Genomic DNA, 229,278 nt, shown 5'->3' on the forward strand with positions numbered 1-229,278 from the left:
AACAAGGCCCTCAACCAGCTGAAATCCCTCGGCTACGACGTCCAACTCACACCACGAGCCGCGGCCTGAGGTCACCATGTTTTCCTAGGAGACCCCGCCGTCAGCCCGCCGGCGTCGGGGTCGCCGTCGGTCCCTCCGCCTCGAGCGTCGCCGTGATGAAGGCGACGAACGCGTCGGCGTCGTCCGGCTTCCCCGTGTACTGCTCGCCGTTGACGAGCACGGTCGGCGTCGAGCTCAGCTTCGCGACCGAGGAGTTCGCCAGGGGCCCGGTCGTCGCCCGCTTCGTGGCCGCCGCGACCCACGGCCGGAACTCCCCGCTCGTGATGCAGGCCAGCACGTCGTCGTCCGTCACGCCCGCCCCGGTCACCAGCGCCCGCAGCTCGTCGTCGCTCAGCCCGGTCGTCCCCTCCGCCGGCTGCTTCGCGAACAGCGCCTCGTGCACGGCGAGGAACCGGTCCGGATCCTCGTCCGCCACGCAGGCCGCGGCGCTCGCCGCCCGGCTCGAGTACTCCGACCCCGCCGAGGAGGAGTCGAGGATCGCGACCGGATGGATCTCGAGCGTGATCGCCCCCTGCGTCAGCCACGACTGCAGATTGTCCATGTTCGCCGTCTCGAACTGCCCGCAGTACGGGCAGAGGTAGTCCACGTACAGGTCGACGGTGACGACGCCGCCCGCACGCGTGGCGGCCTCGTCGGTCGGCACCGGCTCCTCGCCCGCCTCGATCGGAGCGGTCGTCACCGGAGTGACCGCCGACTCCGCCCCCGCGAGCACGATCCCGTCGCTCAGCATGTTCGCCGGCCCGGTGCTCGCGATCTCCTGCTGCGACCAGACGTTCCACGCGACGAGCGCCACGACGGCGAGCACGCCGACCACCGCACCGCTCTGCCCGAGCAGCCGGTTCCGCCGCTTCCGGCGCCGCTCCTGCTCGCGCCGCTCCTTCGCCTCGAGGCGGGCGAGCTCCTGGCGCTCGCGCTTGGTCGGCTGGTTCTTCGCACTGTTCCCGGACATCGCCGTCGAGGCTAGGGAGCCGACCTTGCCGCACTCGGAGAGGCAGCCGCCGACGACCTGTGCCGGGATGGAAATTCCCTCAGGAACGCGAGCGGCTCAGGCGAAGAGCCCCGACCCCACGTAGTCGCCCTCGTCGCGCACGCCCGGCGGGACGGCGAAGACCGCCGAGCCGACGTGCTTGATGTACTCGTTGAGCGCATCGGTCGCGAGGTTCCTCTGCACGGTGATGAACTGCTCCGGCGACCGCTGGAACGAGAGGAAGAACAGCCCCGCGTTCAGCCGCCCGAGCTCGTCGTTCCCGTCGACGAAGTTGTAGCCGCGGCGCAGCAGCCGGACGCCGCTGTTCACGGTCGGGTGCGCGAGCCGCACGTGCGACTCCTTGTCGACCAGCGGCACGCCGGTCGCTCCTGCCGCCTCGAAGTCGGGCTCGGTGAACTCGCCGCCGCCCGAGAGCGGGGCGCCGGAGCCCTTGCTCCGGCCGATCACGCGCTCCTGCTCGCCGAGCTGGCTGCGGTCCCAGGTCTCGATGATCATCCGGATCTTGCGCGCCACCAGGTAGCTGCCGCCCGCGAGCCAGGCCGGGCCGTCGGCGTCCTGCACCCAGACGTGCTCCTGCACGGCGTCCGGCTCCTCGGACTTGATGTTGGCGGTGCCGTCCTTGAAGCCGAAGAGGTTCCGCGGAGTCGCCTGCGCCGTCGAGGTGGAGGAGGTGCGGCCGAAGCCGAGCTGCGACCAGCGCAGCGATGCGCGGCCGAAGGCGATACGGCTGAGGTTGCGGATCGCGTGCACCGCGACCTGCGGATCGTCGGCGCAGGCCTGGATGCAGAGGTCGCCGCCGCCCGCGGTCGGCACCAGCGCGTCGCCGCGGAACCGGGGGAGCACCGCGAGCTCGGCCGGCCGGCGGTCGGCGAGGCCGAAGCGGTCGGCGCCCGACTCGTCCGTGAAGAGCGTCGGCCCGAAGCCGAAGGTCAGGGTGAGCGAGGACGCGTCGAGGCCGAGCGCCTCGCCGGTGTCGTCCGGCGGCGCCGTGTCCGGGCCGCCGACGGCGCCCTCCTCGCTGACGTCGAGGCCCTGCGTGAGGCGGGCGGCCGCGAGGGTCCAGTCCTGGAGCAGCTCGATCAGGTCGTCACGGGTGGCGCTGGAGGCCAGGTCGAAGGCCGCGAAGTGCAGCCGGTCCTGCGCCGCCGTCGTGATCCCGGCCTGGTTCGCGCCGAAGAACGGCACGACCCGGGTCGCGGCGGAGGAGGCGCTCGCGCTGGCCGAGGAGGTGACGGCGACGGTCCCGCCGATGCCCGCGGCGAGGCCCGCGGTCCCGGCCGAGACGAGGCCGAGCAGCCCGCGCCGCGAGAGGCGGCGGGGCTGCTCGTCGGGTCGGCCCGACTCGTCGGCGGGGCCGGCGCTGTTCTGCTCGGGCTCCACTACTCCGCGGGCTCCTCGACGCCGAGCACCGTGTGCGTGAGCTGCGAGAGCGGCTCGGACAGGGCGTTCACCTGATCGGAGAGCTCCTTCTTCTGCTCATCGGTGACGCTCGAGTAGGCGACGAAGCCGGAGTCGAGCGAGCCGTACTGGGCGAGCATCGCGTCGAGCTCGGCGAAGCGCTGGCCGATCTCGGCGGTGAGCGCGGCGCCGTCCTCGCCGGAGGCGGTCGCGATCGGCTCGACGTTGCCGAAGGCCACCTCCGCGCCCTGCACGTTCGCGGCGAAGTCGGTCAGGTCGGTGCCCGACCACCAGTCCTCCTCGCCGGTGATCTTGCCGGCGGCGACCTCGTCGAGCAGACCGATCGCGCCGTTCGAGATGTCGCCGACCGAGACGGTGAAGTCGGGTGCGGCGACGAGGTCGTAGAGGTCCTGCACGTCGGAGACGAGCCCGTCGGCGAACGCGGTGCGCTGATCCGGGGTCGACGGCGCCCAGTCGAGCCAGGCGCTCGTGCCGTCGGAGTTCAGCGCGTCGGCGGCGGGGACCCAGAGGTCCTTCTCGATGCGGTGGAAGCCGGTCCAGTCCAGGCCCTCGGCGACGGCGTCGACCTCGCGGTAGTCGATCTTCGGGTCGAGGTCGCCGAACGCCTCGGCGGTCGGCTCGATGCGCTCGTAGAAGACGCGGGTCGCGGCGAAGAGGCTGCGCGCCTTCTCGTCGTCACCCGCCGCGTACGCCTCGGCGAAGGCCGTCACGGCGGGCAGCAGCTCGCCGGACTGCGACTGCACGTAGGAGACGTAGTTGGTGACGGCGGCCTCGGTCGCGGCCTGCTCGTCGGCCGACTGCTCGGTCGCCTCGCCGGTCACGGTGAACTCGGCGAGCCCGACGGGAGCGCCGACCTGCTGGAACTTGCAGGCGGTGTAGTAGGTGCCGGGCTCGAGCTGGGCGACGTAGGAGACGCTCTGACCGGGAGTGACGTTCTCCTTCTCGCCCACGATGCGCAGCTTGTCCTCGGCGAGGATCTCGAACTCGTTGACGTCCGATCCGGTGTTCTCGAGCGCGAAAGTCACCGCACCCGCCTCGGCCGTCGCGGCCGACACCGCGCAGGCGCCGTCGTCGATCGCGACGTCGAGGGCCGCGGCGGAGGAGGCGGCCGGGGTGTTCGGCACGCAGCCGGTGAGGAGCAGGGCGAGAGCGCCGGCGCCGGCGAGGCCGGTGGCGACGCGGGGGAGGCGGGGTCGAGTGCGCGGGGGCATGGTTCTCCTGGTGGTGGGAGGTCGTTCCGGCGGTGCCGGGGCGGGATCAGACGGAGGTGGCGACGGGAGCGGCGACCGGGGCCGCGCTGCCCCGTCGCGGCCGGCGGGAGCGGACCTGGCGGACGAAGAGGGACCCGACGACGACGAGGTAGAGCAGCCAGGCCGAGAACTGCAGCGCCGTCGGCTCGGGCGTGTAGTTGAAGAGCCCGCCGAGGATCGCGGCGACCGGCGTCGGCAGGATCGGACCCAGGTCGAACAGCGGGGTGCCCGAGCCGGGCAGCAGCGCCGCCTCCTGCAGGTCGCCGACGCCGTAGAGCAGCACGCCGGCCGCGACGACGATGAGGAAGCCGCCCGTCCAGGTGAAGAAGCGGCCGAGGTCGATCCGGACGAAGCCGCGGAAGATCAGGTAGGAGGCGACGACCGCGCTGAGGATGCCGAGGAACGCGCCGACCGTGCCGACCCAGGCGTCCGAGTCGGAGGAGGCGCTGCTCGAGGAGACGCTCGCCCAGACGAACAGGGCGGTCTCGATCCCCTCGCGGCCGACGCTGACGAAGCCGAGCACGACGATCCCGAGGGCGGAGCCGCTGACCGCCGCGTCCAGCTTGGACTCGAGCTCGCCCTTCAGGCTGCGGGCGTTCGCGCCCATCCAGAAGATCATCCAGGTGACGAGGCCGACGGCGAGCAGCGAGAGGCCGCCGCCGAGGAGCTCCTGCGCGGTGAAGCTGAGGCCGTAGGGGCCCCAGGTGAGGATCGCGCCGGTGACGAGGGAGAGGATGACCGCGGCGGCGATGCCCGTCCAGAGCCGGGGCAGCACGTCGCGCCGCTGCAGCTTGGTCAGGTACGCGACGAGGATGCCGACGACGAGCCCGGCTTCGAGGCCTTCACGGAGGCCGATGAGGTAGTTTGCGAGCACGTGTGTTCTCTTCGTCGTCTGCACGGGAGGACGGTGCGAAGCCCACCCCCGGGCCGCATCCTCAGGTAAGCCTTGCCTAACCCGTGGACGACTGTAGTGGCCATCCGGTCGTGTGTCCACACAGGACGCCGGGCGTGCGATGTGCGGCGCCGGGCAGCCGGTCGGAGGCGCTTCGGGCGGGGCCGCGCGGCGGAACGAGAGCACACGACGGACGAGAGGCGGAGAGTGGACGCGAGTCGAGACGGCGCAGGCGAGCGGGTCGTGGCGGTGCACGCCCATCCCGACGACGAGACCATCACGATGGGCGGGACCCTCGCGCGACTCGTCGCGGACGGCGCCGCGGTCACCGTCGTCACCGCGACGCGCGGCGAGTGCGGCGAGGTCATCCCGCCCGATCTCGCGCACCTCGAGGGCTCGGACGAGCTCGCCGCGCACCGCACCACCGAGCTGGTCGTCGCCCTGACCGCCCTCGGCGTCGCCGATCACCGCTTCCTCGGCGACCCGGCCGCCCGCGCCGCAGGCCTCGCCCCGCGGGTCTACCGCGACTCCGGCATGCAGTGGGGCCCGGGCCGAGTGCCCGTCCCGCTCGAGCCGGTCGACCCGCGCTCCTTCACCTCCGCGCCGCAGGAGGAGGCGATCGCCGACCTCGTCGCCGTCCTCGTGCAGACCGGCGCGACCCTCGTGCTCTCCTACGACGTCGGCGGGGGCTACGGCCATCCCGACCACATCCGCGCCGCCCTGATCGCCTCGACGGCCGCCGAGCGGCTCGGACTGCGCTACCTCGCCGTCCTGCCCGAGGCCGTCGCCGAGCAGCCCGGTGACGTCGCGATCGAGCTCGACGACAGCGACTACGCCCGCAAGCGCGCGGCGCTCGAGGCGCACCGCACGCAGCTCGTCGTCGACGGCGACGAGCTGCGGCTCTCGAGCGGCCCGGCGTTCCCGATCGGCCGCCTCGAGCGCTTCCGCCCCGAGGGTGCGCCGACGCCGCCGGAGCCGGTCGCCGAGGAGCGGCCCGATCTCGGCACCCGCATCGTCTCGGGCCTGCTCTCGGTGCTGACCGGCGCGGTGGTCGGTGCGATCACGACCGTCGCGCACCAGAGCACCGTGACCGTCGGCGATGCGGAGCTCCCGGTCGGCCTCGCCGTGTCGCTGGCCGCCGTGCTGCTCCTGCTGCTCGGCCTCCGTCTCGTGATGGTGGACCGCTTCGTCGCCTTCTGCACCGCGATGGGCCTGCTCGGCGCGATCGGGCTGCTGGCCCTCCGCAGCACCGGCGGCTCGGTCCTCGTGCCGGCCAACGGCCTCGGCGTGGTCTGGACCTTCGCCCCCGCGCTGATCGCCCTCGTGGTGATCGCCTGGCCGCGTGTCCGCCCGCCGTCCCGCCCCGCTCCGGCGGAACCGGCGGCCGACAGCACCGCCCCGCCGCTCCCCGTACGATAGAGAACACTGTTCGAAGGGACGTCCACGACCGTGACCTACGTGATCGCACTTCCGTGCGTCGATGTCAAAGACCGCGCCTGCATCGACGAATGCCCGGTCGACTGCATCTACGAAGGCGAGCGCTCGCTCTACATCCACCCCGACGAGTGCGTCGACTGCGGGGCGTGCGAGCCGGTGTGCCCCGTCGAGGCCATCTACTACGAGGACGACCTCCCCGAGGAGTGGTCCGACTACTACAAGGCCAACGTCGAGTTCTTCGACGAGATCGGCTCGCCCGGCGGTGCCGCGAAGGTCGGAGTGATCGCGAAGGACCACCCGGTCATCGCCGTCCTCCCGCCGCAGAGCCACTGAGCGCGCGTCCGTGTCACTCGGACCGCTGCCGGACTACCCCTGGGACCTGATGGGTCCCGCCACCCGGGTCGCCTCCGCGCACCCCGGCGGCCTCGTCGACCTCTCCATCGGCTCGCCCGTCGACCCGACGCCGGAGCCGATCCGCGAGGCGCTCGCCCGGGCGACGGACGCCCACGCCTACCCGACCACGGTCGGCACGCCCGCCCTGCGCGAGGCGATCGCCGCCTGGTACGCCCGGCGCCGGGGGGTCCCGGGTCTCGGGCTCGACGAAGTGCTGCCGACGATCGGCTCGAAGGAGCTCGTCGCCTGGCTGCCGTTCCTGCTCGGTCTCGGTGAGGGCGACGTCGTCGTCCACCCGCGCGCCGCCTACCCGACCTACGCGATGGGCGCCGCGATCGCCGGAGCCTCGGTGCTGGCGTCCGACGATCCCGACGAGTGGCCGGCCGAGACGCGCCTCGTCTGGCTGAACTCGCCCGGCAACCCCGACGGCGCCGTGCTCGACGTCGACGCACTGAGGCGCGCGGTCGACCGGGCGCGCGAGCTGGGCGCCGTGGTCGCGGGCGACGAGTGCTACGCCGAGCTCGGCTGGGACGGCCGCTGGGCCGACGAGCCGATCCCGAGCGTCCTCGATCCCCGCGTGGCGGGCGAGGACCTCCGCGGCGTGCTCGGCGTCTACTCCCTCAGCAAGCAGTCCAACCTGGCCGGCTACCGCGCCGCGTTCGTCGCGGGCGACCGCGAGCTGATCGCTCGGCTCGTCACCGTCCGCAAGCACGCCGGGATGATCGTCCCCGCACCGCTGCAGGAGGCGATGGTCGTCGCTCTCGCCGACGACGGCCACGTGGCCGAGCAGAAGGAGCGCTACCGCGCCCGGCGCGACCTCCTGCGCCCGGCGCTCGAGGCCGCCGGCTTCCGCGTCGACCGCAGCGAGGCCGGACTCTACCTCTGGGCGACCGAGGGGCGGCCGGCCTGGGAGTCGATCGACCGGCTCGCGCGCCTGGGGATCCTCGCCGGGCCCGGCGTCTTCTACGGCGACCACTTCACCGAGCACGTCCGCCTCTCGCTGACGGCGACGGACGAGCGCATCGGGGCGGCCGCCGAGCGGCTCGCCGGCGGTCTCTGACTCCGCGCGCACCCCGTTCCTGAAGGATCTCCACAAGGGACGGGGGCGAGCACTGGGCGATGTCACAGTGCCCCCGCTTTGCCCATAGGCTGTATGCGGTTCGGTCAGTGTCGCCACAAACGGCCCTGGGTCCGGCCAGTTCCAGCCCCCGGCGCCGCCCGCTCCGCGCGAGCGCACCCGGGTGCGACCGATGACCTGGGAGGCGTTGTGACCGAATCCGGCACGCAGAGCGACGGAACCGCGACGGTGGAGACACCCGAGCCCGCCACGGAGAGTGCGCCGGCCGCGGCCGAGGTCCTGCCCGAGAAGGTGACGCTCACGTTCGGTGATCGCACCGCGGAGTTCCCGGTCCTGCGCAGCGTCGACGGCTCTTCGAGCATCGACTTCTCGACGCTGTCGAAGCAGACCGGTCTGATGTCTCTCGACTACGGCTTCGTCAACACGGCCGCCACGAAGTCGAGCATCACCTACATCGACGGCGACGAGGGGATCCTGCGCTACCGCGGCTACCCGATCGAGGAGGTCGCGACGAACGCGACGTACCTCGAGGTGGCCTGGCTGCTGATCTACGGCGAGCTGCCCACCGCGGACGAGCTCGCCGGCTTCGACGACCGCATCCGCCGGCACACGCTGCTGCACGAGGACCTCAAGCGCTTCTTCGACGCGCTGCCGCACAGCGCGCACCCGATGTCGGTCCTCTCGGCCGGCGTCTCCGCGCTGTCGACCTACTACGAGGACAGCTCGAACCCGAAGGACCCGGAGGCGGTCGAGCTGACCACCATCCGCCTGCTCGCGAAGCTGCCGGTGATGGCGGCGTACGCGCACAAGAAGGCGATCGGCCAGGCGTTCCTCTACCCGGACAACTCGCTGAGCTTCGTCGACAACTTCCTCCGCCTGAACTTCGGCACCATGGCCGAGCCGTTCGAGGTGGACCCGGTGCTCTCCAAGGCGCTCGACCGCCTGCTGATCCTGCACGAGGACCACGAGCAGAACGCCTCGACCTCCACCGTCCGCCTCGTCGGCTCGACCGAGGCGAACCTCTACGCGTCGGTCTCGGCCGGCATCAACGCCCTGTTCGGCCCGCTGCACGGCGGCGCGAACGAGGCCGTGCTGACGATGCTCGGCCGCATCCGCGAGTCGGGCGAGAGCGTCCAGACCTTCGTCGAGCGGGTGAAGAACAAGGAGGAGGGCGTCCGCCTGATGGGCTTCGGCCACCGGGTCTACAAGAACTACGACCCGCGCGCGAAGCTCGTCAAGGAGAGCGCCTCCGAGGTGCTGCAGGCGCTCGGCGTCAAGGACCCGCTGCTCGACATCGCGATGGAGCTCGAGGCCCTCGCGCTGGAGGACGACTACTTCAAGGAGCGCCGCCTCTACCCGAACGTCGACTTCTACACCGGCGTCATCTACAAGGCGATGGGCTTCCCGACCCGGATGTTCACCGTCCTCTTCGCCATCGGCCGCCTGCCCGGCTGGATCGCCCACTGGCGCGAGATGAACACCGACAAGCAGACCAAGATCGGCCGCCCCCAGCAGCTCTACACGGGAGCCCCCGAGCGCCACTGGCCCACCGACCGCTGACCCGGCCCGAGGAGCCCGCTCCGCGGGCCCGGATCGCCGATCCTGCAGCCCGCGCCGCGGGCGCACCGTGCTGGTCGAGTAGCCCGCTCGCGGGCCTCTCATGCTGGTCGAGTAGCCCGCGCAGCGGGCGTATCGAGACCCGCCGTCTGCAGATGGCGGATCTCGATACGCCGCGTTCCGCGGCTACTCGACCAGCATGGACCGATCGCGGCGCATCGAAGCCTTGCGTCAGGCGTGCAGAGCCGTGTTCAGCTCGATGCCGGCTCCGGTGCGGGGGAGCACCTCGACCGCGCCGGTGAGCGAGTTGCGGCGGAAGAGCAGGTTCGGCACTCCCGAGAGCTCGACGGCCTTCACCGTCTGCGGCCGACCGTCGGCGCGCGGGGCGCCGCCGACGACGACGACCTTCGTGCCCGCCGTGACGTAGAGCCCGGCCTCGACGACGGTGTCGTCGCCGATCGAGATGCCGATGCCGGAGTTCGCGCCGAGCAGCGCCCGCGCGCCGATCGACACGCGCTGCACGCCACCGCCCGAGAGCGTCCCCATGATCGAGGCGCCGCCGCCGATGTCCGAGCCGTCGCCGACGACGACGCCCTGCGAGATGCGGCCCTCGACCATCGAGCTGCCGAGCGTCCCCGCGTTGAAGTTGACGAACCCCTCGTGCATGACCGTCGTCCCGGGAGCGAGGTGCGCGCCCAACCGCACCCGCGACGTGTCCGCGATGCGCACCTTCGCCGGCGTGACGTAGTCGGTCAGTCGCGGGAACTTGTCGATCCCCGCGGCCTGGATCCCGTGGCGCCGCAGCGACGGACGCAGCCGGGTGAACGAGTCCGGCGCGACGGGCCCGGCGTTCGTCCACACGACGTTCGGCAGGTGCGCGAAGATCCCGTCGAGGTTCACGGTGTTCGGCTGGACGAGCAGGTGCGAGAGCAGGTGCAGCCGCAGGTACGCGTCGGAGGTCGAGGCCGGCGCGCTCTGCAGGTCGATCTGCAGCGTCACCACGTCGATCCGCACCTCGCGCCGCGCGTCCTCGCCGGCGAGGGACTCGAACTCCGCCGGCACGATCCACGGGTCGCGGCCCGCGGGGATCGTGCCCAGCCGCGGCTCGGGGAACCAGGTGTCGAGGACGGTCCCGTCCGAGGCGATCGTCGCCAGTCCGTAGCCCCAGGCGGAGGCGGGCGCGGGCACAGCGGAGTCAGCGGTGTTCTGGGGGCTCATGTCGCCCAGGGTAGCGCGCACGATCCGGCCGGTACCCTGGGGCGCATGGCCGTACCGACCTCCGCCCCGGCGCCCGTCGCGCCCCTCGATCTGCGCTCGGATCCGATCGCGCTGACCCGCGTGCTCTGCGACGTCCCCTCCGTCTCCGGCGACGAGCTGGCGCTGGCCGACGCGGTCCAGCTCGCCCTCGAGCAGTGCCCGCACCTCGAGGTGATCCGCGACGGCCACACCGTGGTCGCCCGGACGAACCTCGGGCGCGAGCAGCGCGTCGTCATCGCCGGCCACCTCGACACCGTCCCGATCAATGACAACCTCCCGGTGCGCGCCGAGACGATCGACGGCGTCGAGCACCTCGTCGGCCGCGGCACCACCGATATGAAGGCCGGCATCGCCGTCCAGCTGGTCCTCGCCGCGGAGCTGACCGATCCGGTCGTCGACGTGACCTGGATCTGGTACGACAACGAGGAGGTGGCCTCCGACCTCAACGGCCTCGGCCGCCTCTCCCGCCACCGCCCGGACGTCTTCGCCGCCGACTTCGCCGTCCTCGGTGAGCCGACGCGGGGCGAGGTCGAGGGCGGCTGCAACGGCACCCTCCGCGTCGACGTGACGACGCACGGCCGCCGCGCGCACTCCGCCCGCAGCTGGGTCGGCGAGAACGCGATCCACGCCGCCGCCCCGATCCTCGACCGCCTCGCCGCCTACGAGCCGCGCGAGGTCGAGGTCGAGGGCCTCGTCTACCGCGAGGGCGTCAACGCGGTCCGCATCAGCGGGGGAGTGGCGGGCAACGTGATCCCCGACCTCTGCACGGTGCACGTCAACTACCGCTTCGCGCCGAGCCGCAGCGGCGAGGAGGCGGTCGCGCACCTCCGCGAGCTGTTCGAGGGCTTCGAGGTCGAGGTCGTCGATCTGGCGGAGGGCGCGCGCCCCGGGCTCGACGCCCCGCTGGCCCAGGCCTTCATCGCCGCGGTCGGCGCCGAGGCGAAGCCCAAGTACGGCTGGACCGACGTCGCCCGCTTCTCGGCGATGGGCATCCCCGCCGTCAACTACGGCCCCGGCGACCCGCTCAAGGCGCACGCCGACGACGAGCACGTCGCCGTGCACGAGATCACCGCCTGCACCGAGGGCCTCCGCCGCTGGCTGAGCGGCTCCGCGTGAGCGCCGTCCTCACCGGGCTCCCGGTCCGCCGCCGCGCGCAGCTGCGCCTCGTCCCCTGGTGGGCGCGCGTCCTCGCGGTCTTCGTCCTCACCCGCATCGTGACGACCGTGATCATGCTGCAGTTCGCCGCGAACCAGCAGGCGAACTCGTGGACCGGTCCGTCGCCGGCCTACGTCGACTTCGCGACGATGTGGGACGGCCGCTGGTACGAGATCATCGCGACCGCCGGCTATCCGACCGAGCTGCCCGTGACCGAGGCGGGGGAGATCGGCGAGAACGCCTGGGCGTTCATGCCGCTCTACCCGGTCGTCGTGCGCCTGCTGATGGTGCTGACCGGGCTCGGCTGGGCCACCGCGGGCGTCGCCGTCTCGGTGATCTGCGCGGCCGTCGCCTGCCTGGTGCTCTACCGGCTGATGCGGCACTCGCTGAGCGAGTCGCAGTCCCTCGTCGCCGTGCTGTTCTTCTGCGTCGCACCGACCTCGCCGATGCTGCAGATCGCCTACGCCGAGTCGATGGCGATGATGCTGACCGCGATCGTGCTGCTGCTGCTCGTCCGGCGCCGGTACGCCTGGGTCTTCCCGACCGTGCTCGCGCTCGGGCTGACCCGCCCGAGCGGGCTGGCCTTCGCCGCGGCGATGGGCCTCTACGTCGTCTACCGGTTCGTCCGGCGGGCGAAGGAGCCGTTCCCGCGGTCCGACGCCGTGCCCGCGGTCGCGCTGACGGTCTGGGGCCTCGTGGTCGGCTTCCTGTGGCCGGCCGTCGCCTGGGCGGTCACCGGCTCGCCGACGGCCTACACCGACACCGAGCTGGCCTGGCGAGCCTCCTACATCGGCTACCAGGAGCTGTTCCCCTTCACCTCCTGGTTCCAGGGCGGCGCGTGGTGGGGCAGCTGGTGGTTCGGCGCGCCGATGCTCGGCATCGCGCTGGTCGTCGTCCTCGTGCTGCTGTTCGTCGGCGTCCTGGCCTCGCCCTGGACGCGGCGGCTGGACCTCTTCAGCCGCGCGTGGGTCGCGGGCTACGGCGTCTACCTCTTCGCCTTCTTCTTCCCGCAGTCGAGCACGTTCCGCCTGCTGGGCCCGATGTTCCCGCTGGTCGGAGCGCTCGCGGTGCCGCGCTCGCCCCTGTTCCGGAGCGCGCTGGTGCTCGTCTCGATCGCCGGCCAGATCGGCTGGATCACCATCGGCTGGGCCGTCGACGGCTACGACTGGACGCCGCCGTGATGAGGGTCCTCCGGGGGAGCGCGCGCCGGCGGAGCGTCTGAGCGGCAGTCCCGAGAACGCGTGTTTCGCGCCAGCTCGTCCTGCGCGGCGTCGTTATGCTAGCCGGAATGTCTCCCCTCACTCCCGCCGGTGAGTCGCGACCTCGGCTGCCGCACCCTGCGCGGTCGCCGATCCCGACCGCGTGCCGCGCGACCTCCTCGTCCTCCGTCCGTCGCCCCGCTTCTCCGCCTGCTCGCGCGGTCGCCGGAGAGACGACGTGACCGCCACGGCCGCGCAGGCGGCCTCGCCCGCCCCCTCCGCGGAGATCGAGCGCCGACGGCGCTCCTTCCTCCCGTGGTGGGTCCAGGTGCTGCTCGTCTTCGCTGTGACCAGGGTGATCACGACGGCCATCATGCTCCGCCTCGCGATGAGTCAGGGCGGCGTCCCCTGGACCGGTCTGCGGGACACCTACGTCCGCTTCGCGACGATGTGGGACGGCGGCTGGTACGAGAAGATCGGAACCGTCGGCTATCCGCTCGTCCTGCCGCTGTCGCCCTCCGGCGACGTCGAGCAGAACACCTGGGCGTTCATGCCCGTCTTCCCGTTCACCGTCCGTGCCGTGATGACGGTCACCGGCCTCGACTGGTCGACCGCGGCGGTGGCGGTGGCGGTGGTCTGCGGCGCCGGCGCCTGCCTCGTCCTGTACCGTCTGCTGCGCGTCTCGCTCAGCGAGGGGCAGGCGCTGATGGGCATCGTCTTCTTCTGCGTCGCTCCGACCTCTCCGATGCTGCAGATCGGCTACGCCGAATCGGCGTCGATCCTGCTGACGGCGACGATGCTGCTGCTGCTGATCAAGCGGAAGTGGCTGTGGGTGTTCCCGCTGGTGCTGGTGCTCGGCCTCCTGCGTCCGAGCGGCCTGGCCTTCGCGGCGATGATGGGGATCTACTTCCTCTACCGGGTCTGGCGCCACGCCCGCGGCACCGAGCAGTTCCCGCGCTCCGAGTGGATCCCGACCGTCGCCCTGACCGTCTGGGGTCTCGTGGTGGGCTTCGCCTGGCTGCTCATCGCGTGGGGCGTCACCGGCTCCTTCACGGCGTACACCGACACCGAGCTCGCCTGGCGCGCCGTCTTCATCGGCGACACCGAGCTCGTGCCGTTCACCTCCTGGTTCGCCGGCGGCGAGTGGTGGGGGCGGCTGTGGTTCGACTCGCCCCTGGTCGGCATGGGCATCGTCGTCGTGCTGGTGCTGCTCTTCCTCAACATCCTGTTCTCCCGCTGGGCGCGGAAGCTCGACATCTTCAGCCGGATGTGGGTCGGCGGCTACGCGGTCTACCTCTTCGCGTTCTTCTATCCGCAGTCGAGCACGTTCCGGCTCCTGCTGCCGATGTTCCCGCTCGTCGGCGCGCTGGCGGTACCGCGCTCGCCGCTGTTCCGGACCTTCGTCGTCGCGGTCTCACTGGTCGGCCAGGTCGTGTGGCTGATCCTGTGCTGGGTGTTCACGCCCGGCGACTGGACTCCGCCGTGATCCCGCGAGAGGGGGACGATTTCGTCCCTGGCGCGGATGCACGATAATAGACGGATACGTCACGAAAGGGGAACTCTATGGCGGCCATGAAGCCGAGGACCGGAGACGGACCGATGGAGGCTGTTAAGGAGGGGCGACTCATCGTCGTGCGCGTTCCGCTCGAAGGCGGCGGACGCCTCGTCGTCTCAGTCAACGATGCAGAGGCGAAGGAACTCCACGACGCTCTCGCGTCGGTGGTGACTCCAGCCTGACCCACCAGCACCGTCGAGAACGCCCGCCGCATCCGATGCGACGGGCGTTCCCTCGTTCCCGGGGTCGGGCCGTGCTACGCGCGGCGCTTGTTCGCCTGGAGCAACCCGTCGCCGATCGGCGACAGCACGCTGACCACGGCGGGAGAGCCGCAGACCTCGGCGACCAGCGTGCGGAAGGCGGAGGCGATCTCGTCGCGCTGCGCGGGGTTGGAGACGCGGCCGCGCCAGAGAGCGTGCGGCACGAGCACCGTGCCGCCGACGCGGACCAGGCGCAGCGCGTGCTCGACGTTCTCGATGACCTGCAGCGGGTCGCCGTCGACGAAGACGATGTCGTAGGAGTTCTCGTTCATCCGCGGGAGCACCTCGAGAGCGCGGCCCGGGATGAGGCGCAGGCGGTTCGGCGAGATGCCGGCCTCGTGGAACTGGGCGCGGGCGTGCTGCTGGTGCACCGCCTCCGAGTCGATCGAGGTGAGCATGGCCTCGGGGGCGCCGTCGAGCAGCCAGAGTCCGCTCACGCCGGTGCCGGTGCCGATCTCGATGATCGACGTCGCCCGGGCGGCCGCCGCGACGAGGGCGGACTGCGCGCCGATCGAGGGCGCGATCGCATCGATGCCCAGCTCGACGGCGAGCCGCCGGGCGGAGGCGATCGCCTCGGGCTCGACGACGGCGTCCTCGGCGTACTTCCAGTTGGCATCCTTGTCGGACACGGGTGGGCTCCTCTGGTGGTGGTCGCGGCGGGCGGATCGCGCCTGCGCATCGCCAGGGTACGGGGGTCCGTGCGGTCGTCGGCGCAGGCGCGGCGGACTAGGGTGGTCCCGTGTTCGGTTTGACGTTCGACAAGCTCCTCATCATCGGAGTCATCGCCGTCTTCGTGCTGGGCCCTGACCGCCTCCCCTACTACGCCTCGCAGCTCGCTGCGCTGGTGCGGAAGGTCCGCGGATTCGCCACGCAGGCGCGCGAGCGCGTGAAGGACGAGATGGGCGACGAGTTCGACGAGGTCGACTGGCGCAAGCTCGATCCGCGGCAGTACGATCCGCGGCGCATCATCCGCGACGCCCTGCTCGAGGACGAGCCGGCCCCCACGGTCAAGCCGCCCTCGGCGGTCTCCGCGCCCGTCACCGCGGGCGGCGGCGCCTCCACGGCGGACAGCTACTACACGACGATGAAGCGCTCGGCCGGAGCCGGCGAGCTCTCGACGGTGGCACCCCCGCCCATCGACCTCGAAGCCACCTGACGCGACCACGGGCCGAGCAGCCCGACGAGCGGTCCTCATGCTGGTCGAGTAGCCCGCGGCAGCGGGCGTATCGAGACCCACCCTCCGTCAGCCGCACGCGCCGACGACGGTGGGTCTCGATACGCCCCTCCGGGGCTACTCGACCAGCATGGATGGGGCGATCATGCTGCACGCGCTGAGGCTTTCCCTGCATGCTGGTCGAGTAGCCCGCGGAGCGGGCGTATCGAGACCCACCCGAACCAGCGCCTGCGGCGAAGGCCTCAGCTGACCGACATCGGGAGGCGGCGCCCCGTCAGCCCGCGCGGACGCGAGGCGAGGGTCCGGGCCAACTCCGTGATCGCGACGGCGGCCGGGTCCTCCGGATCGCCGATGACGACCGGAAGCCCGTCGTCTCCGCCTGCCCGCAGCGCCACGCTGATCGGCAGCGAGGCGAGCAGCGGCACGTCCTCGCCGCTCGCACTGAGCCTGCGGGCCACCTCCGCCCCGCCGCCGCTGCCGAAGAGCTCGAGCACCGACCCGTCGGGCTGCGGCAGCCCGGACATGTTCTCGACCACGCCGACGATGCGCTGCCCCGACTGCCGGGCGAGCGCACCGCTGCGCTCCGCCACGTCGGCGGCGGCCGGCTGCGGAGTCGTCACGATCAGCACCTCCGCGTGCGGCAGGAGCTGCCCGATCGAGATGGCGACGTCGCCCGTGCCCGGCGGCAGGTCGAGCAGCAGCACGTCCAGGTCGCCGAAGTACACGTCGGTGAGGAACTGCGAGATGGTGCGGTGCAGCATCGGTCCGCGCCAGGAGACGGCCGCGCCGCGGGTGTCGCCCTCGAGGAACATCCCGATCGAGATCACCTTCACGCCGTGCGCGACCGGGGGGAGCATCAGCTCGCCGACCCGCGTCGGCCCGGCGACGCGGCCGTCGTGCATCAGCCCGAGCAGCCCCGGGATGGAGAAGCCGTGCACGTCGGCGTCGACCAGCCCGACCGCGAGCCCGCGTCGCGCCAGGGCCACCGCGAGATTCGCGGTGACGGTCGACTTGCCGACCCCGCCCTTGCCGCTGGTCACCGCATAGACCCGCGTCAGCGAGTCCGGGCCGAACGGCATCTCGCGCCGCCCGCCGCGCAGCCGCTCGGTCAGAGCCGTGCGCTGCGCCGGCGTCATCACGCCGACCTCGACCCGCACCGCGGCGGAGCCCGCCGCCGACTCCGCCGCCGCGCGGACATCGCGCTCGATCGCGGACGCGGCCGGGCAGCCGACGATCGTCAGCCGGATGGCCACGGTCACCGCGCCGTCCTCGCCCATCGATACCGAGTCGACCATGTCGAGCTCGGTGATGGGCTTCCGGATCTCCGGATCGATGACCCGGGCGAGTGCCGTGAGCACCGCGCTCTCGAGAGCGGCGGGATCCGCCGGACCCGTCACGGCGGCGTCAGGCATCGCGCCGCTCGCTCGCGGTCGACTCCGCCCGGTCCTTCTCGAGCTCCTCGACGAGGCTGCGCAGCTCGGAGCGGATGAAGTCCTTGCTCGCCATGTCGCGGATGGCCAGGCGGAGCGCGACGACCTCGCGGGCCAGGTACTCCGTGTCGGCGAGGTTGCGCTCGGCGCGCTGGCGGTCCTGCTCGATCTGCACGCGGTCGCGGTCGTCCTGGCGGTTCTGCGCGAGCAGCAGCAGGGGCGCCGCGTAGGAGGCCTGCAGCGACAGGATCAGCGTGAGCACCGTGAAGCCGAGGGCCTGGGAGTCGAAGCGCGACTCCTCCGGACCGTAGGTGTTGAACAGCAGCCAGAACACGCAGAAGATCGTCATGCCGACGAGGAACCACGGCGTGCCCATGCCGCGGGCGAACGACTCGGTCAGGCGGCCGAAGCGGTCGCTGCTCTGCCGGTTGCGCCGGGGGAGCACCCGCGTGCGCAGGCCCTTCGGGGCGTCGAGCCGTCGATCCTGCTTGGTGTCCCTAGCCACGCGCACCCCTCCGTCCTCGTCGTCCTGCCTTGAACCTGCCCGCCGCCGCCACCGGTGCCGGGATCGGTATGCCCTGGGTAGTCGTGCTCACCGGCACGCGCGGTTCGTCGTCGCCGTCGTGGCTGCGCCAGTCGTCGGGGAGGAGGTAGTCGAGCACGTCGTCGATCGTGACGACGCCGACCAGGCGGTGCGACTCGTCCACGACCGGCACCGAGACGAGGTTGTAGCTCGCGAGGATGCGAGCGACCTCGGCTGCGGAGGTATCGGGCGTGATCGGGTCCAGGCTCTGGTCGAGCAGGGTGCCGAGGCGCTCGTGCGGCGGGTAGCGGAGCATCCGCTGGAAGTGCACCATGCCGAGGAAGCGGCCGGTCGGCGGCTCGTAGGGCGGCAGGGTCACGCAGACCGCGGCGCCGAGCGCCGGAGCCAGCTCGTGGCGGCGGATCATCGCGAGGCCCTCGGCCACGGTCGCCTCGGAGGAGACGATGATCGGCTCGGTCGTCATCAGGCCACCGGCCGACTCCGGGGCGTAGGAGAGGAGCATGCGGACGTCGTCCGCCTCCTCCGGCTCCATCAGGCCGAGGAGCGCCTCGCCGCGCTCGTCCGAGAGCTGCGCGATCAGGTCGGCGGCGTCGTCGGGCTGCATCTGATCGAGGACGTCGGCAGCGCGGTCGTCGTCGAGCCGGCCGAGGATCTCGACCTGCTCGCTCTCGGGCATCTCCTCGAGGACGTCGGCGAGCCGGTCGTCGGAGAGCTCGCCCGCGACCTCGAGCATCCGCTGCTGCGGCAGGTCGAGGAGCGTGCTGGCCAGGTCGGCGGGCTTGAGCTCGGCGAGGCTCGCCACGTACTGCTCGGCCGACTGCGCCTCGGTGGACACGCTCTCGCGGACCTCGCGCCAGCCGGCGAAGGTGGTGGCGCCCTTGGCGAAGGGGGAGGGGCTGGTCTTGGGGCGGCGGACGAAGAGCTGTGCGAGCTCCCACTCGCCCGGACCGACCTCCTCGATCGCGACGTCCTCGACGATCGCGTCGCCCGAGCCGTCGACGAAGGTCATCCTCCGGCCGAGCAGCTCGGCGATCACGCGGACCTCGCCGCCGCGCTGCTCGAAGCGGCGCACGTTGATCAGACCGGTGGTGATGATCTGCCCGCTGCCGATGCTGGTCACCCGTCCGATCGAGACGAAGACCCGGCGGCGGCCGGGGATCTCGACGACCAGGCCGACCACGCGCGGCGCGTCGTTCTGTCGGGGGACGAGCAGGACATCGCGGACCTTGCCGACGCGATCGCCCGCCGGGTCGAAGACGCTGCAACCGGCCAAGCGCGCTACGAAGACTCTGGCGGAACTCACGGCTACCAACCTAGACCCGGGCGCCCCTGCGGAAGCCGAGCGCGGGGTCCCGGCGCTCCCACCGTGCGCTCGGGAAGCTCTCGATCCGTGTCCAGAATGCTCCAAGTCCTCTGTGACAGTCTGAGCAGGTGACTCAGCAGATGCCCATGAACAACCGTCGGGGCGCCGCCTCCCCGACGATCCCGCGCGGCGAGATCCTCGCCACCTTCGACACCTACGAGAAGGCGCAGCAGGCCGTCGACGTCCTCGCCCGGGCCGACTTCCCGGTCAAGCAGCTGGCCATCCTCGGCAACGATCTCAAGAGCGTCGAGCGCGTCACCGGCAAGCTCACCTGGGGCCGCGTCGCCCTGGCCGGCGCCGCCTCGGGTGCCTGGCTCGGTGTCTTCCTCGGCCTGCTGCTGATCATCTTCTCGCCGGCCACCGAGTTCTCCTTCCTCATCGCGGCCGTGCTGCTCGGTGCCGGCTTCGGCATGCTCTTCGGCCTCGCCTCCTACGCGGTCAACCGCCGCCGCCGCGACTTCACCTCGACGATGCAGGTCATCGCCACCAGCTACTCGGTGATCGTCGACCCCGAGGTGGTGAACCGCGCGCGCAACCTGCTCGACGGCACCCCCGCCGAGTCGGCGGCGCCGGTCTGGTCGCCGCCGCCCGCGGACGCGGAGCCGGTGCCGATCCGTCCGGAGGACGAGCGGCGCTGACCCACCTCGATGGCCCCCGGAGCGATCCGGGGGCCTTCGTCGCGTCCGGGCCGTCGCGATCGGACGGCCCTTCCGCCGGGCTGTCGCCTCAGCGGGCGGCGGAGCCCACCGGAGGCAGGACGATGTCGACCGCGAGGCCGTGCGGCTCCCGGTTGGAGAGCGCCACGGTCCCGCCGCCGGAGAGCACCGTGGTGTGCACGAGGGCGAGACCCAGGCCGCTGCCGCCCGAGGCGATCGTGCGCGAGTCGTCGGGACGGGAGAAGCGATCGAAGGCGACCGGGATGAACTCCGCCGGCATGCCCGGTCCGTCGTCGGAGACCGTCAGCAGCAGCCGGCCGTCCTTCTGCGCGAGCGCCGCGACGATCGTCCCGCCGTGGCCGATCGCCTGGATCGCGTTGCGGACGAGGTTGTCGATCACCCGGCCGAAGTCCTGGGTGGCGACGGCGTAGAGCCGGGCGGGCTCGCGCTCGTCGATCTCGTAGTCGATCTCGACGTCCGACTCGGCGGCGAGCAGCCGGGTGCGGTCGACCGCGCCGACCAGCTCGTCGACCAGCTCGGCGAAGGGCGAGGCGGGCCGGGCCGAGCGGCTCTCGATCCGGGAGATGTCCAGCAGTGCGGACGCGAGGCGGACCAGGCGGTCGACGCTCTTCTGCGCGTCGAGGATCACGCGGTCGACCGCGACCGGGTCCTCGACGCGGTGGTGCGCGATCTCGAGCTGAGCGGAGAGGGCGGCGAGCGGCGTCCGCAGCTCGTGGCTGGCGTCCGAGACCATCTGCTTCTCCCGCGCCAGGGAGGCCGTCTGCTTGGCGAGGAACGCATTGAGAGTCTCGGCGAGCTCGTCGATCTCGTCCCGGGTGCCGACGACCGGCAGCTGATCGCCGGGAGTGGGGTCGGCGGCGATCTGGTCGGCGCGCGCGCGCATCCGGCGCACCGGGGCCAGTGCCGCTCCGGTGAGGATCCAGGAGGCGAGCCCGAAGGTGACCACGAGGAAGATCGCGGCATAGACCAGCACGTGCGCGAAGTCGTCGAGCACCAGCTGCGACGCGGCCTGGTCGCGGGCGGTGGCGACGCTCCAGGTGCCGTCCTCGCCGTCCACCGCGGTGATGCGCACCAGGTAGCGCGTGGTGGCGGTGGCGACCTCGGTGTAGCGCGGCACTGCGTCGGCCGCGCGGTCGCGCAGCTCCGCCTGCACCGAGCGGCGCACCTCGGTCGGCATGGTGGTCGCGTCGACCGCGCCGTCCGGGGTGATCGCGAGATAGAGCTGACCCGTGGAGGAGTCCCGGACCCGGGGGACGTCGCCCGCCGCGATGTCCCGCCGGATCTCGTCCTCGATCGAGACGAGGATCGTCCGCTCGCTGCGCTCGACGATCCCGGTGACGACCTGGTAGAAGAGCATCGCCGCGAGGGCGAAGAGCACGGTCGCGACGGCGACGGAGCCGACCGTGATCCTGGCGCGGATCGACAGGGCTCCCGAGCGCCGCCTCGCGGCACGCGCCGCGGCGAGCGGGCTCGGGGCGGCCATGCGGCTACTCGACCGGGCGGAGGAAGTAGCCCTTGCCGCGCACCGTGACGATGCTGACCCCGGTGTCCTCGGCGGGCAGCTTCTTGCGGAGGTAGCTGACGTACTGGTCGACGATGTTGTTGTCGACGATCTCGCCGCCGCCCCAGATCTCGGAGAGGATGCGCTGGCGGGTGACGACTGATCCGACCGGCGAGATCAGCAGCTTCAGCAGCTCGAGCTCCTTCGGACTGACGTGGATGCGCGTGTTGTCGGCGGTGCGGCGGATGCTCGAGCCGTCCACGGTGATGCGGCCGACCTCGATCGAGGTGGACATCAGCGAGGGGCTCCGCCGCAGCAGAGCCCGCAGCCGCGCGTTCAGCTCGGTGAACGCGAACGGCTTCGTCAGGTAGTCGTCGGCGCCGGCGTCCAGGCCGAACACGCGGTCCTCGACGGAGTCGCGGGCGGTGAGCAGCAGGATCGGCGTGGAGCGGCCCAGCTCGCGGATGCGCCTGCAGATCTCGAAGCCCGACATCGCGGGGAGCATCACATCGACGATGGCGGCCGAGAACTCGGCGTTGCTGAACGCGACGAGCGCGTCGATGCCGTTCGTCGTCAGCTCCGCTTCGTAGCCGGCGTCTTCTAGGCCGCCCACGAGTGCTTCGCCCATGGCTGGATCGTCTTCGACGACAAGGATCTTCACGCGCTCACCCTACGACGCCGCTCTCAGGAACGCGGTGTGCGCCGAGCGCGTTTCGGCGGCGCGGGTGGAGGAGCGCGCACCGCAGCCGAGGTGCGTCGACGCTCGCTCGGGACGGCGCGCCACTGCTGTCGCGAACGGACGAGGCGGTGAGGCCCCGACTTTCCAGGTCTTGCACGGAATTCCACTCTGTCCGTACCCCTACGGGGGGCGTAGGATGCGTCAAAACGCGACGACCCGAAAGTCGCGTAGATACGGAGCTAACGATGCTCATGAAAATTTCTCGACCGCCCTCGATCGTCGCCAGAATTCTCGGCGCGCTCGATCGACACCCTGTCGAGTCGAGCGTCAATGCGTCGGCGCCTGAGCGTTCGCAGCGTCGAAACCTCCCGGCGATGTTCGTATTTTCGCGCAGGAGCTCCACCTCTCTGCAGTGCATCGCCTGCGGCGCCCGACCGGCGCGGCGAGATGGTTTCTGTGACGACAACTGCGCCGCGACCAACTACCTGTACACCTGATTGCGTCGAACATCGTCTCGATTTACTCGGCCGCAGGTCGAAGCGGCGGTCAGCGGACGATCGTGGCCCAGCGAGGGTTCTCGGAGTGATTAGACGATTGTTGCCCTGCATAGTTTAAGGAAGTCGCCTCGAATCCTCCGCTCGCCGCTACTCGGATCGTGCACTGATTCTCGAGGGTGTACCTGTACAGGAGTCGCGCGGATCAAATTACACCTAATCGGATTTGACGGTCCTTGAAGAGTGCCGCCCCGGTGGGAGCCGAAGGCCTTCGGGAGACATGCACGTTGCATCGAATCGCTTTGATTAAGTTGTGATTATCACGGTAGGGCTGCCTTCGTAAGGCAATATCAGTAGTGGTCATGTCGGGTGAAATTGCCCGTTCCGTCGGTCAGCAGTCGACAGATGAGGCTCGCTCCACCGCGAGCTACCGTGAGTCATGATCTCTGCACCTCGCTCGGTTTCGATCGATGTTGTCCGCATCCTGGGCATCGTCGCAGTAGTCGCTTGCCACGTCTGGACTGCCCCCGACTGGTCACGAAGAGCGCTTTTCACATGGAATGTGCCCTTGTTCTTCTTCCTTAGTGGCTACCTCTGGACACGCTGGCGACCGCTCCGGGTTGAAGCGCACAAGCGCCTTCTGACGCTCGCCGTTCCCTACCTCGCCTGGCTCGCGATCCTCCTGCCCGTCTGGCTCGTGCAGCAGATCGTCATCGGTGACCTCGAGCTCGAAGACATCTGGCGGCCCATCGCAGGCGGGAACTTCGTCGGCCGTCCGTTCTCCATCCTCTGGTTCGTCTCGGCGCTGCTCTTCGTCGCGCTCTTCTATCGGGTGCTGCAGGGGCTGCCTCTCAAGGCTCACTGGGTGATCGCCGTGACGTTGCTTCTCGCCGCGGGCGTCGCGCCGAAAGCTTTCTCCCTCCTGCCGTTGGGCATCGGCACTGGACTCGCAGGGCTCGTCTTCGTCGTTGCGGGCACCACTTTCGCGCACTACCGTCAGTCGATCCGCGCCGAGTTCGTCATCGCAGTGAGTGCACTCTCCGGCGCGGTAGCGCTCATCTCGACTGGCGTCTCCGCACCACTCGACCTCAAGCGCGCTGACGTCGGAACGCCACTTCTCAGTGCTGCAGTCGCTATTGCGATCAGCGCGGCGCTCATCGTGCTTGCCGAGCGAATCGTCCGACTATTCGGCGATCTAAGCGGTCGGGTGATCGTGTTTCTTTCGAGCGGCGGGCTCTTCGTGGTCTTCGCGCACCCCGTCGTCCTCTGGGCTCTGAGTACCCCGCCGAACGGAACTGCTTTCGACTTCCTGTTAGCCCTCGTCATTCCGTGGGTGGTCGGGAGCGGAATTCGATTCACTCGCCTCTCGCCACTATTGATCGGCGCGCCGCAGGCGCAACGCCAAAAAATGATTGCCGATTGACTCGCTGCCGCTATTGGTTCGCGACCGTGAAAACTGTTGCCATTATTTATGTGACGCGTATGTATTCGATCCTCGTTCGCCGCCATATCGAGGCCGTCACCTGCGGCGCGAAGTTCTTCGCTAGCAGCGAGATTCGATTTGAGCCCCTGTAGGCGTCGCGCAGATTGGCGGACGCGCCGTCCCGCGCCAGTTCCGCCGTCGGCAGCGCCCTGAGGACGAGGGCCGCCGCCGATGCGGCAGCCTGCTGGCGTCCCCCGCTGCGATCGCTGCGAGCTCCGCCGCGTCCGGGTGACGGGACGGGGCGGGCGCGATGACCTACCGAGCCCTCGATTCCGTCCGGGCCTGCGCCGCGCTGCTCGTCCTCGTCGCCCACGTACGGCAGGCCTTCCTGATCCCGGCCGGTGAGACGCGACTCGGCCCCGTCGACAGCGCGCTCTACGCGTTGACATCCCTCGGTCACGGCGCCGTCATCGTCTTCTTCGTCCTGAGCGGCTTCTTCGTCGGCGGCTCCGTCCTCAGCGCTCTGTCCCGCGACGCCTTCAGCTGGACCAGGTACCTCGCGTCCCGACTGACCCGGCTCTGGCTCGTCCTGATCCCGGCCCTCGTGCTCACCGCCGTCCTCGACGCCGTCGGCGTCGCCTTCCTCGCGGACCGGCCGCAGTACGCGCCGGGCGGTTCCGCCCAGGTCGACGGCGGCGTCCTCGGGGCACTGGGCAACGTCGTCTTCCTCCAGCCGCACCTGGTCCGGCCCTTCGGCACCGACCAGCCGCTCTGGTCGATCGGCTACGAGGCCGGGTACTACCTCCTGTTCCCGCTGCTCCTCGTCGGGCTCACGCGCGGCTCCTGGCGGCGGAGAGTGCTGTGCGCCGCGGCCGCCGTCGTGATCGTCTGCGTTCTCGGGCCGGCGGGCACGGGCCTCTTCCTGGCGTGGCTCGTCGGCGCGGCGGTCGCCTGGAGGGGAGCGGCGGCCACGCGGTTCCTCTCCCGACTCGGGCCGAAGGGCACCGCCGCCTCGGTCGTCGCGGCACTCCTGCTCGTGATCTCGGCGATGTCGGTCGACCGGCTCGCGAAAGCCGGCCCGGACGATCTCGGCTGGACGACGTGGGCGACGACGATCGCGGCGGCGGCCCTCGTCGTCGTGTCGTGCCACTCCGAGGGGACCCGCGGCAAGGGTCTCGACCGCGTGCTGCGCGGCGGCACCTGGGTCTCGGGCTTCTCGTTCTCGCTCTACGCGACGCACGTGCCCGTGCTGATGCTGCTCCACGCGCTGCTGTTCCCGCCGGCGTCGGCCTGGTGGCAGCCGTCGGTGGCGAGCTGGGCGGGGATCCTTGCCCTCGCGCTCCTCGCCTGCGCCGTGGGCTGGGCCTTCGGCGCGCTCACGGAACGGAGGACCGAGGCCGTGCGATCCCGGGTGCTCGGCGTCGTCGAGCGTCTCCGGCGACCGCGGCGCGCGGCCACTGGCGGCGGCTGATGAACCCAGGTCCCTGACCTGGTCGAGGCGGCCGTTTGAGAAAGCGGGCGGGAACGAAGAAGGCCCGGTTCGCGCTGCTTTCCGCGCGATTCCGGGCCTTCGAGAGTGGTGCCCCCAGTAGGATTCGAACCTACGCCCCTGCCTCCGGAGGGCAGTGCTCTATCCCCTGAGCTATGGGGGCCAGGAGTGCCTGTCAACATTAGCACCCGGGGTGGGTGCCGCCGGACGCCGTGGCGGGCCGTGCGGTCGTGCCACGATGGAGGCATGCTGCGCACCGTCTCCGCCTCGCTGGGCCTGCGACTGAACGGGCCGACCGACCTGATCTTCCTGATGGCGGCGACGCCGACCGGAGACGGGTTCGAGGACTCGTTCACCGTCACTCTGGACGGCGAGCCCGTCCCGGTGCGGGAGTTCCCGGCACGGCACGGCGCGCGGGTGCACCGTGTCGCGGCGAACGCCGGGGCGATGCAGGTGGAGTACCGAGGCCGCGTCTCCGGGCGCGGTGTGCCGGACGAGCCGAGCGAGCTCGAGCTGGTCGAGTACCTGCGCCCGAGCCGCTACGCCGAGACGGACGCACTCGGCGGCATCGCCCGGCGCGAGTTCGGTCGGGCCCGAGGCTTTGAGGCGCTCGCCGCGGTCGAGGAGTGGGTGCACAGCCACCTCTCCTACGTCTACGGCTCGACGGTCGCGACCGGGGGAGCCGCGCAGGTGATCGAGAGCGGGCAGGGCGTCTGCCGCGATTTCGCGCACACCGTCGTGGGGCTGCTGCGCGCGCTCGACATCCCGGCGCGGGTGACCGCCGTCTACGCTCCCGGCCTCGAGCCGCGAGACTTCCACGCGGTGTCGGAGGCCTGGGTCGACGGGGCCTGGCACGTGGTCGACGCGACCCGGCTCGCTCCGCGGCCGTCGATGCTCCGGATCTCCTCCGGCCGCGACACTGCCGACACGGCCTTCCTCAGCAGCTACCTCACCGACCTGCGGCTCGAGACGATGAACGTCGAGGCGACCTGCGACGAGGTCGTCGAGGACGACCACGTCTCGCCGGTGCGCCTGGGCTGAGCCCACCCCTCCGACCGGGTGGTCAGCCGGCGAGGGCGGCGAGCGCCGCGCGCACGAGCGGCTCCGGGTCGCCCGGCTCGACGAACGAGGCGCTCGACGCCTCGAGCCAGTGGTCGCCGATGAAGGCGTCCGCGATGCCCCGGCTGTCGGCGACCTCGTAGTAGCCCTCGATCTCCGGGGGCCGACCGTAGGTGGGGACGGCCTCGCTCGTGGTGAAGAACTCGTTCTTGAGGGCCTCGATGACGGCCGGGTCGAGCCGGGCGACCGCCAGCTGGAAGTCGGCGCCCTCGGAGTCGGCCCAGCCGCAGACCAGGCCGTCGTAGCCGGCGATCTCGGCGGAGACCGCGGTCGGCTCCACCGCGTCGCTGGGGGAGAAGCCCGCCCAGAGGCCCGTCAGGGCGGAGGCGGGCACCAGCTGCTCGCAGGTGACGGGAATCGGAGTGCCGGTGACCGCGTCGCTCGCGCTCGGCGCCGGATCCGCGGCCGGCGCGCAGCCGGCGAGGGCCGCGACGGCGACGATCAGGGCGAGGGCGGCGGGTCGGCGCATGCGCTGCACCCTAGCAATCGCGGCGGGCGGGGTGCCGGGGCGCGGGCGGCGGGGGCTCTGGGGAGGGTGGATCTCGATACGCCGGCTGCGCCGGCTACTCGATCAACAGAGAAGTGGTGGATCTCGATACGCCGGCTGCGCCGGCTACTCGATCAGCAGAAGGAGAGGGGCTGCTCGATCCGGAGGAAGAAGGCGCGTGGGGACCGGCCGGTAGAATCGTGCCCCGTGACTCCCGAACAGCTCGCCGCCTCCCTGCACGCCCTCGTCCTCGACGCCGTGCAGCGACGAGGGAGCGACGCCGAGGTCGCGCTCGGCGACGTCGTGCTCGAGCGGCCGAAGAACCGCGACCACGGCGACTGGGCCTCGAACATCGCGATGAAGATCGCGAAGAAGGCCGGGGCGAACCCGCGCGAGCTGGCGACCGAGCTCGCCGAGGGCCTCGGCGCGGTCGACGGCGTGGCCTCGGTCGAGGTCGCCGGACCCGGGTTCCTCAACGTCCGGCTCGACGCCGCCGCCGCGGGCGCGCTCGCCGGCGCGATCGTCGACGCGGGCGAGTCCTACGGCACCGGCTCCGCCTACTCCGGTCTGAAGATGAACCTCGAGTTCGTCTCCGCGAACCCCACCGGCCCGATCCACATCGGCGGGACCCGCTGGGCGGCCGTCGGCGACAGCCTCGCCCGGGTGCTGATCGCGCAGGGCGCCGAGGTGACCCGCGAGTACTACTTCAACGACCACGGCGCGCAGATCGACCGCTTCACCCGGAGCGTCCTGGCCGCCTACCGCGGCGAGCCGACGCCCGAGGACGGCTACGGCGGCGCGTACATCGCCGACATCGCCGATCGCGTCGTCGCCGCCTACCCGGGCGACCTCTCGGTCCTGCCCGAGGCGGAGCTGAACGAGACCTTCCGCTCCATCGGGGTGGACCTGATGTTCGGCGAGATCAAGCAGAGCCTGCACGAGTTCGGCGTCGACTTCGACGTCTACTTCCACGAGAACTCCCTGCACGAGTCGCGCGCCGTCGAGCGGGCGATCGAGCGCCTCCGCGAGCTCGGCCACATCTTCGAGGCCGACGGAGCGACCTGGCTGCGCACCACCGACTTCGGCGACGACCGCGACCGCGTCATCATCAAGAGCGACGGCGAGGCGGCCTACATCGCCGGCGACCTCGCCTACTACCTCGACAAGCGCGAGCGCGGCTTCGACCGGGCGATCATCATGCTCGGCGCCGACCACCACGGCTACATCGGCCGGATGATGGCGATGTGCGCGGCCTTCGGCGACACCCCGGGCGTCAACCTCGAGATCCTGATCGGCCAGCTCGTCAACCTGCTCCGCGACGGGCAGGCGGTCCGGATGTCCAAGCGCGCGGGCACCGTCGTGACGATGGAGGACCTGGTCGAGGCCGTGGGCGTCGACGCCGCGCGCTACTCGCTGGTGCGCTCCTCGGCCGACTCCTCGCTCGACATCGACCTCGACCTGCTCACCAAGCGCAGCAACGACAACCCCGTCTACTACGTGCAGTACGCGCACGCCCGCACGCGGCAGGTGGCGGCCAAGGCGGAGGCGTCGGGCGTGCCGCGCGAGCCGTTCGCCCCCGAGACGCTGGTGCACCCGAGCGAGTCGGCGCTGCTGGGCGGGCTGCAGGAGTTCCCGCGCATCGTGGCCCTCGCCGCCGAGCTGCGCGAGCCGCACCGCGTGGCCCGCTACCTCGAGGAGATCGCCGGTCTGTATCACCGCTGGTACGACAACTGCCGCGTGGTCCCGCAGGGCGACGACCCGATCGAGGCCGTGCACTCGACCCGCCTGCGCCTGAACGACGCGACCGCGCAGGTCCTGCGCAACGGGCTCTCGCTGCTCGGCGTGACCGCTCCGGACCGGATGTGACCGCCGCCGACGCCGGTGCGCCGCGCCGCGGCCGCCGGATCGCGATCGTCGCTGTGATCGTGATCGTGCTGCTGGCGGTGGCCGCCGTCGTCGGCGATGTGCTCGCCCGCCGCGCGGTCGCCGACACCGCGGCGTCGAGCATCCGGGAGGCGCTCTCGCTCCCCGCGGACCACCCCGTCGAGGTCGAGGTCGCCGGCTGGGCCGTGCTGCCGCAGCTGATCGCCGGCTCGCTCGACCGGCTCGACATCCGCAGCGAGGACGTCGCGTTCGGCGACCTCAACGGCGATGTCGACGCGACTCTCGAGGGCGTCCCCGCGAGCGGTGACGGTCCGCTCGAGGCGGGACGCGCGACCGTGGCCCTCGACCCCGACTCGGTGAGCACGCTCGTCGCCGCGCGGAGCCAGGTGCCGATCGACGGGGTGACGCTCGACCCGCCGCTGGTGCGGGTGAACACCTCGGTCGACGTGCTCGGGCTCACCCTCGCCGCGGGCATCGGCATCGAGCTCGGCGCGGCCGACGGCGCGATCGAGCTGACGCCGTCCGAGGTCACGGCGGGCGGCACCACGATCAGCGCCGCCGACGTCGAGGACCGCTTCGGCGCCGTGGCCGAGGGGCTGCTCGCCGCGCGCTCCGTCTGCATCGCCGACGCGGTGCCGCAGGGGCTCGCGCTCACCGACGTCGCCGTGACGGCCGACTCGCTGGACGCCTCCTTCGACCTCTCTCCGACGTTCCTCAGCGACCCGGCGCAGCAGGAGACCGGCGTCTGCTCCTGATCCGGGACGGACGCGCAGCGCCCGACCGGTAGGATCGGAGCCCTGTGCCCGCGTGTCCCGTGGGCCGAACGCCGGCAGTGCGCGCACCGAGAGCACTGCCACCGACAGCACTCTCAAGGATCTTGCTGGCTTCAGGGGTCAATCCGGACTCGCTCGCCACGCAGTGACGCTCCCACTCTCTCCTGTGAGGTCTCACCCGTGGCACACGCCGACGCACCCGTCCGCGCCCCCCGTCATCCCCTCGCTCCGGACTGGCTGCACCGCCCCGAGGATGCGAACGCGCTCGCCGACGGCGTCTGGTCCGGCGGCACGCTCCGCTCGGCGGACGGCGGTCTCGAGATCGCCGGCGTCGCGGCCACCGAGCTTGCCGCCCGCTTCGGCACCCCGCTCTACGTCGTCGACGAGGACGACGCCCGCCGCCGCGCGGTCGCGACGCGCGAGGCCTTCGAGCGCGAGCTCGGCCGGATCGGCACCGGCGTCACCGTCTACTACGCCGGCAAGGCGTTCCTCTCCACCGAGGTCGCGCGCTGGATGCGGGCCGAGGGCCTGAACATCGACACCTGCAGCGGGGGAGAGCTCGCCGTCGCGCTCGCCGCCGGCGTCGAGCCCGAGCACATGGGCCTGCACGGCAACAACAAGTCGCTCGCCGAGATCGACCGGGCGGTCGAGGCCGGCGTCGGCGCGATCGTCCTGGACAGCGTGCTCGAGATCGAGCGGGTCGCCGCGGCGGCCGAGCGCCACGGCCGCGTCCAGCCGGTGCGGCTGCGGGTGAACAGCGGCGTGCACGCGCACACCCACAGCTTCCTGGCCACCGCGCACGAGGACCAGAAGTTCGGCATCACCCTCGAGGACTGCCCGGACGCCGTCGCGCGGATCCGCTCGCACGGGAGCCTGCGCTTCCTCGGCCTGCACTGCCACATCGGCTCGCAGATCTTCGGCTCGGCCGGCTTCGCCGAGTCCGCCTCGCGGCTGCTCGCGGTGCACGCGGGGCTCCTCGCCGACGGCCCGGTCCCGCAGCTCAACCTCGGCGGCGGCTTCGGCATCGCCTACACCAGCGCCGACGACCCGACCCCGATCGGCGAGATCGCCGCGGCGATCGCGGACGCGGTCGGCGAGCAGTGCACGAGCCGCGGGATCCCGGTGCCGCACATCGCCATCGAGCCGGGCCGCTCGCTGATCGGACCCGCCGGGCTGACCCTCTACGAGGTCGGCACCATCAAGGACGTCGCGGTCGGCGCGGACGGCGTGCGCCGCTACGTCAGCGTCGACGGCGGGATGAGCGACAACGCGCGGCCCGCCCTCTACGGCGCGGACTACACGGCGCGGATCGCCAACCGCGTCTCCGACGCCGAGCCCGCCCTCGTGCGCGTGGCCGGGAAGCACTGCGAGTCGGGCGACATCGTCGTCCACGACGACTTCCTCCCCGCCGACGTGCAGCCGGGCGACCTGCTCGCCGTCGCCGCGACCGGCGCCTACTGCTGGTCGCTCTCGAGCAACTACAACCACCTCGGCCGCCCCCCGGTCGTCGCCGTCCGGGACGGAGTCGCGCGCGTCATCGTGCACGGCGAGACCGAGGACGACCTCCTCCGCCGCGATGCCGGCATCGAACGAAAGGCCATCCTCCGATGATCGAGTACCGCAGCCTCCGCGTCGCCCTGCTGGGCGCCGGGTCCGTCGGTGCCCAGGTGGCGCGCCTCCTGCTCGACCACGGCGACGAGCTCGCCCAGCGCGTGGGGGCGCCGCTGGAGCTCGCCGGCGTGGCCGTCCGGGACCTCGACGCACCGCGCACCGCGGACATCCCGAGGGAGTACCTCACCACCGACGCCGAGGCCCTGATCCTCGGCGCCGACATCGTCGTCGAGCTGATCGGCGGCCTCGAGCCGGCGCGCAGCTACATCCTCAAGGCGATCTCCTCCGGCGCCGACGTGATCACCGCCAACAAGGCGCTGCTCGCCGCGCACGGCAACGAGCTGTTCGAGGCCGCCGACCAGGTGGGCGCGCAGCTCAACTACGAGGCCGCGGTGGCCGGGGCGATCCCGATCATCCGCCCGCTGCGCGACAGCCTCGCCGGCGACCGGGTGCACCGGATCCTCGGCATCGTGAACGGCACCACCAACTTCATCCTCGACCGGATGGACACCGAGCACGCCACGCTCGAGGAGGCGCTCGCGCTCGCCACCGAGCTCGGCTACGCCGAGGCCGACCCGACCGCCGACATCGAGGGCTACGACGCCGCGCAGAAGGCGGCGATCCTCGCCCGGCTCGCCTTCCACACCGACGTCCCGGTCTCGCTGGTGCACCGCGAGGGCATCACCGGCGTCACGCAGCAGCAGGTCGAGCAGGCCCGCGCCTCGGGCTACGTGATCAAGCTGCTCGCGATCTGCGAGCGCCTCGTCGACGCGAAGACGGGGGAGGAGGGCGTCTCGGCGCGGGTCTACCCCGCGCTCGTGCACCGCACGCACCCGCTCGCCGCCGTGCACGGCGCGAACAACGCCGTCTTCGTCGAGGCGGAGGCCGCCGGCAGCCTGATGTTCTACGGCGCGGGAGCGGGCGGCGTCGAGACCGCCTCGGCCGTGCTCGGCGACGTCGTCTCGGCCGCCCGCCGCCACGTCGTCGGCGGCCCCGGCCTCGTCACCAGCGCCAGCTCCGGACTCCCGGTGCTGCCGATCGGGCACGTCACCACCCGCTACCAGGTGACGCTCGAGGTGCTCGACCGCCCCGGCGTGCTCGCCCAGATCGCCGGCGTCTTCGCCGAGCACGGGGTCTCCGTCGAGACGCTCGTGCAGACGCCGCCCGTGCTCGACCCCCTCGCCGACACCGGTGCGGAGCGGCGCGAGCCGACCGCTACCCTGGTCATCGGCACGCACGCCGCGGCAGAGTCCGATCTGGCGGCCACCGTCACCGCTCTCCAATCCCACGGGTTCGTCGGCGCCGTGACGTCCGTTCTACGAGTTGAAGGAGCCTGAGATGGCCAAGCAGTGGCGCGGAGTCCTGCACGAGTACGCGGACCGCCTCGATGTCACCGAGGCGACCCCCGTCATCACGCTCGGCGAGGGCGGCACCCCGCTCATCCCGGCGGCGGCTCTCTCGGCCCGCACGGGCGCGAAGGTCTGGGTCAAGTACGAGGGCATGAACCCGACCGGCTCCTTCAAGGACCGCGGCATGACCATGGCGATCTCGAAGGCCGTCGAGCACGGCGCGAAGGCCGTCATCTGCGCCTCGACCGGCAACACCTCCGCCTCCGCCGCGGCCTACGCGACGCACGCCGGCATCACCGCCGCGGTGCTCGTGCCCGAGGGCAAGATCGCGCTCGGCAAGCTGAGCCAGGCGATCGCGCACAACGCGCAGCTGCTGCAGGTCCAGGGCAACTTCGACGACTGCCTCGACATCGCCCGCGACCTCGCGAAGAACTACCCGGTGCACCTGGTCAACTCGGTCAATCCGGACCGCATCGCCGGCCAGAAGACCGCGGCCTTCGAGGTCGTCGAGGTCCTCGGCGACGCGCCGGACTTCCACATCGTCCCGGTCGGCAACGCGGGCAACTACACCGCCTACTTCCGCGGCTACTCCGAGGAGCTCGAGCGCGGCGAGTCGACGAAGCTGCCCCGCATGTTCGGCTTCCAGGCCGAGGGCTCCGCGCCGATCGTGCACGGCGCGGTCGTCCGCCACCCCGAGACCATCGCCAGCGCGATCCGGATCGGCAACCCGGCCTCGTGGGAGCTCGCGCTCAACGCGCGCAGCGTCAGCGACGGCTACTTCGGCGCGATCAGCGACGAGAAGATCCTCGAGGCGTACCGCATCCTCGCGGGCGAGGTCGGCGTCTTCGTCGAGCCCGCCTCCGCGATCAGCGTCGCAGGCCTGCTGGAGCGCGCCGAGGCGGGGGCGATCCCCAAGGACGCCACCGTCGTGCTGACCGTCACCGGCCACGGCCTGAAGGACCCGCAGTGGGCCCTGCGCACCGCGGACGGCGAGGACATCACTCCGACCGTCGTGCCCGTGGACACCGCGGCGATCGCCGACGTGCTGGGGCTGGCCGGCGCATGACCTCGGCGGTTCCCGTCGGCCGCACCGTGCACGTCAAGGTCCCCGCGACCTCGGCGAACCTCGGCCCCGGGTTCGACACGCTCGGCCTCGCGCTCTCGGCCTACGACGAGCTCGAGGTGACGGCCGTCACGGCGACGGGTGCTCGGGTCTCGGTGCACGGCGTGGGCGAGGGCGAGGTGCCGACCGACGAGACGAACCTCGTCGTGCAGGCCATCGCCTACACCTTCGCCGACCAGCGGCAGGAGATGCCGGGCATCGACGTGACCGCGCGCAACATCATCCCGCACGGCCGCGGGATGGGCTCGTCCGGAGCCGCGATCGTCTCGGGCATCATGGCCGCGAAGGGTCTGCTCGACGGGATCGTCGAGCTCGACTCCGACGACCTGCTCCGGATCGCGACCGAGATGGAGGGGCACCCCGACAACGTCGCGCCGGCGCTCTTCGGCGGTCTCACCATCGCGTGGGTCGAGCCGGGCGCCGAGGGCGGGCCGGAGGCGCCGCTGCGGCCGCGCTCGAAGAAGCTGATGGTGCACCGCGGCGTCTCGCCGGTCGTCTTCGTGCCCGAGCACACCATGTCGACGCGGCTGGCGCGCTCGCTGCAGCCGATCAGCGTGCCGCACGAGGACGCCGTCTTCAACGTCTCGCGCTCGTCGCTGCTGATCGCGGCGCTCATCCAGAGCCCCGAGCTGCTGTTCGCGGCGACCGAGGACAAGCTGCACCAGAACTACCGGGCGGCGGCGATGCCGCAGACCTCCGAGCTGATCGCGCTGCTGCGCTCGCACGGCTACGCGGCCGTCGTCTCCGGCGCCGGACCGAGCGTGCTCGTCCTGTGCAGCGACCCCGCGCAGCGCCTCGCCGCCGCGGATCTGGTGGCGAAGCAGGCGCACACGCCCTGGCGCGCGCACATGCTGGCCGTCGACTTCAAGGGTGCTACAGTGGGGATCGCATCCCGAGGAGCCGCGTAACGAGCGGAATCTGTCCGACGGATCGTCCCGATAATCACGGCCATCACATCGTGTGAAGGGCGCCCCTGCTTCTCGTGCAGATCAGCGCCTGGTCGCTCGTGCCCCCTCTGCGCTTCCCGAGGCAGGTCGAGCCGGCGACCGAGAGCATCGCGTGGATCAGAACTCGCGATGGACCCGCACGGCTGATGTGCTCTCCCGGTGAGCGATCGCTCCCGGGGGGAAGGAACCCCTCTCCAGTGACAGATGTCAACACCCGCGGTACCGCCGCGGACACCAACGCCGATCTCATCGGCCTCCGCGTCGCGGAGCTCCAGGCCCTCGCGACGAGCCTCGGCATCGGCGGAGCCTCCAAGCTCCGCAAGGGCGAGCTCGTCTCGGCCATCTCGGACCTCCGCGCCGGTGCGGACTCCGAGGGCGCCGAGCCCGCCGCTCCCGCCGAGGAGCAGGCGCCCGCCGAGCCCTCGGTCGCCGAGCAGGCCTTCGCCGAGCCGGCCGAGGCCGAGCCCGTCGTCGACGGCACGAGCGTCGAGGCCGAGCCCGCCGACGTGGCGGAGCAGAGCGCCCCGGTGCTCGAGGCCCCCGCCGAGGTGCCCGCGCCCGCCGAGAGCACGGAGGCGGACACCGCCGACGTCCTCGAGCAGGCCGCCGCCACGACCGAGGAGCCGGCACCCGCCGCCGCCGAGGCCGCACCGGTCGAGCTCGAGCTCCCCGTCGTCGCCGAGCCGGTCGCCGAGCCCGCCGCCGAGCGCGCGCCCCGTCGTCGCGGCTCGCGCCGCGCCTCCAGCGGCACGGTCGCTGCCGGCGAGCACCTGAACGTCCCGGCCGGCAGCGGTGTCGAGTCGCTCATCCCCGAGCTCCCGCCCGTCATCGAGCAGGTCCCCGACGCCGAGCAGGCGCCGCGGCCCGTCATCGAGATCGAGCTGCCCAACGGGCCTGAGTCGGACGACTCCTCCCGCGAGGGCGGCCAGCGCGAGCGTCGCGGACGCCGTCGCAGCCGCGGCGGCAGCGCCGAGCAGAACGAGCAGCCCGAGACGACCGACGCCGTCGAGTCCTCCGCGCAGGACTCCGGCGACGAGCCGGACTCCGGCGACCGCCAGGACGAGCAGCAGAACTCCGGCGACCAGCAGAACGACGGCCAGCAGAACGGCGGCGACCAGCAGGGCACCGGCCGCGGCCGCAACCGCCGCAACCGCAACCGCCGCGGCGAGGAACGCCAGGCGAACGACGGCCAGCAGAACGGCCAGGGCGGCAACGCGCAGGGCGGCAACGCGCAGAACAACGGCGGCCAGAACGGCGGCGGCCAGAACGGGAACGGCCAGGCGCCGTCGAACCAGGGCGGCAACCAGGGCAACCAGGGCGGTCAGCCGCAGGGCGGGAACGGGCAGAACGCCCAGGGATCCTCGCAGAACGGCCAGCAGGCCGACGGCGAGGACGGCCGCCGCAGCCGCTACCGCGACCGCAAGCGCCGCGGGGGAGCGGTCGGCGACGACTTCGAGCCCGAGATCAGCGAGGACGACGTCCTCATCCCGGTCGCCGGCATCCTCGACGTCCTCGACAACTACGCCTTCGTGCGCACCACGGGCTACCTGCCCGGTGTCAGCGACGTCTACGTCTCGCTCGGCCAGGTCAAGAAGTACAACCTGCGCAAGGGCGACGCCGTCGTCGGCGCGATCCGCCAGCCCCGCGAGGGCGAGGGCGGCGGCCGCCAGAAGTACAACGCCATCGTCCGCGTCGACTCGATCAACGGCCAGACCGTCGACGAGGCCGCCGCGCGCGTCGAGTTCCACGACCTCACGCCGCTCTACCCGACCGAGCGCCTGCGCCTCGAGACGGAGCCGGGCAAGCTGACCCAGCGGATCATCGACCTGGTCGCCCCGATCGGCAAGGGCCAGCGCGGCCTCATCGTCGCGCCGCCCAAGGCCGGCAAGACGATCGTCCTGCAGCAGATCGCGAACGCGATCGTGCAGAACAACCCCGAGGTCCACCTCATGGTCGTGCTCGTCGACGAGCGTCCCGAGGAGGTCACCGACATGCAGCGCACCGTGCGCGGCGAGGTCGTCGCCTCCACGTTCGACCGCCCGGCCGAGGACCACACCACGGTCGCCGAGCTGGCCATCGAGCGCGCCAAGCGCCTCGTCGAGCTGGGCCACGACGTCGTCGTGCTGCTCGACTCGATCACCCGCCTCGGCCGCGCCTACAACGTGACCGCCGCTCCCTCGGGCCGCGTGCTCTCGGGTGGCGTCGACGCGTCGGCGCTGTACCCGCCGAAGAAGTTCTTCGGCGCGGCGCGCAACATCGAGAACGGCGGCTCGCTCACCATCCTCGCGACGGCGCTCATCGAGACCGGCTCGAAGATGGACGAGGTGATCTTCGAGGAGTTCAAGGGCACCGGCAACATGGAGCTCCGCCTCTCGCGCCACCTCGCCGACAAGCGGATCTTCCCCGCCGTCGACGTGAACGCGTCGGGCACCCGCCGCGAGGAGATGCTCCTCAGCTCGGACGAGGTCAAGATCACCTGGAAGCTGCGCCGCGCCCTCGCCGGGCTCGACCAGCAGCAGGCGCTCGAGATCATCCTGTCCCGCCTCAAGGAGACGTCCTCGAACGTCGAGTTCCTGATGCAGGTCTCGAAGTCCGCCGTCGGCCCGACCACCGCGAACCACGGCAACGGCCACCACTAGCTGCCCCGACGTCCGCGGTCGCCCCTCCGGGGGCGGCCGCGGACGTTTTCGCGTCCCACGGCACCTGCGGCGCGCTCATTCCGTTCGAGCACCCCGCGCAGCGGGCCGCCCTTTTCTCGAAGCAGCCCGCGCAGCGGGCCGTCCATGCTGGTCGAGTAGCCCGCGCAGCGGGCGTATCGAGACCCACCCCGCTGAGCACGTCGGTCTCGATACGGCGCCTGCGGCACCTACTCGACCAGCATGTGCTGCCCACCCCTCCACCACCACCCGGAAACCAGGAACCCCATGTTCGAATCCGTCAGCGTCCTCCTCGCCGAGCACGAGGACCTCCAGACGCAGCTGTCCGACCCCGCCCTGCACGCGGACGCCGCGCGCGCGAAGAAGGTCAACCGCCGCTACGCCGAGCTGAACCAGATCAAGTCGGCGCACGCCGCCTGGATCCAGGCCGGCGAGGACCTCGAGGCCGCGCGCGAGCTCGCCCGCGAGGACGACGCCTTCGCCGAGGAGGTGCCGGAGCTGGAGGAGTCGCTGCGCGTCGCGCAGGAGAAGCTGCGCCGCCTGCTCATCCCGCGCGACCCCGACGACGGCCGCGACGTGATCATGGAGATCAAGGGCGGCGAGGGCGGCGCCGAGAGCGCGCTGTTCGCGGCGGACCTGCTCCGGATGTACCTGCACTACGCCGAGGCGAAGGGCTGGAAGACCGAGATCCTCGACCGCGACGAGTCCGACCTCGGCGGCTACAAGAACGTCCAGGTCGCCATCAAGAGCAACGCGACCGACCCGTCGCAGGGCGTCTGGGCGCATCTGAAGTACGAGGGCGGTGTGCACCGCGTGCAGCGCGTCCCCGTGACGGAGTCGCAGGGCCGCATCCACACCTCGACGACCGGCGTGCTCGTCTTCCCCGAGGTCGACGCCCCGGAGGAGGTCGCGATCAACCAGAACGACCTCAAGATCGACGTCTACCGCTCCTCCGGCCCCGGCGGCCAGTCGGTGAACACCACCGACTCCGCGGTGCGGATCACCCACCTCCCGACCGGCATCGTCGTCTCGATGCAGAACGAGAAGAGCCAGCTGCAGAACCGCGAGGCCGGCATGCGCGTCCTGCGCGCCCGCATCCTCGCCCGCCAGCAGGAGGAGATCGCCGCCGCGGCCTCGGACGCGCGCAAGACGCAGATCCGCACGATGGACCGCTCCGAGCGGATCCGCACCTACAACTTCCCCGAGAACCGCATCGCGGACCACCGCACCGGCTACAAGGCCTACAACCTCGACGGCGTGATGAACGGAGCGCTCGACCCCGTGGTCGAGAGCGCGATCCAGTTCGACGAGGAGGCCCGCCTGGCCGACATCGGCTCCGACGAGTCGTGAGCACGGTGACGTTGGACCTCGACGCGCGTGCGCTCCTCGCGGACGCCGTCGCCCGCCTGACCGCGGCGCGCGTGCCCACCCCGGACGTCGACGCCGAGCTGCTGCTCGGCCACCTGCTCGGCCTCGGCCGCGGGTCGCTCCAGGCGCGCCTGATCACCGGTCTCCCGCTCGACGGGACGACCCGCGACGCCTACGATCATGCGATCGAGCGCCGGGCCTCGCGCGAGCCGCTCCAGCACATCACCGGGGTCGCGCCGTTCCGCTCGCTCGAGCTCGCCGTCGGCCCCGGGGTCTTCGTGCCCCGGCCCGAGACGGAGGGAGTGGCGCAGCTCGCCATCGACGCCCTCCGCGCCGTTGCGGACGAGTCGCCGATCGCCGTCGACCTCGGGACCGGCAGCGGAGCGCTGGCGCTCGCACTCGCCCACGAGGTCCCGCACGCGCGGGTGATCGGCGTCGAGAACTCCGTCGACGCCTTCCTCTGGGCGCGCGGCAACCGCGACCGCCTGGGCCTGGAGAACGCCCGCATCGTCTTCGTCGACCTCGCGGACGCGCTGCCCGAGCTCGACGGCACGGTCTCCGTCGTCGTCTCCAACCCGCCGTACATCCCGTCGGCCGCCATCCCGCGCGACATCGAGGTGCAGCGCTACGACCCGCCGGCCGCGCTCTACGGCGGCGAGGACGGGCTCGACGTCGTGCGCTCGCTCTCTCGGACGGCGCTCCGGCTGCTCCGGGCCGGGGGAGTGCTCGTCATCGAGCACGGTGAGCTGCAGGGGGCGGAGATCCGCGCGCTGCTGACCGCGGACGGCTGGCGGGGGGCGACGACGCAGCGGGATCTGACCGGGCGCGATCGGTCGACGGTGGCGGTGCGCTGAGCTGGTTCTCGGCCCGATTACTGGTGCGATCATGGCGTCGCACCTCGTAGGAATCGTGAACGATTCCGGTCAGTCCGCTCGATCCGAGGCCGCCCTGCGAGCACGTCGTCCTGCCGCGACCCGCAGCACGGCGACCGAAAACGCTCCGAGCGCGGCGCCGATCCCGTTCGCGATGACGTCACTGACCGTTGCGAAGCGGTCAGGCAGAAGGAGCCACTGGAGTGTTTCCGCTCCGGTGCTTGCGGCGACTCCGATCACGATGGCGATCCACTCCTTGCGTGGGGCGATGAGCAAAGCGACGAGGACGCCGAAAGGCACGAAGAGGAGAACATTGCTGATGGATTCGATGTCAGCGTAGGTGATTTGATCGACTCCCGCGGCGTTGAGCCGCCAGATCCAGCGGGCGATCTCATCGTGGAGGCCTGCGTCTACAGGCTCGGGCCAGAGAACGACGCCGACGAGGAGGATCGAATACAGCAGAATCAGCGCGACGCGCACTCGTCGGGGCGGCGTCAGCTTCGCTGTCCCCACGGCGGCTCCTCCCAGCATCATGCTTCGTCGAAGGCGAGTCGAATCTCCTCGCCGGGGGATCGCAGCTACAACTGAATCAGACTTACACGCTAATCCCCCCATGCGGGGTTCAAGGCTCCGGAGGGCCGTTTGTAGCCTGACCCCTACAACTCCAGAAGCACGGCGATCCGTCAGCCCCGTAAAAAACTCTTCGCCTTGAACGAGTATGACGGACTGGCGGACCTCACCGTCTCAGGCATGGACGAGGATCATCATGCGAGGTTCACTGTCGACTCAGCCTATGAGCTCCTATCGAGTGTCGCCGCGGGGGTCACTCGCGAAGCGCTCCCGAGCCCTTGTCGCAGTCTTCGCTTCGCTCTTCGTGCTGGCGGGAGTGATCGTGGCGCCTGTTGCGCAGGCAGATCCATCGGCAGTTCCGGTCTCGACGGTCACGTCCGCTCATCCTCGTCTCATTGCCTCGGCTTCGGACTTTGCCACGACGTTCGGGCTCATCAACTCTGACAATACTGCGCGTGCGTGGGGTGGCTCGGTGCAAAAGGAGGCGGATGCGTATCTCTCGACCTCGCCTGTCACCTATCAACTCTCCTCGGGAACAATGCTCGAGACGAGTCGGACAGTGATGAACCGCGCTTACGCTCTGGGATTCGCCTACCGCAAGACCGGGAAGGCCGTCTACGCCGAGCGTCTCGCGGCCGAACTCCAAGCGGCGTCCTCCTTTCCGAACTGGAACCCTGACAATTTTCTCGATACAGCGGAGATGGCTCACGCCGTTGCGGTCGGATATGATTGGGTCTACTCTGCTCTCTCGCCCGCGCAGCGGAACAGTATTCGATCCGCGCTTGTCGAGAAGGCACTGACTCCGGCGCTCTCAGCGTATTCGAGCACAGCTGCGAAATACGCATGGACGAAGCAGGCGAGCAATTGGAACATCGTCTCGGGAAGCGGAATAGGAATGGCGGCTCTTGTTGTCGCTGACACCGATCCGCAGATCGCGCAAAGCGCTCTTGATGCCGTGACCTCGAGCTTGCGGTACGGTCTCCCGTCATACGGGCCCGATGGAGGCTTCGCGGAGGGCCTCACCTACTGGGCCTACTCCACCAGCTATCTCACTAGCTACATCGCGTCGCTCGAGATAGCGACGGGGAGTGACCGTGGACTCCTGGCGACTCCTGGCCTCCAGGAATCGGCTCAGTGGGCGAACGCTCTGACAGGGCCCAGCGGCCGTCAATTCAATTTCGGAGACGCGTGGGTGAACGAGGCGCTGACCGTGCCGCTGATGGGGCTCGAATACCTTTACCAGGATTTCTCGTTTCGGTCCCGATCAATTGTCGGCAGGGACGGCTTCGACGCCGACGTCGTGAGCGCGCGACCGCTCCTGTGGTATCGACCAGCGCCGACGACCGCGGTTGCACCGCCATCGCTCGACTCAGCCTTCCGCAGCGCGGGCGTGACGACCCTCCGGTCGGGCTGGGATCAGACCGACGCGCTTTGGGCCGGTCTTCGCGCGACCAGTGGGCCCATCACCGGCCATTCGGATCTCGACAACGGCTCGTTCGTCCTCGATGCTCAGGGCGTCAACTGGTTCGGGGAGCTCGGGACCGACTCCTACAGCCTTCCGGGATACTTCACCGTCGCGAGCGAGGAACGTTGGAACTACTACCGGAAGCGCGCGGAGGGCAGCAACACGATGGTCTTCGGGAGCGGGCCGGGTCCTGATGCAGCAACGAGCCCGACCGCATCGCAGCAGATCGTGGCATCAACAGCGGATCGGGCGGCCACTGTCGCTGATCTCTCGAGTGCGAGTGCGGGTGTTGCGACATGGAAGCGCGGCGTCGCCCTGACCGATGGGCGCTCGCGAGCTTTGGTGCAGGACGAGGTCAGCGGGGTGACCGGCGACGCGTGGTGGTTCGCGCACACCCGGGCCGATATCGCTATCGCCGATGACGGCCGGTCGGCTGTCCTGTCGCTCGAGGGAAAGCAGCTGCTGGTGCGAATCGTGTCGCCCAACTCCTCGACCTTCAGCTTTAGAGCGGCCGCACCCCTCCCTGCCTCGCCTGCCCCGGCCGGACAGGCCGCGAACCTCGGAGTCTCGAAACTCGCGATCCAGCTTTCCGGCGCGACGTCCTACACTCTCGCCGTCGACTTCACCCCGCTCCGCCCGGCGCAGGAAATCGAAAGACCTCGGCCAATCACGCCACTCGCAGGCTGGGGCGCGACGTCGAGCGAGACCGGTTCCCCTGCGCTGAAGTATCTTGCGATGACGGGCAAGCCTCTGTCGTCGTTCTCGCCGCAGACCCGCACCTACGACGTAACGGGTTCGGTCCGGTCAACTCCTCCTGTGGTCGAGGCGTACGCGCAAGCTGGAGCGACGGCGTCGGTCACGCAGGCCACGTCGGTTCCTGGAGTCGCTGTCATCCGCGTCAAGCGATCAGGATCTGCCGAGGCGATCTATCGCGTGTACATCAATCGCGGTCCGATTCAAGTCTTGACCGCGACAGCCTCCGATAATGCGGGGCAAGCGGGGAGGACTGTCGACGGACAGCCCTACACGCGCTGGTCGACTTCAACGGATTCTTATCTGCAGTACGATCTCGGCTACTCACAGATAGTCAATCACCTCGAGATCATCTGGCTTTACCTGCCCACCAAAGGGCAGTTCTTCGAGGTTCAGTTGTCCGCGGACAAGTCGACGTGGACGACCGTTTACACTGGTCAGGCGAAGGCGATCGAACAGAGGCATTGGGCCTCTTTCCAGACCGGCCCTCGGACCGGACGCTACGTCAGAATCGTGACTCACGGCGACACAGCGCTGGACAAGGTCGCAGTCATCGACGAAGTGGAGGTTTTCGGAGATAACGATGCCCGCCTGGCGAATTCACCGAAAACGCCCCACTACTCAATTACCGCCTCGGTCGATTCCGAGAATATCGAGGTCGGAGGGACGACGACCATTGCCGCTCAGGTGGCTGCGCCCGCGGGAGCTCCGGCCGCCGGTGCAGTGCGGTACGTCACCTCCGATCCAGCCGTCGCATCGGTCACGGAGAGTGGACAAGTGACCGGACTCAGCCATGGATCGGTGCGGGTGAGTGCAGTCGTCGACTCCGGGTACGACTACGTCTACGCGACGAAGACGATCACTGTGACGGATTCGGCGAGGGCTGCTGTCGTGGCCGAGTCCGACACCTGGGTGCAAGGTGGTACGACGACGAATTACAACCGGACCGCCACGCTCACGGTTCGCCATCATGCGCTCTACCCGCAGTTCGATCGGCTCGCATACCTGAGGTTCGATCTCGGCGGCATCGATCCGAAGGCCATCGCGACCGCAACACTGACGTTCAGCGCGGCAGTGGTCGACTCGGGCGGGACCGACATCGATGTGGAGGCGTGGGAGACCTCGGGACCATGGGACCCAGCGACGGTGAGCTACGACACTCGACCGGCCATGACATATCGCGTGGGATCTACGAACGTCGATGCCACACGGACCGTCCGGCGGATCGACATCACCGACTATGTGCGCCTCAAAGCCGGTGGTGAGGCGAACATCGGTCTGACTCAGCCGGATCGACCGAGCGGGGTCGGCCTCATCGTCCAGATCGATTCACTGGAGTCGATCGCCGCGAAGCCGTCGATCGAACTGACATTTCACGATACAGCGACTGTGCTCCCGAGCGCGCCGACGATCACCTCGGCCACCGCGGACTACGCAGGGGCCGGGAGTGCAATCGGGGTCACATCGGCGGCACCCGGGGAGACGGTCGTCGTCGACGTCTATTCGCAGAGCCCCGGCACCTGCGGCGCCACGCGTGCGGCGGGCACCCCTGTCGGTTCCACGACGGTCACTGCGGGAAGCGACGGGTCGGCGCGCTGGACAGTCACTGGTGCTCTTCAGATCGGTCAGAACGTCGTCGCAGCCGCCGCGGTCGCGGGTCGTGGCTCACCGGTCTCGACGTGCGTTGCGGTCACGCCCACCTCCGACGCGACGACGACGACTACTCTCACGCCGTCGGCGGACACCTGGGTCACCGGTTCGGCACCATCCGTGACCTATGGGCGCGACAACCCGCTTCAAGTGCGGCACCTGACCCAGTATCCAGCGAACGACCGGGTCGCCTACATGGCATTTGACCTGTCGAGGGTGCCGGTCGGAACGATCGTCTCCGCCACCTTGCGTTTCTCCGCGGTCGTCGACGACACTCGGGGCAGCTCGATGGATCTCACGGTACGACGCGTTGCCGGTTCGTGGGCGGCGGCATCGATGAACTGGACCAACCGGCCCGCGATGGGCGAGGAACTCGGTGTCGTCGGAGTGGACTCGGTGAAGTCGGCGCGCGAACTCGACGTGACTGCCTTCGTGGCGGACAGCCCGCGGTCGATGATGAGCGTCGGAATCGATCAGCCGGATATCGCGTCCGGGGTCGGGCTCGTCGTGAAGATCGACTCGATGGAGAGCACTCAGAAGCCAACCCTCGAGATCGTCCTTCGCCCGGCAGTGTGATCGGAATGACCCGAACACGAGCCGATTTCAGCCTTCGATGATTACGGTCACCTCTGCGGTCCCGTAGGTGTTCTTGATCTGCTCGTCGTTCCCGCCGGCTTCGATGTTCGAAGCCCAGAGTCCGGCGACCTTGCCACCGCCCCGAACAGGGAGGAAGTCCTCCGCAGCCAGATCGAAAACAGGCCGCACCCTGCCGCCGCTGCGGATCAGGTTCATGTGGAGCCAGACGTCGTCCGCGCGCGGTGCAACGGCCTCGAACCCGGTCCCTTGTGAACGAAGGACGTCGAGGAAAGCCGGGGGATAAAGAATCCCTCGTACCCCGACGGCGAAGTTTCGTGGACTCAGTGTCGGCGACGTCGCGCGTTTCCATGACGCGTACGGCGCTATGGTCCGATCGCGAACCTCGATCTTATTCACGCGGTGAGCGACGACGAGATCGGGGTCCTTCCGATGGGCTCGGATAAGAGTCTCGAGCCATTGCCGCGGATACATCGTGTCGTCGTCGGACGTGACCATCGGCACTGAGTGGTGCTCGATACCCGCGACGTAGGGGTAGTACTTCTTGTGGGGCCCGTAGTTCGGCGTCTCCCGGATCTCGAGCCCTCGCCTGACGAGACGACGCAGGGCGCGCGGCGGGTCTGCAAGTCGTTCGGGCTCGTCGAGCCACAGGATGAGGCGCGACGGCTTCTGGGTGCCTCGCCCAATGCTCTCAATGGCGAGGTGAACCTGGTCGACCCGTTTGCTGTAGCTGGTCAGGCTGACGACGGGTCCTTCGGAAGACGTCAACGGCGCACGTGACACGAGGTTGACGACGGTCAATGCAAGCATGGACGTCGCAATCCTCGCATTGTTCCGGGAGGCGGAGATGAGCGGCAGGCGGGCGAGACGGGGAATGAGGGGCATATGGTCTTCCTCGTTCATGGAGTGGGTGATCGGGCGGGGCGGTGATTAGCCGGCCAGAGAGGGGGTGATTGCAGCCGCGAGCTCGTTCCGCATGGCCACCGACCACGTCTCAGTGAGGTGGCTGGTGTCGCGATAGAGAAGTGTGTTCCCCACGATCTCCTCGCAGCGGGTGGCGGTGCAGAAGAAGTCGTTCAAGTCTGCGTAGCGCATTCCTGCTGAATGGGCCGCGCCGCGCTCCGAATCGATCCAGGCCTGGTCGAGCGCCTCCGAACGTGGAATACCGCAGTCCGCAGCGTCCTCGAGATGCGCGGAGAGGCAGCGGGGTGCCTCCTCTGGGAATTTGGGAGTGTCGGCGATCATCAGGACACGGGCCGACGCCGGGAGCCGGAGCGCGAGGTCCCCGATCGCTCGAGTCCAGACGTCGCTGCGCAATTCACCGGCCGCAAAGGGCAGACGGTCGGTGTTGGACAACAGAATGACGTCGGGAGGATCGGCGACCAGTCGCTGGATCACGGCATCGCGCCACTGCGTGCACGCCGTGTACGGGGTCGATGCGTCGAGCACCAGGACCGGCACGGAGGGGCACCCCACTTTCGTATAGGACCGGAGCGAGATGCTCTCGCCCTCCGCCCAGGCACTCAGACCGCCGAACCAGTGTGCGGCGTGTGAGTCACCGAAGAGCGCGAGTTCCACCGTCCCCGAAGCGTCTCCGAGTACACAGTCGTTGACCGTCGTGGTGGCCGAGTCGGGAATGTGGCAGCCATTGCGGTGCACCTCCGATGTCGACTCGTCCGCGTAGCTGAGCCCTGGTGAAAGGTTGGCGGGGACGACCGGTGAGAAACGCGGAGGATCGCTTGGCGCCTCCGTTGCGTTGATCCTCGTGGACGAGAGCGGCCGCGCTGCGGAGAGCGGAACGGCTGCCATCGCCAGCAGAACGAGGGCGACTGACGCGGCGCCGCCGACCCAGAGAGATCTTCTCGGTCCACCCTGAACCAGCATCGGGGCGTTCCGGGAGGGCGCCTCCACGAAGCGGTATGTGAGCTCGGCCAGTCCAATGGCGAGGAGCATCAGCGCGCCCTTCAGCCAGAGGGGAAGTGGTGTCGAAAGCCCCACCGCGGCCTGCGGGATCACCAGCAGGGGCCAGTGCCAGAGGTAGAGCGAGTAGGAGATGCGCCCTCCGGCCTGGAACGGCGCCCATCGGAGAAGACGAACCGGGCCTGCCCCGGTGAGGCTCGATCCGCCCAAGATCACCAGGGCCGTCGACATGACTGGAAGCGCGGCGGAGGAGCTTGGGAACAGTGTGCTGTCCGAATACATGACGGCTGCCAGGACTGTGCCGCTGAGGCCCACCCAGCCGAGGGCTGGCAGTAGAGCGGGAACGCGGTCCCGTACCTGTTTCAGCCAGCCGCTGGAGACCAAGCAGGCGACGAGGCCGCCTGTTCCCAGCTCCCACGCGCGCGTAGCCGACGAGAAGAATGCCCAAGGCTGAGAGCGCTCGGTGAGCAGGACGCAGAGCACGAAAGAGGCGAGTACCAGAACGGCGAGGCCGGCCGCGATGGCACGGGGTGATCGCCGAAGAACGACGAAGAGCGCCAGTAGGACGAGCGGCCAGACAATGTAGAACTGCTCCTCGACCCCGAGCGACCAGTAGTGCTGGAAGGGAGACGGTGCGCGCTCCGCGAGGTAGTTCGTCCCCGACAGGGCCAGTTCCAGGTTGGGCACATAAAGGGCCGTGGCGATCGCCATCCGGGTCAGCCCGCCTGCGGTGAGCGGCGGCATGAACAGCAGCGCGGCCACCAGTGAGACTCCAGCTACGAGGAGGGCGGCCGGGAGGATGCGCCTCATGCGCCGTGCGTAGAAGTCGGCGAAGCCGATTCGTCCCGTTGACCGTAACCGCGACATCAGATGGCTGGTGATGAGGAAGCCCGAGATGACGAAGAACACGTCCACCCCGATGTACCCGCCGTGGAACGGAGGGAGGTCGACGTGGTCTGCGATCACGAGCGCTACAGCGACCGCCCGGAGTCCCTGGATGTCGTGCCTGAACGAGCCGGTGGCCGTCATCTTTGCGAGAGAGAGCTTCGGGGTGACTTCACGCCGAATCGTCATCCGTCCTCCTCCAGCAGTCGTCTCTCGTACCCGGACAAGCGGTCGGCCTCGGGGAGTCGAATCAGTCTGGCATGGCGATGTGACGACCGCGTGACAGTACGGAGAAGTGCGGTAGCGGAGAGCTATACGCTGATGGTGGCTGCGCTGAGTCTTCCACTCCGCCCTCCGGAATGGGGGTAGCAGTCCTCCGTAGTGGGGGTAATCACAAGCGCTACCCGCACTTCCGAAACGGTCGAATCCGTGCTTCTCCACCCTTGAAAGGACGTCACCCGTGACGAAGGACCTCGCTGCCTACTGGTGGTCACCCCGACGCTCACCCAGAGTCCTCGCTGCTGAGGTGCGCGCGCATGGTGGCGCATGGGGGCGCCTTCTCCATCCCCTCGATCGCGCCTTCACCAACTACGGCGATGAACTGACCGAACTGGTGCTGTCGGAGACCTTCGGGCGCCGGGTGCGGTGGTCGCCCTTGGGGCGCGAGGACGTCGCGGCGATCGGGTCGATTCTGGTGCCGTATTTCGCCTCCGGCGGACGAGGATTGATCTGGGGGAGTGGTCTCAACCAGCCTGTCGTCTCGCCTGAACGAGCGGCAGAGGTTCGCGATCGATTCCTTGCGGTCCGTGGGCCTAGGACGCGAGCGGCTCTGGGGCTCGACGAGCAGATGCAGCTCGGCGATCCAGGGCTGGTGGTTCGGTCGTTGCGGCCCGTCACAGGCCGGCGAGAGGGCAAGGTGCTGATCCCGCACTTCACCGTCTACCGATCCGCGGCAGGACGGAGGAGGATCTCGGAACTGGTCGCCGCCGGGTATAGCGTTGCAGAACCCACATTGGAGCCGGAAAAAATGATCGACCTCATTCGCTCTGCCGAAAGCGTCGTGAGTTCCGGAATGCACGGTGTGATTCTGTCTCACAGCCTCAGGACGCCGGCCTCACTCATCAGCTTTGCAGACGAGGTTCCGGCGAAGCCTGCTTTCAAATACCTCGACTACCACGATTCGGTCGGGCTGGACGCCCGCATCTCCTCCTGGTCCACCTTCATAGATCGCTCCCTCGCAGTGGTCGAGATCGAGCGTGCTAGGCAGGACATCGAGGACGTTTCACCGAAGATCGATTCGCTTGTCGAAGGTCTTCTCGTGGCCGGTCGTCCTCTGCGATCCGGCAGCTGACGGCTGATCAACCCCGGTGGAACCGCGACATCAGCTTCCTAAAGACAATTGCGAGGACTCCGAAGTCCGACCTGCGAATCAAGTAGAAGTCGGCCGGCGACACCCCGAAGTGCTTCCAAAGGAAGAAGATGTTGAGGTTGCTCGCGAGAACATTGCCGATAAGGGTCGCAAGCGCGGCTCCGACGGCTCCCAAGACGGGTGCGAGCAGGATCAGCATCGCCGCGTTGACGACGCAGGAGATCAAGAGCGACATGCTTCGAGTCCCTGGGCGTCCTCTCGAACTCAAGCCGATCCCGGCGATGGAGCCTGGGTTTCCTAGTACGACAGCGCCGAGCAGGATGACTGTCACAGGTATCGCGGGGAGAAACTCGTCGCCGAAGACTGGCGGGAGCCACCACCAGAGCGTTGCCCCGATGGTGATCGCGGCAGCGAGAGCTGCGAGGGTGGAGAGTCGTGACGACAGTCCGAGTCGGGAGTCGCTGTTCTCAGCGGCATCCGCGGAGAACGTGACTTCACGGACAGCGTTGTTCACGATCAGCGGTAACTCGCTGATACTGACTGCGACCACGTAGAGGCCGAGGGCGAAGGATCCAGCGAGCGGGGTCATCAACGTCTGATCGAGCCGAGTGAGCAGGACCCCCGAGATGGATCCAATCCATACGCGCAGCCCGTAGCCGAGGAGGGAGTGCATCGTGACGACGGTCCGAGCGTCTGATTCCGCAGTACTGCTTGCGGGCTTCAGCCCAAAATAAGCGAATCCGCCGAGGACTGGTGAGAGAGCGAGGATGACGACACCCCAGAACACGGTGAGGTGACCCGTTGCGGCGAAGGCGATGAAGGCGGCGAGCCGGGTAGCCGCGGTGAGGAACCGTTCTCGAGCCACCAGCCCCCACTGGTGGCTTCCCGCCGCGACAGCCTGCAGGAGGGCTACGCACAGGCCCGGGATGATGGCGGATGCAGCGAGCACGATCAGACCCCGTAAGTCGGGATCACCACCACTGAGGAAGCCTGCAGCAAGGAACACTGCCGTTGAAGCGATCACACCGGCGAAGGCGATCAGCACGGTGCCCCGTAGCGCGAGCGATCGCATCAGGCGAGGGTGACGTGCGATCGAGTAGTTCACTGCAGCAGGAATGCCGAAAGTTGCGGCAGTCGTTGCCAGGAAGAGCGGTGCGGTCGCAGCTGCCACGTCGCCACGCCCGGCCACACCGAGGCTTTGCGCCATGATCGGCGCGGTCGCGAGGGCAGCGAGCGGGGCGAATGCGTTGCCGAGCGTCGCGAGCGCGACGTTTCGACCCATACGTCCGCTCTCGTCAGCGCCCGACGTCGTCACCGCGTCCATCCCGCTCGGGCTGACTTCGCGCCGCCGCGAGCCGGCGTCGGTGGGACGCGGGCCGCGGATCCACTTCTCCCGGCTGGTCGGCCGGGGCCAAGTCGACGTGACGAGAGCGGGGTGTCCACGATGTTCTCTGTCGGACGCGTCGTGATCATGTCGCGAGCAGCGAACGCCACTGCCAGCCACAGCAAGGCTCCGGCGCTCGTGTTCGATGCGACGCTGCTGTAGGTCTGCACCGCCAGGAGGACGAGGACGCCTGCGACCTGACCCCCAGGAGTCACGCGCGCTCCCCGCCACAGGACGGCTAACGTCATTGCTCCGAAGTACACGAAGGTGGACAGGAGGCCGAAGTCGACCATGTACATGAGGAACGGGTTCTCGAAACTCGTCCGCAGCCCGAGAGATCGCGCGACGTCGAAGCTGCTTCCCGAGCCGGTGCCGACCACGCCGTACTCAGCCCAGTCGCCGAGGATGGCTTGAACCGCCAGTGTCCTGGCATTCGCGGAGCCGGTGTCGTCGACGAGCTTCTCTGCGAGCCCCGTTGCGAACGTCGAGTTCAGATAGACGAGCAGCGCACCGGCCATGGCGCCCAGTGCTGCCAGACGCGCACCGAGAGAGGCGCCTCTCCTGACCATGACGAGAAGGAGACCGACAGCGCCGAGAAGAAGTCCGGTCCGTGACTCCGTGAGGAAGATGGTCGCCAGGAAGGCGATGCCGAGGGAGACTTGCGCGATCGAGGAACGCACGCTGGGAAGAAGCGCGATGCACATCGTCATGAGGAGTGACAGGGCGAGCGGATGGTCGAGCGTACCGAGCGCTCGGACGAAGGGTACTTCGTACCAGCTGTAGCCCGACAGCTGCATGTCGAAGGGCTGTGTGATCAACCCGAGCCGGACGGCGATCGCCGTCATCGCTTCGATGGCGCCGAGGGCCACGACCGTCCGGGCAAGAAACAGCCCAGATGAAACCCGTCGGCTGAGCTCGATCCTGACGAGGATGAAAAGCGCGAACGGCGCGACGATCTGATTGACGATCAGCCCGAGGCCGCCGTCTCCGGAGGCGTTGAAGGTGAAGAGAACCGCGGCAACGGTCATGATCGAGCCGGCGGCAATCAGGAGCTTGTATCGAAGGGCGACTCGCACCGTTTCCTCGAGGTGGAGGAGAGCCTGGACGGCAATGCCGACCAGTGCGAGCCAACTGGCCGGATGTATGCCCGGCACTCCCGCGGGATTACCCACGACGAGGGAGGCCGCGATGGTCGGCAAAAGGACATAGAGACCGACCGATACGGCGATGAGGAGGCGGAGTCGCGAAGCGAGGAACAACGAGAGCACCAGGCTCAAGCCGATCCAGAAGATGAGCTGGTTCATCGGGTTCTCCTCTTGCCCGTCGGGCGGGACTGGTCAAGCCAAGACTCCCAAGCACGAGCGACCTGGCGCGACGCGACATGGGCGGCAGCATCCAGTTCATCCGGCGACGCGGCTCCGGCCGCACGGATCGCGTCCCACCAGGCGGACACGTTCTGGGCATCGCCAGGGGCGACGAGCAGTGGTGACGCAGGACCGTAGAGGTCGGCAAGGCTGCTCTCGCTGGGCCCGACGAACGGTACTCGGCATTCGAGGGCCCGCATCGCGATACCGCTCTGGTAGAAGCGCCGATAAGGAATGAGGATCGCGCCGGCCGTGCGAATCAGCTCATCCAAGCGCTCTTCTGAGACATATCCATCGTGGACATCCCACCCCGTGATCTTCGGCCAGCCGCGACCCCAAACTTCGAGGGCGGCGCCCTTCGGCCCGGCGGCGGCGATCGCCTCGAGCAATGCTGTGTCTCGATCCGGCTTGAACTGGCCGAGGACACGGACGGCGCTTCCGCGTTCCAAGTCCTCCTGCGGAGGGCTGACGTTGCGGATGGGATGAGGGAGAACGGTCGTCATGCGGCCCATCGCGTGCGTCTCGACGACTGTGAGCGCTGATCTGCTGTGCACAAGTAGCCCGGATCGTGGCGAGAGGAGACGGGCGATCCTCCGTGCGGATGAGGAATAGCCGACGGCGTGCACGAGCGGCTCAGGGTCGTGGAGGATCACTGAAGGCCGCACCCCGAACGCTCGAACAACAGCGAGGAACAAGAAGTCCCAGTAGCCCAGTACGGGCCATGTGATGATCAGTCGACCGCGTCGACCTGCTCGTCGGACGCCGGTTCCAAGTGCCTGGAGGTATTTGACGAGCCACCCGTGTCGGGAATCTCCGGATGCAGACGGCTCCTCGAACGAGATCACCTCGACATCGCGTCCGGCCACCACGAGTAGCTGATTCAATGCCTCCGCGTAATGCAGCAGCGTCCCGCCCAGGGGGTTCACCACTACGATCCGAGTTCTTCGCGGGTTCGACGAGTCACTCACAGTGCCGCCCGGTGTAGCCAGAGGTCGGACACGACTCGCCCCTCCACCTCGGGGAGACTGGCACGAACGGTCGTTCTTCCGAGGGGAGCGGCGAACGCGCGGGTGATGGCAGCCGCCAGCGCATCGATCCCGGCCCTGCCCGCCGGCGGATCGACGATCAGATGGCCGTGCTCCTCCAGCCAGTCGACGAGGCCCGTCTGCCGCGTGGTCACCACTGTGACGCCCACGGAGAGGGCTTCTTTGATCGGAAGCCCGATCTGCTCGCGCCAACGGCCGTAAGGGATCGACGGCGCGACCAGCAACTGACTCTTGCGCAGTAACGCGAGCACCTCTTGTCGCGGCCTCTGACCGAGATAGCACCGAGAAGAAGGACGCTGCGCGACCCAATCCCGCACTTCCTCCGCTAGTGGCCCTGGCCCGACAAGGGTGAGCGTCGCCCGCTGCTCGGAGCGCTCCACCTGCTCCCACGCAGACATGAGCTCGCGGACGCCCTTGCGCGGTTCGAGCACACCGACAAAGAGCGCCGAGCCGGCATCGACGGCCGTATCTTCTGCCGCGAGTGCCGAAGGCAGCTCTTCGACCAACTTCCGGTCGATGCCACCGACGAACGGGAGGGCGGTGTAAAGGTGCTCGGCTCCAGTGCTGGCGAAGGCGATACGGTCGACGAAAAGCCGCATGTACAAGCCAAGTCCCAGGGCGAAGATGCGGACGATCGGCGCCGGTACCCGCCCCTCACCTCCGATGAGGCGTGGAAGCGAGTTGTTCTCCATCGCATAGGTGCCGATCAGCCGACGACGACGTCTCACCGCCCCCGTCGCTTTGAAAAGCACCGCAATCGCTGCTCCCCGCGGGAGAAACCTCACCCACAGCGGCTCGGGCATTTCGAGGATCTCGGCCTTCGACGACCAGAACTCGGCGACGAGAGATCGCAGACGAACCTGCCGGATCTCGGCCGGAAGAGGAATGCCCGCGAGATCGTAATTCTCTTCGAAGTACAGCATTGACGCAGGGGTCGTTCGCGGGTACCGCTCGAGATGAACCGCACGGAGTTCGGGGACCAGCCGGATCGATCGAGCCGGGTCGGACCGACGAGCGGTCACCTCACGCGCTCTTTCCGCCGGGCCAGCTGCTGCTCGATTACAGCCTCATATCCGGCGCATACGACGTCCCACGAGTAGTGCGAACGGCCCCTCGCGTGGGCCCCGACGCTCAGCTCCTCTTGGCGATCAGGGTCACTCATCAGCTGCGAGATTGCCGCGACGATCGACGCGGAGTCGGGCTGAGCGAAGATAGCGCAGTCATCGAGGACCTCCCGGTTGTACACGGTGTCTCGAGCCACGGTCGGTGCTCCGCATGACATCGCTTGAACCAATGCGGGATTTGTTCCGCCGACGCTGTGGCCGTGGAAATATGCGCCAGCATGCTGCCACAAAGCGAAGAGCTTGCGATCGTCACTCACATGGCCCAGCCAGGAGATGTGCTTCTTCTCGGCAGCGAGACTACGAGCACGCTCATCGAGCTCTCCTCCATATCCGGATGAGCCGACGATCACGACGGGCCAACGTTCGCCGAGGATCTCCGCAGCATCCAGGAACTCGACGATCGTGTTCTCCGGGACGAAGCGCGCAACGATCAGGATGTAGCCCCTGTGTGGGAATCCCTCGACCTCGGGCAGCGGTCCCGGGTCGTCACCCCCGTAGGGAATGAAGGTCCCATCGCGCTTGAAGTCCTTCTTCCAGCGCCGTGAGATCTCGACAGCGTCGTAGATGAGTTCGTCACCGAACAGCGCGGTCGCTTTCGCGCCGCTGCGGAAGACGTTCTTTGCGATCTTTCCCCACTTGGCTCTGTCCCACTCGATCCCGTCGACGTTCACCGCGGTCGGGATGCCGCGGCCTCGGAGGAGCGGCAGCCAGAACCCGTTAGCGACGTTCATCACGAGGGCGACATCGGGCTTGCGCCGAACTGCGTCCACGCAGGCGCTGAGCCCGTAAGTGAGCGTGCTCAACGACTTGGACTCGATTCCGCGGGTCACCCTCGTCTTCACTCGAGGGTCGCGATTCGCGTCGTCGTCCTTGGTGGAGCCGTCGCGGCCGTAGACCGTGACATCCCAGCCCCGTTCGGCGAGGTAGGGCGCGATCCTCCGTACAGCCGTCTCGAAGCCTCCGTAGTAGCTCGGGTACCCGCGGGTCCCGATGATGGCAACGGACTTCGACATGTCGTCTCCGCCTCTCGATGAAGTGCTCGGTGAATGGATCGTGTTCACGGGCGGTCGTGCCGCGACGCTCATGTCTTCCGCGGTACTCGCTGTGGCGACGAGTCGGCGGGCCCGAGCGATCTGCACCGCGGCCGGGGGGAGTGTTCGCGCACCATTGACGATGCGTCGGCGGATCGCTGCCGCGAAGTCCCTCCGCCCCGGCCCGATCTCTGGGTGCTCGAGCCGATACTCGCTCTCCGGTGGGAGCACGGCGTGAGCCAGGAGCCGCGGCCGCTCTCGCCAGGGTGCCGCCGTGATCGCGGCCAACCAAGCCGCAGCTCGCCCTGCCCCGACAGAGGAGGTGTGTAGATTCCACGCAGCGAGGGCGCGGGAGTCGAACGGCCCCACAGGAGCGTCGACGTCGATCTGCTCCAAGAACGGACGAAGGGTCTCCATCGATCCGGTCGCATTGGCGAAATCGAGCAGGTCATCGGCGTCGAGCTCACGGCGATCGGCTGTCCATACCGAGACCAGCCCGGCGAGCTCGGTGCGATTTCGGCTGTCGTGCATCTCACGGAGGCAGTGCAGAGCGAGCATCGCCGAATTCGCGACGGGATCCGCGCAGACCACCTCCGTCCCCGCAATTCGAGTGGAACTGCGACGCGCCCAGATCGTCTCGAAGACATCCCGCTCAGGCGCAAGGAACCCGAGGAAGCCATGGTGGACGTCGATGTCGCACGGCCATTCCTGGTGGAAGAGAGTGACGGCGTGATTGCTCAGGATCCGCGGCACATCGGCGACGAAGCGCTCCTGCCAACCGCGCCGCTGTAGAGCAGATACGAGGTCGTCGAGCCGGTCAGGTTCCACAAGCACATCAGCATCGCTCGACACGCGGGCAGCGCGGAGCTCCTGCTCATGCAGCACCGGCCCTTTGACACAGAGCGACCGCACGCCGATTTCCTCGGCGACATGAGCGGTGAGGGCATGGGCCAGTTGCACGGCTGTGCCGAGGTCGAGCGCAGTCGCCCCGCTCATGATGCCCTCCGTTCCTGCTCGGCCCGTGAAATCTCGAAGGACCTGATCACGTGCGCGGATTCCAGGTGGCGGAGAAAGGCAGCGACGTCCTCGAGCATTCCTGCGGCGTCCTGATCGAAGGTCGAGGCGAGCCGGCGGGTGATCTCCGACTGGTCAGACTCTCCGTCGATCTCGTTCCACACAGCGAGAGCGGAGCCCGTCAGAACGATCGGACGGGCGTCGTCGTGCACGAGGTCGAGAACGGTGACTCGCTCGGTCTCCTCGACGACGGCGATCGACTCCACTTTCCTCCATACTCGAGTTCTTGCAGTCAACGGCTCACTCGCCCCGTACCTCTCTCGGTGATGTCAGTGCTCTGTGGTCTGTGCCGAGTACTTCGCCTCGGTCGCCGCCTTCTGCGGCCGCCACCAGTCCTCGTTCTCGCGATACCACTGCACCGTCGCGGCGAGGCCGGACTCGAAGTCGGTGTAGCGCGGCTCCCAGCCCAGCTCGGTGCGCAGTCGAGTCGAGTCGATCGCGTAGCGGAGGTCGTGGCCGGGCCGGTCAGTCACGTGGTCGAAGGCGTCCGCGCCCTGGCCGAACTCCTCGAGGATCAGGGTCACGACCTCGAGGTTGTTCTTCTCGCCGTCCGCGCCGATCAGGTAGGTCTCGCCGAGCGCCCCGCGCTCGATGATCGCCCAGACGCCGCTGTTGTGGTCGTCGACGTGGATCCAGTCGCGGACGTTCTCGCCGGCGCCGTAGAGCTTCGGCCGGACGCCGTCGATGACGTTCGTGATCTGCCGGGGGATGAACTTCTCGACGTGCTGGTACGGCCCGTAGTTGTTCGAGCAGTTCGAGATCGTCGCCTTCACGCCGAAGGAGCGGACCCACGCGCGCACCAGCAGGTCGCTGCCGGCCTTCGTCGAGGAGTACGGGCTGGAGGGGTTGTACGGCGTCTGCTCCGTGAACTTCGCCGGGTCGTCGAGCTCGAGGTCGCCGTAGACCTCGTCGGTCGAGATGTGGTGGTAGCGGACGTCGTGCTTGCGCACCGCCTGCAGCAGGGTGAAGGTGCCGATGATGTTGGTCTCGAGGAACGGCGTCGGGTCGTTCAGCGAGTTGTCGTTGTGCGACTCCGCGGCGAAGTGCACGACCAGGTCCGCGTCGGCGACCAGTCGGTCGACCAGCTCGGCGTCGGCGATGTCGCCCTCGACGAACGTGATGCGGTCGGCGACCGGGGCGAGGGAGGCGCGATTGCCCGCGTAGGTCAGCTTGTCCAGCACGGTGATCTGCGCGTCAGGGCGCTCCCGGAGAGTCAGGTGGACGAAGTTGCAGCCGATGAAGCCGGCTCCGCCGGTGACGAGAATTCGCACGAGTGCTCCTGTTGTGAGTGGGGAGAAAAGGGGGGACAGGGGCTTCCCTTTGGGACGTTACCGCACGCCGAGCGGGCTGTCGGACGGTCCCGTACGCTCCCGAGAAGGTGGTTTCCCCCCGTCCGGGTGATGTTCCGCGACCACAATTGACCGCTTATTGCGCCGAGGCGGAATTCTCCGACCAACGGCTCCTACGGTGTTCTGCGGTGCGGATTCGCGCCACCGACGGAGAGGGGCGGCAGTCACCATGCGACCCCTCGCCGACCTCCCGCTCGTCGCCGCAGTCGGCCTGGTCCACGCCCTGGTGGACGACCTCGCCCGCGGCGCGGGGATCCGCGCCCTGTTCCTCAAGGGACCGATCGCCGACGCGCACCGGATCCGCCGCCCGCACCCCTCCAGCGACGCGGACGTCCTCGTCGCCCCGGGCGACGCGGACCGGCTCCTCACCCTGCTCGGAGAGCGCGGCTGGTCGGTCCGGCCGGGATCCGCCGCGCACCGGGCGTTCGTGACCCACTCGATCACCCTCCTCCACCCCTCCTGGCCCTGCGACATCGACGTGCACACCAGCTGGCCCGGCTTCTTCGTCGATCCGCAGCTCGCCTTCGAGGTGCTCTGGCGGACCCGCTGCGAGATCGTCGTCGCCGGCGTTCCGGTGCGGGCGATCGGCTTCGACACGTCCGTCGTGGTCTCCGCCCTGCACAGCCTGCGCTCGCCGTATCAGCAGCGCAGCGAGGAGGAGTTCGAGGAGCTCGTCGCCGTGGTGGCGGCACAGGGCCGGGAGGAGGCGGTGGTCGCTCGAGCCGCGGAGCTCGGCTGCCTGGAGCCGATCGCCCCCTTCCTCGCGCGGATCGGCAGGACCGTCGCCCTGCCCGCCCGGCCGAGTCGCCAGTACGCGCTCTGGCGGCTGCGCACGCGCCGGCCGAGCAGGACGGCCGACTGGCTGCTGGCGATCGTCCAGGCGCCGACACTCGCGGAGCGTCTCGTCGTGCTCCGGCGAGCGCTCCACCCCACCGGCCGGGACCTCGTGATCGACCACCCTCTGCTCCCGCCGACCGCCTCCGCCCGCCTGGCGATGCGTGCCCGGCGCTTCGTCGCCGCGACGCGTGCGCTCCTGCCCGCGATCCAGGACCTCGTGGCCGTGCGCCGCGCCTCTCCGATGGGAGCCGACCCGATCGCTGCTCCGCGACTCGCGCCCGGGAGGACCGCTCCCGTCGGCGGAGCTCCCGCGCCGGCGTCCGTCATCGAGCGGACGGCTCCGGCGGCGAAGACCGTCGTCGACGGCGCGCGGACGTCCGGCCGGCCGTCCGCGACGGGGGTCCGCGTGGCGGCGATGGCGACGCCGCACGGCCTCTACCTCCTGCCCCTCGGTGCCTCCGCGAGCGCGCAGCCGGTCGTGCTGCAGGGGTCGGCTCGGCTGCTCTGGGAGCGGTTCTCCGCTCAGGACGCGCACTCGAGGGCAGGGGCCGCCGAGGTCGTCCACGCCGCGGTCGACCTCGGCGACGTGCTCGACGACGGCCGTCGGGCGGAGATCGAGCAGCTCCTCGACGAGCTCGTCGAACTCGGCCTCCTGGCGGCCTGACTCCGGGACCCGGCGACCCGGCCCGGGGGCCGACGGCCCGCCCCGGGGATCGACGGCCCGCCCCGGAGGTCCGGCGACGACTCAGCGCACGGAGAGGAAGCGCCCCCGGCTGCCCGCGACGACGCCGCGGAGGATCGTGCGGGTCGTCGCGGTCCGGCCCCATCGCAGGCCCCGGGCCGCCAGCGCGGCGCAGAAGAGCCCGCGGTTCAGAGCGAAGACGCTGCCGCCGCGGCGCCCCTCCGTCCGGGCCAGCTCGAGGTCGAGGGCGGTCCGGTTCCGGACGGCGAGGTAGAGCTCGCGGGAGTTCGAGGAGTGCAGGAGCACGTCGGTCGCCGACGCGCGCTCGGCCGCGCTCCGGCACCGGTCGAGATCGTCGATCCGGCTGAGGGGGTGGAGAGTGATCGTGAAGCCGGCCTGCGTGATCCGCCGCGTCCACTCCCGGTCGTCGCCCTGGAGCACGAACTCCTGACGCGGAGGCTCCACCCCGACGAGCGCGGCCCGGGAGACCAGCAGGCCGCCGTAGGGCGCGATCGGAACCACGATCGGCTCCTGCGGGCGCGCCCCGCAGCGGCCTCCGGCTCCGCGCTTCAGCAGCCGGCGCACGTCGGTGTCCAGGAACCGGCCGGGGCTCGGGAACACCTCGGCGGTGGGCCGACCGGTGACGAGCTGGGACTGGTAGAAGTCGGTCTCGCGCAGACTCGCGTGGCAGGCCCGCGGATCGAGCGCCAGGGGAGAGGCCAGCAGCACGGCGAGCGCGTCCGGCCGCGGCGCGGTGTCGTCCTCGAGGAGCCAGGCGTAGTCCAGCTCCTGCGTGCGGCAGTGCTCGATCGCGGCCCGGAAGCCGCCGGCGGTGCCGAGATCGTTCGGAAGGATCGTGGTGCTCACTCGGGCGTCGAGGCCCGCCGGGAGCAGTCCGCGCAGCACGCGTTCCTGGCCGCCGTTGCCGCTGAAGACGACGTGCACCGAGTCGGCGCCGGCCTGCAGAGCCGCCTCGACGACGCGGGCGAGTGTCGCCGTGCGCTTTCCGGTGGTCACGGTCACGGCGATGACCCGGGGTTCGGTGCCGTCGAGGCGTCGGAGCATGGCGGTGGTCTCTTCTTCGATGAGGGGCGGGAGCGGGAGGCGGGCGCCGGAAGCGGCGCCGCCTCGAGCGAGGAGGACAGGAACAGCACCGTACACGAGAAAATGAGGTGTGCTCGCTATTGCGGGAGATTCTCTCAGTTCCGCTCGCGTCGCGGACCGCTGCCCGCCCGAGCGTCCGTCCCCTGTCTCCCCTCTTCGGCGAGGACGACGTCGAGCACCCGCTCCGCGTAGGTGGTCCAGTCGGTGATCGACGTCGCCGCGGCGCGCGCCGAGTCCGCGATCGCCCGCCGGGTCGCCCGATCGAGCGGCTGCACCCGGCCGAGCACGTCCCGGAGCGCCGGGACGTCGCCCGCGGGCAGGACCGTGCTGTGCAGCGGGTCGAGAAGGACGGAGGCGCCGTTGGCGTCGGTCGTGATCACCGGGAGCCCGGAGGCCGCGGCTTCGGCGACGACCAGGGAGCAGGCGTCCTCCAGCGTCGGGAGGACGAAGGCATCGGCGGCCCGGAACTCCCGCGCGAGCTCGTCCGCGGAGAGCGGGCCGGTGACGATCACGTTCGGCGGGGCACCGCGCAGGAGGCGCCGATCGAACACCCCGCCGGCCAGGACGAGGTCGACCGGCAGTCCTCGAACGGCGTCCAGGAGCTGGGGGATCCCCTTGCGATGCGAGAGGTGGGCCGCGCAGACGAGTCGTCGCCGCTCGGGGTCCCGATCGACGGACGGTCCGTCCGGGGTGAAGCCCGTCAGGCTCACGCCGTAGGGGATCTGCACGATCTTCGCGCGATCGACGCCGTACCGGGCCATCTGCTCCGAGACGAGCGCCGAGGGGGTGAGGACGATGTCGGCGAGTCGCAGCTCCTTCTCGATCCGGCGCACGAGTCGCCCGGGGTAGCGCTCGTCCCAGGTCCGGCGGCGGGAGAAGTGCCGGAGGAGCTCGCCGTTGTGCGCTCGCGGATGCGCGTCGACGGCGTGGAGGACCCGCCGGGCGTCGGGGTGGGCGCGGAAGAGCGCGAGGCAGGCGCCCGGGAAGCCCAGCACGACCGCGCCCTCGGGGAGCTCGACAGCCGCCGCCGCCCGGTCGAAGAGGACCTTGGAGAGGTAGGACGCCCGCAGCGCGAGACCGGGACAGGGCAGCCGGAGACCCGCGCGGAGCACCATCTCGGCCAGATGCGACACCCGCTCGACCCGGTGGGGACGAGCCGCGGCGTAGCCGTCCCGGAGGACGCGCATCCGCCGCCCGAAGGTCGTGCGGGCTGCAGCGGACGGGAGGGGGAGCGACGCGGCGAGAGCGACGAGCCTCGTGCGCGGAAGGATCTCCGCGGCCAGGGCCCCGCGGGACGCGGCGCCGGCGATCAGGGCCCTGGCCGCCCCCTCGGAGTACGGGCTCGCGACGACGAGTGCACGTCTCGGCCGCATCATCGCAGCATCGCCCGGAGCTCCTCGCCGATGCGGCGCACGAACTCGGTCCGGGAGAACGCCGCCGTGGAGCGCTCGTGCGCGGCCCGGCCGAACGACTCCACGGCGGCGAGATCCAGCCCCTCGAGGACCGCGACCCACTCCTCCACCGCGCCGGGCGTGAGCGTGCGCCCGGTCACTCCGTCCAGCACGATCTCCGGCAGCCCGCCGGAGCGGCTGACGAGGGCTGCTCGTCCGGCTGCGGCGGCCTCCAGGGCGATCGTCGGCAGGGGATCGGGCGACGTGCTCGGCACGACGACGACGTGAGACGCGTCCAGCACTCGCCGCACGTCCTCGCACTCGCCGCGCACCTCGACGGACTCGCCGTTCCGCATGCCCGCCACGATGCCGGGGACGTCCACTCCGGCCCCGCAGACCGGAGGCCCGCCGAGGACGATCAGCCGCACGTCCCGGCGCTGGAGGCGACTCCACACCCGGAGGAAGTGCTCGTGGCCCTTCCACGCGTTCCACCTGCTCGCCAGGACGAAGACGAGTTCGTCTCCCTGCGGGAGTGGGACCGGCGGCGTGCTCTCGAATCCGTTGTGGACGACGGTCGACCGTCTCCGGTTGGAGGAGGTCAGCGTGTCCGCGACCGCTCGGCTCACGACGACTAGGCGGTCCGCCGAGCGGAACAGCAGGCAGAGGACCCACCGCTCGATCCCTCGACTGTGCTCGTGCAGATGCAGGAGGGTCGGTGCACCGAGGAGGCGGGCGACGGGCAGCACGAGCGCGAGCGCGGCGGTGTTCACGTAGACGAGCGCCGGACCGAGCTCGCGGATCGCCCGGCTGGTCGCTGCCGCCTGCCGCAGGAAGGAGAGGAGGTGGCAGGGGCGGAGGTAGGCCCGCCGGAGCACGGGCAGCGGCATGCGGCGCACCGTGACACCGCGTTCCTCGAGCAGACGGGTGAGGGGGCGAGCGGGGTAGTCCAGGTCGTCCGGGAGCCAGACCTCGGCCGTCACGTCCTCGGGCACCGCTCGCAGCGCCTCGAGGAGGACCCGATCGGCGCCGTAGGTCTCGTCGGAGGGATGGAGGAACAGGATCGTCCGCGGGCTGGACGCCGCAGCCGGAGGGCGGGGACGGCGTCGCCGGCCGACGGACCCGCTCACCGGCTCACCAGCGGGCGGCGGTGGGCGCGCAGACGCGGCGACCGTGCTGACGCGTCGCGCACCAGCCCGGCGAGGCTCTCCTCGTAGGCGGAGCAGACCGCCTTCCAGGTGTAGTGCTCGCGGGCGCGCTCGCGGGCCGCGTCGCTCGCGGCGCACTGCTCGTCGGGGGAGAGGAGCATCCGCCGCACCGCCGCGGCGATCGACGGGGCGTCCGGTGCGACGAACACGCCGCCCTCCCCGAGCACCTCCCGGTTGTAGACGGTGTCGCGGGCGACCGTCGGAGCGCCGCAGGCCATGGCCTGGACCAGCGCGGGGTTGGTGCCGCCGACGCTGTGACCGTGGAAGTAGGCGCCCGCGTGCTGCCAGAGCGAGAAGAGCCGGGCGTCGTCGCGGAGGTGACCGAGGTGGTGGATGCGCTCGTGGGACGCCGCCAGGCGAGCCGCCCGCTGATCCAGCGCGCCGCCGCAGCCGGTGGAGCCGACGATGACGACGTCGTGAGTGCGCGCGATCGCGGGAGCGGCGGCGAAGAACTCCTCGACGGTGTTCTCGGGAACGAACCGCGAGACGAGGAGGGCATACGACCGGCGCCGGAGTCCGGGCTCGACGGGCAGCACGGGAGGGACGTCGCCGCCGTAGGGCAGGAAGACGCCGTCGCGCTGGAAGTCGGTGCCCCAGCGCCGGGCGATCTCGTGCGAGTCGAAGGCGAGCTCGGTGGCGTGCGCCGCGGTCATCCGCGCGCCCATTCGGAACACGGATCGCGCGAGAGGCCCCCACTTCTCCCGCTCCCACTCCATGCCGTCCACGTTGACGAGGGTGGGGATGCCGGCGCGCTCGAGCAGCGGGAGGAAGAGGCCGTTCGCGGCGTTCATGACGAGTGCGACATCGGGAGCGCGTCGCACCGCGTCGCGGGTCGCGCTCAGCCCGTGGCTCAGCGTGCTCAGCGACCGGGAGTCCCAGCCGGAGGTGACGACGGTGCGGACGCGCGGGTCCCGGTCCTCGGCGTCGTCGACGGTCGCTCCGGGGCGTCCGTAGACGGTGACGTCCCAGCCCGCGTCGACGAGGTGGGGGGCGAGCCGGCGGACCGCGGTCTCGAAGCCGCCGTAGTAGCTGGGGTAGCCGCGCGTGCCGATGACGGCGAGGGATTTTGGCATGGCGGGGACGCTATTCGCGCGGGACCGAGCGTCCACCTGAAAGGGCGTGTTCGTCGAGGAACTGGCGCGCAGCGCCGCTCGGACCGCGTCAGACGCGCCGGAATCGACGCAGGTGGCGCAGGATGCACGTCGTCGTCGACCGACGGCGCAGACCGACGTAGGTGCTCGGCGACACGGCGATGAGGGCGAGTGCGCCCGCGACGGCGAGGTGCCCGTCGCGGACGGTGCGGAGGACGTCGCTCGCTCGGACGTCGGCCGAGACCTCCCGCTCGATCGTGCGGCCGACGTCGCCGGCGGACGGGTGCTCGGCGACGTGGTGCAGCGCCGACAGGTGGGCGACCCGCGCCGTGTAGGAGCTGACCGAGGGGTGCGCGGCGAGTCGGGGGAAGTCCGCCTCGAGCAGGCGCACGACGTGGCGGACGTTCCTCGAGAGGTCCAGGAGGTCGACCCGCAGGCCGTCCGTGATCGCGCCGGGGCGGACGGAGTAGACGTAGAGCTCTCGATCGACGAAGGAGACCGTGCGCGCACGCGCGAGCAGGACGGCCATCAGCGCCGTGTCCTCGTAGGAGCGGGACCCGGGGAAGCGGAGGCCGTCGTAGAGCTCGCGTCGGACGAGCTTGTTCCAGAGGAAGGCCCAGAGCCGGAACTCGAAGAGCTCGACCGCGGCGTCGCATCCCCTCCAGAGGCGGTCCCCGGTGTACGGCATCGCTCCGACGGGCAGCCGCTTGCCCGACTCGCCGACGGCGATCAGGCCGGTCACGACGACGTCGACATCCGCGGTCATCGCGGCCACCATGGCGGCGAGCATGCCGGGATGGACGTGGTCGTCGGAGTCGACGAACCAGAGCGCGTCTCCGGTGGCGTGCTCGAGGATCGTGTTCCGCACCTCGGCGAGGCCGTGATTCGACTCGTGCGTCACCACCAGCACCGAGAACGACCCAGGCGCGTCCGCGATCGACGCGCGGACCTTCACCATCGAGTCGTCGGGGCTCGCGTCGTCCACGATGATCACCTCCACCGCGCATCCGGTCGGCAGCGCGAGCGCCCACAGCGAGGAGAGGCAGCGCTCGACGTACGCGGAGACCCCGTAGACCGGGACGCCGATCGTGACCGAGCGGGGACGCGCCGCGCTCGAACGGGTCATCGATGCTCGCTCGAGGCCGTCGCCCCGCCGATCGCCCGGCCGTTGCCCTCGAGCAGCTGCTGGGCGGCCGCGAGCAGGTCCGGTGCCACCGCGTCCGCGGTGAAGGCGTGGATCCCGCGCGCAGCGCGATCGATGAGGCGCTCCCTGAGCTCCGGCTCGTCGAGCAGTCGTCCGATCGCCTCGCTGAGCGCCGAGCGGTCGTCCCGAGGCACCATCAGCGCATCCACGCCGTCCTCGCAGAAGTCGTCGAAGCCGCTGCCGGTGGTGGCGACGAGCGGGGTACCCACCGCCTTGACCTCGAGCGCCGCGTTCCCGAAGCCCTCCCAGCGCGAGGGACAGGTCACGACGGTGGCGGCCCTGATCGCGGCGAACACCTCGTCACCACCGACGTGGCCGAGGAACGTGAACCTGTCGCGGTGCTCGTCGGCGACCGTGCCGAGGAGCTCGGCCTCCGTCGGCTCGAGGAAGCAGAAGGCTCCCGCGAAGACGAAGGAGACGTCCGGACGGGTCCGGGCCAGTGCCTCGAAGGCGTGCATCGCGGTCTCGACGCCCTTGCGCCGCTCGATGCGGCTGAGGAAGAGCACCACGGGACCCGGGCCCGGCGGCCAGCCGTCCGGGAGGTCGCCGGACCGCGCACTCTGCTGCACCATCGGAACGTCGATGCAGTTGCGGACGACGATCGAGGGCGGAAGCTCGGGGATCCGCGTCGAGTACCAGTCCCGGACCGCGCGGGAGATCGGGACGAGTCCGCGCGACCGTCTCATCTGGCGGGTCTCGAGGCGTTTCTGGAGCCCGATCAGGAGGCGCGTGCGGAGGGTGCGCCCTCTCGCCGACCCGCCCGCGATCCAGTCCGCGATGCGGTAGCCGGTCGCGAGGTTCGTCACGAGCGGGGCGTGCCGCGGAAGCAGCGCGCCCAGGCCCTCCCACTCGGCGAGGAAGATCGCGTCGTAGCGGGTGCGGCGGACGAGCGCGCGCAGGTGGAGCGCCCGCTGCAGGAGCCGGCCGATGGCGGGCCGACGGCGCAGACGGACGTACTCGAGGATCCGCACGCCCTCGGGATCGAAGCCGTCGAGAGGCGGGTCGCAGCAGAGGACGACGAGGTCGACCTCGACGCCCGCCCTCACCAGTGCCGGCAGCAGCGAGGCGAAGCCGCGCCCGATTCCGCCGGTGTAGGGCGTCAGCCCCGCGTACTCCGTGGTGGCGACCAGCCAGCGCCGCGTCGATGTCATCAGCACTCCTCGGTGTCCGCCGGGGGCGGGATGTCCAGCGGCTCGCGGGACGCTACCAAGACGCTCGCCGGCACTGCGGCGTGCGGCGCGGTCTCCGGGGCTCTTGGCGCGGCGCGGCCGGAACGACCCGGCTTGTCGCCGGTCCGGCTGCTCCGGCGCGCCCGTCCTGCGCCGCTGGCGCCGTGAGGGTCCGTGCTCCGTGCGGAGCGCTCGCCGGGGCGGACGCGGCGCGGAGGGACGGGTGGGAGTGCGCGCGGCGGTGCCGGTTCCGACCGGGCCTCCGCGATGGTCAGCAGGAGGGCGAGCGCCGGGATGATCAGAGAGGCCGGCGCCGACTCGAGGAGGTTGAAGGCCGACGCCGCCACCAGGTAGGCGACCAGCATCGCGGGACCGGCCACGGCACCCCGGGCGATCGAGCAGATCAGGACGATCATGAGGTGGGCCAGCAGGAGCGTCGTGCCGATGAGCCCGTAGCTGAAGACCGATTGCCACAGGCTGCTCTCGAGGACGTAGTTCCCCCCGCCGTTCTGCGCGAAGACGACGCCCGACAGTCCTCCGCCGGAGCCGAAGACGCCCGACTCCGTCGGCAGCACCTTCAGACCGATCCGGAGGACCAGGTCGCGGACGTCCGCGGACCGGGCGCCCTCCTCCGTCTCGGAGCGGGGGTCGAGGGCCTGCGCACCCACGGTCGACACGATCACGAGGAGAGGGGCGAACGCGAGGATCAGTCGGACGAGCCGGCTGCCCGTGAGGCGGACGACGGTCACGCCGCCCGCCACCAGGACGCCGACCGCGATCGCGATCACGGCGCTGCGTGATCCGGAGAGCAGCACGCCTGCGCAGCAGGCCGCGAAGCCGAGGAGGGCACCCGGCCGTCTGCCCTTGAGGAACAGCCCGAACGCGAGGGACCCGACCGAGGCGAAGAAGGTGCCGTTCACCAGGGGGTGCCCGAGCGTCGTCAGGATCCGGTACACGCTCCACTTCTGCGTGAGCGGGAAGGGAGCAGAGGCGAAGATCTCGGCGTACAGGTTCGACCGGGTCGTGAACTCGACCGTCCCGACGATCGCGAGGACGACCGACACGAGGAGGAGGGCGGTGGTCAGCGGCCGGAAGACCGAGGGGTCGCTCATCCACAGCGGAAGGGCGATCAGCGCGATGACGACGACGACCGTCCAGGAGGCGATCGTCTCGATCTGCCCCTGCGGCCGGAGGACGGGGATCACCAGTGCGTAGACCGTGAACGCGATCGGCGCCACCAGCCGGGTCCTGCGAAGCCAGGGCGGTGGCGGAGCTCCGGTCGCGATCGCCAGGAGTGCCGCGAAGACGATGATCGGACTGAGGATCGGGAACGGCGCGGGCAGCGCCAGGTAGTCGAACGGGACGACCGCGTAGAGGACGAGGACGAGCGTCAGGGCGGCGGCCGGCGCGAGCAGGCGGGCGACGATCAGCACGCAGGCCGCCGCAGCAGCGAGAGCCGGGATCCGGAGCTCGCCGGTGACGACCGCGACCACCACGGCGCCGAGCAGGAGGACCGCCAGGGCGGGAAGCCAGACGGCGTTCGAGCGCTGCGCGGGCGCTCTGCCCGGACGCGGGGACTGCGGCTGACCGGGCGGAGGCGGCAGTCGTCGTGGAGACCGCGCGAGCGAACGCCGGTGCGAGCCGGTGGGAGGTGGTGTCATGGCGGGTCGCCTCAGAGGTCGGAGGGTGGGGGCAGGGGTGGTCAGCTGTAGGGGAGGAGCGCCGCGCAGAAGCCTGCGGCGCCGATGAGCAGGCCGGCCGAGAGGCAGCCGTAGACGCGCAGGACGCCGGCGCGGCCGATGTCCTGCGCGACGTGCGGCAGGCGACCGGCGAGGGCGACGGTGTCGCGGAGGACGGCGGCGCACGCGCCCGCGAGCAGATCGGCGGCGACGGCGAATCCGGCTCCGACGCTGAGAGCGACGCCGATCCAGTGCCACGGCACGAGCACGCTCGCGCGGCCCTGCACGATCAGGAACGAGGAGGCGCACCACATGCAGGCGATCGGCGCGGAGGAGATGGAGAGGATCGGCACGATCAGCAGGGCGGGATGCCAGGAGGAGTCGAGGACGCGGCCGAGGACGAGGAGATCCAGGGCGACCATCGTCGCCTGGACGACCAGGGCGCCGACCGCTGCCTGCATCATCACGGAGCGGAGCACTGCGCGCCGCTCCTCGTCCGTCCGGGAGGTGGCCACCCGAGCGCGGAGGACGTTGGTGAGTCCGAGGACGACGGCGTCCGAGACGGCGCGCGCGATCTGACTCGCGACCGAGTAGAGACCGAGCGTCGTGGCTCCACCGAGAGCGGAGAGGACGATCCGCTCGGACTGGCCCTGCAACCAGCCGAAGACGTTGCTCTGCAGGGTGGGGATCACGTAGTCCCTGAGTATCGGCCGACGTGGCAGGTCGGGAGTCGGCAGCGTCCCCCGTCTCGAGAGCAGGAGGAGGAGCATCCCCTCGGTCACCCCGGTCTGGAGGGATCCGGCCGCGATGCCGAGGACGGGAGCGAGGGGGACGCAGACGACGATCGAGGCGATGCTGCCGAGGGCCTGGCTCCGCGCGATCGAGGCCCAGCGACCGTCGTACTGCGCCCGGGTCAGTGCGGGCAGGATCGCCCCGTGGAGTGCCGCGACGGCGACGAACGGCAGGAGGGCGACGGCCTGCGCGGCGGACGCCGCCGACAGGGCCCAGAGCACACCGATCGCGACCGCCATCGCCGTCGCCCCGCCGACGGAGACGACGGCGGCGGCGCGCCGGAGCTGGCGCGCGCCCCCCTCCCTCCGCCACATCGCGACGCCGAGCGGGCGCACCGTGTTCTCCCCGATCTCCTGCAGGAGGGAGAGCGCGAGGAACGCCATCGCGTAGACGCCTGCTTCCGCGGGCGACACGTGGACGGCGACGACGAGGCCGACGACCGCGCTCGTTCCGCGGGAGACGAGCCGTTCGAGGGCGGCGTTCGAGGAGCTCCGCGCTGTCGGGGAGCGCAGCAGTGCGGCGACGCGGTGGATCATCGAGCTCCGGGGCGGCGAACCCGGGACTCCGGCGCGCAGCAGGACGTCCGGTCCATCGAGGGAGCCTCCCGATCGGGATCACGACGGCAGGCGAGCCGCCGGGACACGGTAGGACGCGCCCGTTCCTCCTCGCCTCGCGTGGCGCGTCCCGGGGCGCGGATCGCCTGGTCGCGCGCAGCGGGCCCCCTTTCGGCGCGGTCTCTCGGCACAGGAGCCGTCCGCCGGAGCGGTGCGCGCCCTCCGGGTGGTCACCACCGGTGGTCCCGTATCATTGCGGCGTTATGTCACGCATCTACGACTGCTCCGTCGACACGGACCTCCTGACCGGCACCCGTCTCGCGCGCACCGCGATCGGCCGGGGCGAGCTCGTCGTCCTGCCGACCGACACGGTCTACGGGATCGCGGCCAACGCGTTCGACGCCGCGGCGGTGCAGCGCCTGCTCGACGCGAAGGGGCGCACCCGGCAGTCGCCGCCGCCCGTGCTGATCGGCGACGTGGCCGCGCTCGACGCCCTCGCGGAGAACGTGCCCGAGGCCGTCCGCGAGCTGGCGAAGGCCTTCTGGCCGGGTGGGCTCACGATCGTGCTGCACGCGCAGCCCTCCCTCGTCTGGGACCTGGGCGAGACCCGGGGCACCGTCGCCCTCCGGATGCCCGACAACCCGGTCACCCTCGAGCTCCTCGCCGAGACGGGGCCGCTCGCGGTCTCCTCGGCCAACCGCACCGGCCGCCCGTCCGCCACCACCGCCCAGGAGGCGCTCGACCAGCTCGGCGACTCCGTCGACGTCTACCTCGACGCGGGCACCGCCGGCAGCCGCTACAGCGACCGGCCGGTCGGCGCCAGCGAGTCCTCCACCATCGTCGACGCGACCGCGCTCAGCTTCGAGGGCGGCACCCTGCGCATCCTCCGCCAGGGCGTCGTCTCGGCCGAGAGCATCCGCGAGGTCGTCGGCGACCTCCTCCTCGACGGCGTCGCCACGTCCGAGGAGCCCGAGGCCCCCGCGCCGGTCGCGTCCTACGACGCCTCCACCGAGCTCAGCGACCCGACCGTCGAGGACGACGAGCCCGTCGCCGCCGAGGAGCAGCCCGCTCCCACGGCGCGACCGGACTGGGCGTCGCGCGCCCAGGTGCAGGACGAGCCGGCGGCGAGCGGCACCGCGCGCCCCGACTCCGCCCCGGGTGAGTAGCCGATGATCACCTTCGTCCTGGTCTCGCTCGCGGTCGCGGTCGTGACCTGCGGGCTGTCGTGGGTCATCTGGAAGCTCAGCCTGCGGTACCGGCTCTACCCGGCGATCCGGGTGCGCGACATGCACACCCGGCCGACCCCGCGCCTGGGCGGCATCGCCATGTTCCTCGGGATCCTCGTCGGCTTCGGCATCGCCTCGCAGCTGCCCTACTTCAGGCTGGTGTTCGCCAATCCCGAGCCGATCCTCGCGATCCTCGGCGCGAGCCTCCTGATCGTCCTGATCGGCGTCGCCGACGACATCTGGGACCTCGACTGGACGACGAAGCTCGCCGGGCAGATGATCGCCGCGGGGCTGATCGCCTGGAAGGGCGTGCAGATCGTCTCGCTGCCGATCGGCGGCCTCACCGTCGGCTCGCCCTGGATGTCGCTGATCATCACCGTGCTGGCGATCGTGCTGGTGACCAACGCGCTGAACTTCATCGACGGCCTCGACGGCCTCGTCGCCGGCGTCGCGCTGATCGCCAACGGCGTGTTCTTCCTCTACAGCTACCTGCTGGTGCAGCAGACGTCGCCGACCGACTACTTCAACCTCGCCTCGCTGATCGCGGTCGTCCTCGTCGGCGCCTGCGCGGGCTTCCTGCCGATCAACTGGCGCCCGGCGAAGATGTTCATGGGCGATGGGGGAGCGCTGCTCGTCGGCATGCTGATGGCGACGTCGGCCATCGCCGTCACCGGCCAGATCGACCCCTCGCAGCTCGCGGCGAAGGAGCTGCTGCCCGCGTTCATCCCGATCATCCTGCCGTTCGCGATCCTGGTCGTCCCGCTGATGGACTTCGGCCTCGCGGTGATCCGGCGGCTGCGCGCGGGCAAGTCGCCGTTCAGCGCCGACCGCAAGCACCTGCACCACCGGCTGCTCGACATGGGGCACTCGCACCTGCACGCCGTGCTGATCTTCTACGCCTGGACGGCCGTCGTCGCCTTCAGCTGCCTGCTGATGTTCGTCGTCGACGTGCTCTGGGTGCCGCTCGCCTTCCTCGCGATCGGACTGCTCGCCTGCACCGTCGTCACGCTCCTCCCGCTCAGCCGCCGCAAGCGGCTCGAGGCGGCGGCGCAGTCGGCGGAGGCGTCCCCCGTCCTCGACCCCCTCGACCGCGCGTCCGAGACCGACACGCGCCGTCCGCCGATCGGGCTACCGCTCGGCCGCGACACGACAGCGCCGCACCAGGCGCGGAAAGAAGCATCATGACCGGAGCCTCCCCGGCCGCCCCCCGCCCCCAGCCCGCCTCGGTGCCCGTCCTCCGGCGCACGCTCGCCGTCGGCGGCGTCTTCGTCCTCGCTCTGGCCGTCGTCGGCGCGATCGTCGGATTCCTCGCCGCCGGCGGTGAGGGTGCCGTCGGCGCCCTGATCGGCGCCGTCGTCGGCGGGGTCATGGTGGCGCTCACCGCCGCCAGCATCCTCGTCGCCAACCGGATGGACATCGGCGGCTTCTTCGCCGTGGTGCTCGGCACCTGGCTCGCGAAGTTCGTCCTCTTCGTGATCGCGGCCCTCGTGCTGCGCGACCAGCCGTGGCTGAACAGCACCGCCATGTTCATCACGATCATCGCGGCGGTCCTCGGCTCGCTCGTGATCGACGTCCTCGTCGTCTCGCGCTCGCGCATGGCGAACGTCAGCGACATCGCCCGATGAGCGCCGCCCGAGTGGCGTCTGAGAGGATCACGATTCGGCTCTCAGGCCGTTCTGTTGCTACAGTAGGGTCCAATCCCCGCAGGCGACGTGTGCCCGTCCTCAGGTCGTCTCATCGTTGATGTCGACCGCCGAGTGCGAACGCCGTCCGAGCGGAATACCCCACCTTTCGTCGTCGCGAGAGCGTTGCGTCCGAACGATTCACGTCGTTCGTCTGCCACGTGCCACGCCCCGAATTCCAGGAGCTAGCGCTGTTTGCTAACGCTGTGACCCTGTTGGTCTCGTCCTCGACCGGTGAGAGTGACTTCCACACCCCGTCGATCTCCGAGTTCTTCCCGCCCGGTTTCCTCTTCGAGGGAACCCCTTTCGAGATCAACCGCGTCATGCTGGTCCGCTTCATCGCGGTCATCGCCCTGATGCTGTTCTTCTACCTCGGGACGCGCAAGATGCGCATCGTCCCGGGCCGCTTCCAGAGCGTCGTGGAGATGGCCTTCGACTTCGTCCGCGTGACGATCGCGAAGGACATCCTCGGCGAGAAGGACGCGCGCCGCTTCCTGCCGATCCTGGTGACGATCTTCTTCGCGATCATCGCTATGAACCTCACCGGCATCGTCCCGTTCCTGAACATCGCGGGAACGTCGGTCGTGGGCATGCCCCTCTTCCTCGGCCTGGTCGCGTACGTCACCTTCATCTACGCCGGCATCAAGGACCGGGGGATGGGCTTCTTCAAGAACGCCCTCTTCCCGCCCGGAGCCCCGTTCCTGATCTACTTCATCCTCACGCCGATCGAGCTGCTGCAGACGTTCATCATCCGTCCGCTCTCGCTCGCGCTGCGGCTCGTGATGAACATGATCGTCGGGCACCTGCTCCTGGTGCTGTGCTTCTCGGCCACGCAGTTCTTCCTCTTCAGCTCGCAGATCGACCCGGGCTTCAAGCTCTTCGGTGTCGTGACCTTCGCCTTCGGCGGCGCCTTCACGCTCTTCGAGCTGCTGGTCGCGGTGCTGCAGGCCTACATCTTCACTCTCCTCGCTGCGGTCTACATCCAGTTGGCCGTCGCCGAGGAGCACTGACCCCACTACTCACGGGCTCCCGCCCGTTCACACGATCACCCCACTGAAAGGACCCACTCGTGGACTCAGTCACCGTTCTCGCCGAACTCACCGGCAACATCGCGACGGTCGGTTACGGCCTCGCAGCGATCGGCCCCGGCATCGGTGTCGGCATCGTCGCGGGCAAGACCGTCGAGGCCATGGCGCGCCAGCCCGAGATGGCCGGCCGCCTCCAGACCACGATGTTCCTCGGCATCGCGTTCACCGAGGTGCTCGCGCTCATCGGTCTCGCCACCTACTTCATCTTCGCGGCGTAGTCGTGTTCAGCACCGCTGTGAACATCGCTGCGGAAGAAGGTGACGTCCCCGCGGTCATTCTGATCCCGGAGTTCTACGACTTCTTCTGGTCGGGGGTGATCTTCCTCATCCTGCTGTTCTTCTTCTGGAGGCTGGTCCTGCCGCGCATTCAGACGATGCTCGACGCGCGCTCCGCCGCGATCGAGGGGAACATCGCGAAGGCCGACGAGGCCCAGCGACAGGCTGAGATCGCACTCGAGAAGTACACCGCTCAGCTGGCCGAGGCCCGCGCCGAGGCCGGAGTGATCCGCGAGAAGGCGAACGCCGACGGCAACGCGATCGTGGCGGCGAAGAAGGAGCAGGCGCAGGTCGAGGCCGAGCGCATCCTCCAGAACGCGCACGCCCAGATCGAGGCGGACCGCCAGTCGGCCGTCGTCGCTCTGCGCTCCGAAGTCGGAACCCTCGCCATCGATCTCGCCTCCGGCGTCATCGGCGAGAGCCTCAACGACGACGCGAAGGCGTCCGCGATCGTGGACCGCTTCCTCGCCGACCTCGAGGCCTCGGAGAAGGCGAACAGCTGATGGGCAGCGCGTCCAGGCAGGCACTCGCGTCGGCGAAGGCGGAGCTCTCCGCCCTCGGCGGCCAGGCGTCCCTCGACACGGCCCAGCAGCTCTTCGAGGCGGCCCGGGTCATCGACGGGCAGGCGCAGCTGCGCACGGTCCTCTCCGACCCGAGCACCGATGCGGGCAGCAGGCAGGCCCTCGTCGCCCGGGTGTTCGCACCCTTCGGCGAGCCGGCCAAGCGCCTGCTCACCGTCGTCGTCGGCCACCGCTGGTCGAGCCCGAGCGATCTGATCGCCGGAATCGAGGAGGTCGGGGTCCGTGCGATCGCGTCCGCCACCCCGGAGGGCGTCTCGCTCGAGACCGAGCTGCAGACATTCGGCGCCGTCGTGGCGTCGGATGCTCAGCTCGAGCTCGCGCTCGGCAGCAAGCTCGCCGCGGCGGACTCGAAGGACGCGCTCGTGCAGCGCCTCCTCGAGGGCAAGGCCTCCGCGGAGACCCTCGCCATCCTCCGCCAGCTGATCGCGCACCCGCGCGGTCGCCGCATCCCCGAGCTCGTCCGCTTCGCGGCGAGCGTCGTCGCGGACCAGGGCGGCTTCACCATCGCCACGGTCTCGGTCGCGGCTCCGCTGCACCCCGAGCAGCTCGACCGGCTCCGCTCGGCGCTCACGCGCCAGTACGGCCGCCCGGTCTCCGTCAACGTCCTGGTCGACCCCTCCCTCCTGGGCGGCATGCGACTGCACGTCGGCGACGAGGTCATCGACGGCACCGTCTCGGCGCGGCTGTCCGACCTGAAGCTCCAGCTCGCGTCCTGACGGACGCACGTATCCTCAGGGAGCGGCTCGCGCCGCCTCCGACCTCCGCACCACCCAGGTCAGGCCCCGACGACCGCTTCGGCTCGCACGGACCCAACGAATAGGAATTCCCATGGCAGATATCACCATCAGCCCGGATGAGATCCGCGACGCGCTGAAGGACTTCGTCTCGTCGTACGAGCCGGGCAAGGCGTCCACCACCGAGGTCGGCTACGTCATCGACGCCGCCGACGGCATCGCCCACGTCGAGGGACTCCCCGGCGTCATGGCGAACGAGCTGATCCGCTTCTCCAACGGCGTGCTGGGCCTCGCCCAGAACCTCGACGAGAACGAGATCGGCGTCGTCGTCCTCGGCGAGTTCTCCGGCATCGAGGAGGGCATGGAGGTGACCCGCACCGGCGAGGTCCTCTCCGTCCCCGTCGGCGACGGCTACCTCGGCCGCGTCGTCGACCCGCTCGGCAATCCGATCGACGGACTCGGCGACATCGCCTCCGAGGGCCGCCGCGCCCTCGAGCTCCAGGCCCCCGGCGTCATGTCGCGCAAGTCGGTCCACGAGCCGCTGCAGACCGGCATCAAGGCCATCGACGCGATGATCCCCGTCGGCCGCGGACAGCGCCAGCTCATCATCGGCGACCGCCAGACCGGCAAGACGGCCATCGCGATCGACACGATCATCAACCAGAAGGCCAACTGGGAGTCCGGCGACACGAACAAGCAGGTCCGCTGCATCTACGTCGCCATCGGCCAGAAGGGCTCGACCATCGCCTCGGTGAAGGGCGCGCTCGAGGACGCCGGAGCGATGGAGTACACGACGATCGTCGCGTCCCCCGCCTCGGACCCCGCCGGCTTCAAGTACCTCGCCCCCTACACCGGCTCGGCCATCGGTCAGCACTGGATGTACGGCGGCAAGCACGTCCTGATCATCTTCGACGACCTGTCGAAGCAGGCCGAGGCCTACCGCGCCGTGTCGCTCCTCCTGCGCCGCCCGCCGGGACGCGAGGCGTACCCCGGCGACGTCTTCTACCTGCACTCCCGCCTGCTGGAGCGCTGCGCGAAGCTGTCCGACGAGCTCGGCGCCGGCTCGATGACGGGCCTCCCGATCATCGAGACCAAGGCGAACGACGTCTCGGCGTACATCCCGACCAACGTGATCTCGATCACCGACGGCCAGATCTTCCTCCAGTCCGACCTCTTCAACGCCAACCAGCGTCCGGCGGTCGACGTGGGCATCTCGGTGTCGCGAGTCGGCGGTGACGCCCAGGTCAAGTCGATCAAGAAGGTCTCCGGAACGCTGAAGCTCGAGCTGGCGCAGTACCGCTCGCTCGAGGCCTTCGCGATGTTCGCCTCGGACCTCGACGCCGCCTCGCGTCGTCAGCTCGCCCGCGGCGCCCGCCTCACCGAGCTGCTCAAGCAGCCGCAGTACTCGCCGTACCCCGTCGAGGAGCAGGTCGTCTCGATCTGGGCCGGAACGAACGGCAAGCTCGACGAGGTGCCCGTCCCCGACGTGCTGCGCTTCGAGCGCGAGCTGCTCGACTACCTGGGCCGCAACACGCAGGTCCTCTCCACGCTGCGCGACACCAACGTGCTCTCCGACGACACCGTCGCCGAGCTGCACCGTGCCGTCGACGGCTTCAAGCTCGAGTTCCAGACCGGTGAGGGCAAGCCGCTCGCCTCGGTCGGGCGCGAGGAGCACAAGGCGATCTCGGCCGACGAGGTCGGCCAGGAGAAGATCGTCAAGGGCCGTCGCTAACAGCGGCCCCCTGACGATTCAGAGAAGGACTACAGGAGACACATGGGAGCGCAACTCCGGGTCTACCGGTCGAAGATCCGCTCGGCCCAGACGACCAAGAAGATCACCCGCGCCATGGAGCTGATCTCGGCCTCGCGCATCCAGAAGGCGCAGAACCGCGTCGCCGCCGCGGCGCCGTACTCGAACGCCATCACGCGCGCCGTGTCGGCCGTCGCGACCTACTCGAACGTCGAGCACCCGCTCACGACCGAGCGCGAGAAGCTCGACACGGCCGCGATCGTGATCTTCACCTCCGACCGCGGCCTCGCCGGCGCGTTCTCCTCGAGCGTGCTCAAGGAGGCGGAGGAGCTGGCCTCGCTGCTGCGCAGCGAGGGCAAGGAGGTCGTCTTCTACCTGGTCGGCCGCAAGGCGAACGCGTACTTCTCGTTCCGCCGGCGCCCGAGCGTCCGCATCTGGACGGGCGGCACCGACCAGCCGGTGTTCGAGACGGCGAAGGAGATCGCCGACGCGGTCGTCGACTCCTACAACCTCGACGACGAAGAGGGCGGAGTGGACGAGATCCACCTCGTGTACAACCGCTTCGTCAGCATGGTCACCCAGCAGCCGACCGTCGTCCGGCTCCTGCCGCTCGAGGTCGTCGAGGGCGCCGAGGATCAGAACACCGATCTGTACCCGCTCTACGAGTTCGAGCCCGACCCCGAGACGGTCCTCGACCGCCTCCTGCCGGTCTACGTCGAGAGCCGCATCTTCAACGCGATGCTGCAGTCGGCGGCGTCCGAGCACGCGGCGCGCCAGAAGGCGATGAAGTCGGCGAGCGACAACGCCGACACGCTCATCAAGACGTACACCCGGCTCGCCAACAACGCGCGCCAGACCGAGATCACGCAGCAGATCGCCGAGATCGTCGGCGGCGCCGACGCCCTGTCGTCCTCGAAGTAGACGGCGCACCTCCCCGACACGAAGCCTCCGCCCTCCGGGTGCGGTGAGACCACAGAAGGAAGAAGCAATGACACTGACCGCACCTGAGGCGGCGACCGGGACTCCGGGCGGGGCCGTCGGCCGTATCGCCCGCGTCACCGGCCCCGTCGTTGACATCGAGTTCCCCCACGACGCGATCCCCGAGGTCTACAACGCGCTCTACACGCACGTCGAGGTCGAGGGCGTCTCGTCCAAGCTGACCTTCGAGGTCGCGCAGCACCTGGGCGACGACCTCGTCCGCGCCATCTCGCTCAACCCGACCGACGGACTCGTCCGCGGCCAGGAGGTCCACGACACCGGCCTGCCGATCTCGGTCCCCGTCGGCGACGTGACCAAGGGCAAGGTCTTCAACGTGATCGGCGAGGTGCTCAACGCTGACGCCGACGGCACGATCAACGGACAGTCGTTCGAGATCACCGAGCGCTGGCCGATCCACCGCAAGCCCCCGGCGTTCGACCAGCTCGAGTCGAAGACCGAGCTCTTCGAGACCGGCATCAAGGTCATCGACCTCCTCACCCCGTACGTGCAGGGCGGCAAGATCGGCCTGTTCGGCGGAGCGGGCGTCGGCAAGACCGTCCTCATCCAGGAGATGATCCAGCGCGTCGCGCAGGACCACGGTGGAGTGTCCGTGTTCGCCGGCGTCGGCGAGCGCACCCGTGAGGGCAACGACCTCATCGCCGAGATGGAGGAGGCGGGCGTCTTCGACAAGACGGCACTCGTCTTCGGCCAGATGGACGAGCCGCCGGGAACGCGCCTCCGCGTCGCGCTCTCCGCGCTGACGATGGCGGAGTACTTCCGCGACGTGCAGAAGCAGGACGTGCTGCTCTTCATCGACAACATCTTCCGCTTCACGCAGGCCGGCTCGGAGGTGTCGACCCTGCTGGGCCGCATGCCCTCCGCGGTGGGCTACCAGCCGAACCTCGCCGACGAGATGGGCGTGCTCCAGGAGCGCATCACCTCGACGCGCGGACACTCGATCACCTCGCTGCAGGCGATCTACGTCCCCGCCGACGACTACACCGACCCGGCGCCGGCCACGACGTTCGCGCACCTCGACGCGACGACCGAGCTCTCCCGTGAGATCGCGTCGAAGGGCCTCTACCCGGCCGTCGACCCGCTGACCTCGACCTCGCGCATCCTCGACCCCCGCTACCTGGGTGCCGACCACTACCGCGTGGCCACGAACGTCAAGCAGATCCTGCAGAAGAACAAGGAGCTGCAGGAGATCATCGCGATCCTCGGTGTCGACGAGCTCTCCGAGGAGGACAAGATCACGGTGTCGCGTGCGCGCCGGATCCAGCAGTTCCTCTCGCAGAACACCTACATGGCGAAGAAGTTCACCGGCGTGGAGGGCTCGACCGTCCCGCTGAAGGACACCATCGAGTCGTTCGACGCGATCGCCCGCGGCGAGTTCGACCACGTGGCGGAGCAGGCGTTCTTCAACGTCGGCCCGATCACGGACGTCGAGGAGAAGTGGGCTCAGATCCAGAAGGAGAACGGCTGACCATGGCCGCGTTCCTGAAGGTCAGCGTCGTCTCCGCGAACGCGGAGGTCTGGGCGGGTGAGGCCAAGCAGATCTCGGCCCGCACCGTCGAGGGCGAGATCGGCATCCTGGTCGGTCACGAGCCGATGCTCGCGATCCTCGCCTCGGGCGAGGTCCGCGTCACGGCCGCGGACGGCAGCCGGATCACCGCTCAGGCGGACGACGGCTTCCTGTCCGTCGAGAACGACGTCGTCACCGTCGTGGCCCGCGAGGCCGCGCTGGTCTGACGACCCGCCGCCTCGGGCGGCGACCGGAGGGGCCGGGTGATCATCGCGATCGCCCGGCCCCTCCGTCGTGCGCGGCGTCCCCTCGCCGCGTTCCACTCGCGCGCTCTCGCGCGCCGTCTTCCCCGAGGAGTCCCGTGCACGTCCTGCTTCCCCCGTCCGAGACCAAGCGCGACGGCGGCTCGGCCGAGTTCCGGGTCGAGGAGCTGTCGTTCCCGGGGCTGACCGAGCGTCGAGTCGCCCTGCGCGACGCCCTGGTCGCGCTCGCCGGCGACCGGGACGCGGCTGCCCGCGCACTGAAGCTCGGTCCCCGGCAGCTCGGCGAGATCGAGCGCAACGCGGCACTGCCGACCGCGCCGGCGATGCCCGCGGTGGACCGCTTCGACGGCGTGCTGTTCGATGCGCTCGATGCTGCGTCGCTCTCGGCCGGGGCGCGCGGCGTCCTCGGCCGGATCGTCGTGGTGCAGTCCGCGCTCTGGGGTCCCGTCCGGGGCCTCGACGGCATCCCCGCGTACCGGCTGTCGCACGACTCGCGTATCCCCGGAATGCCGCTCAAGCGCTGGTGGGCTGCCGGGGCGGGGCGTGAGCTGTCGGCGCTCCCGGGACTCGTCCTCGACCTGCGCAGCGAGTCCTACGCGGCGCTCGGGCCGCTGCAGCCGGGGGAGTGGCGCTTCTTCGTCCGGGTGCGGTCGCGCGACGCGTCGGGGCAGCTGCGCAACCTCAATCACTTCAACAAGCAGGGCAAGGGCCTCTTCGTCCGCGCGCTCGCGGAGGACGGCGTCGAGACCGACTCCCTCGCCGAGCTGGTCGAGTGGGCGGCGTCCCGCGGGTTCGAGCTGGCGCCGAACGCCGGCAGCGGCGAGCTGGATCTGGTCGTGCGGTCGGCCTGAGCGTCAGGAGCGGGCGCGGAAGCAGCCGGTGAGGTGGTCGTCGACGACGCCGGCCGACTGCAGCAGGGCGTACATGGTCGTCGCACCGACGAAGCGGAAGCCGGCCTTCCGGAGCGCCTTCGAGAGCGCGAGGGACGCCGGCGTCGAGGTCGGGACGTCGGCGGGGCGGACGATGCGGCCGGGCGGGGCGTCCTCCTCGAACGACCAGACCAGGCGGTCGAGCGCGCCCTCGCCGTCGCGCTCGCGCAGGGCGACGGCCGCCTGTGCGTTGCCGATGGTCGCGAGGATCTTGGGGCGGCTGCGGATGATTCCGGCGTCGTCCATCAGGCGGTCCACGTCGTCCTCGTCCATCGCTGCGACGACGTCGAGATCGAAGCCGTGGAAGACCTCGCGGAACCGAGGCCGCTTGCGGAGGATGGTGATCCAGGAGAGCCCCGCCTGGAAGCCCTCGAGGCAGATCTTCTCGAAGAGCGGACGGTCCCCGTGCAGGGGGACGCCCCACTCCTCGTCGTGGTAGCGGCGGTACTCGACGTCGTCGCCGCTCCAGCCGCAGCGGACGGTTCCGTCCGCGTCGGTGATCAGCCCGTCCTCGGCCGTCATCGGTGCGCGATCCCCTCGTGATCGAGCAGCCAGGCCTTCGTGGCGACGCCCTCGCCGGCGCTGAAGCCGGTGATCCGGCCGTCTCCGGCCAGCACCCGGTGGCAGCCGACGAGGATCGGGATCGGGTTCGCGCCGACGGCGCCGCCGATGGGCCGGCCGGAGCGGAGCCGTCCCGTCGCCTGCCCGAGGGCGCCGTAGGAGGTGATCTCGCCGAAGCCGATGCCCTGGAGCGCTCCCCAGATCTCCATCTGGAAGGGCGTCCCGCGGAGCAGCAGCGGCAGGTCGAACGTGCGCCGCTCGCCCGCGAAGTAGGCGTCGAGCTGATCCACCGCGCTGCAGAGGACGGGGAGCGAGTCGTCGGGCAGATGGTCGTGCGGAAGGGTTCCGCCGTTCTCGATCGCGAGCGAGACGATCGACTCGCCGTCGCTGCCGACCTCGATCCGGCCGAGGGGGCTGACGGTGCGGCGCACGTGCAGGGGAGTCGTTCTCATGCCACGAGAGTATCCGCGGGACCCGCGGCCGACCGGCGGGAATCGGACATCGGTGGACGGCTCCGCAGCTCGGCGGCCTGTGGAGGACGGAACGGGCGCGTCGAGATCCACCGACTTCGCAGTCCCGTCGTGCTGACGGTGGGCGGGTCTCGATACGCCCCTGCGGGGCTACTCGACCAGCAAGCACGTGCCGATCGCGGAGCGTCGGGGCCTCCATGCTGATCGAGTAGCCCGCGGAGCGGGCGTATCGAGATCCGCCCACCGAGAGACGGTGGGTCTCGAGACGCCGCCTGCGGCGGCTACTCGACCAGCATGTCCTCGCGCGCGATCGCCTGCGGTCAGTCGACCAGCATGACCGGGCGCGAGATCGGCCGCGGCTGGTCGACCAGCAGGTGGGCGCGCGTCCGGATGCCGTCGGCGGGCGTCCTCCACAGGTGGCGTTCCGGCGATCTGTCTTCCGGTCGCCGAGGGGCCCGCCCCGCTGCGATGCCGGGCCCGCCACCGTTGCCGCATGACATCCACTGCATCGTCTCCGGTCCATCCCGTCGATCACAGCGCCGTGCTCGCGGCCATCCCTCGCCTGCTCGGGCACCCGCCCCACGAGAGCGTCGTCCTCGTCCCGCTGAGGGGCGGCACGCCGACCGGCGCCCTCCGCTTCGACCTCGCTGTCGGCGATCCGTCCAGAGCCGCACGGGTCTGGATCGGGGCCCTCGGGCGCTTCGGGCGCGTAGAGCGCCTGGTGATCGCACTGTTCTCGAGCGGCCGGCGCGACCCGTCCGCCGGTGCGCTCCTCGGCGCGCTGAGCAGTCGAGCGCAGGAGGTCGGACTCGCCGTGGAGGTGCTCGTCCCCTCCGGCGCACGCCGCCCGACTCGGCCGGGCAGCGGAACGACGATCCTCAGGAGGGCCGACGACACCCCCTCGGCGGAACTCCTGCCCGTCGTCGGCCGAGGGGAGGCGCTCGCGATCGCGGCGGAGGTGGACGCGCTGCTCGACCGGCACCCGCGCGCTCGTCTCCCCGAGGCGGTGATGACCGACGTCGAGACCCTCCTGCTGCGCGCGGCGTCGGGTCGTCCCTGGCAGCCGCGGACCCGCGCCCTCGCGGCGCTCATCGTCGGCGCGCAAGGGCGGGAAGGCCGGGAGCGGGTGATCCGACTCGTCGCCTCTCCCGACCGCGCCGCTGCGCCGTCCGTCATCGGGCTCGTCGCGCACGCGGCCGCGGCGGCGCCCGGGACCGAGCGGGGACCGCTGCTGGTCCTGCTCGCCACGCTCCACTGGTCGTCGGGGTCGATCCGCTCAGCGGCGCTCCTCGCGCGGGAGGCGGTCCGGCTCGATCCGCACGATCACGACTCGCGGATCCTCGTAGCCGCGCTCGAGGGCGGCGAGCCGTGCCCGTGGGCCGTCGAGGGGCGCCGCGCCGCGTGAGGCGTGCTCAGCGGGCTCGTGCGCGCCGCCACTCGATCCGGCGGCGCGCACGAGCACGTCAGAGTCGTGCCCAGGCCTCCGTCAGCACCGAGCGGAGGATCTGCTCGATCTCGTCGAACTCCTTCGGACCGATCGTGAGCGGCGGCGCGAGCTGCACGACGGGGTCGCCGCGGTCGTCCGCCCGGCAGTACAGGCCGGCGTCGAAGAGCGCCTTCGAGAGGAAGCCGCGAAGCAGGCGCTCGGACTCCTCGGCGTCGAAGGTCTCCTTGGTCGTCTTGTCCTTGACCAGCTCGATCCCGAAGAAGTAGCCCGCGCCGCGGACGTCGCCGACGATCGGCAGGTCGAGCAGCTTCTCGAGCGTGGAGCGGAAGAGCGGCGAGTTCTCCCGCACGTTCTCGTTGAGCTTCTCCTCCTCGAAGATGTCGAGGTTCTCCAGCGCGACCGCGGCCGAGACGGGGTGCCCGCCGAAGGTGTAGCCGTGCGGGAAGGAGACCTCGCCGTGCCGGAAGGGCTCGTAGATGCGGTCGCTGACGATGGTGGCGCCGATGGGGGAGTAGCCGCTGGTCATGCCCTTCGCGCAGGTGATCATGTCCGGCACGTAGCCGTACTCGTCGCAGGCGAACATGTGGCCGATCCGCCCGAAGGCGCAGATCACCTCGTCCGAGACGAGGAGCACGTCGTGCCGGTCGCAGATCTCGCGCACCCGCTGGAAGTAGCCGGGCGGCGGGGGGAAGCAGCCACCGGAGTTCTGCACCGGCTCGAGGAAGACGGCGGCGACCGTCTCGGGGCCCTCGAACTCGATCATCTCCTCGATGCGGTCCGCGGCCCAGACGCCGAAGGCCTCCAGGTCGTCGCCGTGCTGGGGCGCGCGGTAGAAGTTGGTGTTCGGCACGCGGAAGCCACCCGGCACGATCGGCTCGAACATCGCCTTCATCGCCGGGATGCCGGTGATCGCCAGCGCGCCCTGCGGCGTGCCGTGGTAGGCGACCGCGCGCGAGATCACCTTGTGCTTGCCCGGCTTGCCCTGGAGCTTCCAGAAGTGCTTCGCCAGCTTGAAGGCGGTCTCGACGGCCTCACCGCCACCGGTCGAGAAGAACACGCGGTTGAGGTCGCCCGGTGCGTGATCCGCGAGACGATCAGCGAGCTCGATCGCCGAGGGCGTCGCGTAGGACCAGAGCGGGAAGAACGAGAGCTCGGCCGCCTGCTTGGCCGCGGCCTCCGCGAGCCGCCGCCGGCCGTGGCCCGCGTTGACGACGAAGAGCCCGGACAGCCCGTCGAAGTACTTCCGGCCCGTGCTGTCCCAGATGTGGTGGCCCTCGCCCCGGGTGATGATGGGGACCCCCGCGCCGGAGTCCATCACCGACTGCCGGGTGAAGTGCATCCAGAGGTGGTCCTTGGCCTTCTTCTGCAGCGCTGCGTCGTCGAAACCGGCCGGGGCGTCCTCGCCCTTCACCGGATCGCCGGACGCGAGGCCCTGGCTCGAGAATGCTGTCTCTGTGGTCATCGGTTACCGCGTTCCCCAGTTGTAGAACTGCTTGTGGAGTTTCAGATAGACGAAGGTCTCGGTCGAGAGCACCCCCGGGAGCGACCGGATCTCCTGGTTGAGCAGGGCGATCAGGTCGTCGTCGTTCTCGCAGACGACCTCGGCGAGGATGTCGAACGTGCCGGCCGTCAGCACCACGTAGTCCACCGCGGGGATCGCCGCGAGGCTGTCCGCGACCACCCTGGTGTCCCCGGTGACGCGGACGCCGATCATCGCCTGCCGGTAGAAGCCGAGCTGCATCGGGTCCGTCACGGCGACGATCTGCATCACGCCCGACTCGGTCAGCTTCTGCACCCGCTGGCGGACGGCCGCCTCGCTGAGCCCGACCGCCTTGCCGATCTCGGCGTAGGACCGCCGGCCGTCGGCCTGCAGCTGCTCGATGATCGCCTTGGACACGTCGTCGAGCTGGAGCGGGCGCGGCGCAGGAGGGCGGGAGGGGCTCATGCGATGATCCTGGCAGCCTCGGCGGGGCCCGGCAAGTGAATCCGCATCGGCGAGGCGTCCCGGATGACGGAATCCACTGTCGCGGAAGCGCTCTCGCCCATGCGGGCGACGGTCGGTCCGATCCTCCGCGCGGGCGCTGCCGGGCGCCGCTGAGCGGGCGTCTCCGGTGCTCGCACAGCCGCTAGCATCGGAGGGATCGGCCCGCGTGCGCGGAGCCGGCGGAGGCGAGGAGACGCGATGACGCAGATCGGCCGCAGCCGAGCGTCGGTGACCGTCCCCGTCTCGGCCTGGTCCTCGGACACGCCCTCCGCGGAGGTCACCCTCGGCTGGGCGGCGCGCACCGAGGTCGGCCTGGTGCGCAGTGCCAACGAGGACAGCTACCTCGCGAAGACGCCGCTCTTCGCCGTCGCCGACGGGATGGGCGGTCACGCGGCGGGAGAGGTGGCGAGCGACGCCGTCGTGTCCCGGCTCTCCCTCGCCGCGACCGGCAGCACGGTGGGAGCCGAGGAGATCGACCGCGCGCTCCGTGAGGCCGTGGACGACATCGCCCGCCAGTCGCAGACCGCCGACGGCGGGACCGGGACCACCGTCACCGGAGCGGCACTGACCGCCGTGGGCGGCGAGCCCTACTGGTCCGTCTTCAACATCGGCGACTCGCGCGTCTACCTCTGCGTCCAGGGTGCCCTGGTCCAGCTGACGGTCGACCACTCGATCGTCCAGGAGCTCGTCGATGCCGGCCTGATCACCCGGGACGAGGCCGACGTGCACCCGCACAGCAACGTGATCACCCGGGCGGTCGGCTTCCACGAGCCGCCCGTCCCCGATTACCGTCTCGTTCCCGTCATCGCCCCGTCGCGGCTGCTGATCTGCTCGGACGGCCTGACCAAGGAGCTCACCGACGCGGGCCTCGAGCACGTGCTCTCCACTGCGGAGACGGCCCAGGACGCCGCCGACGGACTGGTCGAGGCGGCGCTCGGCAACGGTGGACGCGACAACGTGACGGTGATCGTCGTCGACGTGCTCGCCGTCACCGGCGAGAGCGACTGATCGAGGACCCGGGAGGCCCGCCGGAGCCCCGGGTAGCATGGGTCGAGGAGGGGTGGTCTCGGTGATCTGCAGCACGTGTGGCTCCACCCTCGATCCCGGGGCGATCCTCTGCGGAGAGTGCGGCACCTCGGTGGCCTCGCACGCTACTCCCGGCGCCTCCCGCCCCGCGTCGACCGGCGACACCACCGTCCTCGACCCCTCTCGCCGTGCCTGGCTCCCCGGTCTCGCACCGGGCCGGCACCGGCGGCCCGCTCCCGGAGCGCCCATGGCGCCGCCGAGTCAGGGGCTCGTGAAGCTGATCTTCGCCTCCGGGCAGCACGCCATCGTCACCGGCAGCGGTCTCATCGGCCGCCAGCCGCTGCCGGATGCGGGCGAGACCTTCCGGCACATCCTCGCGGTCCCGGATCCGACGCGCTCGCTGTCGAAGACGCACCTCGAGTTCGGCTTCGACGAGGGCGGCCTGTGGGTCAGCGATCGATGGTCCGCGAACGGCACCGTGCTGGTCGCCCCCACGCAGGCCCCGCTCCCGCTCGAAGCGGGCCGCCGCTACCGCGCGAAGATCGGCAGCAGGCTCCTGCTGTCCGCGGTCGAGATGGCGGTGGAGCGGGTCGACGGCTCCTCCACAGCCTCGAACCGTCCACCGATCACCCGCTGACCCACCGCGCGCGGCCGGCGTCCGCTTCGCTGGTCGGATGACGATCCAGCACCCCCGGGCACGGCTCCTGCCGCCCACCCCGCCGAGCTCGCCACCGCGGCCGCCGTTCCCGTGGATCGCGGCGCTGACCCCGGTGCTGTCGTCCCTGGTGCTCTACGCGCTGACCTCGTCGCCGTACACGCTGGCCCTCGCCGCGCTCGGACCGGTGGTCGCGCTCGCCTCCTTCCTCGACGCGGCCCGACTCCGCGGCCGCACCGCGCGGCGGGAGGCGGAGCGCTACTCCCGGGAGCTCGCGGAGCACACCGCCGCGACGGCGGAGGCGCGGGCGGAGGAGCTCGCCGCCCTCCGCCGCGCGTCGCCGCTCCCGCTCGACGTGCTCGAGCAGCGCGTCCCGGCGGACGCCCGCTGGCGCCGGCCGGCGGAGGGACTCGAGGTCGTGCTCGGTCGAACGAGGGAGACCGGGGAGGGGGCGCAGGGGGACGGGGAGGTGCTGCTGGCGGCGATGTCCTCGGGGATCGGCGTCGTCGGCCCCGCCGTCCTCACCCGCGCGCTTGTGCGGGGGCTCCTGGTGCAGATCGCGGAGCTCGTCACGCCGGAAGCCCTCCGCATCGAGCTGCCGTCCGGAACCGGCTGGCGCTGCCTCCGCGCTCTTCCGCACACGCGGTCGGCCGGCGCGCCGCTCGCCCTCGCCGTCCTGGAGGGGGACGCGGCGACCGAGGCGGACGCCGTCCTCGCCCTCGCCGGCACAGCGGCCGAGCTGCCGAAGCGGTGCCGCTGCATCGTCCAGCTCGGCGGGGCCGGCGTCGCGAGCGTTGTCGGCCGGAGAGGGCCCGGCACCACGGAGCCGCTGGTCGTCGACTTCGTGGCAGCGGAGCAGGCGCGCGGCTACGCCGAGTCGCTCGCCGCCGCCCGCGGCGCAGGACCGGCGGAGCTCCCGGAGACCGTGCTGCTCTCCGACCTCGGTGGCCGGGACGGACCCGACGACGGCACCGGCCTCCCGGTGCTGCTGGGGCGGACGCCGAGCGGCCCGATCGAGATCGATCTGGTGCGCGACGGGCCGCACGCCGTCGTCGGCGGGACGACGGGGAGCGGCAAGAGCGAGCTCCTGATCGCCTGGGTCGTGGGGCTGGCGATCCGGCACCCGCCGACCGCCGTGACGTTCCTGCTCGCGGACTTCAAGGGCGGCGCGGGGTTCAGCGCGCTCCGGCCCCTCCCGCACGTGACCGGGGTGATCACCGATCTCGACACCGAGGGGGCTCTCCGCGCCTTCACCAGCATCGCCGCCGAGCTGCGCCGTCGCGAGGTGGTCCTCGCCGAGCGCGGCGTCCCGGACATCGCCCGGCTGGCACCCGGTGTGCTCGCGCGACTGGTCGTCGTCGTCGACGAGTGCGCGGTCGTGCTGGAGCGCGCACCGGAGCTGCACCGCACCTTCGCCGACATCGCCGCGCGCGGGCGCTCGCTCGGCGTCCACCTCGTGCTCTGCACCCAGCGGCCGGTGGGCGTCGTCCGCGACGCGGTCGCGGCGAACTGCGGCCTCCGGATCGCGCTCCGGGTGCACGACGCCGCCGACTCGCGAGCGCTGATCGGCTCGGACGCCGCCGCGCGGATCCCGCACCGCGCGGCGGGCCGGTGCGTCGTGTCGGTCGGCGGCCGCGGACAGCTGGTCCAGGCGGCTCTCGCGCAGGAGGACGACATCGCCAGGGCGAGGCGGAGCGGCGCCGGGTCGGCCCCGGCGCACCGGCCCTGGCTCGACCCGCTGCCCGACCGGATCCCCCTGCCGGAGCACCGGCGGACGGGCCGGATCGTGCTCGGCGTCGTCGACCGCCCGGCCGAGCAGCGCCAGGACGTGGTCCACCTCGATCACCGCTCCCTCCTCGTCCTCGGAGCAGCGGGCTCCGGTCGCAGCGGCGCGCTCCGCACGGTCGCCGCGCAGCTCGGCGGCGCTCGCACGGTCGGCCCGCTCGACGTCGAGGAGGCCTGGGACGCGGTCGTCGCCGAGGAGGGGCCGTCCGGTCCGCTCCTGCTCGACGATCTGGATCTGCTCTTGCGGCGCTGCGCCGAGGACGAGCGCCGGCGACTCCTCGACGCCCTGCAGACGGCGCTCCGCTCCGGCGGGGAGCCGATCGTCGCCACCGCCCGCCGGGCGACCGACGGTCTCGCCGGCCTCCGGGACGCCTTCGACGACGTCCTGCTGCTGCGCGCCGCACACCGGCAGGAGCACCAGCTGCTTGCGCTGCACGGCGAGCCGTACCGCGGCGACCTGCCCCCGGGCGGCGGCTGGTGGCGCGGGGAGCGGATCCAGGTCTTCGCGCCGCCGCCGTCGCCGCCGTCGCCGTCGGGCAGGCGTCCGGCGGCCGTGCCGGTCGTGCCGAGGGGCGAGGAGCCCTTCGTGGTCCTGACGAACCGCGCGGGGGCGCTGCGGGCGAGGCTCACCGCGGTCGGCGTCCCCGCGCTGCCGGTCCCGGCGGTGGCGGACGGGCTGCCTCCGGCCGGCGCGGCGATCCTCGGGTCGGTCGCGGAGTGGTCCGTGGCGAGGGCGCTCCTCGCCCGCCTCCGCGCGAGCGCTTCCGTCGTGCTCGACCTCCCCCCGGCCGAGGCGCGGGTCGTGCTGGGTCCGCTCCCGCCGGCACCTCTCTGCGCGGGCGACAGGGTGCTGCTCCTGGTGGACGACCGTCTCCGTCGTGCGCGCTGGCCGGACGCCCCGGCGTCCTGACCACCGGCGCCGAACAGGAGGAATCCGTGGTCGGAGAGCCCTCGGAGCGCGGATTTCGTGACAATCATGTTTCCAGATCACCGATCTCCTCCGTCCGTCATCGACAGACGTCCGAGCACTGTGCCAGTATTTCCCCACGTTCACGCCGGTGGGCCCGAGCACCGACGCAGTCAGGAGCCGCAGCCATGACCCGTCCTCTCCCGAGGGACCCCGTCCTCCGCGAGGCCATCGCCGTCGCACGATCCCGCGAGCGGGAGAGGCGCGCGATGCTCTCGCGGCGCGCGGTCCTCGGCGGCCTCGGGCTCGGCGTCGGCGCGCTGGCGCTCGCCGGCTGCGCCCCGGTCTCGCGGGCCGCCCCCACCGCCGCGGTCGACGAGTCCGCCTCCGATCCGAGACTGGTCTGGGACAACTGGCCGGCGTACCTCGACGAGGACGACGACGGCGGATACCCGACTCTGGCGGCGTTCGAGGAGCAGTCCGGCATCTCCGTCACCTACAACGTCGCGGTCGACGACAACAACTCCTACTACGGCAAGGTCAAGGACCAGCTCGCGCTCGGCCAGTACATCGGCGCCGACACCGTCTGCCTGACCGAGTGGATGGTCTCTCGGCTGGCCCGGCGCGGCTACATCCAGGAGCTCGACCACGCCAACATCCCGAACATCGCGAACCTCACCCCTTCGCTCGCGAACCCGGACTTCGATCCGGGCCGCCACCGCTCCCTCCCGTTCCAGGCCGGCTTCGCCGGGATCTGCTGGAACAAGGAGAAGCTGCCGAACGGACTCGCGAGCGTGGAGGACCTCTGGGATCCGGCACTGCGCGGCCGGGTCGGCGTGCTCAGCGAGATGCGCGACACCATCGGGCTGATCATGCTCGCCCAGGGCACCGACATCGCCGGCTCCTGGGGGGACGACGAGTTCATGAACGCGATCGACGTCTTCCGGAAGCAGGTCGACGAGGGCCAGATCCGCAACATCAAGGGCAACGCGTACCTCAACGACCTGCAGAACGAGGACACCCTCGCGGCGATCTGCTGGTCGGGCGACATCACGCTGATCAACACCGAGGCCGGCGACAAGTGGGAGTTCGCGCTCCCCGACTCCGGCGGCACCCTGTGGAACGACACCTTCGTCGTGCCGATGGGCTCCCAGCGCAAAGCCAACGCGGAAGCGCTGATGAACTACTACTACGAGCCGGAGGTCGCCGCCGAGGTGGCCGCCTGGGTCAACTACATCACCCCCGTCGACGGAGCGAAGGACGCCATGGAGAGCATCGACCCGGAGCTGGCCGAGAACCAGCTGATCTTCCCCGACGAGGACACGCTCGCGCAGTCCCACATCTTCCGGACGCTCACCGCGGACGAGGAGAAGGACTACCAGGCCGAGTTCCAGAAAGTGCTGCTGGGCATCTGATGGCGATGGGAACCTTCGCCGAGCGCGGCGCCGACCTCGAGCTGGTCGGGATCAGCAAGCAGTACCCAGGCTTCACCGCCATCGACTCGCTGGATCTGACGATCCCCGCGGGCTCCTTCTTCGCCCTCCTCGGGCCCTCCGGCTGCGGGAAGACGACCACCCTGCGCCTCGTCGCGGGCCTCGAGGAGCCCAGCGCCGGCCGGATCCTCATCGGCGGGAAGGACGTCACAGCCACCAAGACCTTCCAGCGCCCGGTCAACACGGTCTTCCAGTCCTACGCGCTGTTCCCGCACATGTCGATCCTCGAGAACGTCGCCTTCGGCCTCAAGCGCCGCCGGATCGACGACCCGGTGGGCAAGGCGCACGAGGCGCTCCGGCTGGTCGAGCTCGACCACCTGGCCCAGCGCCGCCCGGCCCAGCTCTCCGGCGGTCAGCAGCAGCGGGTCGCCCTCGCCCGCGCCATCGTCAACCGGCCCGCGCTGCTGCTCCTCGACGAGCCCCTCGGCGCGCTCGACCTCAAGCTCCGCCGCCAGATGCAGCTCGAGCTGAAGTCGATTCAAGAGGAGGTCGGCCTCACCTTCCTGCACGTCACGCACGACCAGGAGGAGGCCATGACCATGGCCGACACCGTCGCGGTGATGAACAAGGGCCGGATCGAGCAGATGGGCGCCCCCGAGGCGCTCTACGAGCTCCCGCGGACGGTCTTCGTCGCGAACTTCCTCGGCCAGTCGAACCTCTTCACCGGCGAGGTCGTCGGCTCGACCGCCACGGCGCTGACGATCGCGGCCGGCGACGCCCGGATCGTCGTGCCCACCGCCCGTGCCGCTCGCGAGTCCGGGGAGATGACCATCGGCGTCCGCCCCGAGAAGCTCCTCCTGCTCACCGAGGCGCCGGCCGACACTCCGGACCGCAACGTGCTCGGACCGGGCCGCGTGGTCGACGTCTCCTTCAGCGGCGTCAGCACCCAGTACACGATCGAGATCCCGACGCTCGGCTCGATCGTCGTCTTCGCGCAGAACATGGTCTTCGGGCCGGTCGTCGGCGAGGGCGCGCAGGTCTGGGTCAGCTGGAGCATCGAGCACGGCTTCGGTCTGGCCGACGAGCCGGGCACCGTGCCCCGCTTCGCCGCCGACGACTCCACCCGCTCGATCGCCCTGCAGAAGCGCGGGCTGCTCGCCGGACGCTCCGGAGGGGCGTAGGCATGGCCTTCGCCGCGTTCGCGACCGGCTCGGCCGACACGCTCGATCCGCCGGTCCGCCGGCGGTCGACGATCGCCCTGGTGCTCCTGCTACCGGGCATCGTCTACATGCTGCTGTTCTTCCTGACGCCGCTGATCTCGCTCGTGCTGACCTCGTTCCAGGTCGAGGTGCCGGACGGCGACATCGGCGAGTACGCGCCGGGCTTCGCCTGGCAGAACTACCTCGTCGTGATGGCCGACTACTGGCCGCACGCGATCCGCTCCTTCGGCTACGCGCTGATCGCCACGGTGCTCGCGCTCGTCATCAGCTACCCGCTCGCCTACTTCATCGGGGTCAAGGCGCGGCCGTGGCCGCTGCTGCAGAACCTGCTGCTGACGCTGGTGATCGCGCCGTTCTTCATCAGCTTCCTGCTGCGCACGCTGGCGTGGAAGCAGATCCTCGCCGACGAGAGCCCGCTCGTGCAGGCACTCAAGACCGTCGCGATCCTGCCCTCCGACGGCCACCTCACGGGGACCCCGATCGCCGTCGTCTTCGGCATCACCTACAACTTCATCCCGTTCATGACACTGCCGCTCTACACGACGCTGGAGCGGCTGGACACCCGGCTGCTCGAGGCCGGCTCCGACCTCTACGCGCACCCCGCCTCGGTGTTCTGGAAGGTCACGGTGCCGCTCTCGATGCCCGGCATCGTCTCGGGCACGCTGCTCACCTTCATCCCGGCCGCGGGCGACTACATCAATGCGAGCCGGGACTTCCTCGGCTCGTCGCAGACCTCGATGGTGGGCAACGCGATCGAGGCGAACTTCCTCACCCTCGAGAACTACCCGGCCGCGGCCGCGCTCTCGATCGTGCTGATGGCCGTGATCCTGGTCATCGTCGGCTTCTACGTGAAGCGCAGTGGAACGGAGGACCTCCTGTGACCGCCACCGCCGACCGGCCCGTCGCGAGCGCCCAGGAGGCGCTGGGGGCACCCGCTCCCGCACCGGTGCGAGGCCCGCGCCGCTTCAAGGGCCTCGGGCTCGGGATCTACACCGCCCTCGCCCTGATCTTCCTGCTGATCCCCATCGGCTACACCTTCGTCTACTCGTTCAACGACTCGGGCAAGAGCAACCTCGCCTGGCGGGGCTTCACCTTCGACAAGTGGGTGTCGGCGTGGACGAGCGAGGAGGTGATGACGGCGTTCGGCAACAGCCTGCTGGTCGGCGTCGTCGCGACGGTGCTGGCCACCGCACTCGGGACGATGATCGCCATCGCACTCGTGCGGTTCCGCTTCCGGTTCCGCTCGGCGATCAGCCTGCTGCTGTTCCTGCCGATGGCCACCCCGGAGGTGGTGCTCGGCGCCGGTCTGGCCGCCCAGTTCCTCGCGCTCGGGACCGAGAAGGGCCTGGTCACGATCATCCTGGCGCACACGATGTTCTGCATCAGCTTCGTCGTGGTGACGGTCAAGGCGCGCGTCGCGAGCCTCGACCCGCGACTCGAGGAGGCGGGGCGCGACCTCTACGCCTCACCGGGCCAGGTCTTCTGGCGGATCACCTTCCCGCTGCTGCTGCCCGGCATCCTCGCGGCGGCTCTGCTCTCGTTCGCGCTGAGCTTCGACGACTTCATCATCACGAACTTCAACTCCGGCTCCGTCACCACGTTCCCGAAGTACATCTACATCGCGGCGGCCCGAGGCATCCCCGCCGAGGCGAACGTGATCGCGTCGGCGGTGTTCGTGCTGGCGATCCTCATCGTCGTCGTCACGCAGGTGTCGGCGGCGGCCCGGGCGAAGCGGCTGGCGCGCACGCAGTAGCGGCGGGACCGACCGCTCCGGCGGCGCCCCAGCGCCTCAGACGTAGGAGGCGCGGACCGCGCCGACCGGCTTGCCGCCGCCGGTGACCACCGGATTGAGTCGCACCAGCACCTCGTTCGCCGCCGTGCGATCCACGGTGCCCGCCTCCACCAGCAGCTTGAGCGCGACCACCGTGGCGGCGCGCAGGCTGCCGTCGAGGATCTTCAGAGCGACCGTCGTGCCGTCGGGCGACGCCATCACGAGCACGCCCTCCGCGCCGAGCTTGGCGACCAGGCCGAGGCGCTCGATCACGACCGTGTTGTCGCGACCGGGCCCGTCCAGGGCCCAGGCGTTCTCGAGGATCGCCTCGGTCAGGACGCCGGCCTGCCGGTAGAGCCCGAACGGCGAGGCGGGGGAGGAGGAGACGATCCGCGAGATCCCCTTCGCGAGCGCGGTCAGCGGCAGCGCATGCACGGGAGCGCCGCAGCCGTCGACGGCAGAGCCCGCGATCCGCTCGCCGGTCAGGCGCTCGATCGTGTCCACGATGTGCTGCTGCAGCGGGTGCGAGCGCTCGAGGTAGTCGTCGGTGCTCCAGCCGTTCTGCACGCAGGCGAGCAGCATCGCCGCGTGCTTGCCGGAGCAGTTCATGTAGAGCGGATCCGCGCTCGCGCCGGCGCGCAGCAGCTTGGTGCGCGAGGCCGAGTCGCTCGGCCAGTCGGCCGGGCACTGCAGGGCGGTGTGGTCGAGGCCCGCGCGGAAGAGCAGGTTCTGCACCAGGGCGACGTGCTGCGGGATGCCGGCGTGGCTCGCGGTCGCGATCACCGCCTCCGCTCCGCTCAGCTCGACGCCGGCGGTCATCACGGCGAGGGCCTGGAAGGGCTTCAGGCAGGAGCGGGGGAGGACAGGCGCCGTCGGGGTGCCCAGGGTGCGGGCGACGCGGCCGTCGGAGTCGAGGAGCACGGCCGATCCGGCGTGGCGCGACTCGACGAAGCCGGATCGCTCGACCACCGCCAGTTCGACGGACTCGGCGAGGGTGAAGGTACCTGCGGACATCCCCCCATCTTGCCCGACGGCCCGGCGCCTCCTGAGCCCAGGGGCCGGGCCGTCGTCGGTGGGAGCGGGGCTCAGAGGGTCGCGAACGCCTCGCCGAGGACGGCCACGGCCTCGTCCAGCAGCTCGTCCGTGAGGGCGAGGCTGGGGAGGAAGCGCACCACGTTGCCGTAGGTGCCGGCGCTGAGCACGAGCACGCCGTGCTTGGCGGCGTAGTCGATGATCGCGCCGACCGCCGCGGTGTTCGGCCGCTTGGTCGTCTGCGCGGTCCCCGGCTCGACGAGCTCGATCGCCATCATCGCGCCGATGCCGCGCACGTCGCCGATGATGTCGTAGCGCTCCTGCAGGGCGTGCAGCGCGGCACCGAGGCGGGCGCCGATCCGGTCGGCCTCGGCGAGGAGGCCGTCCTGCTCGATCCGCTCGAAGACGGCGACGGCGGCGGCCGCCGCGACGGGGTTGCCGCCGAAGGTGCCGCCGAGGCCGCCGGCCTGCGCGGAGTCCATGATCTCGGCGCGACCGGTGACGCCCGCGAGCGGCAGACCGCCCGCGATGCCCTTGGCCGACAGCACCAGGTCCGGGACGAGGCCGAAGTGCTCGCTGGCGAACCAGGCGCCGGTGCGGGCCATGCCCGACTGGATCTCGTCGGCGACGAAGACGATGCCGTTCGCGGTGCACCACTCCTGCAGCGCCGGGAGGAAGCCCTGCGCCGGGACCATGAAGCCGCCCTCGCCCTGGACGGGCTCGACGACGAGGCAGGCCAGCGCGGACGCGCCGACCGTCTTCTCGAGGTACGCGATCGTCTGCTCGGCCGCCTCGGCGCCCGAGAGGCCGTCGTGGTAGGGGTACGAGCTCGGCGCGCGGTGGACGTCGCTCGCGAACGGGCCGAAGCCGAGTCCGTAGGGGAGCGCCTTGAAGTTCATCGCCATCGTCAGGTTCGTGCGGCCGTGGTAGGCGTGGTCGAGCACCGCGACGCCGGGGCGGCCGGTGTGCTTGCGGGCGATCTTGACCGCGTTCTCGACGGCTTCGGCGCCGGAGTTGACCAGCACGGTCTTCTTCGCGTGGTCGCCGGGGGTGTGCTCGCCGAGCAGCTCCGCGACGCGGATGTACGGCTCGTAGGGCGTGACGGTGAAGAGCGTGTGGGTGAGGCGGCCGAGCTGCGCGGTGGCGGCGGCGACGACCGCGTCGTCGGTGTGGCCGATCGTCGTCACGCCGATGCCGGCGCCGAGGTCGATGAACTGGTTGCCGTCGACGTCGACGAGGATCGCGCCGTGCGCGCGGTCGATGTAGACGGGGAGCGCGGTGCCCACTCCGGTGGGGACGACGGCGAGGCGGCGCTCGTGCAGAGCCCTCGATCGCGGCCCCGGGATCTCGGTCGCGACGCGACGCTCCTGGGGGACGGCCGACGTGGGAACCTGGGGGGCGAGCGTGTCTGTCATGGTCCCCCGAGTGTACCCGCGGGCCTCGGAGCAGCAGGGGTCCAGACCGTCGAGACCGGCCTGAACCACGGCCGAGAAGGAGGATTCCGATGCAAGCGGAGCACGATTACGCCGTATCCGTCGTCTGGGAGGGCAACCGCGGAACCGGCACCAGCGGCTACCGGGACTACGGGCGCCAGAACGTCCTCGTCGCCGAGGGCCCGCCGCCCATCCTCGCCTCGGCCGACAAGCCCTTCCGCGGCGACCCGGACCGCTGGAACCCCGAGCAGCTGCTGCTCGCCGCGCTCGCGCAGTGCCACCTGCTCTCCTTCCTGCACGTCGCGGTGAAGAACGGCGTCGTCGTGACCGAGTACGTCGACGACGCCGCCGGGCGGATGGTGCAGGAGGGCGAGGGCGGGCGCTTCGTCTCGGTGACCCTCCGGCCACGGGTCCGCGTCGCGCACGAGTCGATGGTCGAGCTCGCGCAGTCGCTGCACGGCGAGGCGTCGCGGCTGTGCTTCATCGCGAACTCGGTGAACTTCCCGGTCGGGCACGAGCCGCAGACCTCGGCGGCCGACGCGCACTGATCCGCGGCGAGCGCGTCGGGTGCGGCGGCGGGAGTCGTCAGCGCCGCTCGTGCGGCAGCGCGCGCTTGATCTTCTCGACCGTCGTGACCGGGGGCGACTCGTTGTAGACGCCCGCGGCCTCCTGGCCCGAGAGCGCATGGATCGCGGCCATCACCTCGTCGGTCGCGTGCCGGCGCGCGCGGCCCGAGTCGGCGGACCCGTGCCGGGAGAGGTCGAGCGGATCGCCGAAGCGCACGGTGATCCGGTGCAGGCGGGGGATCTTCGAGCCGACGGGCTGCAGCTCCTGGGTGCCGACGAGGCCGACCGGGACGACGGGTGCGCCGGTGGTGAGCGCGAGCCACGCCACGCCGGTGCGGCCGCGGTAGAGGCGGCCGTCGCGCGAGCGCGTGCCTTCCGGATAGACCGCGAACGCCTCGTCGCGCTCGAGGATCGCGCGGCCGAGGTCGAGGGCCTCCTGCGCGGCCTGGCCTGCGCCGCGCTCGACGGGCACCGCTCCGACCGCCGTGAAGAACGAGCGCGACGCGGCGCCGCGCGCGCCGGTGCCGGTGAAGTAGTCGGCCTTGGCGAGGAACTGCACCGGCCGCGGCGCCAGCAGCGTCAGCACGGGGGAGTCGATGAACGACAGGTGGTTGCTGGCGAGGATGACGCGACCGGTGCGCGGCACGTTGTCGCGGCCCTCGACGATCGGGCGGTAGATCATCCGGCCGAGGCGGCTCATCGTGAAGCGGGCCACGCGCGCGGAGACGCCGATCCCCGGGGGTGTCGGCGGTGTCGGAGCGTCGTCGGTCGGCATTCGCCCGACGCTACCGGCGGGTGCATGCCGCTCGGGTCATGCCCCGCCGACCGCTCCTCCGACCGCTCCGCCGGGGGCCTTTCCGCGGGCCGGGGCGGACGACCGCGGGCCGCCCCTCGTGACGAGGAGCGGCCCGCAGGTCGACGGAGAGGGAGTGACTCAGCCGAAGGTGGCGAGCGCCTCCTCGATGACACCCGCGGCGTCGTCGATCAGCTCCTCGCTGATGACCACGCTCGGCATGATGCGCAGGACGCTGTCCCAGCTGCCGGCGTCCAGGGCGATGACGCCGTTCGTCGTGACGTGCTTCAGGACGGCGGAGAGCGCCTCCGGGTTCTGCTTCTTGGTACCGGGGTGCACGAGCTCGACGCCGAACATCGCGCCCTTGCCGCGGACCTCGCCGACCACGGCGAAGCGCTCGGCCCAGTCGCCGATGCGGGCCTGCAGGGCGCGCTCGACGCGCTGCGCCTCGGCGATCAGGCCCTCGGACTCGATGGCCTCGAAGGTGGCGAGCGCGGCGGCGGTCGAGACGGGGTTGCCGCCGAAGGTGCCGCCGATGCCGCCGGGCTGGACGGCGTCCATGATCTCCGCGCGGCCGGTGACCGCGGCGAGCGGGAAGCCGCCGGCGATGCCCTTGGCGGTGGTGATCAGGTCCGGAACGACGCCGAAGTGCTCGATCGAGTACCAGGCGCCGGTCCGGGCGATGCCGGCCTGGATCTCGTCGGCGACGAAGACGATGCCGTTCTCGGTGCAGAACTCCGACAGGCGCTCGAAGTAGCCGGCCGCCGGGATGATGATGCCGCCGTCGCCCTGGATCGGCTCGACGAACAGTGCTGCCAGCTCCTCGGCGCCGATGTGGGTGCGGATGTAGTCGATCGAGCGCTCGGCCGCCTCCTCGCCCGTCATGCCCTCGGGGTCGCGGAAGGGGTAGCTCATCGGGAGGCTGTAGATCTCACCGGGGAACGGGCCCATGCCGGCCCGCTCGGGCCAGGGGCGGTAGGTCATCGCCATCGTGAGGTTGGTGCGGCCGTGGAAGGCGTGGTCGAGCGCGGCGATCGCGCGGCGACCGGTGTGCTTGCGGGCGATCTTGACCGCGTTCTCGACCGCCTCGGCGCCGGAGTTGACGAGGATCGAGTGCTTCTCGAAGTCGCCGGGGGTGATCTCGCCGAGCTTCTCGGCGACCCGCACGTAGTTCTCGTAGGGGGTCACCGTGAAGAGGGTGTGGGTCAGCTTCTCGGCCTGCGCGGCGGCGGCGGCCGCGACCGCGGGGTGCGCGTGGCCGATGGTGGTGACGCCGATGCCGCATCCGAGGTCGATCAGGCGGTTGCCGTCGACGTCGACCAGGACAGCGCCCGAGGCGTGGTCCATGTAGATGTTCGCGAGGGTTCCGGCGCCGCGGGAGACGCTGGCGACGCGGCGCTCCTGCAGCGCGATCGAGCGGGGGCCGGGGAGCTCGGTGACGAGCGCGCGGGACTGGGGGACCGAGAATTCACGCATTCCTCCATGCTAGGCGCGGCCCCCGGGGAGGGGGCCGGGGACGCTCCGGGGCGGCGCGACCGGGTGGGCGCCGTGGAGGGATCGTTCAGCCGGGGCAGAGGCGCAGCCCGCAGGATGGACCGATCCCCCCGACGTCGTCCCGCTCCCTGCCGGGCAGGAAAGGTGCACCCGTGCGCAGAACCCTCGCGATCCTCGCCGTCCTCGGCGCCTCCCTCGGCCTCGCGGCCTGCACGGGCGGTGCCCCCGAGGCCCTCCCGAGTGCGACCCCGACCCCGCTCTCCTGCATCTCCTCCGGAGACGCGTCCGAGGCGGTGGACGCCGCCGGCGACTTCGGGACCAAGCCGGTCACCGTCTTCCCCACCCCGATGAGCGTCGACGCGACCGAGGGCACCACCGTCATCGACGGCACCGGCGAGACGGTCGCCGAGGGCGACACCGTCCTCGTCGACTACACCCTGTACAACGGCACGAGCGGAGCCGAGTTCTCGGCGAGCAGCTACGCCTCCGGGGGCCGCGCGGCTTTCGAGGTCGACACCGAGCAGTACCTGGCCGGCCTGGTGAAGGCGGTCAACTGCGCCACCGTGGGCTCGCGCGTCGTCGCGGTCGTCCCGCCCGCCGACGCGTTCGGCGACGCCGGCAGCACCGACCTCGGGATCGCCGCGGACGACTCCATCGTGATGGTCATCGACGTCGAGGGCATCGTCCCCTCGGCCGCGACCGGCGAGCCGCAGGCCCCGGTCGACGGGCTGCCGACCGTGGCGCTCGCCGAGGACGGCGCCCCGACGGTGACGATCCCCGCGACCGACCCGCCGGCCGAGCTGCAGCTCGAGGTGCTCAAGAAGGGCGACGGGCAGACCGTGGCCGACGGCGACTCGCTGATCGTCCAGTACCAGGGCGTGGTCTGGGGCACCGGCGAGGTCTTCGACCAGAGCTGGGGCAAGGGCACGCCCGCGTCCTTCGGCACGGGCGACGTGATCGAGGGCTTCAAGGAGGCGGTGGTCGGCCAGACCGTCGGCTCGCAGGTGCTCGTGGTCATCCCGCCGGACAAGGGCTACGGCGAGGCGGGCAACGCGAACGCGGGCATCAGCGGCACGGACACCCTCGTCTTCGTGGTGGACATCCTCGCGGTGAGCTGACCCGGAGAGGCTCCCGGCCCGGGAGGGCCGGGTGCCGCCGTGCCAGGATGGGCGGATGCGCAGGGTCATCATCCTCGGCTCGACCGGGTCCATCGGCACGCAGGCCCTCGACGTCATCGGCGCGAACCGCGACCGCTTCGAGGTGGTCGGCCTGGGCGCCGGCTCCAACCGCGAGGTCGTCGCCCGGCAGGCGCGCGACTTCGGCGTCGAGCACACCGCCTTCGGTGCCGCGGAGGCCGAGCAGCTGATCCGCTGTGTCGACGCCGACGTCGTCCTGAACGGCATCACCGGCTCGGTCGGCCTCGGCCCGACGCTCGCGGCGCTCGAGGAGGGCCGCACCCTCGCCCTCGCGAACAAGGAGTCGCTGATCGTCGGCGGCGAGCTGGTCACCTCGCTCGCCGCTCCCGGCCAGATCGTGCCCGTCGACTCCGAGCACTCGGCGATCGCGCAGGCGCTGCTCGCGGGGGAGCACCGCGAGGTCCGCCGGCTGGTGCTCACCGCGTCGGGCGGTCCCTTCCGCGGGCGCGACCGCGCCTCCCTCCGCGACGTCGCCCCGGCGGAGGCGCTCGCGCACCCGACCTGGGACATGGGCCTGGTCGTCACGACCAACTCCTCGACGCTGGTCAACAAGGGCCTCGAGGTGATCGAGGCGCACCTGCTCTTCGACGTGCCGTACGAGCGGATCGACGTGACCGTGCACCCGCAGTCGATCGTCCACTCGATGGTCGAGTTCGTCGACGGCTCCACGATCGCCCAGGCCTCGCCGCCCGACATGCGGCTGCCGATCTCGCTCGGCCTCGACTGGCCGCACCGCGTCGCCGGCGTCGGCGTGCCGCTGGACTGGACCCGCGCGCAGTCCTGGACGTTCGAGCCGCTCGACGAGGAGGCGTTCCCCTCCGTCCGGCTCGCGAAGAAGGTCGGAGTCGCGGGGGCCTCCTACCCGGCCGTCTTCAACGCCGCGAACGAGCAGGCCGTGCAGGCGTTCCACGCCGGGCGGATCGGCTACCTGGACATCCTCGCGACGGTCGAGGCCGTCGTCGACGCGCACACCGTGGACGGCGAGCTGACCCGCGGGTCGCTGGCCGAGGCCGAGGCCTGGGCGCGCCGCACGGCCGATGAGCGGATCGCCGCCGCCTGAGCGCGATGGGCTGATCGCGCCCTCATCGCGATCCTCCAGCGCCTCTCCAGCCGAGGGGTCACCCCGCGGCCTACAGTGACCGAGTGGAATCCGTGCTGCTCTTCGTCCTCGGCCTCGTCATCATCGCCGTGGGCGTCGCCCTGTCGATCGCGCTGCACGAGGTCGGGCACCTCGTTCCGGCGAAGCTCTTCGGGGTCAAGGTCACGCAGTACATGATCGGCTTCGGCCGGACGGTCTTCTCCGTCCGCCGCGGCGAGACGGAGTACGGCGCCAAGGCGCTGCCGCTCGGCGGCTACATCGCGATGATCGGGATGTACCCGCCCAAGCACCCGGGCGACCGCGTCGGCGAGTCGAGCACGGGCTTCTTCAACGGACTGAACGGCAACGAGTCGGCGCCCGACCCCGAGCCCCGCCGTGGCGGCTACGCGACCATGATCGACGAGGCCCGCGCCGCCAGCGCCGAGACGATCGGCGAGGGCGAGGACCACCGCGCCTTCTACCGGCTCGCGGTCTGGAAGCGCGTCATCGTGATGTTCGGCGGCCCGTTCATGAACCTCGTGATCGCCACCGTCCTCTTCGCGGTGCTGCTCTGCGGCATCGGCGTCGCCCAGAACACGTCGACCATCTCCACCGTCTCGCAGTGCGTGGTCCCGGCGAGCGACACCACCACCGAGAGCTGCTCCGCCGACGACCCGCTCGCGCCCGGCGCCGCGGCCGGCATCCTGCCCGGTGACACCATCACCGCGATCGACGGCACGCCCGTCTCCTCCTGGAACGACCTCACCCCGATCATCCGCGCGTCCGCCGGTGTGCCGCTCAGCGTCGCCGTCGACCGCGACGGCCAGCCCCTCACCCTGACGATCACCCCGGCCGAGAACGAGGTGGCCGTCACCGACGCCGCGGGGAACGCGGTGCTCGACTCCTCCGGCGCGGTCGAGACGCAGACCGTCGGCTTCATCGGCATCTCGCCGACCCAGGCCCTCGTGCAGCAGCCGATCACCGCGGTCCCCGGCACCGTCGGCGAGAACATCAGGAGCGTCGCGGGGGTCATCCTCAACCTGCCGCAGCGCCTCATCGACGTCGCGCAGGCCGCCTTCGGCACCGAGGCCCGTGACGCCAACGGACCGATCAGCGTCGTCGGCGTCGGCCGCATCGCCGGCGAGATCGCCGCCTCCGACCAGCTGCCCGTCGTCTCCAAGGTGCAGACGATGGTCGGCGTCCTCGCCTCCCTCAACGTCGCGCTCTTCGTCTTCAACCTCGTCCCCCTCCTCCCGATGGACGGCGGCCACATCGCCGGCGCCCTCTGGGAGGGCCTGCGCCGCCGCATCGCCAAGCTCTTCGGCCGCCGCGACCCCGGCCCCGTCGACATCGCCAAGCTCCTCCCGCTGACCTACGCGGTCGTCCTGCTCCTCGGCGGCATGAGCGCGCTGCTGATCTACGCCGACATCGTCAAGCCGATCACGCTGTTCTGAGTCGTCTTGCACGCCGGTCCCTGCCCGGCGTGCCGCGGTCGGCTTCGCGACGGGTGGTGTCGAGAGGAGCGGGTTGCGGACGGCTATCGCGAATCGCTGGCACGCGATTCGCGCGTTCGCCTTCGAGGTGGCGCCGGTCCTCGCCCGGCCCGCCGCGAGCCGGAAGTCGGCGTTCTCGCGACGGTTCACCGATGAAATGAGGGACGAGAAGCGCACTGCGGCTCCGTAAAATGACGGCATGAGTTTCTCGTCGGACGGGCACGCGCTGACGGTGCGGCGAGCGGCGGAGGAAGCGGGAGTCGAGCTTCGACGGCACGACGAGGACGCCGCTCTGAGGATCGTCACTCAGGCCTTCGGCGGGCTCCGGCCTCAGTGCGCGGGTGAGGAGCTCGAGGACTTCCTCCTCGCACCGCGCTCGACCGGCGACCTCCGGTTCGACGTCCTGATCGCTGTCCTTGCGCGCCGGACGTCGCGTCAGCGAGGCCTTCGGATCCCCGACTGGACAGATGTCCGGGCCCTAGAAGAGGAGTGGATGCCCGGCACGACGGGCACGCCGATCCCGCAGTGGCGCGACATCGTTCGCCGAGAGACACCGCAGGACTTCCTCGAGAAGAACATCCTCGCCCGGGAGAAGAGCTGGTCGATCCGGTGACCGGTCGGCCGTCGCTCTTCAGCCAGGAGGAGCTCACCGCACTGCTCGCCGAGCTCGGCGAGAGGCTCGCGAGGCGCGGCGTCCGGCTCTCCGGATATGTGATCGGCGGCTTCGCCATGACTCGTGAGGTGACTGCGCGGCGTCTGACGGAGAACCTCGACGGGCTCTTCGCGGAATACTCCGCCTTGAGGGCGGAGGCCGAGGCGTTGGCGCGCGAGAAGGGCATCTCGCCGTCGTGGTTCAGCGACAGCGCGTCGTCCTTCGTCTAATTCGACCCGGCTGACGACATCGAGGCGACCGAGCTGACGATCGGCGACGGGCGGTTGCGGATCGCCTCGCCCCGCTTCCTCCTCGCGATGAAGCTCGCCGCGGGGCGCGCGAAGGACACCGGCGACCTGATCGCCCTCGTCCGGCACCTCGACCTCCACGATCCGGAGCGGATCGTCGACATCGCCTTCCAGGTCTACGGCGACGACAGCGTGACTCTCTCCGACTCGAGGGAGAGCGTCTACTACCAGGCCGCCGATCTGATCCGACAGGCCTACTCGGAGTAGCCGGAGCGGGAACTCGTTCCGGGTGGTGCGGCGCAGATCGGCGGGACCTGGGAACCGGGGGAGCGGCGGCGTCCGGCCGCACGGCGCGCGTACGATGGGGCTCGTGCCTGCTGTGAATCTGGGTTTGCCCAAGGTCCCCGTGACCCTCGCCCCCCGCCGGAAGACCCGTCAGATCAAGGTCGGGAAGGTGCTGGTCGGCGGTGACGCCCCGGTCAGCGTGCAGTCGATGTGCACCACGCCGACCACGAACATCAACGCGACGCTCCAGCAGATCGCCGAGCTGACCGCCTCCGGCTGCGACATCGTGCGCGTCGCCGTGCCGAGCCGCGACGACGCCGAGGCGCTCCCGATCATCGCGAAGAAGAGCCAGATCCCCGTCATCGCGGACATCCACTTCCAGCCGAACTACGTCTACGCCGCGATCGACGCGGGCTGTGCGGCCGTCCGGGTGAACCCGGGCAACATCCGCAAGTTCGACGACCAGGTCGGCAAGATCGCCGCCGCCGCCAAGGCCGCGGGCGTCTCCATCCGCATCGGCGTCAACGCGGGCTCGCTCGAGCCCAGCCTCCTGCAGAAGTACGGCAAGGCCACCCCCGAGGCGCTCGTCGAGAGCGCCGTCTGGGAGGCGAGCCTCTTCGAGGAGCACGACTTCCACGACTTCAAGATCTCGGTCAAGCACAACGACCCGGTGATCATGGTCCAGGCCTACCGCCAGCTCGCCGAGCGCGGCGACTGGCCGCTGCACCTCGGCGTCACCGAGGCCGGCCCCGAGTTCCAGGGCACGATCAAGTCGGCGACGGCGTTCGGCATCCTGCTCGGCGAGGGCATCGGCGACACCATCCGCGTCTCGCTCTCGGCGCCGCCCGCGCAGGAGGTCAAGGTCGGCCTGCAGATCCTGCAGTCGCTGAACCTCCGCGAGCGCAAGCTCGAGATCGTCTCCTGCCCGAGCTGCGGCCGTGCGCAGGTCGACGTCTACACGCTCGCCAACGACGTGACCGCCGGTCTCGAGGGCATGAGCGTCCCGCTGCGCGTGGCCGTCATGGGCTGCGTCGTCAACGGACCGGGCGAGGCCCGCGAGGCCGACCTCGGCGTCGCCTCCGGCAACGGCAAGGGCCAGATCTTCGTCAAGGGCGAGGTCATCAAGACCGTCCCCGAGTCCGAGATCGTCAAGACGCTCATCGAGGAGGCCAACCGCCTGGCCGCCGAGATGCCCGCCGACGACACCTCGACCGGCTCCCCGGTGGTCGTCGTCTCGAAGTGACCGCGGGCGGCGGACCGGCACACGCCCGGTCCGCCGCCACCCCGGACCGCGCGGGACACCCCGCCGCGGACTCCGGATAGGATCGTCCCTCGTGGTTACCCGTCTCTCGCACCTGTTCGTCCGCACCCTCCGAGAGGATCCGGCCGACGCCGAGGTCGCGAGCCACCGCCTCCTGGTCCGGGCCGGCTACATCCGCCGTCAGGCCCCCGGCGTCTTCGCCTGGCTGCCCCTCGGTCTGAAAGTCAAGCGCCGCATCGAGGCGATCATCCATGCCGAGATGGCCGCCGCCGGTGCGCAGGAGGTCCACTTCCCCGGGCTGCTGCCCCGCGAGCCCTACGAGCTCTCCGGCCGCTGGACCGAGTACGGCGACGGCGTCTTCCGCCTGAAGGACCGCAAGGACGCGGACTACATGCTGGCGCCGACGCACGAGGAGTTCTTCACCCTCCTGGTCAAGGACCTCTACTCGTCCTACAAGGACCTGCCGCTCTCGCTCTACCAGATCCAGGACAAGTACCGCGACGAGGCGCGACCCCGGGCAGGCCTCTTGCGCGGTCGCGAGTTCACCATGAAGGACGCGTACTCCTTCGACTACACCGACGCCGGTCTCGACGCGAGCTACCAGGTGCAGCGCGACGCCTACGAGCGGATCTTCGCGCGCCTCGGCCTCGAGTACGTGATCGTGCAGGCCGACGCCGGTGCGATGGGCGGCTCGCGCAGCGAGGAGTTCCTGCACCCGACCCCGGTCGGCGAGGACACCTTCGTGCGCTCGGCCGGCGGCTACGCGGCCAACGTCGAGGCGTACCGGACGCCCGTCCCCGAGGCGCTGCCCGTGGACGGGCTCGCCGAGGCGCGGGTCTTCGACTCGCCCGGCACCCCGACCATCCAGACGCTCGTCGACCTCGCCAACGCCCAGGAGCCGCGCGCCGACGGCCGCGCCTGGACCGCCGGCGACACGCTCAAGAACGTCGTCCTCGCGCTCACCGCGCTCGACGGAACCCGCGAGCTCGTCGTCGTCGGGCTGCCCGGCGACCGGGACGTCGACCTCAAGCGCGCCGAGGTCGCCTTCGCCCCCGCCGAGGTCGAGGCCGCGACCGAGGAAGACTTCGCGAAGCACCCCGCGCTGGTCAAGGGCTACATCGGCCCGTGGTCGGCCGAGGGCGCCGTCCTGGGGGAGGAGTCCGCCAGCGGCATCCGCTTCCTGCTCGACCCCCGCGTCGTCGAGGGCACCTCCTGGATCACCGGGGCGAACGTCGCCGGGAAGCACGTGCTCGACCTCGTCGCCGGCCGCGACTTCTCCGGCGACGGCGTCGTCGAGGTCGCCGACGTCCGCAGTGGCGACCCCGCTCCCGACGGCTCCGGCCCGATCGAGACCGCCCGCGGCATGGAGATCGGCCACGTCTTCCAGCTCGGCCGGAAGTACGCGGATGTCCTCGGCCTCAAGGTCCTCGACGAGAACGGCAAGCTCGTGACCGTCACGATGGGCTCCTACGGCATCGGCGTGACCCGGATCCTCGCGATCATCGCCGAGAGCAACCACGACGACCGCGGGCTCATCTGGCCCGAGAACGTCGCGCCGTTCGACGTGCACGTGATCGCGACCGGCAAGGACCCTGCGGCGCTCGCGCTCGCGGAGTCGGTCGGCGCCTCGCTCGAGGCCGCGGGCCGCGACGTGCTGATCGACGACCGGCCCAAGGTCTCGCCGGGCGTCAAGTTCGGCGACGCCGAGCTGATCGGCGTGCCGCTGATCGTCATCGCCGGCCGCAGCGCCGCCGACGGCATCGTCGAGCTCTGGGACCGGCGCACCGGCGAGCGCGAGCAGCTGCCCGCCGCCGAGGCGCTCGCCCGTCTCGGAGCCTGAGCGGCTCCGGTCCCTCCGTCCCGTCCGGCGTCATCTCGGTCGGTTATGCTCAATGGTCCCGACGCGCGGGCCCGGCTCCGGCCGTGGCGCCGCCGGCGTCGGACCGGTTTTCGACGTGGTCGCGCTGCGCCGCCACGCCCCAAGTGAATAGAGAGAAAGGCCCGCCCATGGACATCGACCTGAGCGTTCTGCGCCTGCTGGAGCGCGAGCGCGAGATCCCCTTCGAGGAACTCGTGCAGATCATCGAGCAGGCTATCCTCACCGCCTACCTCAAGCACATCGGCCAGGCGGACGACGCCGACAAGGCCACGGCCGTGGACGCCCGCGTGCACCTCGACCGCAAGACCGGGCACGTCAGCGTGTTCGTGCCCGAGATCGACGAGGAGGGCGCCGTCGTCGGCGAGTCCGAGGACTCGCCGCGCGACTTCGGCCGCATCGCGGCCTTCGCCGCCAAGCAGGTCATCAACCAGCGGCTGCGCGACATCGGCGACGAGAAGGTCCTCGGCGAGTTCAAGGGCCGCGAGGGCGACATCGTCGCGGGCGTCATCCAGCAGGGCCCCAACCCGAAGATGATCCACGTCGACCTCGGCTCGATCGAGGCGATCCTCTCGCCCGAGGAGCAGGTGCCCGGCGAGGACTACAGCCACGGCCGCCGCATCCGCGTCTACGTGACGAGCGTCAGCCGGGGCCCCAAGGGCCCGTCGGTCCAGGTCTCGCGGACGCACCCGTCGCTCGTCCGCAAGCTCTTCGCCCTCGAGGTCCCGGAGATCGCCTCCGGCGTCGTCGAGATCGTCTCGCTCGCCCGCGAGGCCGGCCACCGCACCAAGATCGCCGTGCGGGCGACCGAGCCGGGCGTCAACGCCAAGGGCGCGTGCATCGGCGAGCTCGGCCAGCGCGTGCGCGCGGTGACCGCGGAGCTCAACAACGAGAAGATCGACATCGTCGACTACTCCTCCGACCTGCCGACCTTCGTCGCCAGCGCGCTCTCGCCCGCCAAGGTGACCAGCGCCTTCGTGATCGACCAGAGCCTCAAGGCCGTCCGCGCCCTCGTGCCGGACTACCAGCTCTCGCTCGCGATCGGCAAGGAGGGCCAGAACGCCCGACTCGCCGCCAAGCTCACCGGCGCCAAGATCGACATCCAGCCCGATTCGGTGATGGACGGGGAGTGATCCCGTCCGTCGGCGGTGCGGGGAGGCGCTCCCGGGAACGAGGGAGTACAGTGGAACCCGTCAGAACGTGCGTCGGCTGCCGTCTGCGCGCCCCAAGGGCCTCACTTCTGAGGCTCGTCCTCCCCTCGAACGTCCTCGTGGTAGATCCGCGGGGTGTCCGTGCTGGGCGGGGAGCGTGGCTGCACGACGCGTACGACTGCTACGAGCTCGCGGTGAAGCGCCGCGCGTTCAGCAGGGCGTTCCGGACGCGCGAGAGCGTGGACGCGAGCGCCGTGGAGCAGTACGTCACCCGTGACCTGACCGGCTCGGCTCCTCACCCTGAGGAACCGGCCAGGCGAACGATCACACCGCAGAGAGAACAGGCAGAACGGCCCGTGAACTGATCATGAGCAACGACTGATGAGCGGCTCGAAATGAGATCCGTCCGTTTGTGATGGCCTGCCCCGTCTTGGGCGCAGGTCCGAGACAGGAGAGAAGTGGCTAAACCACGCGTGCACGAGATCGCCGCCGAACTCGGCGTCGACAGCAAGGTCGCACTTGCGAAGTTGAAAGAACTGGGCGAGTTCGTCAAGGGACCGTCCTCCAGCATCGAACCCCCCGTCGCCCGCAAGCTCCGCCAGGCCCTCCAGGGCAGCGCGAGCACGGGTGCGTCGTCGACCCCGTCGGCACCCACCGCCGGCACCGCCCGTCCCGGGGCTCCCCGCCCCTCGGGTGCCCGCCCCTCCGCGCCGATGCCCGGCCCGGCCAAGCCGCCCGCTCCGGCGCCGGCTCCGCCGATGTCGGTCGCCGAGCGTCAGGCGGCCGCTCAGGCCGCCCAGGAGGCCGCGGCCGCGGCTCGCGCCCAGGCCGCTGCGAACGCTCCCGCCGCTCCGGCTCCGACCGAGGCCGCCGCTCCGGCGCCCGCGGCCGAGAAGCCCGCTGCAGCGACCCCCGCCGCCTCGCCCGCCACTCCCGGCGGACCGAAGCCGGCGACCCCCCGTCCGGCCCCGGCGGCAGCCCCGCCGAAGTCCGGCGGCAGCTCCGCTACCGGCGGCTCCAGCCGTCCCGGTGGCGCCCCGCGTCCGGGCAACAACCCCTTCGCGAGCAACCAGGGCATGGGCCAGCGTCCCGCGACGCCCCCGCGCCCGGGCAACAACCCGTTCGCCAGCTCGCAGGGCATGGGCTCGCGCCCGACGCCCAGCAACATCCCCCGTCCCGCGGCTCCCCGCCCCGGTGCGCCCCGACCCGGTGGACCGGGCATGGGCCAGCGCCCCGCCGGCTTCGGCCAGCGTCCCGGCGGTCCCGGTGGCGGAACCGGTCGTCCCGGCGGCCCCGGCCGTCCGGCCGGCGGCGGCTTCCAGCGCCCCGGCGGCGCTCCCGGAGCGGGTGGCGGCTTCGCCCCTCGTCCCGGTGGCGGCGGCGGTCGCGGTCGCGGCCCCGGCGGTGGCACCGCTGGTGCCTTCGGTCGCGGTGGCGGCAAGAGCAAGGCCCGCAAGTCGAAGCGCACGAAGCGTCAGGAGTTCGAGCTCAGGGAGGCCCCGTCGCTCGGCGGCGTCAGCGTCCCCCGCGGCGACGGCAAGACGGTCATCCGTCTGCGCCGCGGCGCGTCGATCTCGGACTTCGCCGACAAGATCGAGGCCATGACCGGCGTGCCGGTGCCCCCCGGCAACCTGGTCACCGTCCTCTTCGCCCTCGGCGAGATGGCGACGGCGACCGAGTCGCTCGACGAGGCCACCTTCGAGGTGCTCGGCGGTGAGCTCGGCTTCAAGATCCAGGTCGTCTCGCCCGAGGACGAGGACAAGGAGCTCCTCGAGGGCTTCGGCCTCGACCTCGAGCAGGAGCTCGAGGACGAGACGGACGAGGACCTCCAGATCCGTCCCCCCGTCGTCACCGTCATGGGTCACGTCGACCACGGAAAGACGCGCCTGCTCGACGCGATCCGCAACGCCAACGTCGTCGCCGGCGAGGCGGGCGGCATCACGCAGCACATCGGTGCGTACCAGGTCGTCGCGGAGCACGAGGGCATCGAGCGCCCGATCACCTTCATCGACACCCCGGGTCACGAGGCGTTCACCGCCATGCGAGCCCGCGGTGCCCAGGTCACGGACATCGCGATCCTCGTGGTCGCGGCGGACGACGGCATCATGCCGCAGACCATCGAGGCGCTGAACCACGCCCAGGCGGCCAACGTGCCGATCGTGGTCGCGGTGAACAAGGTCGACAAGCCCGACGCCAACCCGGCCAAGGTGCGCCAGCAGCTGACCGAGTTCGGCCTCGTCGCCGAGGAGTACGGCGGAGACGTCATGTTCGTCGACGTGTCGGCCCGCGCCAACACCGGCATCCAGGACCTCCTGGACGCCGTGCTGCTCACCGCGGACGCCGGTCTCGACCTGCGCGCCAACCCCGACAAGGAGGCGCGCGGAGTCGCGATCGAGGCGAAGCTCGACAAGGGACGCGGTGCCGTCGCGACGGTCCTCATCCAGTCGGGAACGCTGCGCGTCGGCGACGCGATCGTCGCGGGAACGGCCTACGGCCGCGTCCGTGCGATGGCCGACGAGAACGGCGTCGCCGTGCTCGAGGCCGTGCCGTCGCGACCGGTGCAGGTGCAGGGACTCTCGTCCGTGCCCCGCGCCGGCGACACCTTCCTCGTCACCGAGGAGGACCGCACCGCTCGCCAGATCGCCGAGAAGCGCGAAGCCGCTCAGCGCAACGCCCTGCTGGCCAAGGCCCGCAAGCGCATCTCGCTCGAGGACTTCACCCGTGCTCTCGAGGAGGGCAAGGTCGAGTCGCTCAACCTCATCATCAAGGGCGACGTGTCCGGTGCCGTCGAGGCGCTGGAGGAGTCGCTCGTCAAGATCGAGGTCGACGACTCGGTGCAGCTGCGCATCATCCACCGCGGTGTCGGTGCGATCACGGAGTCGGACGTCAACCTCGCGACGATCGACAACGCGATCATCGTGGGCTTCAACGTCCGCCCCGACCCGAAGGCCCGCGAGCGCGCTGCTCGAGAGGGAGTGGACATCCGCTTCTACTCGGTCATCTACAACGCGATCGAAGAGGTCGAGAACTCGCTCACGGGCATGCTCAAGCCCGAGTACGAGGAGGTCCAGTCCGGTGTCGCCGAGATCCGCGAGGTGTTCCGCTCCTCCAAGGTCGGCAACATCGCGGGTGTCATCGTCCGCTCCGGCACGATCACCCGCAACTCGAAGGCGCGCGTCATCCGCGACGGCGTCGTCGTCGGGGACAACCTCGCCATCGAGTCGCTGCGTCGCTTCAAGGACGACGTCACGGAGGTCCGTACGGACTACGAGGCCGGTATCGGTCTCGGCAAGTACAACGACATCCAGATCGGCGATGAGATCGAGACGATCGAGATGAAGGAGAAGCCGCGAGGCTGACCCTGATGCTCACTGGAAGGCCCGGGTCCGCCCGGGCCTTCCGGCGTTCCTGGGGGTCCTCGGCTTCCGGCTTTCGGCCCCCGGTCTGACGAGGGATCGGGAGGCCACTCCTGCCCTCGCGCGACTTCCCGCGGGCCTGCGGCCCGCCCGCCAGACCCGAGCCTGTCGCGCGAGGGCAGGAGTGGCCTCCCTCCCTACGGGAGGATCGCTCCGTCAGCACGTGCGGACGGGGCCCGGTCTCCGAGGCGTGTCGCGTCGGGTACCTGCACCAGCACGTGGGGTGGGGCGCCTGCGCGGGAGGGGGACCGGGAGCACGGACTTCCGCCTGTATTGACGTGAGGTGCGGGTGGGGTGTCTCGTCGCGGCTCCTGGCTCGGGTCTGGCGGGCGCGGCGCAGCCGCGCGGGAAGGAGCCGCGGCGAGGCACCCCACCCGCGCCGGCGCAGCCGCGCCTGACGAGTCGAGCACAGAGCAAGCCCCCGGCAGGACTGCCGGGGAGTGGTTAGATGGCGAGCCGAACGGTTCGTCGAGAGAGATGAGGACCAGCCATGGCAGATCCGGCACGGGCGAGGAAGCTCGCCGAACGGATTCAGGTGATCGTCGCCAAGCGGCTCGAGCGCGGACTCCGCGACCCCCGACTCGGCTTCGTCACCATCACCGATGTGCAGGTGACCGGTGACCTGCAGCACGCCTCCGTGTTCTACACGGTCTACGGCACCGACGAGGAGCGCGCCGACTCGGCACTCGCTCTGAAGGCGGCGACCGGCATGCTCCGCACGGAGGTCGGCAAGAACATCACGGCGCGGCTGACGCCGTCGCTCGAGTTCATCCTCGACGCGATCCCGGAGAACGCGAAGCACATCGAGGACCTCCTCGCGACGGCGCGCAACCAGGACACTCAGGTGCAGTCGCTCGCCGCGAAGGCGGACTACGCCGGCGACGCGGACCCCTACGTGAAGCCGCGCGAGGACGAGGACGAGGACTAGGCAGCAGGCCTGAACACCGCGGAGCCCGTGGCGACGTCGACCGATTCCAGGACGACGACGACACGGGCTCCCGGCGTCTGCGGCACCGGGACGTCGACGGTCATCTCGGGGTCGAGCAGCTGGACCTGCGAGCGGGTCCTCGCGGAGGCGACGACGACGCCCTCGAAGGAGGAGCCCTCGCGGCCGCGGAGGATGGCGGCCTCGACGACGGCGGTCGCGGCGCGGGAGGCGGCTCCGGAGCGGCGGTCGCTCGCGGTCATCAGGGCGGGCAGCTCGGGCAGGGCCGTGCGGAGCCAGGCCGGGAGCTCCGCTCCGGTCGAGATCGCGAGGCAGGTGGCCAGGCCGAAGCGGTCGACCAGGCGGCGGAGCGGGGCCGTGACGTGCGCGTACGGGGCGGCGAGGGCGGACTGCTGGGGCTGATCCGGGGCGACGCCGTCGAAGGCGGTGTAGCCGGCGCCGCGGAAGAGCGTCGTCGCGGCGGACATGATCGCGAGCTGCGCCGGGTCGGCGGTGTCGAGGCGGCGGAGGTAGGCGCCGTAGAGCTCGTCGGCGCCCCAGGGGACGCCGAGGGCCTCGGTGCGGGCGCGGAAGGCGGCGACGGTGTCCTCGTCGGCTGCAGGCATGGTGCGGAGGACGCCGACGCCCGCGTCGAGCATCATCGTCGCGGCCGCCATGCCGGTGAGCAGCGAGACCTGGGCGTTCCAGCCCTCGGACGCGAGGGGTGCCCGGCGCTCGATCCGGTAGCCGCCGTCGATCGCGACGATCTCCTCGTCGGGGAGGGCGAGGCTCGCGCCGCCGCGCTCGGCCTCGCGGGCCTGGCGCTCGGTGCCGAACCAGGGGAGCAGCGCGATCGAGGGGTGCGCCTCGCCGGCGTCGACGCTGCGCTGGACGCCGTCGTAGTCGAGTCGGGCGGTGCTGCGGACGAGGGCGCGCTCGAGGCGGACGTCTGTCGGTTCGGCGGTGTCGTCGAGCTCGAGGGTCCAGACCAGGGCGCGTCGCTCGAGGTCGGGGAGCAGCGAGGCGGTGCCCTCGGAGAGGACCGGCGGGTGCAGCGGGACGCGGCCGTCGGGGAGGTAGTAGGTCTGGCCGCGGCGGCGGGTCTCGGCGTCGAGGGCCCCGCCGGGGCGGACGACGGCCGGTACGTCGGCGATGGCGTAGCGGAGCACGACTCCGGATCCGCGGCGCTCGAGGTGCACGGCCTGGTCGAGGTCGAGGGAGCCGGGAGGGTCGATCGTGACGAAGGGGACGCGCGTGAGGTCGATCCGGCCCGTGTCGTCCGCCGTGCGGTCGGCCTGCTCGGCCTCGGCGAGGGCGTCCGGCGGGAAGGCGCCCGGCAGGTCGTTCGCGGTGCGGACGGCGGCGAGCGCGCTGTCGAGCTCGGCGTCGGGGCGGGGGAGTCGGAGTCGGCGACCGGTCACGGCGCCACGCTACCCGCCCCGTCCGACACCGGAGCGCCGCTCAGGAGTGGGGGAGCAGGTAGCCGTCGTCCGGCGAGCCCGTGGCGAGGCCGTCGGCGAGGAGGCCGGCCAGGGCGCGGTCGCGCTGCTCGGCCTCCGGCCAGAGGGAGGCGATCTCGGCGGCGGTCACCGGGCCGTGCGCGGCGCGGAGCTCGGCGAGGATCAGGCCGCGCACCTGCCGATCGGAGCCCTCGTACTTCTTCTGCCGCGCCTTGACCGGGCCGTCGTAGGCCGGGTAGCCGGCGGCCCGCCAGGCGCAGGCGTCCCGGATCGGGCAGGCGTCGCAGCGGGGAGCGCGGGCGGTGCAGACGATCGCGCCGAGCTCCATCGCGCCCGCGTTGAAGGCGGCGGCGTCGGCGAGGCCGTCGGGGAGGAGCGCCTCCATCGCGGCGAGGTCGGTCTTCGCGCGCGGTGGGCCGGGCTCGGCCGCGCCGTCGATGGCGCGGGCGATCACGCGCCGCACATTGGTGTCGACGACGGGGTGGCGGTGGCCGAAGGAGAAGACGGCGATCGCGCGCGCCGTGTAGTCGCCGATGCCGGGGAGGGCGAGGAGCGTGTCGACGTCGTGCGGGACGACACCGCCGTGCTGCTCGGTGATCGCGACGGCGCAGGCGTGCAGGCGCAGCGCCCGGCGCGGGTAGCCGAGCGACTGCCAGGCGCGCACCGCCTCACCCGGAGGGACGGCCGCCAGATCGGCCGGGGTCGGCCAGCGCTCGAGCCACTCGGCGAGCCGCGGGATCACCCGCACGACCGGCGTCTGCTGGAGCATGAACTCGCTGACGAGGGTGCCCCAGGCGGGGAAGCCCTCGCGGCGCCAGGGCAGGTCGCGGGCGTTCTCGCGGAACCAGTCGACGATCGCCGCGGAGAGTGCGGGCATCGATGCGGCGGGCGTCGATCCGGTGGGCATCAGGTCACCCTAGGCCGTCCCGCGTATCGTGGGCGAATGACCAAGTGGGCTCCGCAGAAGGCCGATGTGCTCGACGCGCTCGCGGCGGAGGTGCTGCACAACTACGGGCACGGCCGCGTGGCGGTCGGGATCGACGGCGACGACCCGGAGGTGTCGGCTGAGTTCGCGCTCGCGCTGGCCGAGGCGATGCGCCGGGCGGGCCGCGACACGGTGGTCGCGCACCTCGCCGACTTCCGCCGTCCGCGGGCCGAGCGGGAGGATCCGTCGATCCCGGAGGCGCAGCGCGCCTACCTCGCGGGCTACGACTACGAGCTGCTGCGGCGCGTGCTGCTCGATCCGTTCAAGCTGGGCGGCAGCACCGGCTTCGTCCTGGCCGGCTACGACGGCGTGCGCGACGAGGCGCGGCAGGCGCGCTGGCGCACCGCCGGCCGCGACGCCGTGCTGCTCGTCGACGGGCCGTTCGCCCTGCGCCCCGAGCTCCGCGGAGCGTGGAGCACGTCGATCCGGCTCGACACCCAGGAGCCGCCGGTCGACGAGGCCTATCGGGCGAGCACGGATCCGAAGCGGATCGCGGGCATCCTGGTGGACGTCCGCGACCCGGAGCACCCGCGCCGGCTCTTCGCCGACTCCTGCTGAGTCGTCCCGCGCTCCTCCGCTAGACGGAGGACGCCCGCCGGACCACGTCGTCCGCGGGCAGGAAGGCGCCCGAGCGCTCGACCTCGTGCACGAGGTCGACGAGCAGCTGGTTGACCGGCGCCTCGCGCCCGAGGCGGTGCGCCGTGCGGACGACCGCGCCGGCCAGATGGTCGATCTCGCTCGGGACTCCGCGCCGCACGCTCTGCAGCGTGGACCCCGGGTTCGGCACGTCGCCCATCCGGGTCGCCATCCGCCTCGGCAGCAGCTCGACGACCGGCAGCGGCGCGGCGGCGAGCGCGCGGATCCGGGCGTCGGTGAGCCCCTGCAGCGCGCCGAAGCGGACGCCGGCGGCCAGGCCGGTCCGAGCCGCCTCCCGCATCGCCCGCGCGAGCAGCCGGCGCAGTCCCGCGTGGGCGATCGTCTCCTGCACCGAGAGACCGGTGATCGCGGGCAGCGCGTTGACCTCGTTGATCAGCAGCTTCGTCCACTGCGCTCCGAGGAAGTCGTCCGTGGTGGCCGTGGGCACCGCCTCGCCGAGGATCGCGGCGGCCCGGCGGACGTCGTCGTCGGCGGGGCGGCCGGGGACGCCGAGGGTCGTCGTCGCCGGGGCGGTCACCGTGACGCGGCCGGGCTCGAGGTGGCTGGCCGCGAAGAGGGCGAGCGCGCCGACGAGGCGGGCGTCGCGCACCTGGCGGGCGGCGGCGTCCAGGCCGTCGAGCCCGTTCTGAACCACGACGAGGAGCGTGCCGTCGACCGTGCGGCGGTTGGCGCGGAGCGCGTCCTCGGCGTCCTGCGCCTTCGTGCAGAGCACGGCGAGATCGGGGACGAGGTCGAGCGTCTCACCGCAGCGGACCCAGGCGGTGTGCTCGCCCCAGGCGCCGTCGAGGCGGAGGCCCTGCCGCCGGATCGCCGTCAGGTTCTCGCCGCGCGCTGTCACCTCGACGTCGTGTCCTGCGCGGTCCAGGAGGGCGGCGACGGTGCCGCCGACGGCGCCCGCTCCGAGTACGGCGATCCTCATCCGGACAGCCTAGAACCGCGGCGGGCGGCGGCCGTGCCGGGTGCGGGCTCCGCGCGGCCGACTCCCGAACTGCGCGTGTATCCTCGCACCCGTGCTCGAGACTCCCAGCCCTTCTGCGGCGGCTCCGAACGGGATCCTCCTGCTGGACAAGCCGGGCGGGATCACCAGCCACGACCTCGTCTCGCGGACCCGCCGCCGCGCCGGGACGCGCAAGGTCGGACACGCCGGGACGCTCGATCCGATGGCGACCGGGCTGATGATCCTCGGCCTCGGTCCCTCGACCCGGCTCCTCACCTACCTGGTCGGTCTCGACAAGGAGTACGAGGCCACGATCCGCCTCGGCGCCGCCACGAGCACCGACGACCGCGAGGGCGAGACGCTCACGACCGCCGAGCCCGGCGCCGTGGCGGCCCTCACCGCCGAGGCGGTCGACGCCGTCGTGGCGACCCTCACCGGCGCGATCGAGCAGATCCCGAGCGCGGTCAGCGCCATCAAGGTGGACGGCCGCCGCGCCTACGCCCGGGTGCGCGACGGCGAGGAGGTCGTGCTGCCGGCGCGACCCGTCACCGTGAGCGCCTTCGACGTGCTCGAGCGCCGCGAGGCCGACGGCTTCCTCGACCTCGACGTCCGCGTCACCTGCTCGTCCGGCACCTACATCCGCGCGCTCGCGCGCGATCTCGGCGCCGCGCTCGGCGTCGGCGGGCACCTCACCGTGCTCCGCCGCACCGCCGTCGGCCCGTTCCGGGTCGCCGAGGCCGGCGTCATCGACGAGCTCGACGTCCCCGCCGCCCTGCTCACGCCGACCGCGGTCGCGGGCGAGCTGTTCCCGCTGCTGCACCTGGACGCCGGCGAGGCGGTCGACCTCGCCAACGGCAAGCGGATCCCGGTGCCCGAGGCGTTCGCGGGAGCCAAGGGCCTGCTCGCCGCCGTCGGTCCGGGGGAGCGCCTGGTCGGCCTCGCCGAGCGCCGCGGCGCCGCGCTGAAGAGCGTCGTCAACTTCCCCACCGAGGAGCTCCGGGTGGCGACGTCGTGATCGACTGGTTCGCCACTCTCCAGGTCGGCATCGCCGTGGCGGCGGGCCTGCTCTGCCTGGTGCTCGGGATGATCGGCCGGCGCCCCTCCGACGTCACGGTCGGGGCCACCGCGATCGTCGAGCTGCTGCTGATCGTCCAGCTCGCCGTCGCGATCGTCTCGCCCCTGGTCGGCAACCGCCCCACCGGCAGCCTGCCCGAGTTCTACATCTACCTGGTCTCGGCGCTGATCCTGCCGCTCGCCGCCGGCTTCTGGGCGCTGATCGAGCGCAGCCGGTGGAGCACGGTCATCCTCGGCGTCGTCTGCCTCGCGATCGCCGTGATGGTCTACCGGATGCACCAGATCTGGTTCTTCCAGGCCGCCTGACGCTCCCGATCCCCGGCCGAGGGGGAGAGATTGCAGCGAGCGCCTACCATTGACCCTGCGATGTCGAACCAACCCAGCGATGCGCCCGGACGGGCGGCCCAGGACCCAGCTCTGCCGAACCAGGATCAGCGACCCGCCCGCTCGGCGCGGTCCCGGGGGATCGGCAGCCTCCTCGTGGTCGTCTACGGCATCCTCGCGCTCGCCGCGACGGGCCGCTCGGTCTTCCAGATCATCGACCGCTTCGACGAGGCGCCGCTCGCGTTCTCGCTCTCGGCGCTCTCCGCCGTCGTGTACATCGTTGCGACGATCGCCCTCGTGGCTCCCGGCCGGGTCTGGCAGCGCATCGCCTTCGTGACCATCACCTTCGAGCTGGTCGGCGTGCTCGTCGTCGGCGCGATCAGCGTGCTGGCCCCGCAGCTGCTCGGGCTCTCGAGCGCTGATCCGTTCGGCCGGCAGTCGACGGTCTGGGCGGCGTTCGGCGCGGGCTACCTGCTCATCCCGCTGGTGCTGCCGGTGCTCGGGCTCTGGTGGCTGCGGGTGCAGGGCCGGCGCTCCTCCGCGGGAACGGCGGCCTGATGCGCGTCGAGCAGCGCCCCGCCGACCTCACCGGCATCGGCCCGTCCGCCGTCACCATCGGCAAGTTCGACGGCGTGCACACCGGCCACCGGGCCGTGATCGACACCCTGCACGCGCGGGCCCGCGAGCGCGGTCTGGCCGCGGTCGTCGTCACCTTCGACCGGAATCCGCTCAGCGTCATCGCCCCGGAGAAGTGCCCGCCGGCCCTGGTCGGCAACGAGCAGAAGCTCGAGCTGCTGGCCGGGACGGGGATCGACGCGACCCTGCTGCTGGCGTTCGACGAGCGGTTCCGCTCGCTCACGGCCGAGGAGTTCGTCCAGCAGGTGCTCGTCGATGCCCTGGAGGCGCGCGTGGTGCTGGTCGGCTCCGACTTCCGCTTCGGTGCGCACGGCGCCGGCGACGTCGCGATGCTGCGGGCGCTCGGCGAGACCCACGGCTTCGAGGTCGAGCTGATCGACGACGTGCGGCCCGAGCACGGCCGCCGCGTCTCCTCCACCTGGATCCGCGAGCTGCTCGCCGAGGGCGACGTCGAGCACGCCACCTGGCTGCTCGGCCACGAGCCGGTGGTGCGCGGCGTCGTCGTGCACGGCGCCAAGCGCGGCCGCGAGCTCGGCTTCCCGACCGCGAACCTCTCGCCCGAGTCGCAGGGGCTGATCCCCGCCGACGGTGTCTACGCCGGCCGCTTCGTCACCGAGGGCCGCAGCTACCCGGCCGCGATCTCCGTCGGCAGCAACCCGACCTTCGTCGGCGTGCCGCCCAAGCAGGTCGAGGCCTACCTGCTGGACGAGACGATCGACCTCTACGACCGCGTCGTCGACGTGGCCTTCGTCTCGCGCATCCGCGGCCAGGTGGCCTACGAGGGCGTCGAGCCGCTGATCCGGCAGATGAACGACGACGTCGAGAAGGTCCGCACGATCCTCGGCGCGGAGCGGCCGGCCGGCTGACGCTCTCGGACTCCGCGGGGGCGGCTCCGGCGGTCCTAGCAGTGGCCGGAGCGGTGCACCAGCGGGAGAGCGCCCAGGGGCGGCGGCGTACCGTGGCTCGCATGAGCGAATCCTCACCCGCCCCGTCGCGCCCCTCGGACCCGTCTCGCCCGCTGGCGCTCGTCACCGGAGCGACCGGCTACATCGGCGGCCGCCTCACCCCGCGCCTGCTCGAGGCCGGCTACCGGGTCCGCGTGCTGGTCCGCGACCCGCGGAAGCTCGCCGAGGTCCCGTGGGCCGAGGAGGTCGAGGTGGCGCAGGGCGATCTCAGCGACCCGGAGTCGCTGGCGGCCGCGTTCGAGGGTGTCGACGTCCTCTACTACCTCGTGCACTCGATGGGCTCGGGAGCTGATCACGCGCGCTTCGAGCAGGTGGAGAGCGGCGCCGCCAGGAACGTCGCCGAGGCCGCGCTCGCGGCCGGTGTCGACCGGATCGTCTACCTCGGCGGCCTGCACCCCGACGTGGAGAAGCTCTCGCCGCACCTGCGCTCGCGGGCCGAGGTCGGCCGCATCCTGATGGCGTCCGGCGTGCCGACGATCGCGCTGCAGGCCGGCGTCATCATCGGCTCCGGCTCCACCTCGTTCGAGATGGTCCGCCACCTCACCGACGTGCTGCCGTACATGCCCGCGCCGCAGTGGGTCCGCAACTTCATCCAGCCGATCGCCGTCCGCGACGTGCTGCACTACCTGCTCGGCGCCGCCGCCCTCGAGGACGCGACGCTGAACCGCACCTTCGACATCGGCGGGCCGGACGTCCTCCGCTACGGCCAGATGATGAACGGCTACGCGGTCGAGGCGGGGCTCGCGCAGCGGCCGATCGCGTCGCTGCCGGTGTTCACGCCGTGGCTCGCCTCGCAGTGGGTCAACCTGGTGACGCCCATCCCGCGCTCGCTCGCGGTGCCGATCATCGCCTCGCTGCAGTACGACTGCGTCGTGCGCGAGGACGACATCCGCGGGCTGATCCCGGACCCCGAGGGCGGGCTGACGCCGTACCGCCGCTCGGTCCGGCTCGCGCTGGGCAAGATGCAGGCGGGCGAGATCGAGACCAGCTGGCAGAACGCCGAGGTCGTCGGCGCCCCCAGCGACCCGCTGCCGAGCGACCCGGAGTGGGCCGGCCACACGGTCTACGTCGACCTCAAGGTGCGCCGGACGGACGCCGACCCGGCGAAGCTCTGGCGGGTCATCGAGGGCATCGGCGGCACCAACGGCTGGTACTCCTTCCCGCTCGCGTGGGCGATCCGCGGTTGGATGGACAAGCTCGTCGGGGGAGTGGGCCTGCAGCGCGGGCGCCGCGACTCCGAGCGGCTGCACGCCGGCGACGCCCTGGACTTCTGGCGCGTCGAGGCGATCGAGCGGCCGACGCTGCTGCGCCTGCGCGCCGAGATGAAGGTGCCGGGCGGCGCGTGGCTGGAGATGCGCGCGGAGCCCGGCGAGGACGGCGGATCCGTGTACACCCAGCGCGCCGTCTTCTTCCCGCAGGGTCTCGGTGGGCGGCTCTACTGGTTCGCCGTGCTGCCCTTCCACGGCGTGATCTTCAACGGGATGGCCAACCGCATCACGGCCACCGCGACCGACCTCGCCGACGCCGGCGAGGAGCGCTCCCCTGGTGGGCGCGGGGCGCAGCGGTGACAATGGAGGGGTCCGCGGGCGGCGACGCCGCCTCGGACGCGAACGAGAGGAGCACGATGAGCGAACGATCGGACACGGACGCGGGGCGCGATCTCCAGCTGGGAAAGGTCGCCTTCATCGGCGACAGCATCATCCAGGGCGGGTCCTGGGACGAGTGGTTGACCGCGTCGACGGTCGTCGACGAGGGCATCGGCGGAGCGACCAGCGACGACGTCGTCGAGCGGCTGCCCGAGCTCGTCGAGGGGGCGCCCGACACGGTGGTCCTGCTCGTCGGGACGAACGACCTGGCCTACCACCGCACGACCGAGCACATCGTGCGCAACATCGAGACCATCGTCGCGACCTTCCGCCGCGACCTCCCCGACGTGCGGATCCTGGTGACCTCGATCCTGCCGCGCGCCCGCGAGTTCGGCGCGCAGATCCGCGAGGTCAACCGCCACCTCTGGCAGTTCGCGCCCACCGCGCACGCCGGCTACCTCGACCTCTGGCCGGTGCTCGCCGGCGAGGACGGTGCCCTGCTCGAGCAGTACTCGCCCGACGGCCTTCACCTCAACGAGGCCGGCTACGGCGCCTGGCGCGACGCCCTCGGCCCGGCCCTCGACTCGGTGCTGCGGATGCCGCCGCGCACCCGGCCGATCACGCTGCCGTACGACGAGTTCGCGCGGCCGAAGACGGCGTAGCGCCTCGAGGCGAAGGGGAGTGGGACCGTCTGGTCCTGCTCCCCTTCCTCGTTGTCGAGAGCGGCGGATTGCGCCTTAGTGGTCCGATATCCCACGCCATCGTGGATGGACGACAGTAGCGGCCCGTAGCCTCGATGCAGAAATACCAGCCCCGCTGTCGCTCACTGATTCTCGAGTCGCCGAAACGACATGGGCTGGTTCTCTTTTCTCCTGCTACCGCGAGTCTTGTTCCGATGGCACGGCTCTTCGGGGATGGATCGGCGGTTCTTGCCCGAGGCATAGGCGGCGACGGCACTGTCGATCGTGCACCCGGCCGGGTGCGCACGAGAGCCGGAGGCGCAGCATGAGCAGCACGATCGAGAACCAGGGACCGGGGACGGCGGAGTGGCCGCCGCCGACGGCGGGGACCGCGGCACCGAGTGCGGCGGGGCCGGTGTCGCCGCGTCAGCCGCTCTGGCGACGGCGCCGCGTCCGGTGGATCGCGCTCGCCGTCCTCGCCGGTCTGCTGCTGCTGGGCGGCGGCTTCGGGATCGGCTACGCCGTCGGGAACGCGGTCGGGTCCTCCACCGTCGGCGGGTTCGACCCGTCGCAGCGCGGCGGGATGCCGGACGGCGGCTTCCCCGGCGGCGGCGGGCCCGGGTCGTTCGGCGGACAGGGGAGCGGCACCGGGACGGATTCGGGCACCGGGACCGACTCGGGCACCGGCGCCGCGACCGGGACGGCGAGCTAGCCGAGGGCCTCGCGGAAGGCGGCGAGGGCGTCGTCCGAGAAGAGCACGAAGCGGACCTCGTCGAGGGCGCCCGGGCGGTCCTCGGCGGCGGCGAGTCGGACGGAGTCGACGGCGATGCGCGCCGCGCTGGCCATCGGCCAGCCGTAGACGCCGGCGGAGACGGCCGGGAAGGCGACGGTGCGGGCGCCGAGGGCGCGGGCGACGCGGATCGACTCGGTGTAGGCGGAGGCGAGGACGGCGGAGCGGTCGTCGCTCCGCGAGTACACGGGGCCGACGGTGTGCACGACCCAGCGGGCGGGCAGGCGGCCGGCGGTGGTCGCGACCGCGGAGCCGGCGGGGAGTCCGTCGCGCAGCTCGCCCGCCCGGAGGCGCCGGCACTCCTCGAGGATCTCGGGGCCGCCCGCGCGGTGGATCGCTCCGTCGACCCCGCCGCCGCCGAGCAGCGACGAGTTGGCGGCGTTGACGATCACGTCGACCTGCTCGCGGGTGATGTCGCCGCGGACGGCGGTGAGCGCGGTCACGAGCGGTTGTTCGACAACTCGAAGATCTTCACGAGCTCGGCGATCGCGGCCTCGCGCGCGTCGCCGCCCTCGTCGAACATCGCGGTCACGTGCGTCCGCAGATGGTTCTCGACGATCAGCTTGTTCAGCGAGCCGAGCGACTTCTGGATGGCGAGCGACTGCGTGACGATGTCGACGCAGTAGTCCTCGTTCTCGATGGCCTTCTCGAGGCCGCGCATCTGGCCCGCCAGGATGCGGGCGCGGTGCAGGGAGCGCTTCTTCAGATCCTCGATCACCCGCCCAGTTTACGCCTCGACGCCGATACCCGGCGGGGGTATCGGCCCGCGAGAGGACGCGAGCTGTGATTGGTGAAAGCAGCGTCGGCGCCCGTTTCGAGTCGTCTCGATCGGGGTGCCGCGCACGAGTGAACCCGTGCTGGGGTGCGCCGGCCCGTCCGGCCCCTCGTCGCGTCCGGGCGCGCACGAGCGGGGCCGCACTCCTTCGAGTCGACGCTCGATGGGGTCTGCGGGCGCACTCGAGCCCAGACCGGGTCGACTCGCTCGGGAGGAGGAGGTCGAACAGACAGCTGTCGGGGCCTACGGGTGGGTCCGGACCCGATCCGGGTCCGATCGTGACGGCACGGAGGCGCGGCTCTGCGAGTGGACGCGTACTGGTGCCCGTGCGCGGGCGTGCGCCCGGTTCGGGTCGGTTCGCGCGGGGCCGGAGCCGCACGGGCCGTGCGGGGTCCGGAGCGGAGCGGTCGGGACCGCCCCGTACGATCGACGGGTGAACGCCAAGAAGTCCGGCCCCCCGCGCGGCGGCACGACCGCCCGCTACCCGTCCCGCTCGAGCGCGCGGATGGCGCTGGCGCCGGGGATCCTCGCGGCGATCATCCTGCTCGCGGGGCTCGCACTGGTCGGCGGTGACGCCTACGACTTCGTCCGGTATCCGGTGGCGATCCTCGCGGCCGTGATCGGCTGGTTCGCGATCCAGGCGAAGGCGTACTACTGGCTGATCGGGCTCGCGCCGATCGTCGTGCTCTGGAACCCGGTGTTCCCGTTCTCCTTCCCGGACGCCGTCTGGTCCTCGCTCCACCTCGCCGCGGTCGGCGTCGTGGTCGCCGCGGGACTGATCATCCGAGTGCGCGTCGCCGAGTGATCCGGCGGCCGCTGAACGCGCCCGCAGGCGTGAGGTGCCGCCGATCCGGCGCTGAGGAGTAGACTCGACGCGCACCCGCACGCCGGGGATGCTGCGACCGGGTCTCAGACCCGTTGCTCGGAGCTCCCGACGGCCACCGGGCGCATCGGTGCCCGTCTCGTCCCAGGCGTGACGCGGCCAGTGCAACACACGCAGTGCAGGCAAGACCCGCACAGCACGCAAGACACGCACAGTGCAATGCGACGGTAGAGCGCGGGAACCCCTCCTCCGCCCCCGTCCACGTCGAGGAGGAGCATGGCTCGCAGCGGCCAGCGTCAGTCCGGTCAGTCGCGTCGTTCGACGAACGCGAGCCCGGGCACCCGCCCGCGGTCGCGCCCGCGCGGCGTCGACAACTCCGGGATCATCCCGATCCTCGCCCGTCGCGTGCGCGAGGTCGAGGCGAAGGCCCAGACCGGCAAGGTCGGGCCCACCAATCGCACGAAGTTCCTCGTCATCGCCCTCCTGATGCGCGAGGAGCGCAAGCGGGTGAAGACCGACACCGAGCTGAGCGACTCGCAGCGCGCGGAGGAGATGAAGCGCCTCGACGGCATCGCGACGATCCTCGCGAAGACCGCGGCGCGCGACACCAGCCTGATCGCCCTGCTCGAGTCGGAGGCGGGCATCACCGCCGCCGCGCAGAAGCTGCGCCGCGACTGGCTGCTGGAGGCCGGCGCCGAGCTGAGCCCCGACGAGCTGCTGATCGTGACCGAGCCGGAGCCCAAGCCGGAGGTGCCGGTCAACCAGGTCGTGCCGCCGTCGGTGCGCGCGCGCCAGCTCGCCAACCCCTTCCTCCCGCCGGACTTCTCGATCGCCAGCGCGCCCACCCCCGCCCGCCGTCGCCTCGACGACTGGGAGCTGCTCGGTCCGCTGTTCAAGGCGTTCGAGTACGGCGCCGGAGGCCGCGCCGCCAGCATGGAGCTGCCCGAGCCGCCGAAGATCGACCGGGTGACGCCGCGCGGTCGCGACCTGATGCCGCACCAGGCACGCTTCATCGAGGGCGCGCGCGAGGGGCACCGCAGCTTCCTGCTCGCCGACGAGCCGGGCCTGGGCAAGACGGCGCAGAGCCTCCTCGCCGCGTCCGTCACCGGCTCCTACCCGCTGCTGGCCGTCGTGCCCAACGTCGTGAAGATGAACTGGGCGCGCGAGGTCGAGCGCTGGACGCCGCAGCGCCGCGCCACCGTCATCCACGGCGACGGCGGCACGCTCGACGCGTTCGCCGACGTCGTGATCGTCAACTACGACATCCTCGACCGGCACATCGGCTGGCTCGGCAGCCTCGGCTTCCGCGGCATGGTCGTCGACGAGGCGCACTTCATCAAGAACCTCCGCTCGCAGCGCTCGCAGAGCGTGCTGGCGCTCGCCGCGAAGATCCGCGAGACGACGCCGGGCCACGACCCGCTGATGATCGCCCTCACGGGAACGCCGCTGATCAACGACGTGGACGACTTCCGCGCGATCTGGCGCTTTCTCGGCTGGATCGACGAGACCAAGCCCGGGCCCGAGCTGATGAGCCTGCTCGAGGACACCGGGCTCACCCCCGCCGACACCGGCTTCTACCCGGAGGCGCGTGAGGCGGTCATCGACCTCGGCATCGTCCGGCGGAAGAAGATCGACGTCGCAGCGGACCTGCCCTCGAAGCGGATCGTCGACCTGCCGGTCGAGCTGGACGACGACCTCGGCCGCTCGATCCAGAAGGCGGAGCGCGAGCTCGGCGCCCGGATGCTGCAGCGCTACAGGGCCGTCACCGCGTCGATCACGCACGAGCTCGACGACGACGAGCGCGAGCGCTTCGTCCGCATCGTCGCGCAGAGCGAGCTCGAGGAGTCGAAGTCGGCCAAGACCGGCGAGAACGTCTTCACGATGGTGCGCCGGATCGGCCAGGCCAAGGCGGCGCTCGCCGCCGACTACGCCTCGCAGCTGGCTCGCTCGGTCGGCAAGGTGGTCTTCTTCGCCAAGCACATCGACGTGATGGACCAGGCGGAGGAGACCTTCGAGAAGCGCGAGCTCACCTCGGTCTCGATCCGCGGCGATCAGTCGGCGACGTTCCGCCAGTCGCAGATCGACGCCTTCAACGAGGACCCCGACGTCTCGGTCGCGGTCTGCTCGCTCACCGCGGCGGGCGTCGGCGTCAACCTGCAGGCCTCGTCCAACGTCGTCCTGGCCGAGCTGTCCTGGACCTCGGCCGAGCAGACGCAGGCGATCGACCGTGTGCACCGCATCGGCCAGGAAGAGCCGGTCACGGCCTGGCGCATCATCGCGGCGCACACGATCGACGCCAAGATCGCCGAGCTGATCGACGCGAAGGCCGGCCTCGCCGCCCGCGCGCTCGACGGCGCGGACGCCGAGGTCGCCTCGGCCGACACGGTTCAGCTGGACGCGCTCATGCACGTCCTCCGCGAGGCGATCGGCTGAGCGGAGCCGCGAAGAAGTCGCGCTCGAACACGCTCGAGCGCAGGAACGCGTCGCCCATGGCGGCGCGTTCCGCGTTCGTGCCGCGAGCGGCGGCCGCCTCGGTGATCGCGATCGCGCGCTCGGTCGCGACGGCGAAGGCAGGATCCGCGTAGGTGACGAGCCAGTCCGCGTAGGGGTGCCCGGGCCGGTTCGCCGCCGCGAGGCGCTCGCCGATGTCCGCGTAGAGCCAGAAGCAGGGCAGCAGCGCGGCGACGATCTCGCCGTAGCTCCCTCTCGTGCCGACCGCGAGTAGGTGGTCGACGTAGCCGCGGGTGACGGGGGAGGCCGTCGCCGTGCGCTCGCCGAGGCGGTCGCGGTGCAGCTGCGCCTCCGCCGCCAGAGCTGAGGCCGACGACTCCGCCCAGAAGACCTGCTCGGCGGTGCTCGGCGCCCGCTGCGCGGCGATCGCGAGGACCCGGGCGTACTCGGTGAGGTAGAGCGCGTCCTGCTCGAGGTACCACTCGAAGTCGTCGCGGTCGAGGGAGCCGTCGCCGAGCGCCGTCACGAACGGCAGGGCGTCGATCTCGGCGCGGAGCTCCTCCGTCTCGGTCCACATCCGCTCGCAGAACGCGGGGGCGCGCAGGCGGTGGAAGTGGTCGATCGGGCCGTTGCCCTCGCCGACCCGGAGTGCGTCGGCGCCGCGGAGGGCGCCGTTCAGCCAGTCCTTGGCGTCGATCAGCGCATGAGTGAGGGTGTCCGGAGTCGTCCCGCCGCCGGCGAGGAGCGTCGCCATCGCGGAGGAGAGCGAGCAGCCGGTGCCGTGGGTGTTGCGGGTGGCGACGCGCTCGCCCGGCACCTCCCGCACGCCGCCGTCCGGGGTGACGATCGCGTCCGGCGTCGCCGGGCCGTCCAGGTGCCCGCCCTTCACCAGGACCGCGGTGCCGAGATCCCGGGCCACGGAGCGGGCCTGCTCGAGCGCGGCGGACCAGTCGGCGGCCGGCTCCGCTCCGGCGAGCACGGCCAGCTCGGGGAGGTTGGGCGTGACCAGGCAGGCACGGCGGACGAGCGCGCGGACCGCCTCCTCCGACTCGGGGTCGAGCAGGCGGTGACCGCTGGTCGCGACCATCACCGGGTCGACGACGACGAGCGGCGGGTGCACGGCGTCGAGCCAGTCGGCGATGACCGCGCCCAGCTCGGCGTTCGCGATCATGCCGATCTTCACGGCGTCGATCTCGACGTCGTCGCTGACCGCGTCGAGCTGCTCGCGGAGGAAGGCGGCGGGCGGCAGGTGGATCGAGCGCACGCCGCGGGTGTTCTGCGCGACGAGGGCGGTGACCACGGCCATCCCGTAGCCGCCGAGCGCGCCGATCGACTTGAGGTCGGCCTGGATGCCGGCGCCGCCCGTCGGGTCGGTGCCGGCGATGCTGAGGACCCGGGGGACCGGGCGGGGCTGCGGGAGCGCGGCACTCATCGGTCCCACTCCGTCCGGAAGGCGCGAGCGGCGGATTCCGGATCGTCGGCCGCGCAGATCGCGGAGACGATCGCGAGACCGGCCGCGCCGGCGCGGCGCAGGGCCGCGGCGTCGCCGGATGTGACTCCGCCGATGGCGACGCAGGGGAGCGGGGTCGCGGCGGCGAGTGCGGCGAAGCCGTCGATGCCGAGCGGGACCGGGTGGTCGGGCTTGGTCGCCGTCGCCCGGATCACGCCGACGCCGAGGTAGTCCACGGTGCCGGCGGGCAGTGAGTGCGCGGCGGCGAGGTGGGCCGGGGTGTTCGCCGTCAGGCCGATCACCGCGCCGGCGCCGAGGATGCTCCGCGCGGCGAGGACGGGCAGGTCGGACTGGCCGACGTGCACGCCGTCGACGCGGGCTCCGGCCAGGCGGGCGGCGAGGACGACGTCGACGCGGTCGTCGACCAGCAGGGTCGTGCGCTCGTCGAGGACGGCGGCGACGGCGCAGGTGAGGGCGACGAGCTCGGCGGCGGTCGCCTCGTGGTCGCGGACCTGGACGACGCGGACGCCGCCGGCGACGGCCGCAGCGACGACGGCCGGGACTCCGCGCGGACCGCAGAGGCGGGTGTCGGTGACGAGCTGGAGCGACAGGTCGATCATGCGATCCGCGCCCCGCTCTCGACCTCGTCGGCGGAGAGCGCGGCGAGGGCGTCGAGGAGGCCGACCGCGAACGAGCCGGGGCCCGCGGCGGTCTCGGCGGCGCGCTCGGCGGCGAGACCCCAGACGACGGACGCGGCGACCGCGGCCCCGATCGCGTCGGAGCTCCGAGCGCCGAGGAAGGCGGCCATCACGGCGCCCAGCGCGCAGCCGCCGCCGGTGACACGGGTGAGCAGCGGGTGCCCCCCGGTGACGCGGACGACGCGCTCGCCGTCGGTGACGACGTCGACGGCACCCGACACCGCGACGACCGACCCCCACCTCTGAGCGAGCGCGACCGCGGCCTCCAGCGCCTCCTCCGGGCCGTCGACGGCGTCGACTCCGCGACCGCCCGCGCCGAGACCGGCGAGGGCGAGGATCTCGGAGGCGTTGCCGCGGATGACCGCGGGCCGCGCCTCGAGCAGCTCCGCCGCGAGGGCGGTGCGCACCGGCAGCGGACCGACGGCGACCGGGTCGAGCACCCAGGGGGTGCCGGCCGCGCTCGCCGCCGCGACGGCCTCGCGGGCGCCGTCTCGCTGCTCCGCGTGCGGGGTGCCGAGGTTCACCAGCGTCGCGGAGGCGATGCCCGCGAAGACGCCGGCCTCGCCGGGCAGGTCGCACATCGCGGGACTCGCGCCGAGTGCCAGCAGGCTGTTGGCGGTGAAGCCGGTGACCACCGCGTTGGTGATGCACTGCACGAGCGGCGCGGCGGAGCGCAGCGCGTCGAGGTCTCGGGCGACGGCCGCGCCGTCGAGGAGGGTCGGGTGGGCAGGCGTGCGAATGCTCATTCGCGACATCCCTTCGCTAGTACGAACTAGATCAGGTTCGACGGGTCTCTTCTCAGCCCTGGTGGGCACCCCGTGTCACTGCCGACGACCCTAGCGGGTCGCTCCCTCACGCCGTGAGGATCCTGCTGTCACCGCGGTCGCTGACGACGACCTTCAGCCCGGTCGGCAGCCGCTCGCGCATCGCGTCGACGTGGCTGATCAGGCCGATCGTGCGCCCGCCCGAGCGGAGCGCGTCGAGCGTGCCGAGCGCGGTCTCCAGGGTCTCGGCGTCGAGCGAGCCGAAGCCCTCGTCGATGAACATCGTCTCGAGTGAGACGCCGCCGGACTGCATGGTGACCACGTCGGCCAGCCCGAGGGCCAGGGCGAGCGAGGCGAGGAACGTCTCTCCGCCGGAGAGCGACGCGGGCTGTCGGCGGGCGCCGGTGAAGGCGTCGAGCACGTCGATCCCGAGACCGGAGGCGGCGCCGCGGTAGGCGAGCGAGTCGTCGTGCACGAGGGCGTAGCGGCCGCTGGTCATCGCGTTCAGCCGCAGGTTCGCGGCGGCGACGATCTCCTCCAGCCGGCCGGCGAGGGCGAAGGCCTCGAGGTCCATCCGGCGGGTGTTCTGCCCACGGCCGTCGATCGTCTCGGCGAGGGCGCGCAGCTCCTCGTGCCGGCGCAGGCGCTCGTCGAGAGTCGCCAGTCGCTCCTCGGCGCGGCCCGCCAGCTCGGCGAGCCGGGCGGCGCGGTGCTCGAGCACCGAGTGCCGCGAGCGGGCCTCGTCGCGGCGGGCGGAGGCGGCGCGCGCGTCCTCCTCCGCGCCGGCGAGGTCGACGGGGGCGGTCGGCAGGCCGGCGAGCTCGGGGTCGGCCAGCACCGAGTCGACGGCGCTGCGGCGGCGCTCGTGCTCGGCGACCACGGCCTCGGCGCGGGCGCGCTCGCCCGAGGTGAGGGCGGCGGACTCGGCGTCCTCGGCACTCGCGAAGCCGCGGTCGGCGATCACCTCGGCGAGCTGGACCTCGGCCGCCTCGGCCGCCTCGCGGCGGGCAGTCGCCGCGTCCTCGGCCTCGACGAGCGCGTCGGCCAGGCGGCGCTGTGTTGTGAGGGCCGCGACGCGGTCGGCGATGCTGGCGGAGCCGTCGCGATGGGCGTCGATCCGCTCGCGCAGGAGGCGCAGCGCCTCGGCGGCGAGGGCCTCGGCGGAGCTGAGGCGCTGGTGCTCGGCGCGGGCGGTCTCGAGGGCGGATGCGAGATCCTCGCTCCGGACGCGGAGGTCCGACCGCTCGCGCCGCAGCTCCTCGAGTCGCGTCGTGGCACTCCGGGATGCGGTGAGCCGCGCCTCGGCCTCGGTGCGGGCGGTCTGCAGCTCCTCGGCGGTCGTGCTGCCGGCCCGCTCCTCGAGGGCCGCCAGGGCGAGCGCGCCGGTGCTCTCTGCTTCGCGGGCGGAATCCATCGCTGCGGCGGCGCGCTCGACGGCGGTGCGCGCCTTCTCGATCTCACCGGTGCCGACGGGAGGCAGCTCGCCGTGCTCGGCGGGGCGCGGGTGCTCGCAGGAGCCGCAGACGGGGCAGGGGTCGCCGGGGACGAGCGCTCCGGCCAGCTCACCGGCGAAGCCCGCGAAGCGGCGGGCGACCAGCTCGGCGTGCTCGGCGGCGCGGACGCCGTGCTCACGGGCCGCCTCCGCGTGGGCGGAGCGGAGGCGATCGAGCGCGGTCGCGGCGCTCGCGCGCTCGGCGGCGGCGCGGATCCGGCGCTCGAGCGCGGCCAGCTCCTCGGTGCGGGCCGGCAGCGCCGTCGCGTCCGGCGCGAGGGAGTCCTCCTCCGCGGAGAGCGCGTCGAGCAGGGCGGGGAGCGCTCGCAGGTCGCGCTCGAGCACCTCCAGTGCCGCGGTGGACCGCTCGCGCGCCGTCACGGTGCGCTCGGCGAGGCGGACCGCCTCGGGCAGCGTGCGCTCGTCGGCGAGGGCCTCGGTCAGCGCTCCCAGCGTCGCGGCCAGGCGCTCGGCGGCCCGGGCGGCGGCGGCCCGGTCCGCGGACTCGTCGAAGGCGGTTGTGAAGGCCTCGGCGGCGCTGTCGCGGCTCCGGTCGGCGGCGGCGGACCTCTCGGCCGCCGAGCGCGCGCCCTTCAGCACCGGCAGCACGCCCTCGGCCCGTCGGGCCCGCTCGATCCGCTCGCGCTCCCGGACGACGAGCGACTCCGCGACCGCGAGCTCCTCGGCCTCGATCAGCGCGCTCCGGCGGCGGTCCTGCGCCCGCTTCACCAGCCGCGTCTCGTCCCGGGCGGTCTCGGCCGCGCGGAACGCGGCGTCGGCCTCCGCCACTTCGTCGCGGGCGAGCGCGAGGGGAGCGTCGAGCCGGGTCACCAGGGCGCGGAACCACTCCGCATCGGGCGGTGTCGGCGCCGTCTCCTCGTCGCCGGTGAGCCGGACGGCCTCGTCGGCCAGCGCCGTCACGGCCGCGCGCTCCTCCTCGAGCGCCGCTCCGCTCTCCTGCCGCTGCTCGACGAGCCGTCGGCGCAGCAGGTCGTAGCGCTCCGTCGCGAAGAGGGTGCGGAGCAGCCGCTGCCGGTCGTCGTTCTTGGCGAGGAGGAACTCGTGGAAGCGGTTCTGCGCGAGCAGGATGACCTGGAGGAACTGGTCCTTGGTCAGGCCGACGATCCGGCCGATGTCGGTCCCCGTCTCCCGCGCGCTGGAGGACAGGCCGCGCCACTCGCCGTCGACGTGCTCGAGCAGCGCGACCTTCGCCGCCTGCCGGGTGGTGCCGCCGCCGCGCTTGGCCGGCCGCTCGTACTCCGGTGAGCGGCGGACCCGGTAGAGCCGGCCGGCCGCCTCGAAGTCGAGCTCGGCGAAGGTCTCGTCCTCGGGGGCGCTGTGGTCGCTGCGCAGGCGCGAGGCCGTGCCGTCGAAGCGCGGCACCGAGCCGTAGAGCGCGAAGCTGATCGCGTCGAGGATCGTCGACTTGCCGGCGCCGGTGCGTCCGGCGATCAGGTAGATCCCGACGTCCTCCAGGCGGTCGAAGTCGATCTCCTGCTCGGCGCGGAAGGGGCCGAGGCCGGCGAAGGAGAGGCGGCGGATCCTCACCGCAGCGCCTCGGCGTCGACCTGCGCCAGCGCGTCGAGCGCGAGCGCCCGCTCGGTCTCGCTCGCGCCGTGCCCGCCGCGGACGTGCGCGAGGAAGTCGTCGATCACCTCGACGTCGCTGCGCCCGCGGATCCGCTCGGCGTAGCGTCGCTCGTCGACGGCGGCGTGCGGGGGCCGGTGCTCGAGCGTCGCGCAGCCGGGGAAGCGGGACTGCAGCCGCGCCATCGCGTCGAGCGGGCGGACCTCGTCGGTCAGCACCGCCGAGACCCAGTCCGGCTCGTACTCGGCGAGGGACGGGTCGCTCAGCAGCTCGTCCAGCCGTCCCTCGATCACGCTGAGCCGCCGCGGCACGGGCAGCGACGACCAGGTCACCTCGCCGAGGCCGTCGGCGCCGAGCTCGACCAGCCAGCCGCCGCGCGGCTTCGAGGCCTCGCCGAACGAGTAGTGCAGCGGAGCGCCGGAGTACCGCACGTTCGGCAGCAGCTCCGCGCGCCCATGGATGTGCCCGAGCGCCGCGTAGTCGGCCGCGGCGAAGTGGTCGACCGAGACGTAGTCGATCCCGCCGGCCGTGATGTCGCGCTCGACCGTGCCGGCCGGGGCGCCGACGGCGAAGCAGTGCGCGAGCACCACCCAGCGCCGCCCGGCCGCCTCGGCGTGCGCGCGGATGCGGCGCATCGCGTAGGCGAGGACGTCCTCGTGCCGGCGCAGCGACTCGTCCGGGTGCCGGTGCCGGTAGAGGGCCGGCTCGAGGTAGGGGATGCCGTAGACGCCGACCTCGAGCCCGCTCCCGTCGCGGAGGACGACCGGCTCGGCGTACGCCTCGGGATCGGTGAGCACGTGCACGCCGGAGCCGCGCAGCAGCCCGGCCTGGAAGCCCAGCCGGGCGGGGGAGTCGTGGTTGCCGCTGGTCAGCACGACCTCGGCGCCGGCCGCGCGGATCGCCTCGAGCGTGCGGGTGAGCAGGGTGTAGTGCTCGGCCGCCGGCACCGCGGAGTCGAAGACGTCGCCGGCGATCAGGACGACGTCGACCGCCTCGGAGCGCACCGTCTCGACGAGTGCGTCGAGCACGACGCCGAGCGCGGCGACGCTCGAGTGGCCGTGGAAGGTGCGGCCGATGTGCCAGTCGGAGGTGTGCAGGAGCTTCACGACCGTCCTTTCGCGGGGTCTGCGGGTGTGCGGTGGCGCTCCCTGTCGTGCCCCTCCAGGCTACTGAGCGGCTCCGACACCGGACGCCGGCCGAGCCGTCGCCGCCGGACACCTCCCGTTCACCCGCGGGTGCAGAATGGGTCGTCGGTCGATCGAAGGAGGCCCCGCGTGAAGCTGCCCCGAGTGCCCTCGACCCTCCTCGGTCTCGGCTCGCGCACCCGCGCCGCCGCTGAGGACACCAGCCCGATCGAGCGGATCCGCCCCGAGGAGGAGCCGGTCCGCCGGAGCACCGTCGACAACGCGATCTACCAGGACGGCCGGCGCGTCGTCTCGCCGCACAGCATCCCGGAGGCGCTCGCCGCCCTGCAGAAGCTGCCGGACGCGATGGCCTGGATCGGCCTCTACCGCCCGACCGAGGCCGAGCTGGCCGCCCTCGAGGACGAGTTCTCGATGCACCCGCTCGCGATCGAGGACGCGATCAGCGCGCACCAGCGGCCCAAGCTCGAGCGCTACGGCAGCGACATGTTCGTGGTGCTGCGGGCCGCGAGCTACGCGGACCAGCGCGAGGAGGTCGACTTCGGCGAGCTGCACCTCTTCGTCGGGCCGAACTTCGTCGTCACCGTCCGCCACTCCGAGAAGCCCGACCTCTCGCTGGTCCGGCGCCGGATGGAGGCCGACCCCGAGCTGCTGCGCAAGGGCCCGGTGGCGGTCCTCTACGCGATCCTCGACGCGGTCGTCGACCAGTACGCCCCGGTCGTCGCCGGTCTCGAGAACGACATCGACGAGATCGAGGCCCAGGTCTTCGAGGGGGACCCCGCGGTGTCCCGGCGCATCTACGAGCTCTCCCAGGAGGTGCTCGACTTCCAGCGGGCGACCCGTCCGCTGACCGGCATGCTCGGCCGGCTGGTCACCGACTTCGACGTCTTCCGCGAGGACGTCGAGCTGCGCCGCTACCTCCGCGACGTCGCCGACCACGTCGCCGTGGTCGACGAGCGCGTCGAGGGCTTCCGGACGACCCTCCGCGAGATCCTCGCGGTGAACGCCACGCTGGTCGCGCAGCGCCAGAACGAGGACATGAAGAAGCTCGCGGAGGCGGGCAACCAGCAGAACGACGAGGTCAAGCGGATCTCGGCCTGGGCCGCCATCTTCTTCGCGCCGACCATGATCTCCAGCGTCTACGGCATGAACTTCGACGCGATGCCCGAGCTGCACCTGGCCTGGGGCTACCCGGCTGCGCTCGGGCTGATGGTCGCCTCGAGCGTGGTCCTGCACCGGCTGTTCAAGCGCTGGGGCTGGCTCTGAGCCGCCGCCGACGGCCGCGCGCGCTGTCAACACCCTGACGGGTCCGGCCGCCGCGCGTAGCGTCGGTCCGAGCCGCCCTCCGCGGCCCGAGTGCAGGGAGACCCGATGAAGCGAATCGACGTGCCGGCGATCGAGCGGACCTCGCTCTGGCGGCAGGACGCCGCGCCGATCCCGGGGGACGCATTCGTGCCGGGCGCGCACTACGACGACGTGATCGTCGGAGCCGGCCTCTCCGGACTCGTGACGGCGCTCCTGCTCCAGCGCAGCGGCCGTCGCGTCCTCGTCCTCGAGGCCCGCGAGGTCGGCGCGGTCGCGACCGGCAGCAGCACGGCCAAGCTCAGCCTCCTGCAGGGGACCCACCTGTCGAGGATCGCCGCCCGCAACACCCCCGCGGTCACCCGGGCCTACGTCGCGGCGAACCTCGCGGGCTTCACCTGGCTCGTCGACTACCTCCGCGAGGCCGGCGTGCCCGTGCAGCGCCGCACCGCGTACAGCTACGCGCAGACCCCCGACGGCGTGGACGCGGTGCTCCGCGAGCACGAGACGGCCCGCCGCTTCGGCCTCGCCACCCGCCTCGTCGGCGCGCTGGACACGCCCTTCCCGAGCACCGCCGCCGTGGCGCTCGACGACCAGGCCGAGTTCGATCCGATGGCGGCGCTGACAGCGCTCGCCGCCGACTTCCGGGCCGCGGGCGGCGTCCTCGTGCAGGGCGTCCGCGCGCTCGGGCTGCGCGCCTCCGCGCCCGTCCGCGTGCGGACCAGCGCCGGCGAGGTGACCGGCGAGCGGGCCTACCTGCTCACCGGCACGCCGATCCTGGACCGCGGCCTCTACTTCGCGAAGCAGGTCGCGCTGCGCTCCTACGCGGTGGCCTTCCGCGGTGCCGAGACGATCCCGGACGGCATGTACCTCTCCGTCGACGGGCCCTCGCGCTCGATCCGCGACGTGGAACGGGACGGGGAGCGGCTGCTGCTGATCGGCGGCAACGGCCACGTGGTCGGCCGGCGCGCGCGGACGCAGGAGAGCGTGGACGACCTGATCGCCTGGACCCGCCGCTCCTTCCCCGGCGCGGAGCCGATCGCGCAGTGGAGCGCGCAGGACTACGAGGCGTTCCACCGCGTGCCGTTCGTCGGCTGGCTGCCGCGGGGCCGCGGGCGGATCTTCTTCGCCTCGGGCTACGACAAGTGGGGGATGACCAACGCGGTGCAGGCGGCGCTCACGCTCGTCGGCGACTCGAGGGGCGAGACGCCGCCGTGGGCGAAGGTCCTGCACCGCCGCCCGACGCTGCCCAGGGTGATGGCGGAGGGGGCCGGAGCGCTCGCCGCGGTCGGCGCCTGGTACGCCCGCGGCTACTGGTCGGCCCTGCGCGCGCCGCGCTCGGTGGACGTGGTGCCGGAGGAGGGGCACGGCGCGCTCGCCCGCGACGGGCTCCAGCCTGTGGCCGTCTCGACCGTGGAGGGCCGCCGCTGCGCCGTCTCGGCGGTCTGCCCGCACCTGGGCGGCGTCGTCACCTGGAACGACGCCGAGCGCAGCTGGGACTGCCCCCTGCACGGCTCGCGCTTCGCCGCCGACGGGTCGGTGCTGGAGGGCCCGGCGGTCAGCCCGCTCGCGCCGGTGCGCTGAGCCGCTCGGCCCGAGCAGAACATCAGCTGGGAGCCGCGGTCATCGCTGATGAGCGACGACGACCCCTCTCAGCCGATGTCCTGCGGCAGCGCGTCCCGCATCGGCCACCCCTGCTGATCGAGTGGCCTGCGGAGCGGGCGTATCGAGATCCGCTGTCGCCGGGAGTGCGGGCGATGGTGGGTCTCGATACGCCCCTGCGGGGCTACTCGACCAGCAGGGAGGGTGCTCGTGCGGATGACGGAGCAGCCCGCGGCGCGGGTCCTCGTGCTGATCGAGTAGCCCGCGGAGCGGGCGTATCGAGATCCGCCGTCGGCCGAGCTACTCGGCCGAGTCGTCCTCGGAGGGCTCCGCGACCTTCCGGCCATCGGCGCCGGAGGCGTCGCCGTCCACGTGCAGGTCGGTGTCGCCGGGGATGCTGAAGTCGCTCAGCGGGTCGAGCGGCCCGTCCTCGTGGCTGGCGGAGTCGGGGGCGTCGCTGGTCTCGTCGCGTGCGGTCATACCTGCACCCTACGAGCGTCCGACGAGCCGCTGCACCGCGGTCACCGGGATCGACAGCCACTCGGGGCGGTTGCGCGCCTCGTAGATGGCCTCGTAGATGGCCTTGTCGAGCTCGAAGGCGTCCAGGACGTCGCGGTGCGCGGTGACCGCGTCGCCCGCCTCCTCCGTGTAGCCCTCGAGGAAGGCGCGGCGGCTCGCCAGCGCCCACGCGGCCCGGGAATCGCCCGGCGAGGCCTGCTCGTGCGCGCCCGCCGCGTAGTCGAAGGAGCGGAGCATCCCGGCCACGTCGCGCAGTGCGATGTCCGGCAGCAGCCGCTCGTGCATCGGCCGCAGCGGCTCGCCCTCGAAGTCCAGCAGGACCCAGCCGCGGCCGGGCACGGCCAGCACCTGGCCGAGGTGGTAGTCGCCGTGGATGCGCTGCAGCCGCGGCCAGGGCGCCTGCTCGGCCGCCTGGAAGACCGCGTCGATCGCGTCGGCGTCCTCGGCGATGACGGGCACCTCGGAGGAGGCGATCCGCAGCCGGCGGCGCATGGTCGCGATCATCCGCTGCACGACCTCGGGCGTCGCGTCCTCGGTCGGCATCACCTCGGCGAGGGTGGAGTGCACCTGCGCGGTCGCCAGACCCAGCTCACGCGCGGGCCCGGTGAAGTCGGTGTCACCGGCGACGGCCTCGAGCGCGACGCGCCAGGCGTCCTCGACGCCCGGCAGGAACTCCTGCGCGAAGGCGAGGTGGCCGAAGGCGCGACCGGTCGGCTCGCCGCGGTCGTCCCACTCGCCGGTGACGTTGCCGATCACCGGCGGGACGAGCGTGCTGCCCGCCGCGTTCAGCGCCGACTGCACGGTGACGTCCGGGTTCTCGCCGTGGTGCAGCGCGCGGAAGACCTTGACGATCACGGGGGTGCCGGCCGAGCCGTCCTCCGCGGTGGTCTGCACGATGATCGAGGTGTTCGACTGCTCGCCGCTGAGGATCCGCGACGACGCGAACGCGCCGATCACGGCACCGGGCTGGCGGTGGCCCTCGGCGCGGGCGCCGCCCAGAGCGCCCTCCGCGTCGGAGGAGCCGCCGTCGGCGATGAGCTCGAAGAGCGCCCGCGCGAACAGCGGGTCGCGGGGTCCGTCGTAGACGAAGCGGGTGCCGACGCTCTCGATCAGCGCGTCCTCGAGGCCCGCGACAGGCGCCGAGCGCACCGTCACCGGCACCTGGTAGAGCACCGGGCTCGAGCCCGCCCGGTCGATGACGAGGTGCACGACGACGTCGCCGTCGGCGCGCTCCAGGCGCCACTCGCCCCGGATCTCCAGCTCGGGGCGGCGCCCCTTGCTCGCGTACCACCGCTGATCGGCGACCCAGGCCGCGGCCCGGTCGATCGACAGTCCTGCGCTCATCTCTGCACTTCCCCTCGGTCGGCACCCCGAACCTTACGCGGCGCGATCGACGCTCCGGTGGGGCTTGCGGCGCGCCCACCCGATCCGGATCCCCGGCTCAGGAGTCGCGGGTCTCCTCCGCAAGCCCGAGCACGTCCAGGATCCAGGCGTACTCGAACGCCACCTCGCGCCAGCGCTCGTAGCGCCCGCTCACGCCGCCGTGCCCGGCCGTCATCTCGATCTTGAGCAGCGCCGGTGCGCCGACCTCGCGCAGCCTCGCGACCCACTTGGCCGGCTCCACGTAGAGCACGCGGGTGTCGTTGAGGCTCGTCGTCGCGAGGATCCGCGGATACCGGACGCCCTCGCGCACGTTCTCGTACGGCGAGTACGACTTCATGTAGGCGTAGACCTCGGGGTCGTGCAGCGGGTCGCCCCACTCGTCCCACTCGATCACGGTCAGCGGCAGCGACGGGTCGAGGATCGAGGTCAGCGCGTCCACGAACGGCACCTGCGCCAGGATCCCGGCGAAGGCCTCCGGGGCGAGGTTCGCGACCGCGCCCATCAGCAGCCCGCCGGCCGAGCCGCCCTGCGCGACGAGGCGCTCGGGCGTGGTGAAGCCCGCCTCGACGAGGTGACGCGCGGAGTCGACGAAGTCGGTGAAGGTGGTGCGCTTGGCGAGGGTCTTGCCCTCCTCGTACCAGGAGCGCCCCATCTCGCCGCCGCCGCGGACGTGCGCGATGGCGAAGACCACGCCGCGGTCGAGCAGCGAGAGCCGGGCGATCGAGAAGCCCGGGTCGATGCTCGCCTCGTAGGAGCCGTAGCCGTAGAGCAGGAGCGGCGCGGGGGCCTCGTCGGGCGCCGCCGCGTCCTTCCGCCAGACCAGCGACAGCGGGATGCGCGTGCCGTCCTCGGCGGTCGCCCACTCGCGGCGCTGCTCGTAGCGCGCGGGGTCGTAGTCGCCGAGCACCGGCTGCTGCTTGAGCACGGTCCGCTCGCCGGTCGCGACGTCGAGGGTGAGCACCGTGGAGGGGGTGACGAACGAGGTGTAGGCGAGGCGCAGCGCGGGCTGCTCCCACTCCGGGTTGCCGGCGAGGCCCGCGTCGTAGAGCGGCTCGTCGAAGACGATCTCGTCCAGGCGCGCGCCGCCGTCGCCGTCGATCAGGAGGCCGAGGCGGGTCGCCCCCGCCTCGCGGTAGGAGACGACGACGTGCCGCGCGAAGGCGTCGACGCCCTCGATCCGGCGGCCGGGGGTGTGCGGGACGAGGACGCGGCGCTCGGCCGCCCGCTCCTCGGGGGAGAGCGCGAGGTCGGCCGGCTCCTCGACGATCTCGAAGTCGAGCGCGCCGTCGTTGTGCACGATCAGCAGGCGGTCGCGGCCGTCGACGACGGCGTGGTCGACCTCGTACTCGACGCCCTCGCGCCGCGGCCAGACCGAGCGGAACTCGCCGGTCGGCTCCTCCGCGTCCAGCAGCAGGCACTCGCTGGTGATCTTGCTGCCGATCTCGATGACGAGGAAGCGGCGGCTGCGGGTGAGCCCCACGCCGATCCAGTAGCGCTCGTCGGGTTCGGAGAAGACGACCTCGTCGGCGGTCGACTCGGTGCCGACGGCGTGCCGCCAGATCGTGTCGGGCCGCCAGGACTCGTCGACCGTGGGGTAGAAGACGAAGCGGGCGTCGGCGCCGAAGGTCGCGCCACCGCCGGTGCCCTCGACGACGTCGGGGAGGTCCTCGCCGGTGCTGAGATCGCGGATGCGCAGCGTGTACCGCTCGTCGCCCTCGACGTCGGTGCCGAACAGCAGGAAGCGTCCGTCACTGGACACGTCGAAGCTGCCGAGCGAGAAGAACTCGTGGCCCTCGGCCTCGATGTTGCCGTCGAGCACGACCTGCTCGCCCTCGAGCGGTCCGCCCTCGGCGATGGAGGGCGGGGTCCAGTCGTCCGGGCCGGAGATCGGCGCACGGCAGTGCACGCCGTACTGGCGGCCCTCGTAGGAGCGGGAGAAGTACCACCAGGCGCCCTCGCGGACGGGGACGGAGAGGTCGGTCTCCTTCGTGCGCGAGCGGATCTCGTCGAAGAGGCGCTCGCGGAGCGGGGCGAGGGGAGCGAGGAGCGCGTCGGTGTAGGCGTTCTCGGCCTCGAGGTGGGCGATCACCTCGGGCTCCTCCTTCTGCCGCAGCCACTCGTACTGATCGACCACGAGATCGCCGTGGTGACGGCGTTCGAGCGGGACACGGCGGGCGACGGGAGGGACGGGCGCGGTCATCGCTCCAGCCTAGGCCGACCTCGCGCCCCGCCGCGGGCCTGCCGCCGGGAGCACCGTCCACGTGCGCACAATGGACCATGGCTCAGCGTGCGGACCGGACGAAGACGGAGGCGCCGCGGCGCGTGCAGACCGAGGTGGAGCGGAAGTACGACGTCGATGCCGACACCGCCCTGCCGGAGCTGACCGGCGCGGGCACCGTCGCCACGGCGCTCGCCGAGGAGCCCGTCCGCCTGTCCGCCCAGTACTTCGACACCGCGGACCGCGCCCTGTCCCGCGGCCGGATCACCCTCCGCCGTCGCGAGGGCGGCGAGGACGAGGGCTGGCACGTCAAGCTCCCCGGCTCGGCCGGCCGCACCGAGATCCACGCCGCGCTGACAGCCTCCCGCACCGTGCCGGCCGAGGTCCGGGAGCCGGTGCTCGGCCACGTCGGCCGCTCGCGGCTCGAGCCGCTCGCCACCCTGGAGACCGTCCGCTCGATCACCCGCGTCGCCGACGCCGCCGGCCGCCGCCTCGCCGAGATCGCGGACGACCTGGTCATCGCGCACGATCAGCGCTCGGGCGTCGAGCAGCGCTGGCGGGAGTGGGAGGTCGAGCTCGTCGACGTCCACGGCCCCGAGGGCGAGGCGGTGCTCGACGCGATCGAGGAGCGACTGCTCGCCGCCGGCGCCCGCCCCGCCGAGAGCGCCTCGAAGCTCGCCCGCGCCACCGGCGGTTCGATCGAGGACACGCACCCCGCGCCCGAGGACGGCGGGGAGGCGGCGCTCGCCGCGATCCGCGAGCTCCTCACCGGCCTGCGCGCCGTCGATCCGAAGGTGCGCCTCGAGGCCGACGACGCGCTGCACCGGATGCGCCTGCACACCCGCCGACTGCGCAGCGTCCTCGCCGCCTCCCGCTCGGTGCTGGAGCGCGAGGCCCTCGATCCGCTGCGCGACGAGCTGCGCTGGCTCGCCGGCGTCCTCGGCGCCGCCCGCGACGAGGAGGTCCTCGCGGCCCGGCTCCGCACCGGCGTCGACGAGGCGGGGGAGGGACTGCCCGCGAAGGCCGTCGCCGGCACCACCCTCTTCGACGCGATCGCGCGCCGGCACGCGATCGCCCTGCAGCGGGTCGCCAAGACCCTGCGCGGCGCCCGCTACCTCGCCCTGCTCGCCGCGCTCGACGCCCTGCTGGCCGACCCGCCGCGGACGGCGAAGGCCGGCGCGAGCGCGAAGAAGCTCGTCCGCCGCTCCCTCGCGAAGGAGGTCTCGCGCGTCGACGCGGCCCGCACAGGCGGAGACGACGTCGAGGCCCGGCACGAGCTGCGCAAGGCCGCGAAGCGCCTGCGCTACGTCATCGAGGCCTGGAGCGCAGTCGTTCCGGACGCCGTCGGCGCGAAGCAGCGACAGATCGCGAAGGCGGCGAAGGCCGTCGCCGACGCGCTGGGGGAGGAGCGCGACGCCCTCGCCGCCCGCGACGTGCTCCGCGCGCACGCCCTCGTGGCGGCCCGCCGCGGCGAGCCGGCGTTCGCCCTCGGCGTCGCCTCCGCCCGCGAGGAGAGCCGGGCTCACGAGGCCGCGCGAGCCGGGGACGCGGCCCTGGAGCGGCTGCACTCCCTGTCAAGCTGAGCAGGACGGTCATCCGCACGAAACAGGCGGCGGATAATGTGAATCATGCCTTCCGTCCGTCCTCTGCCGTCAGCCCTCCTGCGTCCGCGCCATTTCGACCGTGACGACGTGGTCGTCCATGCCGGTCTGTTCTCGCTGGTCAACTCGAGTACGACACCGCAGGCGGCCTGGACCGAGGACCTGATCGCGCTCGGCGAGGTGCTCGACGAGGCCGAGTTCCCCTACCGCCTCATCCGCGGCACGAAGGGCGCGCCCTTCCTCGCGATCGACCGCTCGCTCGGCGCCGAGCTGGCCACGCTGCTCGCGCGCGCCTTCGCGACCGAGCCGTTCTACGTGAAGACGCTCGACAAGCGCGGCACCCCGCCGCTGCTCCTGGCCGAGGGCGCGATCGCGCCGTACCCGCGCGCTGCGGTCTTCTCGCTCTTCCGCCCCCGCGTCTCCTCGAGCGGATCGCTGCGCTACGGCGCCCGCAGCGGCGTCCGCCTGGAGTTCTGGAAGGTCGGCGAGGAGGAGATCACCACTCCCGCCGAGAACGCGCTGATGCGCAGCAGCCTCCCGGTCGCCGAGGCGATCGACGCGCACGTCGAGGCGTACGGCCGCACCTGGCCGACCTTCGAGGGCATGTTCGAGCCGCTCGTCAGCGACATCCGCTTCGACGTCGACATCGTCTTCTCCTGGGTCGACGGGACGGACCTGGAGTTCCAGCGCGCCCGCGCCGCCCGGATGGCCAGCTACGTCGTGGGCGAGGGTGACGACGCCCCCGCGCGCTTCCGTCAGATCGACGAGCTCAAGTACGCGCTGCGCAGCGTCTACATGTACGCGCCGTGGGTCCGGCACATCTACATCGTCACCGACTCGCCGCGCCCGCGCTGGCTCGACGAGCACCCCGACGTCACCCTGGTCCGCAGCGAGGACCACTTCCGCGACCTCTCGGTGCTGCCCACGCACAACTCGCACGCGGTCGAGAGCCAGCTGCACCGCATCCCGGGCCTGGCCGAGCACTTCCTCTACTCCAACGACGACATGTTCTTCGGCCGCCCCGTCGACCCGTCGATCTTCTTCTCGCCCGGCGGGATCACCAAGTTCATCGAGGCGACCACCCGCATCGGGATGGGCGACTCCAACGCCTCCCGCAGCGGCTTCGAGAACGCGGCGCGCGTCAACCGCCGGCTGCTCCGCGAGCGCTTCGGCGCGATGACGACCCGCCACCTCGAGCACGCCGCCACGCCGCTCCGCAAGAGCGTGATGGCCGAGCTCGAGACCGAGTTCGAGCCGGAGTTCACCGCGACCGCCGCGAGCCGCTTCCGCTCGGCGAGCGACGTCTCCGTCACCAACTCGCTGTACCACTACTACGCGCTGATGACCGGCCGCGCGGTGGTGCAGGAGAACGCCTCGGTGAAGTACGTCGACACGACGATGCACCAGGGCCTGAAGGACATGAAGAAGCTGCTGAAGAACCGCGGCGTCGACTTCTTCTGCCTCAACGACGGCAGCTTCCCCGAGATCTCGGCGGAGGCGCGCACCCGCGCCGTGATCGACTTCCTCGAGGAGTACTACCCGATCCCGGCGCCCTGGGAGCGGGTGGACTGAGCATGGCCTGGGCGATCGGCGGAGGGGTCCTCGGGCTGCTGCTCGGGCTCGCCAGCGCGCTCGTCTTCCCGGGCATCGGGGTCGGGGCAGGCCTCGGAGTCGGGATCGCGCTCGGCGCGGCCCTCGCCTTCGCGGGGCACCTGTTCGCCCTCGACCGCACTCGTCCCAAGCGCTGACGTCGGTTCTGCAGGCGATCCGCGGCTCCGGAGCCTCGGACCCGCGGTCGAGATCGTCTCTCGGCGCGGATCGCCTGCAGATCGGACGCAGGCCGCTAGGCGCTGACGCCCACCGGCTCCGCGACGGGCGGGTAGAGCGCCTCGACCTGCTCGAGCGGTGCGGCCGTGGCCGGCGCGATCTCGACGCCGTGCGAGGCGAGGATCCGCTCGGTCTCGTTCGCCGAGACGTAGGACACCTCGGTCGAGGCGCCGATGGGCACCACCGAGTGCAGCACCGTGCCGTCGTAGACGTGGATGAGGTTGAAGGCCTGCGCCGAGTTGCGGGCGCGGGTGCCGCCGACCGGCACGTTGAGGTCCTGCGTGTAGCAGGTGGCCGACGCGACCGAGACGGGGATGCCGGCGAACGTCGCGGTCGAGGAGTAGTGCAGGTGGCCGGCGATGATGCTGCGGACGTCCGAGCCCTCGAGCACCTCCGCGAGCGCGGGCTGGTCGCGGAGCTCGACGAGCACCGAGAGGTCGAGGACGCTCGGGACCGGCGGGTGGTGCAGCGCCAGGATCGTGCCGTGCGGCGCGGGGCTGGAGAGCTCCTCCGCGAGCCAGTCGAGCTGAGCGTCCGAGATCTCGCCGTAGTGCGCGCCCGGGACGGTCGAGTCCAGCGCGATGATGCGCAGTCCGTTCACGTCGTGCACCCGGTCGATCGGCTGCGTGGTGGGCAGCTGGTCGAGCAGCCCGGAGCGGAAGGCACCGCGGTCGTCGTGGTTGCCCATCACCCAGATCACCTCGGCACCGAGGCGGGCGGCGGCCGGCTCGACGACGGCGCGGAGCTTGGCGTACGCCTCGGGCTCGCCCTTGTCCGCCAGATCGCCGGTGATGACCACGGCCTCCGGGCGACCGCCCGAGGCCTCCAGCTCGTCGAACAGGCGGCGGAGCTGAGCCTCGCTGTCGACGTCGGAGCCGTACAGCCCGCCGTCTCCGGCGATGAAGTGGGTGTCGCTGAGGTGAAGGATGAAGTGGTTCGGCCGGGGGTACTCGGCCTGGCGGACAGTCATGATCCTCGGGTTCCACGATCGGTGGGGCCGGCTCGATCGAGTCGGCGTCGGTACGGGATGTCGCATGGTGCTGTACTGCTGGTCCGCGGGCTGGGAACTGCTCCCGCGAGGCTCAGTCCATCATCGCGGGGTGAACGGCGGGCCAACGAGGCCCGGCGCGTCATCGAACGGTTTTCCCAGATTCGGCGTCCGTCATCGGCCCGGATCTCAGGAAGCGCACACCGAGCGCGCACCCTCCGCACATCGAGCGCGCACGTCGCGCATCGGCCGCGCCGAGGGAGTCGTCAGAGCTCGAGGAGGAGCCGCGCGTAGAAGGCGATCGCGCGCTCGAACTGGTCGACCTCGACCGACTCGTCGGCACCGTGGATTCCGAGCTGCTGCTGCGGGCTGATCTCGAACGGGATGAAGCGGTAGACGCCGTCGCTGATCGCGTGGAAGTGCCGGGCGTCGCTGCCGCCGGTCTGCACGTAGGGCGCGACGATCGCCTCGGGGAAGACCTCCTGCACCACGCGGCGGAGCACGTCGTACGGGCCGCCGTCACCGGGCTCGCCGGTGGGGGAGACGGGGGAGGGCTCGTGCGCGACGCGCACCTCGATCTCGACCTCGGGGTCGTCGATCACCGCGCGGATCCGCTCGACCACGCCCGCGACGGTGCCGCCCGGGTTGATCCGCACGTTGGCGACCGCGCTGGCGGTCGACGCGAGGACGTTCGCCCCGGTGCTGCCGCGCAGCTGCGTGATCGCCACGGTGGTCCGCAGCATCGCGGCGGAGCGGTTGGAGTGGGCGGCCAGGGCCGCGACGACGGCGTCCGGGTGCTCGTGCGGCTTCGCGTACCAGACCGCGTGCGCGGCGTCGGCGCGGGGAGCGGCCGCGCGCACCAGCTCGGCGATCGGCTCCGGCAGCGTCGAGGGGAACGGGTTCTCGGTGAGGCGGTGGATCGCCCGCGCGAGCCGCTGGGTGGCGAGCATGCCGGGCAGGGGCGGCGGGGCGGAGGCGTGCCCGCCCGCGTCGCGGCAGGTCAGCTCGAGGTTCATGATGCCGCGCTCGGTGACGCCGATGACGGCGATCGGCGTGGTCACTCCGGGCACGATGCCGCGGCGGACGTTGCCGCCCTCGTCGAGCACGAAGCGGGGGCGCACGCCGCGCGCCCCGAGCAGCGCGACGATCGACGGTGCGCCGTCCCCCGCCGTCTCCTCGTTGTGCGTGGAGACCAGGTAGACGTCGCGGCGGGGCCGCTCGCCGCGCAGGACGGCCGCCTCGACGGCCTCGAGCAGGGCGACGAGGGAGCCCTTGTCGTCGAGCGCGCCGCGCCCCACGATCGCGGTGCGGCCGTCCGGGCGGAGGACCGTGTCCGCCGCGAACGGCGCGATCGACCAGTCGTCGGGGGTGACGCTGACCACGTCGTAGTGCGCCATCAGGACCGACGGCTCGCCGTCCTCGGTGCCTCGCCAGCGCCAGACCAGGGAGTGACCAGCCACGGTCTCGCGCTCGAGGGCGCTGTGCAGCGCGGGGTAGAACTGCTCGAGCAGCTCCTGGAAGACGCGGAATCGGCTCCAGTCGGTGTCGGACTCGTCGGAGTGCGACACCGTGTCGACCCGCAGCAGGGCCTGGAAGCGCTCGAGCGCGGTCGTCGTCACCGGGCTAGCCTACGACGGCGGTCCCGACCCCCCGGACCCGGCGAGCGGAGGTGCGGCATGGGTGTGCGGCCGCCGACCGACCCGCTGCCCGAGGTCTGCGTGGTCTACGTCCTCCGCGAATCGCCCCGCGGGACCGAGGTGCTGCTCGGGCGGAAGCTCCGCGGTCTCGGCGAGGGCCGGGTCGTCGCTCCCGGCGGGAAGCTCGAGCCGGGGGAGTCGCCCGTCGAGGCGGCCGTCCGCGAGCTGGCGGAGGAGGTCGGCCTGCACGCGGACCCTCACGACCTCGAGCCCCGCGGCTCCCTCGACTACTTCTTCCCGCACCGCCCCGCGTGGAGCCAGCGCTCGCACGTCTTCGTCTGCCGCCGCTGGTCGGGCGAGGTGGTCGCCTCGGGCGAGCTCGCCGCGTCCTTCGTCCCGCGCGACGAGGTCCCCTACGGCCGGATGTGGGACGACGCCCGCTTCTGGCTGCCCGCGGTGCTGCACTCCGGCGCCGTGGTCGACCGCACGTTCGAGTTCGGCGCCGACCTCGAGCACGTCGTCGATCGGTCCCGATCCCGCCGTCCGGTCGCTTCGGCGCCAGATCTTTGACGCGTTCCCGGTGATTCGTCGATCGTTCTCGGGCGGAGAGGGAGCCCGGCCCCGGGTGAGCCCGCACTGAGGAAGAGGTGACGGCGATGAGGACTCGCCTCCTGCGGAGGACGGCGGCTGCGCTGGTCGTGCTGACGACCGTGCTGGGCATCAGTGCGCTCACGACGGCGCCCGCGGCGGCGCTGACATCGGGGACGAAGTCGAACGAGCCCTGGGTGGTGCAGGTCTACGACAAGATCGTGGGAATCCAGACCAACACCTGCACCGGCACGGCGATCGCCGCCGACTGGGTGCTCACCGTGGACCACTGCCCCGTGAGTCACGTCTACTACCGCTACGCCCCGTCGCCGACGGAGGACGAGGTGACGGAAGTGGTTCCGGTGGCGGAGTCGATCTCGCTCGCCCCCGCGGACATGAAGCTCCTCCACCTCTCCCGCCCGCACGCGCTGCCGCACTACCCGCGACTGGTGCCGGGCGGCTACCGGGTCGGCTCGGTGGGCCACCTCTACGGGCTGGGTCCGGACATGTTCCCGACGCAGAGGACCGAGAAGGTCTGGATCAGAAGGGTGGGACGGATGCCGAACGGACTCATCGGCTTCCACTCGACAGCGACGACGGGCAGCACCGAGCAGATCGGCGAGACCGGCGACTCGGGCGGGCCGCTGATCGTGAACGGGAACCTCGTCGGGGTGTTCTACGGGACGACCCTTCCCGATGAACGGGTGCCGATGATGGGGTACACCGACGTGCGGCCGGCGCTGGAGAAGCTGAAGGAGCTTCAGGGGCACGACCGATCCCCGCGGGAGGCGGCCTCGGACCAGACGGTGGGCATCACGGACGTCTCGGTCGTCCGCGGGTACGTGGAGGCGACGATGAGCGAGGCGCTGGTCCGCTCCGGGAAGCGCGTCGTGGTCTGGCTGAACGGGCGCTACGCGGGTGACTACAACGAGGGCAGGGGCTGGTACGCGTGGAAGTACGACGTCCCGGGCGGCACGAAGATCGTCCCCACCACGCCCGTGAAGGACGGCGACCTCGTCCAGGTCGGCGAGCTGGCCTCCGGCGTGGACGTCGCCGCGGCCGACCTGCTCTTCCAGTCGACGCTCACCGGCGTCGACAGCGTCCAGCGGACCGGTGACCGGGTCGCGGTGACGATGAGTAGCGCGCTGGTGAACTCGGGGAAGCGGGTCGTGGTCTGGGTCGACGGCGTCTACCGGGCCGAGGTGCTCGACGACGTCTCGCTGTACGCGTCGAAGACGAACATCGACGGCGCCTCGATCGTCACGCCCGACGGCACCGTTCCGGAGGGCGCGCTCGTCCAGATCGGGGTGCTGCCCGCGGGGACCGACCTCGATCAGGCCGAGATCCTCGACGCCCGCGTCCTCTGACGGCGGAGCGCACTCCGACGGGCGGCTAGAGCTCGAGCACGTCGCCCGGCTCGAGGGCGTGGTACTCGCCGCCGCCCTCGCGGGTCGCCCAGCCGAGGCGGTCGTGGCCGAGCTTCTGGCCCGCCTCGGACAGCACGCGCTCGTGCGTCGCGAAGGCGTGCCGCGGCGCGAGCTCGAGGACGTAGTCGATCGACTCCGCGATCTTCATCCAGGGCGCACCGGAGGGGGCCGCCAGCACCTCGACGTCGACGCCGGCGGGGACGGTGAACGAGTCGCCCGCGTAGTAGAGCCGGCCGTTCACGAGCACCCCGACGTTGTCGATCACCGGGATGGAGGAGTGGATCACCGCGTGCCGCGAGCCGAAGAAGCGCAGCTCGAAGGGTCCGACCTCGATCACGTCGCCCTCGGCGACCGTCTCGACGTCGAAGCCCTCGGCCGCCGCGGCGACTCCGGCGGGGCCGAGGATCCGCAGCGCCGGGTTCGCGGCGCGCAGCCGCTCCAGCTGCTCCGCGGTCCAGTGGTCGGCGTGCTCGTGGGTGATCACGACCGCGACGGTGTCGGCCGTGCCCTCAAGGGGCCGCGTGAAGGAGCCGGGGTCGAGGACGAGCCGCGAGCCCGCCTCCTCGACGAGGACGGTGGCGTGCTCGAGCTTGGTCAGTCGCATGCTCCGAGCCTCTCGCGGGGGCGACCGCGGTGCAAGACGGTCCCGGGGGCCGTGCCGTCCGCCCGCTCGATTTGCACCGGTGCGGATCCGTGTGCAACACTCTTCGAGTTGCAAAAACGCGGCCCCATCGTTTAGCGGCCTAGGACGTCGCCCTCTCACGGCGGTAACGCGGGTTCAAATCCCGCTGGGGTCACCACGGCAACACGAGAAGAACCCCCGGTCATGGCCGGGGGTTCTTCTCGTTTAACGGCCCGCTCCCCGGGAGAGACCGTCGGAATCCACTGACCCCCGGAAGGTCCCCATGCAAGAGCTGCCCGTCTGGTTCGTGACCGGCTCGTTCGTCGTCCTCAGCCTGATCCTGGCCGCGGACCTGCTGCTGGTCTACAAGCGCCCGCACGTGCCGAGCCTGAAGGAGTCCGGCCTCTGGGTCGGCTTCTACGTCACGCTCGCGCTGATCTTCGCCCTGGTGATGCTGCTGCTGGGCGGGGGAGAGGTCGCCGGCCAGTTCGTCGCGGGCTGGCTGACCGAGTACAGCCTGTCGATCGACAACCTGTTCGTCTTCGTGATCATCATGGGCCGCTTCGCGGTGCCGCCGAAGTACCAGCAGGAAGTGCTGATGGTGGGCATCATCATCGCGCTGATCTTCCGCGGGGTGTTCATCCTGCTCGGCGCGCAGCTGATCGAGAGCTTCAGCTGGATCTTCTACCTCTTCGGCGCCTTCCTCGTCTACACCGCCTGGAACCAGGCGTTCGGCAAGGAGGACGAGAACGAGGGCACCGACAACCTCCTCATCCGCCTGCTGCGCAAGCGCGTGAAGATCTCGGACGAATTCGACGGCTCGAAGATCCGCACGGTGAAGGACGGGAAGACGTACTTCACGCCGATGCTGATCGTGTTCCTCGCGATCGGCTCGACCGACCTGCTCTTCGCGCTCGACTCGATCCCGGCGATCTTCGGCATCACCGAGAGCCCGTTCATCGTCTTCACCGCGAACATCTTCGCCCTGATGGGCCTCCGCCAGCTCTACTTCCTGCTCGGCGGTCTGATCGACAAGCTCGAGTACCTCAAGTACGGCATCGCGTTCATCCTCGCCTTCATCGGCGTGAAGCTCGTGCTGCACGCCCTGCACGAGAACGACCTCCCGTTCCTCAACGGCGGCGAGCCGCTGCCGGTCTGGGACATCGACACGATCACCTCGCTCGCCGTCATCGTCGTCAGCATGACCGTCGCCACGGTCGCGAGCCTGATCAAGATGCGCCGCGAGCACTCCCACATCGAGCTGCACGACGGCCACCCGGAGGTCGTCGCCGACGCCGACGGGCAGGACCGCGCCGAGAAGAAGTGAGCCCGGTCCCGTGACTGCGACGACGAGCACGACCAGCATCGACCTGCCCCAGGGCGTCCTGCACCTGACGGTGTCGAGCAGCACCGACGTCGGCGCCGTCCGCCGGGTGAACGAGGACGCCCTCCTGGTCGCGCCGACGCTGGTCGCCGTCGCCGACGGCATGGGCGGGCACGCCCGCGGCGACCTGGCCAGCTCGACCGCCGTCGAGAGCCTGCGGGCGAGCGCGGCCGAGGCGATCGGCCCGGTCTCGGACGTCTTCGCCGTCGTCGAGACCGCCAACGCCGCGGTCCGCGACCTCGACGTCGGCGGTGCCCTCTGCGGGACGACGCTCACCGGCCTCACGCTCGTCCGGCCCGAGGACGGCGGACCCGCCTCCTGGGCCCTGTTCAACGTCGGCGACTCCCGGGTCTACCGCTGGGACGGCGCGGGGATCCAGCAGCTGACCGTCGACCACTCGGCGGTGCAGGAGCTGGTCTCGGCCGGCCTGCTCAGCCGGGAGGCGGCGGAGTCGCACCCCGACCGCAACATCGTCACCCGGGCGCTCGGCGCCGACGACGAGGTCGAGACGGACGTCTGGACCCTGCCGATCGTGCCCCGGGCGACCTACCTGCTCTGCTCCGACGGCCTCACCAAGGAGCTCTCCGACGCCCGCATCGCCGAGCTCTTCGCCCGCCGCGACGCGGGGGACCTGCACGGTGCCGATCTCGCCGAGGAGCTCGTGCGCGCCGCGGTCGACGCGGGCGGACGGGACAACGTGACGGTCGTCGTCGTGGAGGCCGTGCTCGTGCCCCGGGCCTAGACCGTCGACCCGACTCCACTGGTCGTGCCCCTCGAACAGGTGGCAGCGTCTCCGGCTCCGGACTGCAGAGCCGGGCTGTCGATGGGCATACTGGAGGGATGGACACCGTCGAGGCTCTCGATCGCGCGAAGATGCGCTTCGCAGAGGGGGACGTCCGAGGAGCCGTGTCGCTGCTCGAGCGCTGCGTCGAGGCCGACCCCACCTGGATCGACCCCCGCGTCCTCCTGTCCGAGCTCTACCGGAGGTCCGGCGACCTCATCGAGGCGGGCCGGTGGGGCTACCTGATCGAGAACTGCGCCGCTCCCGAGGAGCGGCGGGCCTTCGAGCGTGCGCTCGTGCGCACCGATGAGGACCCGTTCGAGTTCGCCGAGCGCGCCCTGGTGCGCCCGCTCGAGCTCGCGGCCGAGTCGCAGCACGCGGCGATGATGCTCGCGGCGCTCCCGGCCCGCATCGACGAGGCCGAGCGCTTCGAGCGCGAGTCGCCCGACCCGCTCGACGGCGACTGGTTCGAGCACGAGGCGCTGCCGGTGAAGCGGCGCTCGGGCTTCGTCGGGATGGTCGGCGCGGCGGTGGCCGCGGTCTTCGTCGTCGGCGGCGTCGTGGTCGGCGCGGCCGCACTGCTGGTGGTCCCCGCGGTGCTCATCGCGATGCTCGTCGCGCCCTGACGGCCGCTCCGGCCCGCCCCGATCCGCTCGGGTCCCGCCTCCCTGCCGCTCGTCGACGCGGTGCTATCCTCGGTCAATGCTGTTCGGCCGGCTCCTCCTTCTCCGCCGCGACGAGACCTCGATCTGACAGGCCTCCCTCGTCGCGGTGTCTCTCGCGGGCTGACCACCATTCCTGAGGAAGAGAAACCCGTCATGAACGACAGTTCCCCCGACACCGCCGCGCCCTCGGCCGCCGACACCCCGGCCGCCGAGCGCCCGCGCACCCTGGCCGAGAAGGTCTGGGACGACCACCTCGTCGCCAAGGGCGAGGACGGCACGCCCGACCTGATCTACATCGACCTGCACCTGGTGCACGAGGTGACCAGCCCCCAGGCCTTCGACGGCCTCCGCCAGGCCGGCCGACCCGTCCGCCGCCCCGATCTGACGATCGCGACCGAGGACCACAACACCCCGACCGTCGGCATCGACAAGCCGATCGCCGACCTCACCAGCCGCACCCAGATCGAGACCCTGCGGCGCAACGCCGCCGAGTTCGGCGTCCGCCTGCACTCCCTCGGCGACATCGAGCAGGGCATCGTGCACGTCGTCGGCCCGCAGCTCGGCCTGACCATGCCCGGCATCACCGTGGTCTGCGGCGACTCGCACACCTCGACCCACGGCGCGTTCGGCGCGATGGCGTTCGGCATCGGCACCAGCGAGGTCGAGCACGTGATGGCCACGCAGACCCTGCCGCTCAAGCCCTTCAAGACCATGGCGATCACCGTCGAGGGCGAGCTGCGCGAGGGCGTCACGGCGAAGGACATCATCCTCGCCGTGATCGCGAAGATCGGCACCGGCGGCGGTCAGGGCTACGTGCTCGAGTACCGCGGCTCGGCGATACGCGCGCTCTCGATGGAGGGCCGGATGACGATCTGCAACATGTCGATCGAGGCGGGCGCGCGCGCCGGCATGGTCGCGCCGGACGAGACGACCTTCGCCTATCTCCAGGGCCGCCCGCACGCCCCCGAGGGCCAGGACTGGGACGACGCGGTCGCCTACTGGCGGACGCTGCCGAGCGACGAGGGCGCTGTCTTCGACGCCGAGGTCGTCCTCGACGCGGACGCGCTCGAGCCGTTCGTCACCTGGGGCACCAACCCCGGCCAGGGCGTCTCGCTCTCGCAGGCCGTGCCCGACCCCGACGCGATCGAGGACCCGAACGAGCGCTCGAACGCCCGCCGCGCCCTGGAGTACATGGACCTCGAGGCCGGCACCCCGATGAAGGAGATCCCGGTCGACGCGGTCTTCATGGGCTCCTGCACCAACTCGCGCATCGAGGACCTCCGCGCCTTCGCGTCGATCATCGCCGGCCGCACCAAGGCGCCCGGCGTCCGGGTGATGGTCGTCCCCGGCTCCGCCCGCGTGCGGATCGAGGCCGAGGCCGAGGGCCTGGACAAGGTGATCACCGCGTTCGGCGCCGAGTGGCGCTTCGCCGGCTGCTCGATGTGCCTCGGGATGAACCCGGACCAGCTGGCCCCGGGGGAGCGCTGCGCCTCCACCTCGAACCGCAACTTCGAGGGCCGGCAGGGCAAGGGCGGCCGCACACACCTCGTCTCGCCGCTCGTCGCCGCTGCGACCGCCGTGCGCGGCACTCTCTCCAGTCCGTCGGATCTGGAGCCCGTCCGCGAGCTGGTGGAGGCCTGATCATGGAGAAGTTCGAGACCGTCACCGGCATCGCCGCGCCGCTGAAGCGCAGCAACGTCGACACCGACCAGATCATCCCCGCCGTCTTCCTCAAGCGGGTCACCAAGACCGGCTTCGAGGACGCGCTCTTCCACGGCTGGCGCCAGGACCCGGAGTTCGTGCTCAACCAGTCGGCCTTCCAGGGTGCGCAGATCCTCGTCGCGGGCCCCGACTTCGGCACCGGCTCCAGCCGCGAGCACGCCGTCTGGGCGCTGCGCGACTTCGGCTTCCGCGTCGTGCTGTCCTCCCGCTTCGGTGACATCTTCCGCGGCAACTCCGGCAAGCAGGGGCTGCTCGCGGCGGCCCTGGCGGAGAGCGACATCGACCGGCTCTGGGAGCTGATCGATGCGACGCCGGGAATAGAAGCGACCGTCGATCTGGTTGGTCGTACGGTCACCGCCGGTGGCGAGACCTTCCCTTTCGAGGTCGACGACTACACTCGTTGGCGCCTGATCGAAGGGCTGGACGACATCGGCCTGACCCTGCGCGACGAAGCGCTCATTTCCGAATTCGAGACCCGTCGCGCGAGCTGGCGGCCCAAGACATTGCCGGTGAAATAGCGTGAACACACTTCTTCAGGACGCCAAGGCGGCGGGAGCACAGGATGCGAAGGCGGCGGGAGCCCGTGTGGGGATGACCACCGAGCGGATCACCATCCACGGCGGGCGACCGCTGAAGGGCCGGATCGAGCTCAAGGGCGCGAAGAACCTCGTCACCAAGGCGATGGTCGCCGCGCTCCTCGGCGAGACCGCGTCCACCCTGCGCGACGTCCCGGACATCAGCGACGTCCGCGTCGTGAAGGGCCTCCTCGAGGTGCACGGCGTCAAGGTGAAGCAGGGCCCCGAGGTGGGCGAGCTGATCCTCGACCCCTCCAACGTCGAGTCCGCGCACTTCGCCGACATCGACGCGCACGCCGGGTCCAGCCGCATCCCGATCCTGTTCTGCGGACCGCTGCTGCACCGGCTCGGCGAGGCGTTCATCCCCGACCTCGGCGGATGCCGCATCGGCGACCGCCCGATCGACTACCACCTCGAGGTCCTCCGCAACTTCGGCGCCATCGTCGAGAAGCTGCCCTCCGGCATCCGGATGTCGGCGCCCGAGGGCCTGCACGGCGCCAAGGTGTCGCTGCCCTACCCGAGCGTCGGCGCGACCGAGCAGGTGCTGCTCACCGCGGTCCGCGCCTCGGGCATCACCGAGCTGTCGGGTGCGGCGATCGAGCCGGAGATCATGGATCTCATCAACATCCTGCAGAAGATGGGCGCGATCATCTCGGTCGACACCGACCGCGTGATCCGCATCGAGGGCGTCGACCGCCTCGAGGGCTACACCCACCGCGCGCTCTTCGACCGCAACGAGGCCGCCTCCTGGGCCGCCGCGGCCCTCGCGACCGACGGCGACATCTTCGTCGGCGGCGCCCGCCAGCAGGAGATGACGACCTTCCTCAACGTCTTCCGCAAGGTGGGCGGCGCGTTCGAGATCGCCGAGGACGGCATCCGCTTCTACCACCCCGGTGGCGAGCTCAAGCCGGTCATCATCGAGACCGACGTGCACCCCGGCTTCATGACCGACTGGCAGCAGCCGCTCGTCGTGGCGCTGACCAAGGCCAAGGGCGTGTCGATCGTGCACGAGACCGTCTACGAGCAGCGCTTCGGCTTCGTCGACGCGCTGGTCGAGATGGGCGCCACCATCCAGATCCACCGCGAGTGCCTCGGCGGCCAGGCCTGCCGCTTCGGTCAGCGCAACTTCATGCACTCCGCGGTCATCTCCGGCCCGTCGAAGCTGCACGGCGCCGACATCGTCGTGCCCGACCTGCGCGGCGGCTTCTCGCACCTGATCGCGGCGCTCTCGGCCGAGGGCACCTCCTCGGTCTCGAACGTCGGCATCATCAGCCGCGGCTACGAGAACTTCCTCACCAAGCTCGAGCTGCTCGGCGCCGACTTCTCGCTCGACGCGTAGCCCGCGGCGCCGGAGTACCTCCGGCACGTGACACCGGCTCCGGCTCGCAGAATCCCCCCGATCCTGCGAGCCGGAGCCGTTTCCATGTGCCCGACGTCTCGTGGCCGCTGGTCGGCTCGACCTCCGGCTCACGGAACCGTCTCCGACTCGTCGGATCGGCAGGATCCCGCGAGCCCGAGTCGTGTCCGCGTGCCGGAGTCCCGGCCGCACGGTCGCTCCGCGGGTCCGGCCGGCGTCCCGCGGGCCCACCCCTCGCGATCGATCCCTGCAGGCCGTGGGCAGGCACGAGTCCCGTTGGGCGCCGTGCTCAGCGGCTGTCGGGGGACGCGGAGCCGGCCGCCTCCACCCGCGCGCGGAGCCGCCCGTGAAAGCGGTCGACGCTCTGAGCCGACGCCGGCCGCAGTCCGAGAAGCCCCGGCTCCTCGACGAGACGCAGGTCCGCGGACCGGGGCCTGAACCCACGAGACACCGTGACGCCGATCGCTGTCCGGCTCCCGAAGCCGACGGTGCGTCGCTCGAGGGTGCGGATCTCGTCCCAGAGGATCTCGACGCGCCGATCGCCGGCGAGCACCACGAGGGCCTCCTCCGCCGGATCGAGGACGAGGTACGGGTGCAGATCGGGCGTCGGGAGGGTCGGGTCGCCGAACCGCAGCAGGCGCGAGACCGCCGGTCCGCCGACGACCACGACACCGCCGATCGCGCTCGCCCGGACGAGGGCGCGCGGAGCGGCGACGAGGCGCGCGGCGACGAGGACCACCAGGAGCACGATCGTGACCGCGGTGGTCGCCGCAGCGACCAGGAGCGCGGGACTCTCCGATGCGGCGGCGAGCACGGCTTCGAGGAGGCGAGGGGCGCGGATCACGTCGACACGGTACCGAGGGGATCCGCCGCAGGGTGACGGTGACGCACGGCACGTGTCCGGAGGGGCGTCGCTGCATCCCGCCGGCGCGACACTCTGAAGCGGATCGCTCTTCCCAGCCGGCGCAGCTCGTCGAGGGCGGCGTCACTCGTCGGGGGTGCCCCAGGCCGGCGCCGGCTCGCCCGGCGGGAGCGCCGCGGCGATGCGGCGGTGGAGGAGGACCAGTGTCTGCTCGGAGGCGGGGCGCTGACCGAACAGCCCCGGTTGCTCCACCGGGAGGAGCGTGAGCGACCGCGCTCGGCCGCCCCCGGCTCGCGAGAGGTCGACGACGACGGCGTCGTGCCGGCGCAGCCCTCGGCGGACCCGGCGTCGCCGGACGGCGCGGACGCGCGACCAGGGGACGATCACGACCTGCGAGCGGAGGGAGACGGAGAGTCCCCTCGCTGCAGGGACGACGACGGCGTAGGGGCGGGAGATCCGCCTCGGGAGGCGGGGCTCCAGCCAGCGGAGGACGTCGACCATCTCTCGGCGGCTCAGCACGACCTCGCCGTCGCTCGCCTCGGCCTCGACGTGCGCGAGCGGGCCGCCGACCGCGCGCGCGACGGAGCGCACGACGACCAGGACGAACCCGGTGGCGACGGCGAGTCCGACCGCGACGAGACCGGCCCACGCGAGCAGCTGGGCGAGCAGCTCCGGGCTGCGGGTGCCGATCGAGTAGACGGCGACGAAGCCGAGCAGGAGGACGAACGCGAGCGTCGGGAGCGCCGTCACCGAATCGGTGAGCCCGCGGAGTCCGGCGGACACCGGGTTCTCGCGTCGCTCACTCACTCCGCCACGCTAACGCTGCGGCGCCGCCCTCCCGTGATCGGCCGGAACCGCGTGCCGAAGTCGCGTCGGCCTGCCGGAGCCCGCGAGCGGAGAGCGCACAGCGACGGGAGAGGGGCCTCGATACGCCCCTGCGGGGCTGCCTGACCAGCGTCGGCGCGTGCGCCGCGCCGCCCGTTGGCGTGGGCGGCGGGGGCAGCGGAGCCGGGATGCGAGGATGGGCGGGTGTCTGAACGAAGCCGCCCGTCCATCTTCTGGCTCCTCGCGGCGTTGGTGATCCCGACGCTCACCGCCTCCGTGGACCTCCGGGTCCGCGACATCGACAAGATCCCGCGCAAGGGCGCGTTCGTGTTCGCGCCGAACCACTACAGCGAGATCGACCCGTTCATCACGGGCTGGGTGCTGTGGCGCGCCGGTCGCGCGCCGCGCTTCCTGGCGAAGGCGTCGCTGTTCAAGATCCCTCTGGCCGGAGCGATCCTGCGCGCCTCGGGGCAGATCCCGGTCGAGCGGGCCGGTTCCGTGCGCGGCAGCGAGCCGCTGAAGGCGGCGAAGGAGCTCGTCGACCGGGGCGGCTCCGTCCTGATCTACCCGGAGGGCACCCTGACCCGCGACCCGGAGCTCTGGCCGATGCGCGGCAAGACCGGCGCCGTGCGGATGGCACTGCAGTACGGACTGCCCGTCGTGCCCGTCGCGCACTGGGGCACCCAGCAGGTCATGGGCCGCTACTCCAAGAAGATCACCCTCTTCCGCCGCAAGCGCGTCGACGTCCTGGTCGGCGATCCCGTCGACCTGTCGGCGTTCCGCGGGCGCAGCCTCGACTCCGCGACCCTCAACGAGGCGTCGACCGTCGTGATGGCCGCGATCACCCGCCTGCTCGAGGAGCTGCGCGGCGAGACGGCACCGGAGAAGCGCTGGAACCCGGCCGAGCACAATCAGAAGGGCACGGGACGCTTTGAGCAGGGGCAGTAGGGCCGAGAAGGCGCCGATCCCCGTGCCGCGCCGTGTCGCCGTCCTCGGCGCCGGCAGCTGGGGAACCACCTTCGCCAAGATCCTCGCCGACGGCGGCTCCGACGTCGTGATGTGGGCGCGGCGGGCCGAGCTCGCCCGCGAGATCACCGAGGCCAAGCGCAACAGCGACTACCTGCCCGGCATCAACCTGCCGCGCAACATCCGGGCGACCCCGCGGATCGAGGAGGCGCTCGAGGGCGCCGACCACGTCTACCTCTCCATCCCGTCGCAGACCCTGCGCGGGAACCTCGAGGCGATCACACCGTTCCTCACCGAGCGGACCGTCCTCGTCAGCCTGATGAAGGGCGTCGAGAAGGGCACCGGCCAGCGGATGAGCGAGGTGATCTCGCAGGTGCTGCCGATCGATCCGAGCCGGATCGCGGTCGCCTCCGGGCCCAACCTCGCGCTCGAGATCGCGAAGGAGCAGCCGACAGCGGCGGTCATCGCCTCGGAGAGCCTCGTCACCGCGCAGGAGGTCGCGCTCGCCGCGACCAACCGCTACTTCCGCTCCTACGTCAACACCGACGTGATCGGGACCGAGTTCGGCGGCGTGCTGAAGAACCTGATCGCCGTCGCGATCGGCATCGTCGACGGCGTCGGCTACGGCGAGAACACCAAGGCGTCGATCATCACCCGCGGCCTCGCCGAGATGACCGACTTCGCCGTCGCGTACGGCGGGCGGCCCGAGACGATGTCCGGGCTGGCCGGCCTCGGCGACCTGATCGCGACGTCGAGCTCGTCGCTCTCGCGCAACAACACGGCCGGGCGCCTGCTCGGCCAGGGCTACAGCTTCGGCGACGTCGTGAAGTCGATGCAGCAGACGGCGGAGGGGCTCTCCTCGGTCGCGCCGATCCTCGAGCTCGCCCGGGCCCGCGGAGTCGACATGCCCATCGTCGAGCAGGTGTCGCAGGTGCTCGCCGGTACGCTCGATCCGAAGGACATCGCGCCGCACCTGACCACGGATTCGGACGAGCCCCAGGGTGAGAGGAACCTCGATGACCAGCAAGCTCGCAGTGGCCGTTCTGTTCGGGGGGCGTTCAAGCGAGCACTCGATCAGCTGCGCAACGGCGGCGGGGGTGCTGCGGGCGATCGATCGTGACCGCTTCGACGTGATCCCCGTCGGGATCACCGCTGACGGCGCGTTCGTGCTCGAGGAGGACCGGCCGGAGAAGTTCGCGCTCGACGCGAGTGCCCTGCCGCGGGTCGAGGACAACGGGACCCGCGTGCGCTGGCCGGAGTCGGCGCTCTCCCGCGAGCTGACCGTCACCGCGGCCGACGGCTCCGTCCGCTCGCTGGGCGACGTGGACGTGGTGCTGCCGATCCTGCACGGCCCGTGGGGCGAGGACGGCACCGTCCAGGGGATGCTCGAGCTGGTCGGGCTGCCCTACGTCGGCTCGGGCGTGCTCGCGTCCGCGCTCGGGATGGACAAGCACTTCACCAAGACCGTCTTCCGCGCGGCGGGCATCGCGGTCGCCCCCTGGTACACCGTGACCGAGGCGGAGTGGCGCGAGGACCCGAGCGACGCCGCGTCGGCCCTCGACGAGCTCGGCCTGCCCGCGTTCGTCAAGCCGGCCCGTGCCGGGTCGAGCGTCGGCGTGAGCCGGGTCGACGAGCGCTCGCAGCTGGACGCCGCCCTCGAGGAGGCGTTCTCGCACGACTCCCGGGTGCTGATCGAGTCCGCGATCGTCGGCCGGGAGGTCGAGATCGGCGTGCTCGGAGCGCGCCGGGGAGAGTCCCCGCGCGCGTCCGTGGCCGGCGAGGTCGTCGTCAGCGGCGGCGGCTTCTACGACTTCGAGGCGAAGTACCTCGGCATGAAGGGCGTGGAGCTGGTCTGCCCGGCCGAGCTCACCGAGGACGAGCTCGCCGAGATGCGGGCCCTCGCGGTCAGCGCCTTCACCGCGATCGGGGCCGAGGGCCTCGCGCGGGTCGACTTCTTCCTCACGGCCGACGGCTTCGTCATCAACGAGATCAACACGATGCCCGGCTTCACGCCGATCTCGATGTTCCCGCGGATGTGGGGCGCGAGCGGCGTCGACTACCCCGACCTGATCAGCGAGCTGCTCGACCTGGCGCTCGAGCGCGTCCCGGCCGCGGTCCGATGACCGCGGCGGGCCTCGGCCTCCGGCTCGAGCCGGGCCCGCGGGCGCCGTTCGAGCAGATCCGCGAGGGCATCACCGCGCAGGTCGCCGCGGGGTCGCTCCTGGTCGGCACGCGGCTGCCCGCGGTGCGGACCCTCGCCGAGGAGCTGGGCGTCGCTCCGGGGACCGTCGCGTGGGCGTACAAGGAGCTCGAGGCCGCGGGGATCCTGGAGACGCGGGGCCGGGCGGGCACCGTCGTCTCCGGTGGCGTCGACTCGGTCGAGCACGAGCTGCAGCTCGCGGCCGGCGCGTACGCGGCGCGGGTCCGGGCGCTCGGAGCGACGCCGGAGCGGGCGCTCGAGGTCGCGGCCGCGGCGCTCGGCACGTCGGGCTGACGACGGCTCAGCCCGCGGGCGTGCTCGGCGGGTCGAGGGTGTCCGTGTCGGACACGTTCGTGCAGGCGCGCTCCTGCGGCAGGTAGGAGACGGCGTTCGCGAGGTCGACGACGGCCGAGGTGCCGGAGGCGCGGCTCTGATCGACGGTGATCTCGACGGCCGGGTCGCGGCCGTAGGTGGTCAGCGTGTAGACGTCGTCGGCGGCCTGCGACTCGTCGATGATCCAGTCGACGCCGCTGACCGAGACGCAGAGCTCGGTCGTCGGGCCGGGCGGCGTGACGCCGCAGTGCAGGATGACGGCGGCGGGGGTGCCCCAGGCCGCCGTGCCCTGCGCGTTCGTCTCGCGCTCGGGCAGTTCCGCGACGACGTCGGGCAGCCGCACCGAGACCTCGGCGCAGCCCTCGTTCGTCGCGTCGTCGGCCGGCTGCAGCGCCACGGCGGCCGAGCAGCCGCTCAGGAGCAGGACGGCGGCGGCGGCGGCGAGGGGGGTGCGGAGGAGACGGGAGGACATCGACGGCAACGCTAGCGTGTGAACCATGGCACCGGATCCGAGCCCCACCCTGGCCGAGCTCAGCGAGGGCGAGGTCCTCGCGCGGATCCTGCCGAGGCTCGGCGGCGGTGCCGAGACGCTCGTCGGGCCGGGCGACGACTCCGCGGTGCTGCGGGCGCCGGACGGCCGCTTCGTGGTGACCACCGACATGATGGTGCACGGCCCGGACTTCCGGCTCGCCTGGTCCTCGCCGTTCGATCTCGGCTGGAAGGCCGCCGCCTCCAACCTCTCCGACGTCGCCGCGATGGGCGCCCGCCCGACCGCGCTGGTGGTCGCCATCGCGGCGCCGCAGCGGCTCGGGGTCGACGTGCTCGAGGGGATCGCGGACGGTCTCGCCGCGGGCTGCGCGGCGATGGCCCCCGGCTGCGGCGTGGTCGGCGGCGACCTGTCCGCGTCGGCGACGCTGACCCTGGCGATCACGGCCTTCGGCTCGCTCGACGGCCGGCCGCCGGTGCTGAGGAGCGGCGCGCGCCAGGGCGACGTGATCGCGACCGCCGGGCCGCTCGGCGTCTCCGGGCTCGGCCTCCGGCTGCTCTTCGAGCGTGCCCGGACGGCCGGCGAGCCCGATGCGGCCGTCGCCCGTGCGCTGCGGGCGGAGCATCCCGAGGTGCTCGACGCGCAGCTGCGGCCGACGCCGCCGATCGCGGCCGGCATCGCGGCGGGCGGCGTCGCCACGGCGATGATGGACGTCTCCGACGGCGTCGTCCTCGACGCGCGGCGGATGGCCCGGGCGAGCGGAGTCGTGCTCGATCTCGATCCTGCTGCCGTCGACGCCCACGCCGCGCCCCTGACGGCCGTGGACGGGATCGACGCCGCGCTCGCCCGCGCGCTCGTTCTCGGCGGCGGCGAGGACCACGCGATGCTCGCCTGCTTCCCGCCCGGCACGGCGCTGCCACCCGGCTTCACTCCCCTGGGCACCGTGCGCGAGGGCGCCCCGGAGGTGCGGCTCGGCGGAGTCGCGCTGGACGAGCGCGGCGGCTGGGACCCCTACCTGGGCTGGGACGGCGCCGCGGGCTGATCCGCGGCGGCGGGCGGCTCGGCTACTCGCCCGCCGCCGGCGACGCCCACCAGATCGTCGTCTCGCCGTAGTCCTTCCGCCGGTCGCGCTCGAGCCCGGCGGGCCAGCGCGGCTCCGGGCTGCGCGAGCTCCGCTCGACGACGACGACGGAGTGCTCGGCGAGCAGCGGGAGGACACCGGCGAGATCCGCGGCCAGCTCGTCCTCGGGGAGGTCGTAGGGCGGGTCGAGGAAGACCGTGTCGGCGTTGACCGCGGGGGAGCCGTCGAGGAACGAGCGCACGGAGGCGATCACGACCTCGATCCGGGGCTTCGGGCGCTTGTTCGAGGCCGCGGCCGTCGCGATCGCGCGGGCGTTCTCGCCGGCGGTCTTCGCGGCCTTCGGGTCGCGCTCCACCAGCAGCACGGAGGCGGCGCCGCGGCTGGCCGATTCGAGGCCGAGCGCTCCGGAGCCCGCGTAGAGGTCGATGACCGTCGCGCCGTCGAGGGCGTCGCGCGCCTCGAGCGCCGAGAAGATCGCCTCGCGCACCCGGTCGCTCGTGGGCCGCGTGCCGGCGCGGGGGACCCGCAGGGTGAGCGATCCGGCGAAGCCGGCGATGATCCTGGTCACCGTTCCGAGCATAGGACTCGCGCCGAGGGCTGGGAGCCCCCCGGAAGCCTGAGCCGTTTTCCGGTTCGCACTGCGAGAATCACCAGTTATGACGTCCCTCGATGAGACCCGCTCCGCAGTCGGCACGGCATCGGACCGCGGTGCGGCTCCCGGGTCGGCGATGACCCGCGAGGAGTTCAGCGCCCACTGCGCCGCGATCCTGAAGAACCTGTGCAGCGTGATCGACGGCAAGGACGCCGAGGTCTCGATGGCCCTGACGGTGTTCCTCGCCGGTGGCCACCTGCTGATGGAGGACGTCCCCGGCACCGGCAAGACCGTGCTGGCGAAGTCGCTGGCGGCCTCCGTCGGCGGCACCGTCTCGCGGATCCAGTTCACCCCGGACCTCCTGCCCTCCGACGTCACCGGCGTCTCGGTCTTCAACCAGGCCACCCGCGACTTCGAGTTCAAGCCGGGTCCGGTGTTCGCGAACGTGGTGATCGGCGACGAGATCAACCGCGCCTCGCCCAAGACCCAGTCGGCGCTGCTGGAGTGCATGGAGGAGCGCCAGGTCTCGGTCGACGGCGTGACGCACGTCCTGCCGCGGCCGTTCGCGGTGGTGGCGACGCAGAACCCGGTCGAGATGGAGGGCACCTACAGCCTCCCCGAGGCGCAGCGCGACCGCTTCATGGCGCGGCTCTCGCTCGGCTATCCCGACGAGCGCGCCGAGCTCGAGATGATCCGCACCCGCGACGCCGCGAGCCCGCTGGAGGAGCTGCGCCAGGTCGTCGGCCACGATCAGCTCGCCCGGATGATGGACTACGTCCAGTCGATCTACGTCGCCCCGCCGGTGCAGGAGTACGTGGTGGCGATCATGCAGGCGACCCGCATCGATCCCGAGCTGCGCCTCGGCGGCAGCCCGCGCGCGACCCTGCAGCTGATCGCCGCGGCGAAGGCGCTCGCCGCGATCAACGACCGCGACTTCGTCGTCCCGGACGACATCGACGTGCTCGCGGTGCCGGTGCTCGGCCACCGCCTGCTGCCGGCGACCCGGCTCCCCGGCCGCTCCGGCACCGGCGCCTCGCACTCCGTCACCGAGGTCGTCCAGCGCATCGTCGCCGCCACCCCCGTCCCGTTCAGCGGCCGTGCCGACTGAGCCGCGCGGTCCCCGCTCCGGCGCACCCCGGTCCCGTGAGCCCCAGCGGCGCGGTGCGGAGCGGTCGGCTCGGCGCATCGGCGCGCTCCCGGCCGTCCGGGGGGTCGCGCTCACCCTGCGCGGCTGGGCACTGGTCGTGCTCGGCGCGCTCGGGATCGTCGTCGCGCCGGTCATCGAGTTCCGCGAGCTGCTCTTCGTCGGGATCGTCCTCCTCGGCCTGCCCGTCGCCGCGGTCCTCGCGCTGCTCGCCGTGACGCCCGTGCTGCAGGTGCAGCGGCGCTTCGCCCCGCAGGTCGTCGCGGTCGGCGACGTGGTCGACGTCGACGTCGTCCTCGACAACCGCGGCGCGGCCCTGCGGGCCGGTGCCCGGGCGGAGGACCGGCTCGACCGCGTCGAGCGCGGTCTCGTCTCCGGGCGCACCGTCGCCCGCGGCGCGTTCACCCTGCCGGCGGTCGCGCAGCGGGGGAGCGGCTCGAGCCGGGTCCGCGCCCGCTACCGCCTCCCCGCGGGGCGGCGCGGCATCCACCGCATCGGCCCGCTGCGGCTCCTCCGCGGCGACCTCTTCGGCCTGGCGGTCCGCGAGACGATCGCGGGCGCGGCGCAGCCCTTCGTGGTCACTCCGCGGGCCGTCCCGCTGCAGAGCGACGTGCTCGACGCGCACGGCGCCGGCGGCTCCAGCCCGGTCGCGCATGCGACCGCCGGGGCCGGGACCGACGACGTGATCCCGCGCGACTACCGCCCCGGCGACGCCATGCGTCGCGTGCACTGGCGGGCCAGCGCCCGCTCGGGCGAGCTCAAGGTCCGCCAGGACGAGCAGAACACCGACCCGCACGCCTGGATCCTGCTGGAGACGCGGGCCGCGCGCATCCTCGACGAGCGCGGCGGCGACGACCGCCTGGAGTGGGCGGTCTCGATGACCGCCTCGCTCGCGGTGCACCTGCTCGAGCGCGGCTTCGAGACGCACCTGATCGAGACCGGCGCGCCCGACCAGCCCGTCCGCTCCGAGGACGAGCGCGAGGCCGCGCACGACGTGCTGCTGCGCCTGGCCGAGCTCGCCCCCGCCGCCGAGTCGGTCGAGGCGGTCGGCCGCATCGCCGCCGAGATGCGCGACGCCGGCGGCAGCCGCCCGGTCTTCGCCGTCCTCTCCCGGCTGCACGAGGAGGACCTCGCCGCTCTCGCCTCCCTCGCCGCCCACGCGCGCCCGGCCGTCGCCTTCCTCGTCGGCGGCACGCCCGAGGAGGAGGCCGCGCTCGGCTCCCTCGGCTGGTACCCCGTCCCGGTCACCCCGCGCACCGCCGTCGAGGAGGCGTGGGCCCAGGCCCTCGCGCTCCGGGTGGTCGCGTGAGCCGCCGCGGGCGCGACGCCCGCTCGGGCTCGGTCCTGCTCTCGGTCCTGCTCTGGCTCTCGCTCGTCACCGCGTCCTCCGGCATCGGCCGCCTGCTCGAGGGCATCGGCTGGCTCGTCCAGCTGGCCGTCGCGGTCGGCGTCGTCCTCGCCGTCCCGGCCGCCGCGCGTGCCGTCCGCGCCCACCCGGTGCTCCCGCCGATCCTCGGCACCCTGGCCGCGGTCGGCGTGCTCACCGCGATGTTCGTGCCCGGGCGGGCGCTGCTCTTCCTGGTCCCGACGCCGGGAGCGATCGCCGACGCGCAGACACTCGCCCAGGCCGGCTTCACCTCGATCGCCGAGCAGGGCCTGCCGGCGGTCGCCGACAACGGCATCGCCTTCCTCCTCGTCGGCGGTGTGGTCGTGCTGGCCTGGGCCGCCGACCTCTTCGCCTTCTCGGTGCGGCTGCCCGCGCTCGCCGGTCTCTTCCCCGCCACCCTGCTGGCGGTGCCGGCCGTCATCGACCCGGCCGACGTCTCCTGGCCGAGCCTGCTGCTCACGGCGCTGGTCTACCTCGGGATCCTCGCGGTCAGCGCGCGTCCCGAGCGCCGCGCACCGCGCGGGGGCTCGCTCGGCGCCGCCGTGCCGTCGATCGCGATGGCCGGGGTCGTCGTGATCGCCGCCGGGCTCGTCGCCGGCTCCGCGGGCGGCTTCACCCGCGTCTCCACGCCGTCCGGGGTCTCGGGCACGCTCTTCAACGGCTCGATCGACCCGGTCGTCGCCCTCGGCGCCGACCTCCGCCGGCCCAACCCGGTGACGGTGCTGCGCTACTCGACCGACTCCGACCTGCCGGTCTATCTCCGCGTGCTCACCGTCTCGGACTTCGAGGGTGAGGACTGGGCGCCCAGCGACACCGAGGAGACCGCGGACATCGCCGCTCCCATCGCTCCCGCCGGTCTCGGCGAGGCCGTTCCGCGCGAGACCGAGGAGGTCGACGTCTCGGTCGAGACCCTCCGCAGCCGCTGGCTGCCGGTGCCCTACCCGGTCTCCGAGCTCAGCGGGGTCGGCGACGGCTGGCTGCAGGACGTGCAGGACGGCTCGATCCGCGGCGACGCCACCACCCGCGCCGGCGACGAGTACCAGGTGCAGGCGCTGCGCCTCGAGCCCGACCCGCAGCAGCTCCTCGACGCGCCCGTGCCCACCGGCTTCGAGCGCTACCTCTCGCTCCCGGAGGACGTGCCGGAGATCGTCCGCAGCACCGCCGCGGAGGTCACCGCGGACGAGGTCACCGCCTACGACCGGGCCCGCGCGCTGCAGACCTTCTTCCGCTCGTCCGAGTTCCGCTACTCCGAGGACACCCCCGCCGAGGAGGGCTACGACGGCGACGGCGTCGGCGTGCTCGCCTCCTTCCTCGAGGTCCGCGAGGGCTACTGCGTGCACTTCGCCTCGGCGATGGCCGTGATGGCGCGGGAGCTGGGGATCCCCTCCCGGCTCGCCATCGGCTACCAGCCGGGCTCGGTCGTGCCCTCGCCGGGCACCGAGCTGACCAGCTACCGCGTGCAGTCGTCCGATCTGCACGCCTGGCCGGAGCTGTACTTCGAGGGCGTCGGCTGGCTCCCGTTCGAGCCGACGCCGAGCCGCGGCGCCCCGGCCTCGTACACCCTGCCGAGTGCCACGACCTCCGCCCCCTCGACGACCCCCGGAGCCGCCGCGAGCGCCGCTCCCGGCGCGGCGCCCGGCGAGACCGCGACGCCGACTCCCACCGCGTCGACCGCGACGGCGACGCCCGGGGCCCTCGGCGGCTCCACGGCGTCCACCGCCCCGGTCGTCACGCTCTGGTCGCTGCTCGTCCTGCTGCTGCTCGTGCCGTGGCTCCTGCGCGTCGTCCAGCGCGCCGTCCGCCGGCGCCGGGCGGCCGACGGCTCGCTCGAGCCGGCCTGGGCCGAGCTGGTGGCGAGCGCGCGCGACCTCGGTGTCCCGGTCGAGGACGGCGAGTCGCCGCGAGCCCAGGAGGCTCTGATCGCCGATGCCCTCGGCGAGGACGAGGGCGCACGGTCGGCCCTGCGGGAGCTCCGGCAGGGGGTCGAGCGCGTCCGCTACGCGCCGGTGCTCGCGGAGCAGTCCGCGGGCTGGCGCGCAGCGACGACGGTGGTCGCCGGACTGCGCTCCTCCGTCGGCACCGGCCGCCGCCTGAGCGCGGCTGTCGCGCCGCGATCGGTCCTCCCGGGCCTCGCGCGGGTCCGGCGTCCGAGGTCCGACCTATGATCGTCGGGTGATCCCGGACCCCCTCGACGCCTCGCTCGCGCCGCTGATCGGCCCGCGCACGGCCAAGCCGATCGAGAAGGCGTTCGGCTACCGCACGGTCGGCGAGCTCCTCGGCCACTACCCGCGCCGCTACGCCAAGCGCGGCGAGCTGACCGACGTGTCGCGGCTGCCGGTGGGCGAGAACGTGACGATCGTCGCCGAGGTCCGCGAGGTGCGCTCGCGCGAGATGAAGAACCGCCGCGGCGGACTGCTCGAGGTGATCATCTCGGACGGCACGGGCACCCTCTCGCTGACGTTCTTCGGCCAGCCCTGGCGCGCCGCGCAGCTGCGCCGGGGCGTGCGCGGCATCTTCGCCGGAACCGTGTCGATGTTCCGCGAGACGAAGCAGCTCACCCACCCCGACTACCGGCTCTTCGACGACGAGGAGGTCACGGCGCACGGCCCGATCGCGAAGTCGGCGCTCACGAAGGACTGGACCGAGCGGCCGATCCCGATCTACCCCGCGACCAGCACGATCGCGAGCTGGCAGTTGCAGGCGGCGATCGACGTGGTGCTCGACGACCTGAAGTACGTGCAGGACCCGATCCCCGCCGAGGTGCGCGCGAACCGCAAGCTGCTCGACCTCGGCGCCGCGCTCGAGCTGATCCACCGGCCGCAGCGCGAGGGCGAGGAGGTCCCGGCGCGCGACACCCTGCGCTTCCACGAGGCGTTCCTGCTGCAGCTGGCCCTGCTCGAGCGGCGGGCGGCGGCGCGCTCGACTCCGGGCACCCGGCGGGTCGCCGAGCCCGGCGGTCTGCTCGAGCGCTTCGACGCCGCGCTGCCGTTCACGCTGACCGACGACCAGAGGACGGTCGGCCGGGAGATCGCCGGCGACCTCGCGGCCGAGTCGCCGATGTCGCGGCTCGTGCAGGGCGAGGTCGGCTCGGGCAAGACCCTGGTCGCGCTGCGGGCCATGCTCGCGACGGCCGAGAGCGGCGGGCAGTCGGCGCTGCTGGCGCCCACCGAGGTGCTCGCCGGCCAGCACCTGCGCTCGATCGTGCGCACCCTCGGGCCCGAGCTGGCGGCGGAGCTCTCGCCGACCCTCCTGACCGGCGGCCTCGGCGCCGCGGCTCGGCGCGCGGCCCTGCTGCGGATCGTCTCGGGCACCGCGAAGATCGTGGTCGGCACGCACGCCCTGCTCGGCGACAAGGTCTCGTTCTACGACCTCGGTCTGGTGGTGATCGACGAGCAGCACCGGTTCGGCGTCGACCAGCGCGATGCGCTGCGGCGGAAGGGGGCGCAGCCGCCGCACGTGCTCGTGCTGACCGCGACGCCCATCCCGCGGACGGTCGCGATGACCGTCTTCGGCGACCTGGACGTCTCGACGATCCGCGAGCTGCCGGCCGGTCGCCCGGGCATCACCAGCCACGTGGTGCCGCTGGCCGATCACCCCGCCTGGATCGCCCGGGCCTGGGAGCGGGCCGAGGAGGAGATCCGGAAGGGCCATCAGGTCTACCTGGTCTGCCCGGCGATCGAGCCCGGGGAGGCGGCGGAGGGTCCGCTCGCCGGTGACGACGAGCCCGCGGCCACCCCGCTGTCGACGGTGTCGGAGACGATCGAGGGCGTCCGCGGGCACGCCCTGCTCGGGAAGCGGCGCTCGGCCGCCCTGCACGGCCGGATGACGGCGGAGGAGAAGGACGCCGTCATGCGGTCCTTCGCGGCCGGCGAGATCGACGTCCTCGTCTCGACGACGGTCATCGAGGTCGGCGTCGACGTGCCGAACGCGTCGATGATGATCGTCCTGGACGCGGAGCGGTTCGGCGTCTCGCAGCTCCACCAGCTGCGCGGCCGGATCGGGCGCGGCGGGGTGCCCGGCGTCTGCCTCTTCGTCACCGCGGCCGAGGCCGGCACGACGGCGCGCGAGCGGGTCGAGACCGTCGCGGCGACCCTCGACGGCTTCGAGCTGGCCGAGGCCGACCTCGAGCTGCGCCGCGAGGGCGATGTGCTGGGTGACTCGCAGTCCGGCGGGCGCTCCTCCCTGCGCCTGCTGCGCGTGGTGCAGGACTCCTGGCTCATCCTCGAGGCCCGGGTGCTGGCCGAGCGGCTGCTCGAGACCGATCCGGTCCTCGCCACGCACGACCGCCTGCGTGCCGCGCTCGAGCGGCGCGTGCAGGAGCGCGACCGCGAGTTCCTCGGCAAGAGCTGACCCCGACGGGGTGGTCGGGTCCGGGTAGGCCCGCCGGGGCGCCCGATACGCTGGGGGCATGGCCCGCATCGCCGTCGTCCCCGGCTCGTTCGACCCCGTCACCCTCGGGCATCTCGACGTCATCGAGCGCGCCGCGCGCCTCGTCGACGAGCTGCACGTCGTCGTCGTGCACAACCCGTCCAAGACCGCGCTGCTGCCGATCGCGCAGCGCGTCGCGCTGATCGAGCAGTCGATCGCCGAGGCCGGCATCGAGGGGTCGATCGTCGTCGCCTCCTGGAGCATGGGACTGCTCGTCGACTACTGCACCGACGTCGGCGCGAGCATCCTGGTGAAGGGCATCCGCTCGCAGGTCGACGTGGCCTACGAGACGCCGATGGCGATCGTGAACCGCAACCTCGCGCATGTCGAGACCGTCTTCCTCCTGCCGGACCCCGCGCACGCCCACGTCTCCTCCTCGCTGGTGCGCCAGGTGTCGGGACTGGGCGGCGACGTCTCGCCCTACGTGCCGCCGGCCGTCGCGGCGTACCTCGCCTCCTGACCTCTCGCTCGCACGTTCCGGGCCCGGGCCGCAAGCGTCCGGGGGGCGTGCGCGACGCGTCTCCGGCGCCTGGGACAATGGCGGGATGAGTGCGATGCGCGTGGCGGCCTGGGTCCTCGAGGGGATCCCCGAGGTGGTTCCGGGGGACGACCTGCTCGAGCTGATCCTCGCGGCGGTCGCGGCCGCTCCCGAACCCGACCGTCCCGTCGACGGCGACGTCCTCGTCGTGACCAGCAAGGTGGTCTCGAAGGCCGAGGGCCGGGTCGTCGCGGCTGACGACCGCGAGGACGCCATCACTGCCGAGACGGTCCGCGTCGTGGCCACCCGGGCGCACGCGCACGGGGTCACCCGGATCGTGGAGAACCGCCTCGGCATCGTCCAGGCCGCGGCGGGGGTCGACTCCAGCAACGTCGCCGAGGGCACCGTCCTGCTGCTGCCCGAGGATCCGGACGCCTCGGCCCGCGCCCTCTGCGCCGGTCTGCGCGAGCGGCTCGGAGCGCGCGTCGGCGTCGTCGTGAGCGACACGCTCGGCCGTGCCTGGCGGGTCGGGCAGACCGACGCGGCGATCGGCGCGGCCGGCCTGCTGGTGATCGACGACCTGCGCGGCGCCGTCGACGCGCTCGGCCGGACGCTCGCGGTGACCATGCCCGCGGTCGCCGACGAGATCGCCGCGCTCGGCGACCTGGTCAAGGGCAAGGCGACCGGGCACCCCGTCGCCGTCGTCCGCGGCCTCGACCGCTTCGTCAGCGGCCTCGACGCACCGGGCGCCCGCACGCTGACCCGCACCGGTCCGGACGACATGTTCCGCGTCGGCGCCGACGAGGCGCACGCGGAGGGCTACGCCGAGGGTCACGCGGCAGGGCTCGCGGCAGCGGCCGGGCGGGTCGCGTCGTGAGCGGCGCCTGGACCGCCGTCGTCGTCTACCGGGGCCGTGGCACCTCCAAGACCCGCCTCGAGCTCGTGGCGCGCTCCGCCCTCGCCGAGGCGTTCCTCCTCGACACCCTGGCGGCGGTCGGCGCGGCGGAGTCCGTGGGCGCCGTCGTCCTCGTCACCTCCGACATGTCCGCGGTGGAGCGGGCCGCGCTCGAGCACCCCGGCCTGCACGTCGTCGGCGATCCCGGGCAGCTCAACCCCGCCGTCGCCGCGGGCATCGCGGCGGCGCAGGACCACCGCCCCGGCTCGCCCGTCATCGCGCTGACCGCCGACCTGCCCGCGCTCACCGCCGCCGATCTCGACGGCGCGCTCGCCGCCGCCGGCGACACCCCGGCGATGGTCGGCGACCGCGCCGGCAGCGGCACGACCGCGCTGCTCCTGCCCGGCGGGACCGGCCCGGAGCCGGCCTTCGGCCTCGACTCGCGGGAGAAGCACGTCGCTGCCGGCTACCGCGTGCTCGACCTGCCCGAGTCCTCGACGCTGCGGCTGGACGTCGACACCGTCGACGACCTGCGCCAGGCGGAGTCGGTCGGGGTCGGCGCCTGGACGGCGCGCGAGCTCGCCGACGCGGCCTGAGCGCCCGGGACACGTCAGTCGGCGAGCAGTCCCTCCTCGAACGCCGCCGTCAGCGCGCGGTCCACGGCGAGCGGCTGTCCGTCCACGGAGCGGATCGGCACGGCGCGCCGGGTGCTCGACACCAGCCAGGCCGCGTCGGCGCCGGCCAGCGCCGCGACAGGCAGGTCCCGCCGCGCGGAGGAGAGGCCGCGCCCCTCGCCGATCGGCAGCACTCTCGCCATCGTCGTCCCATCGAGGATCCCTGCGCCGGCGGCGGGCGTCACGAGCACCCCGTCCGCGAGCAGGACGAGACTCGAGGTCGCGCCCTCGAGCAGGAGGCCGTCGCTCGTGCGCCAGACCACGTCGTCGGCGCCCCGCCGCTTCGCCTCGCGCAGTGCGGCGCGGGTGACGGCGCCGGAGGTCGTCTTGACGCCGCCGAGCAGCCAGGGGGCCTCCTCCTGCACCCCGTGCGGGTAGCCGCGGTCGAGCACGGCGACGGCGACGCCCCTGTCACGCAGCTCCGAGGAGTCGGCGGTCGGCTCCGCGCGGACCGTCGCCCGCGCCGTCGTGGCGTCCCGGTAGCCCGCGACCAGCCGGATGCTGAGGTCCTCGACCGCGTCGTGCTCGGCGACCGCGAGGGCGATCGCCGCGGACCACGCCTCGGCGGACGGGATGCCGAGCCCGACAGCCGCGGCGGAGGCCGCGAGGCGCGCCAGGTGCTCGTCCTGCCCGCGGGCACGGCCCTGGATCACGGCCAGCGTCTCGAAGACGCCGTCGCCGCGCAGATAGCCCGGCTCGTCGACGCGGACGAGGCCGGCCCCGGGATCGCGGAGCAGAGGACTGCCGGAGTCGTCGATCTCGACGAGGACGGGGGAGGTCATGCCCCCATCCTGGACCGCCGGGCGGCTCGGCGTGCGGCTCGGCGTGCGGCTCAGCGGGCGGTCAGACCGCGCGCCACGTCCTCGGCCGTGAGCAGCTCGCGCGGCGGCTCCGCCCGCGCTCCGGCCGCGCCGAGGACGTCGACGGCGGCGAGGGCGTCGAGGTCGAGACCCGTCGGTCCGGCCAGGCTCGACACCGCGACCTGGAAGGTCCGGTAGGCGCCGAGCGGGGCGAGGCCCTCGCGGTCCTCCCCGTCGACGATCCGCCGCACCAGCGCGGTCTGGTCGAGCAGGTACGCGCTCGCCGCGAGGGTCGTGCCGTCAGGGCTCCAGGCCGCGATCTTCCAGAAGCGCAGCGGGACGCCGATGCCGCGGTAGACCGGGTCGCCCTCCGCCAGCACCGGGCCGGTGAAGACGTCGATCCGGGCGCGGTTCACCTGCGCGTACTCGAGGACGAGATCCTCGAGGCCGAGCCACAGCTCCTTGGACTGGTTGAAGCCGCTCGCCTGCGGCGCCGCGTTCGTGTAGCAGAAGCTGTCCACGTTGCCGGCGCGCGCCTCGGCCGACTCGCCCCAGACGGGGTCGCGGCGGCGGACGAGGTGGCCGCGGTCGAAGTCGTTCCGCGCGTACACCTCCGGCCCGGTCTGCTCGCTCGCGGGCACGCGCTCGTCGAGGTGCCAGTCGTCGCCGCGGCCGAGGTCGAGCAGTCGCGCGCCGTCGATGTTCACCGCGGTCGAGAGCGCGAGCCGGCGCTCCGGGTCGAGGAGCACCTCGAAGTGCGTGTACGGGAGCTGCCGCACCGCGCGGTCGCCGACGGGACGGGGCGCCGCCAGCGGGGCGCCGAGGAAGCCGGGATCGAAGCCGCTCACTGGTCGACCTCCGCCGTCGGGGTGGTGGTGGGTGTCGCGGTCGGCAGCGGCGTCGGAGTCGCGGTCGGCTCCGCGGTGGGCTCGGCCGTCGCGGTCGGCGCCGTGGTCGCCGTGGGAGCGGGCGCCTGCGTCTCGGGCGCGGGCACCAGGGCGCCGTTGCTCACGAGCAGCGTGATGCTGGAGTAGCGGGCGATCGTCGTCCCGGCGCCCGGGTCGGTGCCGGCGACGGTCCCGGCGGGCGTCGCGGCGTCGACGGTGGCGCCCTCCTCGACGTCGAAGCCGAGGTCCTCGAGCACCTCGGTCGCGTCGTCGACGGACTGCCCGGCGACGTTCGGCACGGCGATCTGCCGGCCGTTCAGCAGCGCGCTGCTCGGCTCGGCGAAGTCGTCTCCGCCGTACTTCTCGTCGGCGGCCGTCATCACCCTGTTCCAGATGTAGTGGCGGATGTTCGACGCGTAGGGCCGCGACTCCAGGTCCGAGTTCGGGAAGCGCACCTCGCGCATCGAGACGTGGCCGTCGATGTTGCCGACCCAGACGACGGTCGCGACGCGAGAGCTCGCGCCGTCGATCCAGGTGGATTCGGCGTTGTCGGTGGTTCCGGTCTTGCCGATGTGCTCGATCCCGTCATCGGGATCCGATTGGGCGGCCGTACCGGACGTGACGACGCGCTGGAGCGCGTAGTTCGCCACGGCGGTCAGCTCGGGCGAGAGTGCCTGGTTGCAGGTCGACGTCGGCGGCTGCACGCCGACTCCGGTCGCATCCGTGATGGAGTCGATCGCGATGGCCGAGCAGGCGGAGCCGTTGTTCGCGAATCCGGCGAAGGCGGTGACCATCGAGATCGGCGAGATCAGGGTGTCGGAGCCGAGGATCGAGGACGGCTTGTAGTCGATCACGCCACCGTCCGCCGCCTTCACTCCGAAGGCGACCGCCTGGTCGCGGATCGCGCAGAGATCGAGCTGCTGCGCCATGGAGACGAAGACGGTGTTGATCGAGCGCATCGTGCCCTCGAGGACGCTGTACGTGCCGTTCTCGTTGTCGTCGTTGCCGACCGCGGGATAGGAGAGGTCCTCGCCGCCGTTCGGGTCGCAGCTCGCCGTGAAACCGGAGAAGCCGCGCTCGCGGCCGTTCACCGTCTCATAGAGCGTGTGCCCGTTGGCGAGCCACTGCGCGAGGGTGAAGACCTTGTAGGTCGACCCCACCTGGAAGCCGGCGGAACCGCCGTAGGCCGTGTCGGTGTTGAAGTTGATCGCCGAGAAGTTCGCTCCGTTCACGGAGCCGGCGGCGTCGTAGTCCTTGTTCTGGACCATCGCCAGGACGCGGCCCGTGCCCACCTCCATCGAGACGGTCGAGCTGCCGATGTTGACGTCGTTCGTGGGCACCTTCGGCACTGCGGCGTTCGTGGCCGCCGTCGCGACGTCCTGGAGCTCGCGGTCGAGCGTCGTGTAGATCTTGTAGCCGCCGCGCTGGAAGTTGGCGAAGCGGGTGTTCTCATCGTCCCCGAACGCGGGGTCGTTCTGGATGACGCGGGTCACGTAGTCGCAGAAGAAGGCGGCGTTGCCGGCCTGCTGGCAGCCCGTGGGCGTCTCCTTGATCGCCGGGACGACCTCCTCGGCCACCGCCGCGTCGTGGTCGGCCTGCGAGATCTTCCCCTCCTCGAGCATCCGGCCCAGGACGTAGTCGCGCCGGACCTTGTTCTCGGGGATGTTCTCCGGCTGGTCGATCCGGAGGCCGTTGGGGTTGTTCACCGTCGCGATCAGGCTGGCGGCCTGGGCGAGCGAGAGCGTCGCCGCGGTGCTGGAGAAGTAGTACTCGGCCGCGGCCTGGATCCCGTAGACCTGCCCGCCGAAGCCGGCGATGTTGAGGTAGCCCAGCAGGATGTCGTCCTTGCTGTACTTCTTCTCGAGGTCGACGGCGAGCTTCATCTCCTTGAGCTTGCGTGCCGGCGTCGTGGCGGTCGCCTCGTCGTAGGCGGCCTGCGAGGCGGCGGCGTCGGTGTCGCTGAGCGCCTCGGCCTTCTGCACGAGGACGTTCTTGACGTACTGCTGGGTGATCGAGGACCCGCCCTGCAGATCGCCGCCGACCACGTTGCTCAGCACCGCGCGGATCGTGCCCTGCAGGTCGACGCCGCCGTGCTCGTAGAAGCGCGGGTCCTCGGTCGAGACGGCCGCGTCCTTCACGAACTGGCTGACCTGGTCGAAGGCCACCTCCTCGCGGTTCTGCGCGTAGAAGGAGGCGAGGAGACCGTCGGTCCCGTCGGCGTTCTTCGCGTAGATCTCGGTCTTCTGCGCCAGCTGGCCCAGCTCGAGGTACTCGGGCACGGTCTCGAAGAGCCCGATCGGGTTGTTGGCGGCGAGCCCGGTGACGGCGAGGGCGGGAGTGACGCCGACGGTGATCAGCAGCCCTCCGGCCAGGCTCGCTCCGACGACACCGAGGACGCGGGCGAGCACGCCGCTGCGGGCGGTTCCTTGCGCAGACATGGCTACGAGAGTAGGCGACGAGTCTGTACCGGCGGTGCCGCGCTGCGCCGCGTCGGCTCGGAGTACGGTGAGCGGATGAGCCGGCAGCAGCGATGAGCACCTCCGAAGGCACCGCGACGAGCCGCCCGCGCGCGGTCCTCGTGGTCGCGATCCTCGCCTCCTTCGTGGCGTTCCTCGACGGCACCGTCGTCAACGTGGCGCTGCCCGCGATCACCCGCGAGCTCGGCGGCGGGCTCGCCGTGCAGCAGTGGGTGGTCGACGGCTACCTGATCACGCTCGGCGCGCTGATCCTGGTCGCCGGCTCGCTGGCCGACCGGATCGGGCGCGCCCGCAGCATGACGATCGGCCTGATCGGCTTCGGCGTCACCTCGCTGCTCTGCGCGCTCGCGCCGACGGCGGAGGTGCTGATCGTCGCCCGGATGCTCCAGGGCGCCGCCGGGGCGATCCTCGTGCCCAGCTCGCTCGCGCTGATCATCGCGACGGTCCACGGCGCCGCGCAGGCGAAGACCATCGGCGCGTGGACCGCGTGGACGGGCACGGCGACGATCGCGGGCCCGGTGATCGGCGGGCTGCTCGTGGACGCCGGCTCCTGGCGCTACGTCTTCGCGCTCAACCTCCTCCCGATCGCGGTGACGCTGCTGCTGCTGCGCCGGCTCGGCCACGTCGACTCCGGCACCCGGGTGCCGATCGACGGCGTCGGCGCGGTGCTCGGCGTGATCGGCCTCGGCGGCCCGGTCTTCGCGCTGATCGAGCAGGAGCGGCTCGGCTTCGGGAACCCGCTGGTGCTCGTCGCCCTGATCGGCGGTCTGGCCGCCCTGGTCGCCTTCGTGCTCTGGGAGCGGCGGACGCCGAACCCGATGCTGCCGCTCTCGCTGTTCGCCTCGCGCAACTTCACGGTCGGCAACGTGTCGACGGCGTTCATCTACGGGGCGCTCTCGTTCGGCTTCTTCGCCCTGGGTCTCTACCTGCAGCAGGGGCTCGGCTTCTCGGCCACGCTCGCCGGCCTCGCCACGCTCCCGCCGACGATCCTGCTCCTGCTGCTCTCGCAGGTCGCCGGCGCGCTGACAGCGCGGTTCGGGCCGCGGCTCTTCATGGGCGTCGGCCCGCTGGTCGCCGGCGTCGGCTTCCTGCTGCTGGCCGGTGTGCGGCCGCCCGCCGACTACGTGACGCAGCTGCTGCCCGGCATCCTGCTCTTCGGCCTCGGCCTCGCGATCACCGTCGCCCCGCTGACCTCCACCATCCTCGGCGCGGTCGACAGCCGGCACAGCGGAGTCGGCTCCGCGATCAACAACGCGGTCTCGCGGATCGCCGGGCTGGTCGCGATCGCCGCCACCTCCCTGATCGTCGGCGACACGCTCGACGCCGAGGGCTTCCGCCGCGCGGCGATCGCGACCGCCGTGCTGCTCTTCCTCGGCGGGCTGGTCTCGCTGCTCGGCATCCGCAACCCGGTGCGCGACGCGGAGCCGACGGGCGCGGAGCCGACGGCCGCGCGCTGACAGGTCGGCCGCCCCGGACGGCTCAGCCGTCCAGCTCGGCGACGTCGTAGCCGAAGATCGCGCCGTCGGCGTCCTCCTCCGCGATGCCGGCGTAGGCGAAGCCGAACGGGTTCTCTCCGTCGACGATCGCGTTGTAGACGCCGTCGAAGGAGAAGCGGCCGGTCACCGGGTCGACCGGGGTGAACCGGCCCGCGTCGCGGCGGAGGTCGACGCGCTCGTTCGGGTCCGAGAAGTTCACGAAGGCCTTCGAGGGCATCGGACCGCGCGAGATGGTGACGGTGCCGGTCAGCGGCGGGAACTCGACCCGGTCGCCGACGCGGGTCCCGCGGTACTGGCGGGGGGTGAAGACGATCGTGCCGGTGATCTCGGTGGTCGAGGCCGCGGCGCCGGGGGAGGCGAGTGCGGCTCCGACCACGGGAGCGGCCCAGGCGCCGGCCAGCACGGTGCGGCGGCGGAGGGCGTCGGCGGGGGTGGGGGCGTCGGTCATCGGTGTCTCCTGTCGAAGGGCGCCTCTCAAGGGGCGCCGGCTCTGGCCGGGGATCGCGCGGATGCTGCGGGGCCGTCCTCAGTCTTCGTCGTGCTCCGCGCGGACTCACCCGGGCCGTGGCGGTCGTCTGTGCCCCTTCCGAGGGTGGAAGGCGGCGTGGAAGTGTCCATCAGTCGTCGGACAGGGGTCCCGTGTCGAAAAAGGTTGTCGCTACATGGAATACTCGATCCGTCGATGCGCTTGCATACATCGGACGGGGACGAGCTTCCCGCGCGATTCACACTCTCGAGGAGAAACCATGAGCGACACCACCACCATCCCCGGATACCGCGCCGGCACCTGGGTCATCGACCCCACGCACAGCGAGGTCGGCTTCAGCGTCCGCCACCTGATGATCAGCAAGGTCAAGGGCAAGTTCGAGCGCTTCACCGCCACCTTCACCACCGGCGAGAACCCGCTGGACTCCAAGGTCGAGGCCACCGCCGAGGTCGCCTCCATCAACACCAACGAGCCCAACCGCGACGGACACCTCCGCACCGGCGACTTCTTCGAGGCCGAGAAGTACCCCTCGATCCACTTCGTGTCGACCGCGGTCCGCGCGAACGGCGACGACTTCCTCGTCGACGGCGAGCTCACCATCAAGGACGTCACCAAGCCCGTGACCTTCGAGGTCGAGTTCGGCGGCTTCGGCTCCGACCCCTACGGCAACTACAAGGCCGGTCTGACCGCCAAGGCGACCATCGACCGCACCGACTTCGGTCTCACCTACAACGCCGCCCTCGAGACCGGTGGCGTGCTCATCGGCGAGAAGGTCACCATCACGCTCGACCTCCAGGCCGCGCACCAGGCGTAGTCCGTCCCCCCACGACCGAGGCCGCCCCTCCCCACCCGGGGAGCGGGCGGCCTCCGTCGTTCCAGGCCCCCCCCCGCCACTCCACCCCTCCGCCACCCCGGCACCTCCGGCTCGCGAAACCACCTCCGGCTCGCGATTCCTGCCGGTTCCCGCGTGCCGAGGCGGTCTCCGCGAGCCGAACCTCCGGCGGGAGGATCTCCGGCTCGTGATTCGCCCTCCGGCTCGCGATTCCGCCCCGTTTCCGCGTGCCGCGACGGTTTCCGCGAGCCGAACCTCTGGCGGGAGAACCTCCGGCTCGCGATTCCGCCCCGTTCCCCGTGCCGAGGCGGTTTCCGCGAGCCGAACCTCCGGCGGGAGGACCTCCGGCTCGTGATTCGGCCTACGGCTCGTAGTTCTGCGGGGTTCCAGCGTGCCGAGACGGTTCTCGCGAGCCGAACCTCCGGCGGGAGGACCTTCGGCACGCGAAATCATCTCCGGCTCGTCGTTCTGCGCGGTTTCCGCGTGCTGAGGACGTTTCCGCGAGCCGAACACGTCAGGCGCGATGAGCTTCGGCTCGTGATTCGAGCTCCGGCTCGTGGTTCTGCGGGGTTTCCGCGTGCCGGGGCGGTTTTCGCGAGCCGAACCTCGGGTGGGAAGCCCTCCGGTTTGCGATTCGACGGTCGGCTCGCGAAATGCTCTTCGGCTCGTCGTTCTACGCAGTTTCCGCGTGCCTGGGCGGTTCTCGCGAGCCGGAGCTTGGGCGGCGAGGCCTTCGGCTCGCGATTACGCGTACGGCTCGTGGTCTGGCGGGGTTTCCGGGTGCCGAGGAATGTTCGGCGAGCCGGAGGTCCGGCGGGAGGATCTTCGGCTCGTGATTCGACCTCTGGCTCGCGGTTCCTCACGGTTCCCGCGTGCCGAGGTGGATTCTGCGAGCCGGACTTCGCCGTCGAGCAGCTTCGGCTCGCGGAATCAGCTCCGGCTCGTCGTTCTGCGCGGTTTTCGCGTGCCTAGGCAAGTTTCGCGAGCCGAAGCTCGGGCTGCGGGAGTCGCGGCTCGCGATTCCACGTCCGGCTCGTCGTTCCGCACGGTCTCCGCGTGCCGAGGCCGGCTCTGCATGCCCGAGACCCGCGCGTCGGCACGGCCGTGCCGCACGGGGCTAGAGGATGCCGAGCTCGGTCAGCTGCTCGGAGATGCCGGCGCCGTCCGGGGCGTAGACCCACGGGGTGCCGCTCGTCTCCGAGAGGTCGGCCGCCTTCGAGCGACCGCCCGCGAGCACCGCCTCGCCGTTGGAGAGCTGGCGGATCGCGATCGCCGCGACCTTCTCGGGGTGCTCGTGCGCGAAGTCGGAGTAGATCTCCTCGTCGTGCTGCCCGTCGTCGCCGACCAGCAGCCAGCGGACGTCCGGGAACTCCACGGCGAGGCGGCGGAGGTTCTCCTCCTTGTGCTGCTTGCCGCTGCGGAACCAGCGGTCGTGCGTCGGCCCCCAGTCGGTCAGGAGCAGCGCCCCCGCCGGGTAGAGGTGCCGCGACAGGAACCGCGTCAGCGCCGGCGCCACGTTCCAGGCGCCGGTGGAGAGGTAGATGACGGGCGAGCCCTGGTTCTGGCGGGAGAAGCGGTCGAGGAAGACGGCCATCCCCGGCGTGGGCATCCGCGCGTGCTCGTCGAGCACGAACGTGTTCCAGGCGGCGACGAAGGGCCGGGGGAGCGCCGTGACCATGACCGTGTCGTCGACGTCGGACACGACGCCGATCCTCGCCTCCGGCCGCACGATGAAGACGGGGGCCTCGACCGGCGCGCCGCCCTCGACAGTGAGGGTGATGCGGTGCCAGCCCGGCTCGAGCGTGATCGGGATGTCGGTGTCGATCACACCGCCGCGATCCGCGACCATCCGGTGGCTCTGCCCGTCGACCGAGACCGAGACGACCGCCCCGCTGATGTAGAGGCTCGTGAAGCTGCGCCAGCCGCGGACGCTCTCCACGGGCTGGACCTCCTCCGCCCCGGGCGGGGTCGGCCGGGTGTAGAGGACGCGCGCGAGCACGCGGAGCTGCTCGGTGGTGCCGTAGCCGGTGTAGGGGATGATCCGCGGCACGTAGCCCTTGCGCGTCACCCGGCGCATGCGCAGCGCGTGGATCCGGTCCTCGATGCGTGCGGCGCGGTGCAGGACCTCGGCCGCCCCGGCGCTCATCGGTTTGCTCTCAGGCGTCAGCGGCATCCGCCCAGTGTGCCAGACGGCCCCGACGGCCGGACGCCCCCGTCCGGCGGGCGCCGCGCTGCGCCGGAGGAGGGACGCCGGTCCGGCTCAGTCCTCGACGGGCTCGATCAGCTCCGGCCCGTTGCTGCCCACCGTGCCGACCGCGGCGCCGACGCGGTGCACGTCGAGCTCCTCGGCCAGCTCGGCCGCGCCGTCGGACGCCGCGCGGAGCAGCGAGCCGTCGCCCGGGGTGAGCGGGTCGAGCCAGTCCTCGATCAGCTCCGGCTGCAGCAGCACGGGCATCCGCTCGTGAACCTCGGCCACCGCGCCCGCGGACGGGCGCGTCAGGATCGTCGCCGACAGCAGCCACGGCGCCCCGGGCTCCGCCGAGCGCCACCACTCGTACAGCCCGGCGAACAGCACGAGTGCCCCGCCGCCCGGGGAGACGAACACGGGGGCCTTCGCGCCGTCGGCGCCGACCCGCCACTCGTACCAGCCGGAGGCCGGCACGATCGCCCGTCGCGCGGCGAAGGACTCGCGGAAGGAGGGCTTCTCGGCGACCGACTCGATCCGCGCGTTGAAGAGCGGCGCACCGGACGGATCCGCGGCCGAGCGGGGCACCAGGCCCCAGCGCGCGCCGGCCAGGCGGCGGCGCGGCGGCTCGCCCTCCTCCACGCCCTTCATCGACTCCGCGACGACGGCGATCCGCTGCGTCGGCGCGATGTTCCAGGACGGGCCCGGAAGATCCGCGCCGGGCTCGTCGATGTCGAAGAGCGCGACCAGGTCGGCGCTGGTCTGCGAGAGGACGAAGCGTCCGCACATGGGTCCTCCTGGGGTGCCGCTGCGCGCCCACCCTACGCGGGGCGAAGAAAGCGAGAGACATTCGGTGATTCGACGCGAACGGCACGTCCGCGTGCGTACGATTGTAGAAACCGATACCGAAGGAGCTTCGCCGTGCCGCTTGGAAACCTCGTCGATCGACCTTTCGGAGAGTCGCCTCAGGTCCGCAACGAGCCGGTCCAGGTCCGCAGCGCGGCCCGGCTGGCCTCCCTCCTCGACGCCGCCGCGGCCGTGGTCGACGAGGTCGGCTTCGACCGCCTGACCACCGCGATGGTGGCCGAGCGCGCGGGCGCCGCGATCGGCACCGTCTACCGCTACTTCCCCGACCGCATCGCCGTGCTCCAGGCGCTGCGCGAGCGCGCGCTCGAGCGCTTCCGCAAGAAGGTCATCACCGACATCCGCGAGAAGCACCCGGCGGACTGGTGGGGCGCCGTCGACTGCGCGGTCGACGCGTTCTGCGACATGCACCGCACCGAGGCCGGCTTCCGCTCGATCCGCTTCGTCGACACGATCCACGCCCCCGAGGTCGCGGGCGAGGCGTTCGAGGCGGGCTTCTTCGCCCGCCGCTTCGCCGAGATCCTCGCCTCGGAGTACGGCCTGCCGGGCGGCGCCCAGCTGTCGTTCCGCCTCGAGGTCGTGATCGAGGTCGCGGACGCGATGCTCACCCGCGCCTTCCTCATCGATCCGGCCGGCGACCAGCGCTTCATCGACGAGGCCCGGGTGCTGCTGCGCAACTACCTCTCGATGCACTACGGGCCGATCGAGGCCTGACCGCGACGGCCGCCGACGGCCTAGCTCTTTCCACGCTCCGGTGCAACACTGCGCCATCCGGGTTGGCACGCGTCTCCGAATGATGTTTTGCTGATCGCCAGGTTCTGACCGGGACCACGGGACAGGGAAGAGCAGGACCGTGATCGAATTCCGCGGAGTGAGCAAGCAGTATCCGGACGGCACGCGGGCGGTGGACGACTTCTCGCTCGTGCTGCCCTCCCGCCAGACGACCGTCTTCGTCGGCTCGTCCGGCTGCGGCAAGACGACGATCCTGCGGATGATCAACCGCATGATCGAGCCGACCGGCGGCACGATCGAGATCGACGGCGAGGACATCTCCACGCTCCCGGCTGTCTCCCTCCGCCGCCGCATCGGCTACGTGATGCAGAACTCCGGTCTCCTGCCGCACCGCCGGGTGATCGACAACATCGCGACCGTGCCGCGGCTGAACGGCGTCGCGAAGAAGCCGGCCCACGATCGCGCGCTCGAGCTGATGGACACCGTCGGCCTCGACCGCTCGCTCGCCACCCGGTACCCGAGCCAGCTCTCCGGCGGTCAGCAGCAGCGCGTCGGCGTCGCGCGCGGCCTCGCCGTCGACCCCAACATCCTGCTGATGGACGAGCCGTTCGGCGCCGTCGACCCGCTCGTGCGCGCCGATCTCCAGCGCGAGACCCTGCGCCTGCAGCGCGAGCTCGACAAGACGGTCGTCTTCGTCACCCACGACATCGACGAGGCGTTCCTGCTCGGCGACCAGGTCGTCATCCTCGAGAAGGGCGGCCGGATCGCGCAGAAGGGCTCGCCCGCCGAGATCCTCGCGAACCCCGCCAGCGAGTTCGTCGCCGGCTTCGTCGGCGCCGACCGCGGCAAGCGATCGCTGTCGATCGAGGAGCGCGACGGCGCCCGGATCGTCGTCGACGGCGACGGGCGGCCGACCGGCGTCCTGCGCGCGCAGGACGGCGTCGGCGCGTGAACTGGGTCGTCAACAACACCGATCAGATCGTCGCGAACCTGCTAGCGCACCTCGCGCTCTCGGTCCCGCCGATCCTGCTCAGCTTCGTGATCTCGCTGCCGTTCGGCTGGGTTGCCAACCGCTACCGCTGGAGCCGCGGCACGCTGCTCACCGGACTCGGCGTGCTCTACGCCATCCCGTCGCTGGCGATGTTCATCCTGCTGCCCGCGCTGCTCGGCATCCCGTTGCGCTCCACCGCGAACGTCATCATCGGCCTCACCCTCTACGGCATCGCGCTGATGGTGCGGACCACCTCCGACGCGCTCTCGGCGGTGTCGGAGGACGTCACCCAGTCGGCGACGGCGATGGGCTACTCGGCCTGGGCGCGGTTCTGGAAGGTCGAGTTCCCGCTCGCCGGTCCCGTCCTGCTCTCCGGCCTGCGCGTGGTCACGGTGAGCACGGTCAGCCTCGTGACGGTCGGCGCTGTGCTGGGCATCCAGAGCCTCGGCCTGCTCTTCACGGACGGCTTCCAGCGCGGCATCCAGGGCGAGATCATCACCGGCATCGTGCTGACCATCGTGCTGGCCCTCGTCCTCGACGGGCTCCTCGTGCTGCTCGGGCGCCTGCTGATGCCGTGGACCACCCTCGACCGGAGCCGCTCCCGCCGCAGGAGCGCCGCGAGCGCGAAGGCGGTGACCGCATGAACCTCATCGCCCAGGCCTTCGCCTGGATCGGCGACCCGGCGCACTGGGAGGGCATCTACGGCATCCCGACCCGCGTCGCGCAGCACCTCGGCATCAGCCTCATCGTGCTGGTGATCGCCGCGGCCATCGCCATCCCGCTCGGCTACCTCATCGGCCACACCGGCAAGGGCAAGGGCATCGCGGTGCCCGTCGCCGGCGGCCTCCGCGCGCTGCCCACCCTGGGCGTGCTGGTGCTCGCGGCGATGAGCCTCGGGCTCGGCCTGGGCGCACCGCTGATCGCACTCGTGATCCTGGCGATCCCGTCGATCCTCGCGGGCGCCTACTCCGGGCTCGAGGCGGTCGACCGCCGCACCGTCGACGCCGCGCGCTCCGTCGGCATGACGGAGTGGCAGATCCTGGCGAAGGTCGAGATCCCGCTCGGCCTGCCGCTGCTGATCGGCGGTCTCCGCGTCGCGGCCCTGCAGATCATCGCCACGGCGACGCTCGCCGACTACATCGGCGCCGGCGGTCTCGGCCGCTACATCTTCCAGGGCGTCAAGGCGGGCGACTACCCGCAGATGCTCGCGGGCTCGATCATCGTGATCGTGCTCACGCTGCTCAGCGAGGTGCTGTTCGCGGTCCTCCAGCGGATCGCCGTGCCCCGCGGCGTCGTGCTCGGCCTCGGCCGCGCCACGTCCGAGCGCTCAGGTTTCCGCGCGTCGTCACTCCGACGCCGCGCGGTGGTGGGAATCCCCATCGACGAAGGGAAATAAGAGATGTTCACAGCAACCAAGAAGGGCCGTGTCGTTCTCAGCGCACTCGCGGTCGGCGCCGTGGTGGCGCTGGCAGGGTGCTCGTCCAGCGATCCGCTCGACGAAGGATCGGGAGCGACCGCCGGCGGCGACACCATCGTCATCGGCTCGCAGGACTACTACTCGAACGAGATCATCGCCGAGATCTACGCGCAGGCCCTCGAGGACGGGGGGATGACCGTGCAGCGCGACTTCCGCATCGGTCAGCGCGAGATCTACCTGCCCGAGATCGAGAGCGGCTCGATCGACGTCTTCCCCGAGTACGGCGGCAGCCTCCTGCAGGCGCTGGAGCCGGACACGACCGCGACCACGGCCGACGACGTCTACTCGGCGCTCACCGACGCCCTGCCCGACGGACTGCGTGCGCTCGACGCCGCGGACGCGAGCGACCAGAACTCCTACACGGTCACCCAGGCCTTCGCCGACCAGTGGAACCTGACCGACATCGCCTCGCTGAAGAACGTCACCGACCCGATCGTGCTCGGCGGCAACTCGGAGCTGCAGACCCGTCCCTACGGACCCGACGCGCTGCAGTCGAAGTACGGCATCACCACGACGTTCCAGGCGATCGAGGACAGCGGCGGATCGACGACCGTCGACGCGCTGGCCAGCAACCAGATCCAGATGGCGAACATCTACACCGCCGACCCGAACATCGAGTCGAACGATCTGCTGCCCCTCGCCGACCCCGACGGCCTGTTCGTCGCGGACAACGTGGTGCCCATCGTCTCCGACAAGGTCGACGACGACGCCGCCGGGATCATCAACGGCGTCAGCGCGAAGCTGACCGCCGACGACCTCGTCGCGCTGAACTCCGAGAGCGTCAACGAGCAGAAGTCGGCCGCGGCCATCGCGACCGAGTGGCTCACCTCGGCCGGCCTGCTCGGCTGACCCGACCCGCTCACGCCCCGAGGCGCGTCACTCGTCGAGGTGACGCGCCTCTGCGCGTGAGAGGAGCTTCTTCACGCCGATGACGACCAGCACGAAGACCACGATCGCGCCGACGAAGAGGTAGCCCGCGTAGTGCAGGCTGTCCGACAGCTCGCGGTAGCCGCCCGCCGCCGCGGCTCCGACGCCGACGTAGGCGAACGACCAGAGGATGCACGCGGGCGTCGTCCAGGCCATGAAGGTCCGGTAGCTCATGCCGCTCATCCCGACGGTGAGCGGGATGAGGGAGTGCAGCACCGGGAGGAAGCGCGAGAGGAAGACGGCGATGCCGCCGCGGCGCGCGAGGTAGCGCTCGGCCCGCAGCCAGTTCTTCTCGCCGAGGCGGCGGCCGAGGCGCGACCTGCGGATGCGCGGTCCGAACCAGCGGCCGAGGTAGAAGCCGACCGACTCGCCGCAGAGCGCGCCGATGATCACGGCGACGGCGAGGGCGACGAACTGCAGGGGAGACGTCACGCCGGTCGCGCTGACGATCACGACGGTGTCGCCCGGCACGATCAGCCCGGCGAGGATCGTCGTCTCGAAGAAGACGGCGAGGCCGGCCAGCAGCGTCCGCCAGACGGGCGGCACGCTCACGACGAAGGCGAGGATGCCGGTCAGAGCGTCGTTCACGGGCGCGTGCGGTCCTGCATCTCAGCGGACCCGCTTGAGCAGCGACCAGAAGGTCTCGACGATCGAGCCCATGTCGACCCGGTCGTCGAGCAGCCACTGCACCTGCAGTCCGTCGGACAGCGCCGTGATCATCTTGCCGGCCAGCTCCGGATCGATGTCGGCGGCGATGAGCCCCTCGCTCTGGTCCTCGCGGACCCGGGCGGCGAAGACCTCGTTGACGGTCCGGTAGCGCTCGATGAAGAACTCGTGCGCGGGGTGCGACTCGTCGGTCGCGTCGGCGGAGAGCGTCGCGTAGAGGTGGACGAGACCGGGCACCTCGCTGTTGTGGCGGATCAGCCTGACGACCTCCTCGATCGCCTGGTCGCCCTTCTTCTCGAGGTCGTAGACGGCGCGGTCCGTGTCGTCGCGCTTGCGGAGGACCTCGGCGAAGAGCTCCTCCTTCGAGTCGAAGTAGTGCAGCAGCCCCGCCTGCGTCAGGCCGACCTCCTCCGAGATCTCGCGCAGCGAGGCCTTGCGGTACCCCTGCCGCGAGAACACCTCGAGGGCGGTCTGCAGAATCTCCTCGCGCTTCGCGACACCCTTGGCGTAGCTCCCCTTGCTCGGCATCCCTCGATCGTAGGGGGCGCGGCCGGGCGGGAGCCGCGAGCGTCGCGCGGTGACGGCGCACGATCTCTCACAGCGGACGCGGCACGCCGGGGCGACTGGGAAAAACCTGTGAAGATGCGAGCTCGACAGCGGGAAGCGTCGGCGCACGTGGTCGCTCGCCGTCGAGAGGTCCGTCGCCGACCCTCCGACGACCGGGGGCGCTGCTCGACCGGACCTGCGGGCGAAGATCTCTCGACGTGGAGACGCTCTGTCTCGACGTCGAGACGTCGCTGACGCGCGGGCCGTCGGCGGGCGGCTCGGACCGCCCCGGAAGGGTGTCGCCAGGGGCTCCGCGGGAGGCGCACATCCGCCCCAGTACTGGGATCCGAGGGCATCGCGCCCCTCCGGCCGACCTAGGCTCGGAGCCGTGAACGAACTCCTGGACCCGCTCCTCCTGTCGCGCTGGCAGTTCGGCCTGACGACGATCTACCACTTCCTCTTCGTGCCGCTCACCATCGGCATGGCGCTCACGGTGGCGATCTTCCAGACCTGCTGGGTGCGCACCGGTCGCGTGCACTACCTGCAGCTGACGAAGTTCTTCGGGAAGATCTTCCTGATCAATTTCGCGATGGGCGTGGTCACCGGCATCGTCCAGGAGTTCCAGTTCGGGATGAACTGGAGCGACTACTCCCGCTTCGTCGGCGACGTCTTCGGCGCCCCGCTCGCCTTCGAGGGGCTGCTCGCGTTCTTCCTCGAGGCGACGTTCATCGGCCTCTGGATCTTCGGCTGGGACAAGCTCCCGGCGAAGCTGCACCTCGCGACGATCTGGCTCACCACGCTCGGCACGACGCTCTCGGCCTACTTCATCATCGCCGCGAACGCCTTCATGCAGAACCCGGTCGGCTTCCGGATCAACGAGGCCAAGGGCCGCGCCGAGCTCACCGACATCTGGGCCCTGCTGACCAACAAGGTCGCGCTCGCCGCGTTCCCGCACACGATCTTCGCCTGCTTCATGGTCTCGGCCGCGGTGATCGTCAGCGTCGCCGCCTATCACCTCTCGCGGAACCAGCACCTCGAGACGATGCGCCCGGCGCTGAAGTTCGGCGCCTGGATGATGCTGATCAGCGGCGGTCTCACCCTCTTCACCGGCGACTCGCTCGGCCTCGCGATGGTCGACACGCAGCCGATGAAGATGGCGGCCGCGGAGGCGCTGTACACGACGTCCACCGGTGTCGACGCCTCGTTCTCGATCTTCACCTGGGGCACTCCCGACGGCTCGAGCGAGCTCTTCTCGATCCGCATCCCGTATCTGCTCTCCTTCCTCTCGACGCACACCTTCACCGGGACCGTCGAGGGCATCAACGACCTGCAGGCGCAGTACAGCGCGGTCTACGGCCCGGGCGACTACACGCCGATCATCTGGGTCACCTACTGGTCGTTCCGCTGGATGATGGCGCTCGGCGTCCTCGCCATCGGCGTCGCGGCCGCCGGCCTCTGGTTCACCCGCAAGGGCCGGCAGCCGAAGCAGTGGATGTGGAAGATCGCGATCTGGGCGGCACCGCTGCCGCTGATGGCGATGATCGTCGGCTGGGTCTTCACCGAGATGGGCCGCCAGCCCTGGCTGGTCTTCGGCCTGCTGAAGACCGCGGACGGCGTCTCGCCCGGGGTCAGCGGCCTCGAGGTGCTGATCTCGCTGATCGCCTTCACCGCGATCTACGGCACCCTCGCGGTCGTCGAGTTCCGGCTGATCAAGCGGGCGGCCCAGGCCGGCCCCGACGACGCCCCCGAGATCGACGAGGAGAGCGGTCGCCCGCAGCTCGTCGGCACCGTCTACTGAGAAGGGCACTGCGCACATGGACCTCGGATCGCTCGATCTCGCCACGCTCTGGTTCTGGATCGTCGCCGTCTTCTTCATCGGCTACTTCGTCCTCGACGGCTTCGACTTCGGCGTCGGGATGTCACTGCCGTTCCTCGGCCGCGACGACACCGACCGCCGCGTCCTGATCAACACGATCGGGCCGGTCTGGGACCTCAACGAGACCTGGGTCATCGTCGCGGGAGCGGCGATGTTCGCCGCGTTCCCCGAGTGGTACGCGACGCTCTTCAGCGGCTTCTACCTGCCGCTGCTGCTGATCCTGCTGGCGCTGATCGCCCGCGGCGTCTCCTTCGAGTACCGGCACCAGCGCCCGGAGGCCGCCTGGAAGAAGCGGTTCGACACCATGATCGTCGTCGGCTCGGCCGTGCCCGCGTTCCTCTGGGGCGTCGCCTTCGCGAACATCGTGCAGGGCGTGCCGCTGGACGCCGACCACAACTACATCGGGACGGTCTTCGACCTGCTGAACCCGTACGCGCTGCTCGGCGGCGCGACGACGCTCCTGCTCTTCTTCACCCACGGCGTCGTGTTCGTCTCGCTGAAGACCGACGGCGAGATCCGCGAGCGGGCGCGCCGGCTCGCGACGCGGGCGGGACTGGTGACCATCGCGGTCGCCGCGGTGTTCCTCGGCTGGACGAACCTGGCGCAGGGGAGCGGCCCGTCCTGGCTGCTGTCGATCGCCGCGGCGACCGCCCTGGCGCTCGCCTGGCTCGCGAACGTCCGCGGGCGGGAGGGCCGTGCCTTCGCCCTGCTGGCCGGGACCATCGGCCTCGCGGTGCTCGCGCTGTTCACCACGCTCTTCCCGGCGGTGATGCCCGCCTCGAACGACGTCGCCAACAGCCTGACCATCGAGAACGCCTCGAGCACGCCCTATACCCTGACGGTGATGAGCTGGACGGCGCTGGTCTTCGTCCCGCTCATCGTGGGCTACCAGGCCTGGACCTACTGGATCTTCCGCAAGCGCATCACCCGGAGCCACATCCCGGTCGACGCGCACTGACCGATCGCGACCGTGAAGCCCCTCGACCCCCGACTGCTCCGCTACGCCCGCTCCGCACGGCTGTTCCTCGTGCTCGGCGGGGCGCTCGCGCTGGCCCGCACGGCGACCGCGGTCGCGTTCGCGTGGCTGGTGGCGCAGCTCGTCGCCGGTGCGGTCGACGGGCGCTCGGCCGCCGACCCGGCGCCGTCGCTCGCGGCGCTGCTGGGGGTCGTGGCGGTGCGCGCGCTGCTGGCCTGGGCCGTCGAGGTGAACGCCGCGCGGGGCGGCGCCGACGCGAAGGCGCAGCTGCGGTCGGCGGTCCTCGCCTCGCTCGTCGCACTCGGTCCGGCCGGCCGCACGGGTGGTTCGGGCGGCGTCGTCGCCCTGCTCGGCGGCGGGCTCGACGCGCTCGACGGCTACTTCGCCCGCTACCTGCCGCAGCTGATCGCGACCGCGATCACCACGCCGATCCTGACGTTCGTGGTCTTCCTCGCGGATCCGCTCAGCGCTCTCTTCCTCGTGGTGACGCTGCCGCTGATCCCGGTGTTCATGATCCTGATCGGCTGGGCGACGCAGGCGGTGCAGAAGCGGCAGTGGAGCCGCCTGCAGGCGCTGGCCTCCGGCTTCGTCGACACGGTCGGCGGACTGGCCACGCTGAAGATCTTCGGACGGGCGGAGCGGCAGAGCACCCGCATCCGCGCGCTGACCGAGGACTACCGCGTGCACACGATGAAGGTGCTGCGGGTGACCTTCGTCAGCAGCTTCGTCCTCGAGCTGGCCGGCTCGCTCTCGGTCGCGCTCGTCGCGGTGTCGATCGGGCTGCGGCTGGTCGACGGCTCGCTCGGGCTCGCGATCGGGCTCTTCGTGCTCGTGCTGGCGCCCGACGTGTTCCTGCCGGTGCGCCAGGTCGGCGCCGAGTTCCACGCGGCGGCGGACGGCGTGCAGGCAGCGGACGAGGCCTTCGCGATCATCGAGGCGGCGGCGACCGTCCCCGGGCGAACCGCGGTGCCCGGCCGCTCGGGAGCGCTCGAGCTGCGCGGTCTCGCGGTGGACGACGGTGCGGGCCGCGTGCTCGCGCCCGTCGACGCCGTCCTGCCCGCCGGCTCGATCACGGCGCTGACCGGGCCCAGCGGATCCGGGAAGTCGACCCTTCTCGCCGCCCTCGCCGGCTTCGCTCCCGCGACCGGCGCGATCGCCCTCGGAGGGGAGGCCGTCGACGGCTCCTCCGGCCGCGACTGGCTCGCCTGGTCGGGGCAGCGGCCCGATCTGCTGCCCGGGACCGTCGGCTCGAACGTCGCGCTCGGCACGCGCTCGCCCGACCCGGAGCGCGTCCTGCGGGCGCTGGCCGTCGCGGGTGCCGACCTCCATCCCGGCCGGCGGATCGACGCGGACGGCACCGGACTGTCCGGCGGGCAGGCGGCACGCGTCGCCGTGGCCCGGGCCGTGCACCGCGTCCTCGAGCGCGGCTGTGCCGTGCTCGCTCTCGACGAGCCGACCGCCGCGCTCGACGAGGAGTCGGAGCGCGCCCTGCTCGCCGGGCTCCGTTCTCTCGCCGACGAGGGCGTGATCGTGCTCGTCGCCACGCACCGTCCGGCGACCATCGCCGCCGCGGACGCCGTGCTCGCACTCGCCCCCGCCGAGGCGGTGCTCCGGTGAACCGCGCCGATGTGCTGCGCGCGGTGATGCCGGCGCCGCGGCGTTTCCTCCCCGGACTCTCCTTCGGGCTGCTGTCGTCCGCGTCGGTCGTCGCCCTGCTCGCCTGCTCGGCCTGGCTGATCGTGCGGGCGGCCGAGCAGCCGCCGATCCTCTTCCTCTCGATGGCCGTCGTCGGCGTGCGCGCCTTCGCGCTCTCGCGAGCGTTCTTCCGCTACCTCGAGCGCCTCTCCGGGCACGACGCGGCGTTCCGCGCGCTGGCCGAGCTGCGCGCCGGCGTCTACGACCGGCTGGTCCCCGTGGCGCCGGACGGCCTCGGTCGGGTGCGCCGCGGCGATCTCGTCTCGCGGGTGGTCGCCGACGTCGACGCCCAGCAGGACGTGCCGTTGCGCATCGTGCAGCCGCTGGTCGTCTCCGCCGTGGTCTCCGCCGCCGCGGTGGTGGGTGTCTGGCTCCTGCTGCCCGCGATGGGCGCCGTGCTGCTCGGTCTGCTCGTGCTCGCCTTCGCCGGCGGAGCCCTCGGCTCGGGGCTGGTCTCGGCGCGCGCCGACCGCGAGCTGGCGCCGCTGCGCGGCGAGCTGGCCGAGCGCCTGAACCTGCTGGTCACCCGGCTCGACGTGCTGATCGCCTTCGACGCGGCCGACGCGGCGATCGCCGACGTCGCGCAGGCGGAGGCGGCGCTGACCCGGGCGGCCCGTCGCCGCGCGGCGTCGACCGGGCTCGCCGCCGCCGTCCTCGCGCTGTGCTCCGGCGGCGCGGTCTGGGCCGGTCTGGCCCTCGGCATCCCGGCCGCCGCCGAGCTCGGCGGTCCGGCGCTCGGGGTGCTCGCCCTGGTGCCGCTGGCCGTCTTCGAGGTCGCGGCCGCCGCTCCGCTGGCGGTGCAGAGCGCGCGCTCGGCGCTCTCGAGCGCGCAGCGGCTCGCCGACCTCGACGCGCAGGCCGCGTCGCCGGCGCTGGCGACCGACGCCGACGTCGATCCGTCGGCCGCCGTCCCGCTCGGCCGCGACATCGTCCTCCGCGACCTCTCCGTCTCCTGGCCCGGAGCCGCGACGCCCGCGCTCCGCGACGTCTCGCTCGAGCTGCGCGCGGGCGAGCGGATCCTCGTCAACGGCGGCAGCGGCTCGGGCAAGACGACCCTCGCGCACGCGCTCGTCCGGTTCCTCGACCACACCGGCTCCTACCGGATCGGCGGGGTGGAGGCGCGCACGCTGCCCCAGAACGAGCTGCGCCGGCTAGTCGGCCTCGTCGAGCAGCAGCCCTACCTCTTCGACGACACGATCCGGCAGAACCTGCTCTTCGCCCGGCCCGAGGCCGACGACGCGGTGCTGACGGCCGTCCTCGAGCGGGTGGGCCTCGCCTCCTGGACCGTGGCCCGCGGCGGTCTCGACGCTCGGGTCGGCGAGCGCGGCTCCCTCGTCTCGGGCGGTCAGGCGCAGCGGCTGGCGCTCGCCCGCGCCCTCCTGGCCGACTTCGACGTGCTGGTGCTCGACGAGCCCACCGCCTCGGTGGACGCGCCGGTGGCCGACGCCCTGCTCGCCGACCTGCTGCACGCCGCCTCGGGCCGCACGGTCGTGCTGATCGCGCACCGCGTCCCCGCGACCCTCGCCTTCGACCGGCGGATCACGGTCGCGGAGGGCACCGCCCGCTGACCCCCGACGCGGCAGATCCCCGGACCGGAGGACGGCCCGGGGATCCGCTCAGCCCGGGAGCGCGGCGATCAGCGGCTGGACCAGCTCGCGCGGCCGCGCCCGTCGTACTGCACCAGGTTGCCGTCGTCCTGCATCACCAGGCGGAACGGCGGAACAGCGGGGCCGGCATTGACGAAGTAGCGCGGTAGAACGCTCCAGCTCGCTCGGCCCTGGCCGGCGACCGCCATGTATCCGTTCTCGTCGATCGAGAGGAAGTCGCCGGACGTGGACGTCCCGGTGGTCCAGATCGGACCGGTGCGGCCGGAGACGACGAAGTTGCCGTCGGCCTGCATCGTCGCTCGGTAGGCGCCGTTGCCCGACCGGAGGCCCTCGCCCGCGTACAGTGCGGCCGGAGCGAACAGGGTGCTGCTCGGGAAGGCGATCCGGCTGCTCCAGATCACGGTGTCCTCGATGCTGTACAGGACGAGCCTGCCCGTGTTGTCGAGGTTCATCCGCACTCCGGAGCCGCTGGTGCCGGTGGCCCACTTCGCCGAGCCGTCCGCACCGTAGATCACGGCGTTGCCGTCCTCCTGCAGCACGAGCCGGTTCCCGGCGCCCGAGGTGCCGGTGCTCCAGGTCACTCCGTTCGGACCGTAGCCGACGAAGTTGCCGTCGCCCTGCATCACCGCGGTGAAGCGGCCGTCGCCCGACGTGAGGCGTTGGTTCGGCCGGAGGGATTCGGTGGGGTAGAGGAAGTCGGTGGGCGGCGCTGCGATCGTCGTGCCGATGCTGCTCGCCCACGCGGGGCTGCCGTTCGCGCGGCTGACGACCAGGTTGCCGTCGCTCTGGATCCGCACGGCGGCACCCGCTTCGCCGTCGGTGCCGGTGAACCAGACGGGTCGGCCGTCCGCGGCGTAGATCACGAGGTTGCCGTCGGCCTGCATGACGAGGCGGTCGCCGCGGCCCTCGGTGCCGGTGCTGAAGGTGGCCCGGCCGCTCGCGTCGTAGGTGACGGCGTTGCCGTCGGTCTGCAGCACGAAGCGGTAGCCGCCGCCGACCGAGGCGATGCTCTCGCCGGGCGCGAGCTGCTCTCCGCTGACCAGCGCGTCGGTGAAGACGTTCGCGGCGGTGGCGACCGTGGTCGGGACCTGCCCGGGGCCGGCGGCGAGGGCAGGAGTCGCGCCGAGCAGCAGGGCGCCCGCGGTCACGAGCACCACCGCCCCGGAGACGAGGGTGCGGGCGGGGTGGAGAGGCGTCATCGCGGGTCCTTCGAGCGGAGTCGGTGGGCAGTTCTCCCGAATGCTTCCACGCCGCTCGCCGCGCCACGCCGCCGAGGCGCGGTCGTGATCGAGTGGTGATCCGGCCGGATCAGTGCGCCGGCCGGACCCGTCTCTCGGCCTCGGCGAGCGTCCCGCCCTCGGCGGCCCATCGGTCGAGCACGCCGTCGACCCGAGCCCGTGCGGATCCGCTGCTGCTCTCGAGCAGAGGACGGATCACGTCGCGGGCCAGCGGCGCCGTCAACTCCTCGACCCGTGCATCTCGGACGAATCCCTCGAGCCGGGTCAGGTCGGAGGCGCGCAGGAGCGCCGCCCGCGACTGCAGCAGGACGATCGCGGCGAGCCGCGTCTCGAAGACGTGCGGCTCCCACAGCTCCGACGACAGCGCGGTGACGTCGTCGTGCCCGAGCCCGCGGAACTTCTTCAGCGCGTCCCGCACGGTCCCGCGCACGGCGCCGACCGAGGCGCCGGTGGAATCGAGGCCCGCGCCGAGTCGCTCGCGCACGTCCTGCGCGCGCCAGACGTCGCCCTCGTACTCCAGCGCCGTGCGGATGAAGTCGCCGGCGTCGCTCACCCCTCCATCATGCGACGCGCGGGGGAGCAGCGACGAACCGTGCTCCGCCGGCGACCGCGCGCCGAAGGTCGCGGTCCGCCCTCGGCCGCGGGTCGCGCCGCCCGGGGACGCCGACGGCCCGGCCCGTGCAGGGGAGGCGCGAGCCGGGCCGTCGGGAGGGGCCCGCCGCAGGGCGGGACCCCATCAGAGCTGCGTCGAGTCGACCGCGGTCAGCGGCTCGCCCACACCGCCTGGTTGCGGCCGTCGTACTCGACCAGATTGCCGTCGTCCTGCATGACGAGGCGGAACGGAGCGACCGCGCCGGCGCGGGGGGTCACCGTCCAGGTCCCGGCGCCGTCGCCGCGGACGACGGCCATGAAGCCGTCCTCGTAGAGGTTGAACGAGCTGCCGGCGCCCGATGTGACCGTCGACCAGATCGGGCCGGAGCGGCCGGAGACGACGAAGTTGCCGTCGCCCTGCATGACGGCGCGGTAGACGCCGTTCGCCGAGCGGAGGAGACTGCCGGCCGCGAGCCCGTTCTCGGCGTAGAGGCTCGAGCCCGGCAGTTGCGCCTGGCTGGTCCAGAGCACGGTGTCGACCTGGTCGACGATGATCAGCGATCCGGCGTTGTTGATGCCGAGGCGCAGATCCGAGCCGCGGGTGCCGGAGGACCACTGGACCGAGCCGTCCGGCCCGTAGATCACGGCGTTGCCGTCGGTCTGCAGCACGAGCCGATTGCCGGCGCCGCGCGTGCCGGTGGTCCAGACGACGCCCTGCGGGCCGTAGCCGACGAAGTTGCCGTCGGTCTGCATCTCGGCGCGGAAGCGGCCGTCGGCCGAGGTGAGCCGGTGCCCGCCGCGGAGGGTCTCGCCGGTGAAGAGGGTGTCGGTCGCGGGCTCGGCGATCCTCCCGTTGACGCTGCTCGCCCAGGCGGGGGAGCCGTTCTCGCGGGACACGACGAGGTTGCCGTCCTGCTGGATGATCAGGTACGCACCGGGCTCGTCGTTCGTGCCGGTGCTCCAGACGGGCCGGTCGTCGGCGGAGTAGATCACGACGTTGCCGTCGGTCTGCATCGCGAGGTGGTCGCCGCGCCCGGCGGTGCCGGTCGCGTAGACGACGCGGCCGTCGGGTCCGTAGGTGACGGCGTTGCCGTCGGCCTGCATCACGAACTCGTAGGCGGGTCCGGGGTCGTCGGAGACGATGCTCTCGCCGCGGGCGAGCTCCTCGCCGCCCTCCAGCGCGTTGTAGTACGCGCCGGCGGCGCGGGCCTGCGGGTCGGCGTTCGTCCGGAGTGCGGGCGCCGAGTCGGCGGAGGACGAGGAGAGCGTCTGCTGCACCGCCTCCTCGGCGAACGCCGGCGTCGCCGTGAAGAGCAGAGCCCCGGTCGCGACCAGCGCGACGAGCCCGGAGCCGGCGAATCGGGAGGGCTTGGTGGAGCGCGAGGCTCCGGTGGAGCGGGAGGAAGAGGGAGGCGTCATCGCAGTTCTTTCTCGAGAGGTCGGCGTCGCCGAGCGGATCCTCGAATGCTCGCACGCGGGGGCGGGATCGGGCGTGCGGTCGGGACGCCGTGTCCCGGTCCAGCGCTCGTCGGCATGACGGAGGCACTCGCTCGCCCGTCGCCCCGATCTCGTGCCCTCACGACGGCGGCCCGGTCCGTGCGGGATGCGCACGACCGGGCCGTCGGAGCAGGGCCGACCGCCTCGGCGGAGCCCGCTGTCCGCTGCCGTCAGCGGCTGGACCAGACGACGTGGCCCTGGCCGTCGTACTCGACGAGGGCGCCGTCGTTCTGCATCACGAACCGGAACGGTCCGACCGCACCGGAGGCGGGACCGTTCGTCCAGACCACGGTGTCCTTCCAGTCGTCGATCGACGCGACGCCGTTCTCGGCGACGTGCAGCGCGTTGTCGATGCCGGAGGTCCCGCTCTGCCAGACAGTGCCCGTCGGACCGTGGACGACGAGGTCCCCGTTCGACTGCATCACCGCGAGGTACCGACCGTCGTCCGAGCGCAGCACGTCACCGGCCGAGAGGTAGTTCGGTGCGTACAGGACCGACCCCGGCAGCTGGGACTGGCTGTCCCACGCCAGGTCGCCCTCGTCGTCGACGAGCATCAGCACTCCGCTGTCGTCGAGCTGGACGGTGAGAGTGTCGTCGCTGGTGCCGGACGTCCACTTCACCGAGCCGTCGGCGCCGAGGACGACGGCGTCACCGTCGTTCTGCAGGACGAAGCGGTTGCCCGCGCCGTGGGTGCCGGTGTGCCAGATCACGCCGGAGGGCCCGGAGCCGACGAGGTCCCCGTCGGTCTGCATGACCGCGCGGAACAGCCCGTTCTTCGAGGTCAGCTGGTCGCCCGGCGCGAGGCTGCCGCCGGTGCCGAGGGTGTCGTGCGGCGGTTCGGCGGTCGTCCCGGCGCCGGCGGACCAGGCGGGAGCGCGGCTCGCTGAGGATGCTGCTCCGACGGCGCTCTCGGCGAGGGCGGGTGTCGCGCCGAGGAGCAGGGTTCCCGCCGCGACGAGCGCGACGAGTCCGGAGGCGAGGAAGCGTGGATGTGAGGTGGACGTCATGGCAGTTCCTTACTCGAGAGATCGGCACCGCCGTCGACGAGGCGGCATCGCCGAACGGTCTTCCCTCTCACCGAAGCACTGCTGCTGGACGTCGATGCGTTCCGGCGCGGGGCGCAGGGTCGTTGTCGCGTCGTCCTGCTTCTGCGCTCTGAGGGGGAGTCGCGCAGGGCCGGACCGTGCGCGTGAGAACGCCGAGGGCCCGGCGCGTGCAGGGTGTGCACGAGCCGGGCCATCGGAGGGGGACGTCAGCGCGTCCGCCGACGCGTCGATCCCGGCGGGGTCAGCGGATGGACCAGATCGCGTGGCCCTGTCCGTCGTACTCGACGAGGTTGCCGTCGCTCTGCATGACCAGGCGGAACGGGCCGTCACCGCCGGCGGCGGGCCTCGCCGTCCAGGTGACGGCGCCGTTGTCGGCCACGACCTGTGCTCTCCCGTTCCGGAAGAACTGGAACGAGCTCTCGACACCGGAGGTGGCGGTCTGCCAGATCGCTCCCGTCGGGCCGTAGACGACGAAGTTGCCGTCACCCTGCATCACGGCACGATAGGCGCCGTCGTCCGAGCGCAGCCGGTTGCCGGTCTGGAGGTCGTTCGGGGCGTACATGACCGATCCGGGCAGCGCCGACTGGCTGTCCCATACCAGGTCGTCGTCGGCATCGCGGACATCCAGCACGCCGCTGTCCTCGAGCTGGACGGTGAGACCTTCCCCGCTGGTACCGGACGCCCACTTCACCGCGCCGTCGGCCCCGTAGACCACGGCGTTGCCGTCGTCCTGGATGACGAGGCGATTGCCGATGCCGCGAGTGCCGGTGCTCCAGATCGCTCCGGAGGGGCCGTAGCCGACGAGGTTGCCGTCGCGCTGCATGACCGCGTGGAAGAGCCCGTTCTCGGAGGTGAGCTGGTGGCCGTAGGTGAGGGTGCCGCCGGTGGCGAGGGTGTCTGTCGGCGGTTCGGCGATCTTTCCGGCGCTGGCGGACCAGGCCGGAGTGCCGTTCCGGCGGTAGAGGACGAGGTCGCCGTCCTCCCCGAGCACGAGATTCGCGCCCGGTTCGCCGTCCGTTCCGGAGCTCCAGATCGGACGTTCATCGCCCGAGAGGACCACCATGTTCCCGTCCTTCTGCAGCACCAGACGATTCACCTCAGTCGGGGAGGGGTTGAGAGTTCCTGTACGGAACAGGATCCTGCCGTCGTTGGAGCGGAGGACGACGTCACCGTCCTCCTGCATGGTGAAGACGTAGCTTCCGGACGGGTCGGAGAGCACGGTTTTCTCCAGGTCCGGAGTTCCGTCCGGCTTCGTGCCCGCCCAGTAGACCGATTGTCCGGCGAGAAGAGCGTTGTAGTAGTCCCGGTCGGGGCCACCGGACGGGGCGGGCCACCGTTTGAAGGCCGGCGTGGTCGGACTCCAGGGAGTCGATGCAGACGCGTCTGGGGCGGCCTCCTGGGCCACAGCAGGTGTCGCGCCCAGGAGCAGGGCTCCGGCTGCGACGAGTGCGACGATCCCGGAGGATCGGCGTCGTGGGTGGGTGGTGGACGTCATGGCAGTTCTTTCTCGAGAGATCGGCACCGCCGTTGACGAGGCGGCGTCGCCGAGCGGTCTTCCCTCTCACCGAAGCACTCGCGCTCGGACCCGTCACCCGTTGGCGTTCGGTACGTGCTCTCTGTCGCGCGGTCCGGTTCCCGGCTCTCCGGACGGCGCCGGCGGTCGGCACGCGATCTCCTCGCATGCTGCTCCGAGGGCACGACGACGGCCCGGCTCGTGCTGAGGGGCACGGGCCGGGCCGTCGAGTGGAAGCGTCAGCGCGACTGCGGTCGCCGGACCGCAGGAGCCGTCAGCGGCTGGACCAGACCGCGTGGTGGTGGGCGTCGTACTCGACGAGGTTGCCGTCGCCCTGCATGACGAAGTGGAACGGGGCGGCACCGGCGGCGGGTGTCGCCGTCCAGGTGACGGCGCCGTTGCCGGCCACGACCTGTGCCGTGCCGTCCTCCGAGAACTCGAACGAGCTCTCGACTCCGGAGGTGGCGGTCTGCCAGATCGCTCCGGTCGGGCCGTGGACGACGAAGTTGCCGTCGGCCTGCATCACGGCACGGTAGGCGCCGTCGTCGGAGCGGAGGTGGTCGTCGACCTCGAGGGTGTTGGGGGCGTACAGCTGAGCGCCGGGCAGTCCGGACTGGCTCGTCCACAGGACGGCGTCGTCCTCGTCGAGGACGTTCAGGACGCCGCTGTCGTCGAGGGCGATGGAGGTGGCCGGACCATCGGTGTCGGCCGCCCACACGATCCCCCCGTCCGCGCCGATGATCACGGCGTAGCCGTCGTCGGAGACGAGGAGCTGGTTGTCGGTGCCGAAGGTGCCGGTGCTCCAGACGACGCCGTCCGGGCCGTAGCCGACGAGGTTGCCGTCGCGCTGCATGACGGCGCGGAACAGTCCGTTCGGTGACGTGAGCTGGTGGCCGCGGTACAGCACCTCGTCGTCGTAGAGAGTGCTGAACGGCGGCTCGGGGATCCTGCTGTTGTTGTCACTCGCCCAGGCCGGGGAGTCGTCCTCGCGGTAGAGGACGAGATTGCCGTCCGATTGCATCACGAGGTGGGCGTCCGGCTCGTTGTCCGTCCCGGTGCTCCAGAGCGGACGGCCGTCGGAGGAGTAGATCACGACGTTGCCGTCCTCCTGCATCACGAGGCGGTTGCTCCGCCCCGAGGTGGCCGTGCTGAAGAGGGCGTGGCCGACCTCGTCGTAGACGACCGCGTTGCCGTCGTCCTGCATCCGGAAGGTGTACCCGCCTCCCGACTGGCTCGAGGCGATGGACTGACCGGCGAGGAGCTGCTGGCCGGGGTTCAGTGCGTCGGGGGCCGACGTGCGGGCGGCGGCGGAGATGCTCGAGGACGCGGTGCTGAGACCGCCCTGAGCGAGGGCGGGTGTCGCGCTGAAGAGCAGGGCGCCGGTCGCGACCAGCGCGACGAGACCCGAGGCGAGCGGGCGGGGGGTGGTGTGTGGTGTCATCGCAGTTCCTTCTCGAGAGATGGGCGCCGTCGGGGTGAGGGCGGCATCACGAGCGGACTGCTTCGATCCTGGCGCGCGCGGGTGCGCACGACGAGGGATCGGCGCGCGGTGACCGGTCCTTGGCACGCCGTCCGTACCGGCGCCTCGCGCGCGTCAGGGGAGGGGGCGGCGGAGGGCGTCCAGGCGCCGGCGCCAGGCGTCGAGCCGACCCGGCACCGCGGCGAGCGCCGGTCCGTCGACCCAGCCCGTGGCCAGGCGCAGGCCGTGCAGGGCGTTCGCCGTCCACACCTCGCGGCCGTCGAGGTCGACCGGTTCAGCCGGCGCCTCGATGACGTCGACGCCCAGTGCCCCCGCGAGCACGGAGACCGTGCGGGCCGTCACGCTCCGCACCCGGCGGCTGCTCGCGGGCGGGATGACCAGCGCGTCGCCGAGCCACCAGAGCACGGCGCTCGAGGCGCCGTCGATCACCGCGCCGTCGGCACCGAGGATCACGGCCTCGTCCGCACCAGCGGCGAGAGCACGGGAGCGCAGGAGCGCCAGCCGTGCGATGTCGGGTCCCTTGCGCTCCGGGGTGCGGCGCGGATCCACGGGGCTGGTCCAGAGGACGACGGTGCGGCCCCGCGGCGGGGCGGGGCGCAGCCGGAGGCGCAGACCCTCGGCGGTGAGTTCGACGCGCGGGAAGGAGTCGCCGGTGCGGGGGAGCGCCGCGATCGCGGCGTCGAAGAACGTCGCGGAGTCGTCGTGGTCTCCGCCGACGGGCCGCCCGGCGTCGCTGAGCGCGCCCAGGAATCGCTCCCGGTGCAGCTCGAGACCGCGCACGCGGCCCTCCGACACCAGCCAGGAGTCGGCCGCGAGGAGGGCGCCGGCCGGTTCGTCCACTGCGGGACCGAGCTCCCGCCCGTCCCACTTCCGCACCAGCTCGCCGTCCACGACGGCCTACGCTAGCCCAGTGGCCGCGCTCCCCGAGGTTTCCGCCGCCCGGCGGCAGCTGACCTGGGTCGATCCGGAGCGAGCATACCTCGGCTTGTTCGCCTCGGCGAACGCCTCCTTCTGGCTCGACTCCGGTCGCGACGCCGCCGAGGGCCTCTCCTTCCTCGGTTCCTCGGACGACGTGCTCACGGTCGGGCCCGGCGCGGACGTGTCGGCGGCGCTCGCCGCCGTGGAGACGGAGCGCACCGGCGACCGGGCGCTCGGGCGGTACGGCTGGATCGCCTACGAGGCGGGTGCGCCGTTCGTCGCCCTTCCGCCCGCCCCCGTCGACGCCGACGCCCCGCCCGCGCTCGCTCTGATCCGCGGCGACCCGGTGCTCGAGTTCGACCACGCCCGGCGGACCCTGCACCTCGTCTCCTCCCCGCAGAGGGAGCAGGAGGCGCGGCGGCTGGAGCGGGCGCTGACGGCGCTCGCCGAGACCGCTGCCGACGTCGGCGAGCCGCGTGACGCGGAGCCGTCCGGACCCGCCGAGTGGCGGCACGGTCCCGAGCGGTACCGAGCCCTGATCGCCCACTGCCAGGCCGCGATCCGCGCGGGTGACGCCTATCAGCTCTGCCTCACCAACGAGGTGGTGGTCGAGGGCGCGTTCGACCCGGTCGAGGCGTACCGGCGCCTGCGCCGCTCGAGCCCCAGTCACCACGGCGGACTGATCCGGGTCGGCGGGCTCGCCCTCGTCAGCGCCTCGCCCGAGCGCTTCCTCGACGTCACGACCGACGGCCGCGTCGCCACGCATCCGATCAAGGGCACCCGGACCCGCAGCGCCGACCCCGTCGTCGACGCGGAGCTGCGGGCCGAGCTGCTCGCGAGCGTCAAGGAGCGCGCCGAGAACGTGATGATCGTCGATCTCGTGCGGAACGACCTGGCCCGCATCGCCGCCCCCGCCTCGGTGCAGGTGGACCGCCTCCTCGAGATCGAGACCTACCCGCACGTGCACCAGCTGGTGAGCGAGGTGTCGGCGCAGCTCGCGCCCGGTGTCGGACCGGCGGAGCTGCTCGCCGCGACCTTCCCCGCCGGATCGATGACAGGAGCGCCGAAACGACGCGCGATCGAGCTCCTGCGCGAGTGGGAGGCCGGGCCGCGCGGTCTCTACGCCGGCGCGTTCGGCCGCCTCGGCGGCGACGGCTCGCTCGATCTCGCGATGACCATCCGCACCCTCGTGCTCGACGGCGTCCGCGCCAGGATCGGCACCGGCGGAGGCATCACCGCGCTCTCCGTCCCGGACGAGGAGGTGGAGGAGACCCGCCTCAAGGCCCGCGCACTGCTGGCCGCGCTCGGAGTCGACCCGCACGTCACGGCGGAGTCGTCGCCCGGTCGCTAGAGGCCAGTAGGGTTGTTGGTCGGACGCAGGCGCCCTCCGAGCGCGCGCCCACCCCCACCCTCACAGAAGTAGGACACACCTGTGGCAGAAGAGACCTCCCAGCAGACCGGCCCGACCGACGAGGAGCGCTACGACTTCCGCGCGCTCCAGGAGAAGTGGCTCCCGATCTGGGAGGAGACCCGGCCGTTCGCGACCGGCGACTCCACCGACAAGCGCCCGCGCAAGTACGTGCTGGACATGTTCCCGTACCCCTCCGGCGACCTGCACATGGGCCACGCGGAGGCGTACGCGCTGGGCGACGTCATCGCGCGCTACTGGCGCCAGCAGGGCTTCAATGTGCTGCACCCGATCGGCTGGGACAGCTTCGGCCTGCCCGCCGAGAACGCGGCGATCAAGCGCGGCCTCAACCCGGTCACCTGGACCTACGACAACATCGAGCAGCAGAAGCGCTCGATGAAGCGCTATGCCGCGTCCTTCGACTGGGACCGCGTGCTGCACACCTCCGACCCCGAGTACTACAAGTGGAACCAGTGGCTGTTCCTCAAGATGTACGAGAAGGGCCTCGCGTACCGCAAGGACAGCTGGGTCAACTGGGACCCGGTGGACCAGACCGTCCTCGCGAACGAGCAGGTCCTCGCCGACGGCACCTCGGAGCGCTCCGGCGCCGTCGTCGTGAAGAAGAAGCTCACGCAGTGGTACTTCAAGATCACCGACTACGCCGACCGCCTGCTCGACGACCTCAACCAGCTCGAGGGCTCCTGGCCGTCGAAGGTCATCGCCATGCAGCGCAACTGGATCGGCCGCTCGATCGGCGCCGACGTCGAGTTCGAGATCGAGGGCCGCGAGGAGCGGATCACCGTCTTCACGACGCGCCCCGACACCCTCTTCGGCGCGACCTTCATGGTCGTCGCGCCCGACTCCGACCTGGCCGCCGAGCTGGTCGAGGGCGCCGACCCCGAGCTGCAGACCGCCTTCCGCAGCTACCTCGAGAAGGTGCAGAAGTCGAGCGAGATCGAGCGCCTCACCGTCGACCGCCCGAAGACCGGCGTGTTCCTCGGCCGCTACGCGATCAACCCCGTCAACGGCGAGCGCCTGCCGATCTGGTCGGCCGACTACGTGCTGTCCGACTACGGTCACGGCGCGGTCATGGCCGTTCCCGCGCACGACCAGCGCGACCTCGACTTTGCCCGCGCCTTCGACCTGCCGGTGCGGGTCGTCGTCGACACGACCGCCTCGGTCACCGGCGCGATCCCGGTGATCCCCAAGGACCCGGAGGAGCTGGCCGCGCTCGAGAAGGAGTACTCGCTCGACCCGGCCACCACCGGCGAGGCGCTGACCGGTGACGGCCGCCTGATCAACTCCGGCCCGCTCGACGGACTGTCGAAGCGCACCGCCATCGAGCGCGTCATCAAGCTGCTCGAGGAGCGCGGCCGCGGCCGCTCGGCGAAGAACTACCGCCTGCGCGACTGGCTGATCTCGCGCCAGCGCTACTGGGGCACGCCGATCCCGATCATCCACGGCGAGAACGGCGAGCTGATCCCGGTCCCCGAGGACCAGCTGCCCGTGCGCCTGCCCTCGACCGACGGCCTGGACCTGCAGCCGAAGGGCTCCTCGCCGCTCGGTGCCGCGGAGGACTGGGTGAACGTCGCCAACCCGAACGACGGCAGCCCCGCGCGCCGCGACCCGGACACGATGGACACCTTCGTCGACTCCTCGTGGTACTTCCTCCGCTTCCTCTCGCCGAAGGACGACACCCAGGCGTTCGACCCGAAGCTCGCCGAGAAGTGGGCGCCCGTCGACCAGTACGTCGGCGGCGTGACGCACGCGATCCTGCACCTGCTCTACGCGCGCTTCATCACCAAGGTGCTCTTCGACCTGGGGTACGTCTCCTTCACCGAGCCGTTCACGGCGCTGCTCAACCAGGGCATGGTGCAGATGGACGGCGCCGCCATGTCGAAGTCGAAGGGCAACATCGTCCGCCTGTCCGACCAGCTGGACGAGTTCGGCGTCGACGCCGTGCGCCTGACGATGGCGTTCGCCGGCCCGCCCGAGGACGACATCGACTGGGCCGACGTCTCGCCGTCGGGCAGCGCGAAGTTCCTCGCCCGCGCCTGGCGCCTGGCGAAGGACGTCACGACGAAGCCCGATGTGGAGTGGAAGAACGGCGACGCGGCGCTGCGCCGGCAGACGCACCGCTTCCTCGCCGAGTCGCCCTCGCTGATCGAGGCGTTCAAGTTCAACGTCGTCGTCGCGCGCCTGATGGAGCTGGTCAACGCCACCCGCAAGGTCATCGACTCCGGCGCCGGCGCGGGCGACCCCGCCGTCCGCGAGGCGACCGAGGTCGTCGCGATGGCGCTCAACCTGTTCGCGCCGTACACGGCCGAGGACATGTGGAACCGTCTCGGCTACGAGGGCTCGGTCGCGCACGCGCTCTGGCGCAAGGCCGACCCGACGCTCCTGGTCGAGGAGAAGGTCACGGCGATCCTGCAGGTCGACGGCAAGGTCCGCGACCGCATCGAGGTCTCGCCGAAGATCTCCTCGGACGAGCTCGAGCAGAAGGCGCGGGCGGCCACCGGTGTCGCGCGGGCGCTGCAGGGCCGCGAGGTCGTCACCGCCGTGGTCCGGGCGCCGCGCCTGGTGAACCTGGTGACGAAGCCGGCCTAGCCGTCTCGAGCACCGGCTCACCTCGAAGGGGGCTCCTCCACTGCGGAGGGGCCCCTTCGGCGTTCCCGGGTCAGACGCGTCGAGTCAGGCGGGCGGCACCGCGCCGTTGCGGATGTGCTGGTAGACGACCGAGGTGCGGACGTCGGCGACCTCGCGGCGCTCGGTGAGGCGGTCGATGACGAAGGCGTAGAGGTCGTCGTTGTCGCGGACGGCGACGTGGATGATGAAGTCCTCGTTGCCGGCGGTGACGAAGACGCCGAGGGTCTGCTCGAGGCCGCTGACCCAGTCGCGGAACGACTCGATCACCTCGCGCGACGGCGGTCGGATGCGCACGGCGATCAGCGCCTGGACGCCGCGGCCGATCCCGGCGAGGTCGACGTCGAGGGTGGTGCCTCGGATGACGCCGCGGGTGCGCAGTCGCCGCATGCGATCGAGGGAGGTCGTGGGGGAGACCCCGACCGCGGTGGCGACGTCACGGTTGGACATCCGCGCATCCGACTGGAGGAGGCGGAGGATGGCGATGTCGAGTGCGTCGAGGACCACTCCGTCGTGGTTCTGCTGGTCGTTCATACGGACATCCTGCGGCACGCTCGCGCATCCGCCTATCGTGAGCGCGGTCGGTCGGAAGGATCGACCAGAGAGGGACGACGATGAGCACTGCACCAGTGGGCTACGCCGAGGACGAGATCGACACCGCGGCGCCGACCCGATCGGCGCGGCTGAAGTGGGTGGTCGTGGTCGACGAAGCGCTGCCGATCGGGCGCGCGGTGAACGCCGCCGTCTGCGTCGCCGCGGCGACCGGTGTGCAGGTGCCCGGGCTGCTCGGTCCGGCGGCGCAGGACGCCTCGGGCTCCGAGCACCCGGGGCTGCCGTGGGCGGGCTGCACCGTGCTCGCCGCCGACGCGGCCACGCTGCGGATGATCCGGGCGAAGGCGGAGGCGCACGAGGGGACGTTCGTCGCCGACATGCCGGCCGCCGCGCAGGACACCCGCGTGTACGACGAGTACCGGGAGGTGCTCGGGACGACCGGGCCGGAGCTCGTCGAGTACCTGGCGGTCGGTCTGATCGGGCCGAGGAACCGGATCGACAAGATCGTCGGGCGGCTGCGACTGCTCTGAGCGGTCGGGGGTGTGTCCTCCACAGGACGGGATGTCGAGCTTCGTCCACTGATCCGCAGGAGTCGCTGATCGCCAGATCGGGGCCGCTCTAGCGTCGTCGGATGCAGCAGACGAGCCAGGCCGACGACCCCGCGGGGCTGCTGCGCCGTCCGCGGCGAGCGCGCTCGCGCTGGCGGATCGGGGTCGGCGCGGCGATGGTGCTGGTGATCGCGGCGGCGGTCGTCGCGGTGCTTCTCGCCGGGACGCGGGCGAGCGGGCGGACGGAGGTGCTCGCGCCGGCCGGTGGTGTGACTGCTGCGGCGGGTCCGTCCGGAGCGCCCTCGTCCGCCGGAGGGAACGCGACGCCTGAGCCGAGCACCGGCCCCGGCGACGTCCTCTACGTGCACGTCGCCGGAGCGGTCGCCGCGCCCGGCCTCTATCTGCTCGATCCCGGTGCGCGGGTGGCCGACGCGCTCGCGGCGGCGGGCGGCTTCACGGAGCCGGCCGAGCGGGCCGCCGTGAACCTCGCGCGCAGACTCGTGGACGGTGAGCAGATCCTCGTCCCCGAGCGGGGCGCGGCAGTCGTGCCGGGCGGCACGGGTCCGGCCGCAGCTGCGGGCACCACCGGCGGCATCGTCCGCCTGAGCACGGCCACGGCCGCGCAACTGGAGGAGCTGCCCGAGATCGGCCCTGCGACGGCGGCGAAGATCGTCGCCTACCGCGAGGAGCACGGGCCGTTCACCTCCGTGGACCAGCTGCTGGAGGTGCCCGGCGTCGGCGAGAAGACGCTCGAGGCGTTCCGCGAGCAGGTGGCGCCGTGATCCGCGCGCAGGACCTGCGGCTGCTGCCGCTCGCACTCTCTGCCTGGGCGGCGGCCGCGGCGACCGGGCTGCTGCCGGTAACGGCCGTTCTCGGGGGCGGGGTGCTGCTCTGCACGGTCGCGTGGTCAGCGTGCCTCGTCGCCGCTCTGGCTCTCGGACTGCTTCGTCGGCGGCGCGGTGCCGTCGTCCTGGCCGGGATCGCGGTGGCTCTCGGGGGCGCGGCGCTGGCCGTCACCTCCGTCGTGGTCACGACTCCGGAGCGGCATCCTCCTGAGCTGCGGGCAGCCGCGGAGTCCCGAGCGGCTCAGGCCGTGCTCGTCCGCGTCGAGACGTCCGCGCGGTCGCTCGTCACCGGCGGGGTGTGGTTCGACGGCACCGTGCTGCAGCTGGAGGATCAGCCGATGTCCGCGCCGGTCCGGGTGTTCCTCGCCGAGCCCGGAGGGCGGCTGCCGGTCGGCTCCGAGGTGGTGCTGCGTGCCCGGGCCGAGGAGCCGGGCGTCGTCGGCGAGAGCACGCTCCTGACGGCGAGCGCCGTGCTCGAGCGGCGCCCGCCCGTGGGGGTGGCGGCGGTCGCGGAGGTCCTGCGCTCGGGCTTCCTCGCCCGGACCGCGGTGCTCGGGGGAGACGTGTCCGGCCTGCTGCCGGGCCTCGCGACCGGGGACACCTCCGCCCTCCCGTCCGATCTGGAGGACGACATGCGGACCGCCTCGCTCACCCACCTCACCGCGGTGTCCGGAGCGAACTGCGCGGTCGTGGTCGCGGCCGGCTGGCTCGTCGCCGCGCTGCTCGGTGCGGGCCGTCGCCTGCGGACCGCGTCGGCTCTGACGGTCCTCGGCGCCTTCGTCGTGCTCGTCACTCCCGAGCCCAGCGTCGTCCGTGCGGCGGTGATGGCGAGCGTCGTGCTGCTCGCGCGACTGGGGCGGCGCTCGGGCGCGGCGGTCCCGGCGCTGCTGGCGAGTGTCGTCCTGCTGATGCTCATCGATCCCGCGATCGCGGGGCGGCTCGGCTTCGTGCTGTCCGTGCTGGCGACGGGCGGGCTGCTGCTCGCGGCGGAGCCGATCGCGGACCGGCTCGGCGACGTGCTGCCGCGTCCGCTCGCGCTGGTGGTCGCGGTCCCGCTAGCGGCCCAGCTGGCCTGTCAGCCCGCGGTCCTGCTGATCGACCCGTCGATCCCGGTCTACGGGGTGCTGGCGAACCTGCTCGCCGAGCCGGCGGCCCCGGTGGCCACCGGACTCGGACTGATCGGCTGCCTCCTGGCGCCGTGGTGGCCGGGCGGCGCCGACGTCGCGATCCGTCTCGCGGCCGTGCCGGCGTGGTGGATCGCCTCGATCGCGCGCGCCGTCGCCACCTGGCCGTCGCCGCGGATCGCCTGGCTGCCCGGGCTCGGCGGGATGCTGGCGCTCACGGTACTTACCGTGCTCGCCCTGCTGCTCGTCACCCGTTCGCGTCGCCTCACGCGGGCGCGACAGGTCGCGGCGACCGTGCTCGCCGGGGCGCTGGTCGTCGGGGGAGCGTCGAGCGTGGCGACGCCGCTGCTGCGCTCCGGAGCCGTCCCCTCCGACTGGCGGGTGGCGATGTGCGACATCGGGCAGGGCGACGCGGTGCTGGTCCGCGGCGACGCCGGGGTGATCCTCGTCGACACCGGGCCGTTGCCGGAGCGGCTCGACGCGTGCCTCGACCTGCTCGGCATCGACCGCCTCGCGCTGCTGCTGCTCACCCACTACGACCTCGACCACGTCGGCGGCCTGGCGGCCGTGGTCGGTCGCGTCGACGAGGCGCTCGTCGGCCCGGTGGCGGACGAGGGTGACACCCGCGATCGCGCCGACCTCGTGTCCGGCGGGGCAGCGGTGCGGGAGGCGGCGCGCGGCGACAGCGGCTCGGTCGGCTCGCTGCGCTGGCGGGTCGTGTGGCCGGAGCGAGGGACGACCCTCCGCGGCAACGAGGCGAGCGTGACCCTGCGGATCGACATCGCCGCGGACGAGACCGGCGGTCCGCTCTCGCTGGCGATGCTCGGCGACCTCGGTGCCGAGGAGCAGGGGCGGCTCGCGCGCCTGGATCCGGGGCGCGTCGACGTCGTGAAGGTGGCGCACCACGGCTCCGCCGACCAGTCGCCGGCCCTCTACGACGCCCTCGGTGCCCGCATCGGCCTCGTCTCGGTCGGCGCGGACAACACCTACGGCCATCCGACGCCGTCGCTGCTCGCGCTGCTGGCCGAGCGCGGCACCCGCGCCCTGCGGACCGACCGGGAGGGAACGGTGCTGCTCTCCTCGCGACCGGAGGGGGTCGTCGTCTGGACGAGCGGAGCCGCCGCCCCGGTGGCCGCTTCGAACGAGCAGGGAGGAGGAATCACGCCCGTGCTCGGCCGAGGGTCGCCCGTCGCCGGGGAGCACGGTGCTGCCGGAACCCGATCCGCGGGTGTCTTGCGCCGGAGTGCACAGCCTGGCGCCGCGGATCGGTCGTGGACGTCGCCGACTGCTTGGATACGGGATCGACGTGGCGTGACGAGGAGAAGGAGCCGGCGTGACTCGGAAGGAACGACCCGAACTCCGGAAGGATCAACCGGGCGTCTCGATCCCTCTGGTCATGTTCGCCCACATGGCAGTCCTCCTGTTCCTGGCCGCGGTGCCGCACCAGCCGCCGTGGTGGATCGTCCTCTCCGCGGTCGCGCTGATCGGAACGGGGATCGGCGCCTTCTCCGACTCCCGCAGATATCGACGGAAGTACCTGGAGAAGCAGCGACGGCGCGGCCCGTCCTGACGGCACGACCTCTCCTCGCTTCTCCAGCGGGTGTCCCCGGACTCGTAGAATCGAGGGTCACGGAAGGACGACGGCATGGCAGGCAGAGCCCCGGCGCGCGGCAAGGCGGCCCCCTCGAAGGCGGCGATCCCGCAGCTCGCGTGGAACCAGACCCGACCCGCTCCGATCGTGCTGATCACCGGTCCCGAGCAGTTCCTCGCCGACCGGGCACTGCGGTTCCTCCGAGAGTTCCTGCGCGCCGAGGACCCGAGTCTCGAGGTCAACGACATCGACGCCGGCGGCTACGCGCCGGGGGAGCTGCTGACGCTGGCGAGCCCGTCGCTGTTCGACGAGCCGCGGCTGCTGCGCGTCTCCAACGTCGAGAAGTGCTCCGACGCGTTCCTCGTCGAGATGATCGAGTACCTCGCCCAGCCCGCGGACGGCGCGACGGTCGTGCTGCGGCACGGCGGTGGGAACCGCGGCAAGAAGCTGCTCGACGCGATCCGCTCGGGCACCGGCGGCGGCATCGAGATCGTCTGCGCCGAGCTCAAACGGGAGAGCGACAAGGTCGACTTCGCGATCGCCGAGTTCCGCACGGCGGGGCGCACGGCGACCACCGGTGCGGTGCGGGCGCTGGTGTCGGCGTTCTCGGACGACCTGGACGAGCTCGCCTCGGCCTGCCAGCAGCTCGTCTCCGATGTCACCGGTGACATCACCGAGGCGACGGTCGCGAAGTACTACGGCGGTCGGGTCGAGACCACCGCGTTCACGGTCGCCGATGCCGCGATCGCCGGCCGGCACGGGGAGGCGCTCCTGGGGCTCCGGCACGCGCTGGCATCGGGTGCGGATCCGGTGCCGATCGTCGCGGCGTTCGCGAGCAAGCTGCGCACGATGGCGAAGGTCGCCGGGTCCCGCGAGGGGTCCGGTCAGATCGCCTCGCGGCTGGGCCTCGCGCCGTGGCAGGTGGACCGCGCTCGCCGCGATCTGGCGGGCTGGACCGGCGAAGGCCTGGGCACGGCGATCCTGACCGTCGCGGAGGCGGACGCGAACGTGAAGGGCGCGACCCGCGACCCGGTCTTCGCGCTCGAGCGCATGGTGTCGGTCATCTCGGCGCGCGGGGTCTGACGCTCGGCACTTCTCCTGCCGGGGGCGGTGGGTCTCGATACGCCCCTGCGGGGCTACTCGACCAGCATGCACGTGCCCGGCCCGCGACGCGGGCTCCTTCGACCAGCACGCATGTGCCGGGCCCGCCGTGCAGAATCATGCTGATCGAGTAGCCCGCGGAGCGGGCGTATCGAGATCCGACCCGTCAGCACCGCCGGATTCTCAGGGGATGTAGGTCTGCCGGTTCTCTGGGTCGAAGTGGAAGACGGCTCCGCCGAAGAGCAGCTGCGCGCCGCCGAGCCCGATGACCGACGCGACGATCACCGCCGTGCCGGCGATGACCAGCGCCGATCCCGGATAGGCCCTGTGTGCGAGAACGAGGAGCACGATCAGCCCGACGACGTGCGCGACGGCGACCGGTATTCCTCCGACGGTCTCCCCGAAGCCCGCCATCGTCGTCCCCGCGGCGAGGGCCTTGCCCTGCTCCGACTGCGCCTTGGCCATCGCGAAGCCGAACCAGCACCAGGAGAAGAGCGCGGCGGGGACGCCGAGGCAGGCCACGGTCCAGAAGCCGATCCGCGCCCGGCTCTCGGAGGTCCGCGGTCGGGCGGGAGAGGTCGTGGCGTCGAGCGGTGCGGCCACCGTCAGCCCGCCTCGATCAACCGGGTGAGTCGATCCGCGGCGGAGGAGATCGTCGAGACGGCGACGAGCGTGACGACGCAGGCGACGCCCCAGAACCAGGTGCGGCCGGGAGCATGCGCGCGACGGCGGTCGAAGGCGAGCCACCAGGCCGCGACGACGGAGACGAGCGCGGCGATCACCGAGCCGAGGGCCATCCTGACCCAGTCCGCAGCCTCGGGCTCCGTCCAGGAGTTCGTCCCACCCACGATCGCGGTCGGCACGACGATCATCCCGAGCAGTCCGAGGAGGATCGCCCTGTCCTGGCTCAGCGGCTTCACCGTCTCCGTGCTGGTCATGATCCCCCGATCGCGCGCGGGCAGCTCCAGCGAGAACGGTCCGTTGTTGCGACGCTACCGGACGTCCTTGCGGTGGTGGGTCTCGATACGCCCCTGCGGGGCTACTCGACCAGCATGTGGTCGCCTCCAGGCTCATCAACCAGCATGTGGTCGCCCGCGGGGCCACTCGACCAGCATGTGGTCGCCTGTGGGGCGACTCGACCAGCATGAGGTCATGCGGGCTCGCGCTGCGCGGTGTCCTGGCGAGCCGGCGCCGGTGGTGCTGGAGCCGCGGCCTCGCAGGCGAACAGGCGATTCGCGTGCCAGCGAATCGTCGTAGCCGGATCGCGACCCGCTCCTCCCAGCGCGACCACGCCGGGAAGCCGACCGCGCGACGGACGACGAGGAACGAGGAGTCCGTCGACGGCTCACGGCAACGACGAAGGGCCCGGCCAGAGGCCGGACCCTTCGTCGTTGCCGTGAGCCCAGAGGCTCAGAGCGCGGCGACCTGCTTCGCGATGGCCGACTTGCGGTTCGCGGCCTGGTTCTTGTGGATGACGCCCTTGCTCGAGGCCTTGTCGAGCTTCTTGGCGGCGAAGGCGAGCGCGGTGGCGGCCTTCTCGGTGTCGCCGGCGGCGATGGCGGAGTGCACCGCGCGGACGGCGGTCTTCAGCTCGCTCTTGACGGCCTTGTTGCGCTCGTTCGCCTTCTTGTTGGTGAGGTTGCGCTTGATCTGCGACTTGATGTTTGCCACGTCTATTACCTTCTTCTCGGATGTGTGTGCAGCCGGCTACTCGACGGAGTGCCCCTTCCGGTGGCGTGGAAACGCCATCCCGGTGCGACTGGAGGTCGCCGGCTTCTGAATCACTCCACACACGCCAATGGTGGAGCGCAAGCCAACAAGGAACTTTAGCGCACCCGCCGCCACCCTTCAACCGCGCCGCGCCCGCCGCCCACGCCCCGTCCCCTCCCGCGAGATGCCACTTGTGCACGCGACACGCCGCGCGAGGCGTACGCAAGTGGCATCTCGCGGGAGGAGCCCGCCAGTAGCCTGACCAGCGATGCCCCGACTCGCCGATCACATCCCCGCCGTTCCGCCCTCGGGCATCCGCCGGCTGTTCGAGATCGCCCTCCGCCTGGACGGCGTGACGCTGCTCGCCGTGGGGGAGCCCGACGTCGCCGTCGCACCGCACATCATCGAGGCGGCCCGCGCCGCCTGGGCTGCGGACGACACCGGCTACGGCCCGAACGGCGGCCTGATGGAGCTGCGGCGCGCGATCGTCGACAAGCTCGTTCGCGACAACGGGTTCCGCGCCGACGTCGAGCAGGTCTGGGTGACGGTCGGCGCCACGCAGGCGCTCTACCAGGCGATGACGCTGACGCTCGGCCCGGGCGACGAGGTGCTCCTGCCCGACCCCGGCTACACCACCTTCACGATGAACGCGCGGATGATCGGCGCCGTCCCGGTGCCCTACACGCTGCGTGCCGAGAACGGCTTCCTCCCCGATCTCGACGAGCTCGAGCGGATCGTCACCGACCGCACCCGCGCGATCATCGTGAACAGCCCGTCGAACCCGCTCGGCATCGTCCTGCCGCGGCCGATGCTCGAGCGGCTGCTGGACTTCGCGCGCCGCCACGACCTCTGGATCATCAGCGACGAGGTCTACGAGTGCTTCACCTACGGCCGCCCGCACGTGAGCCTCGCCGCGCTCGCGCAGGAGGCCGGCCACGACGACGACCGCGTCTTCAGCGTCTTCTCGCTCTCGAAGACCTACGCGATGACCGGCGTCCGCGTCGGCTACCTGGTCACCCCGCCCGGCCTGACCTCGACGATGGTCACCGTCCAGGAGGCGTCGATCAGCTGCGTCGCGACGCCCGACCAGCGCGCGGCCCTCGCGGCGCTGACCGGACCGCAGGACGCGGTCGCCGACGCCTCCGCGCACTACCTCGCCAACCTGCGACTCGCGACGGCACTGCTCGACGAGCGCGGCATCCGCTTCCGCGAGCCGGAGGGCGCCTTCTACCTCTGGATCGACGTCTCGCACGCGAGCGACGGCGACGTCGCCTCCTGGGCCGAGGCCTTCCTGCTCGAGACCCTCGTCGCCGTCGCGCCGGGCAGTGCCTTCGGGCGCACCGGTGAGGGCTGGATCCGCGTCTGCCTCGCCGCCGACCCCGCCGACCTCGAGCACGGGCTGCGCGCCCTGCCGGCCCCGATCGCGGCGGCGAGCGCATGAGCGCCGACGACGTCCTGGTCCGCCGGGTGCGCCCGGAGGAGTACGCCGAGGTCTCCCGACTGCGCCTCGCCGCGTACGCCCACGACTACGAGCTGGGGGAGGAGTACGCGGCGGACGTCGCCGACGTCGCCCGGCACGACCGCGAGGGCGAGGTCTGGGTCGCGGAGGAGGCCGGCGCGATCCTCGCGACCGTCACCACCGCGGCTCCCGGCGCCACCCTGTACTCCCTCGGCCGCCCGGGCGAGCTCGACTGGCGGCTGCTGGCGGTCGCTCCGGAGGCGCGCGGTCGCGGGCTGGGCCGCCTGCTCACCGAGTTCGTGGTCATGCTCGCGGTCGAGCGGGGACTCCGGCGCGTGGTCATGAACAGCGGCACCGACATGCTGGCCGCGCACGCCCTCTACGAGAGCATGGGCTTCGTCCGGCTCCCCGAGCGCGAGAACCCGCCCGGGATCGAGCCCACGCGCACCTACGGACTCGACCTCTAGAGAGGACTGCCCGCAGAACATCAGCGGAGAGCCGCGCTCGTCGCCGATCGGCGACGAGTCCCCTCCACAGCTGACGTTCTGCACCGCATCCGGCCGGTCCCGGCCCCTCGCCCGCCGCCGCACCCCGGCCGTGGGACACTGGACGCACGATGTCTCCACGTGCACACCTCGGGCTCGAGCCCGCCGCGACCGATCCGGCGTCCATCCGCAACTTCTGCATCATCGCCCACATCGATCACGGCAAGTCCACCCTCGCCGATCGCATGCTCGGCATCACGGGCGTGGTCGAGGACCGCGCGATGCGTGCGCAGTACCTCGATCGGATGGACATCGAGCGCGAGCGCGGCATCACGATCAAGTCGCAGGCCGTGCGCATGCCCTGGGAGCGCGACGGACAGACCTTCGCGCTCAACATGATCGACACCCCCGGTCACGTCGACTTCTCCTACGAGGTCAGCCGCTCGCTCGCCGCCTGCGAGGGCGCGATCCTGCTGGTCGACGCCGCGCAGGGCATCGAGGCGCAGACCCTCGCGAACCTCTACCTCGCGCTCGAGAACGACCTGGCGATCATCCCGGTCCTCAACAAGATCGACCTCCCCGCCGCCGACCCGGAGAAGTACGCGGCCGAGCTCGCGAGCCTCATCGGCGGCGACCCGGCCGACGTCCTCCGCGTCTCCGGCAAGACCGGCGTCGGCGTCGAGGCGCTGCTCGACCGCGTCACCGAGCTGGTGCCCGCGCCGGTCGGCGACAGGAACGCTCCCGCTCGCGCGATGATCTTCGACTCCGTCTACGACTCCTACCGCGGCGTCGTCACCTACGTCCGGATGATCGACGGTCAGCTCTCGCCGCGCGAGAAGATCCAGATGATGTCGACGCGTGCCACTCACGAGATCCTCGAGATCGGCGTCTCCAGCCCCGAGCCGGTCTCCACCAAGGGCCTCGGCGTCGGCGAGGTCGGCTACCTGATCACCGGCGTGAAGGACGTCCGCCAGTCGAAGGTCGGCGACACCGTCACCACCGCGTCCAAGCCCGCCACCGAGGCGCTGCCCGGCTACACCGAGCCGCTGCCGATGGTGTTCTCCGGTCTCTACCCGATCGACGGCAGCGACTACCCCGACCTCCGCGAGGCACTGGACAAGCTCAAGCTCTCCGACGCGGCGCTCGTCTACGAGCCCGAGACCTCGGTCGCGCTCGGCTTCGGCTTCCGCTGCGGCTTCCTCGGCCTGCTGCACCTCGAGATCGTCACCGAGCGGCTCGACCGCGAGTTCGGCCTCGACCTGATCACCACGGCGCCGTCCGTCATCTACGAGGTGACCACCGACGACAAGAGCACCGTCACGGTCACCAACCCGAGCGAGTTCCCGGTCGGCAAGATCGCCAGCGTCACCGAGCCGATCGTCCGGGCCGCGATCCTCGCGCCGAAGGACTACGTCGGCACGATCATGGAGCTCTGCCAGAGCCGCCGCGGCACGCTGATCGGCATGGAGTACCTCGGCGAGGACCGCGTCGAGATCCGCTACCACATGCCTCTCGGCGAGATCGTCTTCGACTTCTTCGACAACCTCAAGTCGAAGACGGCCGGCTACGCCTCGCTCGACTACGAGCCCGCCGGCGACCAGGAGGCCGACCTGGTGAAGGTCGACATCCTGCTGCAGGGCGAGCAGGTCGACGCGTTCAGCGCGATCGTCCACCGCGACAAGGCCTACGCCTACGGCGTGCTGATGACGGGGCGGCTGCGCAAGCTGATCCCGCGCCAGCAGTTCGAGGTGCCCATCCAGGCCGCGATCGGCGCCCGCATCATCGCGCGCGAGTCGATCAGCGCGATGCGGAAGGACGTCCTCGCCAAGTGCTATGGCGGTGACATCACCCGCAAGCGCAAACTGCTCGAGAAGCAGAAGGAGGGCAAGAAGCGCATGAAGATGGTCGGCCGCGTCGAGGTCCCGCAGGAGGCGTTCATCGCCGCCCTGAGTGGTGACGTCGAGACGAAGGACAAGAAGTGAGCGTCCGGCGCTCGAGCTTCGAGGGGCAGCCGCAGGTCACCTACGCGGCGGTCGGCGGCACGCTCGCGCCGGACCTGCTCGAGTACCCGCCGGACGGCTTCACCGCCGAGCGGTTCGAGGCGCGCCTGGGCTCGGGGGCCGAGCGCTTCGCGATCACGACCGCGTCGCTGATGACGTGGGGCGTGCAGCGCGGCAGCGGCATCGCCGTCACCGACATCACCGCCGGCAGCGGCGTGCAGTACACGGGTGTCAACTTCGACTCCGCCGGCACGCCGATCGACCTCGCCAGCCGCCCGACCGAGGAGCAGTTCTCGGCGGACGGGACGCCGTACATCACCGCCGGCGTGACGGCCGTGCTCAAGATCACGCTGCTCGGCCGGACGGTGAACGCTCCCGTGCGTGTCGTCTACGTCGTGGACGAGCCCGATCAGGTCGGCTTCGCCTACGGCACCCTCGAGGGCCACCCGGAGAGCGGCGAGGAGTCCTTCGTGGTCGAGAAGCGCGCCGACGACTCCGTCTGGCTCGTCATCCGCGTGTTCTCGCGGCCCTCCACCGCTCTCTACCGCCTCGGCACCCCCGTCCTCCGGGTCGTGCAGAAGCGGCAGGTCAAGAAGTACCTGCGCGCGCTGCTGCCGGCGCGCGTCAGCTGACGTGGGCAGCGCCCTCCCGCTCGCCGACCCGGCCCCGCTCGACGGACTCCTGCCGGCCTCCGTCGCCGACGGCGTGGAGACCCGCGACCTCGGGCTGTACGTGCACGTCCCGTTCTGCCGGGTGCGCTGCGGCTACTGCGACTTCAACACCTACACCGCGACCGAGCTGCGCGGCGCGAAGCAGCAGGACTACGCCGACGAGGCGATCGTCGAGATGGCGCTCGGCGAGGGTGTGCTCGCGAGCGCCGGGCTGCCGAGGCGTCCCGCGGCGACCGTGTTCTTCGGCGGCGGGACTCCGACGCTGCTGCCGGCCCGCGATCTGGTGCGCATGCTCGACGGGCTCCGGCGTCACTTCGGCATCGCCGACGGCGCCGAGATCACCACGGAGGCGAACCCGGACTCGGTCGACGCCGCCTACCTCCGCGAGCTGGCCGACGCCGGGTTCACCCGGGTCAGCTTCGGGATGCAGTCGGCCGTGCCGCACGTCCTCGCGACGCTCGAGCGCACCCACGATCCCGAGCGAGTGCCGCTCGTCGTCGAGTGGGCGCGCGAGGCGGGGCTGCAGGTCAGCCTCGACCTGATCTACGGGACGCCGGGGGAGTCGCTGGCGGACTGGGAGCGCTCGCTCGACTCGGCACTGGCCAACCGGCCCGACCACCTCTCGGCGTACGCGCTGATCGTCGAGGACGGGACGAAGCTGGCGCGGCAGATCCGCCGCGGCGAGGTGGCGACTCCGGACGACGACCTGACCGCGGACATGTACGAGCTGGCGGATGCTCGGCTCGCTGCGGCCGGCTACTCCTGGTACGAGGTGAGCAACTGGGCGCGCGACGACGCGCATCGGTCGCGGCACAACCTGTCCTACTGGCTGGGGCACGACTGGTGGGGCGTCGGGCCCGGTGCCCACAGCCACGTCGGCGGGGTGCGCTGGTGGAACGTGAAGCACCCGGCGGCCTACGCCGAGCGGCTGCACTCCGGCTCCTCGCCGGCCGCCGGACGGGAGACGCTCGACGCCGCGACCCGCCGGGTGGAGGACGTGCTGCTGCGCTCGCGCCTGGCGGACGGGCTGCCGATCGACGCGATCGACCCGGAGCGGCGCCGCGAGGTCGCGGGGCTGATCGCCGACGGCCTCGTCGACGGCCGGGCGGCCCTCCGCGGGCGCCTCGTGCTGACGCTGCACGGCCGGCTGCTGGCCGACGCGGTCGTCCGCCGCCTGACGGACGGCTGAGCCGGACCGCTCCATGCTGATCGAGTAGCCCGCGGAGCGGGCGTATCGAGATCCGCCGTTGGATGGACGTGGGTCTCGATACACCGCCTGCGGCGGCTGCTCGACCAGCATGTGGCCCCGCCTGCGGCGGCTGCTCCTCTTCATGCTGATCGAGTAGCCCGCAGAGCGGGCGTATCGAGATCCGCCCTCCGAGGGACGTGGGTCTCGATACGCCGCCTGCGGCGGCTACTCGACCAGCATGGAAGCGGCGGTCGGCCGATGAGCGAGGCGGGCCGCCGCGGCGTCCTACTTGAAGAAGGGGATGCTCAGCGGGTACGTGTAGTACTCGCCGGCGCTGGCGCGCACCGAGGCGATGATCGCGAAGACGATCACGAGGATCGGCACGACGAGGAAGACGATGAAGCCGACGAGCACGAAGCTCAGGATCGTTCCCGCCACGTAGGCGATCAGGGTCGTGAGGTGGAAGTTCAGCGCCGTCTTCGCGTGCGCCTCGAGGAAGGGCCCGCGGCCCTTGAAGACGAGGTAGACGATCAGCGACGGGATGAAGCTGAAGAAGATGCCCGTGATGTGGGTGACGATCGCCCAGGTCTTCTCGTCGGCCGGGTTCAGCGGCGGGGCGGGCGTCGAGTAGGCGGGCGGCGGGGGCGGGGTGGCCGACATGGTGATCTCCATCTCAGGAATCGGCGCGTCGGGCGACCCCGGGCGCTCGGCGTCCATCGTGGCAGAGAGCGAGTCGCGACGGGGCGGATCCTGGGCGAGCCCCGCCCTCCTTCCTCCTGCGCGGTTATGATTGGCACTCAATCTCGCGGAGTGCCAAGCTCCGCGCGGCGCCACGGCGCCGAGGTGGTCGTGCCGCGAGGCACCCGGAGTCCGGCGGGAGGTCGGTCGTATGGTGACGGAGCGCGGTCTCCAGGTCCTGCGCGTGATCGTGCAGGACTACGTCGCGAACCGCGAGCCGGTGGGCTCCAAGTCGATCGTCGAGCGCCACGCGTTCGGCGTCTCCGCGGCGACCATCCGCAACGAGATGGCGCAGCTCGAGGAGGAGGAGCTGATCGCGGCCCCGCACACCTCCTCCGGCCGCGTCCCCACCGACAAGGGCTACCGCCTCTTCGTCGACCAGCTGACCGACCTGCGCCCGCTGACCGCGGCGCAGCGGCAGGCGATCGAGACCTTCCTCGGCCAGAGCCCCGACCTCGACGAGGTGCTCGTGCGGACGGTCCGGCTGCTCTCGCAGCTCACCAACAGCGTCGCGCTCGTGCAGTACCCCTCCTTCGGCGCGGCGCGCATCCGTCACGTCGAGCTGGTCGCCCTCGCCCCGCGGCGGCTGCTCTCCGTGCTGATCACCGACACCGGCCGCGTCGACCAGCGCGTGCTCGAGACGCCCGAGGACGTCGACGAGCTGCTGCTCGGCGAGATCCGGGCGAAGCTCAACACCGCCGTCCTCGGTCTCGGCCTCGCGGCCGCGGCCGAGACGCTGCAGAGCGCGACCGAGCAGTTCAGCCCGGAGCGCCGCGCCGTCGTCGACCCGGTGGTGCAGACGCTGCTCGAGCAGGTCGGCGCGAACCGGCAGGACCGCCTGGTGATGGCGGGCGCCGCGAACCTGGTGCGCACCGAGGAGGACTTCTCCGGCAGCATCTACCCCGTTCTCGAGGCGATCGAGGAGCAGGTCGAGCTGCTGCGCCTCTTCGCCGAGATGACGCCGGACCCGCGCGGCATCTCGGTCCGCATCGGCCGCGAGAACGCGCCGTTCGGCCTGCAGGAGACCTCCGTCCTCACCAGCGGCTACAACACGGCCGGCGGCCAGGTCTCGCGCCTGGGGGTCCTCGGACCGATCAGGATGGACTACTCCGGCAACATCGCGGCGGTCCGCGCCGTCGCCCGCTACCTCTCCCGCCTCCTCGGCGAGGAATGACCCGCTTCCAGACCCTCGCCGGAACCCCGGCTCCCGACAGGTCCGCCGCGCCCGGCGCACCGACCACGAACGAAGGACGAAGCCCCCTGTGGCCGATCACTACGAAGTCCTCGGCGTCGACCGAGACGCCTCCGCCGACGAGATCAAGAAGGCGTACCGCCGGCTCGCGCGCGAGCTGCACCCCGACGTCAACCCGAGTGCGGACGCGTCCGAGCGGTTCAAGCTCGTCACGCACGCCTACGACGTCCTGAGCGACGCCCAGCAGCGCCAGCAGTACGACCGCGGCCCGCAGGACGGCTTCCCCGGCGGTGGCGGGCAGGGCTTCGGCGGCTTCGGCGACATCTTCGAGACGTTCTTCGGGCAGGGCGCGCAGGGCTCCTCGCGCGGCCCGCGATCGCGCCGGGAGCGCGGCCAGGACGCGCTGCTGCGTGTCGAGGTATCACTCGACGAGGTCATCTTCGGCACTCACCGCGACCTCGAGGTCGACACGGCCGTGCTCTGCGAGACCTGCCAGGGCTCGTGCTGCCAGCCGGGCACCTCGCCGGTCACCTGCGACATCTGCCACGGCTCAGGCCAGATCCAGCGCACCGTCCGCTCGCTGCTCGGCAATGTGATGACGGCCAGCCCCTGCGGCACCTGCCGCGGCTACGGCACCGTCATCGCCACTCCGTGCTCCACCTGCCAGGGCCAGGGCCGGGTCCGCGCGCGCCGGACCATCCCCGTCGACGTCCCCGCGGGAGTCGACACGGGCCTGCGCCTGCAGATGCCCGGCAGCGGCGAGGTCGGCCCGGCCGGCGGCCCGAGCGGCGACCTCTACCTCGAGATCAAGGTCAAGCACCACGACATCTTCAGCCGCAACGGCGACGACCTGCTCTGCACCCTCGAGGTGCAGATGACGGACGCGATCCTCGGCTCGACGACGACCCTCGCGGCGCTCGACGGCGACATCGAGATCGAGGTCAAGCCGGGCACGCAGAGCACCGAGATCGTCACGATCAAGGGCCGCGGCGTCACCAAGCTGCGCGGCAACGGCCGCGGCGACCTCCGCGTCGGCATCCAGGTGGTCACCCCGACCAAGCTGGGGCACCGCGAGCGCGAGCTGGTGCAGGAGTTCGCCAAGCACTACAAGCCGCAGAAGCCGGCTCTTACGCACTTCCAGCAGGGGCTGTTCTCCAAGCTCCGCGACCGCTTCCTGGGCTGACCGGCGTAGGCGTGGCGCACCACTACATCGACGAGTCGCTCGACTCCGGGGACTTCGTCGCAGGCGGCCGGCTGGAGCTCTCCGGCGCGGAGGCGCGCCACCTCGCGACCGTGAGCCGGATCCGCGCGGGCGAGAGCGTCCGCATCGGCGACGGCCGAGGCCGGGTCGCCGTGGCCGTCGTCGAGAGCGCGGAGGCGTCGCGTGTCGTCCTCGCGGTCGTGTCGGTCGAGGAGGTGCCCGCGCCGAGCCCGCGCCTCGTGCTCGTGCAGGCACTCGCGAAGGGCGACCGCGACGAGCTGGCGATCCAGGCGGCGACCGAGCTCGGCGTGGACGAGGTCGTGCCGTGGCAGGCCGCCCGCAGCGTCTCGCGCTGGTCGGGCGTCAAGGAGGAGAAGGGCCGCGAGCGCTGGCGCAGCATCGTCCGCGAGGCGAGCAAGCAGTCGCTCCGCGCCCGGGTGCCGGAGGTGTCGGCGGTCGTCGGCCTCCGCCAGCTCGTGGAGCGGGCCGCGACGGCGCGTGTGCTCGTGCTCGAGCCCTCGGCCGAGGAGCGGCTCACCGCGATCGAGCCGGACGGGCGCGACCTCGTGCTCGTCGTCGGCCCCGAGGGCGGCATCGCGGCGGAGGAGCTGCGCGCCCTCGCCGACGCGGGTGCCGAGGCCGTCGCGCTCGGCGACTCCGTCCTGCGCACCTCCACCGCCGGCCCGGCCGCGATCGCCGTGCTCTCGGCCCGTCTCGGCCGCTGGTGATCCCCGCCGATCCGCGCGCCCTGGGCGAACGCGCCCCCGTCGTCGCCCTCGCCCCGTTTAAGATGGATGCATGACCGAGCCCACTGTCTTCACGCGCATCGTCCGCGGCGAGATCCCCGCCGACGTGGTGTTCGAGAACGAGCGGATCCTCGCGATCCGGGACATCGCGCCGAAGGCGCCCGTCCACCTGCTGATCTTCCCCAAGACCCCCGAGTACGCGAACGTCGCCGAGCTCGCCGCGGGCGATCCGGAGCTCCTCGCCGAGATGGCCGTGGTCGCGCAGACCCTGGCCGACGCGCACAGCAACGGCCACTTCCGCCTCGTCTTCAACTCCGGCGAAGAGGCCGGTCAGACCGTGTTCCACGTCCACGCCCACGTCCTGGGCGGCCACCTGACGGAAGGCTCCCTTGCCACCGGTTGATCACGCGGGCGATCGCTCCGCGGACCAGAACCCCACTCGAACCGGCTCGACGGAGCCGTCGGTCCCGCAGAGCGACGCGGACCGGACCACCGGCGGGACCCATCGCGTCATCGCCGTCGACGGAATCGCCATGGTGCGCCTCCTCGGACCCCAGGACCGCCTCATCCGGGCGGTCGAATCGCGATTCCCCGACGTCCGGGTGCACGTGCGCGGCAACGAGGTGACCCTCGACGGCGAGGGCGCCCCCGTCGCCGCGGCGGCGCGCCTGGTGGAAGAACTGGTGCTCATGACGGCAGGCGGCCACGACCTCGACCCGGAGGGCGTGCGCGAGTCCGCGCGCATCCTCGAGAACGGCGGGCCGGTGCGTCCCGCGGACGCGTTCGGCCAGGCGATCCTCACGGCGCGCGGGAAGAGCATCCGCCCGAAGACCCTGGGGCAGCGCGAGTACGTCGACGCCGTCGATCAGAACACGATCGTCTTCGGCATCGGCCCGGCCGGCACCGGCAAGACCTACCTCGCGATGGCCAAGGCGGTGCAGTCCCTGCAGCGCAAGGAGGTCGAGCGGATCATCCTCACGCGCCCCGCGGTCGAGGCGGGGGAGCGGCTGGGCTACCTGCCCGGCTCGCTCACCGACAAGATCGACCCGTACCTGCGCCCGCTCTACGACGCGCTGAACGAGATGATGGACCCGGAGATCGTGCCGAAGCTGCTCGCGGCGGGCACGATCGAGGTCGCGCCGCTGGCCTACATGCGCGGCCGCACGCTGAACTCCTCGTTCGTCGTGCTCGACGAGGCGCAGAACACGACGCCGGAGCAGATGAAGATGTTCCTCACCCGCCTCGGCTTCGGCTCGAAGATGGTGATCACGGGCGACATCACCCAGGTCGACCTCCCCGCCGGCTCCAGCGGTCTCCGCCTGGTGACCCGGGTGCTCGACGACATCGACGACATCCACTTCGCCCGGCTGACCAGCGAGGACGTGGTCCGCCACAGCCTCGTCGGCCGGATCGTCGACGCGTACACCGAGTACGACCAGCAGAAGCAGGCGCAGAGCTTCGAGCGCGAGCAGGCCCGCGAGTTCGCGGCCCGCGCCGAGCGCCGGGCGGCCACCCGCTCGACCGGCGACGCGCAGCCCAAGCGCCCGCGCGCCTGAGCGCCGTACCACCGCCTCCCGCCCCGCCGAGCCCCTCCCGATCGAAGGAACACCGCACCCCGTGAGCATCGAGATCAACAACGAGTCGAGCATCCCCGTCGACGAGGCGACCCTGCTGCGCCTCGCGGGCTACGCGCTCGACTCGATGCACGTGCACCCCGACGCCGAGCTCGCCATCGTGCTGGTCGACGAGGGGGCGATGGAGCAGCTGCACGTGCAGTGGATGGACGAGCCCGGCCCGACCGACGTGCTGAGCTTCCCGATGGACGAGCTGCGCCCCGGCACCGAGGACGAGCCGACCCCGGCCGGCCTGCTCGGCGACATCGTGCTCTGCCCGCAGGTGGCGCAGAGCCAGGCCGAGGCCGCCGGCCACTCCGTGCTCGACGAGCTGCTGCTGCTCACGGCCCACGGGCTGCTGCACCTGCTCGGCTTCGACCACGCGGAGCCCGAGGAGGAGCGCGAGATGTTCGGCATCCAGCGCGACATCCTCGTCGGGTTCCACATCAGCGAGCGACGCCGCTAGGCCCGGCGTGCTCACCGTCCAGCTCCTCATCGCGGCCCTCGGCCTCGTCGCCCTCGGCGGCTGGCTCGCCGCCACCGACGCCGCGCTCGGCGTGCTCTCCCGCAGCGACGTCCTCGAGATGGCGAACCACTCGCGCAGCTCGCGCGCCCTGCGGGCCATCGCCGGCGACATGAGCGCGCACGTCAACGTCGTCAACTTCACCCGGATCGCGGCCGAGACGACCGCCGCGGTTTTCGTCACCACCGTGCTCGTCGTCGTGGTCGACGCGCTCTGGCTGGCGCTCCTGCTCGCGATCCTGATCATGGCGGCCGTCTCGTTCGTGCTCGTCGGCTCCAGCCCGCGCAGCGTCGGGCGCGCCCACGCCCGCGCCGTGCTCGGCTCCAGCGCCTCGCTCGTGCACGTGCTGCGGGTCGCGCTCGGCCCGGTCGCGCACGGTCTCGTCGCGCTGGGCAACCGGGTCACCCCGGGCACCGGCCGCTCGGCCGGCTTCTCCTCCGAGGAGCAGCTGCTCAGCATGGTCGACGAGGCGACCGAGCAGTCGGTCCTCGAGCAGGACGACCGCGAGCTCATCCACTCCATCTTCGAGTTCAACGACACGCTGGTGCGCGAGGTGATGGTGCCGCGGACCGACATGGTGACGATCGAGGCCGGCGCCTCGGTCGGCGCCGGCATGGGCCTGCTGCTCAGTCGCGGCATCTCCCGGCTGCCCGTCATCGGCGACGGCGTCGACGACGTGCTCGGCGTGCTCTACCTCCGCGACGTCGCCCGGCACACCTACGAGCGCCCGGACGACGACGACTCCGCGGCCGACCTCGCCCGCCCGGCGCTGTTCGTGCCGGAGTCGAAGAAGGCCGACGAGCTGCTGCGCCAGATGCAGCTCGAGTCCAACCACCTCGCCATGGTGGTGGACGAGTACGGCGGCATCGCCGGGCTCGTGACGCTCGAGGACCTGATCGAGGAGCTCGTCGGCGACATCTCGGACGAGTACGACCGCGAGGTCGACCTCTTCGAGGAGATCGAGCCCGGCGTCTACCGCGTCTCGGCGCGGCTGCCCGTCGACGAGCTGGGCGAGCTGTTCGAACTCGACCTCGAGGACGACGACGTCGACTCGGTAGGCGGACTGCTCACCAAGGCCTACGGCCGCCTGCCCGAGCGCGGCGCGACCGCGCGGATCGACGGGGTGATCCTCGAGGCCGAGCAGGCGGATCCCCGCCGCGGCACCATCTCGACCGTCATCGTGCGGCGCGATCCCGACTACGATCCCTCAGGCGAGACCGGCACCGGACCGGTCGCGATCGTCGCCGAGACAGACCACCAGGACGAGGACGCACGATGACCGACCCCAGCACTCCCACGACCCCCTACCGGGCGGGCTTCGTGTCGTTCGTGGGCCGCCCGAACGTCGGCAAGTCCACGCTCACCAACGCGCTGGTCGGCGAGAAGATCGCCATCACCAGCTCGAAGCCGCAGACCACCCGCCGCGCCATCCGCGGCATCGTGCACCGCCCCGACGGCCAGCTCATCGTGGTGGACACCCCTGGCATCCACCGCCCGCGCACGCTGCTCGGCGAGCGGCTGAACTCCCTCGTCACCTCGACCCTCGGCGACGTCGACGTGATCGGGATGCTCTTCCCGGCCGACGAGCCGATCGGCCCCGGCGACCGCTTCATCAACGAGCAGCTCGAGGCCTTCCCGCGCGCCCGCAAGGTCGCGATCGTCTCCAAGGTCGACCTCTCCTCGAAGAAGTCGGTCGCGAAGCAGCTGCTCGCCGTCTCCGAGCTGCGCGAGTGGGACACCATCGTGCCGATCTCGGCGGTCACCGAGGAGCAGCTCGACGTGCTCGCGGTCGAGCTGCTGCGCCTCATGCCGGTCTCGCCCGCGCTCTACCCCGAGGAGGCCGTGACCGACGAGGACACCGGCTCGCGCATCGCGGAGTTCATCCGCGAGGCCGCGCTCGAGGGCGTCTCGGACGAGCTGCCGCACTCGCTCGCCGTGACCCTCGACGACATGGTCGAGCGCGAGGACGGCTCCTTCATCGACATCTACGCGAACGTCTTCGTGGAGCGCGACAGCCAGAAGGGCATCATCATCGGCAAGGGGGGCCAGCGCCTGCGCGAGGTGGGCGCGGTGTCGCGCGAGCAGATCGAGCGGCTGCTCGGCCGGCGCGTGTTCCTCTCCATCCGGGTGAAGGTCGCCAAGGAGTGGCAGCGCGACCCGAAGCTGCTCGGCCGCCTCGGCTTCTGAGCCGGTGAGCGCGGCGCCGGATCGGCAGGGGGACGGCAGTCACTCTGCCGGACGACGCCCGGCGGCGACCTCGCCGCGTAGCGTGGGGCTCATGCGTGCGCTCCTGGATCGTCCGGCGACGCTCCCGATCGCGGGAGCCCTGCTCGGGGTCCTCCACCTCGGACTGAGCGCGGCCGGCCTGATCGCGCCGGAGCACCTCAGCGGCGGCCTGCTGATCGCGCTCGGCCTCGGCCTCGCGGCCTTCCTGCCGGCCCTCGCGCCGTCCCTGATCGCCGTCGGGGCGGTCACCGGCGGCGGGATCCCGCTCCTCGGCGTGCCGGTGGACGGTGTCCTGGTGGGCCTGCTCGTCCTCTGGTCCACCGCGCGTCGGCTCGGTCCCTGGACGCGGACGCTGACCCTCGTCGGCGCCCTCCTGCTCGCGGGCGTCGCCGGGCTGGTCGCCGCACTGAGCGGGACCGAGCTGCTGCTGCCGCAGGAGGAGAGCGCCGACCAGGTCCTGCTCTTCCGCGCCGTCGCCGCACTGGTCGTCGCCGCCCTCCTCGCCGGCGCGGAGGTCCTGGTCTGGCGCGCCGGGGTGCGGCGGCCGGTCGGTCCCGACGACAGGATCGATGCACTCGTGGTGCGCGTCGCCGGTCCGCAGGACGGCTTCGCCGTCGGAGCGGCCGGCTGGCAGGCGCTCCTCCTGCTGCTGATCTCGACCGTGCCGTTCGCGGCGCCCGACGGCTCGCTCCAGCCGGTCGTCGGCGGAGTGCTGGCGGTCGCGCTGGTCCTGCACCGCCGGGCGCCGGCACTCTCCCTCACGATCGCCTGGGGCGGGGCGCTCCTGCAGATGGGTCTGCAGCTGGCACCGGGACCGGTCGACCTCGCGATCCTCGCGGTGCTCTTCGGCACCGGTGCGTCCGAGCGGCGCCGGGTGCGCGCGGCGGGAGCCGTCTCCGCGGTGCTCGGCGCGATCGTGGCCGTCGTCTACCTGATCATCGTCTTCCGGCTCGTCCAGTCCATCCCCTCGCCGATCCTGACCGGGGGAGCGGTGTTCGGCGGGATCCTCGCCACGCTCGGCCTCTCCTGGACGGTCGGCCTGCTCTCCCGCTCGGTGCGGCGAGCGCGCGAGGGGCAGGCCCTCCGCGCCGAGGCCGAGCGCGAGCGTGCGGCGGCGCAGCGCGAGCTGGACACGGTCGAGGAGCGCAACCGCATCGCCCGCGACATGCACGACGTCGTCGCGCACTCGCTCGCCGTCGTGATCGCGCAGGCGGACGGCGCCCGCTACCTCGGCGCGTCGAGCCCGGAGCAGACCGACGCCGCCCTGCTCACCATCTCCTCGGTCGCCCGCGACGCGCTCGGCGACGTCCGCGTCCTCCTGGCTCAGCTGCGGCACAGCCAGAGCGACGGACCGCAGCCGGAGGCGCGTGACCTGCCGGCACTGCTCGAGAGCGTCTCCGGAGCCGGGACGCAGCTGCGGTCCGAGCTCGAGGTCGACCTCGAGACCGTGCCGCGCGGCATCGGCCTCGCGCTCTACCGCATCGTGCAGGAGGCGACGACGAACGCGCTCCGGCACGGCCGGCCCGGCTCCCCGCTCGACGTCGCGCTCCGCCGCGAGTCCGGCGAGATCGTCCTCACCGTCCGCAACGCGCGCTGCGCCGACGCGGAGGCCGCCGCTCGCGTGCCCGGGGAGGGGCACGGGCTCGTCGGGATGCGCGAGCGCGCCGCTCTCGTCGGCGGCGTCCTCCGCGCCGGCCCCGAGGGCGACGACTTCGTGGTCGACGCGCACCTGCCCGCCCCCACTTCCACCGCCCTGCCCGTCGCCTCTGGAGGCCACCCCGCATGACCGACACCATCCGCCTCGTCCTCGTCGACGACCAGGCGCTCTTCCGCGCCGGCATCCGCATGCTGCTCAGCTCCCAGCCGGACCTCGAGGTGGTCGGCGAGGCGTCCGACGGCGCGGAGGGCGCGGAGCTCGTCGGCCGGCTGGCCCCGGACGTGGTGCTGATGGACATCCGGATGCCGGGGGTCGACGGCATCGAGTCGACGCGCCGGATCCTCGCCGACGCCGCGGAGAAGGACGTGGAGCCGCCGCGCATCCTGGTGCTCACCACCTTCGACCTGGACGAGGCGGCCGCCCGCGCGATCCGCGCCGGGGCGAGCGGCTTCCTGCTCAAGGACACCGAGCCGGGCTTCCTGCTCGC

The 229,278-nt window shown here is 71.7% G+C and carries 205 protein-coding genes, 2 tRNA genes and 1 riboswitch (1 of these 208 only partly in view); of the genes, 126 read left to right on the plus strand and 81 right to left on the minus strand.

Annotated elements, in window-relative coordinates:
* Positions 1-100: 100 nt before the first annotated feature.
* From EDF35_RS07380 to efeU, 4 genes are all read right to left on the minus strand, one after another.
* A complete protein-coding gene (locus EDF35_RS07380; RefSeq protein ID WP_133961584.1) occupies positions 101-1,009 on the minus strand; it encodes a thioredoxin domain-containing protein in 909 nt (302 codons plus the stop codon).
* A gap of 96 nt (positions 1,010-1,105) precedes the next feature.
* Positions 1,106-2,428: an iron uptake transporter deferrochelatase/peroxidase subunit gene (gene efeB, locus EDF35_RS07385; protein ID WP_133961586.1), complete on the minus strand. Its 1,323-nt coding sequence runs from the start codon at positions 2,426-2,428 to the stop codon at positions 1,106-1,108.
* Positions 2,428-3,678 (minus strand): iron uptake system protein EfeO, encoded by a 1,251-nt coding sequence (gene efeO / locus EDF35_RS07390; RefSeq protein WP_133961588.1) that lies wholly within the window; start codon positions 3,676-3,678, stop codon positions 2,428-2,430. The genes efeB and efeO overlap by 1 nt, the downstream gene beginning before the upstream one ends.
* 46 nt (positions 3,679-3,724) lie before the next feature.
* Positions 3,725-4,591 carry an iron uptake transporter permease EfeU gene (gene efeU / locus EDF35_RS07395; RefSeq protein WP_133961590.1) on the minus strand — a complete coding sequence of 289 codons (867 nt, stop codon included), beginning with the start codon at positions 4,589-4,591 and terminating at the stop codon, positions 3,725-3,727.
* A 225-nt stretch (positions 4,592-4,816) separates the two neighbouring features.
* Between efeU and EDF35_RS07400 the strand changes: the two genes are divergently transcribed.
* The 4 genes from EDF35_RS07400 (at position 4,817) to EDF35_RS07415 (ending at position 9,077) form a co-directional block, all read left to right on the plus strand.
* Entirely contained in the window at positions 4,817-6,028 is a 1,212-nt protein-coding gene (locus EDF35_RS07400; RefSeq protein WP_133961592.1) for a PIG-L family deacetylase, read from the plus strand.
* Between the two features lie 30 nt (positions 6,029-6,058).
* Positions 6,059-6,379 (plus strand): ferredoxin, encoded by a 321-nt coding sequence (gene fdxA / locus EDF35_RS07405; protein ID WP_085475430.1) that lies wholly within the window; start codon positions 6,059-6,061, stop codon positions 6,377-6,379.
* Between the two features lie 10 nt (positions 6,380-6,389).
* Positions 6,390-7,499 (plus strand): succinyldiaminopimelate transaminase, encoded by a 1,110-nt coding sequence (gene dapC / locus EDF35_RS07410; RefSeq protein WP_133961594.1) that lies wholly within the window; start codon positions 6,390-6,392, stop codon positions 7,497-7,499.
* 297 nt (positions 7,500-7,796) lie between these two features.
* Complete coding sequence (locus tag EDF35_RS07415; protein WP_123445980.1) at positions 7,797-9,077, plus strand: citrate synthase; 1,281 nt, start codon at positions 7,797-7,799, stop codon at positions 9,075-9,077.
* A 228-nt stretch (positions 9,078-9,305) separates the two neighbouring features.
* Here the strand turns inward: EDF35_RS07415 and dapD are convergent, their stop codons facing one another.
* Positions 9,306-10,292, minus strand: coding sequence for a 2,3,4,5-tetrahydropyridine-2,6-dicarboxylate N-succinyltransferase (dapD, locus tag EDF35_RS07420; RefSeq protein ID WP_123702826.1), 987 nt, complete (start codon positions 10,290-10,292; stop codon positions 9,306-9,308).
* 45 nt (positions 10,293-10,337) lie between these two features.
* On the opposite strand from dapD, the gene dapE reads away from it, so the two are divergent.
* From dapE to EDF35_RS07440, 4 genes are all read left to right on the plus strand, one after another.
* Positions 10,338-11,447: a succinyl-diaminopimelate desuccinylase gene (gene dapE / locus EDF35_RS07425; protein ID WP_133961597.1), complete on the plus strand. Its 1,110-nt coding sequence runs from the start codon at positions 10,338-10,340 to the stop codon at positions 11,445-11,447.
* Entirely contained in the window at positions 11,444-12,667 is a 1,224-nt protein-coding gene (locus EDF35_RS07430; RefSeq protein WP_243839896.1) for a hypothetical protein, read from the plus strand. Before dapE ends, EDF35_RS07430 begins: the two co-directional genes overlap by 4 nt.
* A 256-nt stretch (positions 12,668-12,923) precedes the next feature.
* On the plus strand, positions 12,924-14,171 hold the full coding sequence (locus tag EDF35_RS07435; protein ID WP_133961599.1) for a hypothetical protein: 1,248 nt from the start codon (positions 12,924-12,926) through the stop codon (positions 14,169-14,171).
* 77 nt (positions 14,172-14,248) lie between these two features.
* Positions 14,249-14,422, plus strand: a complete 174-nt coding sequence (locus EDF35_RS07440; protein ID WP_077221916.1) for a DUF3117 domain-containing protein — start codon at positions 14,249-14,251, stop codon at positions 14,420-14,422.
* 74 nt (positions 14,423-14,496) lie between these two features.
* Here the strand turns inward: EDF35_RS07440 and EDF35_RS07445 are convergent, their stop codons facing one another.
* Positions 14,497-15,129, minus strand: coding sequence for a class I SAM-dependent methyltransferase (locus EDF35_RS07445; protein WP_123702830.1), 633 nt, complete (start codon positions 15,127-15,129; stop codon positions 14,497-14,499).
* A gap of 110 nt (positions 15,130-15,239) precedes the next feature.
* On the opposite strand from EDF35_RS07445, the gene EDF35_RS07450 reads away from it, so the two are divergent.
* Positions 15,240-15,656 (plus strand): Sec-independent protein translocase TatB, encoded by a 417-nt coding sequence (locus tag EDF35_RS07450; protein WP_123445460.1) that lies wholly within the window; start codon positions 15,240-15,242, stop codon positions 15,654-15,656.
* Between the two features lie 260 nt (positions 15,657-15,916).
* On the opposite strand, the gene EDF35_RS07455 is transcribed toward EDF35_RS07450, so the two are convergent.
* Genes EDF35_RS07455 through EDF35_RS07465 form a run of 3 tightly spaced genes read right to left on the minus strand, consistent with a single transcriptional unit; the run spans position 15,917 to position 18,951 of the window.
* Positions 15,917-17,086 (minus strand): Mrp/NBP35 family ATP-binding protein, encoded by a 1,170-nt coding sequence (locus tag EDF35_RS07455; protein WP_133961601.1) that lies wholly within the window; start codon positions 17,084-17,086, stop codon positions 15,917-15,919.
* On the minus strand, positions 17,079-17,609 hold the full coding sequence (locus tag EDF35_RS07460) for a DUF1003 domain-containing protein (RefSeq protein WP_123704723.1): 531 nt from the start codon (positions 17,607-17,609) through the stop codon (positions 17,079-17,081). Before EDF35_RS07460 ends, EDF35_RS07455 begins: the two co-directional genes overlap by 8 nt.
* Entirely contained in the window at positions 17,602-18,951 is a 1,350-nt protein-coding gene (locus tag EDF35_RS07465; RefSeq protein WP_123702834.1) for a CBS domain-containing protein, read from the minus strand. The genes EDF35_RS07460 and EDF35_RS07465 overlap by 8 nt, the downstream gene beginning before the upstream one ends.
* A gap of 146 nt (positions 18,952-19,097) precedes the next feature.
* Between EDF35_RS07465 and EDF35_RS07470 the strand changes: the two genes are divergently transcribed.
* The gene (locus EDF35_RS07470) at positions 19,098-19,649 is read left to right on the plus strand and encodes a general stress protein (RefSeq protein ID WP_208323037.1); all 552 of its coding nucleotides are present in this window, start codon (positions 19,098-19,100) and stop codon (positions 19,647-19,649) included.
* 88 nt (positions 19,650-19,737) lie between these two features.
* Here EDF35_RS07470 and EDF35_RS07475 read toward each other — a convergent pair whose 3' ends face one another.
* Together EDF35_RS07475 and EDF35_RS07480 are read right to left on the minus strand one after the other, a co-directional pair.
* Entirely contained in the window at positions 19,738-21,171 is a 1,434-nt protein-coding gene (locus EDF35_RS07475) for a HAMP domain-containing sensor histidine kinase (protein WP_133961605.1), read from the minus strand.
* A gap of 4 nt (positions 21,172-21,175) precedes the next feature.
* A complete protein-coding gene (locus EDF35_RS07480) occupies positions 21,176-21,850 on the minus strand; it encodes a response regulator transcription factor (protein WP_260300519.1) in 675 nt (224 codons plus the stop codon).
* A 951-nt stretch (positions 21,851-22,801) separates the two neighbouring features.
* On the opposite strand from EDF35_RS07480, the gene EDF35_RS07485 reads away from it, so the two are divergent.
* The gene (locus EDF35_RS07485) at positions 22,802-23,785 is read left to right on the plus strand and encodes an acyltransferase (RefSeq protein WP_133961608.1); all 984 of its coding nucleotides are present in this window, start codon (positions 22,802-22,804) and stop codon (positions 23,783-23,785) included.
* Positions 23,786-24,095: 310 nt separating this feature from the next.
* Positions 24,096-25,256, plus strand: a complete 1,161-nt coding sequence (locus tag EDF35_RS07490; RefSeq protein WP_133961610.1) for an acyltransferase family protein — start codon at positions 24,096-24,098, stop codon at positions 25,254-25,256.
* A 106-nt stretch (positions 25,257-25,362) separates the two neighbouring features.
* Here the strand turns inward: EDF35_RS07490 and EDF35_RS07495 are convergent.
* A tRNA-Arg gene (locus EDF35_RS07495) sits at positions 25,363-25,437 on the minus strand.
* 83 nt (positions 25,438-25,520) lie between these two features.
* Here EDF35_RS07495 and EDF35_RS07500 point away from each other — a divergent pair.
* On the plus strand, positions 25,521-26,315 hold the full coding sequence (locus EDF35_RS07500) for a transglutaminase family protein (protein ID WP_133961612.1): 795 nt from the start codon (positions 25,521-25,523) through the stop codon (positions 26,313-26,315).
* 22 nt (positions 26,316-26,337) lie between these two features.
* Here EDF35_RS07500 and EDF35_RS07505 read toward each other — a convergent pair whose 3' ends face one another.
* Positions 26,338-26,862: a hypothetical protein gene (locus tag EDF35_RS07505; protein WP_133671903.1), complete on the minus strand. Its 525-nt coding sequence runs from the start codon at positions 26,860-26,862 to the stop codon at positions 26,338-26,340.
* 225 nt (positions 26,863-27,087) lie between these two features.
* Between EDF35_RS07505 and argS the strand changes: the two genes are divergently transcribed.
* The 9 genes from argS (at position 27,088) to prmC (ending at position 39,446) form a co-directional block, all read left to right on the plus strand.
* Positions 27,088-28,746: an arginine--tRNA ligase gene (gene argS / locus EDF35_RS07510; protein WP_123445469.1), complete on the plus strand. Its 1,659-nt coding sequence runs from the start codon at positions 27,088-27,090 to the stop codon at positions 28,744-28,746.
* Complete coding sequence (locus EDF35_RS07515) at positions 28,743-29,519, plus strand: DUF2993 domain-containing protein (RefSeq protein WP_133961614.1); 777 nt, start codon at positions 28,743-28,745, stop codon at positions 29,517-29,519. The genes argS and EDF35_RS07515 overlap by 4 nt, the downstream gene beginning before the upstream one ends.
* A 198-nt stretch (positions 29,520-29,717) precedes the next feature.
* Positions 29,718-31,148: a diaminopimelate decarboxylase gene (gene lysA / locus EDF35_RS07520; protein ID WP_133961616.1), complete on the plus strand. Its 1,431-nt coding sequence runs from the start codon at positions 29,718-29,720 to the stop codon at positions 31,146-31,148.
* Positions 31,145-32,485, plus strand: coding sequence for a homoserine dehydrogenase (locus tag EDF35_RS07525; protein WP_123445472.1), 1,341 nt, complete (start codon positions 31,145-31,147; stop codon positions 32,483-32,485). Before lysA ends, EDF35_RS07525 begins: the two co-directional genes overlap by 4 nt.
* Before the next feature lies 1 nt (position 32,486).
* A complete protein-coding gene (thrC, locus tag EDF35_RS07530; protein ID WP_123702854.1) occupies positions 32,487-33,563 on the plus strand; it encodes a threonine synthase in 1,077 nt (358 codons plus the stop codon).
* On the plus strand, positions 33,560-34,528 hold the full coding sequence (gene thrB / locus EDF35_RS07535; protein WP_123702856.1) for a homoserine kinase: 969 nt from the start codon (positions 33,560-33,562) through the stop codon (positions 34,526-34,528). The genes thrC and thrB overlap by 4 nt, the downstream gene beginning before the upstream one ends.
* Positions 34,529-34,764: 236 nt before the next feature.
* Entirely contained in the window at positions 34,765-37,206 is a 2,442-nt protein-coding gene (rho, locus tag EDF35_RS07540) for a transcription termination factor Rho (RefSeq protein ID WP_243839897.1), read from the plus strand.
* Positions 37,207-37,491: 285 nt separating this feature from the next.
* The gene (prfA, locus tag EDF35_RS07545) at positions 37,492-38,574 is read left to right on the plus strand and encodes a peptide chain release factor 1 (RefSeq protein WP_123445476.1); all 1,083 of its coding nucleotides are present in this window, start codon (positions 37,492-37,494) and stop codon (positions 38,572-38,574) included.
* A gap of 5 nt (positions 38,575-38,579) precedes the next feature.
* A complete protein-coding gene (prmC, locus tag EDF35_RS07550; protein WP_243839964.1) occupies positions 38,580-39,446 on the plus strand; it encodes a peptide chain release factor N(5)-glutamine methyltransferase in 867 nt (288 codons plus the stop codon).
* 69 nt (positions 39,447-39,515) lie between these two features.
* Here prmC and EDF35_RS07555 read toward each other — a convergent pair whose 3' ends face one another.
* Positions 39,516-39,977 (minus strand): VanZ family protein, encoded by a 462-nt coding sequence (locus EDF35_RS07555; RefSeq protein WP_166674043.1) that lies wholly within the window; start codon positions 39,975-39,977, stop codon positions 39,516-39,518.
* A 280-nt stretch (positions 39,978-40,257) separates the two neighbouring features.
* Here EDF35_RS07555 and EDF35_RS07560 point away from each other — a divergent pair, with 280 nt between their 5' ends.
* A complete protein-coding gene (locus EDF35_RS07560) occupies positions 40,258-44,478 on the plus strand; it encodes a DNRLRE domain-containing protein (RefSeq protein WP_166674044.1) in 4,221 nt (1,406 codons plus the stop codon).
* 27 nt (positions 44,479-44,505) lie between these two features.
* On the opposite strand, the gene EDF35_RS07565 is transcribed toward EDF35_RS07560, so the two are convergent.
* Positions 44,506-45,399, minus strand: coding sequence for a hypothetical protein (locus EDF35_RS07565; RefSeq protein ID WP_127886184.1), 894 nt, complete (start codon positions 45,397-45,399; stop codon positions 44,506-44,508).
* A gap of 27 nt (positions 45,400-45,426) precedes the next feature.
* Complete coding sequence (locus tag EDF35_RS07570) at positions 45,427-47,490, minus strand: SGNH hydrolase domain-containing protein (protein ID WP_133961626.1); 2,064 nt, start codon at positions 47,488-47,490, stop codon at positions 45,427-45,429.
* 271 nt (positions 47,491-47,761) lie between these two features.
* Here EDF35_RS07570 and EDF35_RS07575 point away from each other — a divergent pair, with 271 nt between their 5' ends.
* Positions 47,762-48,652 carry a polysaccharide pyruvyl transferase family protein gene (locus EDF35_RS07575; RefSeq protein WP_127886186.1) on the plus strand — a complete coding sequence of 297 codons (891 nt, stop codon included), beginning with the start codon at positions 47,762-47,764 and terminating at the stop codon, positions 48,650-48,652.
* A 7-nt stretch (positions 48,653-48,659) separates the two neighbouring features.
* Here the strand turns inward: EDF35_RS07575 and EDF35_RS07580 are convergent, their stop codons facing one another.
* The 7 genes from EDF35_RS07580 to rfbB form a co-directional block, all read right to left on the minus strand.
* Positions 48,660-49,985, minus strand: a complete 1,326-nt coding sequence (locus tag EDF35_RS07580; RefSeq protein ID WP_166674045.1) for an oligosaccharide flippase family protein — start codon at positions 49,983-49,985, stop codon at positions 48,660-48,662.
* Positions 49,982-51,358, minus strand: coding sequence for a hypothetical protein (locus tag EDF35_RS07585; RefSeq protein WP_127886188.1), 1,377 nt, complete (start codon positions 51,356-51,358; stop codon positions 49,982-49,984). Before EDF35_RS07585 ends, EDF35_RS07580 begins: the two co-directional genes overlap by 4 nt.
* Positions 51,355-52,347, minus strand: a complete 993-nt coding sequence (locus EDF35_RS07590; protein ID WP_127886189.1) for a glycosyltransferase — start codon at positions 52,345-52,347, stop codon at positions 51,355-51,357. The genes EDF35_RS07585 and EDF35_RS07590 overlap by 4 nt, the downstream gene beginning before the upstream one ends.
* A 35-nt stretch (positions 52,348-52,382) precedes the next feature.
* The gene (locus tag EDF35_RS07595) at positions 52,383-53,387 is read right to left on the minus strand and encodes a glycosyltransferase (RefSeq protein WP_133961630.1); all 1,005 of its coding nucleotides are present in this window, start codon (positions 53,385-53,387) and stop codon (positions 52,383-52,385) included.
* A gap of 95 nt (positions 53,388-53,482) precedes the next feature.
* Positions 53,483-55,615 (minus strand): glycosyltransferase, encoded by a 2,133-nt coding sequence (locus EDF35_RS07600; protein ID WP_127886191.1) that lies wholly within the window; start codon positions 55,613-55,615, stop codon positions 53,483-53,485.
* Complete coding sequence (locus EDF35_RS07605) at positions 55,612-55,899, minus strand: PqqD family protein (RefSeq protein WP_164874427.1); 288 nt, start codon at positions 55,897-55,899, stop codon at positions 55,612-55,614. The genes EDF35_RS07600 and EDF35_RS07605 overlap by 4 nt, the downstream gene beginning before the upstream one ends.
* Before the next feature lie 63 nt (positions 55,900-55,962).
* Positions 55,963-56,964, minus strand: coding sequence for a dTDP-glucose 4,6-dehydratase (gene rfbB / locus EDF35_RS07610; protein WP_127886193.1), 1,002 nt, complete (start codon positions 56,962-56,964; stop codon positions 55,963-55,965).
* A gap of 247 nt (positions 56,965-57,211) precedes the next feature.
* Here rfbB and EDF35_RS07615 point away from each other — a divergent pair, with 247 nt between their 5' ends.
* Positions 57,212-58,543, plus strand: coding sequence for a nucleotidyltransferase family protein (locus EDF35_RS07615; protein ID WP_133961632.1), 1,332 nt, complete (start codon positions 57,212-57,214; stop codon positions 58,541-58,543).
* 81 nt (positions 58,544-58,624) lie between these two features.
* On the opposite strand, the gene EDF35_RS07620 is transcribed toward EDF35_RS07615, so the two are convergent.
* The 8 genes from EDF35_RS07620 to EDF35_RS07655 form a co-directional block, all read right to left on the minus strand.
* Positions 58,625-59,626, minus strand: a complete 1,002-nt coding sequence (locus tag EDF35_RS07620) for a glycosyltransferase (protein ID WP_133961634.1) — start codon at positions 59,624-59,626, stop codon at positions 58,625-58,627.
* 134 nt (positions 59,627-59,760) lie between these two features.
* Positions 59,761-61,038 carry a glycosyltransferase family 4 protein gene (locus EDF35_RS07625; protein WP_133961636.1) on the minus strand — a complete coding sequence of 426 codons (1,278 nt, stop codon included), beginning with the start codon at positions 61,036-61,038 and terminating at the stop codon, positions 59,761-59,763.
* Positions 61,038-62,183: a glycosyltransferase family 4 protein gene (locus EDF35_RS07630; RefSeq protein WP_133961638.1), complete on the minus strand. Its 1,146-nt coding sequence runs from the start codon at positions 62,181-62,183 to the stop codon at positions 61,038-61,040. The genes EDF35_RS07625 and EDF35_RS07630 overlap by 1 nt, the downstream gene beginning before the upstream one ends.
* Positions 62,180-63,334, minus strand: a complete 1,155-nt coding sequence (locus tag EDF35_RS07635) for a glycosyltransferase (protein ID WP_133961640.1) — start codon at positions 63,332-63,334, stop codon at positions 62,180-62,182. The genes EDF35_RS07630 and EDF35_RS07635 overlap by 4 nt, the downstream gene beginning before the upstream one ends.
* An 88-nt stretch (positions 63,335-63,422) precedes the next feature.
* Positions 63,423-64,478, minus strand: a complete 1,056-nt coding sequence (locus EDF35_RS07640; RefSeq protein WP_133961641.1) for a glycosyltransferase family 2 protein — start codon at positions 64,476-64,478, stop codon at positions 63,423-63,425.
* Positions 64,475-65,707: a glycosyltransferase family 4 protein gene (locus EDF35_RS07645; RefSeq protein WP_133961642.1), complete on the minus strand. Its 1,233-nt coding sequence runs from the start codon at positions 65,705-65,707 to the stop codon at positions 64,475-64,477. Before EDF35_RS07645 ends, EDF35_RS07640 begins: the two co-directional genes overlap by 4 nt.
* The gene (locus EDF35_RS07650; protein WP_133961643.1) at positions 65,707-67,386 is read right to left on the minus strand and encodes a hypothetical protein; all 1,680 of its coding nucleotides are present in this window, start codon (positions 67,384-67,386) and stop codon (positions 65,707-65,709) included. The genes EDF35_RS07645 and EDF35_RS07650 overlap by 1 nt, the downstream gene beginning before the upstream one ends.
* Before the next feature lie 41 nt (positions 67,387-67,427).
* Positions 67,428-68,732 (minus strand): oligosaccharide flippase family protein, encoded by a 1,305-nt coding sequence (locus EDF35_RS07655; protein WP_133961644.1) that lies wholly within the window; start codon positions 68,730-68,732, stop codon positions 67,428-67,430.
* 281 nt (positions 68,733-69,013) lie between these two features.
* Between EDF35_RS07655 and EDF35_RS07660 the strand changes: the two genes are divergently transcribed.
* The 12 genes from EDF35_RS07660 (at position 69,014) to yaaA (ending at position 79,703) form a co-directional block, all read left to right on the plus strand.
* Entirely contained in the window at positions 69,014-69,916 is a 903-nt protein-coding gene (locus EDF35_RS07660; RefSeq protein ID WP_133961645.1) for an L-threonylcarbamoyladenylate synthase, read from the plus strand.
* 3 nt (positions 69,917-69,919) lie between these two features.
* Positions 69,920-71,161, plus strand: a complete 1,242-nt coding sequence (locus tag EDF35_RS07665) for an MraY family glycosyltransferase (protein ID WP_123735361.1) — start codon at positions 69,920-69,922, stop codon at positions 71,159-71,161.
* A complete protein-coding gene (locus tag EDF35_RS07670; RefSeq protein WP_132435744.1) occupies positions 71,158-71,601 on the plus strand; it encodes a hypothetical protein in 444 nt (147 codons plus the stop codon). The genes EDF35_RS07665 and EDF35_RS07670 overlap by 4 nt, the downstream gene beginning before the upstream one ends.
* A gap of 263 nt (positions 71,602-71,864) precedes the next feature.
* The gene (gene atpB / locus EDF35_RS07675) at positions 71,865-72,668 is read left to right on the plus strand and encodes a F0F1 ATP synthase subunit A (RefSeq protein WP_123445503.1); all 804 of its coding nucleotides are present in this window, start codon (positions 71,865-71,867) and stop codon (positions 72,666-72,668) included.
* Positions 72,669-72,727: 59 nt separating this feature from the next.
* The gene (locus EDF35_RS07680) at positions 72,728-72,964 is read left to right on the plus strand and encodes an ATP synthase F0 subunit C (protein WP_055794702.1); all 237 of its coding nucleotides are present in this window, start codon (positions 72,728-72,730) and stop codon (positions 72,962-72,964) included.
* Between the two features lie 2 nt (positions 72,965-72,966).
* The gene (locus EDF35_RS07685; protein WP_243582674.1) at positions 72,967-73,524 is read left to right on the plus strand and encodes a F0F1 ATP synthase subunit B; all 558 of its coding nucleotides are present in this window, start codon (positions 72,967-72,969) and stop codon (positions 73,522-73,524) included.
* Positions 73,524-74,318, plus strand: a complete 795-nt coding sequence (locus EDF35_RS07690; protein WP_133961647.1) for a F0F1 ATP synthase subunit delta — start codon at positions 73,524-73,526, stop codon at positions 74,316-74,318. The genes EDF35_RS07685 and EDF35_RS07690 overlap by 1 nt, the downstream gene beginning before the upstream one ends.
* 112 nt (positions 74,319-74,430) lie before the next feature.
* Positions 74,431-76,068 carry a F0F1 ATP synthase subunit alpha gene (gene atpA, locus EDF35_RS07695; protein WP_123702905.1) on the plus strand — a complete coding sequence of 546 codons (1,638 nt, stop codon included), beginning with the start codon at positions 74,431-74,433 and terminating at the stop codon, positions 76,066-76,068.
* A 42-nt stretch (positions 76,069-76,110) separates the two neighbouring features.
* On the plus strand, positions 76,111-77,007 hold the full coding sequence (locus EDF35_RS07700) for a F0F1 ATP synthase subunit gamma (protein WP_123445506.1): 897 nt from the start codon (positions 76,111-76,113) through the stop codon (positions 77,005-77,007).
* 67 nt (positions 77,008-77,074) lie between these two features.
* Positions 77,075-78,550 (plus strand): F0F1 ATP synthase subunit beta, encoded by a 1,476-nt coding sequence (gene atpD, locus EDF35_RS07705; RefSeq protein WP_123445507.1) that lies wholly within the window; start codon positions 77,075-77,077, stop codon positions 78,548-78,550.
* A gap of 2 nt (positions 78,551-78,552) precedes the next feature.
* Complete coding sequence (locus EDF35_RS07710; protein ID WP_123732037.1) at positions 78,553-78,816, plus strand: F0F1 ATP synthase subunit epsilon; 264 nt, start codon at positions 78,553-78,555, stop codon at positions 78,814-78,816.
* A 134-nt stretch (positions 78,817-78,950) separates the two neighbouring features.
* On the plus strand, positions 78,951-79,703 hold the full coding sequence (gene yaaA, locus EDF35_RS07715; protein WP_133961649.1) for a peroxide stress protein YaaA: 753 nt from the start codon (positions 78,951-78,953) through the stop codon (positions 79,701-79,703).
* A 3-nt stretch (positions 79,704-79,706) separates the two neighbouring features.
* Here yaaA and EDF35_RS07720 read toward each other — a convergent pair whose 3' ends face one another.
* Together EDF35_RS07720 and EDF35_RS07725 are read right to left on the minus strand one after the other, a co-directional pair.
* Positions 79,707-80,303 carry a DNA-3-methyladenine glycosylase I gene (locus tag EDF35_RS07720; protein ID WP_133961651.1) on the minus strand — a complete coding sequence of 199 codons (597 nt, stop codon included), beginning with the start codon at positions 80,301-80,303 and terminating at the stop codon, positions 79,707-79,709.
* On the minus strand, positions 80,300-80,794 hold the full coding sequence (locus tag EDF35_RS07725) for a methylated-DNA--[protein]-cysteine S-methyltransferase (protein ID WP_133961653.1): 495 nt from the start codon (positions 80,792-80,794) through the stop codon (positions 80,300-80,302). Before EDF35_RS07725 ends, EDF35_RS07720 begins: the two co-directional genes overlap by 4 nt.
* 511 nt (positions 80,795-81,305) lie before the next feature.
* On the opposite strand from EDF35_RS07725, the gene EDF35_RS07730 reads away from it, so the two are divergent.
* A complete protein-coding gene (locus EDF35_RS07730; protein WP_133961655.1) occupies positions 81,306-82,217 on the plus strand; it encodes a DUF4192 family protein in 912 nt (303 codons plus the stop codon).
* 58 nt (positions 82,218-82,275) lie between these two features.
* Here EDF35_RS07730 and EDF35_RS07735 read toward each other — a convergent pair whose 3' ends face one another.
* Positions 82,276-83,721, minus strand: a complete 1,446-nt coding sequence (locus EDF35_RS07735) for an aspartate aminotransferase family protein (protein WP_133961657.1) — start codon at positions 83,719-83,721, stop codon at positions 82,276-82,278.
* A gap of 3 nt (positions 83,722-83,724) precedes the next feature.
* On the minus strand, positions 83,725-84,204 hold the full coding sequence (locus EDF35_RS07740; RefSeq protein ID WP_123445514.1) for an Lrp/AsnC family transcriptional regulator: 480 nt from the start codon (positions 84,202-84,204) through the stop codon (positions 83,725-83,727).
* A gap of 237 nt (positions 84,205-84,441) precedes the next feature.
* Between EDF35_RS07740 and EDF35_RS07745 the strand changes: the two genes are divergently transcribed.
* From EDF35_RS07745 to EDF35_RS07775, 7 genes are all read left to right on the plus strand, one after another.
* A complete protein-coding gene (locus EDF35_RS07745) occupies positions 84,442-85,251 on the plus strand; it encodes a protein phosphatase 2C domain-containing protein (RefSeq protein ID WP_123445515.1) in 810 nt (269 codons plus the stop codon).
* Between the two features lie 265 nt (positions 85,252-85,516).
* Positions 85,517-85,906, plus strand: a complete 390-nt coding sequence (locus EDF35_RS07750; RefSeq protein ID WP_133961659.1) for a hypothetical protein — start codon at positions 85,517-85,519, stop codon at positions 85,904-85,906.
* Between the two features lie 37 nt (positions 85,907-85,943).
* Complete coding sequence (locus EDF35_RS07755) at positions 85,944-88,619, plus strand: FtsK/SpoIIIE domain-containing protein (protein ID WP_133961661.1); 2,676 nt, start codon at positions 85,944-85,946, stop codon at positions 88,617-88,619.
* Positions 88,620-88,804: 185 nt separating this feature from the next.
* On the plus strand, positions 88,805-90,031 hold the full coding sequence (locus tag EDF35_RS07760) for a spermidine/putrescine ABC transporter substrate-binding protein (RefSeq protein ID WP_123702926.1): 1,227 nt from the start codon (positions 88,805-88,807) through the stop codon (positions 90,029-90,031).
* The gene (locus EDF35_RS07765) at positions 90,031-91,230 is read left to right on the plus strand and encodes an ABC transporter ATP-binding protein (protein ID WP_123445519.1); all 1,200 of its coding nucleotides are present in this window, start codon (positions 90,031-90,033) and stop codon (positions 91,228-91,230) included. Before EDF35_RS07760 ends, EDF35_RS07765 begins: the two co-directional genes overlap by 1 nt.
* A 2-nt stretch (positions 91,231-91,232) precedes the next feature.
* Positions 91,233-92,150: an ABC transporter permease gene (locus EDF35_RS07770; protein ID WP_123732044.1), complete on the plus strand. Its 918-nt coding sequence runs from the start codon at positions 91,233-91,235 to the stop codon at positions 92,148-92,150.
* Between the two features lie 104 nt (positions 92,151-92,254).
* Positions 92,255-93,022, plus strand: coding sequence for an ABC transporter permease (locus tag EDF35_RS07775; protein ID WP_243839966.1), 768 nt, complete (start codon positions 92,255-92,257; stop codon positions 93,020-93,022).
* A gap of 36 nt (positions 93,023-93,058) precedes the next feature.
* Here the strand turns inward: EDF35_RS07775 and EDF35_RS07780 are convergent, their stop codons facing one another.
* A complete protein-coding gene (locus EDF35_RS07780) occupies positions 93,059-94,054 on the minus strand; it encodes an asparaginase (protein WP_123702932.1) in 996 nt (331 codons plus the stop codon).
* A gap of 71 nt (positions 94,055-94,125) precedes the next feature.
* Positions 94,126-95,487 (minus strand): 4-aminobutyrate--2-oxoglutarate transaminase, encoded by a 1,362-nt coding sequence (gabT, locus tag EDF35_RS07785; RefSeq protein WP_133961663.1) that lies wholly within the window; start codon positions 95,485-95,487, stop codon positions 94,126-94,128.
* Positions 95,488-95,576: 89 nt separating this feature from the next.
* Here gabT and EDF35_RS07790 point away from each other — a divergent pair, with 89 nt between their 5' ends.
* Complete coding sequence (locus EDF35_RS07790; RefSeq protein WP_123702936.1) at positions 95,577-96,053, plus strand: OsmC family protein; 477 nt, start codon at positions 95,577-95,579, stop codon at positions 96,051-96,053.
* 37 nt (positions 96,054-96,090) lie between these two features.
* Here the strand turns inward: EDF35_RS07790 and EDF35_RS07795 are convergent, their stop codons facing one another.
* Together EDF35_RS07795 and EDF35_RS07800 are read right to left on the minus strand one after the other, a co-directional pair.
* Complete coding sequence (locus EDF35_RS07795) at positions 96,091-96,771, minus strand: lysophospholipid acyltransferase family protein (RefSeq protein WP_243839967.1); 681 nt, start codon at positions 96,769-96,771, stop codon at positions 96,091-96,093.
* A 234-nt stretch (positions 96,772-97,005) separates the two neighbouring features.
* Positions 97,006-98,340, minus strand: coding sequence for an aminotransferase class III-fold pyridoxal phosphate-dependent enzyme (locus EDF35_RS07800; protein WP_133961667.1), 1,335 nt, complete (start codon positions 98,338-98,340; stop codon positions 97,006-97,008).
* A 170-nt stretch (positions 98,341-98,510) separates the two neighbouring features.
* Between EDF35_RS07800 and EDF35_RS07805 the strand changes: the two genes are divergently transcribed.
* From EDF35_RS07805 to rbfA, 12 genes are all read left to right on the plus strand, one after another.
* Positions 98,511-99,476 (plus strand): FKBP-type peptidyl-prolyl cis-trans isomerase, encoded by a 966-nt coding sequence (locus EDF35_RS07805; protein WP_133961669.1) that lies wholly within the window; start codon positions 98,511-98,513, stop codon positions 99,474-99,476.
* A 55-nt stretch (positions 99,477-99,531) separates the two neighbouring features.
* A complete protein-coding gene (locus EDF35_RS07810; RefSeq protein WP_133961671.1) occupies positions 99,532-100,614 on the plus strand; it encodes a 1-deoxy-D-xylulose-5-phosphate reductoisomerase in 1,083 nt (360 codons plus the stop codon).
* A gap of 83 nt (positions 100,615-100,697) precedes the next feature.
* Entirely contained in the window at positions 100,698-102,086 is a 1,389-nt protein-coding gene (locus EDF35_RS07815) for a site-2 protease family protein (RefSeq protein WP_208323038.1), read from the plus strand.
* A 238-nt stretch (positions 102,087-102,324) separates the two neighbouring features.
* The gene (locus EDF35_RS07820; RefSeq protein ID WP_133961673.1) at positions 102,325-102,738 is read left to right on the plus strand and encodes a hypothetical protein; all 414 of its coding nucleotides are present in this window, start codon (positions 102,325-102,327) and stop codon (positions 102,736-102,738) included.
* Positions 102,735-103,007, plus strand: a complete 273-nt coding sequence (locus tag EDF35_RS07825; RefSeq protein WP_133961675.1) for a hypothetical protein — start codon at positions 102,735-102,737, stop codon at positions 103,005-103,007. Before EDF35_RS07820 ends, EDF35_RS07825 begins: the two co-directional genes overlap by 4 nt.
* 54 nt (positions 103,008-103,061) lie before the next feature.
* The gene (locus EDF35_RS07830) at positions 103,062-103,292 is read left to right on the plus strand and encodes a hypothetical protein (RefSeq protein ID WP_166674046.1); all 231 of its coding nucleotides are present in this window, start codon (positions 103,062-103,064) and stop codon (positions 103,290-103,292) included.
* Between the two features lie 103 nt (positions 103,293-103,395).
* Positions 103,396-104,553: a flavodoxin-dependent (E)-4-hydroxy-3-methylbut-2-enyl-diphosphate synthase gene (gene ispG / locus EDF35_RS07835; RefSeq protein WP_123445529.1), complete on the plus strand. Its 1,158-nt coding sequence runs from the start codon at positions 103,396-103,398 to the stop codon at positions 104,551-104,553.
* A gap of 91 nt (positions 104,554-104,644) precedes the next feature.
* The gene (locus EDF35_RS07840) at positions 104,645-106,411 is read left to right on the plus strand and encodes a proline--tRNA ligase (protein WP_133961679.1); all 1,767 of its coding nucleotides are present in this window, start codon (positions 104,645-104,647) and stop codon (positions 106,409-106,411) included.
* Between the two features lie 167 nt (positions 106,412-106,578).
* The gene (gene nusA / locus EDF35_RS07845) at positions 106,579-107,580 is read left to right on the plus strand and encodes a transcription termination factor NusA (protein WP_123445531.1); all 1,002 of its coding nucleotides are present in this window, start codon (positions 106,579-106,581) and stop codon (positions 107,578-107,580) included.
* Between the two features lie 50 nt (positions 107,581-107,630).
* Complete coding sequence (locus tag EDF35_RS07850) at positions 107,631-107,963, plus strand: YlxR family protein (protein WP_123702952.1); 333 nt, start codon at positions 107,631-107,633, stop codon at positions 107,961-107,963.
* Between the two features lie 93 nt (positions 107,964-108,056).
* Positions 108,057-110,957: a translation initiation factor IF-2 gene (gene infB, locus EDF35_RS07855; protein ID WP_133961681.1), complete on the plus strand. Its 2,901-nt coding sequence runs from the start codon at positions 108,057-108,059 to the stop codon at positions 110,955-110,957.
* Between the two features lie 547 nt (positions 110,958-111,504).
* Entirely contained in the window at positions 111,505-111,942 is a 438-nt protein-coding gene (gene rbfA, locus EDF35_RS07860) for a 30S ribosome-binding factor RbfA (RefSeq protein WP_123445535.1), read from the plus strand.
* On the opposite strand, the gene EDF35_RS07865 is transcribed toward rbfA, so the two are convergent.
* Positions 111,939-113,360 (minus strand): RNB domain-containing ribonuclease, encoded by a 1,422-nt coding sequence (locus EDF35_RS07865; protein ID WP_133961683.1) that lies wholly within the window; start codon positions 113,358-113,360, stop codon positions 111,939-111,941. The genes rbfA and EDF35_RS07865 overlap by 4 nt on opposite strands.
* Before the next feature lie 40 nt (positions 113,361-113,400).
* Positions 113,401-114,276, minus strand: coding sequence for an A/G-specific adenine glycosylase (locus EDF35_RS07870; protein ID WP_133962695.1), 876 nt, complete (start codon positions 114,274-114,276; stop codon positions 113,401-113,403).
* Between the two features lie 66 nt (positions 114,277-114,342).
* Between EDF35_RS07870 and EDF35_RS07875 the strand changes: the two genes are divergently transcribed.
* Complete coding sequence (locus tag EDF35_RS07875) at positions 114,343-114,942, plus strand: hypothetical protein (protein ID WP_133961685.1); 600 nt, start codon at positions 114,343-114,345, stop codon at positions 114,940-114,942.
* A gap of 19 nt (positions 114,943-114,961) precedes the next feature.
* On the opposite strand, the gene EDF35_RS07880 is transcribed toward EDF35_RS07875, so the two are convergent.
* The gene (locus tag EDF35_RS07880; protein ID WP_133961687.1) at positions 114,962-115,960 is read right to left on the minus strand and encodes a 2-dehydropantoate 2-reductase; all 999 of its coding nucleotides are present in this window, start codon (positions 115,958-115,960) and stop codon (positions 114,962-114,964) included.
* A gap of 91 nt (positions 115,961-116,051) precedes the next feature.
* On the opposite strand from EDF35_RS07880, the gene truB reads away from it, so the two are divergent.
* The 7 genes from truB (at position 116,052) to EDF35_RS07915 (ending at position 121,955) form a co-directional block, all read left to right on the plus strand.
* Positions 116,052-116,993 (plus strand): tRNA pseudouridine(55) synthase TruB, encoded by a 942-nt coding sequence (truB, locus tag EDF35_RS07885; RefSeq protein WP_133961689.1) that lies wholly within the window; start codon positions 116,052-116,054, stop codon positions 116,991-116,993.
* Positions 116,990-117,358: a hypothetical protein gene (locus tag EDF35_RS07890; protein ID WP_133961691.1), complete on the plus strand. Its 369-nt coding sequence runs from the start codon at positions 116,990-116,992 to the stop codon at positions 117,356-117,358. Before truB ends, EDF35_RS07890 begins: the two co-directional genes overlap by 4 nt.
* Positions 117,359-117,418: 60 nt before the next feature.
* The gene (locus tag EDF35_RS07895) at positions 117,419-117,934 is read left to right on the plus strand and encodes a hypothetical protein (RefSeq protein ID WP_243839898.1); all 516 of its coding nucleotides are present in this window, start codon (positions 117,419-117,421) and stop codon (positions 117,932-117,934) included.
* Entirely contained in the window at positions 117,934-118,878 is a 945-nt protein-coding gene (locus EDF35_RS07900; protein WP_133961693.1) for a bifunctional riboflavin kinase/FAD synthetase, read from the plus strand. The genes EDF35_RS07895 and EDF35_RS07900 overlap by 1 nt, the downstream gene beginning before the upstream one ends.
* Positions 118,879-118,979: 101 nt before the next feature.
* A complete protein-coding gene (locus EDF35_RS07905) occupies positions 118,980-120,545 on the plus strand; it encodes an SDR family oxidoreductase (RefSeq protein ID WP_133961695.1) in 1,566 nt (521 codons plus the stop codon).
* A gap of 56 nt (positions 120,546-120,601) precedes the next feature.
* Entirely contained in the window at positions 120,602-121,225 is a 624-nt protein-coding gene (locus tag EDF35_RS07910; RefSeq protein WP_123732416.1) for a GDSL-type esterase/lipase family protein, read from the plus strand.
* Between the two features lie 343 nt (positions 121,226-121,568).
* On the plus strand, positions 121,569-121,955 hold the full coding sequence (locus tag EDF35_RS07915) for a hypothetical protein (RefSeq protein ID WP_133961697.1): 387 nt from the start codon (positions 121,569-121,571) through the stop codon (positions 121,953-121,955).
* Here EDF35_RS07915 and EDF35_RS07920 read toward each other — a convergent pair.
* Positions 121,952-122,476 carry an O-acetyl-ADP-ribose deacetylase gene (locus EDF35_RS07920; RefSeq protein ID WP_123702972.1) on the minus strand — a complete coding sequence of 175 codons (525 nt, stop codon included), beginning with the start codon at positions 122,474-122,476 and terminating at the stop codon, positions 121,952-121,954. The two genes, EDF35_RS07915 and EDF35_RS07920, sit on opposite strands and share 4 nt — an antisense overlap.
* A complete protein-coding gene (locus EDF35_RS07925; protein ID WP_123445545.1) occupies positions 122,473-122,751 on the minus strand; it encodes a metal-sensitive transcriptional regulator in 279 nt (92 codons plus the stop codon). The genes EDF35_RS07920 and EDF35_RS07925 overlap by 4 nt, the downstream gene beginning before the upstream one ends.
* Positions 122,752-123,241: 490 nt before the next feature.
* Between EDF35_RS07925 and EDF35_RS07930 the strand changes: the two genes are divergently transcribed.
* Positions 123,242-123,613 carry a DUF6804 family protein gene (locus EDF35_RS07930; RefSeq protein WP_243839899.1) on the plus strand — a complete coding sequence of 124 codons (372 nt, stop codon included), beginning with the start codon at positions 123,242-123,244 and terminating at the stop codon, positions 123,611-123,613.
* A 294-nt stretch (positions 123,614-123,907) separates the two neighbouring features.
* Positions 123,908-126,064, plus strand: coding sequence for a DEAD/DEAH box helicase (locus EDF35_RS07935; protein WP_133961699.1), 2,157 nt, complete (start codon positions 123,908-123,910; stop codon positions 126,062-126,064).
* Here the strand turns inward: EDF35_RS07935 and thiD are convergent.
* From thiD to EDF35_RS07960, 5 genes are all read right to left on the minus strand, one after another.
* Positions 126,033-127,514 (minus strand): bifunctional hydroxymethylpyrimidine kinase/phosphomethylpyrimidine kinase, encoded by a 1,482-nt coding sequence (gene thiD / locus EDF35_RS07940; RefSeq protein WP_133961701.1) that lies wholly within the window; start codon positions 127,512-127,514, stop codon positions 126,033-126,035. The genes EDF35_RS07935 and thiD overlap by 32 nt on opposite strands.
* Entirely contained in the window at positions 127,511-128,152 is a 642-nt protein-coding gene (gene thiE / locus EDF35_RS07945; RefSeq protein ID WP_133961703.1) for a thiamine phosphate synthase, read from the minus strand. The genes thiD and thiE overlap by 4 nt, the downstream gene beginning before the upstream one ends.
* On the minus strand, positions 128,149-128,976 hold the full coding sequence (gene thiM / locus EDF35_RS07950) for a hydroxyethylthiazole kinase (RefSeq protein ID WP_133961705.1): 828 nt from the start codon (positions 128,974-128,976) through the stop codon (positions 128,149-128,151). Before thiM ends, thiE begins: the two co-directional genes overlap by 4 nt.
* A riboswitch (TPP riboswitch) is annotated at positions 128,968-129,059 on the minus strand. Its footprint overlaps the gene before it by 9 nt.
* Positions 129,060-129,082: 23 nt before the next feature.
* Entirely contained in the window at positions 129,083-132,034 is a 2,952-nt protein-coding gene (locus tag EDF35_RS07955; RefSeq protein ID WP_133961707.1) for an SMC family ATPase, read from the minus strand.
* Complete coding sequence (locus EDF35_RS07960; protein ID WP_133961709.1) at positions 132,031-133,179, minus strand: exonuclease SbcCD subunit D; 1,149 nt, start codon at positions 133,177-133,179, stop codon at positions 132,031-132,033. The genes EDF35_RS07955 and EDF35_RS07960 overlap by 4 nt, the downstream gene beginning before the upstream one ends.
* Before the next feature lie 246 nt (positions 133,180-133,425).
* On the opposite strand from EDF35_RS07960, the gene EDF35_RS07965 reads away from it, so the two are divergent.
* Positions 133,426-134,481: a magnesium and cobalt transport protein CorA gene (locus EDF35_RS07965; protein ID WP_243581850.1), complete on the plus strand. Its 1,056-nt coding sequence runs from the start codon at positions 133,426-133,428 to the stop codon at positions 134,479-134,481.
* A 105-nt stretch (positions 134,482-134,586) separates the two neighbouring features.
* Entirely contained in the window at positions 134,587-136,101 is a 1,515-nt protein-coding gene (locus tag EDF35_RS07970) for an FAD-dependent oxidoreductase (RefSeq protein WP_133961711.1), read from the plus strand.
* Between the two features lie 318 nt (positions 136,102-136,419).
* Here the strand turns inward: EDF35_RS07970 and EDF35_RS07975 are convergent, their stop codons facing one another.
* The 3 genes from EDF35_RS07975 to EDF35_RS07985 form a co-directional block, all read right to left on the minus strand.
* Positions 136,420-136,599, minus strand: coding sequence for a hypothetical protein (locus EDF35_RS07975; RefSeq protein WP_123702986.1), 180 nt, complete (start codon positions 136,597-136,599; stop codon positions 136,420-136,422).
* 9 nt (positions 136,600-136,608) lie between these two features.
* Entirely contained in the window at positions 136,609-137,982 is a 1,374-nt protein-coding gene (locus EDF35_RS07980; RefSeq protein WP_133961713.1) for a phosphotransferase, read from the minus strand.
* 97 nt (positions 137,983-138,079) lie between these two features.
* A complete protein-coding gene (locus tag EDF35_RS07985; RefSeq protein WP_133961715.1) occupies positions 138,080-140,221 on the minus strand; it encodes a S9 family peptidase in 2,142 nt (713 codons plus the stop codon).
* 77 nt (positions 140,222-140,298) lie between these two features.
* Here EDF35_RS07985 and EDF35_RS07990 point away from each other — a divergent pair, with 77 nt between their 5' ends.
* The 3 genes from EDF35_RS07990 to EDF35_RS20755 all read left to right on the plus strand — a co-directional run bounded on the left by EDF35_RS07990 (position 140,299) and on the right by EDF35_RS20755 (position 143,588).
* The gene (locus EDF35_RS07990) at positions 140,299-141,822 is read left to right on the plus strand and encodes a CYTH and CHAD domain-containing protein (protein ID WP_133961718.1); all 1,524 of its coding nucleotides are present in this window, start codon (positions 140,299-140,301) and stop codon (positions 141,820-141,822) included.
* A 108-nt stretch (positions 141,823-141,930) separates the two neighbouring features.
* Positions 141,931-143,412 carry a stealth family protein gene (locus EDF35_RS07995; protein ID WP_243646392.1) on the plus strand — a complete coding sequence of 494 codons (1,482 nt, stop codon included), beginning with the start codon at positions 141,931-141,933 and terminating at the stop codon, positions 143,410-143,412.
* A 2-nt stretch (positions 143,413-143,414) separates the two neighbouring features.
* The gene (locus tag EDF35_RS20755; protein ID WP_166674047.1) at positions 143,415-143,588 is read left to right on the plus strand and encodes a hypothetical protein; all 174 of its coding nucleotides are present in this window, start codon (positions 143,415-143,417) and stop codon (positions 143,586-143,588) included.
* Positions 143,589-143,683: 95 nt separating this feature from the next.
* On the opposite strand, the gene EDF35_RS08000 is transcribed toward EDF35_RS20755, so the two are convergent.
* Positions 143,684-144,637 carry a phosphodiesterase gene (locus tag EDF35_RS08000; protein ID WP_123702995.1) on the minus strand — a complete coding sequence of 318 codons (954 nt, stop codon included), beginning with the start codon at positions 144,635-144,637 and terminating at the stop codon, positions 143,684-143,686.
* A 284-nt stretch (positions 144,638-144,921) separates the two neighbouring features.
* Entirely contained in the window at positions 144,922-146,274 is a 1,353-nt protein-coding gene (locus EDF35_RS08005; RefSeq protein WP_123702997.1) for a M20/M25/M40 family metallo-hydrolase, read from the minus strand.
* Positions 146,275-146,331: 57 nt separating this feature from the next.
* Here EDF35_RS08005 and EDF35_RS08010 point away from each other — a divergent pair, with 57 nt between their 5' ends.
* Together EDF35_RS08010 and EDF35_RS08015 are read left to right on the plus strand one after the other, a co-directional pair.
* The gene (locus EDF35_RS08010) at positions 146,332-146,862 is read left to right on the plus strand and encodes an NUDIX domain-containing protein (RefSeq protein WP_123732068.1); all 531 of its coding nucleotides are present in this window, start codon (positions 146,332-146,334) and stop codon (positions 146,860-146,862) included.
* A gap of 86 nt (positions 146,863-146,948) precedes the next feature.
* Positions 146,949-148,247 (plus strand): trypsin-like serine protease, encoded by a 1,299-nt coding sequence (locus EDF35_RS08015; RefSeq protein WP_133961720.1) that lies wholly within the window; start codon positions 146,949-146,951, stop codon positions 148,245-148,247.
* A gap of 25 nt (positions 148,248-148,272) precedes the next feature.
* On the opposite strand, the gene EDF35_RS08020 is transcribed toward EDF35_RS08015, so the two are convergent.
* Positions 148,273-148,911 carry an MBL fold metallo-hydrolase gene (locus tag EDF35_RS08020; protein WP_123703003.1) on the minus strand — a complete coding sequence of 213 codons (639 nt, stop codon included), beginning with the start codon at positions 148,909-148,911 and terminating at the stop codon, positions 148,273-148,275.
* Positions 148,912-149,031: 120 nt separating this feature from the next.
* Between EDF35_RS08020 and EDF35_RS08025 the strand changes: the two genes are divergently transcribed.
* From EDF35_RS08025 to murA, 7 genes are all read left to right on the plus strand, one after another.
* Positions 149,032-149,107: transfer RNA gene (locus tag EDF35_RS08025), tRNA-Glu, on the plus strand.
* A 105-nt stretch (positions 149,108-149,212) separates the two neighbouring features.
* The gene (locus EDF35_RS08030; RefSeq protein WP_123703005.1) at positions 149,213-150,256 is read left to right on the plus strand and encodes a TerC family protein; all 1,044 of its coding nucleotides are present in this window, start codon (positions 149,213-149,215) and stop codon (positions 150,254-150,256) included.
* A gap of 10 nt (positions 150,257-150,266) precedes the next feature.
* Positions 150,267-151,055 (plus strand): protein phosphatase 2C domain-containing protein, encoded by a 789-nt coding sequence (locus tag EDF35_RS08035; protein ID WP_243839900.1) that lies wholly within the window; start codon positions 150,267-150,269, stop codon positions 151,053-151,055.
* Between the two features lie 98 nt (positions 151,056-151,153).
* Positions 151,154-151,720, plus strand: coding sequence for a DUF6584 family protein (locus tag EDF35_RS08040; RefSeq protein ID WP_123703007.1), 567 nt, complete (start codon positions 151,154-151,156; stop codon positions 151,718-151,720).
* A gap of 192 nt (positions 151,721-151,912) precedes the next feature.
* Positions 151,913-153,400, plus strand: a complete 1,488-nt coding sequence (gene leuC, locus EDF35_RS08045; protein WP_243839901.1) for a 3-isopropylmalate dehydratase large subunit — start codon at positions 151,913-151,915, stop codon at positions 153,398-153,400.
* Positions 153,401-153,402: 2 nt separating this feature from the next.
* Complete coding sequence (gene leuD / locus EDF35_RS08050; protein ID WP_123732070.1) at positions 153,403-153,999, plus strand: 3-isopropylmalate dehydratase small subunit; 597 nt, start codon at positions 153,403-153,405, stop codon at positions 153,997-153,999.
* Positions 154,000-154,072: 73 nt separating this feature from the next.
* Positions 154,073-155,395 (plus strand): UDP-N-acetylglucosamine 1-carboxyvinyltransferase, encoded by a 1,323-nt coding sequence (murA, locus tag EDF35_RS08055; protein WP_164874434.1) that lies wholly within the window; start codon positions 154,073-154,075, stop codon positions 155,393-155,395.
* 307 nt (positions 155,396-155,702) lie between these two features.
* On the opposite strand, the gene EDF35_RS08060 is transcribed toward murA, so the two are convergent.
* Both EDF35_RS08060 and EDF35_RS08065 read right to left on the minus strand, forming a co-directional pair.
* Positions 155,703-156,257, minus strand: coding sequence for a hypothetical protein (locus EDF35_RS08060; RefSeq protein ID WP_133961722.1), 555 nt, complete (start codon positions 156,255-156,257; stop codon positions 155,703-155,705).
* 141 nt (positions 156,258-156,398) lie between these two features.
* Positions 156,399-157,082 carry a hypothetical protein gene (locus tag EDF35_RS08065; RefSeq protein WP_133961724.1) on the minus strand — a complete coding sequence of 228 codons (684 nt, stop codon included), beginning with the start codon at positions 157,080-157,082 and terminating at the stop codon, positions 156,399-156,401.
* A 222-nt stretch (positions 157,083-157,304) separates the two neighbouring features.
* On the opposite strand from EDF35_RS08065, the gene EDF35_RS08070 reads away from it, so the two are divergent.
* The 4 genes from EDF35_RS08070 to EDF35_RS08085 are packed head-to-tail and all read left to right on the plus strand — an operon-like array spanning position 157,305 to position 160,560.
* Positions 157,305-158,048: a lysophospholipid acyltransferase family protein gene (locus EDF35_RS08070; RefSeq protein WP_243839902.1), complete on the plus strand. Its 744-nt coding sequence runs from the start codon at positions 157,305-157,307 to the stop codon at positions 158,046-158,048.
* Between the two features lie 22 nt (positions 158,049-158,070).
* Positions 158,071-159,186 carry an NAD(P)H-dependent glycerol-3-phosphate dehydrogenase gene (locus EDF35_RS08075; RefSeq protein ID WP_173286025.1) on the plus strand — a complete coding sequence of 372 codons (1,116 nt, stop codon included), beginning with the start codon at positions 158,071-158,073 and terminating at the stop codon, positions 159,184-159,186.
* Complete coding sequence (locus tag EDF35_RS08080; protein ID WP_132438360.1) at positions 159,083-160,189, plus strand: D-alanine--D-alanine ligase family protein; 1,107 nt, start codon at positions 159,083-159,085, stop codon at positions 160,187-160,189. The genes EDF35_RS08075 and EDF35_RS08080 overlap by 104 nt, the downstream gene beginning before the upstream one ends.
* A complete protein-coding gene (locus EDF35_RS08085; RefSeq protein WP_133961728.1) occupies positions 160,186-160,560 on the plus strand; it encodes a GntR family transcriptional regulator in 375 nt (124 codons plus the stop codon). The genes EDF35_RS08080 and EDF35_RS08085 overlap by 4 nt, the downstream gene beginning before the upstream one ends.
* 7 nt (positions 160,561-160,567) lie before the next feature.
* On the opposite strand, the gene EDF35_RS08090 is transcribed toward EDF35_RS08085, so the two are convergent.
* Positions 160,568-161,071 carry a DUF3515 domain-containing protein gene (locus tag EDF35_RS08090; RefSeq protein ID WP_133961730.1) on the minus strand — a complete coding sequence of 168 codons (504 nt, stop codon included), beginning with the start codon at positions 161,069-161,071 and terminating at the stop codon, positions 160,568-160,570.
* A gap of 25 nt (positions 161,072-161,096) precedes the next feature.
* Here EDF35_RS08090 and thiL point away from each other — a divergent pair, with 25 nt between their 5' ends.
* On the plus strand, positions 161,097-162,128 hold the full coding sequence (gene thiL / locus EDF35_RS08095) for a thiamine-phosphate kinase (protein WP_133961733.1): 1,032 nt from the start codon (positions 161,097-161,099) through the stop codon (positions 162,126-162,128).
* 22 nt (positions 162,129-162,150) lie between these two features.
* On the opposite strand, the gene EDF35_RS08100 is transcribed toward thiL, so the two are convergent.
* Positions 162,151-162,735: an RsmD family RNA methyltransferase gene (locus tag EDF35_RS08100; RefSeq protein WP_123445992.1), complete on the minus strand. Its 585-nt coding sequence runs from the start codon at positions 162,733-162,735 to the stop codon at positions 162,151-162,153.
* Positions 162,736-162,895: 160 nt separating this feature from the next.
* Between EDF35_RS08100 and EDF35_RS08105 the strand changes: the two genes are divergently transcribed.
* The 7 genes from EDF35_RS08105 to cofC all read left to right on the plus strand — a co-directional run bounded on the left by EDF35_RS08105 (position 162,896) and on the right by cofC (position 171,687).
* Complete coding sequence (locus tag EDF35_RS08105; RefSeq protein ID WP_243839968.1) at positions 162,896-163,867, plus strand: MoxR family ATPase; 972 nt, start codon at positions 162,896-162,898, stop codon at positions 163,865-163,867.
* The gene (locus EDF35_RS08110; protein ID WP_133961737.1) at positions 163,857-165,212 is read left to right on the plus strand and encodes a DUF58 domain-containing protein; all 1,356 of its coding nucleotides are present in this window, start codon (positions 163,857-163,859) and stop codon (positions 165,210-165,212) included. Before EDF35_RS08105 ends, EDF35_RS08110 begins: the two co-directional genes overlap by 11 nt.
* Positions 165,209-167,455: a DUF3488 and transglutaminase-like domain-containing protein gene (locus EDF35_RS08115; RefSeq protein ID WP_133961739.1), complete on the plus strand. Its 2,247-nt coding sequence runs from the start codon at positions 165,209-165,211 to the stop codon at positions 167,453-167,455. The genes EDF35_RS08110 and EDF35_RS08115 overlap by 4 nt, the downstream gene beginning before the upstream one ends.
* Before the next feature lie 7 nt (positions 167,456-167,462).
* Positions 167,463-169,640, plus strand: coding sequence for an ATP-dependent DNA helicase RecG (locus EDF35_RS08120; RefSeq protein ID WP_243839903.1), 2,178 nt, complete (start codon positions 167,463-167,465; stop codon positions 169,638-169,640).
* Positions 169,641-169,698: 58 nt separating this feature from the next.
* Positions 169,699-170,178, plus strand: a complete 480-nt coding sequence (gene coaD / locus EDF35_RS08125) for a pantetheine-phosphate adenylyltransferase (RefSeq protein ID WP_123445577.1) — start codon at positions 169,699-169,701, stop codon at positions 170,176-170,178.
* A gap of 94 nt (positions 170,179-170,272) precedes the next feature.
* Positions 170,273-171,073 (plus strand): coenzyme F420-0:L-glutamate ligase, encoded by an 801-nt coding sequence (gene cofE, locus EDF35_RS08130; RefSeq protein WP_123445578.1) that lies wholly within the window; start codon positions 170,273-170,275, stop codon positions 171,071-171,073.
* Positions 171,070-171,687: a 2-phospho-L-lactate guanylyltransferase gene (gene cofC / locus EDF35_RS08135; RefSeq protein WP_133961742.1), complete on the plus strand. Its 618-nt coding sequence runs from the start codon at positions 171,070-171,072 to the stop codon at positions 171,685-171,687. Before cofE ends, cofC begins: the two co-directional genes overlap by 4 nt.
* A gap of 14 nt (positions 171,688-171,701) precedes the next feature.
* Here the strand turns inward: cofC and EDF35_RS08140 are convergent, their stop codons facing one another.
* From EDF35_RS08140 to EDF35_RS08150, 3 genes are read right to left on the minus strand one after another with little or no spacing between them, the layout of a single operon-like run.
* Positions 171,702-172,547 (minus strand): aminotransferase class IV, encoded by an 846-nt coding sequence (locus EDF35_RS08140; protein ID WP_133961744.1) that lies wholly within the window; start codon positions 172,545-172,547, stop codon positions 171,702-171,704.
* A 50-nt stretch (positions 172,548-172,597) separates the two neighbouring features.
* Positions 172,598-173,413, minus strand: coding sequence for a DNA/RNA non-specific endonuclease (locus tag EDF35_RS08145; protein ID WP_133961746.1), 816 nt, complete (start codon positions 173,411-173,413; stop codon positions 172,598-172,600).
* Positions 173,410-175,890, minus strand: a complete 2,481-nt coding sequence (locus EDF35_RS08150) for a transglycosylase domain-containing protein (protein ID WP_133961748.1) — start codon at positions 175,888-175,890, stop codon at positions 173,410-173,412. Before EDF35_RS08150 ends, EDF35_RS08145 begins: the two co-directional genes overlap by 4 nt.
* Before the next feature lie 92 nt (positions 175,891-175,982).
* Here EDF35_RS08150 and EDF35_RS08155 point away from each other — a divergent pair, with 92 nt between their 5' ends.
* Complete coding sequence (locus EDF35_RS08155) at positions 175,983-177,386, plus strand: DHA2 family efflux MFS transporter permease subunit (RefSeq protein WP_133961750.1); 1,404 nt, start codon at positions 175,983-175,985, stop codon at positions 177,384-177,386.
* 22 nt (positions 177,387-177,408) lie between these two features.
* Here EDF35_RS08155 and EDF35_RS08160 read toward each other — a convergent pair whose 3' ends face one another.
* Positions 177,409-177,873, minus strand: a complete 465-nt coding sequence (locus EDF35_RS08160) for a hypothetical protein (protein WP_123445584.1) — start codon at positions 177,871-177,873, stop codon at positions 177,409-177,411.
* 298 nt (positions 177,874-178,171) lie between these two features.
* Here EDF35_RS08160 and EDF35_RS08165 point away from each other — a divergent pair, with 298 nt between their 5' ends.
* Positions 178,172-178,726 (plus strand): YceI family protein, encoded by a 555-nt coding sequence (locus EDF35_RS08165; RefSeq protein ID WP_123445585.1) that lies wholly within the window; start codon positions 178,172-178,174, stop codon positions 178,724-178,726.
* 1,135 nt (positions 178,727-179,861) lie between these two features.
* On the opposite strand, the gene EDF35_RS08170 is transcribed toward EDF35_RS08165, so the two are convergent.
* Together EDF35_RS08170 and EDF35_RS08175 are read right to left on the minus strand one after the other, a co-directional pair.
* Complete coding sequence (locus EDF35_RS08170; protein ID WP_133961752.1) at positions 179,862-180,917, minus strand: phosphatase domain-containing protein; 1,056 nt, start codon at positions 180,915-180,917, stop codon at positions 179,862-179,864.
* Between the two features lie 87 nt (positions 180,918-181,004).
* Positions 181,005-181,718, minus strand: coding sequence for an SOS response-associated peptidase (locus tag EDF35_RS08175; RefSeq protein ID WP_127886258.1), 714 nt, complete (start codon positions 181,716-181,718; stop codon positions 181,005-181,007).
* 132 nt (positions 181,719-181,850) lie between these two features.
* Here EDF35_RS08175 and EDF35_RS08180 point away from each other — a divergent pair, with 132 nt between their 5' ends.
* From EDF35_RS08180 to EDF35_RS08200, 5 genes are all read left to right on the plus strand, one after another.
* Positions 181,851-182,507 (plus strand): TetR family transcriptional regulator, encoded by a 657-nt coding sequence (locus tag EDF35_RS08180; protein ID WP_133961754.1) that lies wholly within the window; start codon positions 181,851-181,853, stop codon positions 182,505-182,507.
* 139 nt (positions 182,508-182,646) lie between these two features.
* On the plus strand, positions 182,647-183,477 hold the full coding sequence (locus EDF35_RS08185) for an ATP-binding cassette domain-containing protein (RefSeq protein WP_123732083.1): 831 nt from the start codon (positions 182,647-182,649) through the stop codon (positions 183,475-183,477).
* Positions 183,474-184,160, plus strand: coding sequence for an ABC transporter permease subunit (locus tag EDF35_RS08190; protein ID WP_123703047.1), 687 nt, complete (start codon positions 183,474-183,476; stop codon positions 184,158-184,160). The genes EDF35_RS08185 and EDF35_RS08190 overlap by 4 nt, the downstream gene beginning before the upstream one ends.
* Positions 184,157-184,912 carry an ABC transporter permease gene (locus EDF35_RS08195; protein WP_133961756.1) on the plus strand — a complete coding sequence of 252 codons (756 nt, stop codon included), beginning with the start codon at positions 184,157-184,159 and terminating at the stop codon, positions 184,910-184,912. The genes EDF35_RS08190 and EDF35_RS08195 overlap by 4 nt, the downstream gene beginning before the upstream one ends.
* 3 nt (positions 184,913-184,915) lie before the next feature.
* Positions 184,916-185,842 carry an ABC transporter substrate-binding protein gene (locus tag EDF35_RS08200; RefSeq protein WP_133961758.1) on the plus strand — a complete coding sequence of 309 codons (927 nt, stop codon included), beginning with the start codon at positions 184,916-184,918 and terminating at the stop codon, positions 185,840-185,842.
* A 27-nt stretch (positions 185,843-185,869) separates the two neighbouring features.
* Here the strand turns inward: EDF35_RS08200 and EDF35_RS08205 are convergent, their stop codons facing one another.
* Both EDF35_RS08205 and EDF35_RS08210 read right to left on the minus strand, forming a co-directional pair.
* Positions 185,870-186,508, minus strand: coding sequence for a DedA family protein (locus EDF35_RS08205; protein ID WP_133961760.1), 639 nt, complete (start codon positions 186,506-186,508; stop codon positions 185,870-185,872).
* 21 nt (positions 186,509-186,529) lie between these two features.
* Entirely contained in the window at positions 186,530-187,114 is a 585-nt protein-coding gene (locus EDF35_RS08210) for a TetR/AcrR family transcriptional regulator (RefSeq protein WP_123732086.1), read from the minus strand.
* 406 nt (positions 187,115-187,520) lie between these two features.
* On the opposite strand from EDF35_RS08210, the gene EDF35_RS08215 reads away from it, so the two are divergent.
* The 4 genes from EDF35_RS08215 to cydC are packed head-to-tail and all read left to right on the plus strand — an operon-like array spanning position 187,521 to position 193,247.
* Positions 187,521-188,930: a cytochrome ubiquinol oxidase subunit I gene (locus tag EDF35_RS08215; RefSeq protein ID WP_133961762.1), complete on the plus strand. Its 1,410-nt coding sequence runs from the start codon at positions 187,521-187,523 to the stop codon at positions 188,928-188,930.
* Positions 188,931-188,946: 16 nt separating this feature from the next.
* Positions 188,947-189,966 (plus strand): cytochrome d ubiquinol oxidase subunit II, encoded by a 1,020-nt coding sequence (cydB, locus tag EDF35_RS08220; RefSeq protein WP_133961764.1) that lies wholly within the window; start codon positions 188,947-188,949, stop codon positions 189,964-189,966.
* A gap of 12 nt (positions 189,967-189,978) precedes the next feature.
* The gene (gene cydD, locus EDF35_RS08225; protein WP_133961766.1) at positions 189,979-191,601 is read left to right on the plus strand and encodes a thiol reductant ABC exporter subunit CydD; all 1,623 of its coding nucleotides are present in this window, start codon (positions 189,979-189,981) and stop codon (positions 191,599-191,601) included.
* On the plus strand, positions 191,598-193,247 hold the full coding sequence (gene cydC / locus EDF35_RS08230; RefSeq protein ID WP_279587520.1) for a thiol reductant ABC exporter subunit CydC: 1,650 nt from the start codon (positions 191,598-191,600) through the stop codon (positions 193,245-193,247). Before cydD ends, cydC begins: the two co-directional genes overlap by 4 nt.
* Before the next feature lie 68 nt (positions 193,248-193,315).
* Here cydC and EDF35_RS08235 read toward each other — a convergent pair whose 3' ends face one another.
* The 7 genes from EDF35_RS08235 to EDF35_RS21175 all read right to left on the minus strand — a co-directional run bounded on the left by EDF35_RS08235 (position 193,316) and on the right by EDF35_RS21175 (position 201,542).
* The gene (locus tag EDF35_RS08235; RefSeq protein ID WP_123703063.1) at positions 193,316-194,485 is read right to left on the minus strand and encodes a hypothetical protein; all 1,170 of its coding nucleotides are present in this window, start codon (positions 194,483-194,485) and stop codon (positions 193,316-193,318) included.
* 109 nt (positions 194,486-194,594) lie between these two features.
* Positions 194,595-195,077 carry a DNA alkylation repair protein gene (locus EDF35_RS08240; protein WP_133961768.1) on the minus strand — a complete coding sequence of 161 codons (483 nt, stop codon included), beginning with the start codon at positions 195,075-195,077 and terminating at the stop codon, positions 194,595-194,597.
* 209 nt (positions 195,078-195,286) lie between these two features.
* Positions 195,287-196,534, minus strand: coding sequence for a hypothetical protein (locus tag EDF35_RS08245; protein ID WP_133961770.1), 1,248 nt, complete (start codon positions 196,532-196,534; stop codon positions 195,287-195,289).
* 248 nt (positions 196,535-196,782) lie between these two features.
* A complete protein-coding gene (locus tag EDF35_RS08250; RefSeq protein WP_133961772.1) occupies positions 196,783-197,619 on the minus strand; it encodes a hypothetical protein in 837 nt (278 codons plus the stop codon).
* A gap of 280 nt (positions 197,620-197,899) precedes the next feature.
* A complete protein-coding gene (locus tag EDF35_RS08255; RefSeq protein WP_133961774.1) occupies positions 197,900-199,153 on the minus strand; it encodes a hypothetical protein in 1,254 nt (417 codons plus the stop codon).
* Positions 199,154-199,445: 292 nt separating this feature from the next.
* Positions 199,446-200,612 carry a hypothetical protein gene (locus EDF35_RS08260; RefSeq protein WP_133961776.1) on the minus strand — a complete coding sequence of 389 codons (1,167 nt, stop codon included), beginning with the start codon at positions 200,610-200,612 and terminating at the stop codon, positions 199,446-199,448.
* 153 nt (positions 200,613-200,765) lie between these two features.
* On the minus strand, positions 200,766-201,542 hold the full coding sequence (locus EDF35_RS21175; RefSeq protein ID WP_133962700.1) for an aminotransferase class IV: 777 nt from the start codon (positions 201,540-201,542) through the stop codon (positions 200,766-200,768).
* Positions 201,543-201,561: 19 nt separating this feature from the next.
* On the opposite strand from EDF35_RS21175, the gene EDF35_RS08270 reads away from it, so the two are divergent.
* Both EDF35_RS08270 and leuS read left to right on the plus strand, forming a co-directional pair.
* On the plus strand, positions 201,562-202,920 hold the full coding sequence (locus EDF35_RS08270; protein WP_243839904.1) for an anthranilate synthase component I family protein: 1,359 nt from the start codon (positions 201,562-201,564) through the stop codon (positions 202,918-202,920).
* Positions 202,921-203,001: 81 nt separating this feature from the next.
* A complete protein-coding gene (gene leuS, locus EDF35_RS08275) occupies positions 203,002-205,584 on the plus strand; it encodes a leucine--tRNA ligase (protein WP_133961780.1) in 2,583 nt (860 codons plus the stop codon).
* An 84-nt stretch (positions 205,585-205,668) separates the two neighbouring features.
* On the opposite strand, the gene EDF35_RS08280 is transcribed toward leuS, so the two are convergent.
* The gene (locus EDF35_RS08280; protein WP_133961782.1) at positions 205,669-206,154 is read right to left on the minus strand and encodes an Lrp/AsnC family transcriptional regulator; all 486 of its coding nucleotides are present in this window, start codon (positions 206,152-206,154) and stop codon (positions 205,669-205,671) included.
* 80 nt (positions 206,155-206,234) lie between these two features.
* On the opposite strand from EDF35_RS08280, the gene EDF35_RS08285 reads away from it, so the two are divergent.
* Both EDF35_RS08285 and EDF35_RS08290 read left to right on the plus strand, forming a co-directional pair.
* Complete coding sequence (locus EDF35_RS08285) at positions 206,235-206,702, plus strand: DUF2000 domain-containing protein (RefSeq protein WP_133961784.1); 468 nt, start codon at positions 206,235-206,237, stop codon at positions 206,700-206,702.
* A gap of 101 nt (positions 206,703-206,803) precedes the next feature.
* On the plus strand, positions 206,804-207,502 hold the full coding sequence (locus EDF35_RS08290; RefSeq protein WP_133961786.1) for a ComEA family DNA-binding protein: 699 nt from the start codon (positions 206,804-206,806) through the stop codon (positions 207,500-207,502).
* 394 nt (positions 207,503-207,896) lie between these two features.
* Here the strand turns inward: EDF35_RS08290 and EDF35_RS08295 are convergent, their stop codons facing one another.
* Both EDF35_RS08295 and EDF35_RS21180 read right to left on the minus strand, forming a co-directional pair.
* Positions 207,897-208,481, minus strand: a complete 585-nt coding sequence (locus EDF35_RS08295) for a hypothetical protein (RefSeq protein WP_133961788.1) — start codon at positions 208,479-208,481, stop codon at positions 207,897-207,899.
* Positions 208,482-208,620: 139 nt separating this feature from the next.
* Positions 208,621-209,685 carry a hypothetical protein gene (locus tag EDF35_RS21180; RefSeq protein ID WP_243839905.1) on the minus strand — a complete coding sequence of 355 codons (1,065 nt, stop codon included), beginning with the start codon at positions 209,683-209,685 and terminating at the stop codon, positions 208,621-208,623.
* 412 nt (positions 209,686-210,097) lie between these two features.
* On the opposite strand from EDF35_RS21180, the gene EDF35_RS20765 reads away from it, so the two are divergent.
* Both EDF35_RS20765 and holA read left to right on the plus strand, forming a co-directional pair.
* The gene (locus EDF35_RS20765) at positions 210,098-210,259 is read left to right on the plus strand and encodes a hypothetical protein (RefSeq protein ID WP_166674049.1); all 162 of its coding nucleotides are present in this window, start codon (positions 210,098-210,100) and stop codon (positions 210,257-210,259) included.
* A 75-nt stretch (positions 210,260-210,334) separates the two neighbouring features.
* Positions 210,335-211,363, plus strand: a complete 1,029-nt coding sequence (gene holA, locus EDF35_RS08305) for a DNA polymerase III subunit delta (protein ID WP_133961790.1) — start codon at positions 210,335-210,337, stop codon at positions 211,361-211,363.
* Between the two features lie 201 nt (positions 211,364-211,564).
* Here holA and EDF35_RS08310 read toward each other — a convergent pair whose 3' ends face one another.
* The 3 genes from EDF35_RS08310 to rpsT form a co-directional block, all read right to left on the minus strand.
* The gene (locus tag EDF35_RS08310) at positions 211,565-211,984 is read right to left on the minus strand and encodes a hypothetical protein (RefSeq protein WP_133961791.1); all 420 of its coding nucleotides are present in this window, start codon (positions 211,982-211,984) and stop codon (positions 211,565-211,567) included.
* A gap of 2 nt (positions 211,985-211,986) precedes the next feature.
* Complete coding sequence (locus EDF35_RS08315) at positions 211,987-212,319, minus strand: hypothetical protein (RefSeq protein ID WP_133961793.1); 333 nt, start codon at positions 212,317-212,319, stop codon at positions 211,987-211,989.
* Between the two features lie 472 nt (positions 212,320-212,791).
* The gene (gene rpsT / locus EDF35_RS08320) at positions 212,792-213,052 is read right to left on the minus strand and encodes a 30S ribosomal protein S20 (RefSeq protein WP_123445612.1); all 261 of its coding nucleotides are present in this window, start codon (positions 213,050-213,052) and stop codon (positions 212,792-212,794) included.
* Between the two features lie 307 nt (positions 213,053-213,359).
* Between rpsT and EDF35_RS08325 the strand changes: the two genes are divergently transcribed.
* From EDF35_RS08325 to hemW, 5 genes are all read left to right on the plus strand, one after another.
* Positions 213,360-214,532 (plus strand): aminotransferase class I/II-fold pyridoxal phosphate-dependent enzyme, encoded by a 1,173-nt coding sequence (locus EDF35_RS08325; RefSeq protein WP_133961795.1) that lies wholly within the window; start codon positions 213,360-213,362, stop codon positions 214,530-214,532.
* Entirely contained in the window at positions 214,529-215,017 is a 489-nt protein-coding gene (locus tag EDF35_RS08330; protein ID WP_133961797.1) for a GNAT family N-acetyltransferase, read from the plus strand. Before EDF35_RS08325 ends, EDF35_RS08330 begins: the two co-directional genes overlap by 4 nt.
* A 149-nt stretch (positions 215,018-215,166) precedes the next feature.
* Complete coding sequence (lepA, locus tag EDF35_RS08335; protein WP_133961799.1) at positions 215,167-217,017, plus strand: translation elongation factor 4; 1,851 nt, start codon at positions 215,167-215,169, stop codon at positions 217,015-217,017.
* Positions 217,014-217,667, plus strand: coding sequence for a DUF1990 domain-containing protein (locus EDF35_RS08340; protein ID WP_123445616.1), 654 nt, complete (start codon positions 217,014-217,016; stop codon positions 217,665-217,667). Before lepA ends, EDF35_RS08340 begins: the two co-directional genes overlap by 4 nt.
* A gap of 1 nt (position 217,668) precedes the next feature.
* On the plus strand, positions 217,669-218,895 hold the full coding sequence (hemW, locus tag EDF35_RS08345; protein WP_133961801.1) for a radical SAM family heme chaperone HemW: 1,227 nt from the start codon (positions 217,669-217,671) through the stop codon (positions 218,893-218,895).
* A 285-nt stretch (positions 218,896-219,180) separates the two neighbouring features.
* Here hemW and EDF35_RS08350 read toward each other — a convergent pair whose 3' ends face one another.
* Positions 219,181-219,555, minus strand: coding sequence for a DUF4870 domain-containing protein (locus tag EDF35_RS08350; protein WP_123445997.1), 375 nt, complete (start codon positions 219,553-219,555; stop codon positions 219,181-219,183).
* A gap of 229 nt (positions 219,556-219,784) precedes the next feature.
* Between EDF35_RS08350 and hrcA the strand changes: the two genes are divergently transcribed.
* From hrcA to EDF35_RS08400, 10 genes are all read left to right on the plus strand, one after another.
* Positions 219,785-220,807, plus strand: a complete 1,023-nt coding sequence (gene hrcA / locus EDF35_RS08355) for a heat-inducible transcriptional repressor HrcA (protein WP_123445618.1) — start codon at positions 219,785-219,787, stop codon at positions 220,805-220,807.
* 88 nt (positions 220,808-220,895) lie between these two features.
* On the plus strand, positions 220,896-222,008 hold the full coding sequence (gene dnaJ / locus EDF35_RS08360; RefSeq protein ID WP_123445619.1) for a molecular chaperone DnaJ: 1,113 nt from the start codon (positions 220,896-220,898) through the stop codon (positions 222,006-222,008).
* An 11-nt stretch (positions 222,009-222,019) separates the two neighbouring features.
* Positions 222,020-222,754 carry a 16S rRNA (uracil(1498)-N(3))-methyltransferase gene (locus EDF35_RS08365; RefSeq protein ID WP_133961803.1) on the plus strand — a complete coding sequence of 245 codons (735 nt, stop codon included), beginning with the start codon at positions 222,020-222,022 and terminating at the stop codon, positions 222,752-222,754.
* 70 nt (positions 222,755-222,824) lie between these two features.
* Positions 222,825-223,175: a histidine triad nucleotide-binding protein gene (locus EDF35_RS08370; protein ID WP_133961805.1), complete on the plus strand. Its 351-nt coding sequence runs from the start codon at positions 222,825-222,827 to the stop codon at positions 223,173-223,175.
* Positions 223,176-223,305: 130 nt separating this feature from the next.
* Positions 223,306-224,328 (plus strand): PhoH family protein, encoded by a 1,023-nt coding sequence (locus tag EDF35_RS08375; protein WP_123445998.1) that lies wholly within the window; start codon positions 223,306-223,308, stop codon positions 224,326-224,328.
* Positions 224,329-224,389: 61 nt separating this feature from the next.
* Entirely contained in the window at positions 224,390-224,851 is a 462-nt protein-coding gene (gene ybeY, locus EDF35_RS08380) for an rRNA maturation RNase YbeY (protein ID WP_123445622.1), read from the plus strand.
* A 7-nt stretch (positions 224,852-224,858) separates the two neighbouring features.
* A complete protein-coding gene (locus tag EDF35_RS08385) occupies positions 224,859-226,187 on the plus strand; it encodes a hemolysin family protein (protein WP_133961807.1) in 1,329 nt (442 codons plus the stop codon).
* On the plus strand, positions 226,184-227,095 hold the full coding sequence (era, locus tag EDF35_RS08390) for a GTPase Era (protein WP_123732108.1): 912 nt from the start codon (positions 226,184-226,186) through the stop codon (positions 227,093-227,095). Before EDF35_RS08385 ends, era begins: the two co-directional genes overlap by 4 nt.
* 91 nt (positions 227,096-227,186) lie before the next feature.
* Positions 227,187-228,920, plus strand: coding sequence for a histidine kinase (locus EDF35_RS08395; RefSeq protein WP_133961809.1), 1,734 nt, complete (start codon positions 227,187-227,189; stop codon positions 228,918-228,920).
* Positions 228,917-229,278, plus strand: the 5' portion of a protein-coding gene (locus EDF35_RS08400; RefSeq protein WP_133961812.1) for a response regulator transcription factor. The gene runs 307 nt beyond the window's last position; 362 of the gene's 669 nt are visible here — the first part of the coding sequence; its start codon is at positions 228,917-228,919; the stop codon falls past the right edge of the window. The genes EDF35_RS08395 and EDF35_RS08400 overlap by 4 nt, the downstream gene beginning before the upstream one ends.

Origin of the sequence: Rathayibacter sp. PhB151, assembly GCF_004366415.1 — a bacterium.
GTDB lineage: Bacteria > Actinomycetota > Actinomycetes > Actinomycetales > Microbacteriaceae > Rathayibacter > Rathayibacter festucae.

What these genes read in the sequence shown, in the direction of transcription:
- prfA (WP_123445476.1), top strand. Translation starts at nt 37,492, where the DNA reads ATGTTCGAATCCGTCAGCGTCCTCCTCGCCGAGCACGAGGACCTCCAG.
- EDF35_RS08285 (WP_133961784.1), top strand. Translation starts at nt 206,235, where the DNA reads ATGAGCACTGCACCAGTGGGCTACGCCGAGGACGAGATCGACACCGCG.
- EDF35_RS08280 (WP_133961782.1), bottom strand. Translation starts at nt 206,154, where the DNA reads ATGAACGACCAGCAGAACCACGACGGAGTGGTCCTCGACGCACTCGAC.
- EDF35_RS07570 (WP_133961626.1), bottom strand. Translation starts at nt 47,490, where the DNA reads ATGACGATTCGGCGTGAAGTCACCCCGAAGCTCTCTCTCGCAAAGATG.
- EDF35_RS08210 (WP_123732086.1), bottom strand. Translation starts at nt 187,114, where the DNA reads ATGCCGAGCAAGGGGAGCTACGCCAAGGGTGTCGCGAAGCGCGAGGAG.
- EDF35_RS07790 (WP_123702936.1), top strand. Translation starts at nt 95,577, where the DNA reads ATGCAAGCGGAGCACGATTACGCCGTATCCGTCGTCTGGGAGGGCAAC.
- EDF35_RS08235 (WP_123703063.1), bottom strand. Translation starts at nt 194,485, where the DNA reads ATGACGCCTCTCCACCCCGCCCGCACCCTCGTCTCCGGGGCGGTGGTG.
- EDF35_RS07915 (WP_133961697.1), top strand. Translation starts at nt 121,569, where the DNA reads ATGAGCAGCACGATCGAGAACCAGGGACCGGGGACGGCGGAGTGGCCG.
- EDF35_RS07910 (WP_123732416.1), top strand. Translation starts at nt 120,602, where the DNA reads ATGAGCGAACGATCGGACACGGACGCGGGGCGCGATCTCCAGCTGGGA.
- EDF35_RS07725 (WP_133961653.1), bottom strand. Translation starts at nt 80,794, where the DNA reads ATGAGAACGACTCCCCTGCACGTGCGCCGCACCGTCAGCCCCCTCGGC.
- EDF35_RS07795 (WP_243839967.1), bottom strand. Translation starts at nt 96,771, where the DNA reads ATGAGCCGCCTCGGCCGGATGATCTACCGCCCGATCGTCGAGGGCCGC.
- EDF35_RS07475 (WP_133961605.1), bottom strand. Translation starts at nt 21,171, where the DNA reads ATGGCCGCCCCGAGCCCGCTCGCCGCGGCGCGTGCCGCGAGGCGGCGC.
- EDF35_RS07455 (WP_133961601.1), bottom strand. Translation starts at nt 17,086, where the DNA reads ATGCCTGACGCCGCCGTGACGGGTCCGGCGGATCCCGCCGCTCTCGAG.
- EDF35_RS08105 (WP_243839968.1), top strand. Translation starts at nt 162,896, where the DNA reads ATGACCCGCGAGGAGTTCAGCGCCCACTGCGCCGCGATCCTGAAGAAC.
- cofE (WP_123445578.1), top strand. Translation starts at nt 170,273, where the DNA reads ATGCGCGTGGCGGCCTGGGTCCTCGAGGGGATCCCCGAGGTGGTTCCG.
- EDF35_RS07560 (WP_166674044.1), top strand. Translation starts at nt 40,258, where the DNA reads ATGAGCTCCTATCGAGTGTCGCCGCGGGGGTCACTCGCGAAGCGCTCC.
- EDF35_RS07380 (WP_133961584.1), bottom strand. Translation starts at nt 1,009, where the DNA reads ATGTCCGGGAACAGTGCGAAGAACCAGCCGACCAAGCGCGAGCGCCAG.
- atpA (WP_123702905.1), top strand. Translation starts at nt 74,431, where the DNA reads ATGGCAGATATCACCATCAGCCCGGATGAGATCCGCGACGCGCTGAAG.
- thrB (WP_123702856.1), top strand. Translation starts at nt 33,560, where the DNA reads ATGACCTCGGCGGTTCCCGTCGGCCGCACCGTGCACGTCAAGGTCCCC.
- EDF35_RS07980 (WP_133961713.1), bottom strand. Translation starts at nt 137,982, where the DNA reads ATGAGCGCAGGACTGTCGATCGACCGGGCCGCGGCCTGGGTCGCCGAT.
- EDF35_RS08010 (WP_123732068.1), top strand. Translation starts at nt 146,332, where the DNA reads ATGGGTGTGCGGCCGCCGACCGACCCGCTGCCCGAGGTCTGCGTGGTC.
- thiE (WP_133961703.1), bottom strand. Translation starts at nt 128,152, where the DNA reads ATGATCGACCTGTCGCTCCAGCTCGTCACCGACACCCGCCTCTGCGGT.
- EDF35_RS20755 (WP_166674047.1), top strand. Translation starts at nt 143,415, where the DNA reads ATGGCCTGGGCGATCGGCGGAGGGGTCCTCGGGCTGCTGCTCGGGCTC.
- EDF35_RS07440 (WP_077221916.1), top strand. Translation starts at nt 14,249, where the DNA reads ATGGCGGCCATGAAGCCGAGGACCGGAGACGGACCGATGGAGGCTGTT.
- EDF35_RS07990 (WP_133961718.1), top strand. Translation starts at nt 140,299, where the DNA reads ATGGCTCAGCGTGCGGACCGGACGAAGACGGAGGCGCCGCGGCGCGTG.
- thiM (WP_133961705.1), bottom strand. Translation starts at nt 128,976, where the DNA reads ATGAGCATTCGCACGCCTGCCCACCCGACCCTCCTCGACGGCGCGGCC.
- EDF35_RS07505 (WP_133671903.1), bottom strand. Translation starts at nt 26,862, where the DNA reads ATGCGCCGACCCGCCGCCCTCGCCCTGATCGTCGCCGTCGCGGCCCTC.
- EDF35_RS07740 (WP_123445514.1), bottom strand. Translation starts at nt 84,204, where the DNA reads ATGAGCCCCTCCCGCCCTCCTGCGCCGCGCCCGCTCCAGCTCGACGAC.
- thrC (WP_123702854.1), top strand. Translation starts at nt 32,487, where the DNA reads ATGGCCAAGCAGTGGCGCGGAGTCCTGCACGAGTACGCGGACCGCCTC.
- EDF35_RS08090 (WP_133961730.1), bottom strand. Translation starts at nt 161,071, where the DNA reads ATGTCCTCCCGTCTCCTCCGCACCCCCCTCGCCGCCGCCGCCGCCGTC.
- lepA (WP_133961799.1), top strand. Translation starts at nt 215,167, where the DNA reads ATGTCTCCACGTGCACACCTCGGGCTCGAGCCCGCCGCGACCGATCCG.
- EDF35_RS07880 (WP_133961687.1), bottom strand. Translation starts at nt 115,960, where the DNA reads ATGAGGATCGCCGTACTCGGAGCGGGCGCCGTCGGCGGCACCGTCGCC.
- EDF35_RS08395 (WP_133961809.1), top strand. Translation starts at nt 227,187, where the DNA reads ATGCGTGCGCTCCTGGATCGTCCGGCGACGCTCCCGATCGCGGGAGCC.
- EDF35_RS07525 (WP_123445472.1), top strand. Translation starts at nt 31,145, where the DNA reads ATGATCGAGTACCGCAGCCTCCGCGTCGCCCTGCTGGGCGCCGGGTCC.
- EDF35_RS07905 (WP_133961695.1), top strand. Translation starts at nt 118,980, where the DNA reads ATGAGCGAATCCTCACCCGCCCCGTCGCGCCCCTCGGACCCGTCTCGC.
- holA (WP_133961790.1), top strand. Translation starts at nt 210,335, where the DNA reads ATGGCAGGCAGAGCCCCGGCGCGCGGCAAGGCGGCCCCCTCGAAGGCG.
- EDF35_RS08250 (WP_133961772.1), bottom strand. Translation starts at nt 197,619, where the DNA reads ATGACGTCCACCTCACATCCACGCTTCCTCGCCTCCGGACTCGTCGCG.
- EDF35_RS08085 (WP_133961728.1), top strand. Translation starts at nt 160,186, where the DNA reads ATGACCGCGGCGGGCCTCGGCCTCCGGCTCGAGCCGGGCCCGCGGGCG.
- EDF35_RS07810 (WP_133961671.1), top strand. Translation starts at nt 99,532, where the DNA reads ATGCGCAGGGTCATCATCCTCGGCTCGACCGGGTCCATCGGCACGCAG.
- EDF35_RS07735 (WP_133961657.1), bottom strand. Translation starts at nt 83,721, where the DNA reads ATGACCACAGAGACAGCATTCTCGAGCCAGGGCCTCGCGTCCGGCGAT.
- EDF35_RS08140 (WP_133961744.1), bottom strand. Translation starts at nt 172,547, where the DNA reads ATGACCTCCCCCGTCCTCGTCGAGATCGACGACTCCGGCAGTCCTCTG.
- EDF35_RS08175 (WP_127886258.1), bottom strand. Translation starts at nt 181,718, where the DNA reads ATGTGCGGACGCTTCGTCCTCTCGCAGACCAGCGCCGACCTGGTCGCG.
- leuC (WP_243839901.1), top strand. Translation starts at nt 151,913, where the DNA reads ATGAACGACAGTTCCCCCGACACCGCCGCGCCCTCGGCCGCCGACACC.
- EDF35_RS08030 (WP_123703005.1), top strand. Translation starts at nt 149,213, where the DNA reads ATGCAAGAGCTGCCCGTCTGGTTCGTGACCGGCTCGTTCGTCGTCCTC.
- EDF35_RS07970 (WP_133961711.1), top strand. Translation starts at nt 134,587, where the DNA reads ATGAAGCGAATCGACGTGCCGGCGATCGAGCGGACCTCGCTCTGGCGG.
- EDF35_RS07665 (WP_123735361.1), top strand. Translation starts at nt 69,920, where the DNA reads ATGATCACCTTCGTCCTGGTCTCGCTCGCGGTCGCGGTCGTGACCTGC.
- EDF35_RS08375 (WP_123445998.1), top strand. Translation starts at nt 223,306, where the DNA reads ATGGTGCGCCTCCTCGGACCCCAGGACCGCCTCATCCGGGCGGTCGAA.
- leuD (WP_123732070.1), top strand. Translation starts at nt 153,403, where the DNA reads ATGGAGAAGTTCGAGACCGTCACCGGCATCGCCGCGCCGCTGAAGCGC.
- dapE (WP_133961597.1), top strand. Translation starts at nt 10,338, where the DNA reads ATGGCCGTACCGACCTCCGCCCCGGCGCCCGTCGCGCCCCTCGATCTG.
- EDF35_RS08260 (WP_133961776.1), bottom strand. Translation starts at nt 200,612, where the DNA reads ATGACACCACACACCACCCCCCGCCCGCTCGCCTCGGGTCTCGTCGCG.
- EDF35_RS08080 (WP_132438360.1), top strand. Translation starts at nt 159,083, where the DNA reads ATGACCAGCAAGCTCGCAGTGGCCGTTCTGTTCGGGGGGCGTTCAAGC.
- EDF35_RS07765 (WP_123445519.1), top strand. Translation starts at nt 90,031, where the DNA reads ATGGCGATGGGAACCTTCGCCGAGCGCGGCGCCGACCTCGAGCTGGTC.
- EDF35_RS08330 (WP_133961797.1), top strand. Translation starts at nt 214,529, where the DNA reads ATGAGCGCCGACGACGTCCTGGTCCGCCGGGTGCGCCCGGAGGAGTAC.
- EDF35_RS08155 (WP_133961750.1), top strand. Translation starts at nt 175,983, where the DNA reads ATGAGCACCTCCGAAGGCACCGCGACGAGCCGCCCGCGCGCGGTCCTC.
- EDF35_RS08000 (WP_123702995.1), bottom strand. Translation starts at nt 144,637, where the DNA reads ATGACTGTCCGCCAGGCCGAGTACCCCCGGCCGAACCACTTCATCCTT.
- EDF35_RS07935 (WP_133961699.1), top strand. Translation starts at nt 123,908, where the DNA reads ATGGCTCGCAGCGGCCAGCGTCAGTCCGGTCAGTCGCGTCGTTCGACG.
- atpD (WP_123445507.1), top strand. Translation starts at nt 77,075, where the DNA reads ATGACACTGACCGCACCTGAGGCGGCGACCGGGACTCCGGGCGGGGCC.
- EDF35_RS08170 (WP_133961752.1), bottom strand. Translation starts at nt 180,917, where the DNA reads ATGCCGCTGACGCCTGAGAGCAAACCGATGAGCGCCGGGGCGGCCGAG.
- EDF35_RS07710 (WP_123732037.1), top strand. Translation starts at nt 78,553, where the DNA reads ATGGCCGCGTTCCTGAAGGTCAGCGTCGTCTCCGCGAACGCGGAGGTC.
- EDF35_RS07700 (WP_123445506.1), top strand. Translation starts at nt 76,111, where the DNA reads ATGGGAGCGCAACTCCGGGTCTACCGGTCGAAGATCCGCTCGGCCCAG.
- EDF35_RS07620 (WP_133961634.1), bottom strand. Translation starts at nt 59,626, where the DNA reads ATGCTCCGACGCCTCGACGGCACCGAACCCCGGGTCATCGCCGTGACC.
- murA (WP_164874434.1), top strand. Translation starts at nt 154,073, where the DNA reads ATGACCACCGAGCGGATCACCATCCACGGCGGGCGACCGCTGAAGGGC.
- EDF35_RS07645 (WP_133961642.1), bottom strand. Translation starts at nt 65,707, where the DNA reads ATGACATCGACGCGGCGCTGGCTGGTCGCCACCACGGAGTACGCGGGG.
- EDF35_RS08350 (WP_123445997.1), bottom strand. Translation starts at nt 219,555, where the DNA reads ATGTCGGCCACCCCGCCCCCGCCGCCCGCCTACTCGACGCCCGCCCCG.
- EDF35_RS07760 (WP_123702926.1), top strand. Translation starts at nt 88,805, where the DNA reads ATGACCCGTCCTCTCCCGAGGGACCCCGTCCTCCGCGAGGCCATCGCC.
- EDF35_RS08325 (WP_133961795.1), top strand. Translation starts at nt 213,360, where the DNA reads ATGCCCCGACTCGCCGATCACATCCCCGCCGTTCCGCCCTCGGGCATC.
- EDF35_RS07490 (WP_133961610.1), top strand. Translation starts at nt 24,096, where the DNA reads ATGACCTACCGAGCCCTCGATTCCGTCCGGGCCTGCGCCGCGCTGCTC.
- EDF35_RS08295 (WP_133961788.1), bottom strand. Translation starts at nt 208,481, where the DNA reads ATGAGCATCAGCAGGACGACACTCGCCAGCAGCGCCGGGACCGCCGCG.
- EDF35_RS07595 (WP_133961630.1), bottom strand. Translation starts at nt 53,387, where the DNA reads ATGCTGTACTTCGAAGAGAATTACGATCTCGCGGGCATTCCTCTTCCG.
- EDF35_RS07585 (WP_127886188.1), bottom strand. Translation starts at nt 51,358, where the DNA reads ATGAACCAGCTCATCTTCTGGATCGGCTTGAGCCTGGTGCTCTCGTTG.
- EDF35_RS07800 (WP_133961667.1), bottom strand. Translation starts at nt 98,340, where the DNA reads ATGCGTGAATTCTCGGTCCCCCAGTCCCGCGCGCTCGTCACCGAGCTC.
- EDF35_RS08020 (WP_123703003.1), bottom strand. Translation starts at nt 148,911, where the DNA reads ATGCGACTGACCAAGCTCGAGCACGCCACCGTCCTCGTCGAGGAGGCG.
- thiL (WP_133961733.1), top strand. Translation starts at nt 161,097, where the DNA reads ATGGCACCGGATCCGAGCCCCACCCTGGCCGAGCTCAGCGAGGGCGAG.
- dapD (WP_123702826.1), bottom strand. Translation starts at nt 10,292, where the DNA reads ATGAGCCCCCAGAACACCGCTGACTCCGCTGTGCCCGCGCCCGCCTCC.
- EDF35_RS07900 (WP_133961693.1), top strand. Translation starts at nt 117,934, where the DNA reads ATGCGCGTCGAGCAGCGCCCCGCCGACCTCACCGGCATCGGCCCGTCC.
- EDF35_RS07750 (WP_133961659.1), top strand. Translation starts at nt 85,517, where the DNA reads ATGGCGCCGCCGAGTCAGGGGCTCGTGAAGCTGATCTTCGCCTCCGGG.
- EDF35_RS07755 (WP_133961661.1), top strand. Translation starts at nt 85,944, where the DNA reads ATGACGATCCAGCACCCCCGGGCACGGCTCCTGCCGCCCACCCCGCCG.
- EDF35_RS21180 (WP_243839905.1), bottom strand. Translation starts at nt 209,685, where the DNA reads ATGGCCGTAGGTGTTGTCCGCGCCGACCGAGACGAGGCCGATGCGGGC.
- EDF35_RS20765 (WP_166674049.1), top strand. Translation starts at nt 210,098, where the DNA reads ATGGCAGTCCTCCTGTTCCTGGCCGCGGTGCCGCACCAGCCGCCGTGG.
- EDF35_RS08255 (WP_133961774.1), bottom strand. Translation starts at nt 199,153, where the DNA reads ATGACGTCCACCACCCACCCACGACGCCGATCCTCCGGGATCGTCGCA.
- EDF35_RS07730 (WP_133961655.1), top strand. Translation starts at nt 81,306, where the DNA reads ATGACATCCACTGCATCGTCTCCGGTCCATCCCGTCGATCACAGCGCC.
- EDF35_RS07655 (WP_133961644.1), bottom strand. Translation starts at nt 68,732, where the DNA reads ATGATCCACCGCGTCGCCGCACTGCTGCGCTCCCCGACAGCGCGGAGC.
- EDF35_RS07660 (WP_133961645.1), top strand. Translation starts at nt 69,014, where the DNA reads ATGTCACGCATCTACGACTGCTCCGTCGACACGGACCTCCTGACCGGC.
- EDF35_RS07720 (WP_133961651.1), bottom strand. Translation starts at nt 80,303, where the DNA reads ATGACGGCCGAGGACGGGCTGATCACCGACGCGGACGGAACCGTCCGC.
- EDF35_RS07975 (WP_123702986.1), bottom strand. Translation starts at nt 136,599, where the DNA reads ATGACCGCACGCGACGAGACCAGCGACGCCCCCGACTCCGCCAGCCAC.
- rbfA (WP_123445535.1), top strand. Translation starts at nt 111,505, where the DNA reads ATGGCAGATCCGGCACGGGCGAGGAAGCTCGCCGAACGGATTCAGGTG.
- coaD (WP_123445577.1), top strand. Translation starts at nt 169,699, where the DNA reads ATGGCCCGCATCGCCGTCGTCCCCGGCTCGTTCGACCCCGTCACCCTC.
- EDF35_RS08200 (WP_133961758.1), top strand. Translation starts at nt 184,916, where the DNA reads ATGTTCACAGCAACCAAGAAGGGCCGTGTCGTTCTCAGCGCACTCGCG.
- EDF35_RS07895 (WP_243839898.1), top strand. Translation starts at nt 117,419, where the DNA reads ATGTCGAACCAACCCAGCGATGCGCCCGGACGGGCGGCCCAGGACCCA.
- EDF35_RS07600 (WP_127886191.1), bottom strand. Translation starts at nt 55,615, where the DNA reads ATGAGCGGGGCGACTGCGCTCGACCTCGGCACAGCCGTGCAACTGGCC.
- EDF35_RS08370 (WP_133961805.1), top strand. Translation starts at nt 222,825, where the DNA reads ATGACCGAGCCCACTGTCTTCACGCGCATCGTCCGCGGCGAGATCCCC.
- EDF35_RS08160 (WP_123445584.1), bottom strand. Translation starts at nt 177,873, where the DNA reads ATGACCGACGCCCCCACCCCCGCCGACGCCCTCCGCCGCCGCACCGTG.
- EDF35_RS07745 (WP_123445515.1), top strand. Translation starts at nt 84,442, where the DNA reads ATGACGCAGATCGGCCGCAGCCGAGCGTCGGTGACCGTCCCCGTCTCG.
- EDF35_RS08165 (WP_123445585.1), top strand. Translation starts at nt 178,172, where the DNA reads ATGAGCGACACCACCACCATCCCCGGATACCGCGCCGGCACCTGGGTC.
- EDF35_RS08150 (WP_133961748.1), bottom strand. Translation starts at nt 175,890, where the DNA reads ATGTCTGCGCAAGGAACCGCCCGCAGCGGCGTGCTCGCCCGCGTCCTC.
- EDF35_RS07985 (WP_133961715.1), bottom strand. Translation starts at nt 140,221, where the DNA reads ATGACCGCGCCCGTCCCTCCCGTCGCCCGCCGTGTCCCGCTCGAACGC.
- EDF35_RS08015 (WP_133961720.1), top strand. Translation starts at nt 146,949, where the DNA reads ATGAGGACTCGCCTCCTGCGGAGGACGGCGGCTGCGCTGGTCGTGCTG.
- EDF35_RS07875 (WP_133961685.1), top strand. Translation starts at nt 114,343, where the DNA reads ATGACCAAGTGGGCTCCGCAGAAGGCCGATGTGCTCGACGCGCTCGCG.
- EDF35_RS07625 (WP_133961636.1), bottom strand. Translation starts at nt 61,038, where the DNA reads ATGCGGCCGAGACGTGCACTCGTCGTCGCGAGCCCGTACTCCGAGGGG.
- EDF35_RS07780 (WP_123702932.1), bottom strand. Translation starts at nt 94,054, where the DNA reads ATGTCCGCAGGTACCTTCACCCTCGCCGAGTCCGTCGAACTGGCGGTG.
- thiD (WP_133961701.1), bottom strand. Translation starts at nt 127,514, where the DNA reads ATGAGTGCCGCGCTCCCGCAGCCCCGCCCGGTCCCCCGGGTCCTCAGC.
- EDF35_RS07640 (WP_133961641.1), bottom strand. Translation starts at nt 64,478, where the DNA reads ATGACCCGTTCGAGCGCGGCGCGTCCCCGCTCGGTCACGATCGGCGTC.
- era (WP_123732108.1), top strand. Translation starts at nt 226,184, where the DNA reads ATGACCGACCCCAGCACTCCCACGACCCCCTACCGGGCGGGCTTCGTG.
- EDF35_RS07820 (WP_133961673.1), top strand. Translation starts at nt 102,325, where the DNA reads ATGAGTTTCTCGTCGGACGGGCACGCGCTGACGGTGCGGCGAGCGGCG.
- EDF35_RS08245 (WP_133961770.1), bottom strand. Translation starts at nt 196,534, where the DNA reads ATGACGCCTCCCTCTTCCTCCCGCTCCACCGGAGCCTCGCGCTCCACC.
- EDF35_RS07870 (WP_133962695.1), bottom strand. Translation starts at nt 114,276, where the DNA reads ATGCCCGCACTCTCCGCGGCGATCGTCGACTGGTTCCGCGAGAACGCC.
- EDF35_RS07670 (WP_132435744.1), top strand. Translation starts at nt 71,158, where the DNA reads ATGACCGGAGCCTCCCCGGCCGCCCCCCGCCCCCAGCCCGCCTCGGTG.
- EDF35_RS07565 (WP_127886184.1), bottom strand. Translation starts at nt 45,399, where the DNA reads ATGAACGAGGAAGACCATATGCCCCTCATTCCCCGTCTCGCCCGCCTG.
- EDF35_RS07650 (WP_133961643.1), bottom strand. Translation starts at nt 67,386, where the DNA reads ATGACACCACCTCCCACCGGCTCGCACCGGCGTTCGCTCGCGCGGTCT.
- EDF35_RS08315 (WP_133961793.1), bottom strand. Translation starts at nt 212,319, where the DNA reads ATGACCAGCACGGAGACGGTGAAGCCGCTGAGCCAGGACAGGGCGATC.
- EDF35_RS07635 (WP_133961640.1), bottom strand. Translation starts at nt 63,334, where the DNA reads ATGCCAAAATCCCTCGCCGTCATCGGCACGCGCGGCTACCCCAGCTAC.
- EDF35_RS07690 (WP_133961647.1), top strand. Translation starts at nt 73,524, where the DNA reads ATGGGCAGCGCGTCCAGGCAGGCACTCGCGTCGGCGAAGGCGGAGCTC.
- EDF35_RS08290 (WP_133961786.1), top strand. Translation starts at nt 206,804, where the DNA reads ATGCAGCAGACGAGCCAGGCCGACGACCCCGCGGGGCTGCTGCGCCGT.
- EDF35_RS08040 (WP_123703007.1), top strand. Translation starts at nt 151,154, where the DNA reads ATGGACACCGTCGAGGCTCTCGATCGCGCGAAGATGCGCTTCGCAGAG.
- EDF35_RS07615 (WP_133961632.1), top strand. Translation starts at nt 57,212, where the DNA reads ATGCGACCCCTCGCCGACCTCCCGCTCGTCGCCGCAGTCGGCCTGGTC.
- efeO (WP_133961588.1), bottom strand. Translation starts at nt 3,678, where the DNA reads ATGCCCCCGCGCACTCGACCCCGCCTCCCCCGCGTCGCCACCGGCCTC.
- EDF35_RS07500 (WP_133961612.1), top strand. Translation starts at nt 25,521, where the DNA reads ATGCTGCGCACCGTCTCCGCCTCGCTGGGCCTGCGACTGAACGGGCCG.
- EDF35_RS07485 (WP_133961608.1), top strand. Translation starts at nt 22,802, where the DNA reads ATGATCTCTGCACCTCGCTCGGTTTCGATCGATGTTGTCCGCATCCTG.
- nusA (WP_123445531.1), top strand. Translation starts at nt 106,579, where the DNA reads ATGGACATCGACCTGAGCGTTCTGCGCCTGCTGGAGCGCGAGCGCGAG.
- EDF35_RS07470 (WP_208323037.1), top strand. Translation starts at nt 19,098, where the DNA reads ATGAACAACCGTCGGGGCGCCGCCTCCCCGACGATCCCGCGCGGCGAG.
- EDF35_RS08195 (WP_133961756.1), top strand. Translation starts at nt 184,157, where the DNA reads ATGAACCTCATCGCCCAGGCCTTCGCCTGGATCGGCGACCCGGCGCAC.
- cydB (WP_133961764.1), top strand. Translation starts at nt 188,947, where the DNA reads ATGGACCTCGGATCGCTCGATCTCGCCACGCTCTGGTTCTGGATCGTC.
- hrcA (WP_123445618.1), top strand. Translation starts at nt 219,785, where the DNA reads ATGGTGACGGAGCGCGGTCTCCAGGTCCTGCGCGTGATCGTGCAGGAC.
- EDF35_RS07770 (WP_123732044.1), top strand. Translation starts at nt 91,233, where the DNA reads ATGGCCTTCGCCGCGTTCGCGACCGGCTCGGCCGACACGCTCGATCCG.
- gabT (WP_133961663.1), bottom strand. Translation starts at nt 95,487, where the DNA reads ATGACAGACACGCTCGCCCCCCAGGTTCCCACGTCGGCCGTCCCCCAG.